The following is a 227,084-nucleotide window of genomic DNA, read 5'->3' as shown; positions in this document are numbered from 1 at the left end:
GGTCGGGGACGGACCGGAGATCATCCGCTGGCTGATCACGCTCGGCGTCTCCTTCGACCTGGCCGAGGGCGGGCCGGTCGGCGGCCGGCTGATGCGCAAGCGGGCCGGCGGCACGACGGTGCCCCGCGTTCTGAGCCATCGCGATTTTACCGGGCTGGAGATCATGCGCACGCTGCGCGAAACCGTGGAACTCGATCGCAACATCATGGTCATGAACCGCTTTCCGGCGGTCGAGCTGTTGTCGGACGAACGCGGCAATTGCGCCGGTGCCGTGCTCTACGATCTCGAACACCGGCGTTTCCGGGTGGTCCGCGCCGGCGCCGTCATCCTGGCGACCGGCGGCGCCGGCCGGCTGCATCTGGCCGGGTTCGCGACGTCCAACCATTACGGCGCCACGGCCGACGGGCTGGCGCTGGCCTACCGGATCGGCGCGACCCTGCGCGATCTGGACTCCTTCCAGTATCATCCGACCGGCATCGCCTATCCCTCGCTGTTTGCCGGCGGACTGGTCTCCGAGGCGGCGCGTTCGGCCGGCGCGCAACTGGTCAATGGGCTTGGCGAGCGCTTCATCGACGAACTCGCCCCCCGCGACGTGGTGACGGCAGCGATCCTGCGCGAATGCGCGCAAGGTCGCGGCATCGAGCGGCAAGGTGCCAAAGGCGTGTTTTTGGACATCCCTGGCCTGCTGCGGCAAAAGCCCGACATCCTGGAAAAGCAGCTGGTGTCGCTCGCCCATCTCGCCCACCGCTGCCATATTGATCCCAAGATGGAGCCGCTGCTGATCTACCCGACCCTGCACTACCAGAATGGCGGCGTGGTGATCGACAAGAGCAGCGAGACGGAGGTGCCGGGGCTCTATGCGGCCGGCGAGGTGGCCGGCGGCATCCACGGACGCAACCGGCTGATGGGCAATGCCCTGCTCGATATCCTGGTGTTCGGCCGGCGAGCCGGCGCTGCCGCTGCCGCCCGCGCCAAGGGGCGCGAACAGAGCAGGGCCGGTCTTGCCCATGTCCACCAGTTCCAGCGCGAACTCACCGAAGCCGGGCTCAGCGACGTGCAAGCCTCGCCGCTCCTTTATCCGCCCTACGGCAATTTCGAACTCCGCCGCCACATGGCCGGCGACGGCAAAGGTCGATGATCATGGAAAAGCTCAATTCCGTTCTTCTCAATCCGAAATACAAGCTCGGCGCCAATCTCGACGGCTGGCGTGCGGTCGGCGGCGGCGAGGGACTTCTGGCAGCCCTTGCACGGCCCGACGAAATCCTTTCGACGCTGGAGCAGTCCGGCCTGCGCGGCATGGGCGGCGCCGGCTTTCCGACCTGGCGCAAGTGGACTGCGGCGGCAGAGGCCGTCGGTGATGAGAAATATGTGGTCTGCAACGGCAATGAGGATGAGCCGGGCACCTTCAAGGACCGCCACCTGCTGCGCTGGACGCCGCATCAGGTGATCGAGGGGGCTCTGATCGCCGCCTTGGCCATCCGCGCCAATCGCGTGGTATTCTACATCAACCCGCACCAGAGCGAAGGCCTGGCCGAAATGTGTCACGCCGTGGCGGAATGGCGGGACAGCGATCTTCTGGGGCTGATCGAGACCGTGATCGGCCGGCCGGTCTGCCTGACGGTGACGCCGAGTTCCGGCCGCTATATCGGCGGCGAGGAAACGGCCGTGGTCTCGTGGCTGGAGGGTGGATTTCCCTTTCCGCGCCGCAAGCCGCCATTTCCGGCCGACAAGGGCGTCGGCGGGTTGCCGACGCTGATCAACAATACCGAGACATTCGCCAATGTCGTCCATATCCTGCGCGAGGGTGCTGCGTGGTATCGCGGGCTCGGCATTGGCAATGCCGTCGGCACCAAGCTGTTTTCGCTGTCGGGCGACGTGCTGAAGCCGGGCCTCTATGAGCTGCCGATGGGAACGAGCCTTGAGGAGCTGGTCTTTACCCATGGCGGCGGCATGCTGGACGGCAAGGCCTTCAAGGCGGTGTTCACCGGCGGCCCTTCGAACACGCTGCTGACGGCGCGGGATCTCGATGTGGCGCTCGATTTCGACTCGGTGCGCAGCCGCAACTCGCGTCTTGGTACCGGGGCGATGATCGTCATTTCGGAAGGCACCAGCATCGTGCGCAAGGTCGCCGAGTATATCGACTTCTTTGCCGGCGGTTCCTGCGGTCAGTGTCCGTCGTGCAAATGCGGAACTTTCCAGATGGCCCGCCTGCTGGAGCGGATCGCCACGGGATCCGGGTCACGGGACGATGTGAGGGCGGTGGACAATCTGTGCGCCATCCTGCCCGGCAGCGGGCGCTGCGCGCTGATCGACGGTGCGGTGACGGTGGTGGAGAGTTCGATGCGGACGTTTCCCGAGGAATACGGCCTTTGAGGCGCGGTCACTGCTGGAAAAATCAGATGTAAGGCCTCGGATGGGCTTTCAGTCGGGCGGGGAACTTTTCCCGCCCTTCAGCGGCCGGACTTTTGTCGACGGCCGCTCATCTCTTGTCCTGTACTCGATTGCCGGCTTGAACGCCGCCAACCGTCTTACTTGCCGGCAACAGCCGAGTGGATACGCGAACGGGAAATGCCGAGGTCGCTGAGGGTGCGGTCGTCAAGGGCGGAAAGTTCGCGGATGGCGCGGCGGCGAGCGGCAAAAGCCTGGATTTTCTGGCGAATTGTCATTGTCTTGTTCCTTTGTTGATGCCCATAATATGACCATTCCTGCGCCCAATTAGTAGGCATAAGATCTCATTGCAGGCATGCAGAAACGCCGATGCATCCTTTCTATCCTATGAATTCGGCACATGCCGACAGACCGGCAACGGTCTGAAGACGACTGATTTTGCTTGCAAAGACGCCGGCCTGCCCGGTTATGATGCCGGCAGAGAGGGGCCAGGCCGCAGCCGCCGCGTGGCGACATAGGCGCCGAGCCGCTGGACCAGCAGGCCGAGGGCCAGCAGCACGGCGACGACCTGGGCCAGGAACACCGCCTGATAGGCAGTGGTTTCATCCAGGCCCGACAGCTTGGCGGACTGGAAGACGATTTCCAGCAGCTCGATGCCGACTTCGGTTCCGAACATGATGATGAAGGCAGGCGCCAGCATGACGAATTTGTTGCCGCCGCTGGCGGCAATCACCGATCCGACGACCACCGTGGTCGCCATGCCCATGCCGATCGCCGAAACGATTTTCGAGGCGTAGAAGAGACTGACCTCGGTGCCCTGGTAGCGATAGAAGACCGTTGCCACAGTGCCGGCCAGCAGCAGCGGCACCGAGAGCCCAAGCAGCGTCGGGGCAAGCGTGGGCCAGCGGGTCAGCGCTGCACCCGTGGCGAACACCGCCAGCACCTGGCAGCCCGCCCCGATGGTGGCGCGATTGGTGATCAGCTCCGAGGAGCAGAGATGGCGGACCAGATAGGCCGTGTCGTAAAGCCCCGTCGTCGGGATCTGCAGGATGAACAGCACGATCAGCAGGAAGATCGCCGCAGAGGGCAGGGTGGTGCCCGGCGGGATCCATTTGCGGCGCTGCGACACCATATAGGCGGCGACAATGAGGAATACGCCCATCAGCGACAGGCTGACCACGCTGTCGATGCCGGCAAAGGTATTGGCCGTGGTCCAGGCCTCAAAGGCGAGGACCGCGAGGATGAAAACGACGACAGGCTTCCACGGCGTCGTGCCTTGCCCGGCTGCCGGCGGCTCGACAGGCTTGCCGTCGAAGACCAGCGGCACGATCGCCAGGAAGATCAGCGGCAGGGCCGCCAGCAGCAGGAAATAATTGCCGATGCCGATATCGAAGGCGACATAGCGCACCAGTTGCGGGGCGATCAGGAAGGCAATCGGCTGGGCCGCCGTCCACACCGTCATCAGCACGGCCCGCTTGCCCTCGCTGTCGGCCAGCGAAATCGACAGCTGGGCGAGCGGCGCGAAGAAGGCCACCGAAAAGCCGCCGAGCGCAAAGCTGGCGATGACGACGATCTCGCGCAGATCGAGCGCCGGATCGATATGCATGGTGATGCCGACCGTGGCGTAACACAGCGATGCGAAACCGGCTGCCCAGACGGCGACGCGCCGGGCCGTTGTCACGGAAATCGCAAAGGGCGCCAGCGCCAGCGCGATCACCGCGCCACCCAGCAGCACTTCGACCAGCACGTCCGTCTTTTCGACCGATATGTCGAGGAAACTGGCAAACTCGCCCTGGGACACCGAGACCGACATGGTGCCGATCGACCGGATGCCGTTGCCGAGCAGGACGAAGAGGGCCAGGATGAGCGTCTGGAGCACAAGAAACTGTTTCACGTCTAGTCCTGCAGGTTCGCCATGACGCGATCGGCGGCCCGGATGGCAAGGGCGGCGATCGTCAGGGAAGGGGCGTTGACTGGGGCGGTCACATGGCTGCTAGACCCGAGAATGTAGAGATTGCGGTGATCTTGGGACACCAGATCGCGATCGACAACCGAGGTCTTCGGATCGAGGCCCATGCGGGTTGTACCGCCAATGATCGCGTTGGAGAGATAGGGCTCGTTCGACTGCACCTGCGTGGCGCCCATGGCGGCAAAGATCTGCCGGTTGACCTCAAGGCCGGCCGCGATGCCCGACTTGGTATAGTCGTCCATACGGAAGGTGATCTTGGGCTTTGGGATGCCGGCGCTATCGCGGATATCGGCAAGCTCGATGCGGTTATTGCGGTCGGGAAGCACTTCTGCCGAGGAATTGAGGCGCAGATGCCGCGATACCGTGTCGTTGATGCGGCGCGACAGCTCCTGTCCGAACACGCCTTGCGCAATCAGCGTCTTGGCCAGGCTGGTGGCGTCCGAATTGCCCGACCAGCCGCTGTTCATGAAGGAGGTGCCGATCGCCGCCCGCTCGGTGCGGAACGGACCGTCGCGCATCTCGATCAGGCCGCCGGTCTGCTGCGGCCCGCGATAGGGGAAGACCGGGTCCGGCGTCAGGCCCCAGCAATCCTGGTTTGCCTGGGTCAGCAGATAGCGGCCGACATCGCCGCTGGAATTGGCAACGCCGTTGGCAGCCCCTTCCTGCGCGGAATTGAGCAGCAGGCGCGGGTTCTCGATGGCATGGCCGCACAGCGCGAAGACATCGCCTTCGACCCAGAAACTTTCGCCATCGGGCCGGCGCACCTTGACGCGTTTGACCTGGCGGTCCGGGCCGATCTCGATGAAGGTGACGAGCGCGTCGGTGACGATGCGGGCGCCGGCCTGCTCGGCCTTTTCGGCATGCACGGAGGCATCGTATTTGGCGCCGATCGGACAGATCGGCACGCAGGTATTGTTGCCGCAGCAGACCGGCCGATTGTCGAACAGTTCCGAATTGCGGGCGTGGGAAAATGGTCCGGCGGTGAGACCCAGTGTGGTCAGCGCCTTCTCCACCTGGCGATCCATGTAGCTCATCGGGATCGGCGGCATCTGGTAGGCGCTGTCGCGCGGCGCGCCCCAGGTGAAATTGGGATCGCCGGACACGCCCCAACGCTGTTCGGCCTGCTTGTAATAAGGGACGATCAGGTCGTAGTCGATCGGCCAGTCTTCGGCCACGCCATAGGTCGATTTCATCTTGAAATCGACCGGACGCAGGCGATCGGCAAAGCCGGTCCAGTGCCAGCTGGTGCCGCCGTAAAGCCGCAGATAGGCACCGATGAAACGATCCGGTCCGGCCTGCACATAGAAATCGTCGTAGGTCTGGTCTTCCGGATGCGGTGCCGAGGCGACGCTTGGATAGGGCGATTGCGGGCCCTTGACCGGATTGTCGTAGAAGGTCTTGAGATTGTCGGCGCGGCTGCGGCGCGGGCCGGCCTCCAGCACCAGGACATCGACGCCCTTCTGGGCAAGGCTGTAGGCCAGATGGGCGCCGGCCATTCCGGATCCGATGATGACGACCTTGGCGCGCATCACATCTGCCCCGGCAGAGGGGCGTTCTGCCAATGACCGAAGGCCGGCCCACCGCATAGGCCCGGCGCCGTGGCGAAGGTCAGCGATGCCCAGGCCAGACACCAGGGATAATAGGCAGCCGTCGTCACGCCGTCTTTTGTCACCTCGCCGGTGTAGAGCAGCTTGGCGACGAAGGCGACCTGGGCCTTGATCTCGTCGGATGCCGCAGCGATCCTTGCGTCGAGCGCGCCGCCGGACAGCGTGTGGGTGAAGGTTACTTGCGCAGGTGCGCCATAGGTCGCGACGAATTCCTTGTTCACCGCGGCCAGCAGATAGGACGAGATGTCGCCGACGCCGCCGATCTGCCGGACGACATTGTCAAAGCTGATCGAGCCGGACCCCAGCCCATAGGCCTCGGCCGCGGTCGGCGCCAGCGGGATTGCGGCCAGAAAGGCGCGGCGCGACAGCTTCATTTGGTCACCACGACGAGGCCGCGGGTCTTGTTCGATCCGCTGTCGATGGTGTTCATCGCCGCATGGAGATCGGCAACGGTCATCCAAACCGGCGGATATTTGTACTTGGCGACATCCAGCACCAGGACGCGGTCGGTCTCGACGTCATAGGCGGCGATCGGTGAAATGTGGCCGTCGCCGTTCTGGCCGATCGGCTTGCGGGAATAATTGGCGACCAGGCGGGTGTCGGGGGCCGCGAGCCCGGCCTTGATCAGCTCCCGCAGGGCGGAGACGTCGATGCTGTCGGCATGGTGGAGTTCGGCCTTGACGCCGAGATTGATGAAGAACTGCACGAGCTGTTCCAGCACCAGCCCGTCGCGCTCGACCATCGGATAGGGCTTCACCGCCTGGTTTTCCGGCGTGAACACGGCGTCCTGGGTAAACAGGCCCCAGGGAAACAGCCGCTGCGGCACGGGACGGGGGATGTCGAGACTGTTCAAGACGGCGGCAATGGTCGCCGGGCCGCAGAAGGTCAGGATCTGCTCGCTCTCGAGATAGGTCGCCAGCTTGAAATAAGGCGACTTTTCGTCCGCCTCGGCAAACAGCGTTTCGCCTGCCGGGTCCGTGATGTAGATCAGCGTATCGGCGCGGGCGAGGGACACTGACGCCATCATCATGGCAGCCAAGGTGATCAAGGTCCGGGTTGCAGTCATTGTTGGCCTCCGAACCACTGCGCCAGAGCTTCGATCTCGGCGTCTGTGGTGTTCTTGACGATTTCATGCATGACCATGGCCTGTCCCGCGGCACGCTTGCCGTCGCGATAGGCCTTCAGGGCATTGGCGAGATAAAGCGGCTGCTGGCCGGCGATGATCGGCAGGTCGGCCAGCGCCGGACGGCCATCCGACCCATGGCAGGACAGGCATTGCGCGCCAAGCGGTGGCATCGCGTCATCGGCCAGTGCCGGCGCGCCGGTCCATCCCGCGGTCAGAATGGCTGCTAACACCAATGCGCGCATCGACATCCCTAAGCCTCGATGTTGACATTGATCATCATGCCGGTGTCCTCGTGCGGCAGGATGTGGCAGTGCATGACATAACGGCCGGTGAAATCCGTGAAGCGCGTGCGGAAGCGGACCGTTCCTGACGCCGGTACCGACACGGTGTCGAGCCATGGCTTGCGCGGGTCCGGGACGCCGTTGGAATCCATCAGCTGGAACGGATTGACGTGGATATGCAGCGGATGCGGATAGGGCGTGGTGTTGACCAGCGTCCATTCCTCGACAGCACCAAGCTTGGCCGTCACATCGTCGCGCCGCGGGTCGAAGGGCTGGCTGTTGATCGTGAACTCGGTATCCTTGAAGAAACCCTTGACCTCCGACATGCCCAGCACGAACTTGCGCTGCATGGTGATTTCGCTGTCGGCGATGTCGGTGAGGATCTTGTTCTTCGGCAGGTCGCCGGCCGGAATGCCCCGTCCGAAAGGCTTGCCGGCTGCCACGCGGCTGTCATCGGCTGGAATGACGACGATATCGGCGAGCATGATCTCGTCCAGCGGCTGCTTGCCCTGGTTGAAGGCCGGCCGCAGCAGCTGGTAGGTGCCTGGCTTTGTCGTCTTGACCAGAAGATTGACGCGGTTACCCGGCGCCAGATCGACCGTGTCGACGATCTCAGCCCTCGGCAGCGGATTGCCATCGCGGCCGATTTCATAGAGTTCCAGTCCTTCTGCCGTCAGCGGCAGGAACTGCGCGTCGCCGGCATGCAGGATGCGCCAATGCTGGACCTCGCCCTCGCGCATGTAGATCCGCGGGCGATAGGCGCCGTTGATCAGGAAATTGCGCTCGCCATTGAGCGGCGGCCAGATCGGATCTTCGGTCGCCAGAACGCCATCGACGCCAGGGATCGGCGCCTGCAGGACCATGATGCGTTCGACAGCGGCGGCGACTTCCGGCACCGTATCCAGCGCGCCGCCGATGATCGCCATGCCGGCGGCACCCGAGGCGACCTGCGCGGAGACCGAGCCGTGGCGGTGCGGATGGTACCAGTAGTTTCCGGCGGGATGATCCTCCGGGATGCGCACGACATAATTGAAGTGGTGGCCCGGTTCGATCTGCAGATAGACATTGTCGCTGTTGCCGCGCGGGCTGACGTGGAAGCCGTGATAATGCACGTTGGTGGTGTTGAAGCGATTGGGGACGTTGAGCACCATGGCCGTCGTGTCTGGATTTTCCGGCATGCGGTTTTCAAAGGCGATCTCCAGCGTGTCGCCCGCCTTCAGCCGTAAGGTGGGCGCCGGCAGGCTTTCGTTGAAGATGCGCAGCTTGGCCGGTCCGCTCGGCAGAAGGACGTCGGCGATCGACATGAACAATCGGGTGCGCAGCCGGCCGTCGACCGAATGCACCTCGCCCGGATTGGCAAGGTCATCGGCGATGCCGAGCGGCGAGGCGGCCGGCGTCGTCTTGGCCGTGGCAGCACCGGCCGTCGTCCAGGGACAGAGGACCAGCCCGCCGCCGATCGTGGCGGTGCCGATGGACTGTTTCAGGAAGGTCCGGCGCGACAGGTAAGGATGGGAAATCACGCTGCTTCTCCTCAAGCATATCACGCAACCGTGCGTAAGCACGGGTGCTGACGGCATGCGTAAAAATATCGACCGAATGTGGAGTGCGAATCAGAACTATTCACACGCATTTTAGCATATGGAGAAGACGGTAGTCTCTTTAATGTAAGAGGACGATTAACGGCAGGCGCGCGAAATCTTCATTTTTCTGTAGCAATCAAAAAAAGTCAGAATCGGCAAGGTGCACTATGGCGGTCCGATGCAATTCTTAGGCTGCTCGCAATATGACTGCGCCCCGCAAGGCGGGGCGCAGAAAACCATTTCTGAAGACTTGGGCCTCAGGCGGCGCGGGCCTTGGTGAGCGAAGGCCGGGTCGCGGCGGCCTTTTCGACCATGGCCGTGACTTCGGCGCGGCGTGCGCCCGTCAGTGGCATACGCGGCATGCGAACCCGCTCCGAGCCGCGGCCCATGATCTGTTCGGCCAGCTTGATCGACTGGACGAGGTCGTGCTCGGCGTCGAGATGCAGCAGCGGCATGAACCAGCGGTAGATGCGGCGGGCTTCTTCCCAGTCGCCCCGGTCAGCGGCGGCAACCAGCTGCACGGATTCCTCCGGGAAGGCGCTGGTCAGGCCGGAGACCCAGCCCTTGGCACCCAGCATCAGGCCCTCAAGCGCTACATCGTCGAGGCCGGCAAACAGCTCGAAGCGGTCGCCGAAGACGTTGAACAGGTCGGTGAAGCGGCGCGGATCCGGCGCGCTTTCCTTGACGGCCTTGATATTGGCAACGCCTTCCAGGGCCTGCAGGACATCATAGCCAATGTTGACGCGGTAGGCCGGCGGGTTGTTGTAGAGCATGATCGGCAGGGACGTCGCCTCGGCAACCGCCTTGAAATGGGCGATCAGCTCTTCGGGCTTCGGAACATAGACCATGGCCGGCAGAAGCATCAGGCCGTCGGCGCCGAGCTTTTCGGCATCCCTGGCATAGGCGATGGCGCGGCGGGTATCGAACTCTGAGACGCCGGTGATGACGGGCACGCGGCCGGCGACGACCTCGACGGCGGCTTTCAGGATGGTCCGTTTTTCCTCCGGATCGAGCGAATTGTTTTCGCCGCAGGTGCCCATGACGATCAGGCCGTTGACCCCATCCTTGACCAGCGCATCCTGAACGCGCTGCGTATCGTCGATATCCACCGACATGTCTTCACGGAACTGCGTGGTAACCGCCGGGAAAACGCCGTGCCAACCTGTGCTCATCTCTTGCTCCTTCAATTGCATGAAATGTTCAATATACAAACTGTCGACAGAAATCAAGAGCACAAGAAAACTCCGATCGATCCCGCCTTTTTTAAAGGCGGTGTCCTCGGTCAAAGATCCGGATGGCTCAGGCGAAGGGTTCTGCAGGACCCTTGGCCGGCTGGGTAAACCATGCGGCCCCTGTTTCCGTCATGTGGATATGGTCCTCGAGGCGGATGCCGAAGCGATCGGGAAAGACCAGCATCGGTTCGTTAGAGAAACACATGCCTTCTGCCAGCAGCGTGGCATTGCCGCGCACGATATAGGGATGTTCGTGGATCTCCAGCCCGAGGCCGTGGCCGGCGCGGTGCGGCAGGCCGGGAAGACGATAGTCCGGGCCGAGCCCATGTTGGCCCAGCACGGCGCGGGCCGCGTCATCGAGGCTGTGGCAGGGCGCGCCGAGGATTGCAGCATCGTATACCGCCTGCTGCGCAGCCCGCTCGATGGCCCAGGCGCGGGCGAATTCGGCTTCGGGTTCGTCGAGCACATAGGTCCGGGTCAGGTCCGAATGATAACCGTCGATGCGGGTGCCGGTGTCGACCAGGATGACATCGCCGGGCGCCAGGACCTGATCGCCGTCGGCACCGTGCGGCAGGGATGTCGCCGTGCCAAAGGAGACGATACAGAAGGTCGAGCCGGCTGCAGCGCCGAGCGCAAGGTGCTGCTCGTCGATATAGCGGACAATGTCGGAGGCGCGGATGCCGGGTTTCATCAGGGCATGGGCGCGCTTCTGCACCTCCAGCGTCAGGTCCATGGCATATTGGATGATGGCGATCTCGGCTGGCGACTTGCGCTGCCGTAGGGCGCTGATCAGCGATCCGCCATCGCAAAGCCGTTCCGCACCGAAGGCGGATGCCAGCCGATGATAGAGGAACAGCGGCAGGGCGTCGTCGAGGGCGAGCGTGCCCTTCGGTCCGAGCAGCGAAGCGACCAGCGCCGCCGGGTTCTCTTGCTCTTCCCAGGTGACGATCTCGCCGGCAAGATGGGGCAGGGTTTCGACGCGGCTCTTCTCGAATGCGGGCACGATATAGGTGAGCCCCGCCGGCGTGATCAGCGCGCCCAGCAGGCGCTCGCTCTGGTGCCAGACCAGGCCGGTGAAATAGCGCAGGCTCTCCGACGATCCGAGCAGCAGAGCCGCGCAACCATCCGCCTCCATGCCGGCCCGCAGACGGGAGAGCCGCGACAGCCTTTCGGCATCGGTGATGAAGGCGGGCAGGGTCTTGAAGGGCATTTTCGGGTGTCCTGGAGTGAGGTGTTATACGTGCGGTTTGAAAGAAGCAGGGTGGGATCAGGCAAATCGGCCGGGCCGAAACGGCTCGACAGATATGGCGGGACTGCGGCCGCAGACCAAGTCGCTCACCAGTCGTCCGGTGGCCGCCGACTGGGTCAGTCCCAGATGGCCGTGACCGAAGGCGTAGACGACCGCCGGGCTCGCTTTGGACGATCCGATCACCGGCAGGCAATCCGGCATGGACGGGCGGAACCCCATCCACTGACTGCCGCCTTCGGTGTTCAGGCCCGGCAGGAAGCGGCCTGCCTTGGCGAGCAGCGCTTCGGACCGCCGATAGTTGGGGGGCAGGTCGAGCCCGCCCAGTTCCACGGCGCCGCCCACCCGGATACCCCGGGCCAGAGGCGTGACGACGAAGCCATGGTCGTTGAAATAGAGCTGCCGGGAGAGATTGAAGGACTGGCGGGGCAGGGTGGTATTGTAGCCCCTTTCGGTTTCCAGCGGTAGGCGATCGCCCAGACCGCTCGAAAGCGCTTTCGACCAGGCGCCGCCGGCAATGACCCCCTTGGCCGCTTCCAGCCTTTTGCCGCCTGCCAGCGTCACGATGGCGCCGTCGCCGGCCGGCTCGACGCGAACCGCCTCGCCCTTGCGGATCTCAACGCCACGGCTGGCGGCAAGATCGGCGATCGCCTTGGTGAATTCGTAGGGATCGGAAACCTGCAGGCCGCCGGGCGTATACATGGCGTGGCGAAACTGCGGGGCCAGGCCCGGTTGCAACTGCTCGATCTCGGCACGGCCGACGCAGGAAAAATTGAAACCGGCCTTGGCCTTTTCCTGCCAGTCATGGCTCGCAGCGTTGTTGAAACTGGCCTCGCTGTCGTAAAGATCCAGCGTGCCGGTGGTGGAGATGAAGCGGGAAAGCTCCGGCATCTGCGCGATGCGCTGCATCTCGGCGGCGGCGAGCTGCATCATCGCGGTCTGCACCTTCAACCCATGCCGGAAGGCCTGCGGCGAGCTGGCACGCCAGAACCGCCAGAGCCACGGCGCGATGCGCAGGGCGTAGGCCGGCGGAATGCTGAGCGGACCGAGCGGATCGACCAGCCAGCGCGGCGCCTTTTTCATGATGCCGGGGGCGGGGATCGGGATGATCTCCGGAAAGGCCAGAATGCCGGCATTGCCGTGGCTGGCGCCGCGTGCGACGTCGCCGCGCTCCAGCAGGGTGACCGATCGGCCGTCCGCCTGCAGATAAAGCGCGGACATCGCCCCGATGATACCGGCGCCGATCACCACCACATCGCATTTTCCGGCCGCGCTCATCGTTTGCTCCTGGACACGAGGTCTTTGCAGTTGAGTTCGAGGGGGATCAAAGGCCCGGCAGAAGAGCCGCCTTGCTGACGTCCCTGGCTATGTATTCCTGTATCTGGCGAACGATCTGCGCCGCATGCTCGATCACCAGCCGGTCGGCCTTGTCCACGTCGCCGGCCTCTATGGCAGCGATGATTTCCTCGTGCTCGTCGACATATTGCCGTGGCAGCCGATCATCGAATGTCGAATAATAGAGCCGAAGGATGCGTCGGCCCTCATCAAGCAGACGGGCAAAGAAGCTGGTATAATAGGGATTGCCGCCGAGCTCGGCGATCGCGACATGCAGCTCGCGATTGGCCTCGATCATCGCATAGGCATCCTGGGCGTCCACCGCGGCCGAAAAGTCGCGCTGATGGCGCCGGATTTCATCCATTTTGGCGGGATTGCGGCGCGACGCTGCTGCCCGCGTCGTCACCCGGTACATCAGCGTCAAGGCGTCGAAATAGGGAGGCAGTTCGGCAAAATCGATGATGGATACGATGGTATTGCGGTTCGGCAGCGTCGTTACCAGGCCTTCGGAGGCAAGACGCAGCAGTGCCTCGCGGATCGGCGTGCGCGACATGCCGAAACGCTCGGACAGGCGAACCTCATCGAGCGGGCTGCCCGGATCGAGCGTCATCGCCAGGATCTCGCGCCGCAATGCCGTATAGACGCTCTGCGTTCCGGAGCCGCGCGGCCGCCCGGCATCAAGCTTGTTGTCGTCACTATGGTCCATGGCTGTGCCCTATCCTCTGACAGGTGGTACAAAAATGCATGCAAGATGTCGACAGGAATTTGTCACCTGTGACGGAAAGGCACAAACTCTCTCCGGTCTGCCGGCATTCCTGTGTTACCGTGATGCGGACAGACCAGCCGCGGCCTGCCTGCAGGCAACGCCCTCGAAAGGAACATGATGCAGATCGAGCGCGATCCCAATGGCGATTTCATCCTCGAGCCGGGCGAACTGGCCGAACGCTTCGGGCTGAGCAGCGACGACTTCCGGCGCCGCATGCAGAAGGGGCTACTGGCCAGCACCGTCGAGGTGGGCGAGGGGGAGCATGCTGGCACATGCCGCCTCAGCCTGCGTCTTGGCAACCGCCTCTGGCGCGCCATTCTCGATTCCGAGGATCGCGTCACAAGCGAGGAGATGACCTTCGTCCGCGGCCAATTGCTGCCCCGCCCGTAGGGCGCCCGACTGCCCGCATGATCGATGGCTTTTTCGCACGGGATCACGGTCGCCCCGCCCTTGCGAATTCCTTTGGGATCTGGAACATCGCTGTATCGACAGTTTGAACCGGTGTGCCGAAGCTGCATCGCCGGCCAGCAGAAAGGACCGCGACATGGCCACTTCGAATGCAGGACGATCGGTCAGTACGCTATCGGTCCTCATCCAGTCCGGCGCACTCGATCCGGTGGCCCTTGTCGAAGAGACCTTCGCGGCGATCCAGGCATTTGACGACCAGACGATCTTTCTGAACCTGCTGAAGGACCGGGCGCTGGCTGAGGCGCAGGCGTCTGCAAAGCGCATTGGCGACGGCCGGTCGCGGGGCGCGCTCGATGGCATCCCCGTTGCCTGGAAGGATCTGTTTGATATCGAGGGGTTGGCGACCACGGCTGGATCGAAGGTTCTGGCCCATGCAACCCCTGCCGAACGCGACGCGGATGTGGTGGCAGCACTGGCTGCGGCCGGCATGGTCAGCGTCGGCCGGGTCAATATGAGCGAATTTGCCTTTTCCGGTCTCGGCATCAATCCCCACTACGGCACGCCGCGCAATCCGGCATCTGGCGATGGCGCGCGCCTGCCCGGCGGTTCATCGTCCGGATCCGCCGTTGCGGTCGCCGCCGGCCTGGTGCCGGTGTCGATTGGCACGGATACCGGCGGTTCGGTGCGCATCCCGGCCGCCTTCAACGGCATTGTCGGCTACAAGGCGACGCGCGGGCGTTATTCGATGCGCGGCGTGTTTCCGCTCGCCAAAAGCCATGACAGCCTCGGACCGCTCTGCCGCACCGTTTCGGACGCCATCCTCATCGACACCGCCATGCGCGGCGCCATCACGGCCGATGTCCGCCGCGGTGCATTGTCCGATCTGTCGCTGGTGGTGCCGGAAACCATCGTGTTCGACGGCGCGGAGCCGGGCGTCGTGGCGGCGTTCGAGGCGGCGCTGGCGAGGCTCGGGCGCGGCGGCGCAAGAATCCGCCGACAGGCCTTCCCGCTGTTTTCCGAATTGTTCGACCTGGCAGCGCGGCACGGGCCGATGGTGTCGGCCGAAGCGTTTGCCGTACACAAGGACCGACTGGCCGGACCTCATGTAGGAGAGATGGACCCGCGGGTCGCAGCACGGGCGCGGCTTGGCGAAAAGACCACCACGTCCGATTATCTGGCGCTGCTGGAGGCGCGGGAACGGCTGATCGCCGCATTCGCCGCAAGCCTTGCGCCCGGAGACCTTCTGGTCGCCCCAACCTTGCCGCATGTGGCGCCCTTGACCGAGCCTTTGCTTGGCGATGATGACCTGTTCATCAAGACCAATGCCAAGACGCTGCGCAACACGCTCATCAACAATTTTCTCGACGGGTGTGGTGTCTCGCTGCCCTGCGGAACGGGCGATGCCGGCATGCCGGTCGGGTTGCTGCTGTCGGGCCAGCGAAACGAAGACGAGCGGCTCTTATCGGCAGCCCTTGCCGCGGAAGCGGTTTTGCAGGGCTGATCATTTCAGTCGTCGGCGAGAGCCGGCCGAGACGCCTCGGCCGGTGCCGGATCTTCAGCGCATCGACGCGCCGTGCATTTTCATCGGGGGGCGGCTGGTGACGGGGCGGGCCCCATTGCCGGCCAGCGTCATGGCGGACGGACGGCCTTCGCCGAGCCAGCGCAGCACCGCATCGAATCCGTGCGGCGCAAGTTTGCGGGCAATATAGAGGCTCTCACCATGCAGATCGCAGTCTGCGGCGATTTTCGGCCAGTCGAGCTTGTCGCCCTGGCGCGGCGGCGAGGCCTTGCGGGCAATCAGGCCCAGCATGTAGCAGCGCAGGTTTTCGTAGTCGTTCGGCGGCAGGGCAGGAGCGAGCCGCTGCTCGCAGAAGGTGGAAATCTTGTTGTGGAAGGCCTGGGTGGAAACTCTTGATCGGGGCATGTCATTCACATTTCAGAACTGGGCTATGGCGGCAAATGCCGGACCCCGGCAGCTAAGGGAATTCCGTTAACGAAAGGTTGCCCCCGCATGCGCAGAGCTGGCAATCGTTAGCGATTTCAGGTCGGTGGGCGAGGCTTGGCGTTTGCCATGCTGCCGGGCGAGCTTGTTAGTCCGCCTCTTCCATTAAGTCTAGCACAACTCTTTGATCGAACGTCGGATTTGTTCGTCGCCGAGCGATTTCCTTCGGGCCTGAAACAATCTAGTCTGCGCAGCGATGCAGCTGTCGTAAGGAAAATGGCGTGAAATCAGGCATACGATCATGGGTTCTCGGCGCGGGTCTGGCCTTGTCGCCATGGGCCGCGCAGGCGGACTGGCAGGCCGTCGAAAAGGTGCAGCCCTATGTCATCGAGGGCAGTACCGGGGCCGAGCTCTATGCCTCGATCGGCGAGCGTGGCCCAAAACTTGGCATGGCCCGCGTCATCGCCCATACCACCTTTACGCTTACCTGGACCCGCAAATACGAGCCGCAGCCCGGCGGCGCCTGCGTGCTGACCACGGCCCGGCCGAAGCTGACCATCCTCTACACGCTGCCAAAGCCGGCGAAAAAGCTGCAAGGCGCTGTCGCCAGCCTGTGGGAGACCTTCATAACAGGCGTGCGCGACCATGAAAAGGTGCATGGCGAGTACATCAAGGATCTGGTCAAGGCCATCGAGACGACCAGCCTCGGCCTGACGGTGGCCGACGACCCGGACTGCAGCAAGATCCGCACGGAACTGACGAGCCGGCTGGGAAAGCTGTCGCAGGAACAGCGGCAGCGCAGCCGTGATTTCGATAAGGTCGAACTCAGCGACGGCGGCAATATCCACCAATTGGTGCTGATGCTGGTCAATCAGAAATAGCGTTGTGCCGCCGATGGCGGAATGACCTGAACCCGAAAAACGCGGCACTTTCGCGCCGCGTTTTTTGTCGGCTGGGGTGCTTGATTACGCCTTGGCGCGTTTCTTCTGGCGATAGACGTCGGCGACGACGGCGGCCACGATGATCATGCCTTTGACGATTTCCTGATAATAGGCATCCACTCTGAGGAAGGTGAAGCCGGAGGTCATCACGCCGAGGATGATCGTGCCGATGACCGTGCCGGTAATGCGGCCGGCGCCGCCGGCCAGCGACGTGCCGCCGATCACGGCTGCGGCAATGGCGTCGAGTTCATACATCACGCCCATGCCGGCCTGGGCGGTCTGGGCGCGGGCGGCGGTGACGACGCCGGCGAGGCCCGCCAGCATGCCGGCAATGGCATAGACCTTGATCAGATGGGCCTCGACATTGATGCCGGAGACGCGGGCCGCCTGCACATTGGCGCCGATCGCATAGGTGAACTTGCCGTAACGGGTGTAGCGAAGCGCGATGTGGAAGATGATGGCGACGGTGAGGAAGACCACGACCGGCCAGACGCCCGTGCCGATGAAGATGAAATCGTCATTGAGGCCGGAGACCGGCTGGCCCTTGGTGTACCATTTCGAAATGCCGCGGGCCGTCACCATCATGCCGAGCGTGGCGATGAAGGGCGGGATCTTGGTCTTGGCGATCAGCTGACCGTTGATATAGCCGGCAGCCAGGCCCGCCAGGATGCCGATCAGGATCGGGATGACGAAGGGCAGGTCGGTGAGACCGGGATAAAGCGCCCGCGGCCAGGTCGAGGCCTGGGCCAGACTGGCGGAAAACATCGCCGTCATGCCGACCACCGAGCCGGAGGACAGGTCGATGCCGCCGGTGATGATGACCTGCGTCACGCCGACGGCGATGATGCCGATCACCGAGACCTGCAGGATCATGATGGTCAGGCGCTGCTGGTTGAACAGGAAACTCTGGCCGACGAAGACCCAGCCGAGAATTTCGTAGATCAGTGCGATGCCGATCAGCACCAGCAGGATATTGGCCTCCGGCGGAATCCGGCGGCGCTGACGCTCAGGCTTCAGATCGCTTTCGGCTTTTGCCACGGTATCGTTCATTGTGTCCTCCCTGACGGTCTCTGGACGGTGGCGCTAGCGCGCCGCCAGGTCCATGACCTTGATCTGTGTGGCGTCCTTGCGGTCGAGAAATCCGGTGACGCGGCCTTCGTGCATGACCATGATGCGGTCGCTCATGCCGAGAACCTCCGGCATTTCCGACGAGATCATGATCACTGCGACGCCGAGCTTGGTCATTTCGGACACCAGGCGGTGGATCTCGGCCTTGGCCCCGACATCGATGCCGCGCGTCGGCTCGTCGAGGATCAGGATGCGCGGATTGGTGAGCATCCAGCGGCCGATCAGCACCTTCTGCTGGTTGCCGCCCGACAGGTTCTCGATGCGCTCGCTCATGCTCGGCGTCTTGACGCGCAGCTTGCGGCACATGTCCTCGCATTGCGCCGAGAGTTCGCCCTGCTGCACGAAACCCTTGCTGACGAAGCGGTCCTGCAGCACGGCCAGTTGCATGTTTTCCAGCACGTTGAGGATCAGCAGGCAGCCGGTTTCCTTGCGGTCTTCGGTCAGGAACGCCATGCGGTTGCGGATCGCTTCGGTCGGGCTATGGATGTCGACCGGCTTTCCGTCGATCTCGATCGAGCCGGACGAGGCCGGCGTGACGCCGAACAATGTTTCGGCGACATTCGAACGGCCCGAGCCGACCAGACCGGCGACGCCGAGGATTTCGCCGGCGCGCACGTCGAAGGAGACGTCGCGGAAAACCCCGTCGAGCGTCAGGTTCTTGACCGACAGCAGCACGTCGCCGAGCGGCACATCCTCCTTCGGGAACATCTGGGTGATCTCGCGGCCGACCATCATGCGGATGATATCGTCGCGCGTCACGTCGCTCGAGGCATGGGTGCCGATATATTTGCCGTCGCGAAACACCGAGAACTCGTCGGCAATCTCGAACAGCTCGTTCATCTTGTGGGTGATGTAGACGATGCCGATGCCCTGGTCGCGCAGGCCCCGGATGATCTGGAACAGATGCTCGACCTCGCGCTCGGTCAGCGCCGAGGTCGGCTCGTCCATGATCAACACGTCGGATTCGTAGGAGACCGCCTTGGCGATCTCGACCATCTGGCGATTGGCGACCGACAGCTCGCCGACCTTGGTCTGCGGATGGATGGAAATGTTAAGCCGGTTGAAGAGATCCGCCGTCTTGCGGTTCATCTCCTTGTGGTCGATGAAGCCGAGGCGGGTCAGCGGTTCGCGGCGGATCCAGATGTTTTCCGCCACCGTCATCGGCGCCATCAGGTTGAGCTCCTGATGGATCATGGCAATGCCGTTCTCCAGCGCGTCAAGCGGCGATTGCAGCCTGATGTCGACGCCCTTCAACCGCACTGTGCCCTTGTCGGGATGGTAGATGCCGGCGAGGATTTTCATCAGCGTCGATTTACCGGCGCCGTTTTCGCCCATCAGCGCATGCACGCTGCCGCGTTTCAGCCGGAAGGTCACGTCATCGAGCGCCACCACGCCCGGGAATTCCTTGCGCACGCCCTCGGCCGTCAGCAGATATTCCGAATTGGGGATCGCACCGCTTTTGCGCACAGCGGCCATCGTTGTCGGGCTGACCATGTCAAAACCTCCGGATATTACAAGCAGGGTCCGAACGCAGGCTGCGACCCGCGTTCGGTATCTTCATCAGGAGGAGATCAGTTCTTGGCCTGGTAGTCCTTGAGGTTTTCCGGGGTGACGAGTTCGAAGGGAATGTAGACCTTCTTCTCGACGCTCTCGCCCTTGGCAAGCTTCAGGGCCGCATCGACCGAGCCCTTGCCCTGGCCGGCGGCATTCTGGAAGACGGTCACGTCGATATCGCCGGCCTCCATGGCGGCCAGCGCGTCCTGGGTGGCGTCGACACCGGCGACGACATAATCCTTCATGTCCTTGCCGGCGGCCTTGAGCGCCTGGGCGGCGCCGATCGCCATTTCATCATTGTTGGCGATGACGGCGTTGAACTCCAGCCCGCTCGACAGCCAGTTGGTCACCAGGTCGGCGCCCTGGGTGCGCTGCCAGTTGGCAGTCTGCTCCTCGACTATCTCGATGCCCTTGCATGCATCGGTGGCGACCACGTCATGCACGGCCTTGGTGCGCATGCGAGCGCCCTGGTTGGACAATTCGCCCATCATGATGACGGCCTTGCCCTTGCCGCCGAGCAGACGGCAGACTTCCTTGGCTTCCAGCGTGCCGGCGACGACCTCTTCAGAGGCGACGAAGGACTGCTTTTCCGGCAGTTCGTTGACGTTGACCGGTTCGCGGTTGACATAGACCAGCGGAATGCCGGCATCGGCGGCGATCTTCGACATGGCGATGGTCGCGTCGGTATCGACCGGGTTGACGATGATCGCATCGACGCCGGCGGCGATGAAGTTCTGGATCTGGCTTTGCTGCTTGGAAACGTCGTTCTGGGCGTCTTCGACCTGCAGGGTGACGCCATCGAGCGTCTTGGCATAGTCCTGCATGCCGCCGCGCAGCACGGTCAGGAAGTTGTCGTCGAACAGCGCCATTGATACGCCGATCGTCTCGGCATGGGCAGCCGTGCTCAGCAGAACGGACAGGCTGGCGCCCAACAGGAATTTCTTCATGGTCTTTCCTCCTCACATGGTGTCCGGCCCACCGGGGTTTGCCGGAAACCGACCTCTCCCGGGTCGGTCGAGCATTTGCTGGTCCGCGCTCCCGACGCGGTTGGCAAAACGGAATAAACAGACCGCCTGCTAAGAAATGCAGATAATTTATTCCATTTTTCCGCAGGGCCGTCAACGGGTTCAATGGGCCAATAGGCGCAAATTCGCGTAATCCGTTTGCTTTGCTGGATTCTTCCTGCCAATCGGGCAAAACAGCATGTGGAATTTTCATTCCATATTGACGCCTGTCAGGCATCGATTCGGCTTTTCGCAGGGCCGACAGCGCGGCTTGGAAGCGAAGTGTTGACACTGTGTTCCTTTGCCGAGACTGGCGCTTTGCCTCGATCGGGGCCAATTAGGGAGCAGCCGCCAAGCTGCGGCAAAGCTAACCCGTGGAGTGCCTGCCATGACCAGTGGAATTCATCATGTGACCCTCATCACCCGGCGGGTGCAGGACAATGTCGATTTCTACGCGGGCTTTCTCGGGCTGAGACTGGCCAAGCGCACGGCCGGGTTCGAGGACGCCACGCAGCTGCATCTGTTCTACGGTGATAGCATCGCTTCGCCCGGCTCGCTGGTGACGTTCCTGGTCTGGGAAGACGGATCGCCCGGCCGCGTCGGGCACGGCGCACCCAGCGAAATCGCCCTGGCCATCGCGCCTGAAGCCATCGGCTTCTGGCTGACGAGGGCGCTGCAATTCGGCATCAAGCTCAGCGGCCCGGCGGCCGAATTTGGCGAACCGGTGCTGCGGCTGACCGATCCGGACGGTGTGATCGTCAAGCTGGTCGGCGTGCCGGATACCGGTCATGCCAATCCCTGGACAGGCGCCGGCGTGCCGGAAGAGTTCGCCATCCGCGGGCTTCGGGGCGCGACGATCCTGTCCGAAAAACCGGTGGAGACCGTCGCCTTCCTGGAAAGCCATATGGGCTTTGCGCCCGGCTCCGAGAGCGGCGGCATGCGCCGCCTGACGTCCGAGGCCGGCGAGATTATCGACGTGCGCAATGCCTCCGGCTTTTGGACGGCCGCACCCGGCACCGGCACGATCGACCATATCGCCTTTCGCGCCACCGACCGGGCCGAGGTCGAGCGGGTGCGCGACGGGCTTCCGGCGGCTGAGCGCCTGCTGGCCAATGTCCATGACCGCACCTATTTCTACTCGCTCTATGTCCGCGAGCCGGGCGGCACGCTGCTGGAGCTTGCCACCGACGGTCCGGGCTTTGCCATCGACGAGCCGATCGATAGCCTCGGCACCAAACTGTTCATTCCGCCGCATATCCGCGGCGAGGACACCGATATCAAAACCATGCTGCCGCAGTTTGCGCTGCCAGGAGAGATGAGAATGCCCCACAGAGATCTGCCTTTCGTCCACCGCATCCACCAGCCGGAAAACCCGGATGGCACGACGCTCATCCTGCTGCACGGCACCGGCGGCAATGAAGCAAGCCTGATGCCCTATGCCAGCCGCATGGCGCCGAATGCCACGCTGATCGGGGTGCGCGGCCGCTCCAGCGAGGAGGGCGTCGCCCGTTTCTTCCGGCGCTTGAGCATGGTGACCTTCGATCAGAAGGACATCGCCTCGGAAGCCGATGCCTTTGCCGCCTTCATCGACGGTGCACGCGAAGCCTATGACATCGATCCGGCCCGCACGGCCTTTCTCGGCTATTCGAACGGCGCCAACATGCTGGGGGCCATGATGCTTCTGCATCCAGGCCTGGTGAACAACGCCATCCTGCTGCGGGCCATGAATGTGCTGGAACAGCCGCCCGCCGTTGATCTCACCGGAACCCGGGCGCTGATGATCAGCGGTGCGCACGATCCCTACGGCGTCCATGCTCCGGAACTGCAGACGCAGCTGGAAAAGGCCCATGCAACGCTGACATCCCATGTGATTTCGGCCGGCCACGAGATCGGCATGCCGGATGTGCAGATGGCCGCGGATTGGCTTGCGACCTTGAAGCTCTGAACTGCCGCAAGGCCTGAACGACAAAAGCGCCGCCCGTCATCGTGCCGGGCGGCGCTTTTTTTGTCTTAAGGGCTGACGAATTCCGCAAAGCCGGCGACGAAGGCATCGAGCCGCTTGGCGGTCGCCTCATCGACCAGCCGGCCTTCGGCATCGAAGACTTCGCCGGCCCGCGGGATCATCAGCCGTTTGCCCGACCATGTGCGGGCGCCGAGCGTGTGAAGCACCGGTAGCCAGGCATTCTGGCTGAGCTGGGTGCCGAAATTGCCGGGCGAGGTGCCGGCAATGGCAAAGGGCCGGTTGCCGAAGACCTTCGATATGTCGGACGACGGCCGCGACAGCCAGTCGATGGCATTCTTGAACACGCCGGGAATGGAATTGTTGTATTCCGGCGTGAACAGGATCACGCCATCGGCCGCCTCGATCTGGTCCTTCAGCGCCTGCACGGCCGCCGGAATGCCCTCGGCGGCTTCCAGGTCGCCGTCATAAAGCGGAATCCCCTGGATGGTGCCGGCCGACAGGGTGCCATTGCTCCGGGCAATGGCGGCGTTCAGCAAGGCCGTATTATAGGACCCCTTGCGCAGGCTCCCCGAAATGCCGAGCAGTTTCACCATGATGTTTTCCTCTTTGACGTGATCGGTGACTGAGCCTAGCAAGTCTTCACTGCCGTGCCAGCCCAAAGACGCAAAAAAGCCGGGAGGTTGGCTCCCGGCAGATTGCTGAAGACGTGCGCCTATCTCTCCTTCGTCATGGTCGGGCAGGTTTTGACCGAGACCGACATTTTCTGACCGTAGAGATATGAAGGCAGCCCCCGCAACCCGTTCCTGCATAATACAAGTACTGCTCCCATCTGACGGGGGTGTGTTTCTGGCGTCCGGTCAAAAACCGGCCGCTCGCTGTCTCGGGGCCGTCGGACTTCGCACGCTGCGGCGTGTCGCAGCTTCTAGAGCGCGTCCGCTTGACTCGGGGTCCTATCCGCAGGATTTGAAATCGTTAGCGCACTCCTGCAGCTCGAGCAAGTGTAACGATCTGGCCGACCGTGTTCCATAAGCCTTCGACTGTCCGCTCGGCTTTGGCGCGCAAGACAGCCTTGAGCTTGGCAAAGGCCACAGCTTCCTGCGCCGATGAAGAATCCCAAGGGGGACGGTGATCTCGAGCGGAATCTGATCCCTGCAACACGGCTGGGCCGGCCATAATTTTCGCACAGCGGTTCGCCCTAGTCCGGAACCGGTTCGCCTGCGTCCAAGCGTGATCCTCCGTCGCCGCGTAAAGAAGAGTAAGTAACTCCGCTTTGCCGCAAGGCCCAGACCGCCGGAAGCCGCCATGTCATTCTCCGCCTCCCCGCCGTCAAACCCGTCCGCAGCGATCGCAGCGACGCAGGATCCGCGCCGTGGCATGATGCGGCTGTACGCAGTGCTGGCCGGCCTTTATCTCGCCCAGGGCGTTCCCACCTATCTGCTGCTCGTCGCCCTGCCGCCGCTGATGCGCGAAGCCGGCGCCTCGCGCACGGCCATCGGCCTGTTTTCGCTGCTGATGCTGCCGCTGGTCCTGAAATTCGCCGTGGCCCCCTTTGTCGACCGTCATCGGCTTCTGCCGAGACTCGGTCATCGTCGCGGCTGGATCGCCCCGACCCAGGCGCTGGTCGCTCTCGCCATCGCCGGCATGGCCTTCTTCGATCCGTCCGACGCGCTGCCGTTGTTCGGCCTCGGCCTACTCATCACGCTGCTCTCGTCGCTGCAGGACATCGCCACTGACGGTTATGCGGTTCGTCACCTGAAAGGCGAGGCGCGGGCGATCGGCAATGCCGTTCAGGCGGGTGCGGTGGCGCTGGGGGTCATCATCGGCGGCACGCTGGTGCTGGTCCTGGTCCACCGGATCGGCTGGGTGCCGACCATCCTGCTCGTCGCGTTCCTGTCGCTCCTGCCGCTCGTCGCCACGCTGTTCATGCAGGAGGAAGCGGAGCGGCCGAAGACCGGTGCCCGTCCGCCGAGCCCCAGTCTCGGCGCCTTCTTCCGCCGCCCGCAGGCCTGGCTGATTCTTGGCTTTGCGCTCAGCTACCGGGCGAGCGAAGGCCTGGTGCGCGGCATGGAGGGCGCCTATCTCGTCGACATCGAGGTTCCGACCGCCTGGATCGGCTATCTCTCCGGCACGGCGGCGGCGACTGCCGGTCTGGCCGGTGCGCTGCTGGCCGCCGTCGTCATTCGCCGCCTTGGGCTTGGCCCCACGCTACTGCTGCTGGGTGGCCTGCGCAGCCTGTGTTTCCTCGCCTTCTCGCTCAATGCCTTCGGCTTTGCCCCCGGCATTGCGGTGGCGCTGGCCGCCTCCGGCTTCCAGACGCTGATCCGCTATATGGAACTGGTGGCGATCTATTCCTTCTTCATGAAATCCGCCTCGGACGATCAGCCCGGCACCGATTTCACCCTGCTCGCCTGTGCCGAACTGGTGATCTACATCATCGGCACCTCGCTCGCCGGCATCATCGCCGACCAGGTCGGCTATGCCTGGCTTTTCTCGCTGGCGACGGTGATCTCGGTCCTCGGCATCGCGCTGTCGCTCTCGATGTTGCGCCGCCTCAGGCCGAGGGACGAACCTGCCGCTTGAGATCCGACGGCCGGATCTGGTAGCGGGCGCGGAACGAGCGGTTGAAGTAGGACAGGTCGTTGAAGCCGCACTGATAGGCGACTTCGGCAATAGACATGCGCGCCCCGGCGGCCATCATCGCTGCCTTGGCCCGTTCCAGCCGGCGCTCCAGCAAGTGGCGGGAAAAGGTCGTGCCCTCGCGGGAGAACATTTTCTGGATCGCCCTCGGAGTGATCCGCTCGGCACTCGCCACGTCCTTGATCGAAAAGCCGCCATCGCCGAGCCGCGCGTCGACCAGCGCCCGGATACGGGCCATCCGGCTATCCGGTGCACTCTGCTGCGCGGCCCCGCCCACCGCTTGCGAAAGCAGCGGCAGGAAATCGTAGAAATGGCTGACCATCATCGCCACATCCTCGGCCGTCTGCTGGTCGCGTTGCAAGAGATAGCCGGCATAGCTGGTCAACATGTGCAGTGGCAGGCAGGCGGCCGGCACCGCCTTCAGCATCAGCGCCTCAATGGTCCCTCGGTGGCGTTCGACGGCGTGCTCGGGCAGGTGCGCGCAGTCCAGGCGGCCGCCCTCGGGCAGGGTGATGCGCAAGCCGCTCTGCGCCGGAACGAAGACCACGTCGCCGCTGATCGCCGCGATCCGGGCGGACCTATGTTCCACCTCCATCGACTGGCCGACCGACCGCAGCAGCACGACGCCCCGGTCGCCGCTACCCTCGCAGGTGAGGCTAAGCACACTCTTCGGGAAATAGACGGTCGCCAGCGACAGGGACGGGTCGTGCCAGTAAAGCCCGGTGAGCCCGCTCATGTCGCCGGCCCCCAGCGTGACGCTGAGGCCGCCCATCATGTCGATCAGGATGCTGCCGCACAGCACGCGTGCCTCGGCGTCCGAAAGGGCTGCGGAGCCGAATTTCAAGGGGCGGATCAAGCTCATGTCGATGGTCAACTTTCCTCGGGGACATTCGCGCTCGTCCAAGTCGCGTTCGTCTCCATCCAAGCGGGCTGCACGGTTATATCCTAAACATGAGCGTATTAGTAATGTTTACTCGCGCGCCACTCAAGCCTTGGGCGTCGTGAAAACGCAGTCGATGAGGGGCACTATGGAATTGATTGGGGAACAGAGGCATGGACGCAGCGGGACCTGCGCCAGGGCGCGCTCGACCACGGCGCTGACGGCGCTCGCCGTCGTGGCGTTTCTGGGGACGGCGGGTACTGGCCGCGCCCAGGACGCAGCCGGTGAAGAAGCCGTGACGACCGCCGAGGCATCCGGTGAAACCGTTCTCGGCGACATCGTCGTCACCGGCAGCCGCGCGCCCCAGAAGATCTCCGAGATCGCCCGCACCATCAAGGTCGTCGACGAGGCGGAAATCCGGGATGCCGCCCTCCAGGGCAAGAGCCTGCAGCAGATTCTCGCCGAGACCGTGCCGAGCTTCGATGCCGCGAGTGACGGTGCGCGCACCAGCTACGGCCAGAATCTTCGCGGTCGCACGGCGCTCGTCCTGATCGACGGCGTCTCGCTCAATTCGGCCCGTGGCCTCAGCCGCCAGTTTGACTCCATCGATCCCTTCAATATCGCCCGGGTCGAGGTTCTCTCCGGTGCCACCGCCCTTTACGGCGGCAATGCCACGGGCGGCATCATCAACATCATCACCAAGAAGGGCAGCGATGCGGCCGAAGGCCTGCATGCCGAAACCCAGGTCGGCGTCGCAAGCGGCTTCCAGGGCGATGAGGATTTCGACCGCAACGCCGCCGGCGCAGTCACCTACAACAGCGAAAACTGGGACGCCCGGCTCTCGGTCGCCGGCAATCGCACCGGCGCCTATTACGACGGCTCCGGCGAAATGGTCACGCCGGATATCACCCAGACCTCGACCGCCTTCAATGAGCGCATCGACGTCATGGGCTCGGTCGGCGTGCAGATCGACGATGACCGCCGGCTCGAGGCGACCATGCAGTATTTCGACAGCGCCCAGGACAGCGATTACGGCCTGTATTACGGCGCCAATCTGGCCGGTTTTTCCGATCCGAGCCTGTTCGAGGCTCGCTCCGGCTATGAGTCGGACGTCGAGCCGCAAACGCGCCGCAAGATGCTCGCCCTGAACTATACCGACGCCGATTTCCTCGGCCAGCAATTGCTGCTGCAGGGGGCCGTGCGCACCGAAGAAATCGTCTTCAATCCCTTCCCCTCGACCGGCACCGCAGCCGGCACCTATTTCGGCGCCAGCCAGCAGTCCACGGACTATTACAGCTTCAAGGCCGCCCTGGTGTCGGAGCTGACCGACACGGTGAAGCTGACCTATGGCGTGGATGCCGACCGTGACAGTTTCTCGGCCGACCAGACGATCTTCGACCTGGCCACGGCGGCTTCGTCCGGTGGCATGGATTTCGACGCGATCGGCGTGACCGGTCTCTATCCCGACATCGACGTCAGCACGGTTGCCGGTTTCGCCGAAGCCGCCTGGGAGGCCACCGACCGGCTGACCGTCAGCGGCGGCCTGCGCTACCAGTATGCCAAGACCGAGATCAGCGATTTTGTCGGTGCCGCGCAGCAGGTGGCGATCCTCAACGGCACGGCCACCTCGGCCGATGCCATCCCCGGCGGCGAGGTCGATTACGACGCCTTGCTGTTCAATGCCGGTGCGACCTATGACATCACCCCTGACCAGCAGGTCTATGCGAATTTCTCGCAGGGCTTCGAACTGCCCGACCCGGCCAAGTATTACGGTGTCGGCACCTACACCCTATCAAATGGCCACTATACCTTGACCGACAGCGTCAATGTCGACAGTTCGGCGCTCGAAGCGATCAAGACCGACAGCTTCGAAGTCGGCTTCCGCCATGACGACGGCACGTTCAACCTCCAGACCGCGGCCTATTACTCGACCTCCGACCGCTCGATCAGCCTCAATCGCTCGACCCTGACGATCGAGATGAACGACGAGAAGCGCCGCGTCTACGGCATCGAGGCCGAGGCGGGTTACAAGTTCGACAACGGCTTCGACGTCGGCCTGCTCGGCCACTGGGTGAAGTCGGAGAAGAAGGGGGCCGACGGCTGGTACCAGGAATCGGTCGGCACGGCGAGCACGTCGAAGGCCGGCGGTCACATCGGCTGGGGCAACGGAGCCTTTTCCGTCCGCCTGACCGGCGAACATGTCTTCAGCCTCAAGGATGACGATGGCTACGAGATCGAGGGATACAACCTCTTCAATCTCGGCGGTCGCTACACCTTCGCCGAACAGGCAACCACGATCAATTTCGGCATCCAGAACCTGTTCGACACGGATTACACCACCGTCTGGGGCTCGCGCGCCAAGGCGCTTTATGGCTATCTCGTCGACGAGTCCGTCTTCGACTATCACGGCCGCGGCCGCACCTTCGCGATCTCCATCACCAAGGTGTTCTGAGATGATAACGGACGGCGCCGGAAGGATCCGGCGCCGTCTGACGCCGCCGTAGGCCGAGGCGTGGCGCGGATGATCGGTGATCTCAACTTTTTTACGACGTCGATCGACCGGCAAACGTGCCGAAAAGGCCTCACGTCCGGCGATGCGCGATCTGGCGAACCTCGGCTTTGATTCTGCTCGATGCGCTGTTTGATGATGCTCTCGCGGAAACGGAAAACGGTCTCCACAAGGCCGAGGTCATCCATCCGAGAGGACCGTGGCGCAACTTTCAAGCTGTAAGTTCGCCGCACCCGAATGGGCCGCCCGGTTCAACCACGGCGTCTTCCAGAACCCACCGGAAATATTCCGCCTGCAGAGGTCGAAGAGCGATACGACGCCATGCTGGACGCGCCGGCCATGGCCGCACAACTTCAACGAAATGGCCTCCGGCAAAACCGGGCGGTTCAGTTCCTCATCTTCATCGAGCATTTTGGCCACGAATTCAGCGTATGGAGAGTTGCGTCTCTATATCCCATTCGGTGATCTCTTTCGCCGTCAGGCAGCCTGCAGAGAAACAGGGTTGTCAATCTGCCGGAGGCTTTTCCGCTCCCCGGGAAGCAAGTCGTGCAGGCGGGCCGTCCAGATATTTTTTGCAGGACAGGCAGAGCATCGCTTGTGTCCGCTCAACAAACCCATATAGTCGAGGAAATAATTATTCCATACAGGAAATAAGAGGGAAACGGATATGGCTCTTTCATGGCGGTTTTCTGCGTTGGCGGACAGGCATCGGGCACTCGGCTCGAAACTGGAGGACTGGAGCGGCATGGGCACCGCCTGGACCTATGACAAGGATATCTATGACGAGCATATCGCCGTGCGCACCAAGGCCGGCATCATGGATGTCTCGGGCCTGAAGAAGGTCCATCTCGTCGGTCCGCATGCCATTGCCGTGCTGGAATACATCACCACCCGCGACATGACCAAGGTCTATCCCGGCAAGTCGGTCTATGCCTGCATGCTCAACGATCGCGGCCATTTCACCGACGACTGCATCGTCTACCGCACCGGGCCGAATGCCTGGATGCTGGTGCATGGGTCCGGCACAGGCTCGGAAGAAATCGCCAAGCAGGCCGTCGGCCGCAACTGCGCCGTCCTGTTCGATGACGACCTGCACGACCTGTCGCTGCAGGGTCCGCTGGCCGTCGATTATCTCGACAAATACGTGCCCGGCATCCGCGATCTCAAATATTTCCATCATATACAGACGACGCTGTTTGGCGCGCCCGTGATGATCTCGCGCACCGGCTATACCGGCGAGCGCGGCTACGAGATCTTCGTGCGCGGCCAGGATGCCGGCATGGTCTGGGACCGGATCGTCGAGGAAGGCAAGGAGATCGGCATCATCCCGGTCTGCTTCAGCGTTCTCGACATGCTTCGGGTCGAAAGCTACCTGCTGTTCTATCCCTATGACAATTCGCAGATGTATCCCTTTGCCGATGAACAGCCTGGCGACAGCCTGTGGGAACTCGGCCTCGACTTCACCGTCAGCCCCGGCAAGACGGGTTTTCGCGGCGCTGAGGAACATGCCCGCCTCAAGGGCAAGGAGCGCTTCAAGATCTTTGGCTTGCTGATCGAGGCCGACGGCCCGACCGATCTCGGCGACGAGGTCTGGGCCGACGGGAAGAAGGTCGGGGTTATCACCTGCCCCAGCTATTCCAAGCTTACCAACCGCTCCATGGCAATCGCCCGTCTCGATGTCGATTACGCCCAGCAGGGCCTGCCTGTCGAAGTACGCGGCGCCAATGTCAAGGCCGCGGCCATGACCCATACCATCTCCTTCGACGATCCGAAGAAGACCAAGCGGACGGCGGTGGGCTAGGGGGCGCCGTCATGCTGGTTGCAGGTATCAAGAGCCGCCCTACCTATCCCGGGATCGCCATTGATCCCCATGCCAGGCGGCATGTCTTCGCGCTGGAAGGGGAGGGCGCCCTGGCGCTGATCGAACAGGGCGAGGCACTCACCGCCACGATCCTCGCCCGCAGCGAGGTGCTCTATACGGCTGGCGGATCCCAGGGGCAGGATCACCACGTTGGCCTCGCTGCGCTGAAGCCCGATATGATCTGGCTGGGCCCGACGATCGCCACGCTGTTGTTTCGCCTCAAGGGCTCGCTGGCCAATGCGACCATGGGCACACGGCTGTATATTGCCGGCACCGAGGGCTTCATCGGGCAGGCGATGCAGATCGCGCTTGATCTCGGCATGGATTTCCATTCGATCCCGACCGAACACCGCGGTTCGCGGGCCCGACGCGTGCAATGCGTGCATTGCAAGGGGATAACGGAAAACGTCACGGCCAGCCCGTTCAAATGCAGCCACTGCCATTTGCCGCTTTTGGTGCGCGACCATTACTCCCGCCGGCTGGCCGCCTTCCAGGGTGTCAATATCGACGCCGAGGACCCCGGCACGGCGCCCGAGCCTGAGGAGCTTTTTTCGTGAGTATCAATACGGAAATTCCGGTCCGCGTCGTCGCTGCCACCGACGTGGCCGAAAAGATCAGGCGCATCCGGCTGGAGCGGCGCGATGGAGCCCCCCTGCCGGTCTTTTCCGCCGGCGCCCATGTCGTGGTGTCGATGCAGGATGGCGGCTTGCTCAGGCGCAATCCCTATTCGCTGATGTCGGCGCCCCATGACACATCCGGCTACGAGATCAGCGTGCTGGCGGTCGAGAACTCCCGCGGCGGCTCGGCCTTCATGCATCGGGTCCGCGAAGGCGATGAACTCATTGTCAGCCAGCCGGTAAACCTGTTTCCGGCGGATCATCGCGGCCGCAAGCATCTGCTTGTCGCCGGCGGCATCGGCATTACGCCCTTCCTGGCCATGGCGGCCCAATTCGAGCGGGACAATACTCCATTCGAACTGCACTACGCCATGCGCTCGCGCCAGGCGGGTGCCTATTGGCAGGACCTGCTCACGCGCTACGGCGGGCACCGGGTCAAGGTCTATTTCGACGCCGAGGGCGACCAGATCCCGCTGCCGCAACTGCTGGACAACCAGCCGCTTGGCACGCATCTCTATGTCTGCGGCCCCGCCGGCATGATTGATGCCGTGCTGTTGAGCGGGTCGCAGGCCGGATGGCCGCGCGAAAACCTGCATTCCGAACGCTTTCTGGCCCCGCCGACCGGCCAGCCGTTCAAGATCTTCCTCGAAAAATCGCAGATCTCGATCACCGTCGGCGAGCATCAGAGCGTGCTGGAGGCGATCGAAGCCGCCGGGATCGATGCGCCCTACATGTGCCGCGGCGGCGCCTGCGGCCAGTGCGAGACCGGCGTATCGCATTGCGACGGTGAGTTGCAGCACAATGACATCTATCTTTCCGACGAAGAGAAGCGGGCGGGCAACAAGGTCATGATCTGCGTCTCTCGCTTCAAAGGACAGCAACTCGTTCTTCAACTGTAGTGCCACATCGCGGAGCGCTTACGCAGCGCTTGAGTTTCAAGGAGCCGGACAGATGACCATCACCTTCAAGCAGGAAACGTTTCGCGACGACTTCACCTATCGCAACAGCCCGGACAATATCCGGCGTTTTCCCTTTCCGTTCGACCGCGACGACTACATGTATTCGGTCAACATGGAGCCGCATGTGCTCGGCAAGGCTGGCACGATCTACGAGAGCCTGATCGACGTCGACGAGCACTATCTCGCCGAAATGCACGATCGCGCGCTGGTGCTGAAGGAAGATCCACTGCGCTGTCAGGCCCTGCCGCACATGATGCTGGCGCAATGGGATACGCTGGAACTGCTGATGGAGCAGCAGGCGGCGGGCTATCCCGATCATTTCACCCTGATCCGCAAGGGCGATCAGTGGCGATGGATCAACCGTCCCATGGGCATTGATGATACCTTCACCTTCGGTGATGCGTCGACGCTGCCGTATCCGCCGATGGAATACATCACCCGCCAGGCCCAAGGCGATTTCTGCATTGTCGATCAACGCAACGACAATCTGTGGATGGATGCCGGCATGGTGACCACCCAGGCGGACTGGTCGCTGGATTTCGACATCGGCATGAACTTCATGGAATGGCACGGCCCCGTACCGCTCGCCCACCAGATTGGCGTGTTCGACCGGGCGCTGAAATTCCTTCTGAACCTGCAGCAGGGCAAGCCGACGCGGCGGTTCAACTGGACCATGACGATCAATCCGCGGCTCGACACCAGCCCGGAAAACTATCCCAAATGGGGCACAGACCGCACGACCGTGACGCCGGACAATGTCGGCTCGAAAGTGCATCTGCGGGTGGAATTGCAGAGCCTGTGGCGACTGCCGCGCTCCAACGCCATCCTGTTCGTGATCCGCTGCTACCTGATCAGCATGGACGAACTGGTGACCGTGCCGAAATGGGCACGCCGCTTCCCGCGGGTGCTGAAAAACCTGCCGCCGGAACTGGTCGACTACAAGGGCCTGACGCGGTTTCGGGATACGACGGTGGAGTGGTTGTCGACATACGACGACGGCGCGCCGACCAGTCCGGGTTTCTGGCCGGATTAGCAAGGAAGGCCTCACAAAGGGGAGACGTCGCGGCCCCTCATCCGGCCTGCCGGCCACCTTCTCCCCGTTTCAACGGGGAGAAGGGACTCGTGGCCCGCTCAAGCAGGTTCCCTCTCCCCGTCCTTACGGGGAGAGGGCTAGGGTGAGGGGCCACCCTTACAATTGACGATACAACAAGAAATGAGGGAACAAGACATGACCAGAGTTGCAGTCATCGGCGCCGGACCATCGGGAACGGCGCAATTGCGGGCCTTCCAGTCGGCGGCGCAAAAGGGCGCCGAAATCCCGGAAGTGGTGTGCTTCGAGAAACAGGCGGACTGGGGCGGACTGTGGAACTATACCTGGCGCACCGGCCTCGACGAATTCGGCGAGCCGGTCCACGGCAGCATGTATCGCTATCTCTGGTCGAACGGCCCGAAGGAATGCCTCGAATTCGCCGACTACACCTTCGAGGAACATTTCGGCAAGCCGATCGCCTCCTATCCGCCGCGCGCCGTGCTGTGGGACTATATCAAGGGCCGCGTTGAAAAGGCCGACGTGAAGAAGTGGGTGCGGTTCAACACGCCCGTCCGCATGGTCGACTTCGACGAGGCGACCCAAAAATTCACCGTGCGCGCCCATGACCGGGTCAAGGACGTCGTCTATGACGAGGAGTTCGATTATGTCGTGGTCTGCAGCGGCCATTTCTCCACGCCGCAGGTGCCTTACTTTCAAGGCTTCGAAAGCTTTGGCGGCCGTGTCCTGCATGCCCATGATTTCCGCGACGCGCTGGAATTCAAGGACAAGGATGTGCTGCTGGTCGGCCGCTCCTACTCCGCCGAGGACATCGGCTCGCAATGCTGGAAATACGGTGCGAAATCCGTCACCACCTCCTATCGCTCCAAGCCGATGGGCTTTAATTGGCCGGAACGTTTCGAGGAACGGCCGCTGCTCATGAAGGTCGAGGGCAAGACGGCCTTCTTCAAGGACGGCACGACAAAAGAGGTCGATGCCATCATTCTCTGCACCGGCTACCAGCATTATTTCCCGTTCCTGCCCGACAGCCTGCGGCTGATCACCGCCAACCGCATGTGGGCCGACATGCTCTACAAGGGCGTGCAGTTCGAGAAGAACCCGAAACTGTTCTACATCGGCATGCAGGACCAGTTCTACACGTTCAATATGTTCGACGCCCAGGCCTGGTATGTCAGGGACATCATTATGGGCCGCATCACGTTGCCTCCGCAAGCCGAACTCCAGGCCGATTTCGACACATGGCGGGCTCGCGAGGAAACGCTCGAGGATGCCGAGCAGATGATCTGGTTCCAGGGCGATTATGTCCAGGAACTGATCGATGCGACGGACTATCCTTCGTTCGATATCGAGGCCACCAACAAGACCTTCATGGAGTGGGAACACCACAAGGCCGAGGACATCATGGGCTTCCGCAACAATGCCTACCGCTCGCTGATGACCGGAACCCTGTCGCCGACGCACCATACGCCGTGGCTGGAAGAGCTCGACGATTCGCTTGAGGCGTATCTCCGGAACTGAAGATTCGCGGTCCTATCTGGAAGCTGGGCCGGACGGCCGGCCCAGCCCAAAACGACAGCGGCGGCGCAAAATCAAGCCGCCAGGTTTTGATAGTCCATGGCGTCAAGGTCAGCGATCAGGCCGGGGCCGACGGGGTTCCACCCGAGAATCCGGCGCGTCTTGGCGCTGGACGCGGGAAAATCCAGTGCCGCGAACATCGACATCCAACCGAAATGGTCGGCAGCCTTTTCTTGTGACAGCGAAACGACTGGCAGTTTCAGGCCCCGTCCGAGCGCTTCTGCAATCTCGCGCGTCGTGACCCCCTCTTCGCCGACGGCGTGATAGCGGGCGCCCGGCTCGCCCCGTTCAATCGCAAGCCTGTAGAGCAGGGCAACGTCGTCGAGATGGCCGGCGGGAAAGCGGTTTTTCCCCTCGCCGATATAGGCGCAGGCGCCCTTGGCCTTGGAAATCTCAATCAGCGGCGAGACCAGGCCCTGCTTGACGGTGTTATGGACCTGCGGAAGGCGCATGACCGAAACATTGACCCCGGCATCGAGAAGCGCACGGCCTGCCAGTTCCGAGGCAACGCGCGGATTGGGGTGTTCGAAGTTGGCGATGTCCTCCACGGCCAGTTCCCCCAGGTCTGCATTGCCGAGCCCGGTGCCTGACGTGATCAGCAATGGCCGATTTGAGCCTTTCAGCGCTTCGCCGATCGCCTGAATCACGCGACCATCCTTCTCGCAATTTTCCACGAACCGGGAAAAGTCGTGGTCGAATGCCGTATGGATGACGGCATCGGCCTTTTCCAAACCGCTCCTTATGGTGTCTGGCTCTTCCAGCGTCGCACGGTGGACGTCTGCGCCCGCTTGCTGCAACGCGCGCGCGCCTGCGTCGGAGCGGGTCATGCCGGTGACCTGGTGGCCTGCCTTTAGCAGTTGCCCAAGCACGGTCGAGCCGATGAAGCCAGTGGCACCGGTGAGAAAGATACGCATGTCATGATCTCCTTGTTGAACAGCTCCCTCTATCGCGCTAGAATTTATGGTGTTAAAGTAGTGACCTTATCGTATTATAATAACTGGTAGGATAGCGTGACCGAGACCAACGCCCTGGGCAATTTCCTGAGGGATCGTCGATCAAAGCTCGATCCCGCGAGCTTCGGCTTCTCGGGCCGCAGACGCACACCCGGCCTTCGCCGCGAAGAGGTCGCGCAACGCTCCAACATCAGTCCGGCCTGGTACACCTGGCTTGAGCAGGGGCGCGGTGGCGCACCGTCGGCGGATGTCCTCAATCGGATCGCCAACGGTCTCATGCTGACCGAGCCTGAGCGCGAGCACCTGTTCATTCTCGGCCTCGGCCGCCCACCTGAAGTCCGGTTTCATCCCGTCGAAGGCATTAGCCCGCGGCTGCAGCGCATTCTGGACAGCCTGGTTACGAGCCCGGCCCTGGTCCGAACGGCCGCCTGGGATGTCATGGCCTGGAATCGCGCCGCCGCGGTGGTGATGACCGACTATGGCCGTCTGGCGCCTAGCGAGCGAAACATTCTCCGTCTGCTGTTTTGCAACCCGGCGGTCCGCAGGCACCAGCACGATTGGGAGGCCATGGCACGCTTCGTTGTCGGCTCGTTCAGAGCGGATGCGGCGCGGGCGGGCGCGACATCGCAGATCGCCGACCTCGTCGACGAACTCTGCCGCGCCAGCCCCGAATTCGACGCGTTATGGCGCGAAAATGAAGTTGCGGCGCTTGGCGAGGGAACCAAGCGAATCAAACACCCTGTCCTCGGTGACGTCGAGCTGGAATATTCAGGCTTCGCCGTTGACGGCAGGCCCGACCTCTTTCTGGTCGTTTACAACCCTGTGGACGGCGCCGTGGCCGATCGTCTCCGTTCGATCGTCGAAAACGGTGGCCTTGGCGACGACCCGCTCGGCTAGCCGAAGGCTTTGCGCCTTCGGCGGCGACACGCTTTAGGACCTCGCGCGGCTCTTCTGCGGATCATAATGCGACAGCGGCACCACCATGGCCGGCAGGCGCTTCTGCTGGCCGTCGAGCTTGCCGATTTCGACCTGCGTTCCGGGGGCTGCGTAGAGGGTATCTAGCCGCGCCAGGGCGATCGATTTCTTCAGGATCGGCGAGCGCGTGGCGGAGGTTACGACACCCACTTGCGCCCGGCCGATATGGATGCAGTCGCCATGGCCGACGGCGTCGTTGCCGTCGATGTCGAGGCCGACCAGAACCTGGCGTGGAGTGTCCTTGCGCCGGATCAGCGCGTCGCGGCCGATAAAGTCGTCGCCCTTGGATTTCAGCGGCACGGTAAAGCCGATGCCGGCCTCGAAAGGATCGGTCTGGTCGGTGAATTCGTGATTGGCGAAGATCAGCCCGGCCTCGATGCGCACCATGTCGAGTGCCGCAAGGCCCATCGGCTTCAGGCCATGGGGCTCGCCTGCCTTCCAGACCGCGTCGAACACCGCGCCGGCATCCTTCGGGTGGCAGAAGATTTCATAGCCGAGTTCGCCGGTATAGCCGGTGCGCGACACGACGACAGGCGCGCCGTTGAAATCACCGATGCGGCCGACGGAAAAGCGGAACCATTCGAGGTCGGCGATCGGAGCCTGCTTGGCCGGCGTCCAGATGATGTCTTTCAGAATCTCGCGGCTCTTCGGTCCCTGGATGGCGATATTGTGCATCTGGTCGGTCGAGGAGCGCACCCAGGCCTGATAGCCCATCTTTTCTGCCTGTTCGCGCAGCCAGATGCCGCTCTGGTCGTCGCCGCCGATCCAGCGGAAATTGCTGTCGCCGAGCTTGAACAGCGTGCCGTCGTCGATCATGCCGCCATGCTCGTAGCACATCGCCGAATAGACGACCTGGCCGGTTGAGAGCTTGCGCACGTCACGCGTTAGGCAATATTGCAGCAGGGCCTCGGCATCGGGGCCCGTCACCTCGAATTTGCGCAGCGGCGAAAGATCGATGAGCACGGCCGCCTCGCGGCAGGCCCAGTATTCCGCGGTCGGGCCATGGTCGGCAAAACTGTTGGGCAGCCAGTAGCCGCGATATTCGGTGACATCGCGGGTCATGGCCGACAACCGTGCATGGAAGGCGGTTTCTCGGGTCAGTTCGGCATCGGAATCTGGGGTCATGCGATAGGCCACGGCTCGTGAGAATTTTTCTGCACCGGAATAGGTGCGGACATGGATATCCGTCGGGTTCCAGGCATTGGCGGCGTCGATATCGTCGGGACAGGAGGAGGAAACGCAGACAAGGTCGGTGACCGCCCGCATCAGCACATAGTCCCCCGGCCGCGACCAGGGCTCGTCGAGATAGAGTTGGTTATTGTGGTCGATATGGGTGTTGTAGAAATAGTTGATCGCCTCCCAGCCCTTGCGCGGCGGGATGCCATAGGGCTTGAGAACCGCGTTGAAATTGTCCGTGCAGTTCACGTGGCCGGGATAGCCCATGTCGTCATAGTAGCGGGAATTGCAGGCGGTCGCGAAGGCGTCGTGGCGACCCACCGTGTCCTGCACGATCTCCACCAGCGGTTCAAAATCCCGGTCGAAGGCCTTGGATGGCAGGCCGGGCGTCGGATAGCTGCGGCCGAGCAGGGTGCGCGTCACGGTCGAGTCAAGCGCCAGATCCAGTCCCTTGTCGACCTTGCGGGCGGAAAAGGCCTGGAAATCGGTGCATTGCCGGCCTGACACGTCGATGATCTGGATGAACTCGCCGGCCCGGACGAAATAGGCCGATGCTGTGGCCGCCCGGACCCGGATTTCCTGCACGGAATCCGCCATCGGTTCCGGCAGCATCTGCGCATAGGAGCGTTCAAGACTGACGCGCTGGACCCGCAGTTCGATCGGCGTGGCCGTATCCTGGTTGCCCGGCTGCATGGCGTCACCAGGGGCTGCCACGATCAGCAGGCCATCGCGGGCGATTGTCAGCTCTGCGCGGCTTCCAGGCGTGGATTGGCTGCCGAACAGCCGAAGCGCGCCGGCCTTTGCAAGATCGGCGCCGCGGCGCGTCAATGCTCCCAAGGTGCGCAGGGCGCTGTCGTCGGCGGAGCCAAGGATGGCCTTGATGCCTTCGGCCTGGTTGGTGAAGGCGCAGCCAAGTCCAGACGCGTCGAAGCGACCGTCGGGGCCGATGAAGCTCACCTCGCAGGGTTGCTGGCCCTCGACATCCACCAATGTCACCCGGTCGCCGGCCGATACCCGGATCACCACCGAGCCGCAGCCGCGCACGCGATAGCGCTCAAGTCCGGCTGGCAAAGACGGCATTCCGGGTCTGAGAATCCGGCTCGGTTGCGGTGGCAGCAAACCCGTAGGAAGCCCTGCGGGGTCTCTTTGCAGTATGGGCATCGGAGCCTCCATGCGCCCAGGACGTCATCCAATCCGGCAATGCTATACCATCCGCCCGTAGCGTCGCAAACGCCAATTTAAACCGATAGGAATATTTATTTCCCTTCAGTGTGGGCTTTATTCCACCGTGGTTTCCAGCTCGGTGATGTGAACGGCGAGAAGACAGCCTGTCGCAGTATGTGAACTGTGTTCCGTCCCGTCACGAAACCAGACCAGATCCCCCTTGCGGAAGACGGTCCCGTCATTGTCCACCAATTCACCGTCCAGGATCAGGAATTGCTCGGTGCCATTGTGCCGATGCGGCCGCGTCGTCATTCCGGGCGGCATGCGATAGACATGGAAGCCGACGCCGAGCGGGAACTGATCGTCCAACTGCAGCACGCTGTCTCCGAGAACAGTGCCATCCTCGAAGACGAACGGTTCGAAATCGGCCGAATAGATATTGGCAACCCTGCGGTCTGCCGGATCGACTGGGCGCATGCCCCTTCCTCCTCAAACGGTTCTGATTGCCGCGAGTATCACCGACATGGCGGCGATTGCCAACCGCCAGGCCTGTTTCTTTTGCCGTACCATCGCGATCCGATCGCGATCGAGTTGCATAAAGACAAGGCAGACTCTGCCCTGTTGAAGGCAATCCGCCGATCATTGCGGCAGAACGCATCGGAGGTCGGTGAAGGCCGCCAAATCCGGGCGAAATCCGCCCTTTTCACCGTTTTCAGCGTTGTGAAATGTTACTGAGAGTGTAATAGTATTCTTCTGACGAAAGAAGAGGCGGCGCTTTTGGGACCTGCAGGTCTCATGTCGTCAATGACACCTCCGCGTCTCCAGGAGCGTTTGACTATGCATGCCCGCGCGGCGCCGCCAGGATCGCAGGGGCAGGTGCGTCGATATGGACGCATCACGTCGTCCAATAGAAAAATTCGGGGAATTTCAGCAGTTAACGGGAGAATTTAGCATGGTGAGAAGCAGAATGGTTTCCAAGGTGGGTTCTGGGGTCGTCGCTCTGGCGCTGGCATCGTTGATGGCGCCGATCGCCTTCGCGCAGGCGCCGGAATCGAGCGATCCCATCAAGGTCGCCTTGTTCGATTGGACCAGCGTCAATCTCAATGCCAAGATTTATGGCGGGATCCTGGAAAAACTCGGCTACACCGTGGAATATCCCACGGCCGACTATCTCTCCAGCCTGACCACCGGCCTCACGAACGGTGACCTGACGATCGGCATGGAATTCTGGGCGACCACGGCGGGCGAAGCCATGGCTGCCTCCGACGCGACCAAGGAGACCGAAAACCTGGGCCCGCTTGGCCCCAAGGCCAAGGAAGAATGGTGGTTTCCGGAATATATGAAGGCCAAATGCCCCGGCCTGCCGAACTGGGAGGCCCTGAAGGCACCCGCCTGCGCCGAGGCTTTTTCGACAGCCGAGACCGCTCCCAAGGGCCGTTACCTTGGCGGTCCGGTCACCTGGGAAGGCTTTGACGACGAGCGCGTCGTCTCCCTTGACCTGCCGTTCACCGTCATCCATGCCGGCACCGATGCGGCGATGTTCGCCGAGCTTGACTCCGCCTATCAGCGCCAGGCACCCATCATGCTCTGGGTCTATTCTCCCCACTGGGCTCCTGCCAAATACAAGGGCGAATGGGTCGAATTCCCCGAATATACCAAGGAATGCTACACCGATCCGAAATGGGGATCGAACCCCGACGCCAAGTATGACTGCGGCAAGCCGCATGGCGATATCTTCAAATATTCGTGGGCCGGCATGAAGGAAAAATGGCCCGTCGCCTACAAGGTCGCCAAGGCCTACACGATCGAAACCGACGTGCTCAACAAGATGAGCGGCGAGATCGACCTCGACGGCAAGGCGCCCGAAGATGTCGCGGCCGAATGGATCGCTGCCAATGAAGCGACCTGGAAGTCCTGGGCCGAATAGGCTTCCCGTCTGAAACGGCATCGGCTCCGGTCCGAAAGGGCCGGGGCCGGCTTGGTGAGCAACGGTTTCGAGGAATACGCATGAACAGTATTGCTGATGCGAGCGTCGCAACGCCTCTCGGCGTGACACGTGAACAGCGGCCGATCAAGCTGGCCTGCCGCAACGTCTGGAAAGTGTTCGGCAACGACGCGCAACACTTCATCGAAACCCGCGATGGACGGGCCAGCGCCGAAGACCTTGCCAAGGCTGGCCTTGTGGGCGCTGTCCGCAAGGTCGACCTGGAAATCCGCCAGGGCGAGATCTTCATCATCATGGGGCTGTCGGGCTCGGGAAAATCGACACTCGTGCGCTGCATGTCGCGGCTGATCGAGCCGACCTTCGGCAAGGTGGAGTTCGAGGGCAAGGACCTCTTGAAAATCTCCGACGCCGAACTGATCGAACTCAGGCGCCACCGCATGGGCATGGTGTTCCAGAATTTCGCCCTCCTGCCGCATCTCAACGTGTTGGAAAACATCGCCTTCCCGCTCTCCATCCAGGGCATGGGCAAGGCGGAGCGCGAAAAGCGCGCCCGCGAGGTGATCGAACTGGTCGGGCTGAACGGCCGCGCGCATTTCTATCCGCGGGAATTGTCCGGCGGCCAGCAGCAGCGCGTCGGCATTGCCAGGAGCCTCGCCACCAAGCCGGAAATCTGGTTTCTTGACGAACCCTTTTCCGCGCTCGATCCGCTGATCCGCCGGGAAATGCAGGACGAGTTGATGCGCCTGCAATCGGTGCTGAACAAGACCATCGTCTTCATTACCCACGATTTCGACGAGGCGATCCGACTTGCCGATCGCGTCGCCATCATGAAGGATGGCGAAGTCATCCAGATCGGCACGCCGGAAGAACTGGTGATCCAGCCGGCCACCGATTATGTCGCCGAATTCACCCGCGACGTGCAGCGCGCCAAGGTGGTCTCGGCCCGCAGCCTGATGCGCCCGGTGAGCCACGGCGACCACGGCGGCAGCGTGGCCGCCAATGCCCGCATTTCCAGTTTCGCCGCGCGCATCGTTCATTCCGGCAAGCCCTTCTCCGTTGTCGACGAGCGGGGGCTGTTGCTGGGCGAAGTCACGCCGGATGCCGTGATCGGCCTTCTCGCCGGCTTGGACGAGGGGGAGCATGGCCATGGCGCTGCTCGCATCTGATGCTCACGCAACCGGTGGTCGGCCGGTGCAGAAATGGCTGGTGATCTGGGCTGCCGCACTGACCGCCGTGCTCGTCCTCTTCCTGCTGCGCGACACGCTTTCCTTCGCGGTGAGATATCCGGTCGAGGCGGTCATCCCCGCCGCCGATTGGGTTTCGGCGATCATGAAATGGCTGAAGACCAATATCAGCACCTTTACCCGCCTCATCACCGCCACGCTCGGCGTGCCGCTGGAATTCGCGCTCGATCTGTTTGCCAAGAATTTCAAGATCGGCCACGGGCCTGAGGCGATCACCCTGCCGCGTCTGTCCTGGCTCGGCATCTGCGCCTCGGCCTATCTCGCAGGTCGCGCCTTCGGCGGCGACAAGCTGGCCCTGATCGTCGGTGGTTGCTTCGTCTATATCGCGCTGTTTGGCAAGTGGACGAGCGCCATGCTCACCCTCGGCCTCATCTCGATCGCGGTGCCGTTTTGCATCCTGACCGGCCTGCTCGTGGGTGTCGCCGCCTGGCGTCGACCGTGGTTGAACCAGATGGTGATCTCGCCGGCGCTGGACCTGATGCAGACCATTCCAACCTTCGCCTATCTCATCCCTATGCTGCTGCTGTTCGGAAACAGCCCGGTCTCGGCCATGATCGCGACCGCCATCTTCGCCACGCCGCCGATGGTGCGGGCCACCATTCTCGGACTGTCGCGCGTGCCATCCGACATCGTAGACTTCAGCGAGATGGCCGGCTGCACCAAGCGGCAGAAGCTGTGGCGGGTGCTCATTCCTTCGGCCCGCCCGACCCTGATGGTCGGGGTCAACCAGGTCATCATGCTGGCCCTCAACATGGTCATCATCGCCTCGATGATCGGTGCGGGTGGGCTTGGCTATGACGTGCTACTGGCGCTCAGGGCGCTGAAGGTCGGCGAGGCCATGGAGGCGGGCCTCGCCATCGTGGCGCTCGCCATCGCGCTCGACCGCCTCAGCCAGGCGATGGCGGCGCGCCAGTCCAAGACGAGCGCAGAGACGGATAAGACGGGCCCGTTCTGGCGGCGCTATCCCAACCTGACGCTGGCCATCGTCATTATGGTCGTCACCACCGCCGTCAGCGTCTGGGTGCCGGCCTTCACGCAGCTGCCGAAATCCATGACGCTCAGCACCGCGCCGATGTGGAAGGCCGCGCTGGACTGGGCGACCGTCAACCTGTTCGACGTGATCGAGGTCTTCCGGGTCAGCCTGATCCTCTACGTGCTCAACCCCGTCCGCGCCTTCTGCGAGAACTTTCCCTGGGCGGGCGCCGTTTTGCTGCTGGGCCTCGCCGGGTTCCAGCTGGGCGGACCGCGGTTAAGCCTCACCATCGTCCTGCTCACCCTGTTCTGCGCCGTGACGGGCCTGTGGGAAAAGACCATGTCGACGGTGTATCTCTGCGGCATCTCCGCCTTCATCGCCTGTCTGATCGGCGTTCCGATCGGTCTGATGGCATCGCGCAGCGATCGGGTGGCCCGCATCGTGACGCCCATCATCGATACGCTGCAGGTCTTGCCATCCTTCTGCTTCATCATTCCGGTCGTCATGCTGTTTCGCGTCGGAGATGTGACGGCCATGATCGCCACCGTGCTGTTTGCCGTCGTCCCGGCGATCCGCTACACCAATCACGGCATCCGGCAGGTACCTCCGTCGCTGATTGAGGCCGCCCTGGTGTCTGGTTGCACCCGGCGGCAGATGTTCTGGCGCGTGCAACTGCCGCTCGCCCTGCCGGAAATCATGCTCGGCATCAACCAGACGATCCTGATGGCACTGGCCATGATCATCATCTGCGCGATGATCGGAACGCGCGATCTCGGCCAGGAGGTTTTCATCGCCCTATCCAAGGCCGATGCCGGCCGCGGCATTGTCGCGGGCCTGGCAATCGCCTTCATCGGCATCATCGCCGACCGGCTGTTCAATGCGCTGAGCGAGCGAAGCAGGGCGAGGGGGTGAGCGTCCATCGGCAAGTCCGCGAGGACACAGCCGCCGCCAAGGCGGCAAACCCGACCGCCAACCCAAACATGTTTCCCCACAAGGCCGTTCAACATTTCTGCAGCGGGCCGTGTTCTTGACGCGTTGGAAGCCCGCTGGGACAATCTCGCCCGACACCGCTACTTTCTGGAGCTGGGCGCGACGATACCGCAGCGGGCATTCGACATCTCGTCTCAGGTCGGTATCGCCTGGGCTATCGGCGCGTCTGCGCCGGCCGCTGGAAATATTCTATGGCGCAAAACAGGATGACGACGACCAGCAGGACCACAACCGAGGCTGCCGCAATGCGCGGATTGACGGACAGCGTAATGTCGTCCCACATCTGCTTCGGCAAGGTGGACTTCAATCCGCCGCCGATGAAAAGGGCGACAGTCAGCTCCTCGAAGGACTGTAGGAAGCCGGTGACGAAGCCAACGATGAGACCGGGCTTGACGAGCGGCATGGTGATCCGGAGGGCGGTCCTGAAACGGGATGCGCCCAGTGTGGCGGCCGCCTGGTCCAGCCGCCAGTCATGTTCCTTGAAGGCTGCAAGCAGGATGACAAAGACGATCGGCAGGGCAATGACGCTGTGGCCGATGGCGATCGCGTTATCGGTCGCGATCATCGACAGGCTCGCGAACAGATAGAAAAGTGAGATGGCGATCACGATCGGCGGGACCACCATCGGTGCCATGAACAGCAGGAAGGCGCTGGCGGCGAACCGACTCTTCGAACGGGCAAGGCCGAGGGCTGCGAGACCTGCCACGACTACCGTGATGACTGCAGTCGCCAAACCGATGCCGAATGAGCGCAAGGTCGCCGACACCCAGACCGGCGATGAGAGATAGGCCTCGAACCAGCGCAGGCTGAAGCCCTGCGGCGGGAAGGTCAGATAGTCCGCCTCGGTAAAGGCCATGGGCACGACGCCGATGATCGGGAACAGCAGGACGATCAGCACGATCCAGCCATAAGTCGCCAAGAGGCCCTGGCCGGAAATGCCCTTGAAGTTGCGGGCCACGAATCGCTCGACGCGTGCGCAAATCCGGCCGAGCCAGCCGGTGGCGAAAAGGCCGAAGCGACGCAGCTTGCCGTCGGCATGGCCCTTTTTGCCCTCGCCCGCGATCGAGGAGAGGCCGAACAGCCGGTCATAGATGAAAATAGTGATCAGCGAGGCGACCACCAGAAGCACAGCCAGCGCACTGCCGAAGGACCAGTTCTGCAACGTGTTGATCTGGGTGATGATCAACTGGCTGATCATCGTCTCAGTGCGGCCGCCGACCAGCGAAGGCGTGATGAAGAATCCGAGTGAGGAGACGAAGACAAGGAGACCGGCGGTCGCGATGCCGCGACCGGAGAGGTGGAAGAAAATCTGCCAGAAGGCCTGGGCGCCGGTTGCTCCGAGGGTTTCGGCGGCCATGGTCAGACGCCGGTCGAACTGGTTCATGATCGGCATCATGGTGACAACGGCGAGCGGCAGCATGGTGTGTACCATGGCGAAGATCACGGTGCCACGGCTGAACAGCAGCTGATCGCCGCCGGGCAGTCCGATCTTCTCGAGGATGGCGGCAACGATGCCGTTTCGGCCGAGCAGGACAAGCCAGGCGAAGTTCTTCACCAGTGCGCTGGTCCAGAAGGGTAGAAGGACGAACATCAGCATGATCCGCTGGCGTCTGCCTGGCATGCCGGATAGCCAGTAGGCAAGCGGATAGCCGAGCAGCAGGCACCAGAGCGTCACCTGTAACGCGATGCCGAAGGTCGTGCTCAGCACCCGGAGATAAACCGTCGAAGAGATCAGTCTGGAATAGGTGGCGAGCGAGAACTCGCCTGTCTTGTCATAGAAACTGACGGAAATCAGCTGGATCGTCGGCCCCAGGAAGAAGACGAGGATGAACAGCAGGCCGGGTATCGCCAGCCAGAAAGGCGATGGCTTCAGCCACTGGCGCAAGCGGCCTTCTGCCCCGGAGCGCTTGGAAGAAAGGGATGTCTCAACCGCTGTCATGTGAAAGTCTCTATTTCGGGGCAGACGGACCGTTTGGCGCGGCCGCCTGTTCGTGCCGCTCAGCCGGCCGCGTAGCGGTTGGCCGGGCGGATGAGGCCAAGGTTTTCGCGTAGCGTCATTCCGGTATACTCGGTCTTGTAGGAGCCGCGCTCCTGCAGGATCGGTATGACCTTGTCGATGTAGTCGTCGAGATTGCCCGGATAGTAGCCGATCGGCATCATGAAGCCGTCACCGCAGCCCGCCTCGACCCATTTCTCCATGAAGTCGGCGACCTGTTCGGCTGTGCCGCGCATGACGCGATTGCCGCGGCGATAGGTGGTGCTGATCTCGCGCAGGGTCTTGCCCGAATGGATGAGCTCGGAGATCTGGTTGAAATAGACCGTGTGGTTGTTGGAGGTCTTGGGAATTCGGTCGAGCGGCACCGGTTCGTCGAGCGGCAGGTCGAGCAGGCTGGTCTCGAGATCCATGCTCAGATAGAGGACAGCCAGTTCCGGCGGCACCAGAGACTGGAGATACTGGAACTTGTCTTCGGCATCTTTCTCGGTATCGCCGATGACGGCATCGAAGCCGGAGAGGATGTTGAGCTGGCTGGTATCGCGGCCATATTTCGACATGCGCCCCTTGAGGTCGTCGTAGAATGCCTTGGCCGATTCCATGCTGGACCCCGTGCCAAAGACGATCTCGGCCGTTTCGGCCGCCAGTTCCTTGCCCGCATCCGAAGCGCCGGCCTGGATGATGACGGGGTGACCCTGCGGTGAGCGAGCGACGTTCAGGCCACCGTAAACCTTGAAAAACTTCCCCTGATGATCGACCACGTGGTACTTCTTCGGGTCGAATTGCATGGCATTGGCCTTGTCGAAGATAAAGGCATCGTCTTCCCAGGTATCCCAATAGGCCTTGACCAGGGCGACGCATTCCTTTGCCTTCTCGTAGCGCTCGCCATGGGGTGGCAGCCGATCGAGGCCGAAATTGCGCGCTGCATAGTCGTTTGCCGACGTGACCACGTTCCAGGCAATGCGGCCCTTTGAGATATGGTCGAGGGCGGCGAACTGGCGGGCAATGTTGAAGGGCTCGAAGAAGCTCGTCGAGACCGTGCCGCCGAGACCGATATGCCGGGTATTGAGCGCGAGCGCAGTCAGCACGGTGATCGGTTCCAGGCCGTTCTGATAGATTGGGGACTTCGTCCAAGTCTCGAGATATTCGGTACGGGTCGCCGGCGTGTCGGCGATAAAGAACAGGTCGAATAGTCCCTCCTCAAGCCGCTTTGCCGTGCGAATGTAGTAGTCAATATTGGTGTCGGCGCCGGCTTCGGCTTCCGGTAGGCGCCAGCCGGCCTTGTGGTAGCCGTTGGCCTGGAAAAGGCAGCTCAGTACGATTTTCTTCTTGCTCATTTTCGTGCTCTTGCAAAAACGTCGTGCGCCGACCGGGAGTGGGCGAAATTAAAAAAAAGAGGGCCGGACGCCCTAAGTCGTGGCGACATCGCAGGCGTCCGACGAAGAGGATGCCCGGGCAGGTTGGGGAACCCGGGCACCGGGGAAACTAGAGAAGCAGGAACTCCTGCATGCGCTCGACGGCCTCATCGTAATTTGTCGACCACCATTTCGAGTTGATTTCGTAGAGGTTGCCGAAGTTTTCCGGTGCGGTCGGCAGTACCGCGCGGCGTTCGGCCGGCATGAAGTCGAAAGATTTCTTGTTGGTCGGGCCGTTGGCGACGATGCTGGTATAGGCGGCCTGCTGCTCGGGCTTCATGCAGAACTTGATGAAGTCCTGGGCTGCTGCGGTGTTCGGCGCGCCTTGGACGATCGACCAGCCGTCGACGCTGTAGCCGCCCTGCCAGACGGTCTTGACCGGAGCGCCCGAAGCGGTTGCCGCATAGGCGCGGGCCGACCAGGTATCGGTGGCATCTACTTCGCCGTTCTGCAGGATCTGCGTGTTATGCGCGCCGCTGGTCCACCAGACGGCAACATGCGGCTTCAGCTCCTCGAGCTTCTTGAAGGCGCGGTCCATGTCGAGCGGGTAAAGGTCCTTCGGCGCGACACCATCGGCGAGCAGTGCGAATTCGAGCGCCGCCCATGCGCCCTTGTAGAAGCCGCGGCGGCCCGGGAATTTTTCGACGTCCCAGAACTCAGACCAGTTCGACGGACCCGCCTCGCCGAACTTGTCCGTGCGATAGGCCATGACGGCCCCGAAGACGGAAAAGCCCAGCCAGTTGTCAGTCAGCATGCCCGGCAGGATATCGGCCTCGTCGGGGCTGTCGATCTCCAGCGGCGCGATATACTGCTTGTCTTCCGACAGGCGCATGACGTGGTCGGGTGTGACCATGCAGACATCCCAGAGATAGGACTTGGTGTCGACCTGCAGCTTGAACTGCGTGACGGGATCCGGATCATGGGCGACGCCGACGACCTTGATGCCGGTCGCCTTTTCGAATGGCTCGTAGAAGGCCTTCTTGATGGCTTCGCCCGGGGCTCCGCCGACATCGGCGACGGTCAGCTGACCGGCGGCGAAGGAGGAGCGTATCAGCGCAGGTGTGGCAAGCGCACCGGCAGCAAGGCCAGCGGTCTTCAAAACGCGACGGCGCGTAGGCATAAGAAACGACGACATCTGTATTCCCTTCTTTGCTATGGTTTGAGGCATGCGATCACTGGCTAGCCGCCATTGTCGAGGAAGCGGGCATCCTCCGGTTTCCAGGTCAGGCCGACGATGTCGCCGATCTGAAGATGCGGCAGGCTCGAGGAGCGCCGCGCCGTGACCGTGAAGCCGCTTTCGAGCCGGATCATCAGCGAGCATTCCGCGCCGGCATAAATCGTCTCGATCAGGCGGCCGGAAAGCATGGCGCTTTCCGAGGCGTCGATACGGATATGTTCCGGACGCAGGACGAGATAGCCGCGATCGGCGTGGGTTACTTGCGATACCGGCATGGCGCCGTCGGACGTCTGCAAATATCCGTTCAAAACCTTGCCCTCGAAGATGTTCGAGATGCCGATGAAGTCAGCGGCGAAACGGCTGGCCGGGCGCTCATACATCTCCTGAGGGCTGCAGATCTGTTCGATGCGGCCCGCATTCATGAGGCAGATGCGGTCGGAGAGCGCCAACGCCTCCTCCTGGTCATGCGTGACAAAAATGATCGTCGTGCCCGTTTCTCGGTGAATGCGGCGGATCTCGATCTGCATCGCCTCGCGCAGCTTGCGATCAAGGGCCGACAGTGACTCGTCCATCAGGATCAGCGAGGGGCCGTAGACGAGGCAGCGTGCAAGCGCCACGCGCTGTTGCTGTCCGCCGGAAAGCTCTGAGGGAAACCGCTTTTCGAAATCGGCGAGCCCGACCATTTCAAGCACTTCGGCGATGCGTTTTTTGGCGTCGACCTTGCCGACGCTGCGCATTTCCAGGGGGAAGGCAATATTCTCGTGTACCGTCAAATGCGGGAAGAGTGCGTAGTTCTGGAAGACCACACCGACGTCGCGTTCGCTGGCCGGACTGTCGGTGCGGTCGCGGCCATCGATGTAGAGACGGCCATCGCTCGGTTTCAACAGGCCGCAAATCAGCTGCAGCAGTGTTGTCTTGCCCGAGCCAGAGGGGCCGAGAAGGGTGAGGAGTTCGCCGGCGTTGACCTTCAGGTCCGTTGGATTGAGTGCCGCGAAACCGTCATAGAACTTGCAGAGTCCTTGTGTATGGAGCTTCAATTTGGCCGGTTCGCCCGGAAAGCCGATCGGCTTTGATGGTGTCAGGTCGATCACGCTGTTCTTCATAGGATTGTTTTGTCCAATGGTTCCGGCCCAGATGCATTTTCACGCCAGGCTGGAGCGTCTTGACGGTGAGTAAGCCGGACAGGCTGGGGGGTGTAAATTATGAAATTCTGGCCCAGTGCTTAGCCCCTGCCTAATCATTGGTCGCTGCCTATAAATTAGGCTCGGGCGCTCGGGGCCGGTACGTCGCAAAGGCGGGAAGTTTCAGTCAAGCCGCGTGCGCTGCGATATGCGGTGTCAGCCCCTCCTGCATGAAGATGGCCAGGAAATATTCGCTGCTGATGGGCAGATCGAGAAGCAGCAGCGGTTCGGGCGCGATATCCTTGATCGAGACCGCCGACAGGCGGGCGAAGGGGTGTATCTCGCCCACCAGGACATGGGGCGGAAGGCTTGCCAGCGGTATGAAATCGAAACCTTCGGGCACCTGCAAATCGTAGCCGATCGCGACGTCGATTTCGGCATTGGCCAGTTTATGCAGCAGCGTGTCGTGGTCGCTGACGACTTGCATGACCTTGGTCGACGGAAACGCGGAGGTGAAGGCGTGGGAGAGCTCCGGCATGATCATCGGTGCGAGCGTCACCATGGGAATTGAAGAGCAGGAGACACCGCCCAAGCGATGACGCCTGATCACGAGGCCAGGCGTCTTGCCATGGCGACAGCTGATTTCATGACATGGACAGCCGGTCTGCTCCAGCAATTCGCGGGCACCTGTGGCATTCTCTCGACCGTCAGATATCGAAATTCGTCGGCAGCACGACGATATCGCGGATGGTGACGTTTCGCGGTCTGGTCAGCATAAACAGAATGGCGTCTGCCACTTCCTCAGGCTCGATCAGGCTGCCGGATTCCTTGGCCTTCTTCAGGTTTTCCTCCGGCCAGTCGGCCAAAAGCGCGCTGATCACCGGTCCGGGAGACACCGATCCGACCCGCACGCCCTTCTTGTTGACCTGGCGGCGAACGGTCTGCACGAAGCAGGTGATGGCCCATTTCGAGGCCGAATAGACCGGTTCCCACGGCAGCGGATAATGCCCCGCCACCGAACTGGTGACGATGATGTCGCCCGACCCGCGTTCGATCATGTGCGGCAGCACGTCATGGACATTCTTCATCACGGCGTTGACGTTGAGATTGAGCATCATGTCGATCGTGGCGGTCTGGGCATCGACGAGATCGCCGCCGATATAGGTGCCGGCATTGGCGTGAAATATATCGAGGCGGCCGGTTTTTTCCAGAATCGACGGCATCATCGAGGCGCAGCTTTTTGCGTCGAGCAGGTCGATCACCAGCGGTATGGCGGCTTCGCCGAGTTCGGCACTGATTTTCGTCAGGGCCGCCTGGTCGCGGTCGACCAGCACGACCCGCGCCCCCGCTTTGATCATCGCCCTTGTGCTGGCAAGGCCGATGCCCGAGGCCGCCCCCGTTACCGCTGCGATCTTGCCGTCCAGTTCATGTGCCATCTGCGTTCCACCTCTCATGTCAGATTGATTTGTATCGGCTGCTGGCCTGGTCCGGCGATTGTCTTCGCCCCCAGCGCGCGGCAATTTCCAGGCACTCGCGCCAGCCCACGATGCCATCCGTGGTTCCTGCAGTCCGCAGCGAACAGGCAGCCGCGGCGTGGCCGAGCCACAGGCTGTCTTCCAGCCGCCAGTCTTCATGCAGGCCGTACAGGAAGCCGGCGGCAAAGGCGTCGCCGGCGCCGTTCGGACCGACGATCGCTTCCGTCGGCACGGTGACGGAGGCAACGAAAACCGGCGGCCCGTCGCGCGGCACCGTGATTGCGCCTTGCGGAAAATGCACGGTCACCAGATGCATGGCGCCATGGTCGAGCAGGCTGGCTGCGGCCGCCGCACAGGCGGCGATATCGGTATGCCCGCCCGACAGGGTCGGCATCTGCGCCAGGGCGCCGATCTCGCTGTCGTTGACGATAAGCGTATCGAGAAACGGCAGGCAGGGCAGGATCAGGCCGCGCAGCCGCTCCGGCGTGACCGTGCAGAGTTCCAGATTGGTCATCAGTCCCACCCGGCGCGCGGCCTTCAGCACCGTCACCCAGCCATTGGCATCCTCGCCAAAACGCCCGTCCAGGGTTGGATGGATGCCGGGCAGACCCAGATGCAGGAAGCGGGCCGTTGTGCTGGAGAAGTCGAAATGATCCGGCGAAAGCAGGCCAGCAACACCCAGATCGGAGATATGGGTGCGCTGACCGCTCTGCTGGGAGATGAAGGCCTCGGTGGTATGGGTCGGGCCGGCACGGCTCACATGCATCTGCCGCCGATCGAGACCGGCCCGGTCGGCTTCGGCGATCAGCTTGCGGCCCGCCTCATCATCGCCCACCAGGCCGATGGTTTCGACCGGAAGGGATGGGTCGAGCCGTTTGATGTCGATGGCGAGATTGCAGGCAGGTCCGCCGCCGCGCTCCTCCAGTCCCCAGGCAATGCCGACACTGTCCTCGCGCGGCCAGGATTCAATCTTGCGATTGCGGTCGAGGCACCAGGTGCCGCCGGCAATGAAGCCGCGCCTTTGCGTGTCCGCCATATCGTCCTCCCCATCCGCCCTGGTCAGCCCATCAGGACCTTTTCGGTGATTTTTGAGTCATCCTCGATGCTGCGCAGCGGCGTCTGCCCAGAGGCCTGCAGGGTGCCGTGATAGGCCTTGACCGCCTCCAGCGGGCTGACCTCGCCATCCGCGACGGCGCGCATCAGCTTGACCATGGCGAGCGGATCTTCGGCGAGATTGATCTTGCGGCCGAACAAAGCGATGCGGGCGCCGTATTTTTCGGCCTGATGGATGAGCTCGAACGTATCGCGGGCCGTGCCGGCACCGCCGCCGAGCACGCCGACCACCAGGTCGGGATCATAGGAGGCCAGCTCTTCCAGCGCCTTCGGTCCGTTATAGGCAATCTTCAGGAATTGCGGCCGCTGCGCGCGCGTGAGGCCAGCGAGCGCCCGGCAGATGCAGTCGTTGATGTAATAAGGCAGCTGCTCCGGATCGATGCCGGTCTCGACATTCGGATTGAAGACTTCGAGGAAATACTGAAATTCGTGGTCGCTGGCCTCGTCGACGAAATCGAGGAAGGCGAGCTGCGACTCGTAATCGGCATCGAGATCGTTGTTGAAGGTGATCGAATAGAGGCCGAGATCGCTCTGGCGCCGCGATGCCTCGATCGAGGCCGTCCGATAGGGCCGCGACGGCTGTTTGGCATAGCTGGCGCCGCGGCCGACCCAGATGTCGGTCGCGTCATTGGCACGGAAGGCTGATTTGACGCTGGTGCCGTCGAAGGCGCCGGTTTCGTTGAGGATTTCAAGACTGGACGCCGATGCCAGCAGGATGTCGACCACGTCCTGGGCGATGACGGCGCGCACCTGGTCGAGGAATTCCGCTCGCGTCCGATAGTGCGTGAACGTGCCGTCTTTTCCAAGCTTCGGGCCGCAGGAGCGGATGCTCGGGCCCATGTCGCCGTCCTTGGCATCGGCAATGATGAAGTCGCCGCGGCGATAGTTTCCGGCCTTGATCCGGGCAAGTTTGGTATCGTAACGCGTCATGGCAAAAGTCCTCGTAGTGTGTATTTTGTGACGATCGCCGATGCTTCAGGCGATCATGTAGCCGCCGTCGACCGGCATCGACAGGCCGTTGACCATGCCGGCCTCATCCGACAGCAGGAAGAGGATGACCTCAGCCACATCGTCGGGATCGGCGAAACGGCCAACGGGGATGCGGCCCAGCATGCCGGCCGCCTTCTGCGGATCGCTCCAGGCTTTGATCGCCATCGGCGTCAGCGTCACGGTCGGGTGCACGCCGTTGACCCGAATGCCCTGCGGCGCCAGTTCCTTGGCCATCACCCGCGTCAGCCCGTCGAGGCCGGACTTGGAGGCGCAATAGGCGGCATGGTCGGGAATACCGACAAAGGCGGCGACGCTTGAGACATTGACGATCGCGCCCTTGCGGCCCGACTTCACCATGTCGCGGGCATATTCCTGGGCAACGATCATCGGCGCCCGCGTATTGACCGCATAGAGCAGGTCGAAATTTTCCACCGAGACATCGAGGAAGGATTCGAGCTCGGTGGTGCCGGCGCAGTTGACCAGGAGGTCGGCCGGCAGCGCCCTGAGGGCCGCCGCCCTGGTCGCAACGGGATCGGCGAGATCGACGGTGATCGCCACGCAGTCGATCTCCTGTTTCAGGCTGTCAAGATCGGCTGCGGTGCGGGTGAGGGCGATGACCTTTGCGCCGCGGGCAGCTAGCATCAAGGCCGTCGCTCTGCCGATGCCCTTGCCGGCGCCGGTGACGATGACGCGTTTTCCAGTGAAATCCATGGGTCCGTTCCTTATTTACCAGCAGGTGAAGCCCGCATCCGCCTTGACCGTGGTGCCGGTCATCAGGCTGGAGGCATCGCAGGCGAGAAAATGCACGACGGAGGCGATCTCATGGGGCTGGCCGACCCGCCCCATCGGCGTGTCGCGCAGCCAGATGTCGGTGACACCGGGGTCGATATTGACCACCTTGGTCATTTCCGACTCGATATAGGTCGGCGCCACCGCATTGACGCGCACACCGCGGTCCGCCCATTCAGCGGCAAGCGAGGTGGTGAGATGGTGCACGGCCGCCTTGGAGGCGTTGTAATAGGTCTGCATCTGCGGCCGGTTGACGATATAGCCGGACATGGAGCCGATATTGACGATGGCGCCGCGTCCGGCTTTCAGCATCTGCCGGCCGAAAGCGCGGTTACACCAAAAGACGCCGTTGTAGTTGACGTCGTTGACATTGAGCCACAGCTCGTCCGGCGTATCCTCGGCCGCCGTGCCGCTGCGGGCGATGCCGGCATTGGCCACCAGCACATCGATCCGGCCGTATTTTTCGGCAATGGCGACGGCGGCCCGCTCGACGGCGCCAGAGTCCGTGACGTCGAGCACATGGGCATCCGCCTCGTAGCCGAGATCCGCCAGCGCCTGCTGGCCGGAATGGGCTAGTGCCTGTTCGCGGTCGATGATCACCACCTGGGCGCCGGCCTCGGCGAGCGCCTCGCAGCAGGCGAGCCCGATGCCGCGGCCGCCGCCGGTGATGACGGCGACCTGTCCGTCCATCCGGAATTTTTCGAGGAACATACTTATAATCCTTTCCAGAGGCTCAGATGCGCTGACCGCTCTTCTTGTCGAAGAGATGCACGCGTTCGCGGTGGATCCGCAGCGCAATGGTTTCGCCGGGCTTCAGCGCGATCCGGTCCTTGACCACGGCATTGAGCGGATCGCCGCCGATATGGGCAAAGATCTGGGTTTCCGAACCGGTCGGCTCGAGCACCGAGATGGTGGCAGCAAGCCCGGCATCGTGGTGCTCGATATGCTCCGGGCGGATACCGTAGACCACCGGCGCCTCGCGCAACGGCGTGCCGACGGGCACCGGCAGCACCGTGCCGTTGTCGCTGACGAAGGCGGTTTCGCCGTTGACGGCGGCAAGCTTGCCGCGCACGAAATTCATTGAGGGCGAACCGATGAAGCCGGCGACGAAGACATTGGCCGGCTCGTCATAGAGATCGAGCGGCGCGCCGATCTGCTCGACCAGGCCGTCGCGCATGACGACGATCTTGTCGGCCATGGTCATCGCCTCGATCTGGTCATGGGTCACGTAGATCGTCGTGGTCTTCAGGCGCTGATGCAGTTCCTTGATCTCGACACGCATGGTGACGCGCAGCTTGGCGTCGAGATTGGAGAGCGGCTCATCGAACAGGAAGACCTGCGGATCGCGAACGATGGCGCGGCCCATGGCAACGCGCTGGCGCTGGCCGCCGGAGAGTTGCTTGGGATAGCGGTCGAGCAGCTTGCCGAGATCGAGGATATCGGCGGCTTTCTTGACCTTGGCCTCGATCTCGCTTTTCGGTGCGCCCTTCAGCTTGAGCGGAAAGCCCATATTGTCGGCGACATTCTTGTGCGGATAGAGCGCGTAATTCTGGAACACCATGGCGATGTCGCGATCCTTGGGCAGCACGTCGTTGACGACGCGTGCGCCGATCGAAACGGTTCCGCCGGAGATCGATTCCAGCCCGGCGATCATGCGCAGCAAGGTCGACTTGCCGCAGCCCGACGGGCCGACCAGCACGACGAATTCGCCATCTGATATGTCGATGCTGACCCCATGGATGACCTGGAGACTTCCGTATTTCTTGATGACGTCCTTGACGGCGACCTGAGCCATACCAGTTCCTCTATTGCGGCAGGATGATCTGCATCTTCACTTCGCCCTTGGGCGCGGATGCAGCGGTTTCAAACGCGCCGACACTGTCGTCGAAGTCGAATGTGCGGGTGATGAGCGGCTTGACGTCGATGGCGCCCGAAGACAGCATGGCGACGCAGCGCGGAAACACATGGGCGTAGCGGAAGACATGTTCGACACGCGCCTCGCGCACCATCGCCTTGCCGACGTCGTAATGGATCGGATGGACTTGGCTGCCGATGAACACGACGCGGCCGCCGGGCGACAGCGGATCGAACACGCCTTCGGCGCCCGAGGGATGGCCGGAGCATTCGAAGACGATCTCGACACCCCAGCCGTCGGTGCCGGCGAGCACCGTCTTGGCGAGATCCTGGCGCTTTACATTGATCGGGATGATGGCGCCCAGTTTTGCGGCGATCTCCAGCTTGGCGTCGTCGACATCGCTGACGAAGACCCGGGCGCAGCCGGCGGCAAGCGCTGAAAGGGCGGTGACCAGACCGATCGGGCCGGCGCCGATGACCAGGGCGATGTCACCGGGCTTGACCTGCGCCTTGGTGGCGGCATGGACGCCGACGGCCAGCGGCTCGACCATCGCGGCTTCGGCGAACGAGACATTATCGGGCAGCTTGAAGGTGAAATCGGCGGGATGCACCACGGTCGGGCGCAAGATCCCGTGGATCGGCGGCGTCGCCCAGAAGCGCACGGCGGGATCGACATTGTACATGCCCATGCGGGTGGCGCGGCTGTTGGGGTCGGGAATGCCCGGCTCCATGCAGACCCGGTCGCCGACTTTCAGCGAGGTCACGTCAGCGCCGGCCTCGATCACCGTGCCCGACGCTTCGTGGCCGAGGATCATCGGCGCCTTCACCTGGAAGACGCCCGTGCCGCCATGGGTGTAATAGTGCACATCCGAGCCGCAGATGCCGACCGTGTGCAGCTTGATGCGCACGTCGCGGGGGCCCAGATGCTCTTCGCGCTCGATGGGAAAGTCCCTGAGCGACAGCTTCATTCTTTCTTCCAGAACCAGTGCTTTCATGGTCTCATTCCATTTCTCATATTCGGATGCCGCTTGAGATTTCAGCCGCGCCAGACGATCAGGGCGCCAAGCGCGATCGCCAGGACGTGGCAGACGGTCAGCGGGATCGATTGTTCGAGGAACCGCATCCAGATCAGTTCCAGGGCGACAAACAGGTAGATGCCGACGAAGACACGGTCGAACCAGTTGGTGACGATCGGCAGGAAGCCGACCCGTTCGGCCTTGCCGGCCACGACGGTGGCAGGCGTTTCGTCGGTTTCGTCGAGATCGATTTCATGGTGCATCGTTCACTCCTTGACCGCGCCGAAGGTCAGGCCGGCGACAATGTGGCGCTGGACCATCGAGAAGATGATCAGGGCCGGGATAAGGGTGATGACGGCAATGGCGGCCATCGTTCCCCATTCGGTTCCGGTCGTCGTGACGTATTCGGACAGGCCGGTGGTGATGGTGCGGGCGTTGAAGCTGGTGAGCGTCGCGGCCAGCAGGAATTCGTTCCAGGCGAACACCCAGGTGAGGATGAAGGTGACGGCAAGGCCGGGACGCGCCAACGGAAACACCACTTCGGAAATCACCTGCCAGGTGCTGGCCCCGTCGACCGTGGCCGCCTCATCAAGCTCCTTGGGAATGCCGTCGATGGTTGGCCTCAGCGTCCAGATGGCAAACGGCAGGTTGAAGGTGCAATAGAGCAGGATCATGCCGATCTTGGTGTCGTAGAGCTTCCAGTCGCCCCAGGTGAAGACCTGGGTGAACAGGAGATAGAAGGGCAGCAGGAAGACGGCGGCCGGCGCCATGCGGTTGGTGATCGTCCAGAAGAAGATGTTTTCCTTGCCGGCGAGATCGAAGCGCGACAGCGCATAGCAGGCGAGAAAGGCAAGGACCGTGACCAGGGCCGCATTGCTGGTCGAGATGATCAGCGAATTGATCATGTAGCCGCGCAGCGTCGCGTTGCCGATGACGTTGATATAGTTCTTCCAGTAGACTGTATCGAGGATGAGGCTCGGCGTGGTGAACAGCTCGACCGCCGGCTTCACCGAGATGACGAACAGCCAGTAGATCGGAAACAGCGTCATGAGGCTGAGCCCCAGCCAGAGCAGCAGGTAGATATAGGGACGTTGCTGGCGCATCATGCCACCCTCTTGCGTTCGCGGCGGGCGACGAGTGACACATAAAGTATCCAGCACATCACCAGCGTCAGGTAGAGAACGATCACCGAGATGGCAGCGCCATAGCCGTAGTCGGTCTTGGGAAAGACGATTTTCCAGATATGCAGGCCGACATAGCGGGTGGCATCGCCCGGGCCGCCGGAGGTCAGCATCCACACTTCATCGACGGTGCGCAGCGCATCCATCAGGCGGATGAAGACGGTGGCGAGGATTGCCGGGCGGATCATCGGCAGGGTGACGTGCCAGAAGATTTGCCAGCGATTGGCGCCGTCGATCTGGGCCTGTTCGAATGGCTCCTTGGGCAGGGCCAGCAAGGCGGCCAGCAGGGTCAGGGTGACCAGCGGCGTCCAGTGCCAGATGTCCATGATTACGGTGAGCGCGAAGGCGGTTCCGGCGTCGCGGCCGATGTTCATGTCGTAGCCGAACCATTGCTTCAGCAGATAGGGAATGATGCCGATCGAGGGCGTGGTCATCAGCCGCCAGACGGAACCGACAACGATCGGCGCGACGATCAGCGGCAGCGTATGGATGGTGCGGAAAAAGCCGCGGCCGGGAAATTCCCGCATGAACAGCTGGGCGAGCAGGTATCCGAGCGCAATCTCGCTCACCACCGCGAAGAAGGCGAATTTGGCGGTGACGGCGACCGAGCGCAGGAATTCCGGATCGAAGACCAGGCGCCGGAAATTGTCGGCGCCGTTATAGATCATCATCGGACTGGCGCCGAACGGGTTCCATTGATGGAAGGCCACGTAGAGCACGTAGAGGAAGGGCGCTATGCCGAAAATCCCGAGTATCGCAATGGTCGGGGCGAGCATCAGCCAGCCCACAGTGTTTGAACGCATGAACCTGTCTCCCGGAAGTCGATGTCCGCGCGATCACCCTCGCGGCGGAGCGCAGAATGTGCATCCGGGTGGCCGTATCAAACGGCCGCCCGGAGCAGACTTGCGTCGGCTTACTTGCGATAGCCGAGGTTCTTCATTTCCGCTTCAGCCGCCGCCGCCATCTGGTCGAGACCTTCGTCGGAGGGCACTTCACCGAGCAGGATCTTGTAGAAGATCGGGGCTGTGGCTTCACGCACCTGGGCATGGAACGGGTAGGGCGGTGCACCCGCGAACAGCTTGCCGTCGTTTTTCAGCATGGAATAGTAACCGTTGAGTTTCTTATCCATCTCGATGATCTTCGGATCGTCGTAGGTCGCCGTATTGGTGATACGCGGGGCGGCAACCGCCCAGTCGGGCTGCACCGAATCCTGGCCGATATACTGCAGGAACAGCAGCGAAGCTTCCTTGTTCTTCGATGTCACCGGCAGGCCGAAGGCGCCGCCGTCGTAATAGCCGAGATAGCCCTTGCCTGCCTTGACTTCGGCCAGAACGGCCGGCTCGGTCGGGGGAAGTGCCACGCCGACATTGCCGACGACCTTCGACTTTTCCGCATCGCTCGCGATCCAGGCGGCATTTTCGCCATAGACCAGGCCCTGGGCAACGCGGCCGGCCGCAAAGGTCGTGCCGACTTCGGTCCAGGTGCTGGCGGCCGATTCCGGCGGTGCGATGTCGCGCAGGTGCAGCCAGTACTTCATCGCAGCCTTGGATTCGGCGCTGTTCATCGTGCCGCCGTTTTCAACCGAGGCGGCATAGTTCTTCGAGGCATCGATGCCCCAGTTGAACACGCCGAAGGTCGGTGCGATGGATTCGAAGAATTCGTACCAGGAAGCCGGGTGGCCGGTATGAGCCTGCGCCGTCGTGCCCCAGAGATCAAGGCCGTTGTCCTTGCCGTATTTGGTGAAGAACTCGGCAATCTGGGTGTATTCTTCGTGGGTGACGGCGGGCTTCAGATCCTTGCCGGTTTCCTTCTTGAAGGCTTCCTGGATCTTCGGATCGTTGAACAGGTCGGTGCGGTAGAGATAGACCTTGATGAAGGCTTCCATCGGCGTGCCGAAAATGTCGCCGTCGGCATTCTTGAAATAGTTGGCGAAGGTCGTGTAGTGAGACTCATCGTAGTCCGGCGCCTTCAGCGACGGATCGTCCTTCAGCGACTTGGTGATGTCGACGAGGAAGTTGCGCGCCAGATAGGCGTAGATGATGTCCTGCTCGATATAGATCATGTCATAGATGCCAGTCTTGGCTTCCATGTCCTTAATCGCCTTGTCATACATCTGGTCCCAGGAGGTCGTTTCGATCTCGACCTTGATGCCGGTCTTCTTTTCGAATTCCGGCGCCAGCACGTCCTTGATGTAGTTGGACGGCGGCGTGCTTTCGGTAACGCCATGCAGCACGACGCCCTTGTATTTCGCGCCGGCATCCGACCAGAAGTCGGCATGCGCCGGCAATACGGTCGTCATCAGCGCGAGTGTCAGTGCGGCAAGCCCAATTCCACTTTTTCTGATCATCTAACTCTCTCCTCCTAGAGTGTTTCTTGTCGCCTGCAGCCGACGGCCGACAAGCGCCTCCCGCGCCCGGCAAAGGCCGGCGCCTCGAAACGCGACGCCCCGGCTCCTCCCGGCGGTCGAATTTCGTTTCGCGATCATGATGTTGTTGTCCGCTGCTTTTTGCGGCTTGCTCACCAAGTGCGTCCGTGGAGCTTAGTGGCGGTCAGGATTGGCTGCCACGCGTGCTTTGCGGGCGACCTATACTTTTTGGCCGACGGCCGCGAGGCCGGCGGAAAAGGCGCGGATCTCGCGAAACGGATCGGTGCGTGCCTCGGTGCCGATCTTGTGGGCATTGCGGCGATAGTCCGAGGGCGTGCGGCCGCAAATCTTGAAGAACTGCCGGTTGAAGTTGGCAATGTTGTTGAAGCCGACCTCGAAGCAGATATCGGTGATCGGCCGATAGGTCTGGGTCAGCAGCGAGCACGCCGCATAGACCCGCGCCAGGATCACGTAGCGGGCAAAGGTATGGCCCGTCTGGCGCTTGAAGAAACGCGAAAACGCCTGCGGTTCCAGCCCGCACAGCTTTGAGACCGAAGCGAGATCGATATCGTCGCTGTAATGTTCCATGACATAGCCCATGGCCACATCCAGTTCGACAGGCAGTTCGACATGGGCCGATGTCGGCGCCAGCCGCGACAGCTTGCGGCGCTCGGCGGGATTGCGGGCAAGAGCCACCATCAATTGCATGAACAGCAGCACCCGCTCGGCGCCGTGCACGGCGCCCATCTGGGCCAACAGCCTTTGTCCGGCGAGAGCCGTGGCACCGGAGAACTCGACGCCATACACCGCGTCCTCATAGAGCGGCCTTATGCCGGCAAATTCCGGGCAGAGGCCGGTGCTGCGGTCGGCCCATTCGGCACTGAACTGGATGAGCATGTCGCGGTTGCGGATCAGCTTGCCGGGCTCGATGTCGCTCACCCAGTTGTGCGGCACGTTCGGACCGGTCAGCACCAGGCAGCCCGGCTTGAACTCGCCGATATAGTCGCCGACCATCATCACGCCGGATGTGGTGCGTGTGAGGTGCAGTTCGTATTCCGGATGGTAGTGCCATTTGGCGCCGAAATAGGGATAGTCGTGCATGTGCCATCGAAACGACTCTGCCGGTGCGCAGATGATCTTCTCGAAATCCGGAACGATTTTCAGATCGGGCTTCATGGAATGGCTGCCTCCCAACATGATGCAGTCTTCAGCAGGCTGCGGTTATCCCGTCAGCCGTACCGTCGCCTGGTCCTCCATACCGTACATCCCCGTGCTGACCGGCCTGCCTCTCCCAGGCATTTTGCCGATCGATCTCCTCACCACACGACGGATGCTGCTCTATATGTTGTTTGAAGTGACAAATTAGTTCATTTACCAATTCTGTCAATCTCGATTTGAGCGGCGCTCCGGCAGCGGAGAAAGGGTGTCTCGCATCCGCAATAATTGTCATTTTGCAATGCATCATAAAAGACCTGTCGCATCCGCTGAACAATTGCCCATTTCGATTTGGCGAGAGGTCCCTTGACAGGGGCGAGGATTGGATATTTTGTTGCACATAACAACATAATAAATCGTCATGTCTTCGGGAGGACATCATGGGACGGCTTGGCATTCATTCCTTTGTGTGGACGGGCGGTCAGACCCAGGCGATGCTGGAGGAGGCGATGGAGAAGTCGGCAGCCTGCGGCTACCGGATGATCGAATTCGCCTATCTGCGGCCGGAAAAATTCGATCTCGACGCCCTGTCGAAGCGGGCAGCGGCGCTCGATCTCGACATTGCCGTCACTATGGGGCTGCCCTTCAGCCATGATGTCTCGAGCGAAGAGCCCGAGGCGGTCAAGGCCGGCGAGAGGATGCTGGCCGATGCGGTCGCGGCCGTGCGCGATGTCGGAGGCAGCAAGCTCGGCGGCATTCTCTATTCGGCGCATGCGAAATATGCACGCATGCCCACGCAGAAGGGCTGGGACAACAGCGTGGCGGCGATCGCCAAAACCGCTGACATTGCCAGGGCCGCCGGCGTCGATCTGGTATTGGAAGTGGTCAACCGGTTCGAGACCAATCTTCTCAACACCACGGCGCAGGGCCTTGCCTTCATCGCGCAGACCGGGTCCGATCATGTGCGGCTGCATCTCGATACCTTTCATATGAATATCGAGGAGGCCAATCCGGCGGCGGCCATCCGGCTGGCCGGCGACAATATTGGCTATTTCCACATCGGCGAAAGCAACCGCGGCTATCTCGGCGATGGCGTCGTCAATTTCGACCTGATCTTCGACGCCCTGCTGGACATCGACTACCAGCGCGACATTACGTTTGAATCCTTCTCCAGCGCGGTGGTGGACGAGGGGCTTTCGCTGGCCTGTGCGATCTGGCGCGACACCTGGACGGAAAACATGCCGCTTGCCGAGCATGCCAAGGCCTATATCGATCTCAAGATGGCCGAGGCGCGCCGGCGTCGGGCAACGAATTCGCGGCCCTGAACGATGCAACGCGGTGATCGACCAGAGGGACAGGCGCATGGGTGACGGCGGGGCGATCGGCGCGGCACGCGGCATCCGCCAGCGCAACGAACTGGCGGCCATGCGCGCCTTGCATCAGTTCGGCCAGTTGAGCCGGGCGGAGCTTGCCCGTATTCTCGGCCTCAACCGGTCGTCGTCCGGCCATATCATCGCCGGCCTGACAGCCGATGGCCTGGTGCGCGAAGTGGGCATGGCGGGGCAGGCTCAGGCAGCCCATGTGCATGCCGGGCGACCGGGAATTCTGCTCGAACTGGTGCCGACCGCCGCCTCGTTCCTGGGGGTGGAGATCGGGGTCGAGCATATCACCGTTGTCGAAATCGATCTGTCGTCGCAGATCCTGGCCCGCAGAACGGAACCCTTCGACGGAAAGGCCGTGGATGCTGACGAGGCTGTGTCCTGCGCCATGCGGTTTGCCTTCGACACCCTGCCGCCGGAGCGCATTGAACGTTGCATGGGCATCGGCGTTGCGGTTCCGGCGCAGATGGACCGCCATGGACTGATCCGCATCGCACCTTTGCTCGGCTGGGAAGACGTTCCCCTGGCCGATCGTGTGCGCGCGGCCCTGCCGGCGCCGATGCCGGTGATCGCCGAAAACGACGCCAATGCCTTTGCCATCGGCGCAAGCCACAGGGAGCGCGAAGCCCATGCGGGCGTCACGCTTTACCTGGTCATGGAAAGCGGCGTCGGCGGCGGCATCGTCGTCGACGGCGCCTTGTTTCGCGGAGGCCGCGGCCTTGCCGGCGAGATCGGTCATCTGCGCGTCAACGGCGTGGACGAGCCAGACCGCAGCCTTGAGAACGTGCTGGGACTGGACTGTATCCTGGCCGCCTACCGGGCGGTGTCGACGCAGCCGGAGCCGAACCTCGCGGCCTTCCTCGCCGATGTTCGCGATCGCGTGCCGGGTGCGGTGGCGATTGCCGAGGAGTGGGCACGGGCGCTGGCCTTCGGACTGATCCAGACGTGCCGGGTCATCGATGCCGACCGCGTCGTGCTCGGTGGTTCGGTCGCGGCCCTCTATCCGTTGATGGCGGCGCGCGTGCTGCATCATATCCGCTGCATGCAGGAGGCGAGTTTTCCCATGCCCGTCATCGAGACCAATGACGACGAGACCGTCGGCCCGGCGTTCGGGGCGGCCTGTATCCTACATCAGCTTTTTCTGTCGGCGGACAGTTCGCGGCTTGTAGAGGAGGCTACATGACTCATTCCCCACACCTTGCCCCCGATGCGCTCGGGCCGACGATCACCATCGGCGAGATCCTCGTGGAGATCATGGCCGATTTTCCCGGCAATGGGTTTCTCGAGCCGATCGCGCTGACCGGTCCCTATCCGAGCGGCGCGCCGGCGATCTTTATCGACCAGTGCGCCCGCCTCGGCGGGGCTGCCGGCATCATCGCCAGCGTCGGCGACGATGATTTCGGCCGCATCAATGTCGAGCGCCTGCGTAAGGACGGGGCGGACGTATCGGCAATATCCGTCAGCCCGGACTTTCCGACCGGCAGCGCCTTCGTACGCTATCGCAATGACGGCTCACGGGATTTCGTCTTCAACATTGCCCAGTCGGCAGCAGCCCGGATCGGTCTCGACGCACAGGCCCGGACGCTGATTGCCCGTGCCGGCCACCTGCATGTGATGGGCACCGCCTTTGCCATTCCGGGCGCCTTTGATATCATCGACCATGCGATCGGCGTGATCCGGCCGCGCGGCGGCACGGTGTCGTTCGATCCCAACCTGCGCAAGGAATTGCTCGGACACGCTCTGACCCTGCAGCGCTTTCAACGGCTGGTCGATATCGCCGACCTGATCTTGCCGTCCGGTGAGGAACTGTTCGTGGCGGCTGGCTGGGAGGGCGAAGCCGCGGCTGTCCAGGCGCTGCTTGCCCGCAAGACGCCGGAAGTTGTCGTGAAGCGTGGCGCACTTGGCTCGACCTATTTCGGCTCCGACGGGCGGCGGGTCGACTGCCCCGCCTTCGTCGTCGCGGAGGTGGATCCGACCGGCGCCGGAGATTGTTTCGGCGGCGCCTATGTGACGTGTCGCAGGCTCGGCATGCCGGTGGAGCAGGCGCTTCTCTACGCCAATGCCGCCGGCGCCCGCAACGTCACCGTCCGGGGTCCCATGGAGGGGGCGGGCACCAGGGCCGAACTCGATGCCTTCATTGCCGCCACACCGAGGTGCACGCCATGACATCCATTCTCCAGGACCTCGCCCGGTCGCGGCGCGCGGGTGAGCCCTTTGGTATCGCGTCGGTCTGCTCGGCCCATCCGCTGGTCATCCGCGCGGCTCTCCGCAACGCGGTGCTGCATGGCGGGCCGGTGCTGATCGAGGCAACCTGCAACCAGGTCAACCAGTTCGGCGGCTACACCGGCATGCGCCCGCAGGATTTTGTCGAGCTGATCGCCACGATCGCTGCGGAAGAGGGGCTGGGGTGGGAGAATATCATCCTGGGTGGCGACCATCTCGGCCCCAATCCCTGGCGCGGAGAGCCGGCCGACACCGCCATGGCCAAGGCCGAGGCTATGATCGCCGCCTATGTCGAGGCCGGTTTCCGCAAGCTTCATCTCGACACGTCGATGGGCTGTGCCGGCGAACCCGAAGCGCTCGACGACGCGATGACCGCGACACGCGCCGCGCGCTTGGCAAAAGCTGCCGAACGGGCAGCGGACGCGGCGGGTGGCGAAAGGCCGGTCTATATCATCGGCACCGAGGTGCCCCCGCCGGGCGGCGCCCACCATGCCATCACCGCGCTCGAGCCGACCAGCCCTGAGGCCGCCGCCCGCACGATCGAGGTCCACCGCCGGATTTTCGCGGATGCGGGGCTTAAGGATGCGCTGTCGCGGGTCATCGCCGTTGTGGTGCAGCCGGGCGTCGAGTTCGGCAACGAGAATGTCGTGGCCTATGACCGGGGCAGGGCGCAGGCGCTGTGTGCCCTTCTGGACAGCGAGCCTGACCTGGTTTTCGAGGCGCATTCCACCGATTATCAGGGCACGGCACCTCTCGCTCAGTTGGTCGACGATGGCTTTGCCGTCCTGAAAGTCGGGCCGGAGCTGACCTTTGCGCTGCGCGAGGCGCTTTACGGCCTCGACCTGATCGCCAGCGATCTTCTGCCCCACTATCCGCCGCGCAACCTGATGGTGGTCATGGAACAGCTGATGCTGGCGCATCCCGGCCATTGGCAGGGCCATTACCATGGCTCGCAGGCCCAGCAGCGCGCCCAGCGGCATTATTCCTATTCGGACCGCATCCGCTATTACTGGAACCGGCCCGAGGCCGAGCAGGCCGTGGCGCAACTGATGACCGCGCTTGATGGGGCAGTCGTTCCCGCCCCCCTGTTGCGGCAGCATCTGCCGCGTTTCGAGAGCTGGTCGACCCGTCCGCTCGATCCGCGCCAAGTGCTTGTCACAGCGGTGCAGCATGTCCTCGACAGCTACAGCCGGGCGTGCCAGCGACGAGATTATGATCCAGAACCCATTTGACACAGGCAACACGACCCGTTTCTTCGGTCAGCCCACGCCCTTGTCTTGTCGGTCGATAAGAAAAGCCAGAACTGTAGCGTCGCCAAGTTTGCCTTGGGTCAGAGCTTGTTGGTTCCATGGCTTGCAATATAACGGGACTCAAATCGCTGCGAAGGATCATGCCAAAAGTGAATGCTAGCCCCGCCCATGCGGAACTGATTGCCGTGCTGACCGCCGTCACAGGCGAGGAGCCGCGCGTCATGACCGTGCGCTCTGGCGATGCACTTCCGTCTGGCCCTTTCGAACTTGGCCACCGCAGTCTCCAGGCTGGGCTGCGCGAATGGGTGGGCGAGCAGACGGGCCATCCTCTGGGATATCTCGAACAGCTCTACACTTTTGCGGATCGCGACCGAACCAACGATGAAGCCGAAGGACGGACGATTTCGATCAGCTATCTCGGACTGGTGCGCGAGCAGGCGGCTCCGGGCGTCGGCAAGCCGGGTTGGCACTGCTGGTACGAATACTTTCCCTGGGAGGACCAGAGAAAGGGCGCGTCAGGCAGCCTACTTGCCATCGCGGAACGCCTGCACGCCTGGGCGGAGACGGAACCCTCGCGGCGCGAGCACCGCCAGCGACGCATCAATTTCGCTTTCGGTCTGGACGGTGCGCCGTGGAATGAGGACCTAACCCTGCAGCGGTACGAGTTGATATACGAGGCGGGATTGGTGACCGAGGCGGCGACTTCACCGAACAGCACGACCGGCCGGCCGATGGTTGCCGATCATCGCCGGATCCTTGCAACCGGCATCGCCCGCCTGCGGGCGAAGATCAAATACCGTCCGGTGGTCTTCGAACTGATGCCGGAAAAATTCACGCTTCTACAGTTGCAGCGCACCGTGGAGGCCCTCGCCGGGCTTACATTGCACAAGCCGAATTTCCGCCGCCTCATCGACCAGCAGGAGCTGATCGAGGAAACCGGCGACATGGCCACCGAAACGGGCGGACGCCCAGCCAAGCTCTTCCGGTACCGCCACGCCGTCCTCGAAGAGCGCGCGCTGTCCGGATCGAAACTCCCGCTCTCACGCAATTGACATAAACTCGAATCGAGAATATTCATTTGCGCGGAATATACTCATACGGAGTATATGAGAGGAGGGGTGCCATGAATTCCCGGCTGTCGCTGCCTTTGCTTTATGATCGCGTGAGCCGCGTCATGCCCGAGGCCGAGTGGTTGTCCCATGAAGACGATGTTGCGGCGATTCTCGAATTGAAGCGCCGCCGCAATGCGGTCATCCTCGCACATAATTACCAGACGCCGGAGATATTTCACGGCGTGGCGGATATCGTCGGCGACAGTCTGGCGCTCGCACGCAAGGCCGTCGATGTCGAAGCGGATATCATCGTGCTTGCCGGGGTGCACTTCATGGCGGAGACGGCAAAACTGCTGAACCCGTCGAAAAGGGTTCTGATCCCGGACATGCAGGCCGGCTGTTCCCTGGCGGACTCGATCACGCCGGACGATGTGGCGCTGCTGCGGCTGGCACACCCGGGCGTGCCGATCATCACCTATGTCAACACTTCAGCTGCCGTGAAGGCTGCTTCGGACATCTGTTGCACCTCGGGCAATGCGAAGAAGGTCGTGGAATCGCTGGGCGTGCCGAAGGTACTGATGATACCCGACGAATATCTGGCCCAGAACGTGGCCCGCGAGACCGACGTGGAGATCATCGCCTGGCATGGCCATTGCGAAGTTCACGAGCTGTTCAACGTGCAGGATGTCCGCGATCTGCGCGAGGCCCATCCGGGTGTGATTGTGCTCGCCCATCCCGAGTGCCCGCCGGACGTCGTCGCAGAGGCGGACTTCGCCGGATCCACGGCTGTCATGGCTGACTATGTGGGAGAGAAGAAGCCCGCCCGCGTCGTGCTCCTGACGGAATGCTCGATGAGTGACAATGTCGCCGTGCATCACCCGGATGTGGAATTCATCCGGCCCTGCAATCTCTGCCCGCATATGAAGCGCATCACGCTTTCGAATATTCGCAAGGCCTTGGAAGAGGACCGTCACGAGGTGACAGTCGATCTCGCCCTCGCAGTCGCCGCACGCCGCGCCGTGGAAAGGATGTTGGCGGTATGACCGGCCGCCTCGATCGCCTGGCTGGCCGTGTTGCGGTCGTGGGCAGCGGGCTTGCCGGATTGGTGACGGCGCTCAGGCTTTCGCCGCAACCGGTCGTGCTTCTGACGCGCGCCGGCCTCGGGGCCGAAAGCTCCAGCGGCTGGGCGCAGGGCGGCATCGCCGCCTGCCTTGGCGCAGACGATACCCCCGATCTCCATCTTGCCGATACGCTCGCTGCCGGAGATGGTCTTTCCGACAGAAGGACGGCCGCCTCGATCATCGATGAGGCGCCGGCGGTCATCGTCATGCTGGAGACGCTTGGTGTCCGTTTTGATCGCGGACCGGATGGTTTGCTATTGCTCGGACTGGAAGCGGCCCATAGCCGCCGCCGGATCGTGCATGTGGAAGGTGACGGGTCAGGTGCGGCCATCGTCCGCGCGCTCGTCGCCGCGGTTCTTGAAACGCCGTCGATCACCGTGCTGGAAGGCGTCGAGGTGCGACGTTTGCTGATGACTGACGGCACGCTTTCCGGTCTTGTCTGCGCAACCGGCGGCGGCGCAGCGTTTCTGGCCACCCATCGCGTGGTCCTGGCGACCGGTGGCCTCGGCGGACTTTATGATGCGACGACCAACCCGACCGGGAATTACGGCCAGGGCGTGATGCTGGCCGCCCGGGCGGGCGCGGACCTGGCGGATATGGAATTCGTGCAGTTCCATCCCACGGCCCTCGACACTGCTCGCCGTCCATTGGCGCTCGTCAGCGAAGCCGTGCGCGGCGACGGCGCCATTCTGGTCAACGAGAAGGGTGAGCGCTTTCTTGCCAGTCAGCCCGGTGCGGAACTCGCGCCGCGGGATATGGTCGCCCGCGCCGTCAGCGCCGAAATTGCCCGTGGCGGCAGGGTTTTCCTGGATGCCCGCAATGCTTTGGGAGAGGATTTCGCCCGCCGTTTTCCGACGATCGCCAACCTCTGCCGCAACGAAGGCATCGATGCGGCGCGCGAATGCATTCCCGTCCGCCCGGCGGCCCATTATCATATGGGCGGCGTCGCCGCCGATCTGCAGGGCAGAACCTCCGTGGAGGGATTGTGGGTCGTGGGCGAGGCGGCGTCGACAGGCCTGCATGGCGCCAATCGGCTCGCCAGCAACTCGCTGCTCGAAGCGGCAGTGACAGGGATGTGGGCGGCGCAGGATATTGCGGGCACGTCTGCCGGAACGGCCGGCTCATCCCTGCCGGCTTGCGCGCTGCCACCGGCCGATCTGTCGATGATCCGCCCGATCGTCTCCCGGCACTTGGGTGTCCTGCGCAACGCGGACTCCATTCAAAGCGCCATCGCTGGCCTGTTGCCCCATGTCGAAGGCGAGGGCCCCTCTGCCGATCCGGCCATCGTGGCGCTGTCGATCGCGGTCTTTGCCTGGCTGCGCCGGGAATCCCGCGGCGCCCACGCCCGAACGGATTTTCCCCTGAGGCTTGCGTCGACGGAGAGACGCAAACTGACGATCGACGCAATTCTGGACGTCGCCCAGGGCATCGCGTCCCATTCGCCTGCCCAAAGTGCATAGGAGTTCCCGACATGATCATCGCCCCTCTTCCGCGGCTCATCATCGAGCCCGCCGTGCGAGCCGGACTGCTTGAAGACCTCGGCATGGCCGGGGATGTCACGTCGATTGCCGTCATCCCGGCCGACCATCGTTCACGTCTGTTCATGGTCGCCCGCAAACCCGGTGTGATCGCTGGCCTCGATGCTGCCCAACTCGCATTCCAGCTGGTCGACCCCGCGATATGCCTCTCCCGCCATATCGATGACGGCGCGGCGGTGAAACCCGGTGATGTCATCGCAACCATCGAAGGCGCTTCCCGCGCACTTCTGACCGGGGAGCGCACGGCGCTAAATTTCCTCGGCCACCTTTCGGGTATCGCCACCGTGACGGCTGGAATCGTCGCCGCAATTAAGGATACCAAAGCCTTCGTTGTCTGCACTCGCAAGACCACGCCGGGACTGAGGGCGCTGGAGAAATACGCGGTTCGCGCCGGCGGCGGCATGAACCATCGCTTTGCGCTTCACGACGCCGTCCTGATCAAGGATAATCACGTTGCCATTGCCGGTGGAGTGACCGAGGCCATCCGCCGCGCCAAGGCGGGCGTCGGCCATATGGTGAAGATCGAGGTGGAGGTCGATACGCTCGATCAGCTTCTTGAGGCCATGGAGATCGGCGTCGATGCGGTGCTGCTTGACAACATGACGCCCGATGAGTTGCGGGAAGCGGTTGGCATCGTCGCCGGCCGGGCGATGACCGAAGCGTCCGGCGGCATTACCCCGGCGACGGCATTGGAGATTGCAGCGTCCGGCGTCGATCTTCTATCGGTCGGCTGGATCACGCATAGCGCGCCGACGCTGGATATCGGGCTGGATTTCGACGCCGGTTGAAGCCGGTTTGCTTGTCCGCAATGAGGAGGATGCATTGCAGATTCCAACGGGTATCAACGAGATGCGCGTCGCGTTCGCCGATGCGAAAGCAACGGACGCCAGCACCGGTTTCGTGCCAACGATGGGCTATTTGCATGCCGGACACATGGAAGTGGTTTCGCGAGCGTGGGTCGACAACCGGATCGTCGCCGCCTCGATTTTCGGCAATCCGCTGCAGTTTAGACCAGCGGAAGATCTGAGCAAATATCCGCGCGATCTGGAGCGGGATGCCGCGATGCTCGGCCAGGCGGGAGTGAGTATGGATTCCGTATCGAAGAATGGCCGAACGTCACTTCGCAGGCGGGCGCGGTTGAGCAGGCTTTTGTAGAACATCGCCATCTTCGTCGGATCTAATGCGCGCGGACTTGCGCGATCCTTGCTGACAGTTCTACGGCTTCCGTCGGCACCTGTTCAAGCTCGTTGCTCAGGGCCGCCTTCTTCAACTCCAGTTCGTCGAGCGTATCATCAAGCTGCGATAACCGGGGCCGGCCCTCGTCCGCACGTTCCCGAACCTGACTGATAATAGCGCGTTGGTCACGGCCGAGCCGATCCAACTGGTTCTGCAAGTCGTCCCGACGAGAGGGTGCGGTATTGAGCTTCTTGATCTCGTGGCGAATTAGTTGCTCCGAGATCTTGTTGAAGAGGTTCATCGAGAAGAATGCCACGGGCAGGCTAGAGAGAACCCTGTCCTCCAGCTCTTCGCGCATGGTCGTCTTGGAGTTCGGACAGCGGGCGCCATCGAGATCCGCGATCGGGAGCCACGTCTTGCGGTTGGTGCAGCCATAGCGGCCCTTTGCCATGATCCCGTACCCTCGCACCCAACTGGCGATGTAGCCCCTACCTGGTCTGCGACGCAAGAAGGGTTCAGGCCAGTGAACATGTCGTTACGGGCGATGAAATGGCAATTGACATTGAATATCCATTCGATATTTTAAAAATATATTTTTGGAGCGATCGTCTTGCTGCCTCTATCGAACAAGAAAATGCGCCTGAGCGACGTGGCCTATCACGGGCTCCGAAATGCTATCATCAAGGCGGAGCTACTGCCTGGATTGCCGATCGACGAAAAGAACTGCATGGACATGCTCGGGGTCGGTCGCACGCCTCTGCGCGAGGCCTTGCAACGTCTTGCACAAGAAGACCTTGTCCTCGCTGTTCCGCAGCGCGGCTATTTTGTCTCATCGACCTCGGCCTCCGACTTTTTCCAGCTCCAGGAATTTCGGCTTCAGGCTGAAGTAATGGCCGCGCGCATGGCCGCTGTCCGCATCAGCAGCGGTCAGCTCGATGCCTTTGCGTCGCTGATCGAAGAGGCACGCATCGGTGTCGAGGCCGAGCGCATGGACATCGAATGGCATCTTGGTATCGACGAGCAGATGCACCGGCTGATCGCCGAGGCCAGCGGCAATACCTATCTTGCCCAGGCGCTGACCCGGCTCTACGCCCTGTCGGTCCGTAGCCTCTATGTGTCGCGCCTGCCCGTCGCACTGCTCTTCGAAGACCTCAAGGACATGGTTGAGATCCATGCGGCGCTCGAGAGCCGCGACCCCAATATTGCCGAGGCGGCAATGCGAGGTCATCTCCGAGTGAGCGCAACCAACCTCATCCGCTCCGTCGAGGCGCCAACACGGCAAGTCCGGGCGGAGGTAAAAAAATGACGACGCAGCGCCGAGGCAATCTGGTCACCTTGGCGCTGCTGGCGCCCTCGCTGCTGAGCGCCACACTGCTTCTTGTGATCCCGGTCCTGATCGTCATCGCCTTTTCCTTTGCGGAGCAGGATACCTATGGCGGCGCCAAATTCGGTTTCACGTTCGCAAGCTACGAGGAGTTGTTCCAGGCCATCTACCTGCCGATTTTCTTCAATTCGATTCAGCTCTCCGCAATCTCGACGCTGGTTTGTCTGTTGGTCGGCTACCCGATCGCCTATTTCCTGGCCTTCCGCGCCGGCCGCTATGCTGCGCTGCTGCTGGCGCTGCTGCTCATTCCCTTCTGGATCGATTTCATCGTGCGCATGTCGGCCTGGATGGTACTGCTCGGCCGCAATGGCACCATCAACAGCGCGCTGGTCGGCCTGGGCATATTCGAACAGCCTGTACGAATGATCGGTACTTATCCCGCCGTCATGGTCGGCATGCTCTATGCCTTTTTGCCGACCACGGTGCTGCCGATCTACGCCGCGCTCAACGGCATGGACAAACGGCTACTGGAAGCTGCCGATGATCTCGGTGCCAACGCCTTGCAATCCTTTTGGCGGGTAACATTTCCGCTGTCGCTGCCAGGTGTCATGGCTGCGATCCTGTTCGTCTTCGTGCCCGCGATGGGCGTCTATGCAATCCCCGTATTGCTGGGCGGTGGCAAGAGCATCATTCTCGGCAACCTGATCGTTCAGCTCTTTCTCGATTTCCGCAACATTCCGCTGGGTGCCGCTGTTTCGGTGGTGCTGCTGGCAATTTCTTCGATCATCATCGTTGTCTACATGCGTATTCTACGTGGCGTCGAGGAGGCAAGGGCATGAGGCCGATCCGCATCCTCAGCTACTATGTGCCTGTCATGACCGTGGTGGGCTATGTCTTTCTGTTCGCGCCGCTGGTGGTCCTGGTTCTCTATGCCTTCAATGCCGGCCGCTCGACGGTGATCTGGGAAGGCTTTTCGCTCGATTGGTTCGCCCAGGCGCTCAACGACCGTGGACTGAAGGCCGGTCTCAGGGTGAGCGCCATCGTTGCCGTTCTGTCAGCGCTCATCGCCACGGCGATTGGCACGAGTGCGGCGCTCGCGGTTGTCAAGCGCTCCTTTCCCGGCAAGAACCTGTTCTCGACGCTGGTCACCGCGCCACTGGTCCTGCCGGAAATCGTGCTCGCCGTCGGCCTGCTGGTGGCCACGGTGTGGACCGGCGTGCCACTCGGCTACGGCACGCTGATCGCCGGCCACGTCCTCGTTTCGGTGCCGTTCAGCTTCCTCATCGTCCGCGCAGCTGCAGCCGGCCTCGACCCTCGCCTCGATGAGGCAGCCGCCGATCTCGGCGCCAATGGCGGCCAGGTCTTCATGCGTGTCACACTGCCGCTGCTGTTGCCGGCCATTCTGTCCGCTCTGTTGCTGTGCGCCGTGATCTCCTTCGACAATTTCGTCATCTCGACCTTCGTCTCCGGTGTCGGCACCACACCGCTGCCGATACAGATCTACGCCATGCTGAAAACCGGGCTGACGCCCAAGATCAATGCGCTCGGCACCATGCTGATCGCCGTCAACATCCTCGCCATTCTCCTGGTCCTAAGCCGCTACATAAAGACGGTACGGACCTCGAGGTAAAACCAACCACCAACGATAAAAGGGAACGAGCATGAAGAACTGGAAAAGCCTTCTCGCCACGATCAGCACGGTCAGCATGGTCGCATTCGCGACCGGCGCCTCGGCCGCCGAACTCAACATCTATGCCTGGGCGGGCGAACTGCCGCAGGAAATCGTTGATGACTTCTCCAAGGAAACCGGCATCACGGTAACCTTCGATACCTATGATTCCAACGAAACCATGATGGCCAAGCTCTCAGCCGGTGCCGGTGGCTATGACCTCATTGAGCCAAGCCAGTACACGGTTCAGGTGCTCGTCAAGCAGGGCCTGATCCTTGAACTCGACCATGCCAAGATCCCCAATCTCAGTAATCTCGGCGCCCCTTTCAAGAACGTCTCCTTCGATCCGGGCCAGAAACACTCGGTTCCCTATGTCTGGGGCACGACCGGCCTTGCCTACAACGAAGACTGCGTAAAGACCCCGCCGACCAGCTGGAAAGTGCTCTGGGATCCGCAGTATGAAGGCCGTATCTACATGCTCGACAATATGCTGGCCGCCTATATTGCCGGCCTGCAGGTCAACGGCTTCCATGCCGGTTCCACCAATCCGGCGGAAATCGAAAAGGCGACCCAGTCGCTCATCGAACAGAAGAAGGTATTGGGCGGCTACAACAGCACCAATTTCGGCGATCTCGTCGCATCCGGCGAAGCCTGCCTCGTGCAGGGCTGGAACGGCTCCATCGCACAGGTCATGGCCACCAATCCCAAGGTCAAATATGTGATCCCCGATGAAGGTGGTTCGATGTGGATCGATGGCCTCGCAATCCCGAAAGCCGCCAAGAATGTCGAGGAAGCTTACAAGTTCATCGACTATATCATGCGTCCGGAGGTTGCGGCCAAGGCGGCCAATCTCTCCAAGTCGGCAACCGTCATCGACAAGGCAATGCCGCTGTTGCCGAAGGAAGTCTCGGGCAATACCGCGATCTATCCGCCGCAGGACAAGCTGATGAAGGCCGACTTCATTCTCGACGTCGGCGATGCGACCAAGCTCTACCAGGATGGCTGGACCAAGGTGAAGACGGCTCAGTAAACCGCCGATCCGATCCAACGGCGGCCGTTCCAGGGTTTCGGCTGCCGCCCATTTCTCGTGAGATCAAAACCAAGATATGCCTCCCAACGATAAGACAGCTCCGACCAGAGCCGATCGTATTGCCATCGAACTTATCGATGTCTGCAAGATATTCGGCACAACAGGCGAAAAAGCCACCTATGCCGTGGACCATATGAACCTGAAGATCCGTGCCGGTGAATTCTTCACCTTTCTCGGTCCCTCGGGCTGCGGCAAGACCACGACGCTGCGGATGATTGCCGGCTTTGAAGAGCCGACCAGCGGCCAGCTTCTGCTCGACAACAAGGAAGTGACCGGCGTTCCCGCGCACCAGCGCAACATCAACACCGTGTTTCAGAACTACGCCTTGTTTCCCCATCTCGATGTCGAACGAAATGTCGGCTTCGGCCTGTCTGTGAAAGGCGTGGCCAAGTCCGAACGGAAGGCCCGCGTCATGGCAGCACTGGAAAGCGTGCATATGGCCCATGCGGTGCATCGCAAGCCGTCCGAGCTCTCCGGCGGCCAGCAGCAGCGCATTGCGCTTGCCCGTGCGCTGGTCAACGAACCATCGGTACTGCTACTTGATGAACCGTTTGGCGCGCTCGATCTGAAACTTCGCCGGGAAATGCAGCTGGAAGTCAAGGAAATGCAGCGCCGGCTCGGCATCACCTTCATCTTCGTCACCCATGACCAGGAAGAGGCGCTGACCATGTCGGACCGCATCGCGGTCATGAGCAGCGGTGTCATTCAACAGGTCGATGGGCCTGTCGGCATCTATGAGCGACCTGCCAATCGTTTCACTGCCGGCTTCATCGGCGACATGAACATGATCAATGCCGCGGTGGTGACCAAGTCCGGCAAAACCGTGGTGGTCGAGGCGACGGGTTCGCAATTCGATTTCGATTGTACTCTGCCACTCACCCGCGGCCAAACCTGTACATTGGCCATCCGGCCGGAAGCCCTGCATTTCGTCACGCCCGATACGCGCCACCAGGTCAGTTTTTCCGGCACTGTCGGCGAAGCGATTTATATCGGTACCGACAGTGTCTGCAGTCTCATCTTGCCTGGTGGCATCAAACTGCAAGCACGGATCCGCAACACTCAATCCAGACCGGAGACAGGCCAGATGGCCACGCTTGCCTGCGACCCATCAGCGATCAGAATTCTCACCCAATAGGATGCCATTTCATCATGTCGATCAAATCATACCGGATCGAAGAGCCCGCCCCGCAGCTTGACCCGACGCTGCTTGCCAGATTCGCCAAGGTCGAGGCTGCTACCGTTGGTCATTATCTGCACGACCGGTTCATGCGCAGCGATATAAGACCGCTGATCGATGGCGTCCGTATTGCAGGCACGGCGCAGACAATCTCCATCCCCGGCGCCGATTCCACACTCCTCTATCACGCCATGGATAGGGTGCGTCCCGGTGACATTCTTGTCATCGACCGCGCCGGCGACGAGCGGCATGCCCCCTGGGGCGGATTCATGGCCGCTGTAGCCAAGGTGCGTGGCCTGGCTGGAGTCATCATTGATGGCGTGATCACCGACCCTGCCGCAATCATCGAGGCCGGCGTGCCAACATGGGCACGCGGCGTCTCGCCCGTCACCACCAAACTGCTCAACATGGGGGGAGGCTACAATATTCCGATCTCCTGCGGCGGCGTCAGTATCAATCCCGGTGACGCGATCCTCGCCGACGATTGCGGTATCCTCGTCTTGCCGCCAGATCAGGTGGCCGGCGTTACCGATGTCGCCCTGTTCGATCAGCAAGACGAAGGCAGCTGGATTGCCGCCATTCGGGCCGGCAAAAAGCTGCAGGATCTCGTGGACATTGCCGGCATGATCGCCGAGCGCCAGAAGAAGGATGAAAACGCCCATGGCTGACGGAATCGAAAACCTAGCCATCTGGCTCTCCACGCCGCATCAGGCGATGATCGAGATCGCCAATGACATCGGCTACCGCAACATCGTGCTCGACATTGAACACGGCCTGTTCGATCTCGAAGCACTCGACCGCATCCTCGCACTCGGCAAGGCACTGGGCATGAAGATGCATTGCAAGGTGCTTGGCCCGGAAGCGATTCCAATCCAGCAGGCGCTCGATATGGGGGCCGACAGCGTCATCATTCCCCATATCGGCGATGTGCAACATGCGCGTAAGGTGACCGCCTCGGCCAAGTATCCCACGCTCGGTACCCGCAGCTTTTCCGGCACGCGTCCTGCCCGCTATGGCGGTGTGAAGCCAGAGTATTACGACAACGAAAATGCTCAGACGCGCTGCTATCCGATGATCGAGTCCGCTGCCGCGCTGCGCGATGTGGATGCGATCCTGGCGCTTCCCACCGTCGACGGCCTGTTCGTGGGCCCGAGCGATCTCTCACTCGACTCCGGCCGTGGCGCCTATAGAAATACCGACGAGGACAAGGCCGATCTCAGGAAGATTGCCGTTGCCGCTGCCAAGGCGGGCAAACCCTGGATCATGCCTGCATGGTCGCGCAAGGAACGTGCCTTCGCACAGGAACTGGGTGCGAGCCTGATGGTCGTGGCCGACGAATACGGCTCGATCTGGATGGGCCTCGAAGACGCCGCGAAGCCCTGAACAGATATTTAAGACACCGGGAATGGAATATCAAAATGACCGACACAATGTCCAGCGGCAGCCGCCTGATGCAGATCCTCAAAGCCTATGGCGTTGATACTGTGTTCGGCATGCCGGGCGTTCACACGCTCGAAGCCTATCGCGGCATGGATGCGGCGGGTATCCGCCATATCGGCGTGCGCCATGAACAGGGCGCCGGCTTCATGGCCGATGGCTATGCCCGTATGTCCGGCAAGCCCGGCGTCTGCATCCTGATATCCGGCCCAGGCGTCACCAACGCCGCGACTCCGATCGGCCAGGCCTATTCCGACAGCATTCCGATGCTGGTCATCACCTCGGTGGCCGCCAACAAGGATCTCGGCATGGGCCGGGGTCGCCTGCACGAGATTACCGACCAATCCGCAGTCACGCGCCCGATCACCGCCTTTTCCGAAACCGCGACCGACCCTGAACAGGTGCGCGAATACATCGCCCGCGCCTTTGCCCTGTTCGAAAGCGGCCGCGCCCGGCCGGTGCATCTGTCGATCCCGCTCGACGTGTTCAAGGCTCCCGACAGCAAGCCCGCAACGCGCCGTTCCACCGCCCATCGTCGCGGCCCCGATCTGGCGCAAGTCGAGGAAGCGGCAAAACTTCTCGATAGTGCGAAACGCCCCGTGATCATTGCCGGTGGAGGTGCTGTTCGCGCAAGCGCCGAAATCAGGGCACTGGCCGAAAAGATCGGCGCCGCCGTGGTCCCGACGATCGCTGCAAAGGGCATATTGCCTGACAATCATCCGCTGGCACTCGAAGTCACCATCGATCGCGGTGCCACCCAGGGCTTTGTCGAAGCCGCCGATGTCGTGCTGTGCATCGGCACCGAACTGGCCGAACCCGATATCTGGCTCGACGGGCCACTGCCGATGATGGGCAAGATGATCCGCATTGACATAGACCCCGCTGTGCTGGTGCGCGATTACGACGCCGAAATCGCGATGGAATCGGACTCAAGGCTCGCCGTTGCCGCGATCACCGAAAAGGTCGCCCCCGCCAAGGGTTTTTCGAATACCAACGCCATCGCCGAACTCCGGGCCACCGAGCGCGAGGGTCTGAGCCCACTTGAAAAGAAGCATGTGCGCGTCCTCGACAGCCTTCGCAACGCCATGCCCGATGAGGCTGTCGTCTATACCGACATGACCCAACTCGCTTATACCGGCTACGCTTTCTTCCGTAGCATGCTGCCCCGTACCTGGCATTTCCCGGCCGGATACGGCACGCTCGGGTATGCGCTGCCCGCCGCGATCGGCGGCAAGCTGGCTAGCCCCGAAACGCCGGTGGCTGTGATCGTCGGCGATGGTGGTTTCCAGTTCACCCTGCAGGAACTCGGCACGGCGGTCGAACAGAAGCTGCCGCTCGCCATCATCCTTTGGAACAACGACAGCCTTGCCCAGATCCGCGACGGCATGATCGCCCGTGACATTCCGACCATCGGCGTCAACCAGCATAATCCGGATTTCATCAAACTCGCTGACGCCTATGGCTGCAGGACCGCCGAGCCCAAGAGCTTTGCCGAACTCGAGACGGCTGTGACAGCCGCCCATTCGGCAGACGGCCCGACTGTTATCCTTCTTCGCGAGGATGCCGACTTTCTGAAATAATCTGCCGACGATCGCTCGGCAGTGATCTCGATGCACCGGCTCACGAGATCGCCGATCTCTACAAGCGCCGCTGGGCGATCGAACTGTTCTTCCGCTGGGTCAAGCAGACGCTGAAGATCGGCCATTTCCTCGGCACGTCAGAAAATGCCGTACGCATCCAGATCGCTGTCGCCCTGATCGCTTACCTGCTCCTGCGATTGGCGCATGCCGACCAGAAGACCGTGCCAAGCCCACTCGCCTTCGCCCGTCTGGTACGCGCCAACCTCATGCACCGTCGACGCACGGATCGGCTTCTCAAACCGCCGCCAGACAAACCCAAAACCAGCTGGCCTTCCAATCGTCGCAAATTTAAACCGCACAGCAGTGGCTCAAGCCCGAGGATGACGCGCGGAGGCGACACGGTTTGGCATTTAACTGCCGGGAGAAGTGCTCCCGGCAGTGGGTTGGTTTGAAAGCCTCGGTGGTCAGACCAGCGGCTTGAGCTTGGCTTCGATCGACTGGCGGCGCGGCTCCAGGAAAGGCGGCAGCGACAGGCTTTCGCCCAGCGTCTCCATCGGCTCGTCGACGGCAAAGCCCGGACCGTCCGTGGCGATTTCGAACAGCACGCCATTGGGTTCGCGGAAATAGAGCGACCGGAAATAGTAGCGCTCGACTTCTCCGCTCGACGGCAGGCGGAAACCGCGCAGGCGCTCGGCCCACTGGGTCAATTGCTCGACATTCGGCGTGCGGAAGGCGACGTGATGCACGGCACCCGCGCCCTGGTGGGCCACCGGCAGGTTGGGCTGAACGGCAATATGCAGTTCGGCCGCCGGTCCGCCTTCGCCCATCGAGAAGATATGCACGATGCTCTCGCCATCCGGATCGGCGTAAGAACCGGTTTCCGTCATGTTCATGACGCTGGTCAGAACCGCTTCCGTATTGGCGATATCCGGCACGCTGATGGTGATCGGGCCAAGGCCGCGGATCTGGTGCTCGGCCGGCACCGGGCTCTTGGCCCAGGGCTGCGACGAGCCCACGCCGCCGTCATCGATCAGCCGGAAACGCTGGCCTTCGCCATCCTCGAAATCGAGCGACAGGCGGTCGCCGATGGTGGCGATCTCGCCGGCCGTGACCTTCAGCGTCTCGAAACGCGCCTTCCACCAGGCAAGCGTCTCGGCACCTGCGACCCGAAGGGCGGTGCGGGAAATGCTGTGGGTGCCGCGGCGTTCGCGGCCGACCGGCCAGTCGAAGAAGGTAAGGTCCGTGCCGGGCGTTGCTTCGCCATCGGCATAGAACAGATGGTAGGCGCTGGTATCGTCCTGGTTGACGGTCTTCTTGACCAGCCGCAGGCCGAGCGTCTGGGTGTAGAACCGCAGGTTCTCCGGCGCATTGGCGGTGATGGCGGTCAGATGATGAATTCCGGTCAGCTGCAATGTCATGGCTCAAGCCTCCTTGGGCCAAACCCCATGAGTGCGGCGGGCCCTTTGTTGTGTGGGCTCTATATCGCGCTGTTCCGCCAAGGTTTAAAGCCATGCGACGAGAACGCATTGTTCATAAAACGATCGCGAAATTGACAGCTGCCATCGGATTCCGTTCATGTTTCGAAGCCTGCCATGTGGGTGAAGGTCTCGACGCGTTTGCGACGCAGGCTGCCCGGCGCGTATTTGGCGATCCAGCTGTCATCGGGTTCCAGGAAGGCGCTGAAGCCGGCCGGCGGCGCTGCGGCGCCCGCGCTGCGGCGGCTGGTCGCCTCTTGCACCGAGCGGAAATAATAGTGGAAGAACAGCCGGTTGAATTCGGTGAAATAGATATCTGCGACCCGCAGATTGCCGCGGATGATCAGCATGTTCTCGTCATTGCTGGTGGTTGACGGTTCACTGAAATTGGCCGAGCCGGTGACGACGATCGGATCGGCGCCGAGCGGATCGCGCAGCAGGAATTTCGAATGGATGAAGCTCACATGCTGGTTGAGGCCGAGGCGGCCGGCCGAGGTTTCCCTGGCCCATTGGTGGAGCGGTTCGCGGAGATAGGAACCCCAGGCCTTGTAGACATTGTTGCGGGCATTCAGCGCCACGAAGGGTGTCGTGCTGCGCGGGTTGGGCTTGTCCTCTTTCTCCAGCAGGAAAAAGGCCAGATGGCTGCCGGCATGATTGTCCGAGAGGCGCTCCTTGAACACGGCGCTGATCCCGAAGGCCAGCGTGATGCAGGCGAGATGGTCGGCACTGTCCAACAGTTCCGCATAGAGGTCGAGCATGTCGAGGCCGGAGCGCGGGCTGAAGACCGGCGTCACACCTTGGGCGATGTCGGCGATGGTCGTCGGGGCCCGGCCGATCGCCATCACCTGGCGCCGCAATTCCTTGGTCTTCTTTCGACCGTCAGGATCGTCCTTGCCCATGCTTCCTGGATCGCTCGACAGGACATGCCAATAGGCCTTAAAGGCCGCCGCAGCATCGCTGTTGCGCAGCCAATGGCCGACATTGGTCTGGCCATGGATACCGCCGACCGAAAGATTGGTCGAGCCGGTCCATACCGCCTCCTCGGTGCCCGCCTTGTTCCGCCAGACCATGAACTTGTTATGCTGGATATCGCCCGGCTGTGCCTCGCGGTGAATGATTGCGGCGGCGGGAAAGCCGGTTTTGTCGATCAGGTCGAGGTTTTCGGTGCGAGGAAAGCTCTCCTTGACGATCTTGCCAGTGACCTTGTCGCGGGTCTCATTGTTCTTGGCATCGATGATGATGCGGACATCGACGCCATTGTCGAGCGCCTGCTTGAGCGCCTTGACGACGGGCTCAAAGCGGAATTCGTAGAAGCAGCACAGCAGCGTGTCGCCCGTCTTCGCCTGGGCGATGAAGCGCAGCATAGCCTCGTCGAGGTCGCGGCTCAGCCAGTCGAGCGCCCTCTGGCGCTTCGGTTCTTCCAGATCGTCCGGCCGTTTATTCTCGAATTCCCGCCGGTAGGCCTGGCTGCTGGCGACGCCGCGATTGAAGAACACGTCGTGCTCCTGATTGGAAAACAGCGGCTCGGTCTCAACGGCGATCAAGATGGGCGGCGCCGAGCGGTCGATGTTCTTCGGCTTTCCCTTCAGCGGGAAGAAGCGGTATTCATAACTTCGTCCCGGTTTGGCGGTAAAATCGTCGTGGACGAAGCTCTGCACAGGGTGGTTGAAGGTCGTCACCGAGGTTGTCTCGTCCGGATGGGGCACGACCTCCTCGAACACTTTGAAACCGTAGAGGAAATAGCGCTGATCTTCCGTAGGGTCGGTGCGTTCGATGGCAAAGCCGAGCAGGCCTGATGTATCGGCCTGCCGGAAATCGATGGCAAACGACACCGTGTTGGTGCCGGTCACCGCATAGACCCGGTAGCCGCCTATCTCATCCGATTGGAACCGCATGATCGTGTCTCCGTGAAATGGCTCCTGTGGTCGGCACTCTATTGCCGCGTGTTCAAGCTTTCATGACAGCTGCGGCGTGCACGGCGCTGGCGATACTGCCGGCTTGCTCAGCCGTTGCTAGGCACACGATCCCGGCAGGGCCAGGGACGTCTTGCTGGAATGACGGGTCTCCACCCATCCATCCAGATCGGTCTGTAGGCCGACAAACAAAGCCAGCGCCCGTCTTGCTGCGCGACCCGGCATGATCCCCTTGTTGATCGCGCATGTGAAGGAGATCTCGGCGATGTCACCGCTCGTCTGGGATGCCTCGAAGAACCACCGGGTCAGCGTAAAGGCGCCGGTGATACCCTCGCCGAGCCGGACGCGGGCGCCCTTGAACACCACTTCGCGGATGATCGGGCCTCCGACGAGTGCCAAACCGGGATCAAACACCTGATGGGAGCGGCCAATGACGTCCGCCAGTGTCGGGAAGCGTGTTTGCAGATCGCCAAGGCTATGGCTGGCCAGGTCCCAATCGGCGGTCAGGCATGTGGAGAGGGAATAGCGGCTGCGAATGGATCGCCTAGCGGGCAGCAGGACGGAGGAAGGGTCGGGGCTCTCGATTTCGAGCGGCCCTATATCTTCCTCGAACTTCGTCTCGACCGCGTCACCGCTGCCCGTCAGCCGGGTTGACGCGACGACGAAGAAGTCCGGCATGCGCAGTTTCAAGGTGAGTTCCGCGGACTTGGCGGCCCCATGCCCGTCCTTGACCGTCGCCCGCTCGCGCAGGGCAAGATCGGCCATCGACAAGGTACAATGCTTGGTGTCCCAGAAGCGGACGCTGCGTTCCTCGGCTGGACCAAACTGCCGCTCGGCGCGGTCAAGACCGCCATCGCGATGGTCCAGCCGTCGCTCGATAACGGGTTTCACCTGGTCGCGCCAGAAGCCGTTTGCGGCTTTGCGCAATGTCTCTCCCTGAAACCGTGCGGGGTTCAGGAGAAGCTTGTATTCGCGGCCCTTCAACACGTGCGGCATGATCCGCATCCCCCTGGAACCTGCATATCCTGGGCATATCTAATGGAGCAACAATGCGCCGCGACGTGCATTCTGGCAAGACTAAACTCAGGATGGCAATGGGCGGTGCCGAGGCAGGGCAAAACCTGCGGATCCAGTCCCGTCGCATCGCGAAGGAGGGGACGCTCAGCCGGAAAATGTCAGCCGCGCCTCGAAGCCATCGGACCGTCCTTCGGCGGGGGAGCGGATGTCGAGCCGCCCGTTCATCTGGGGCAGCAAACGATCGATGATCGACAGGCCGAGGCCGGAACCGGGTCTGGTCGTCGTACCACGACCGAAGCGGGTGCGGATGCTGGCGAGGTCGCTTTGGGACAGCGGCTTTGCGCCGTTGGTCACGTAAACGGCACCGTCGGGATCGAGGCGGATCTCGACCGGCTCGTCCGGCGTGCCATGCACCAGGGCATTTTCGATCAGGTTGCGCATGACGATGGCAAAGGCATCCTCGCTGACAGGTCGAACCAGTGCTGCACCGGGCTGGTGCTGATAGCGCACGCGGTCGGGCGTGGAAGATGCCCTCTGGAAATCGGTGACCACCAGGTCCAGCACCCCTGCGAGATCGATCGGCGCTTCGGTGGCGCCGATCCCGGCTTCGGCCCGCGCCAGTTGCAGCAGTTTTTCGGCAAGTCTTGCCAGTTTCGACAGGGAGGTCTCGATCTGTCGGGCGCGGCTCTTGGTCGGCCCCTCGCGCAACTCGCCGATCAGCATCTGCGTCTGCGCCAGGGCGCCGGCAATCGGCGTTCGAAGCTCGTGGGCGCTGTTGGCGGTGAATTCCCGCTCGGCATCGAGCGCTGCCCGCAGGCGTGACAGCAGCAGATTGACAGAATGGGCGATCGGCTGCAGTTCGGTCGGCAGTGCCGGAAGCTCCATGTCTGCAAGATTGCCGCTGTCCTTGCCGGCGATCGCCTGGCGAAGATCATTGACCGGAGCGATCATCCGCCGGACGATCAGCCAGACCACAAGGACACTGAGAGGAACGAGCAGCAGCACTGGCAGCAGCAGGGCCATGCCGCCCTCCATGGCCGCCTCGCGTCGATGGCCCATGAAATCCGCCACCTGCACGAAGACGGTGTCGCTGACCGAGGCCGCGGTATAGATGCGATAAACCTCGCCCTGCCAGAAACCCTGCTTGAGCGGCGCCTCGAAGGGGGTGGCGGACACGTCGTGGGAGTGCAGGAGAACGCGGCCCGAGGCATCGCGCACCTGGTATGTCAGATATTCTTCATCCTTGGGCTTGGTCGTGCCCTGAAGCTGCCGGGGACCGCTCACCTCGGCGCGCTGGAACAGGTCGTCGACCACCAGCGGCATCAGGCGTTCGGCGGTTTCCTGCAGGGCGCTGTCGAAGATCTCGCCGAACTCGTCCTGCATGACCATGACGCCAAGCCCGGCAGCCAGCAGCCAGAAGGCGGTGATGGCGCCGGTGAGCCAGAGGATCAGTCGCCGCGTCATGCTGCGTGCCTTGCTGCGTATCGGGGCCATCAGCGCTCCTCCACCTTGTAGCCGACGCCACGAACGGTCACGACATTGTCCTTGCCGAGTTTCTTGCGCAGCCGGCTGACATAGACCTCGACCGTATTGCTTTCGATTTCCGAGCCGAAGGCATAGAGGGCTTCCTCGATGCGCGCCTTGGAAATGACGGCGCCGGGGCGGGCGATCAGTGCGTCCAGCACGGCCCATTCCCGGCCGGACAGCACGACCTCCTGGCCATCGGCCAGCACGCGGCGGTCGCCGGCATTGATGACAAGATTTCCGACATGCACGAGCGGTACTGCGCTACCGCCATAGCGCCTTGCGACGGCCAGCATGCGCGCCGTCAGTTCGCCCAGATTGAAGGGTTTGACCAGATAGTCGTCGGCGCCGCAATTCAGCCCCTCGATCCGGTCGGAGATCTGGTCGTGAGCCGTCAGGATGATCACCGGCGTGGTATCGCCATTCTGGCGCAAGGTCTTCAGCAGGCCGATGCCGGAGCCATCCGGCAGGCGAAGGTCGAGCAGGATGAGGCCGTAACTGACGGCCCGCAGCGAACCGCGCGCATCGTCCAGCGTCTGCATCCAGTCGACCGCATGACCGCCGTTGGTCACATGGTCGCGAACCGCCTCCCCGAGAATGGCGTCGTCTTCGATCAACAGAACTCTCACACCTTATGCTCCCTCATGCGATTGCGGCCCGTCCGGGTGTGCGCGTGCCGCCGGACGTGTGCGCACGCTCTTGTCTGTCAAGCTGACAGCGACCTGAATTTTGCGCAAGCCTCTGAAAAATATACATGGCGCGCGTTCAGCCGCTCGTCAGGTTTCACGTCCAGAACCATCCATGTCTTCTAACCCCATGGAGAAACCCAATGAAGATTTTGCTTGCTGCCGCCGCCGTCAATGTCGTCCTGGCCGGAGCCGCTTTCGCGGCCGACAAATGCAATGTGCCGATGACCGACTGGCAGCCGCGCGAAGCCCTCAAGACCAAGCTTGAAGGCGACGGCTGGAAGGTTCGCACGATCAAGACCGAGGATGGCTGTTACGAGGCCTATGCGATGAACGCCAAGGGTGAAAAGGTCGAAGCCCTTTTCGATCCGAAGAGCCTTGCTGCCGTCGACATGAAGATCGAGAACTGATCGATGAGCGCCACCGTGAACGTGTGGGACCCCTATGTCAGGGTCTTTCACTGGGCGCTGGCGGCAAGTTTCGCGGTCGCCTGGCTGACGGCGGACGAGTTGAAGGACGTGCATGAGTTCGCCGGCTATGCCGCCGGCGCACTCGTCGCCTGCCGGCTGGTCATGGGCTTTGCGGGTAGCCGCTATGCCCGCTTCAGCCAGTTCGTCAGAAGCCCGGCCGCGGTGCTCTCCTATGCCCGCGACATGATCGGCAACCGCGACCGTCGTTATCTCGGTCACAATCCGCTCGGTGCCGTCATGGTGCTGATCCTGATGGCCGGCATGGCGGCGATTGCCTTGACCGGCTGGATGCAGACCACGGATGCCTATTGGGGCGTCGAATGGGTCGAGGATGTGCATGAAACGCTCGCCGATCTACTGCTGCTCTGCGTCGGTCTGCATCTGGCCGGCGTGCTGGTGGAAAGCCTGCGGCATCACGAAAATCTGGTGAAAGCCATGCTGACCGGTCGCAAGCGTGCGCCCATGCCCGACGACATCGCCTGATCGCCCGGGGATCACCGGCGCCTAGAACGATAAAGACACCGCGGCGGCAACGTCGCGGTGTCTTTTGCGGTTGCCCCATGAATCCAGCGCATAAGCTGATTTGCCGGCGCTGCACAATGATGCGATGGAATTCGCACAAAGGGTGGTGTTTTGCGATACGAGTAAAGTTCCTTTTTTAAAGATTTTTCTCGGAAAGATGAGTCGATGCCCTTTAGCGACCCTCACCATCCCCTTTGGAAGCCAGATAACCTGCGCCGTGCCATCAATGCAGCCGGCGTGGCGCTCTGGTCGTGGAATGTCGCCAATGACCATTTTGCGATGGACGACCAGGCTTTCAAACTCTGGGGACTTGTCAAAAGCGCCGAAGTCAAATTCGAGGATCTGTCGGCGCATATCCACCCGGCCGACCGCGATCGCGTGCGGGCTGCCTTTACGGCGACGCGCGGCATCGTCGGACCTTACGAGATCGACTTTCGCATTCTGGTGGAAGAGGATATCCGTTGGATTTCGGCGCGCGGGATCGGCGACGACTTGGCGCTGCACGAGGGACAGATGTTCGGCGTCTTTCTCGATGTAACCGGGCGCAAGCAGGCGGAAGAAGGCAACGAGTTGCTTGCCGGCGAAATGAGCCATCGGGTCAAGAATCTGCTGGCGATTGCCGTGGGGCTGACCAATATCACCTCGCAGTCGACGACGACCGCCAAGGAAATGGCAGTCGAGCTGACGGGCCGATTGTCGGCCCTTGGCCGGGCCCATGATCTGGTGCGTCCGCTTCCCGGCAGCCAGGGTCACGCGGCCCTTCTGGGTGATCTCCTGTCGGTCCTGCTGTCGCCTTACGAAGATCTCGGCGCCTTCAAGGGCCGCATCCGGGTGGCTGTGCCGCGCATGGGGGTGGGCGAGGCAGCGGCAACAGCGCTGTCGCTGATCTTCCACGAACTGGCGACGAACTCCCTGAAATACGGCGCACTCTCCGTGGACACAGGCATTCTCGATCTTTCCGGCTCCACGGAAGACAACGATGTGACGCTGACATGGACCGAGCGCGGCGGACCGGAGGTCGAGCCTCCCGATGGCGCCGAGGGCTATGGCAGCAAGCTGCTCAACCGAAGCGTAACCGGTCAACTCGGCGGGACGATCACCTATGACTGGTCGATCGAGGGGGTCATCGTTGTTCTGCGGCTGAAAGGCGAAAGGCTGGCCCGGTAGACAGACGGCCGGCATTGTTTCGACCCCTCGAAACGGGACCAACTATGATGGAGCTGTCGTCCGGCAGGCCGCGACCAGGTCGAGCGCCTGGTCGCGCACCGATGTCTCGACATGCATCATGCCGAGCACGGTGTGGAACAGGTTGTCATGGGAGGTCGGCTTGACGGCTTCGGCCTTCAGGCAGGCCTGATCCATCTGCTTCTTTTCTTGCCGGCCCTGCCAGAGAACGAAAGGCACATGGGTCTGCTGCGACGGCGCGATCATATAGGGTGCGCCGTGCAGATAAAGGCCGAATTCGCCGAGCGATTCGCCGTGATCGGACATGTAGATCATCGCCGGCGACAGGCGGTCCTGCCGCGCTGCCAGCTTGTCGATGATCGTTGCCAGGACATGATCGGTATAAAGGATCGTGTTGTCATAGGCGTTGACGATTTCCGGCTGAGTGCAATCGGCGAATTCCGCGGTGCGGCAGTCGGGGGTGAATTTGCGGAAGCTCTCGGGGTAGCGCTGGTAATAGGCCGGGCCGTGACTGCCGATCTGGTGCAGGACCAGGACCGTATCGCGATCGACCGTGTCCATAAAGGCGTCGAGGCGGGCGAGCATGACGCCGTCCTCGCATTCGCCGTCCTTGCAGAAGCGGGGATCCTTGGTGTCCGGCATCGACTGCTGCGCGACCCGGTTGGCGATCTGCTTGCTGCCGGTATTGTTATCCCACCATTCGGCCCTGATGCCGGCATGGGTCAGCACATCCAAAAGGTTTTCGGTGTCCAGTCCCCGGGTGTGGCTGTAGGTCGCCTTGGGATAGACCGAGAACATGCACGGTAGCGACACCGCCGTCGCCGTGCCGCAGCTGCTGGTGTCGGTGAAATAGGTGATATCCCGCCTGGCCAGTTCCGGATTGGTCTGGCGGGCATAGCCGTTCAGCGAGAAGTTTTCCGCCCGTGCGGTTTCGCCGGCGACGATGATCGTGAGCCGCGGCTTTCGGGCGCTGACAGGAGGGCCTGCCACATGGGCGTCCTGGCCGATCGGCTGGGCGACGATATCGCGCTCCGAACCGCGACCGATGGCGTAACCCACGGTGCTGGCAAGCGGGATCAAGGGATTGAGGGTCGCGAACCAGTCGCGATGTTCGCGCGTGACGGAGGCGTAGGTGCTGGCATGGGAGAGACCTGAGGCGGCGAAGACGACCAGGCAGGGCAGAATGACGGCGAGGTTCCATTTCACCTTCTGAAGGATGGGACGGTGCACGATGCGCACCAGGGCGATCAGGGCAGACGGCAGAAAACCGTAAAGCGCCATATGCAGGAGAAAGGCCGGCGTCACCAGGTGTCCGGCTTCCGCCGGCGTGGTTTCCGCGGCGTTGCGGATCATCTCGACGTCGATGATGACGCCGAAATGATCCATGAACCACGAGCTGGCGGCGCTGGCCAGAATGAGCCCGATGAACAGCGGCTTCGTCACGTATTTGACGGAGAAGGTCACGCAAACGGCAATGAAGATCGCTGCCAGGCCAAGGACCAGCAAGCCGGTGGCCAGCGGCTGACCGGTCATGTAGGCAAAGCCCTTGGACCAGAATGTCTGGTTGGCCAGCAGCAGAAGATAGAGGGCGGTGACAATGCTGAGCGTGGCGCTGCCGATGGCTGGCCGTGTCAGACAGAGGTGCCGTGGAGGAGCGACGATCGTGCTCACGGAAGTTCCTTTCGATCTGCGTATCGCGCCGGATCAAAAACGCCACGCCATGGGGAGCGCTGCGTCTGCGAGGTCGCGACACCGGCTAGATCGGCGGTTTTCCTGACAACAGCCTGAATGACGTGCCGGCCATTCAGCACGCTGTCAGGTTGCTCCTCGATACTGGGTGCTATCGAAACGCGAGAGCCTGCATGATTTCCAAGCTAGTGACCCCCGGTACGCTGTTTGTCGCGGCGCTTGTCGTCATGATTCTGGCGATGACGATGGCAACGGGACACCGCCCGAAGCTCCCGCATGTCAGCGCCGATGGGGTTCGACCGGTGAAGATCAGCGCATTGTCCGTCCAAAGATCTGTTGTTGTCGACATGGCACTTCATCGACAGGACACCTGAATTCTCTCCGGAACCCCGTGAGATCGGCATGTATCCAATCCCCGTCGAGCGGCACGCGGCAATTGCATGACCTCTCAAACTGTGCAACAACTTGGGGTGTGGTTGTGCTGGGGAGAGCATGGCCGCAAATGGGAGCAGAGATATTATCCAGTGTTATATGGAGTCGTTTAAGGCTGCTCCCTGATTTTCGACTAGGAAATATTTTTGGGAGGAGAGCCATGTCGCGGACCGATTTGTCCGTCCACTCGCTTTCGATAAAGTCGGCGCTGGTGATCGATGATCACCCGCTGTATTGCGATGCCTTGGCCACGACGATGGAAAGCATCTTCAATACGCGCCGTATTCGAACAGCGACGTCGCTGGGTGAGGCGCTGCAGCAATTACGGCTGCGGTTTTCACCCGATCTGATCATGCTGGACCTGAACCTGCCCGATGCGTCGGGCCTGAGCGGCTTTCTAAAGATCAAGGAAAAGACCCCGGATATACCGGTGATCGTCATTTCGGCGATCACCACGGAGGGCGTCATCCAGTCGGTGATTGCCGCCGGAGCCGCGGGGTTCATTCCCAAGGACATCGGTCGCCAGAGTTTTCAGGATGCCATGCAGGATATCTGGAACGGCAAGACCTATGTGCCGCCCGGCTACACCATGCCAAGCCGGGCCACGGCCACCGATCGGTCGGCGGAAACCATCTCGCGCAAGATCGCCCATCTGTCGCAGCAGCAGACCCGCATCCTCGGGTTGATCTGCGAAGGCATGCCGAACAAGCTGATCGCCTATGAAATGCAACTCGCCGAGGCAACCGTGAAGGCGCATATCACAGCGCTTCTGCGGCGGCTGGGGGTTCATAACCGGACGCAGGCGGCGATGCTGGTGCGTGAAGTGTCGATCCGCCACAGCCTGCAATGAGCCATACCGAAGCAGGCGCGGTTCTGGACAACAGGGGATGACGGCACATGACGGCTGTCGACGATCTTGACCGCAATCCGGCAGTGGCGGTGCGGCTTGCCGTGTCGCATGCCGAGGATGCCGCCGTTGCGCTGGCCGAGATCAGCCGGCAACTCGCCAGTGCACGGCCGAGCTTCATCCTTCTGTTCGTGCCGAACAGGTTGCAGCCCGAAGCCCTTGCCAAGGCCCTGCACGGGGCCTTGGCGGACACGGTTGTCTTTGGCTGCACGACGGCCGGTCAGATCACCTCGCGCGGCTATGAGGACGACGCGCTGCTGGCGATCGCCTTCGAGCGCAAGCACTTCCGGGTCGCCTCAACCCTGTTTTCGCCGATCTCGCCGGTGTCGATCGCCGATGTCGTCTCGCAAACCGAGCGGCTCGCATCGCAGTTCCGCGCCACTCCCGGCCGCAAGCGCCTGGCCTTGATCTTTGCCGACGGCCTGTCCAAACAGGAGGATATTCTGGTGGCGGCGCTTGAAGCCGGACTGAAGGATATTCCGGTGTTCGGCGGTTCGGCCGGCGATGGGCTGCGGTTTGAGAAAACGCAGGTGCTGCGCAATGGCGAGTTCCACAGCAATGCCGCCCTGCTGCTGCTGTTGGAAACCGATCTGGCCTTCAGCGGTCTCGGTTTCGATCATTTCCAGCCCACCGAAAAGCGCATGGTCGTCACCCGCGCCATTCCGGAGGAACGGCTGGTGCTGGAGATCAACGGCTCGCCCGCAGCCCAGGAATATGCCCGGATGATCCAGGTGCCGGTTGAAGACCTTTCGCCGAAGATCTTCGCCGAGAACCCGGTCCTGGTGCGCAATCGCAATCTCTACCATGTCAGGGCCATCCAGCAGATCCACGGCACAAACGGTCTGACCTTCCTGTCGGCGATCGACGACGGCCTGCTGCTGACGCTCGGCCGCGGCAAGGAGATCATCCGCACGCTGGATACCGGGCTTTCGGTCTGCGACAAGGACGGCGATGCACCCGATTTCATCCTGGGTTTCGACTGTTATCTGCGCAAGCTGGAAATCGAGCGCAAGGGTCTCGACATGGAGGCGTCGGATCGGTTCCGGCAGCGCCGGGTGGTTGGCTTCAGCACCTATGGCGAACAGCATCTCGGCGTGCATGTGAACCAGACCTTCGTCGGCGTCGCCTTCTTCCGGCCAAAGGGAGGGGCGCCGCTATGATCAATCCCGATGAACCCTACGAGATGCAACTGGCCAAGCAGGCCAAGATCATCGAGGCGCTGATCAACCGCGCCGAGCGCGGCCATGACGTCGGCGGATCGGCCTATTCGCTGTTCGAATCGGCGATTGCCCTGCAGACCGAGGTCTGGGAAAAGACCAAGGACCTGGAAAAGGCGCTCGACACGCTCGGCAGGGCATCCAGCGAACTGGAGATCGCCTATCAGGCGCAGGAGCGTATCCAGCGAAACCTCGCCGATGCCATGGTCGCCATGGAAGGCGGCTTCGCGCTGTTCTTCGAGGACCGGCTCCAGGTCTGCAATGCCCAATTCCGCCATCTGCTGCCCGATGTCGAACCGCTGATCAAGCCGGGCCTCGGTTTCGAGGATTACCTGGCAGCGGTCAATGCCAGCAAATACCTGAACCAGGACGAAAACGGCGTGACGGGCCGCGCCCAGCCGGTTGTCAGGGCGCAGCGGGCCGGCCAGCGTTTTTCGTCTTTCGTCATGGCGCTTCGAAACGACCGGTGGTTCCAGATCTCCTACCGGCAGACCAGTTCCGACAACATCACAGTGTTGCAGACCGAGATCACCGACATCGTCCGGGAAAACCGCCGCGAGAAGAACCGGCTGATCGACCAGCAGGCGCATTTCCTGCAGGCGGCCTTCGACCATATGTCGCTCGGGATCTGTACGTTTTCGTCGCGAGGCGACCTGCTGGTGCGCAACGAGCGCTTCAGCGAGCTGCTCGGCGTGCCGCTGTCTCTTCTGAAGAAGGGTAGCCGGTTCCAGCGCATCGTCGATCATGTCGAGCGCCACGAGATTCTCGATCGCCGCAGCGCGCGCCCGCAGTTTGCCCGCTGGTTCAAGGCCATGCGGCGGGGCGAAACGGTGCAGGAACGGTTCCGGCGCCGCGACGGCATGCGCCTCGACATCCGCATCCATTCCTTACCCGACGATGGCTTCATCGTCTCGATCATGGACGTGACGACGGAAAGCGAGGCGGCAGCGCTTCTGGAGCAGCGGGTCCAGGAGCGGACCATCGAGCTGACCGAGGCCAACCGCCAGCTGCAGATCCATGCCGAGGAGCAGAACCAGATCGAAGGGGCGCTGCGGCTGGCCAAGGAGGCCGCCGAGGCGGCCCATACCTCCAAGACCCGCTTTCTGGCGGCCGCCAGCCACGACCTTCTGCAGCCGATCAATGCCGCCAAGCTCTATCTCTCGATGCTGACGGACACCGTTGAGCCGGGCGCCAGGGATGTCGTCAACCGGCTCAACCGGTCCTTCACCTCAATTGAGTCCCTGCTGCAGGCCCTTCTCGATATCTCGCGCCTCGACAGTTCCGGCGCCGAGTTCAACATCACCTCCTTCAGCCTCGGCAGTCTGCTGCAGGGCCTGGCCGAGGATCTGGCGCCGCTGGCGGCGGAAAAGGGCATCCAGTTGCAGATCGTGCCCTCGACGCGCTGGGTGACCAGCGATCAGCGGTATCTGATGCGCTGCGTCCAGAATCTCGTGGTCAATGCCATTCAATACACCGAACGCGGCCGGGTACTGGTCGGTTGCCGCCTGCACGGCACAAAGCTCAGGATCGAAGTCTGGGATACCGGCGTCGGCATTTCGGAGGAGGACCAGACGCGGATCTTCAACGAGTTCACGCGGGTCGGCGGGGCGGGCAAAGGCACCGGCATGGGGCTTGGCCTGTCGATCGTCGAGCGGGCCTGCCGGCATCTGGAACATCCGGTGCGGCTGGTGTCGCAGCCGGGCTGCGGCTCGGTCTTTTCGATCGAGGTGCCGCTGGCTGCAGCCGGCCATGGCAATGTCTGCGAAAATCCGCTGATGGAACGGGTGCCCGAGGGCAGCCTCGATCTGATCGTCATGGTGGTCGAGAACGATGCTGCCGAACTGCACGCCATGACGCAGATGCTGGAGAGCTGGGGTGCCAGCGTGCTGGCGGCAGGCTCCACCGCCGATGCAGCGGCGCTGATGCAGGAGATCGGCACGGCGCCCGACATTCTGCTGGCCGACTACCATCTGGACGAGGGCGACAACGGCATTGAGACGATCCGCACGCTGCGGGCATTGTCAGGGGTCGAAATCCCGGCGGTGATCATTTCGGCCAACCGGCAGCGGGAATTCCTGCGGCTCGGTACTGAAATGTCGTTCGCCGTGCTGACCAAACCGGTGCAACTGGTGCGGCTGCGGGCGCTGATCGACTGGAAGACCAGGGCGCGGGTTGCATGAAACAAACACAGACCAAGGTCTCCGATGACATGGCCGCAGCTGTCGATAGGCTGATCGCCAACAAACGGGGACCTGAAAAACAGGTCCGCAACGGGAGGGTCTTTCATGCGCGTTGTTCTGCTTGCCCTGGTGCTGCTCGGGATCGGTCATGGGCCACTGTCTGCTGCCGGAACCGGCACCTATGACATGCTCTTTCCCTCGACGGCGCTGAAGGGACTGGAAGCGGCGCCGAGCCAGGACGCCGATCGGAGCACGCTCGTCTATGATAGAGTCATCTCCGGCGTCGGTCAGGAACAGTTGGACGGCAGTTTCCGCATCGGCCTGACGATCAAACCGGACGACAATGTCGCCCTGACGCTCTACCAGGGCACAAAGTCCCGCGGGCTTGGCAGCTACCCCGTTTCGGTCGGCAATCCGGTCATCATGTATTTCCTCGAAAGTGCCCTGGGCGATATCGCCGCGCAATCGGGCGGCAGCCCTTTCTATTTGCGCAACCGCATCAAGGATGCCCTGCTGCGCGACGCGCAGATCGTGCCGGTGTCGCTCCATTATCAAAACCGCGAGATCAAGGCGCGGGAGGTGACGATCCGGCCGTTCACCAACGACAAGGCGCGCGACCGGATGGGGCGGTTTGCCGAACTGGCGCTGGCCGTGACCATATCGGAAGACATTCCCGGCTTGTACTATTCGCTGGTCGCCACCGTTCCCGCAGCCCCGGGCGCTGCCGTCGGCTATTCCAACGCCATCACGTTCAAAACCGCGGAGGCACAGCCATGATGCGCGCGCCGCTCGCCGCACTGGTGGTCGTGCTGGCCGCGGCCCTGCCGGCCGGCGGCCAGAGCATGTCCGATCGCCTCAACGACTATCCGACAGAGGCGAGGGCCGATTATGTGTTCGGCTGCATGGCGGCCAATGGCCAGAGCCGCACGGCGCTGCGCCAATGTTCCTGTTCGATCGACGTGATCGCCTCGATCCTGCCTTACGATAAATATATCGAGGCCGAGACCGTTCTGTCGCTGCAGCAGGCCGGAGGCGAACAGACCGCGATGTTCAAATCGGCCGTCGTGCCGCGCACCATGGTGGCCGATCTTCGCCGCGCCCAGGCGGAAGCGGAAATCCTGTGCTTTTAAAAGTGTTTTCAGGCCGGTGGCATCTTCGGCAGGATTTGATCGAAGGCGTTGCCGTCGGTGTCGACGGCATGGATGGTGAGCTCGGGCGCGCCGTTGTCGATATAGCTGAAGCGGAACACCGGGTTCTCGCTGACCGAAATTCCACCGTCCAGCGCAAACAGCAGATCGTCCCCCTGTTTGACTTCCAGTTTGGTGATGAAATGGGCGCCGATGAACAATTGCGTGATCTGGTCGCGCTGCAGGCCGGAATAATTCGGATGGCGGATCATGATCTGCGCCTCACGACGGGTATTTGACATCGCCGCCGTGCCGTCGAACAGTTTCAGCCGCATTTCACCCATGCCGTTGAGGGCCGCCGCCGGATCCTTGGTGGCCGGCGCCGAGCAGCCGCCGGAGGCCTTGACGAAACGACCGGTCATGAAGCTGCCTTGCGGTGTCTCGGCAATCGCCCGGATATTGGAATACTGGTTGACCCGAACCCGGGTCTCGAATTTCAGCGGCGTCATCGCCGGGCCGAAGCGGATTTCGGCGGCCAGCGGCGAAGGGTTCTCATCGATCACCAGTTTCAACGACCGAATCGGCCCGCCGGTCAAATCCGTCTGCTCGATCGTGACCGGAACCGTCGCGGCATCGTTGGCGCGATAGGGGGCGGTGAGGGTAAACAGGGCGGCGCCATCGCGAAGGTCCGTCGTGCCGACGATATCCTCCTTCAGCGCGCTCCAGGTCGGTCCTTCGACCAGCGGATTGTCGGCGGTATCCTGCTGCGCGGCGGCAAGGCCTGCCGCCAGCATGACGGACATCGCTGTTAGCATCAGTCGCATGGTTCAAGGTCCCCGTTTCAAGGACAGCGCACGACAGCGGGTCGAGCCAAATATCAGTATAGACCGAAATAACCTGTCGCAGAACCGAGCCTTTCGGATGGGTTGCCGGTGCACTTCGGCGGACGCAGGTTCTGCCGGCGCAGGCGAGGGGAGGGCGGCCATGTTCGAAGCATTCGTGACCATGTGCCTGATCGCTGTCGGCAGCCCGGATGCGGGCGCGGCCGGTGAGACCTGCCGGACGGCGCTGCTGCCGGGTTTTGCGGCCGCGACGAAAGCCTCCTGCGAGCAGGCGGTGCGTCTCGTCGCGCGCCAGCCGGCGGATGGAACCAGGGAGGATCTGCCGTTCTGCGCGCCGCGAAGGCCCTCGACGCTTGTCTTCAGCGAGGCGGCACCCGGCGTCTTCGTGCATCGCGGCGTCGTGGCGGAGCCGGATCCGGCCAATGCCGGCGACGTCGCCAACATTGCTTTTGTCATTGGATCGGGCAGCATCGCGGTGATCGATGCCGGTGGCTCACGCCAGGTCGGCGAAGAGCTCTATCTGGCGATCCGCGAGCGCAGTGCCCTGCCGATTTCTCACCTGATCCTCACCCACATGCATCCCGATCATGTTTTCGGCGCAGGTCCGCTGAAAGAGGCAGGCGCCACGATCCTCGGCCAGGCCAACCTGCCGCGCGCTCTTCTGGATCGCGCCGAGAGCTACCAGGCGAGTTTCTCCCGGCTGATCGGCGGCGCGGCCTTCCTCGGCAGCCGCGTCCCCGTGCCGGATCGGGTGGTGGTGCAGGAGGAGGCAATCGATCTTGGTGGACGGATCCTGGATCTCAAGGCCTGGCAAACCGCCCATAGCGCTTCCGATCTGACGGTGCTCGACCGGAGGTCCGGAATCCTCTTTGCGGGTGACCTGCTGTTTGACGAGTATATCCCGGCGCTTGACGGGTCGCTGCGCGGTTGGCAAACCGTTCTGGCGCAGATGAAGGGCCTGCCGGCCCGGCATGTCGTGCCCGGTCACGGCGGGCCGCTGCTCGACTGGCCGCAGGCAGCCGCGCCGCTGGAGCGCTATCTCGGCGTGCTGGAGACCGACGCGCGAAAGGCGATCGACGACGGACTGGCACTGGGGGTGGCCACCGAGACCATCGGCCGGAGCGAAGCCGGCCATTGGCAACTGTTCGACCTGTTCAACCCGCGCAATGCCACCGTCGCCTATACGGAACTCGAATGGGATCCTTGAGAGGCGGCGCTCATTTCGGCATGTGTTTCAGCAGGATCTGGGCGATCGCATAGGCGCGCTTTTCCAGAAGCACCGGCGTTTCGCAGACATAGGTGAGCGCCTGCGAGCGATCGCGGTAGATGCGTTCGTCCCAGTCGATCTGTTCCTCCAGTCTGTCGATGCGGTCGAAATCCGGTTGCGTCTCGCCGGACAGTTTCGCCATTTCGACCCGGCTTCCGTCGATCCGCGAGGACAGCGCGATCTGGCTGCGGGAATAGCGGGCAATGCCTGAGATCAGCCTTTGCCGATTGCCGGCAATCGCCTCGAACACACCATAGAAGATATTGCCGAGCATTTGGCCATCGACCGGGCCTTGCTTGTCGACGAAGGCGCCGACTTCGGCTTCGGCCTCTTTCAACGTCACGCGGCGAAGCGACAGCTTGGCCACCAGATCGGTGGCGGCGGGCGACAACGGCATGCGGGTCACGGGTTCCGGCCACATCAGGCTCGCCGAGAGGTTCTCGACTTTGCGCTGGATGCACGGCCAGTCGGGGTCGGAAAAGTCCGCAGCCCCTGTTTTGCCGGGCGCAAGCGTCAGGCAAAGGGCCAGGCCGAGTGCCGGACCAAAGGAATACCCAAGGGAATGACCGGCGGCTCTCATCATCGTGTCTCCGTGTTCGATCGATGCTCAGTATAGGCGGGCGAGGGGCGATACCAAAGGTGCCGATTTACACACTAAGGTCGCAATTGTGTTTGCGCTTGGCCGGTCTGTAATCTGCAGACAAGGCCGCAACAGGCGGTCGATAGAGATCTTAAAGTCACCGGGAGGCATTTCATGCGCACACGCGCGGCTCTGGCGGTTCAAGCCGGAAAACCCCTTGTTGTTACCGAAGTCGAGCTCGAAGGCCCACGCGCCGGCGAGGTGCTGATCGAGGTCAAGGCGACCGGTATCTGCCATACCGATGATTTCACCCTGTCGGGTGCCGACCCCGAAGGCCTGTTCCCGGCCATTCTCGGCCATGAGGGCGCCGGCATCGTCGTCGATGTCGGCCCCGGCGTGACCTCGGTGAAGAAGGGCGACCATGTCATCCCGCTCTATACGCCCGAATGCCGCGAATGTTATTCGTGCCTCAGCCGCAAGACCAATCTCTGCACCGCCATCCGCTCGACGCAAGGCCAGGGCCTGATGCCGGACGGCACGTCGCGGTTCTCGATCGGTAAGGACAAGATCCACCATTACATGGGCTGCTCGACCTTTTCGAATTTCACGGTGCTGCCGGAGATCGCGGTCGCCAAGGTCAACCCCGACGCCCCGTTCGACAAGATCTGCTATATCGGCTGCGGCGTGACGACCGGCATCGGCGCTGTCATCAACACCGCCAAGGTCGAGATCGGCGCCACGGCCATCGTCTTCGGGCTCGGCGGCATCGGGCTGAACGTGCTGCAGGGGCTTCGCCTTGCCGGTGCCGACATGATCATAGGCGTCGACATCAACAATGACCGCAAGGAATGGGGCGAAAAATTCGGCATGACGCATTTCGTCAATCCGAAGGAAGTCGGCGACGACATCGTGCCCTATCTGGTCAACCTGACCAAGCGCAATGGCGACCTGATCGGCGGCGCCGACTATACCTTCGACTGCACCGGCAATACCAAGGTCATGCGCCAGGCGCTGGAAGCCTCGCATCGCGGCTGGGGCAAGTCGGTGATCATTGGCGTTGCCGGCGCCGGCCAGGAAATCTCGACGCGTCCGTTCCAGCTGGTCACCGGACGCAACTGGATGGGCACGGCCTTCGGTGGCGCGCGCGGCCGCACCGACGTGCCGAAGATCGTCGACTGGTATATGCAGGGCAAGATCCAGATCGACCCGATGATCACCCACACCATGCCGCTCGAGGATATCAACAAGGGTTTCGACATGATGCACAAGGGCGAAAGCATCCGCGGCGTCGTGATCTATTGAGCATGACAATGGAACTCGTCTCGCAAAACCAGTGTTTCGGCGGCACGCAGTCGGTTTACCGGCATGCGTCGGAGGTTTGCGGTGTCGAGATGACATTCGGCCTCTTTTTGCCGCCGCAGGCGCGGACCCGTCCGGTGCCGCTGCTGTGGTATCTCTCGGGGCTGACCTGCACCCATGAGAATGCCATGACCAAGGCGGGCCTGCAGCGGCATGCGGCCGAGCAGGGGCTGGCGCTGGTTTTCCCCGACACCTCGCCGCGCGGCGAAGGCGTGGCCGACGATCAGGCCTATGATCTGGGGCAGGGCGCAGGCTTCTATGTCAACGCGACGCAGAAACCCTGGTCGCGGCACTACCGCATGTACGATTATATCGTCACCGAACTGCCGGCCCTGCTGGAAAAGCACTTGCCGTTGAACGGGGTCAACGGCATTACCGGCCATTCGATGGGCGGCCATGGAGCACTGACGATCGCCTTTCGCAATCCGCAGCTGTTCCGCTCGGTTTCGGCCTTTGCGCCCATCGTCAATCCGACCCGATCGGACTGGGGGCGCAAGCAGTTTTCCGCCTATCTCGGCGAGGACGAGGCCCATTGGGTCCATTATGACGCCTGCCTGCTGCTGAGCGAACTCGGCTGGCCGGGTGATATCCTGATCGACCAGGGCGTGACGGACCAGTTCCTAGGGCAATTGCAGCCCGAATCCATGGCACGGCTGCTGGCCGAGCGGCGACAGGCCGGCGTGCTGCGCATGCAGGCGGGATACGATCATAGCTATTACTTCGTGGCGAGCTTCGGCGAAGACCACGTGCGCTGGCATGCAGAGCGGCTGAACGCTGCCTGAGGGAGAGGAACGCATGGCCTTGAGACTGGATACTTTGCTGACGGTTGCCGTTCTGTTGGGTGGCGCGCTCTGCGGCGGTTTTGCGCCGGTCCATGCCATGGACCCTGCAGCAGGCGATGCGGCGGCGGGCGAAAAGGTCTTTCGCAAATGTCAGGCCTGCCACGCGATCGGTCCGGAAGCCAAAGCCAAGGTCGGCCCGGTTCTGACCGGCGTCGTTGGCCGGCCGGCCGGCAAGAGCGAGGGATTTGCCTATTCCGCGGCCATGAGCAAGCAGGCCGAGGCGGGGCTGGTCTGGACGCCGGACAAGATCGGCGCCTTCGTGACCAGCCCGAAAGAGTTCCTGCCCGGTACCAAGATGGCCTTTGCGGGATTGCGCAAGGATCAGGAACGGGCCGACCTGATCGCATATCTGGCGACGTTTCCTTAAAAACCAAGGAGGAGGGCAGAGACGAGCAGGAGAAAGCGGCCGCGGCAGCGGAGGAATGGTTGCCGAGGCCATGGGGGATAGTGAATTCGCGAGCCGATGCCGGGGAAGAGGAGACCGCAAGGTTTTCCCGGGGCGAGGAGGGTGAAGGCCCTTATCGGTACCACTCAACGGGAGGATGAAATGAAACGACTTCTTACAATGCTTGCCTTCTTGTCGATAGGCGGCGCGCAGGTCGCCCTCGCCAATCCGGAATTGCAAAAGCAAATCGATGACCCCAACCAATGGGCCATCCAGACCGGCGACTATGCCAACCAGCGTTATTCCAAGCTGGATCAGATCAACAAGGACAATGTCGACAAGCTGCAGGTTGCCTGGAGCTTCTCGACCGGGGTTCTGCGCGGTCACGAAGGATCGCCGCTGGTGATCGGTGACATGATGTATGTTCATACGCCGTTCCCCAACACCGTCTATGCACTGGATCTCAGCAAGGAAGGCCGGATCGTCTGGCGCTACGAGCCGAAACAGGATTCGGAAGTCATTCCGGTGATGTGCTGCGATACCGTCAATCGCGGCGTGGCCTATGCCGACAACAAGATCTTCCTGCACCAGGCCGATACCACGGTCGTGGCGCTGGACGCCAAGACCGGCAAGGTGATCTGGAGCGTCAAGAACGGCGATCCGGCCAAGGGCGAGACCAATACCGCCACCGTTCTGCCGGTCAAGGACAAGGTCATCGTCGGCATCTCCGGCGGCGAGTTCGGGGTTCGCGGTTCCGTCACGGCCTATTCGATGGCCGATGGCAAACTCCTGTGGCGCGGTTATTCCATGGGTCCGGACAGCGACACGCTGATGAATCCGGAAAAGACCACCCATCTCGGCAAGCCGGTCGGTCCGGATTCCGGTCTGACGACCTGGGAAGGCGATCAGTGGAAGATCGGTGGCGGCACGACCTGGGGCTGGTATTCCTATGATGCCGAAGAAAACCTGATGTATTACGGATCGGGCAACCCTTCGACCTGGAACCCGTCCCAGCGGCCTGGCGATAACCGTTGGTCGATGACCATCTGGGCTCGCGATGTCGACACCGGCGAGGCCAAGTGGGTCTACCAGATGACGCCCCATGACGAATGGGACTATGACGGCGTCAACGAAATGATCCTGACGCAGCAGAAGATCGACGGCAAGGATCGCAAGCTGCTGACCCATTTCGACCGTAACGGCTTCGGCTATACGATGGACCGCGTCACCGGCGAACTGTTGGTGGCCGAGAAATACGACCCCACCGTCAACTGGGCGACCGAAGTGGTCATGGATCCGAAGTCCGAGCAATATGGCCGGCCGCAGGTGGTCGCGCAGTATTCGACCCAGCAGAATGGCGAGGACACCAACTCGACAGGCATCTGCCCGGCAGCGCTCGGCAGCAAGGACCAGCAGCCCGGGGCCTATTCGCCGAAGACCGAGCTGTTCTATGTGCCGACCAACCATGTCTGCATGGACTACGAGCCGTTCCGTGTCAGCTATACCGCCGGCCAGCCCTATGTCGGGGCAACGCTGTCGATGTATCCGCCGGAAGGCAGCCATGGCGGCATGGGCAACTTCATTGCTTGGGACGGCAAGGAAGGCAAGATCAAGTGGTCGCTGCCGGAACAGTTCTCCGTCTGGTCGGGCGCTCTGGCAACAGCCGGCGACGTGGTCTTCTACGGGACGCTGGAAGGGTATCTGAAGGCAGTCGATGCCACGACGGGCAAGGAACTCTATCGCTTCAAGACGCCGTCCGGCGTGATCGGCAACGTCATGACCTACACCCATGCCGACAAGCAGTATGTGGCCGTGCTTTCGGGCGTCGGCGGCTGGGCTGGTATCGGTCTGGCAGCTGGTCTGACCAATCCGAATGACGGTCTGGGTGCTGTTGGCGGCTATGCAGCCCTCAGCGACTATACCGCACTCGGTGGCACGCTCACCGTGTTCTCGCTGCCGAAGTAAACGGCAGTCTTCGCCCAGGGGACTGGCGCGGGTAGCGAAAGCCCGCGCCGGTTCGTTCTCAAGGCCTAAAAGGACACAAGATGACCAGAACACGACCTGCCCTGCCGATGATCCTTGCTGCGTTGATGCTTGCTGCCGGCACCGCTGTTGCTCAGGACGCGACACCTGCGGCTCCCGCGGCTGCTGACAATATTACCGCGGTGCGCGAGGAAAACGGACGCTATTACACCGCCGACGATATTCCGACCTTCAAGGTCGCCGAGGACGGCACGATCGACTGGATGACCTATTCGGGCTTTAGACGCTATCACTCGGAATGTCATGTCTGTCACGGCCCTGAAGGCGAGGGGTCGAGTTATGCGCCGGCCCTGAAGAAGTCGGCGATCGCCATGGATTATTACGACTTCGTCAATGTCGTCACCAATGGCCGCAAGAAGGTCAACGCCTCGGAAAACTCGGTGATGCCGGCCTTCGGGCAGAACGTCAACGTGATGTGTTATCTCGATGATATCTATACCTATCTGAAGGCGCGCGGCGCCGATGCCGTGCCGCGTGGACGCCCCGGCAAGAAGGAAGCGAAATCCGATGCGATCAGGGATGCTGAAAACGACTGTCTCGGCCGCTAGTTGGGCTGCCGCCATCGGCGCTGTGATGCTGGGCCTCTCCGGCATCACGCCGGCTCTGGCCCAGACCTCGGATCTGGTGTCGAAGACGGCGTTTAGGGTCTGCGCCGATCCGGCCAACATGCCGATGTCGGATCGCTCCGGCGCTGGCTTCGAGAACAAGATCGCCGAACTGATGGCGGCCAAGCTCGGCCTGCCGCTCGAATATACCTGGTTTCCGATGGCGACCGGCTTCATCCGCAAGACCTTGCAGGCCAATGCCTGCGATGTGGTGATCGGCTATGCCCAGGGCGACGAACTGGTGCTGAACACCAACCACTATTACACCTCGGCTTTCGTGCTGATCGTCCCGTCGACCGGGCCTTTGGCCGGCGTCACCACCCTGGCCGATCCTCTGCTCAAGGACAAAAGGGTCGGTGTCGTGGCCGGCGTGCCGCCGGCGACGCAGATGGCCAGAAACGGGCTGATGGCGAAAGCCAAGGGCTACCATCTGATGGTCGACCGGCGTTACGAGGATCCAGCCGATGACATGCTGGCCGATCTGGAATCCGGCGTGATCGATGCGGCCGTGCTGTGGGGGCCGATCGGCGCCCCGATCGTCAAGGCCAGCCATCCCGATCTGAAAGTGACGCCGCTGCTGTCGGAGGCGACGCCGCCCAGACTGTTCTACCGGATCACCATGGGTGTGCGGCAGGGCGAGAAGGTCTGGGAGCGCAAGCTCAATTCGCTGATCCGCCGCAACCAAGCCGAGATCAACGCGATCCTCATGGAGGCCGGCGTACCGCTGATGAACGACATGGGAACCGGTCCGCTGGAGGCGATGAAATGATCCGCTGGCGATTGGCCGCCCTCATCCTGCTGGTTGCCTCGTCGGCCGGGGCGGTCGACGAACCCGCCGGCTACCGCGACGGCGAATATCGCTCGGACGTGCCGGCCACCCTGAAGGGGGCGACGGTTGTCTCGACCGAAACCGCCTATGCCTTGTGGAAGACCGGCCAGGTCGCCTTCGTCGACGTCCTGCCGCGCCCGCCAAAACCCGACAACCTCCCGGCCGGCACCATCTGGAACGAGAAGCCGCGGATCTCCGTGCCCGGTGCCCTCTGGCTGCCCAATGTCGGCTACGGCAAACTGGCCGATGTCATGGCGGACTACTTTCGTGCCGGACTGGAAAAGGCATCATCGGGCGACAAGGATCGGCCGGTCCTGTTCTTCTGTCTGGACGGCTGCTGGATGTCGTGGAATGCCGCCAAGCGCGCCGTGGAATACGGCTATACCCATGTCTTCTGGTATCCGAAAGGAACCGACGGCTGGACGGCGGCCGGCTACTCGACGGCGCGCCTCGACCCCGAACCGGGCGGAAAATGAGCCGGTCACGGCCGTAGGGCCGGCGCGCCGGTTTGCTCGGCAAGGCCCGGTGACGGCATCGGCGCTGCCGACAGAAAACGTCCGAACGCGCGCGGCCCGTCACCGGTCGAGATCTCTCCGACAATCTCCAGGCTGACCGGATCGATCACCATAACACTGTTGGAAAACCAGTTGGCCACGACGATCCGCCGGCCGTCGGCCGTCGTGTCGATGCCTTCCGGATATTCGCCGGTATCGATAGTGGCGATGGCGGCAAGGCTTTGCGCCTCGAAGACGCTGACGCTGTCGTCGTACTGGTTGGTGACGAAACCCCGGCCGCCGGCAAAGGCGACCGCATAGGGTCGCTCGCGGGTCGCCACATGGCCGAGGACCTGCCCGTTGACTGGATCGACCGCCGTCACCGTATTGCTGCCGACATCGGCGGAAAACAACCGTCCGTCCGGTGAAAACGTGATGCCGAACGGCCGTTGGCCCACGGTGACGCGGTGGCGGAGCTCCAGCGTCTGCGCATCGAAGATCGACACCTGGTTGGCATCCCGGTCCGCCGTTGCCAGCCATTGGCCGTCCGGCGAAAGCGCCAGCCCGGCCGGCGCACTACCGGTCGACAGCATCTGTGACGTGCTGAGGTCGTCGGCGGCGAGGACCCAGACACGCGCATTGTACCAGTCGGATACGAAGACCCGGCCGCGGCGCTCGTCCACGGCCACACCGATTGGCCCGCCGTCGAGTGTGCGTTCGGCCAAGGGCTTGCCGACGGGCATGCCATAGCGGCGCAGCACCTTGCTGTCCGGGCTGACCGTGAAGACGGCGCCGAGCTTTGGCGCGACAGCAATGCCGGCCGGCGCGCCCGGCACGGGCACGCGTTCGACCTCGACCATTCGGTCGAGATCGATGACGCTCAGGTCACTGGAGGACTGATTGGTGACATAGGCATAGTCGGCAAGAGCGCTGCCCGCCGGCAAAAGGCCGAGCAGGACTGCGCCGACAATGCAGCTTCTATTTGCCAAATTTCTTCTCAAGCGCATCGAGGCCTGCCTTGTACACGCCGCCGACAGCGGCAAGGGCTGCCTCGTCGTTCATGTTGGCGGGCGGATCATTGTTGGGATAACCGCGGTAGAAGGCGCCCTTCCATTCGATATGCGAACCGCCGGACGCAGTCGGCGTGACCGTCAGGTGGCTGGAATAGTTGGTCACCGGCAGAACCTTCACGTCGACATCGGTGATGCGATAGGAGTAGGTCATCTTCGCCGCGTCATATTTGTAGAGCACTTCGGAAATGGTCGGCCCGCCGGCAGCACCCAGCGTCAGCACGCGGGTCGCATCGATTGTGTTGTCGCCCTTGCCGGTGGAGGAAAACACGGCGGGGTGCCAGCTCATGTCCTGGAAATTGCCGATCACCGCCCAGACCGCGTCCGGCGCCGCAGCGACATCGACCGAGAGCACCAGCTTCTGCCGCGTCGGGCCGTGGGCCATGGCAAAGCTTGGCAGAAGAAGCAGGATTGCCAGTAGGAAACGACCGAAATACCGCATGATGGGCCTCACGATTTGAAGAAGTGGTTTTTCAGGATGTAGCGAATGCCGCGCAGCCAGCTGTCGTCGGTGTTCGAACGGATATCGACGGAAATACCCCGCAGCATCTCGCCGGAGCGGGCGTCGCGCAGCACGAGGTTCATCGACAGGATGAGGTTGGAGACCTTCTGGACTTCGCCGACCAGCACATAATCGGCGCCGAGCTTTTCGGCCATGCCCACCTCGCAGCCGTTGCAGTCGGCCGGGTTGCTGGTATTGGCGAGTTCGGCGGCCACCGGATCGTTGGAGAGAAGGACGAACCCTTCCTCGATAAAACGGTCGCGCGCCGCACTCTCCAGCAGTTTCAGCCGCGCGGTTTCATCGGCGCGCACGCCATTATAGGCGCCCTCCGTCGAGGTATCGATGAAATGCACGCCGAGAAAGGCAATTTTCGCGCCGGGCATCAGCGGCTTGTCCAGCGCTGCCAGGGCAAGCGTCGGCAAGAGAGCCAGGATAAGCGCGATCAGAATACGTTGCATACGGCCGAGCCTAGCACAGGCATTTTGCGATACCACGCTCCATAAGTATCGGTTTCGCGACACAACCTCTACTGCTAGTCTCCACTTTAGGGAGAAGCAGGATGATTGGGAGGTCGTTCCGGCATGTCTAACCTGACGCTTGCGTTTGCCGTTTTCGCGGCAGCGGCTATTGCCGCATTGCCGATGAAGGCGGCCGAGGTCAAGACGGCCCTGCTGCGCGTTGATCGCGTCGTCGGCCCGCCGATCTCGCGGCTCGACGTGCCGCCAGCCGATCTGGGCTTTGCCGGCGGCATCCTGGGCAATGAGGACAACCGCACGACCGGTGCCTTTACCGGCATGGACTATACCCTGAAGACCGAGGCCGTGCCGCCGGAGCAGGCCGAAGCCGCCTTCGATGCCCTGCAGGCCGAAGGGATCGGCCTGATCGCGGTGATCGCCGAGGGGGATGTCCTGAAGAAGCTTGCCGACAGGGCAGAACCCGGCGTGTTGCTGCTGAATGCCGGTGCCCGCGATGAGGCGCTGCGCGATGCCGATTGCCGCGCCAATGTGCTGCATGTCTCGCCCAGCCGCGCCATGCTCACCGACAGCCTCATCCAGTTTCTGATGTGGAAGAAATGGTCGCGTATCCTGCTGATCTACGGCTCCCACCCCGAGGACAGACTGCTGGCCGACAGCTACCGCAAATCGGCGGCCAAATTCGGCGCAAAGATCGTCGAGGAACGCGAGTTTGCCGATACCGGCGGCGCGCGGCGCACCGATACCGGCCATGTCATGGTGCAGCGGCAGATCCCGGTGTTCACACAGGATGCCGAGGAACACGACGTGGTGATCGCCGCCGACGAGGCCGGAGTGTTCGCACCCTTTCTGCCGTATCACACCTGGGATCCGCGCCCCGTTGCCGGATCTGCAGGCTTGCGCCCGGTCTCCTGGCAGGCGGCGCACGAATCCTGGGGCGCCACCCAGATCCAGAGCCGTTTTGAAAAACTGACCGGCCGCAACATGCGCGAGGAGGACTACCAGGCCTGGCTTGCCATGCGGGTGATCGGCGAGGCGGTGACGCGATCCGGCAAGGTCGATCCGGTCTCTGTGCGCAGCTATCTGCTGTCTCCGGAATTCGAGCTGGCCGCCTTCAAGGGCCAGAAACTGACATTTCGTCCGTGGAACGGCCAGCTGCGCCAGCCGATCCTTTTGACCGAAGGCCGGGTGACCGTGTCCGTTTCGCCGCAAGAGGGCTACCTGCACCAGCATTCGCCCCTCGACACCCTGGGCACCGATGCGCCCGAAACCGCCTGCCACGCCTTTGGAGGATAGAATGCTGAAATTGATTTCGATATTTTTGCCGGCCGTTTTGATGCTGGCCGGCCCGGCCGCGGCCAACAAGGTTTTTGTCAGCAACGAGCGCGGCAATAGCGTGACCGTGCTCGATAGCAAGACCTGGGAGGTGATCGCCACCTTCCCCGCCGGCAACCGGCCGCGCGGCATCACCATCAGCCCGGATGGCAAGGAACTCTATGTCTGCGCCTCGGATGATGACACGGTGCGGGTCTTCGATCCGGAAACCTACAAGGAGCTGCATACGCTGCCGTCCGGTCCCGATCCGGAACTCTTTGCGCTCAATCCGTCCGGCAATCCGCTCTATGTCGCCAACGAGGATGACAACCTGGTGACCGTGGTCGACGTGAAGACCCACCAGGTGCTGGCCGAAGTGCCGGTTGGCGTCGAGCCGGAAGGCGTGGCGGTCAGTCCTGATGCCAAGACGCTGATCAACACCTCCGAGACCACCAACATGGCGCATTTCATCGATACCGCGACCTACAAGATCGTCCACAATGTTCTGGTCGATCAGCGGCCGCGCTATGCCGAATTCACCGCCGACGGCAAGAAGCTCTATGTCAGCGCCGAAATCGGCGGCACGGTCTCGGTCATCGACGTGACGGCCGCCGAGCCGAAGATCACCAAGAAGATCAGCTTCGCCGTGCCGGGCGTTTTGCCGGAATGGCTGCAGCCGGTCGGCATCCGGGCCACCAAGGACGGTTCGCGCATTTTCGTGGCGCTCGGCCCGGCCAACCGGGTGGCCGTGATCGACGGCAAGACCGATGAGGTTCTCGATTACCTGCTGGTCGGCCAGCGGGTCTGGCAGATGGCGTTCACGCCCGGCGAGGAATTCCTGATCACCACCAATGGCAATTCCAACGATGTCAGCATCATCGACGTCAAGGCCGAGAAGGTGATCCGCTCGGTTCCGGTCGGCGAGCAGCCCTGGGGGGTCGTGGTCGCGCCGAACTGAAGTCAACGCAAACAAAAACGCTCATATTGGGAGGATTTTCAGCATGCATAAATCGATCTCTGCGGCCTTGGCCGCAGTTTTTCTGGCAAGTCCTGTCGTGGCCGCGCCGCTCTGCACCGAACTCGGCTTTGCCGGACTGCTGGCCAAATGCAACAGGGGTCAGCCGATCGAGATTACGCTTGCCTCCGGCAAGCCGCTGGGCACGGGCTCCGTCGAACTGCAATCCGGCGCCTATTACGAAATGCGCATCACGGCGGATGGCTCGGCGGAACTGGCCATATCAGGCGCGCCGTTCTTCCGGGCGATCTGGATGAACGAGATCGTCATCAACGGCATCGAGGTCCGGCCGATGGCAATCGACAGCCTGGAATTCGACGAAGCCGGCAAGGCGACCCTGTCGTTCATCGCTATCAAGCCGGGAACCTACGAGGTGCGGATTCCGAACACCATCAGCGACAGCCAGAAGATGACAATTTCCATTCAGTGAACCGTTTTGAAAAGGGGAGAATTCCAATGAAAATCCGTTTGATCAGCACCGTTGTCTTTGCCGTCCTGCTCGGCGCGCCACTAGGCCTGCAGGCACAGGAGGTTCCCGCCGACAAGCAGAAGGCGATTGTCGACATGCTGGCCACCATGAAATGCGAGGTGGATGTCGCCAATATCGAGGCGAGTGGTGCCGGTTATGAACTCGACGATGTGTTCTGCGCCGATGGCCAATACGACATGGATCTGAACGCCGACCTGACGGTGGCCGAAAAGCGCAAGGAATAAGTCAGGGCCGGGCGCCGCGCCGGGCGACGAATCATATAAAAGTTCCGCTGACCAGCGAGCCGAAAAGGCAGAGGCGGCGGTTGTGAGGAGGAAAAGCAATGGGTGTTCTGAAACGATTTTTAACGGGATGCCTGTTTGCGATCGCGGCAATGCCGGCCATGGCGCAGGACCTGCCAAAACTGCGGGCGGCGATGCTGGCCTCGGGCACGGTCAATTGGGAAATCTCGACCATCAAGCAGAGCGAGTTCGACCGCAAGAACGGCTTCGAGCTGGTGGTTCAGGACTATGCCGACAACGGCGCGACGCGCGTCGCCTTCGAGGGCGGCGAGGCCGACACCATGGTGGCCGACTGGATCTGGGTCGCCTATCAGCGTGCCGCAGGCAAGGACTATGTCTTCATTCCCTATTCGCTGGCGGTCGGCGGACTGGTGGTCAAGGACGACAGCGGCATCAAGGCGCTGCCCGATCTTGCCGGCAAGAAGATCGGCATTGCCGGTGGACCGCTCGACAAGAGCTGGCTGATCCTGCAGGCCTATGCCAAGCAGCAATACGGCATGGACCTGGCCGGCGAGACCGAGCAGGTGTTTGGCGCGCCGCCGCTGATCTTCAAGTCGGCGCTATCCGGCGAGACGGCCGGGGCCATCAATTTCTGGCATTTCCTGGCCAAGATGAAGGCCAAGGGCATGCATGAGCTGGTCTCGGTGTCAGACGCCGCCGCAGCTCTCAAGCTCGATCCCGACACGCCGCTGCTCGGCTATGTGCTGAAGGGCGACTATGTCACCGCCCATCCGGAGATGGCCAAGGGGCTGTATGCCGCATCGCGGGCTGCCAAGGATCTGCTGCGCAGCGACGACGCGGTGTGGACCGGATTGCGCGACAAGATGAACGCCGGCGACGAAGCCGAATTCATGGCGCTGCGCGATGGTTATCGCGCTGGCATCCCCAGCGGCAAGCCGATCGACGAGGCGGCCGCCGACCGGTTCCTGCGGCTGATGGCGGAGCTTGGCGGAGAGGAACTCGTCGGCAAGGCGACCAGCCTGCCCGACGGACTGTTCCTGCATCTTGACTAAAACCCTGAAAAATCCGGCGCTGGTGCGCATCCTGTCGCTCGGGCTGTTGCTTGCGCTGTGGATCGTGGCGGCTGAGCTGACGGCGGATGCCTCCGTGCTGCCGCAGCCCTGGGCACTGTGGGCGCCGTTCGTCAAGGCCCTCAGCTCCGGCGCCCTGCCGTATCATCTGTGGATGACGCTGTGGCGCGTCGTCTGCGCCTTCGTGCCGGCCATGGCGATCGGCGTGGCGCTGGGCTTCCTGATGGGGCGGTTTCCCGCGGTCGATCGATGGCTTGATCCGTGGCTGGTCGTGTTTCTCAACCTGCCGGCCCTGGTGCTGATCGTGCTGTGCTATCTGTGGATCGGCCTCAACGAGACCGCGGCGATCCTGGCCGTGGTGCTCAACAAGATCCCCAATGTCGCCACAATCCTGCGCGAGGGCGCGCGGGCGCTCGATCCGAACCTCGATGCCATGGCGCAGGTCTATCGCATGCGCCCGATGGCCCGGCTGCGCCATGTGGTCCTGCCGCAACTGGCGCCGTTCATCGCGGGGGCTGCCCGTTCGGGTATCGCGGTGATCTGGAAGATCGTGCTGGTCGTCGAGTTTCTCGGCCGCTCCAGCGGCATCGGTTTCCAGATCCATTTCTATTTCCAGCTTTTCGATGTCGCCATGGTCCTGGTCTATGCGCTGTCTTTCATCGGCGTCATGCTGCTGGTCGAGGCGCTGATCCTGCAGCCGGCCGAACGCCGGGTGCGGCGCTGGAGGACGGCATGATCAAGGTCGATGTCAGGCGCAAGGCGTTCGGCGAGCAGGAGATCCTGCGCGACATCCGTTTCGAGATGGCGATCGGCGAGACCATTGCCATTCTCGGCCCCTCGGGCATCGGCAAGTCGACCCTGCTGCGGCTGATTGCCGGCATCGATGCCGATTTCGACGGTGAGATTATTCGCCCCGACAGGATCGCCATGGTGTTTCAGGAGCCGGTTCTTCTGCCATGGCGCAGCGTGCTGCAGAATTTGACGCTGGTCCATCCGCAATTGGGCAAGGATGCAGCACTGTCTGCCCTGGAGCGGATCGGTATTGCCGACAAGGCACGGCTGTTTCCGGGTCAGCTGTCGCTTGGCCAGCAGCGCCGGCTGGCCTTGGCGCGCGCCTTTGCCGGCCAACCTGAGCTGCTGGTGATGGACGAGCCCTATGTCTCGCTCGATCCCGGCACCGCCGAGGAAATGCTCGAGCTGACCGAGGCGCTGATCGCCGACACAAGGCCGGCCGTCATTCTCGTCACCCATTCGCAAGGTGAGGCCGATCGGCTGGCGCGGCGCATTCTTCGCCTCTCCGGCCGTCCGGCGAGGCTTGTCGACGATGCGGCGCCGGACATCGGCAGCGCCAGCCGGGAGGGTGCGCCATGATAGGGCTTGAGATCAGCCATGTCGCTTACGCCTACGGACAGCGCCGGGCGCTCGACGATGTCAGCTTCAGCGTCGCGGCGGGCCGGTTCTGCGCGTTGCTCGGGCCGAACGGCGCTGGCAAGTCGACGCTGTTTGCGCTGCTGACCCGGTTGATCGTGACGCGAGAGGGACAGATCGGCGTTGCCGGCTTCGACATTGCCCGCACGCCCAGGGCAGCACTGGCGCGCATCGGTGTGGTCTTCCAGCAGCCGACGCTGGACCTCGACATGTCGGTGCGCCGCAATCTGCGCTATTTCGCCGGCCTGCATGGTCTGTCGGGCCGACCGGCCGCCCTGGCGATCGACGCGGCGCTCGCGCAGCTCGGCATGGCCGAGCGGGCCGACGAACAGGTGCGGGCGCTGAACGGCGGTCATCGCCGGCGCATGGAGATCGCCCGGGCGCTGATCCATGCGCCGGACGTCCTTTTGCTCGACGAGCCGACCGTCGGCCTGGATGCAGCGTCCCGGCAGGCCATCACCGATCATGTCCATCTCTTGGCCGACAGCGGTCTTGCCGTGCTCTGGGCCACCCATCTGGTCGACGAGATCCGGCCGAGCGACCAGGTCGTCGTGCTGCATCGGGGCAAGGTCCTGAGCGATGGCAGCGCTGCAGCGCTTTCCGGCGACGAGGGCCTCGCCAAGGCTTTTCTGTCGATGACGGCCGAGGGCCGGGAGGTTGCGACATGAAAGCCTGGTGGATCGCGCTCATTGCCATCGTCACCCGCGAGAACCTGCGCTTCATTCGCCAGCGCGGCCGGTTTCTGGCCGCGCTCGTTCGCCCGCTCGTCTGGCTGGTGGTCTTTGCCGCCGGCTTTCGCGCAGCCCTTGGCGTATCGATCATCCCGCCCTATCAGACCTATATCACCTATGAGGTCTATATCGTGCCAGGCCTGTGCGGCATGATCCAGTTGTTCAACGGCATGCAGTCGTCGCTGTCGCTGGTCTATGACCAGGAGATGGGATCGATGCGGCTGCTTCTGACGTCGCCGCTGCCGCGCTGGTGGCTGCTGTTTTCCAAACTGCTGGCCGGGGTGATCGTCTCCATCCTGCAGGTCGCGGTTTTCCTGGCGATTGCCGCGGCAACCGGCATCACCATGCCGCCGATCGGCTATCTCGCGGTGCTGCCGGCTCTGCTCATCAGCGGCCTGATGCTCGGCGCAATGGGGCTTTTGATCTCCTCGACCGTCCGGCAGCTGGAGAATTTCGCCGGGGTGATGAACTTCGTGATCTTCCCGATGTTCTTCCTGTCCTCGGCGCTCTATCCCCTGTGGAAGATGGCCGAGAGCTCGCCGCTGCTGCGCGATATCTGTGCCTTCAACCCGTTCACCCATGCGGTGGAACTGATCCGTTTTGCGCTTTATGGTGAGCTCAATCTCGTGGCGCTCGCCTGGGTCTGCGGCTGCTTCGTCGTCTTCATGCTGGCCGCGCTCTGGGGCTATGATCCGGCCCGCGCCATGCTGCGCTCGAAGGGCTGATGCGGGCGGCTGGCGTCGCAGTCCGACGCCGAAAACCGCCACTTTCCGCTATATTGCCGTTCCCTTGATTTGCGCTGATCCTGCTTGCGAACGATGACGCACAGACGTCGAAAACCGAGGAGGAATCAATGATCAAACTGCATCCATCGATTGACAACGGCTTTCCGCCGGCCGGGGCGCATTTCCATGGCGGGACGCTGAAGTGCCATTGCGCCAGCAATCCGGTCACCGTCGAAATCAGCGCCCAGACGGCGCATAACCATGCCTGCGGCTGCACCAAATGCTGGAAGCCGAAGGGCGCCATCTTCGCGCAGATCGCCGTTGTCGGCCGCGACCATGTGAAGGTCACTTCCGGCCAGGACAAGCTGCAGATCGTCGATCCGAGCGCCACCATCCAGCGCTACGCCTGCAAGGATTGCGGCACGCATATGTACGGCCGGATCGAGAACAAGAACCATCCGTTCTACGGTCTTGATTTCGTGCATACGGAACTCAGCGATGAGACCGGCTGGTCGCCGCCGCAGTTCGCAGCCTTCGTCTCCTCGGTGATCGAAGGCGGCGTCAGCCCCGACAAGATGGACGAAATCCGCGCCCGCCTGAATGAGCTCGGCTTGCCGCCCTATGACGCCTTGTCTCCGGCGCTGATGGATGCGATTGCCACCCATGTGGCCAAACAATCTGGCGCGCTCGCGGCCTGAGGAGTTGCGCCGCCTGCGGCGCAAAGCCAACGTCTAGCGAGGTTAAACCTTCCTCCCTTAGACCTCGCCCGTTGCTTCCGATTTTTCCGGAAGCCTCCGAACGGGCGGGGTCTGAGGCGTTTTTCTGTGAAGGTCAGCCGACAATGTTGGCTTACGCGGGCCTTGCAGCCACCTCCGGCATGGTTTTCCATTTGATGCCGCAGCCGATCGACGCCAGCTGGTCCAGTGGACCCTTGCCGGTTCGCGCGACCATGACCATCGCCTCGTAGAGATCGCGCCGGAGATCCGGCGGCCCGGCTTCCTTGCGCGAGGCATCCAGCCGGCCGCGATATTGCAATTCGCCCTCCCGGTTTAAACCGAAGAAATCCGGCGTGCAGACGGCGCCATAGGCCCGCGCCACGGACTGGTCTGCGTCGAACAGATAGGGGAAGGGCAGGGTGTGGTCGGCGGCGAAACGCTTCATGTTGTCGAAGGAATCCTGCGGATAGGCCTCGACATCGTTGGAACTGATCGCCACGAAGCCGATGCCATGGCGCTCCAGGTCGATCGCGTCGCGCACGATGCGGGAAATCACCGCCTGCACATAGGGGCAGTGATTGCAGATGAAGGCGACGACGAGCCCGTTCGGCCCGGAGAGATCCAGGATCGAATGGGCCCGCCCTTCCGTGCCTGGCAGTCGGGCATCCAAGGCCTTCCAGCCAAAATCGCAAAGGGGAGGGACCGCCGCCATGCCGGGTCACCTCGCCAACCGAAGGGCGGCCAGTCCCGGATCGTCGGCAGCGGCGCGCAGGGCTGCGATATTGCCGGCATAGGCCTCGCGGCCGCCTTTAAAGACAGCCGAGCCGGCGACCAGGACATCGGCGCCGGCTCGGGCGACCAGCGGCGCGGTCTCGGGCGTCACGCCACCGTCGATTTCGATGAGGATCGGTCTTGCGCCGATCATCGCCTTGACGCGGGCGACCTTCTCCACAACAGCGGTAATGAAGGCCTGTCCGCCGAAACCTGGATTGACCGTCATCAGCAGGATGAGGTCGAGGCGGTCCAGCACATATTCGAGGACGCTTTCCGGCGTCGAGGGATTGAGCGACACACCGGCCTTGCAGCCGAGGTCGCGGATCGCCTGCAGCGACCGGTCGAGATGGGTGGTCGCCTCGGCATGCACGGTGATGATGTCGCAGCCGGCATCGGCGAAGGCTCCGAGAAAGGGATCGACCGGGGCGATCATCAGATGGCAGTCGAACACCTTGTCGGTACGGTTGCGAATCGCCTTGATGACCGGCGGCCCGAAGGTGATGTTGGGCACGAAATGGCCGTCCATCACGTCGAGATGGATCCAGTCGGCGCCGGCCTCGCAGATGGTTTCGACCTCTTCGCCGAGCCGCGAGAAATCGGCCGAGAGAACGGACGGGGCGATGATGGTTTTGGGGCTCATGGCATTGTCTCCTGAGGCTGGGGCGGGACCATGGTGAAGACGCGGCTGCCGGAAATGTCGCGGGCCGTGATGGTCGACAGCTGCTCGACATCGACCGGGCCCACGCTTTCTTCAAACAGCCGGTTGGCCTGGCGCAGCCGCGCCCGGTCGAGCGCATTGCGGATGGAGCGGGCATTGGCGAAATGCGGCTGGCGGCGGCGCTTCGCGATATAGTCGCCCATGATATCCGTGGCCTTGGCGTCGAAATGATAGCCCTGCCGCTCCAGCATGCTTTCGGCGATCGACAGGAGCTCGCCGTCGTCATAGTCGGGGAAGTCAATATGATGGGCGATGCGCGAGCGGAAGCCGGGATTGCTTTCGAAGAAGCGATCCATACGGTCGGAATAGCCGGCGAGGATGACCACCAGATCGTCGCGGTTGTTCTCCATCACCTGCAGCAAGATCTCGATCGCCTCCTGGCCATAGTCGCGCTCATTGTCCGGGCGGTAGAGATAATAGGCCTCGTCGATGAACAGCACGCCGCCCATGGCCCGTTTCAGGATCTCCTTGGTCTTCGGCGCGGTGTGGCCGATATATTGCCCGACCAGGTCGTCGCGCGTAACCGACACGAGATGGCCCTTGCGCACATAGCCGAGCCGGTGCAGCAGATTGGCCATGCGCAGGGCGACCGTCGTCTTGCCGGTGCCGGGATTGCCGGTAAAGCTCATGTGCAGCGACGGCGCCTCGTGGGTGAGGCCCATGGCACGACGCGCCCGCTCGACGAGCAGCAGGGCTGCCGTCTCGCGGATCCGCTGCTTGACGGGTTTGAGCCCGATCAGCTCGCGGTCCAGTTCGGCAAGGATGTCCGCCACGCCGGACGCCTTGTATTCCTCGGCAAGATCGACCGAAGTCGGCAGGCTGTCGGCGGGTGATACGGCGTCCGGCATGTCCATGTCCGTAACTCCTCTTTGTTTTGTCGCATGTCGTCGCCCCGAAACCGGTGACCACTTTCGGGCGACATGCTTTATCGCTGCGTTTCGAAGCCATACTGCTGGTTACGGCCATGGCACTCGGTTCGGCTCAGCCGCAGGCTCGGTTCCTTGGCGGGCCGATTGACGATGAAGGACATCGTCACCGTCTCGAAGCCGCGGCTGGAATCGAAGGCATTGAGGCGGATATAGTCCTGGGGATGGGTCTTGCGGCAGTCGTCCAGCTCCATCATCACGCCCTTGGCGTCCTTCAGGTCGAACATCGGATTGCCCCACATTTCCCAATAGGTGTTTCGCGGGTGCGGATCGTCGGTATATTCGACGCCGATCGCCCAGCCCTTGCGCAGGCAGTATTCCACCTGGGCGGTGATCTGCTCGTCCGTCAGATCCGGCAGGAACGAGAAGCATCCTTGGGTGATACGCATGTCGTCTCTCCTTCTTGTTGTCCGTTGTCAGGCGACGCTGACGCTCGGCACGAAATCCGACGTGTCGGTCGAGGTGTAGTTGAAGCTGATATTGCCCCAGGTATCGAGGGCGGCTTCGAGCGGCTTGCACCATTTGGCCGCAGCCCGCAGGATTTCAGGCCCCTCATGGGCAATGTCGCGGCCCTCGTTGCGGGCCAGCACCATGGCTTCCAGAGCCACCCGGTTGGCGGCAGCACCCGCCTGGATGCCCATCGGATGGCCGATCGTGCCGCCGCCGAACTGCAGCACGACGTCATCGCCGAACAGGTCGAGCAGTTGGTGCATCTGGCCGGCATGAATGCCGCCCGAGGCGACCGGCATGACCTTCTTGATGTCGCCCCAGTCCTGTTCGAAGAACAGGCCGCGTTGCAGGTCGACCTCGTTCCTGGTTTCGCGCAGGACGTTGTAATAGCCCTGCACGGTCATCGGATCGCCTTCGAGCTTGCCGACGGCGGTGCCGGCATGCAGATGGTCGACGCCGGCCAGCCGCAGCCATTTGGCGATGACGCGGAACGAGATGCCGTGGTTCTTCTGGCGCGTGTAGGTGCCGTGGCCGGCGCGGTGCATGTGCAGGATCATGTCGTTCTGCCGGCACCATTCCGAGATCGACTGGATCGCCGTCCAGCCGATGATCAGATCGACCATGACGATGACCGAGCCGAGTTCCTTGGCGAATTCGGCGCGGCGGTACATCTCCTCCATCGTGCCGGCGGTGATGTTCAAGTAATGGCCCTTGACCTCGCCTGTCTTGGCGGACGCGAGGTTGACGGCCTCCATGCAGTAGAGGAAGCGGTCGCGCCAGTGCATGAAGGGCTGCGAGTTGATGTTCTCGTCGTCCTTCATGAAGTCGAGGCCGCCCTTCAGGCCTTCGTAGACGACGCGGCCGTAGTTTTTGCCGGACAGGCCGAGCTTTGGCTTGGTGGTGGCGCCGAGCAGCGGCTTGCCGAACTTGTCGAGCCTCTCGCGCTCACCAACGATGCCGGTCGGCGGCCCCTTGAAGGTCTTCACATAGGCAACGGGCAAGCGCATGTCCTCAAGCCGCGCGGCTTTCAGCGGCTTGAACGAGAAGACATTGCCGATGATCGATGCGGTCAGGTTGGCGATCGAGCCTTCTTCGAACAGGATGAGGTCGTAGGCGACGTAGCAGAAATACTGCCCCGGGATGCCCGGCACCGGATCGACCCGGTAGGCCTTGGCGCGGTACTGGTCGCAGGCCGTCAGGCGGTCGGTCCAGACCACCGTCCAGGTGGCGGTGGAGCTTTCGCCGGCCACCGCTGCGGCGGCCTCGATGGCGTCGACGCCGTCCTGCGGGGTGATCCGGAACAGGGCGATCAGATCGGTGTCCTTCGGCTCGTAGTCACGGTCCCAATAGCCCATCTGGGCATATTTGAGCACGCCGGCCTTGTAGCGTTCCTTGCCTCTGATCTCGGTTTTTGCATCGGCGTTCATGACTTAAGTCCTTTCCTCTGGAGGGATGCAGTCAGGCGGCTTGCGACCGCGCCGTCTGGGGTTTCAGGGAGCCGCTGGCATAGCGGCGCGCCATATCCGACATCGGCATGACCTTGATGCGCGACGCATTGCCCGCCGTGCCGAAGACTTCAAAGCGCGCCTTGCAGACCGCCGACATGGCATCCATGGCGGGTTTCAGGAATTTGCGTGGATCGAATTCGGAGCGGCTGGTATCGGCGACGCGGCGAAAGGCGGCGGCGGCCGCCAGGCGCAGGTCGGTGTCGATATTGACCTTGCGCACCCCGAAGCGGATGCCCCGGACGATCTCCTCGACCGGCACCCCATAGGTCTCGCGCATCTCGCCGCCATGGGCATTGAACACGTCCTGCCATTCCTGCGGCACCGACGAGGAACCGTGCATGACGATATGGGTATGGGGCAGCCGGCGATGGATCTTCTCGATGACATCCATGGCGAGCACGTCGCCGGTCGGCTTGCGGGTGAACTTGTAGGCGCCGTGCGAGGTGCCGATGGCGACCGCCAGGGCATCGACGCCGGTCTCGTCGACGAAGCGGGCGGCTTCGTCCGGGTCTGTCAGCAATTGCGAGCGGTCCAGCGCCCCTTCGAAGCCGTGGCCGTCCTCGGCCTCGCCATGGCCGGTCTCCAGCGATCCGAGGCAGCCGAGTTCGCCTTCGACCGACGCGCCGACCATATGGGCAAGCCGGCTCACCTCCGCGGTGATCGCGACGTTATAGGCGTAGTCGGCCGGGGTCTTGGCGTCCTCCTTCAAGGAGCCATCCATCATCACCGAGGTGAAGCCGTGCTGGATCGCCGAGAGGCAGGTCGCGACATTGTTGCCATGGTCCTGGTGGATGCAGAGCGGAATGTCGGGATACATCTGCTCCAGCGCCTCCATCATCTTGGCGAGCATGATGTCGTTGGCGTAGGTCCGAGCCCCGCGCGACACCTGCAGGATCACCGGCGCATCGCAGGCGCGCGCCGCCTCCATGATCGCCAGTCCCTGTTCCATGTTGTTGATGTTGAAGGCCGGAACGCCATAGCTGCGCTCGGCGGCGTGATCCAGCAATTGACGGAGCGTGATGCGGGCCATGGGTCAATCCTCCCTTGTTGATCTTGTGATGGTCTTGCCCGCCTGCGGGCCGGTCGCGGTGGTCATGCGGAGCGCCTTCTGGCGTGTTTGCCGACAAGCTTCAGGGCTTCGGCAACGATATGCTCGGCGGTGATGCCGAAATGGCGGTAGAGATCGCCGGCCGGCGCCGAGGCGCCGAAGCCCAGCATGCCGACAAAGGCGCTGCGCGGTCCCATCCAGCGGTCCCAGCCGAGACGGCCGGCAGCCTCAATGGCAATGCGCGGTGCGTCGCCCAGAACCTTCTTCTGGTAGGCGGCGTCCTGGACCTCGAACTTCTCCCAGCACGGCATGGACACCACGGCGGCCTCCATGCCGGCCTCGCTGCGCAACTGGTCTGCTGCGGCAAGGGCAATCTCGACCTCGGATCCGGTGGCCAGAAGGGTGATGTCGCGCGGGCCGCGCGCGTCCTTCACGACATAGGCGCCAAGCGCCGACAGGTTCTGGTCGCCATCGGTCTGGCGCAGCATCGGCAGGGCCTGGCGCGACAGGGCCAGCACGCTTGGCCGGTGCTTCTCGCCAAGCGCGATCTCCCAGCATTCCGCCGTCTCGATGATGTCGGCCGGCCGGAACACGTTGAGATTGGGTGTGGCGCGCAGCATGGCCAGATGCTCGACCGGCTGGTGGGTCGGGCCGTCTTCGCCAAGCCCGATCGAATCATGGGTCAGCACATAGACGACCGGCAGGCCCATCAGCGCCGACAGCCGCATGCCGCCCTTGGCATAATCGGAAAACACCAGGAAGGTCCCGCCATAGGGAATGAAGCCACCGTGCAGGGCGATGCCGTTCATGGCCGCCGCCATGCCGTGCTCGCGGATGCCGTAATGCAGGTAGCGGCCGCGAAAATTGCCGGGTGTGATGGCCGGCGTCTGCGAGGTCATCGTCAGGTTCGAGCCGGTCAGGTCGGCAGAGCCGCCGATGGTCAGCGTGGTTGCCGCATTGATGACCTCCAGCGCCATCTGCGAGGCCTGACGGGTGGCGACCTTGGAGGCCTTCTTGCGATGCTCGGCGCGGAAATTGGCCAGCCGGTAGGCGACGTTGGCACCGAGGCGCCGGCCGATGGTCTGCTCGTAGCGCTTCTTCGAGCGCGACGCGTCGCGGCGCAGGTCCCAGGCTTCGCGCGCCGTGCGGCCGCGCATGGCGACGGTTTCCCAGGCCGACTTGATCTTCGGTGGCACGAAGAAGGGGGGATGGGACCAGGCGAGCTTTTGACGGGTGGCCGCGATCTCGTTGTCGCCAAGGGCCGCCCCATGGGTCTTGTGCGAGCCCTCCATGCTGGCCGCCCCCTTGCCGATGCGGGTGCGGCAGGCAATCAGTGACGGCTTGCGGCTGCGGCGGGCCCGCTCGATCGCCTTGGCGACGGCTTCAGGATCGTGGCCGTCGACGCCTTGCGCATCCCAGCCGGCGGCGCGGGAGCGCGCCAGCTGGTCGGTGGAGGGGGAGAGCGATGTCGCCCCGTCGATCGAGATCTGGTTGTCGTCCCACAGCACCACCAGCTTGCGCAGCTTCAGATGTCCGGCCAGGTCGATCGCCTCGTGGCTGATGCCTTCCTGCAGGCAACCGTCGCCGGCCACCACATAGGTGAAGTGGTTGCAGAGCGAGCTGCCGAAGCGGGCGGCCATCATCTGCTCGGCGATTGCCATGCCGACGGCGGTGGCGATGCCCTGGCCAAGCGGCCCGGTGGTGGTCTCGATGCCCAGCGCATGGCCGTATTCGGGATGGCCTGCCGTTTTCGCGCCGAGCTGGCGGAAGTTGGACAGTTCCGACATCGGCATGTCGGCAAAGCCGATCAGGTGATGCACGGCATAGAGCAGCATCGAGCCGTGGCCGGCCGACAGGATAAAGCGGTCGCGATCCGGCCAGTCGGGCTCAGACGGATCGATCTTGATGAAGCGGTTGAACAGCACGGTGACCGCATCGGCCATGCCCATCGGCATGCCGGGATGGCCGGAATTGGCCTTCTGCACGGCATCCATGGCGAGAAACCGGATGGCATCGGCCATTTGGGTTTCCGATGCCGCGGCATGGGCCTCAATCTTCAGCGAAACATTCATGGTGTCCTCCTCACGACATGCGGTGTTTGCGTTCGAGCAGTTTGTGGATCAGCGGCGTGAAAATCAGCTGCATGGCCAGATCCAGCTTGTCGCCCGGCACCACGATGGAATTGGCGCGCGACATGTAACTGTTGTGCAGCATCGACAGCAGGTAGGGAAAATCAATGCTGCGCGGATTGGCAAAGCGGATGACCAGGATCGATTCGGCCGGCGTCGGGATCCAGCGGGCAATGAACGGATTGGACGTATCGACGATCGGCACGCGCTGGAAATTGATGTCCGTCAGCGAGAATTGCGGGCAGATATAGTGCACGTAATCGGGCATGCGCCGCAGGATGGTGTCGGTCACGGCCTCGGTGGAATAGCCGCGCGTCGCCTTGTCGCGATGGATCTTCTGGATCCATTCGAGATTGATCACCGGCACGACGCCGATCTTCAGGTCGCAATGCTGGGCGAGATTGAGCGTGTCGGTGACGGCGCAGCCGTGCAGGCCCTCGTAGAACAGCAGATCGCTGCCACGAAACTCCTCCCAGTCCGTGAAGGTGCCGGGCTCAGCGCCGTATTTTGCCGCCTCTGCGTCGTCATGCACATAGTGGCGGGTTCGCCCGACGCCGCGCCGGCCATATTCGGCAAAGACGCCTTCGAGGATCTCCAGCTCGTTGGCCTCGGCGGCGAAATGGGTGAAATCGACGCCCTTGGCCTTAGCCTCGGCGATCTTGCGACGCATGGTTTCCCGGTCGAAGCGGTGGAAGGCGTCGCCTTCGATGAAGGAGGCCGAAACGTTCTCGCGCTTGAAGATCTTCTCGAACGTGTCCTTGACGGTGGTGGTACCGGCGCCGGACGAGCCGGTGATCGATATGATCGGGTATTTTGCTGACATTGATCTCTCCTCAGGCCCGAAACAGGCCGCGCTTGCCGAACAGCGGTGCGCGTTCGCCGATCATGTTCGGGTCGACGTGATAGCGGGCAATGCGTGCCACTTCCCGGCGCGAGCCGAAGATCAGCGGCACGCGCTGGTGCAGGTTTTCCGGCACGAGATCGAGAATGCGGGTCACGGAATTGGTGGCGGATCCGCCGGCATTCTCGACGATCAAGGCGATCGGATTGGCCTCGTAGACCAGCCGCAACCGGCCTTGGCTGTAGCCCTTGCGGCTGTCGGCTGGGTAGAGGAAGATGCCGCCGCGGATCAGGATGCGATAGGTGTCGGCCACCAGCGAGGCGATCCAGCGCATGTTGAAGTCACGCTCGCGCGGCCCTTCCGATCCCGCCAGGCAATCGTCAACATAGAGCCGGATCGCTTCTTCCCAATGACGGTAGTTCGACATGTTGATGGCGAACTCGCTGGCGCGCTCGGCGATGTTGACCGACTTGTAGCCCTGTACGAAACAGCCGAGCCGGCTGGAGAAAATGAAGATTTCCGTGCCCTTGCCGACGGTCAGCACCAGGGCGGTCTGCGGTCCGTAGATAAAGAAGCCGGCGGCCAGCTGGCAATTGCCGGGTTGCAGGAAAGTCTGTGCGGGATCGAGGCCCGGTCCCTTGATCGCGGGCAATATGGAAAACACCGTGCCGATCGAGACATTGGTGTCGATGTTCGACGAGCCGTCGAGCGGGTCGATGGCGACCGCAAGGCGAGCATTGGGATCGAGCAGGACCGGGTTTTCCAGCTCTTCCGAGGCGTAACACGCCACCGGCGCGCCCTGCAGGCAGGACAGGAAAAGGTCGTCGCAGACGACATCCAGATCTTTTTGCAGGTCGCCGTCGGTATTGCTGCCGCGGGTGCCGTTGAACGCCGTGCCGAGCGTTCCCTGGTTGACGAGCTTGCGGACGTCGAGGGCGGCCGTCGCCAGTCTTTGAATAACCGCCGCCACCTCGCGCATCATGTCGTCGCGATTGGCCGTGCATGAGGCAAGATATGCCTGAAGAGTTGCGCCTGACATGATGTCTCCTCCCACGATGTCCCGTGCAGAATGGCGCAAACCAAGAGTTTGTAAAATTTATTAAATTGACTTTTTAAGTTAGAAATACTTACTTCTATCCATGCGCAACCTCTCTCTTCGCCAGCTTCGTACCGTTCAGGCCATTTGCCGGTTGGGCAAGATCAACCTTGCCGCCGAGGATCTTGGCCTGACCGGGCCGGCGCTGACCCTGCAGATCCAGCAGCTGGAGCGGGACGCCGAGGTGCAGCTGTTCGACAGGACGCGGGGCGGCATGGTGCCGACCGCTTTTGGTCTTGCCTTTCTGGACGCTGCCCGCGAGATCGAGGAGAGCCTGAACAGTCTCGAAGATTCGATCAACGCCATGAAAGGGTTGCGGAGCGGGCGATTGCGCCTTGGCGTCGTGTCGACCGGCAAATATTTCGCGCCGCAGCTGATTGCCGCCTTCCGCAAGCAGCTCCCGGCCATCGAGATCAATCTTTTCATCGGCAACCGCGCCGAAATTATTGCCAAGCTGCGCGATCACGAGTTCGATATCGCGCTGATGGGCCGGCCGCCGCGCGATTTCGAGGTGCGCTCGCAGGTCTTTGGCGATCATCCGCTGGTTTTCATCGCGCCGGCGCATCACCCGCTGGCCGGTGTCCTGGACATTTCACGGGAACGCATTGCGCGCGAACAGTTTCTCCTGCGCGAGCGGGGCTCGGGAACCCGGATATCGCTGGAGATCTTCTTGAGCGATACGCCCCGCAAGCTGGAAGACCTCGGCACGGAAATGGGCTCGAACGAAACGATCAAGCAGGCAGTGATTGCAGGGCTGGGGGTAGCGTTTATTTCAGCGCATACGATCGAACAGGAAATCAAGCTCGGCCGGCTGGTCATTCTCGACGTCGTCGATACGCCGATCCGCCGGCAATGGTTCAGCGTCTCGCGCCTCGACCGGAAGACGACGCCCGCCATGCAGGCGTTCGAACAGTTTCTGCTGGCATCGGGTGCGCGTCAGCTGCCGGTGGTCAGTAAACCCTATCCGGCCAATGCGTTCGGCTGATGCCGAGACATAAGAGCTGTTAGGCTGACGGTTTATCGGCGTCTTTCGGCCAGCATTTCAGGGAGGTGTCGATGACGCGGTAAAGCGCCTCGCGGTCGGCCCCGGAAGAGGCCTGCACGGCTGTGCCCTGGCAAATCGTCATGATATATTGCGCCAGTTCGGCCGGATCCTGGCCGGCCGGCAGGTCGCCTTCATCCGCGGCCCGCTGAAACCGCTGGGTCAGCAGACGTTCCGGCTTCTGGCGGCTCTCAAGCAGGAATTTCTGGACATGGGCTGCGGCCTCGCCGCCGGCAAGCGCCCCGCTCACCGCCATGCAGCCGCCGGGCGAGGAACATTCCGTCTGGATGTCGGCAAAGCCCTTCAAGACTTTTTCGGCAACGTCGCGGGCCTTGGGTTCCGCCAGGGCGCTGTCCAGAAAACACAGTTTTGTCCGCTCGTAGCGCTCAAGCGCCTTGCGAAACAGCTCTTCCTTGTTTCCGAAATAGCCGTAGAGGCTGGGTTTGGTAATGCCCATGCCCTCGGTCAGATCGGCCAGAGACGTGGCTTCGTAGCCTTTGCGCCAGAACAGTTCCATCGCGGTCTGCAGGGCGTCATCGACGTCGAACTCGCGGGGCCGACCCATTTTCTATTCCTCCCGACGCTAATATACCGATCGGTATAAAAGTCTATTGACAGTCATCAATCCTCACGTCTATTTGTATACCGATCGGTAATAAACGTCAACGGATCATGCTAATGGTTGTCTTCAACAACCATAACAAAGCGTCAGAAACAAGGATCATCCCGATGTCGATTGAAAATTCCAAGCGGAACCTTCTCGCTGCCGGTCTGGTGCTGGCTGTCGCAACCGTCGTTCCGACCCTCTATTTCGATATGCTCGGCAGCAAGGCCGGTGTCGGTATTGCGGCCGAAACGCCGGCGGTCCCGGCCGCCGTGCCCGTCTCGGTGGCGGTCGTCGAGGCGCGGCCGATCAATCAATGGCAGGAGTTTTCCGGCCGTCTGGAAGCCGTCGACCGGGTCGAGCTGCGCTCGCGGGTGGCCGGTGCGATCGAAAAGCTGCATTTCCAGGAAGGTGCGCTTGTCGAAAAGGGCGACCTGCTGGTGACGATCGATCCGGCCCCATACCAGGCCGACGTGGCGCGGGCCCGCGCCGAAGTTGCCGCGGCCGAAGCGAAGGCCGCCCTGGCGCGCACCGAGCTGAAGCGCGGCAAGCAGCTGGTCGGCTCCAGTGCCGTGTCGCAGAGCGACTATGACCAGCGTGTCAATGCCGAAGCCGGGGCGATCGCCGATCTCGAGGCGGCCCGCGCCGGTCTGCAAACGGCCGAGCTTAATCTCGGCTATACCGAGATTCGCGCCCCGATCTCGGGCCGCATCGGCAAGATCGAGGTCACCGCCGGCAATCTGATCGCCGCCGGCTCGTCGTCGCCGATCCTCACCCAGCTGGTTTCGCTCAACCCGATCTATGCCAGCTTCGAGGCGGATGAACGCGTCGTGTCCGGCGTGCTCTCCGATCTGCCGGAAGGCGTGCATGCCCGCAATTTCATCGACCGCGTGCCCGTGCAGATGGACATTGCCGGTAGGTCCGACGTCAAGGGAAAGCTGCAGCTGGTCGATAGCAGCGTCGATCCGCAGAGCGGCACCGTGCGCGTCCGTGCGGTCTTTGACAATGCCGATGGTTCGCTGATGCCGGGTCAGTTCGCGCGGCTGAAGATGGGCCGCTCCAAGACGACCGAGGCCGTGCTGATCCACGAGCGCTCGATCGGCACCGACCAGAACAAGAAATTCGTCATGGTGGTGAAGCCCGACAACACGACGGAATATCGCGAGATTTCTGTCGGCGCCAAGTCGGACGGCTTGCGGATCGTGACCAGCGGCCTCTCGGCCAAGGAACGCATCGTCGTCAACGGGCTGCAGCGCATTCGGCCGGGTGCCCTCGTGGAACCGCAGATGGTGTCCATGAATGGCGGCGCCGGTCCGCAGCTGCAGGCCTCCATCTCTGGCACATCTGATCGCTAAGCGATCTCCTCGGCCAATAACGCGAAACGGCGGACGTGACATGAACATCTCCAACTTCTTCATCGATCGCCCCGTTTTCGCGGGCGTTCTTTCCTTCCTGATCTTTCTCGGTGGCCTGATCTCGCTGACGATCATGCCGATTTCCGAATATCCCGATGTCGTCCCGCCGCAGATCGTGGTGCGTGCCAACTATCCGGGCGCCAATCCCAAGGTGATTGCCGAAACAGTGGCGACGCCGCTGGAGGAATCGATCAACGGGGTCGAGGACATGCTCTATATGAGCAGCCAGGCGACCACCGACGGCCTGATGACGCTGACCGTCACCTTCAAGCTTGGTACCGATCCGGACCAGGCCCAGCAGCTCGTGCAGAACCGTGTCGGCCAGGCCGAACCGCGCCTGCCGGAAGAAGTTCGCCGTCTCGGCGTGACCACCATCAAGAGCTCCCCCGACCTGATGATGGTGGTGCACCTGACCTCGCCCGAAGGCCGTTACGACATGACCTATCTGCGCAACTATGCGCTGATTAACGTCAAGGACCGGCTGGCCCGCATCGATGGCGTCGGTCAGGTGCAATTGTTCGGCTCGGGCGACTATTCGATGCGCATCTGGCTCGACCCGCAGAAAATGGCGCAGCTCGGCCTGTCCGCTTCCGACATCGTCGACGAAATCGGCGCCCAGAACGTCCAGGCCGCCGCCGGCGTCATCGGTGCATCTCCCAATCTGGGAGGGGTGGACCTGCAGCTGTCGGTCAACGCGCAAGGCCGCTTGCAGAGCGAGGAGGAGTTCGGCGAGATCATCATCAAGACCAGCTCGTCCGGCGCCATCACGCGGCTCAGCGACGTTGCCCGCATCGAGCTGGGTTCGGCCGAATATTCCCTGCGCTCCCTGCTCAACAACAAGCAGGCCGTGGCGATCCCGGTCTTCCAGGCGCCGGGCTCCAACGCCATCGAGATCGCCGATCAGGTGCGCGCCGTGATGGACGAGATCAAGACGTCCATGCCTGACGATGTCAGCTACGAGATCGTCTATGATACCACGCAATTCGTGCGTGCCTCCATCGAGGCCGTCATCCACACGTTGCTGGAAGCCATCGCTCTCGTGGTGGTCGTGGTTATCCTCTTCCTGCAGACCTGGCGCGCCTCGATCATCCCGCTGATCGCCGTTCCGGTCTCCATCGTCGGCACGTTTGCGGTCATGCATCTTTTCGGCTTCTCCATCAATGCGCTCAGCCTGTTTGGCCTGGTGCTGGCCATCGGTATCGTCGTCGACGATGCGATCGTCGTGGTGGAAAATGTCGAGCGCAATATCGAGGAGGGGCTGCCGCCGCGGGAGGCGACCTATAAGGCGATGCGCGAAGTGTCCGGCCCGATCATTGCCATCGCGCTGGTGCTGGTTGCCGTTTTCGTGCCGCTGGCCTTCATCTCGGGTCTGACCGGCCAGTTCTACAAGCAGTTCGCGCTGACGATCGCCATTTCGACGGTTATTTCCGCCTTCAACTCGCTGACCCTGTCGCCGGCCCTGGCTGCCCTGCTGCTGCGCGGCCATGATGCCCCGAAGGATCGGCTGACGCGGATCATGGACAGACTGCTCGGCTGGCTGTTCCGTGGCTTCAACGCGGTCTTTGCCCGCGGCTCGAACGCCTATGGGCGGGGTGTACGAACCTTCATTTCGCGCAAGACGATCATGATGGGCATCTATCTGGTGCTGCTCGGCTCGACCTTCTTTCTGTTCAAGGCGGTTCCGGGCGGCTTCGTGCCGCCGCAGGACAAGCAGTATCTCGTCGGCTTCACGCAATTGCCGGACGGGGCGTCGCTGGACCGCACCGAGGACGTCGTGCGCCGTATCAGCGACATCGCGTTGAAGGTACCGGGCGTTGAAAGCGCCATCGCCTTCCCAGGTCTGTCGATCAACGGCTTTACCAACTCGTCCAATGCCGGCATCGTCTTCCTGTCTCTGAAGCCCTTCGAAGAGCGCACGACGCCCGAGCTTTCGGCCGGTGCCATCGCCGGGAAGCTCAATATAGAACTCGGCGCCATCCAGGAAAGCTTCAGCGCCATCTTCCCGCCACCGCCCGTTCAGGGTCTCGGCGCGATCGGCGGTTTCAAGCTGCAGATCGAGGACCGCAACGGGCTTGGCTATGAGGCGCTCGACGCCGCAGTTAAGGGGTTCCTGGCCAAGGCCTATGCGACGCCGGAACTGGTCGGGATGTTCTCCAGCTACCAGGTCAACGTGCCGCAGCTCTATGCCGATGTCGATCGCGCCAAGGCCCGGCAGTTGAACGTGCCGCTGACGGATATCTTCGAGACGCTGCAGATCTATCTCGGATCGGTCTATGTCAACGACTTCAACAAGTTCGGCCGGACCTATTCGGTCCGCGTGCAGGCCGATGCGGCATTTCGGGCCCAGGCCGAGGATATCGGCAAGCTTGAGGTCCGCTCCTCCACGGGCGAGATGATCCCGCTTTCGGCCCTGCTGACGGTCAATTCCAGTGCCGGGCCGGAACGGGCGATGCGCTACAACGGCTTCCTGTCCGCCGACATCAACGGCAATGCGGCCCCCGGCGTCTCATCCGGACAGGCACGCGCCGCGGTGGAGCGGATTGCAGCCGAAACCCTGCCGGCCGGCATCAGTTTCGAATGGACCGAGCTGACCTATCAGGAGATCATTGCCGGCAATTCCGGCGTGCTGATCTTCCCGCTGGCGATCCTGCTGGTGTTCCTCGTGCTGGCCGCCCAGTATGAAAGCCTGACCCTGCCGCTGGCGATCATCATGATCGTGCCGCTCGGCATTCTCGCAGCACTGACCGGCGTCTGGCTGACGGCGGGCGACAACAATGTCTTCACGCAGATCGGCCTGATCGTGCTGGTCGGCCTGTCGGCCAAGAACGCCATCCTGATCGTCGAGTTCGCCCGCGAGCTCGAATTCGAGGGGGAAAAGCCGTTTGATGCCGTGATCAAGGCCAGCCGGTTGCGCCTGCGGCCGATCCTGATGACCTCGCTTGCCTTCATCATGGGCGTCGTGCCGCTGGTCATCTCCACCGGCGCCGGCGCGGAAATGCGCAGTGCCATGGGCGTGGCGGTATTCTCCGGGATGATCGGCGTCACGCTGTTCGGCCTGTTCCTGACACCGGTCTTCTACATGCTGGTGCGGGCTATGACGGGCTATCGACCCTTGCGCAAAAACGGTGCGGTCGGCCATATCGGCGAAGAGTCGGCCCCCCCGGTAACGGCGGTCGCTCCCGCCGCTCCGTCGCACTGATACCTAAAATGCCGATGGCAGTGGTGGTCTTTTAGAGAACATTGCCGTCGGCGCCGAACAGGTGGCAGCGTTCCGGATCGATATGGATCCCGACCTTGTCGCCAGCCTTGACCGGCTGCTGGTCCTCCAGAACGAGGGCCAGCGCCTGACCATCCTGCATCGAGACATAGAGGATCGTCTGGCCGCCGAGATGTTCCACCAGGTCGACATGGGCCTCGCCCAAAGCCACGCCGCGCGGCTGCACGGTCAGGTGTTCCGGCCGGGCGCCGAACGTCACCTTGTCGCCGGGTTTCGCCGTCGTCACCTGGCGCTGCAGCGGCACGTTGCGGCCGTTGATCTCGATGGCGGTTTCCGCGCCGGTGCTGACAAAATGGCTTTCGATGAAGTTCATGCGCGGCGAGCCGATGAAGCCGGCGACGAACTTGTTCTTCGGATTGTTATAGAGCTCCAGCGGCGCACCGACCTGCTCGATGCGGCCCGAATTCAAAACGACGATGGTGTCGGCCATGGTCATGGCTTCGATCTGGTCATGGGTGACATAGATCATCGTATTGCCGAGGCTCTGGTGCAGCTTGGCGATCTCGACGCGCATCTGCACGCGCAGTTCGGCATCGAGGTTGGAGAGCGGTTCGTCGAACAGGAAGATATTCGGCTCGCGCACGATCGCCCGGCCGATCGCGACACGCTGGCGCTGGCCGCCGGACAATGCCTTGGGCTTGCGCTGCAGCAGCGGCCCGATGCGCAGGATATCGGCGGCGCGCTGCACCCGCGGCTCGATCTCGTGTTTCTTCATGCCGGCCGTCTCAAGTCCGAAGGCCAAGTTCTTGTAGACCGACATATGCGGATAGAGCGCATAGGACTGGAACACCATGGCGATGCCGCGCTTGGACGAGGGCACATCGTTCATCCGTTCGCCGTCCAGCAGCAGGTTGCCGCCCGATATCGGCTCGAGACCGGCGATCATTCTGAGCAGTGTCGACTTGCCGCAGCCCGACGGGCCGACGAACACCACGAATTCGCCCGGCTTGATCTCCAGATCGACGCCATGCACCACTTCGAGCGCGCCGTAGCGCTTGACGACCTTTTGTAGCGAAACGCTGGTTGCCATGACTGTCTCCTCCCGTGGCGGTACTGCTGCACGCATATTCACGCCGGCCTCCAGCTCTTGTATTTAGGGCTTTCCCGACCGACCGGAAAGCGCACCTCCTGCCGCGTCTCGGAGGACTGGTAAAAGGCCGTCACCAGTTCCAGGGCCTGGCGGGCATCGGCTGTCGTCACCGGCAGCGGCGTGCCGGTGATCAGCGCATCGTGGAAATCGCGCATCTGCCCGGCAAAGCGGATCGGCACCGGCGTCCAGTCTTGAAGTAGCGCATCGATCTTCTCGGCGGTGTCCGGGTTGTTGGCATGGATCTTCCAGGGATCGCTGCCGGGATTGTAGGGCGCGTTATTGCTTTCGAAGGTGACATTTTCGAAGCACAGGCGCAGCCGGCTGATCTCTTCCGGGCAGCCGAGCGTCGCGCTGATCGTCGCCAGCGCGCCGTTCTCCATGATGAGGCTGGCGCTGACGCAGTCTTCGACCTCGATATCGTTGACGCGGGTGGCAACCCGGCCGAACAGCCCGCCGATCGGCCCCATCAGGAATGTCAGCATATCATGCAGATGGATGGCATGGGTCATCAGCACGCCGCCAAGTTCGGTTGCCCATTTGCCGCGCCAGGGCACGGCATAGTATTCGGGTGTCCGCACCCAATGGGTCTCGACCGTTGCCACATAGGCCTTGCCAGCCAGGCCTGCGTCGATGATGCGCTTGGCCTTCTGCACGCCGTCGCCATAGCGATACTGGAAGATCGGCATCAGCCGGCCGCGGGCCGACTTCTCGACCTCCATCAGCACGTCGATATCGGCCAGCGAGCCGACCAGCGGCTTTTCGCAGACCACATGCTTGCCGGAAGCCAGCGCCTGCTGGACCAGCTCGAAATGGGATCCCGGCGGGGTGCAGATATCGACGATATCGATATCCGGCATCGCCAGCACCTCGTCGAAGCTGGTGACGCGGCGGGTGACGCCGAACTCATCGCCGACAGCGTTCAATCGGTCTTCGTTGAGATCACAAAGCACGGCCAGTTCGTAACGGTCGGCATTGGGCAGATAGCCCTCGATGATATGCGAACGGCCGATGCCGAGGCCGATGATGGCGACTTTCATGGGATTGCTCATGGCGTCAGCCTTCCATCTTTGCGGCCGGCGTCGCTTCGGCGACCTGCTGGGCCTTCAATGCCAGTTCCATCGCCTTGAAGCAGTGTTCCTGCCCCATGGCGGTCTCGGTGCGATCACGGATATCGGCGGCAAATTGCCGGCCATAGGGCAGTTCGAAACCGGAGCAGTCGATGTGCTGGACGCCCTTCTTGTCGCTCAGGAACAGATGATCGGTGCCGGGGCGACCGGCCACGTCGAGATATTTGCGCAGCTCGATCGTGCCTTCGGTGCCGACGATGAACAGCCGGCCATCACCCCAGGTCGGCAGGCCTTCGGGCGTGAACCAGTCGACGCGAATATAGCCGGTCGCCTTCGGGGTGCGCAGGTGGATGTCACCATAGTCCTGCAGACCCGGCGTCTGCGGATTGGCGCGGTTGGCGACGGTTGCCGACAGCACTTCGGCCTCCAGCGAACCGGTGAAGAACAGGAACTGCTCGCATTGATGGGAGGCGATATCGCAGAGGATACCGCCATAGCGGTTGCGCTCGAAGAACCAGTCGGGCCGGGTGGGCTTGCGCAGCCGGTGCGGCCCGAGCCCGGTGGTGTGGATGACCTCGCCGATCGCGCCGGCCTTGACCAGTTCGCCGGCCTTGACGGTCGAGGCGGTTTCGAAATGCTCGGAATAAAGGATCGAGACGATGCGGCCGGTCTCGGCCTGCACCTTGCGCACTTCGGCGAGCTGTTCGAAGGTCGTCATTCCAGGTTTGTCCAGCATCACATCCTTGCCGTGGCGCATGGCGGCCACTGCGATGCCGGCCCGTTCGGCGCAGATCGCCGAACTGAGGACCAGCGCGATCGAGCCATCCTCCAGGATGCGCCGGCTGTCGTCGACGCGGACCGCCTGCGGATAGTGCTCAGTGAAGACCTTGGCCAGATCGTCCTCGATGGCATGGAAGGCCACCAGTTCGGCGCCGGCCCTGAGCATGACGTTGACCTGGCCATAGATATGGTCGTGATTGATGCCGATGACGGCGAAGCGCAAGGCGCTCATGCAATGATTCCTTCTGACTAACAAAGTTCAACGTTTGAGGCCGGCCGTCGCGATACCATCGATCAGCAGGCGCTGGAAAAACAGGAAGATCAGGAAGACCGGGATGAGCGACAGGCTCGACATGGCAAACAGCCCGCTCCAGTCCGAATTGCCGGTGGAGTCCACGAAAGACCGGAGGCCAAGCTGCACCGTGTAGGTGTTCATGTCGCTCAGATAGATCAGCGGCCCGAAGAAATCGTCCCAGGTCCAGATGAACGAGAAGATCGCGGCGGTCGCCAGCACCGGCGTCGACAGCGGCAGCATGATCCGCCAGTAGATCCGCCAGGGGCTGCAGCCGTCCATCATCGCCGCCTCGTCGAGTTCGCGCGGGATGCCGCGAAAGAATTGCACCATCAGGAAAATGAAGAAGGCATCGACCGCCAGAAATTTCGGCACGACCAGCGGCAGGATGGTCTTCACCCAGCCAAGTTCAAGAAAGAGGATATATTGCGGGATCAGGGTGACGTGATAGGGCAGCATCAGCGTGCCGAGCATCAGCGCGAACCAGAAATCGCGGCCCCAGAATTTCAGCCGTGCAAAAGCATAGGCCGCCAGCGAGCATGACATGACATTGCCGATCACCGAGAGCACGGCAATGACCAGCGAATTCCAGAAATAGGTGCCGAAGGTCACCTGTCCATCGAACCAGCCGCGCGCATAGGCGCTGAGGTCGAAATTCTGCGGGATCAGCGTCGCCTGGCCAAAGATCTCGCTCTGGTCCTTCATCGAGCCCGACAGCATCCACAACAGCGGATAGAGCATGACGATGGAGGCGACGAACAGGATGGCGTGGATGCCAAGCGAGGCAAGGCGCGAGCGCTCGAGCGGCGGGTTGATGTCGTTGGTGAGCGGTGTAGCCATGTCAGTCATCGTAGTGAACCCAGTAGCGTGAAGACAGGAACGAGAAGGCGGTGAACAGCGCGATGATGATCACCAGGATCCAGGCAAGCGCCGCCGCATAACCCATGCGGAAATAACCGAACGCTTCCTGGTAGAGGTAGAGCGTATAGAACAGCGTCGAGTCGATCGGCCCGCCGGTCCCCGACGAGATCACATAGGCCGGCGTGAAGGCCTTGAAGGCATCGATGGTCTGCACGACGCCGTTGAAGAAAATGACCGGCGTCAGCAGCGGCAGGGTGATCTTGAAGAACATCCGCACCTTGGAGGCGCCGTCGAGACTGGCCGCCTCATACATGTCAACCGGGATCTGGCGCAGGCCGGCCAGGAAGATGATCATCGGCGAACCGAACTGCCAGATGGCCAGCACCACCAGTGTATAAAGCGAATAGTCCGGATTGGAGATCCAGCTCGGCCCCTCGATGCCGAACAGGTTCCACAGCAGCACATTGACCACGCCGTCGCCATCGAACAGCTGACGCCACAACACGGCGATGGCGACGCTGGAGCCAAGCAGGGAGGGCAGGTAGAAGATGGCGCGATAGACCGGCAGGCCGCGCAGGCCGCGGTTGAGCAGCAGCGCCACCATCAGGGCGAAGGTCAGCTTGAGCGGTACCGAGCACAGCACATAAAACAGCGTGACGCGCATCGACGACATGAACTTCTCGTCATCGGTGGCGATACGCACATAGTTGGCGATGCCCACGAAATCGGGCGCTTCCAAGAGATTGTAGTTGGTAAAGGACAGATAGAGCGAAACGATGGCCGGGCCGAGCGTCAGGCCGAAGAAGCCGATGAACCAGGGCAGCAGAAAGAGATAGCCCGGTGCATTGCGGGCCAGCGCACTCGGCGGCGCATAGGCGGTTTTTTCGGACGCAAGGGCTCGTTGGCTGGCGCTTGTCGCGCCAGCTCCCTCGTTTCGGACATGGGTCACGGCTTAGCCTCGCTTGATGTTTGCGGCTGCCTGTTCCGCGAACTTGGCACCGGCGTCTTCAGCCGTCGTCTTTTTGAAGGCCACCTCTTCGGCGATCTTCTTCAACAGGAACTGGTTTTCACCAGCGCCGTTCGGCGGCGGCGGCGGCAGGGCACCGACCTTCGGCGTCAGGCGGGCGATGTAATCCACAACGGTCTTGGCGTCCTCATTGAGGGTCGGCGCCATGAAATCGCGGATCTTGGAGGAGGCCGGCACGCCACGCTCGACACCGAGCGCCTTGGCCGCATCCTCATCGCCGACGAGATAGTTGACGAAGGCCACCGCTGCGTCCTTGTTGGGCGAGGCGGCAGAGACCGAGATCAGCATCGAGGGTTTGAGGAATTGGCCCGGCTTGCCGTCGGTGCCGTTGATAGGATAGCTGACGATGCCGAGATTTTCCTTGCTGATCGCCTGATAGCCGATGAACTGGTTGGAATGGGCGAAGGAGGCCGCCGCCTTGCCGAGCGATACCATGCTGGTTTCGATCGTCAGCTGATCGAGGGCCTGGATATCGGCCGGGACGCAGGCGCCGCTGTCGCGCAGTTCGCCCCAGAACTTGAACCAGTCGGTCAGGTCGGCAGCGGTGAAGGCAAGAGCGCCATCGGCCTCGTAGAGGGCCTTGCCCCGCTGGCGCAGCCAGCATTCCAGCGCCGGCTCCAGGCCGCTGGCATCCTGCGTGCCGTAGAAGCTGCGGCGCTTCTTGACAGCCGTCAGCTTGGCGCAGCTGTCGGCGAACTGCTCCCAGGTCATGTCGTCCCTGGGCTCTTCGACCCCTGATTCCGCCCAGCCATCTTTGTTGAGGATGGTGATGCCGGAATTGACGCCGAGATTGACGCCATAGAGCTTGCCGTCGACCTTGCCGGAATTGATATTGGCTTCACCGAAGGCCTCGATATCGAGACCCTTGCCCATATAGGGCGTGAAATCGAGCAGCGAGCCGCGGCGCGCATACTCAAAAATATAGCGGTAGTCCATCTGGATCAGATCCGGCGAATTGCCGCCGGCGGTCTGGGTCGCAAGACGCGTCCAGTAATTGTCCCAGCCGAAGGATTCCCCTTCGATGGTCACGTCCGCGGCCTTGCCGGAATAGGCCTTGATCGCCGCGAACGTTCTCTCTGTGCGGTCTTTCGAACCCCACCACAGGAAGCGCATGGACGTTGCCGCCATCGCACCTCTCACTCCCAATGCACCAAATGCCAGTGTGGCGGCCATGCCCGAAAGCACACTGCGCCTGTCGATCGTCAACGTCATCCTGGTCTCCTCCCCAGTTTTCCAGATGAACTTCCGAATTTACTTTGCAGCAAATAACTAATTGGTTACAAGTTGGCGAGAAATCCGACGACTGTCAAGCGTCAATCGTCGACCTTTTCGAAGAGCTTCCGAAACGCTCCGAAAAGTGATTTATTTTCAATGGCAACGTCGCGGGACGTGGAGGCGGGCATGAAACGTGAAGATGGAGAGAGCAGACCGGGCAAGGACCTCGGAGCCGAGGGCACGCCGCGCGATCAGCCGGAGACGCAAGCGCCGAAGCGCGCCTCGCGCAATCCCAAGCGCACCCATGCCCAAATTCTCGAAGCGGCCACGGCGGAGTTCACCGAACACGGGTTCGGCGGCGCCCGGATAGACGCGATTGCGGCTCGGGCCAAAACCAACAAGCGCATGCTTTACCACTATTTCGGCGACAAGGAGGCGCTCTATCTCGCCGTTTTGGAGGCGACCTATGTGTCGATCCGCAGCGCCGAAAAGAGCCTCGACCTCACCCATCGCGAGCCGGAGGAGGGCCTTCGCGACCTGGCGCTGTTCACCTGGACCTATTTCCTCAAGCATCCCGAATTCCTCAGCCTGCTCGCCACCGAAAACCTGATGCAGGCGCAATATCTGAAGCGGTCGAGCCGGATTGCCGAATTGCATTCGCATTTCATCGACGAACTGTCCGACGTGCTGCGGCGCGGCGAGAAAGCCGGCCTGTTCCGGCCGGCGATCGATCCCGTTTCGGTCTATATGACGATTGCCGCCCTCGGTTTTTTCTACCTGCAGAACCGCCATACGCTGTCGACGATTTTTGGCCGTGAACTGACGGCGCCGGCGGCGATCAAGGCCTGGGGCGAGCATATCGTTTCCGTCACGCTGGCATCGATCAAACTCTGAGCGGATCCAAAAATATCGCTCGCGGTGCCCAAAATATCATCCGGGGTGATTGACAAAACCATTTTTCCTGCGCGATCTTGTAACCAGATAGTTACAACTATTGCACTGTCCGGACCGGGCCGAGAGGCCGTGGAGGCAGCCGGACAGAATGAGATTCGGGAGGAAAATCATGAAACATATCGGGATCATCATGCATGGCGTGACGGGGCGCATGGGGCTGAACCAGCATCTCATCCGCTCGATCGTCGCCATCCGCAAGCAGGGCGGTATTGTGCTGTCGAGTGGCGAAAGGCTGATGCCGGACCCGATCATCGTCGGGCGCAACGGCGCCAAGCTCGAGGAGCTGGCCAAGACCCATGGCATCGATCGCTGGTCGACGGATATCGACGCGGCACTGGCCAATCCGGACGACACGGTGTTCTTCGATGCCGGCACGACACTGATGCGCGCCGATCTGATCAGCCGGGCGCTCGATGCCGGCAAGCACGTCTATTGCGAGAAGCCGATCTCGGACGATCTCGACGTGGCTGTGGCTCTCGCCCGCAAGGCCAAGGCTTCGGGCCTCAAGAACGGCGTGGTGCAGGACAAGCTGTTCCTGCCCGGCCTGCGCAAGATCGCCATGCTGCGCGACAGCGGCTTTTTCGGAAAGATCCTCTCGGTGCGCGGCGAGTTCGGCTATTGGGTGTTCGAAGGCGACTGGCAGACGGCGCAGCGCCCGTCCTGGAACTACCGCTCCGCCGACGGCGGCGGCATCATCCTCGATATGCTCTGCCATTGGCGCTACGTGCTGGACAACCTGTTCGGCGCCGTCAAGTCGGTCAGCTGCCTCGGCGCCACCCATATCCCGGAACGCGTCGACGAAGCCGGCAAGCGCTACAAGGCCGATGCCGACGACGCGGCCTATGCGACCTTCGAGCTTGAGGGCGGGGCGATCGCCCATATCAACTCGTCCTGGGCGGTCCGCGTGCGCCGCGACGATCTGGTCACCTTCCAGGTCGACGGCACCCATGGTTCGGCGGTGGCCGGGCTGACGCGCTGCTGGACCCAGCATCGGGTCAATACGCCGAAGCCGGTCTGGAACCCCGACCAGCCGCAGACCATGGATTTCTACAAGACCTGGGACGAGGTGCCGGACAATCAGGTCTATGACAATGGCTTCAAGGTGCAGTGGGAAATGTTCCTGCGCCATGTGGTCGAGGACGGACCTTGGGAGCATACGCTCGACGAAGGCGCCAAGGGCGTGCAGCTGGCGGCCCTTGGCCTCAAAAGCTGGGCCGAGCGGCGCTGGCTCGACGTCGAACCGCTGGATCTCTGACCATGGCCAAGCTGCTACTTCCAACCGGCGACCGCCGCATCGAGACCTATGAGACGACCGGCACGCCGATCCCGCTGGCCCGGCGCTCGGCGGCCGACTTTCCGCGCGTCGCCTTTGCCGCCGCCCATGTCGTCGCCGATCCGTATGCCGACAACGATCCCTGGCTGACGCCGGCCATCGACTGGGACCGGACCTTGGCCTTCCGCCACCGCCTCTGGGATCTGGGTCTTGGCGTGGCCGAAGCCATGGACACCGCGCAACGCGGCATGGGGCTTGCCTGGCCCGAGGCGCAGGAGCTGATCCGCCGGGCGCTGACGGATGCAAAAAGCCGGCCGGAGGCGCTGATCGCCTGCGGTGCCGGCACCGACCATCTGGCTCCGGCACCCGGCCTGACGCTCGATGCCGTGATCGCGGCCTATGAGGAACAAATCGGCTTTGTCGAGGGGCTTGGCGGACGCATCATCCTGATGGCCTCGCGGGCGCTTGCCGCCTGTGCTGCTGGGCCGGACGACTATCTCAAGGTCTATGACCGCATTCTCGGCCAGGTGCGCCAGCCGGTGATCATCCACTGGCTTGGCGAAATGTTCGATCCGGCGCTGGAGGGCTATTGGGGCTCAAACGACCATTGGGCGGCGATGGACACCTGCCTCAAGGCGATCGAAGCCCATCCAGATAAGGTGGACGGCATCAAGGTGTCGCTGCTGTCGAAGGAAAAGGAGATCGCCATGCGCGCCCGGCTACCGAACGGCGTGCGCATGTATACCGGCGACGATTTCAACTATGCCGAACTGATCGCCGGCGATGCCGATGGTCATTCCGATGCGCTGCTCGGCATTTTCGACGCGATCGCCCCGGCGGCCTCGGCGGCCCTGGCGGCGTTGGGTAGCGGCCAGACCGAGACGTTCTTCAAACTTCTGGAGCCGACCGTGCCGCTGTCGCGCCATATCTTCAAGGCGCCGACCCGCTTCTACAAGACCGGCGTGGTTTTCATGGCCTATCTCAACGGTCTGCAGGATCATTTCCGCATGATCGGCGGGCAGGAAAGCGCCCGCTCGCTGGTGCATCTGGCCGACCTGTTCCGGCTTGCCGACAGAGCCGGCGTGCTGGCCGATCCCGACGACGCGGCCGCCCGCATGCGCCGGCTGCTGGCAGCACAAGGGATAGCCTGACCGATGGACAATGCCCCGGTAATCCGACTGGTCGAGACGGATCTCTTCGAACGGCAGGTCCGCCTTCGCCTGCCGTTCCGCTTCGGCGCGGCGACCCTGCGCGAGGCCAGACAGGCCTTCGTGCGGGTGCGCATCGAAGACGCCAGCGGCCGCTCGGCGATCGGCATGGCGGCCGAGTTGATGGTGCCGAAATGGTTCGACAAGTCGCCTGATCTGTCCAACCTCGACAATGACGACCAGTTGCGCCGCGCGCTTAGGCTGGCGGCGGATGCGCTGACGTCGGCCGGTTCCGGTTCTGCCTTCCGGCTGCACGCAAGCGTCGAAGCAGAGCACCACGCCCGCGCTGCGGCGGAGGGCCTGAATGGCCTGATCGCCTCGTTCGGTCTGGCGCTGCTTGACCGCGCCATTCTCGATGGGCTTTGCCGCCTGCAGGGCGTGACAGTCATCAAGGCCGTGCAGAGCAGTCTTGCCGGCCTCGACCTGTCGACAACGCCCGATCTCGACGGTTTCGACCTGCCGGCCTTCCTGCAAACGCTGAAACCCGCGCGCAGCATTGCGGCGCGGCACACGGTCGGGCTCGTTGACGCTATTGTAGGCAGCGAGATCGCGTCGGCTGACCGGCTGAATGACGGGCTGCCGGAAAGCCTGGAAGAGGCGATCGACACCTATGGCCACACCTATTTCAAGATCAAGGTATCCGGCGATATCGATGCCGATCTCGATCGGCTGTGCCGGATCGCAGCGCTGCTCGATGCCCGCGTTCCCGACTATGCCCTGACGCTGGACGGCAACGAACAATTCGCCTCCGCCGAAGCGGTCGAGGCTCTGCTGGCCCGCATCAGTGAAGAGCCACATCTAAATCGCTTTGCCAGCGCCATCCTGTTCATCGAGCAGCCGATTGCCCGCGCCCATGCCTTTGACAGACCGGTGACCTCGCTTGGCCGTTTCAAGCCGATCGAGATCGACGAGTCCGATGCCGATATCGAGGCTTTCGCCACGGCGCGTCGGCTCGGCTATACCGGTATCTCCTCGAAATCCTGCAAGGGCTTTTATCGCTCGCTGCTCAATCGCGCCCGAATGGCAAAATGGCAGGCCGAAGACGGTCGCGCCTATTTCATGTCGGCCGAGGATCTGACGACGCAGGGCGGGCTGGGCGTCCAGCAGGATCTGGCGCTCGCGGCGCTGATCGGCATGCACCATGTCGAGCGCAACGGCCACCACTATGTTGACGGCATGGCGGGAGCGCCGTCGGGCGAACAGGCCGGCTTCATCCAAGCCCATGCCGATCTTTATTCATCCGTCGACGGCCGCGCCCGCCTGAGAATAGAAAACGGACGGATCGCCATCGGCTCGGTGATCGACGCAGTCGGGCTCGGATCGTCTGTTATGCCCGATTGGGACTCGATGGAAACCATGCCGTCAGGGAGGACAGAATGGCACTCGAAAATCTCTCGATCAATCTAGCCACGACACGCGGCAGCTGGGGCTTTGCCGAAGCGGTCGACGGCTGCCTTGAGCGCGGCATCACCGCCATTTCGCCATGGCGCGACCAGGTGCAGGCGATCGGCCTCGAAGAAGCCGCGCGCATCGTGCATTCCAACGGCTTGCGCGTCACCGGCCTGTGCCGCGGCGGCATGTTTCCCGCCGAGACAGCGGAAGGTCGAAAGGCCGCCATCGACGACAACCGCCGCGCCATCGACGAGGCGGCAGCGCTTGGCGCCGATTGCCTGGTCTTCGTGGTCGGCGGTCTGCCGCAGGGCTCGCGCGACATTGACGGCGCAAGGCAGATGGTGCGGGACGGTTTCGAGGCGATCCTGCCCTATGCGCGCTCCTCCAAAGTGCCACTTGCCATCGAGCCGCTGCATCCGATGTATGCCGCCGACCGCTCCTGCGTGAACACGCTGAAGCAGGCGCTGGATCTGGCGGACGTGCTGGGGCCTGAGGTCGGAGTGGCGATCGACGCCTATCATGTCTGGTGGGATCCCGATCTCGCCGAGCAGATCGCCCGTGCCGGCCGCGACAACCGGATCTTTGCCCATCATATCTGCGACTGGCTGGTGCCGACGCGCGACCTGCTGCTTGATCGCGGCATGATGGGGGATGGCATCATCGACCTGCCGGCCTTCCGCCGCATGATCGAGGCGGCCGGCTTTCATGGGCCGCAGGAAGTGGAAATCTTTTCGGCCGAGAACTGGTGGAAGAAGCCGGGCTCGGTGGTTCTGGATACGGTGATCGAGCGCTTCGCAACGGTGTGTTGAGCGGATCGATCGGGAGGAGGACGAGGATGAAGACGAAAACACGCTTTGCGCTGGTCGGCACGGGCCATCGCGGCTCGACGATGTGGGGCCGCGATCTGGTCGAGCGCTGGGGTGAGCATGTCGAACTGATCGCGGTCTGCGATCTGAATGCCCTGCGGGCCGAGCGTTCCAGCGCCCATATGGGTGTGTCGGTGCCGATCTATACGGATTTCGACGAGTTGCTGCGGGTCGAGCGCCCGGATCTCGTCATCGTCTGTACCCGCGACAACACCCATGACGACCTGATCGTCAAGGCCATGGAGGCCGGTGCCAATGTCATCAGCGAAAAGCCGATGACGACGACGGCAGAGAAGATCAAGCGAATCCTCGATGCCGAGAAACGCACCGGCAAGCGCCTCGACGTGTCGTTCAACTATCGCTTCGCGCCGACGGCCGCCAAAATCAAGGAACTGCTCAATTCCGGCGTGATCGGCGATGTGACCTCGGTCGATTTCCACTGGTATCTGAACACCAGCCATGGCGCCGACTATTTCCGCCGCTGGCACGCCTTCGCGGAAAATTCCGGCAGCCTGTTCGTGCACAAGGCGACCCATCACTTCGACCTGCTCAACTGGTATCTCGATTCGGATCCGCAGACCGTCTCGGCCTTTGCCGACCTCAAGCATTACGGCCGCAAGGGACCGTTCCGCGGCACACGGTGTCGCACCTGTCCGCACAAGCACCAATGCGACTATTTCTTCGACATCAGTAAGGAGCCGCTGCTCGAAAGCCTCTATGAGGCGCCGTCGGAGGTCGATGGTTATGTGCGCGACGCCTGCGTGTTTCGCGAGGAGATCGACATTCCCGACACGATGGTGACGGCGATCCACTACAAGAACGGCGTCGACGTGTCCTATTCGCTGAACACCTATATGCCGATCGAAGGCCACCACATCGCCTTCAACGGCCACAAGGGGCGGATCGAATTGCGGCAATATGAAAAGCAGCCCTGGACCGAGCCGCCGGCCGACGAAATCGTGCTGATGAAGAATTTCGGCGATGTCGAGCGCATCTGGGTGCCGCATTCCTCCGGAGGCCATTACGGCGGCGACGACCGGTTGCGCAATATGCTGCTGAAGCCGGGGCTCAACGACGAGCTGCGGCAGCGGGCCGGCGCGCGGGCCGGCGCCATGTCGGTTCTGTGTGGTATCGCGGCCCTGCAAAGCAGCAGAACCGGCGTGCCGGTATCGATCGCCGAGGTCTGGGGTGACGACAATGGCCTGAACCTGCTCGACGGCCGGCCCTGATCGGTCGGCCCCAAGCTGCGGCAGTTCAAGCCTGAGGCGATGCCCGGAGCTGTTCGGCCAGCCGGTGGATATGCCGGGCGCCGATGCCGCAGCAGCCGCCGACCAGCGTGGCGCCGTTTTCCACCCAGTCGCAGGCGAAGGACGAGTAGCGGTCGGCTGTCAGGTCGTCGCGGGTGCCGTGCAGCGTCTCGTTGGCGCCGCCATCGTCGCTGTCGGTCTCGAAGGCATTGGCATAGACGCCGATCTCCAGGGATGAGCCGAGGTCGCTCAGCACCGCAGCGGCGGTCTTTACGGCGTTGGCCATGACCTCGGGTCGGCTGCAGTTGAACAGAAGGGCGGCAGCGCCGGATCCCGCGGCCCAGCGGGCCGCATCGGCGACGGTCTCGCCGGAGCGCAGGCGCGGCGTGTCGGAGGCCAGCGCCGCATTGTCATCGGCCAGGGTGAAGGAGATCCAGAACGGTTTGCCAGTTGGCTCGACGGCCGTGCGTACGGCCTCGCCTTCGGCAATCAGGCTGAGCGTTTCGCCAAGCCAGACATCGATATAGGGTAAAAGCTCCGTCACCAGAACGCTCAGGTAGACCTGGACGCGGGAGGGATCGAAGCGCTGCGGTTCGTAGGAGCCGAAGATCGGTGGCAGCGAGCCGGCCACGAGAACCTGGCGGTCGGGATAGGCGTCGGCCGCCTGGCGGGCGAGCCTGCCGGACAAGGCGGCCAGCGCCGGGCCCTGTGTCTGGAAGCGCTCTTCGCCGATGTGGAAGGGCACGAGCGCATAGCTGTTGGTGGTGATGACGTTTGCCCCGGCCTCGATGAAATCGGCATGGACCTGGTAGACGATCTGTGGCGTTTCGAGCAGCGCCAGAGCCGACCATTCCGGCTGTCTTAACTCTGCCCCAAGCCGGATCAGTTCCCGGCTCATGCCGCCATCCAGAATACGCACCCTGCTCATGCCGCAATCACTCCCGTTCGAAAAATCACCTGCCGCGTCCGGCAGATTTGAAAATTACGTCTACGGGCATTGCATACAGCGAGCGGCGCGCCGCGTCGATGCGGCCCCTTGGCCAGAATTGGCAAATGACAATAGGGACGACGAAAACCTGGCGCTTGAAGTCGCACAAGGCGGCCGGCGGGGAGGCCCGCGCGGTCGCCTTGTCGAGGATGGCGGTCGCGTCTCAGGCGGCGCGCCGTCCGATCTGTCGCTGCGTCGATGGCGACAGGCGGAAATTCTGGAGCAGTGCCTTCAGCTGGTTGCTTTCCTCCGTCAGGGTCTGGCTCGCCGCATTGGTCTCCTCGACCATGGCAGCGTTCCGCTGGGTCATCTGGTCCATCTGGTTGACGGCCGTATTGACTTCGGCAAGGCCGACGGCCTGTTCCTTCGAGGAGGTTGCGATGGAGACCACCTGATCATTGACGCGGTTTACCAGGGTCTCGATCTCGGTCAGGGCCTCTCCGGTCGAGCGGACCAGTGACACGCCGGTTTCGACCTCGGCGGTGGAATTGCCGATCAGCCCCTTGATCTCTTTGGCGGCCTTGGCCGAACGCTGGGCCAGTTCTCGGACTTCCTGCGCCACGACCGCAAAGCCGCGACCGGCTTCTCCGGCCCGCGCCGCCTCGACGCCGGCGTTCAGCGCCAGCAGGTTGGTCTGGAAGGCAATCTCGTCAATCACGCCGATGATCTGGCCGATGCGGTTGGAGGCGTCCTCGATGCGGCTCATGGCCGAGACCGCGTCGCGCACGATGGCGCCCGACTTGCCGGCGCTCTGCTTGGTTTCGCTGACCATGCGGCTTGCTTCGGCCGCCCGTTCAGACGCGCTGCGGACCGTTGCGGTGATCTCGTCAAGGGCGGCGGCGGTCTCTTCGAGCGAGGCTGCCTGCTGTTCGGTGCGCTGGGAGAGATTGTTGGCGGCCTCGGCAATCCCGCCAGCGCTGCCATGCACGATGTCGGTGGAATGGCTGATGGCATTGATGACATCGTTGAGGGCTTCGACGGCGCGGTTGAAGTCATCGCGCAGCTTGCCGTATTCCGGCGAAATCTCGCCGATCGAGGCTGTCAGATCGCCATTGGCAAGACGCTCCAGGGCCATGCCGACCGTCTGCATCGCATCGGCCTGGGTCTGGCTGATGGTGCGCTGGCGATGCTCGGTGCTGCGGCGTTCCTCTTCGAGCCGCTGCTGCTGGTCGCTCTCGCGTTTGCGCAAGTCGATGCGCTCGCGCACGGAATCGCGCAGGATCGAGACGACGCCGGCCATCTCGCCGATCTCGTCCTTGCGGTCCGTCTCAGGGACCTCGTCAGTGACATTCTCTTGCGAAATGGCCCGCATGACGGCCTTGAGGCGATGGATTGGCCCGACGACGCTGCGCACGATGGCAAAGGCGGCAGCGACGATCAGCAATGTGCCGACCAGCACGATGGCGGCGGTTTCCATGGCATTGCGGCGGAACAGGGCGGCCAGGTCGTCGGCGTAGACGCCGGTCCCGACCACCCAGCCCCAGGGTTCGAAGCCGGCGACATGGGAATATTTGAGAACCGGCTCTTCAAAGCCCGGCTTCGGCCAGAGATAATCGACGAAACCTTCCCGGGTCGGGCTGGCCTGAACGGCCTTCACAAATTCCTGGAAGATGAACTTGCCGGTCGGGTCCTTCATGCCGGACTGGTCCGTGCCATCAAGTGCCGGCTTGATCGGATGCATGATGATGCCGCTCTTCATGTCGTTGATCCAGAAATAGCCGCTGTCCTCATAACGCAGCGCCCGCACCGCATCCTTGGCGCGGGTCTGGGCCTCGTCGCGGGTCAGCGCGCCGGAAGTTTCCAGCCCATAATAGAATTTGAACAGAGTGATCATGCTCTGGTCCATGGCGCTCAATTTCGCCTTGCGCTCGGCGACCATGGCGCCCTGAAAATGATTGAGCGTATAGACAAGTGTCGCGGAAAAAATCACCAATGCCAATCCGACCAGCATGTAAAGTCTGAGGGATATCTTGAGTGTTTTCATCTGTCTGCTCCAGCAACGATAGGTGAATTGCCAATAAAGCTGGCTGTAATGTGTTAAATTCAAATAAAGAGAGATCTAATTGGCGGCCAGGAGCACTGGTTTTTGCGCGAGAAGGTTGAATCGCGTGGCTGTTTGTGTGCGTCGGTCGCAACCTTGTTCTGCAAGTAAAGTATATCTAAATAAGCTATAACTAAATAGTAGTTCTGTTTCTTTTCTTGATGATTGCCAAGCTGGGCGCGATCACGACGCCGCCTCCCGCTTAACGCTTTGACCTCCGTCAACGCAGATGTCGCAGAGATGCGCTAGCGTCCACGCGGCGAAAGAGGGTTCCGTGAGGGTTCCCGGTCAGGAGGAGATGTGATCATGCCGAAAATGAGAGCCGCGATCTTTGTTGAAAACGGGCGTATCGTGCTCGATGACAAGCCAATCCCGGATGTCGGTCCACTCGACGCTTTGATGCGGGTGACGACCACGACGATCTGTGGAACCGATGTTCATATCCTGAAAGGCGAATATCCGGTCGCCAAGGGTTTGACGATCGGCCATGAGCCGGTCGGCGTCATCGAAAAGCTAGGGTCTTCGGTTTCGGGCTATCGCGAAGGCCAGCGGGTCATCGCCGGCGCGATCACGCCGAGCGGGCATAGCTATGCCTGCCTGTGCGGCTGCGGCTCGCAGGATGGCGTCGGTACCAAGCACGGTTTCAAGGCGATGGGCGGCTGGAAGTTCGGCAACACGATCGATGGATGCCAGGCCGATTACGTGCTGGTCAAGGATGCCATGGCCAATCTCAGCCCCATTCCGGAAGGGCTCAGCGACGAGCAGGTGCTGATGTGCCCCGATATCATGTCGACCGGCTTTTCCGGCGCCGAGAGCGGCGGCGTAAAGATCGGCGATACGGTCGTGGTCTTTGCGCTCGGGCCGATCGGCCTCTGCGCAGTGGCCGGTGCCAAGCTGATGGGCGCCACCACGATCATCGGCGTCGACACGGTGCCGGCCCGTCTGGCCGTGGCGCGGCAATTGGGTGCCGATCATGTGATCGACTTCAAGGCCGGCGATCCGGTCGAGCAGATCATGGCGCTGACCGACGGACGCGGTGTCGATGTGGCGATCGAGGCGCTGGGAACGCAAGGCACGTTCGAATCCGCCCTCAAGGTCCTGCGGCCCGGCGGCACCCTGTCGAGCCTCGGCGTCTATTCCAGCGATCTCAGAATTCCGCTCGGCGCCTTTGCGGCGGGCCTCGGAGATCTGAAGATCGTCACCACGCTTTGCCCAGGCGGCAAGGAGCGCATGCGCCGGCTGATGGATGTGGTCAGTTCCGGCCGCGCCGATCTGGGGCCGCTGGTCACCCATCGCTTCAAGCTCGACCAGATCGAGGAGGCCTATGACCTGTTCTCCCATCAGCGCGACGGCGTGCTGAAGGTGGCGATCACGCCTTGATCGGCAATCACGACAGCTGCGTCGCAAGACCTGCGGCGCAGCCCCAAGTCTCACGGAACCGGCAGGCCGTCGACGAAATCGGCGGCCTCGTGGGCGTGGATTCGGGTGGCGCGGATCAGTCCCTCGAAATGCCGCTGCATCTTGAGGATGGCATCGGCATTGTTGAGCACCAGATACATGCCGCCGACGAAGAGCGCGGCCCGCTTCGATCCGAAGATCGTGTAGGGCACGGAAAATTTCTCCCGCTCGTCGAACAGGAACAGCCGGAACGACGGATAGAGCTCGCGGATCAGCGCTGCCATATAGCGTAGCTGCTGGGCGCGTGTTGCGGCACTCAAGCCCGCCCACATCCCCTCGCCATTGGCAAAGGCTTCCAGCGTCTGCTTCGGCATGCAGACTTCCATGTCGGTGCCGGGCTGGCGGTTGTAATCGAGCCGAAAGACGGTCTCGTTGGCCTGGCCGGCGACGCTCTGGTGGGTGCCGGTCGCCTCGTAGGCGATGATATCCGGCGTGCGCAGCAGGTCGGGGATGCGGGCCGGCACATAGCGGATTTTTGATCCGGCCGCCTCGGCATGCCATTTCATCAAGAGCGTCGTGTTGTCCTCGCCATCGGGCCGCTCCTCAAGTTCGACGCTCGGATGCAGTTCGCCCATCAATCCCTGGTCCTGCGACAGGCCCATCAGCCAGTCGAGTGACACGGAATGCCGCTCGGCAATGTTGAGCAGCGTCTCGACCCGCGGCAGCCGCGCCGCCTTGTCGGCCAGCAATTGCGACAGCGCCGACCGGTCGATGCCGATCTGCCGGGCAAACGCCGACTGGTTCTCGCCGCTACGGTCCAGCAGCTGCATCAGGCGTTCGCGAAACAGATCCGCAAGCAGGCGCTTATCCATTGGAGTCTCATATGTTGACTATAGTCACAACATTGCTTGAATGCGTCTCAAAATCAACACATGGTCATCACTGTCGCGTTGCTGGCGATCAGGGGAGGTGAGAGCATCACGTCAAGACCAGCATGCGAATCAGAGATGGCCAGGTGGATGGCCCGGCGTCGCAATGGGCAGCTGGTCGAGTGATATCAGCATGGCAGGAGCTTTCCCCTCGCATGACGACCGAAATGACCTCCGGCAAGAGCGCGACCTCGCGTCGAAAGCGCCACCGTCTTTTCCCCATCGAATGGCCCACCTTTTTCCTGCTGATCGCCTGCCATCTGCTCTGGCTGGGGGCCGGTTTCTTCGTCTACGCCGCCGTGCCGCTTGTAGGCCTTTTGCTGATGGGCGTGGCGGTGGCGCTGCATTCGTCGCTGCAGCATGAGGTCCTGCATGGGCACCCGACCCGCAGTGCCGTGGTCAACGAGGCGCTGGTCTTCCTGCCGATCGGTCTTTTTTATCCCTATCGCAGCTACAAGCACAGTCATCTGCAGCACCATGCCGACGAGCGCCTGACGGATCCCTATGACGATCCGGAAAGCTATTACCGAGCGATGGGCGACTGGCAGCGCCTGCCGTCTCTGCTGAAGCGCCTGCTGGCCTTCAACAATACGCTGATCGGTCGCGTGCTGATCGGCCCGGCGCTGATGGTGGTCGGCTTCACGGTGAGCGAATGGAAACGCATTGCCCGCCGCGACGACAAGGTGATCTTCGCCTGGCTGCTGCATGCGGCAGGCCTTCTGCCGGTCGGTCTGGTCATCGAACTTGGCTTCGGCATTCCCCTCTGGCTTTATGCCGTGACCTCGGCCTATCTGGGCGTGGCGCTGATTGCCGTGCGGTCGTTCTGCGAGCACCAATGGGCGGAGCGGGCCGACGGCCGCACCATCATCGTGGAGAAATCGATCCTGGCACCGCTGTTTCTCTACAACAACCTGCATCTGGTGCATCACAAGCTGCCAACGGCCGCCTGGTATCGCCTGCCGGCGCTCTACAAGGAACGCCGCGCCGAATGGCTGGCGCTCAACGACCACTATGTCTTTGCGTCCTATCTCGATGTCATCAAAGCCTATGCGTTTCGCGCCAAGGAACCGGTCGTGCATCCGGTCCTGCGCCGTGACGATAGGGTGCTGATCGCGCAGGGCGCCGAACCGGCCTTCGATCTCGGCGAACCTGCCATGCTGGCTACCGAGACCGCGCCATGACGCTGGTGGCCGCCCTGCCGATGTATGACTGGCCGGAACTGCGCGGCGAGACCGATCAGCGCTGGGCTGACATGCGCGATGATTTTCGCAGGCGCGGTATCGATGCGCCGCAAAGCCTTGCAAGGCGCAATGCCGATCTGCCGCCGGTGCCGGGTGGCATCCGCGATGCCTTCGGCGCCGTGATCGCCGCCGATCCGGCCAGCCTGCCTGCCGGTGAATTCGATCTGCGCACCTTGTGGCTGCATCCGGATCTGTTGGTCTCTGAAACCTGCTGGGGGCCGATGACGCTGTTTCTCGAACCGCATGTCACGGTGATCGGCCAGAGCCGCTATGATGGCATCACCGGCGGGCAGGGCGAGTTCTATTCGAGCGTGATCGTTGCGCGAAAGGCCGATGGCGGGTCGCCGGTGCAGGCCCCGGCCGATGGCGCGGCGGTGCTTCCCCTTGCCGACCTGCGTGGTCGGCGGCTGGCGTTCAACGAAACGCGATCGCTGTCCGGTTACCTGGCGCTGCAGGCCGATCTGGGCGCCCTGGGAGAAGGGCTTTCGCTGTTTTCCGAAACGGTCGAGACCGGCAGCCACCGCGCTTCGGTTCTGGCGGTGGCCGATGGCTCGGCCGATGTCGCGGCGATCGACTGCAAATCCTGGGCGCTGGCGCAGCGTTTCGATGCCGCGGCTGGCGAGCTGCAGGTCATCGGCTGGACAGCGCGTCGCAAGGGGCTGCCTCTGGTCCAGGCCCGGCGGCTTGATCTGTCCGCCGGCTGATCAGAAGCCCGCCGCCACCATGATATCATCAACCGTCGTCGCCCCGAGAAAATCGGCCGCGGCTTCGATATCCTCGCCGAGCGGCCGATCGTCGGCATAGATCACGATCCTCTGGCGCAGCGCATCGAACAGGGCGCGCGTGCGCGGTGCTGCCTGATCTTTCAATCCGCCGATGTCGTAGCTCTGGCAGGCGGCCAGCAGTTCGATGGCCAGGATGCGGCGCAGATTGGCGAGGATATCGAGGGCCTTTAGGGCGGCCGGCGTGGCGTGGCAAAGCATATCCTCCTGCAGGCCGGAGGTGATGCCGCCGTCGAGGCTCGCCGGTGCCGCCAGCCGCCGGTTTTCGCCGACCAGCGAGACCGCTGTATATTGGGCGATCATGAAGCCCGAGGCGACGCCGCTGTCTTCGGCCAGAAAGGCCGGCAGTCCGCTCACCAGCGGATTGACCATGCGGTCGATGCGGCGCTCGGACATGGCGCCGAGTTCTGCCATGGCGACGGCCAGTTGATCCATGGCAAGTCCCATCGATGCGCCGACGGCATGGGCCTGCGAATAGACCTCAGGGGCCTCCGGCGTGCCCATGACGATCGGATTGTCGGTCACCGAGGACAGCTCGCGATCGACGACCAATGACACACTTTCGACGCCGTCGTGAACGGCGCCGTGCACATGAGGAATGCTGCGCAGGCTCAAGGCATCCTGCACACGCCGGCCGGCAGATTCGACAAGGATATCAGACCCCTGCAGCAAGCTGTTCATGCGCTCGGCGACCCGGAGAAGGCCGGGGGCGGTGCGCACCGCCATCGCTTCCGGCGCGATCGCCCGCAATTGGCAACGCTGCGTCTCGAAGGTCATAGCGGCAATCGCATCGGCCCAGTCGAGCAGCTGCCGGGTCTGGATGAGGGCCAGGCTCGCAAGCCCGCTCACGCAGGGCGTGCCGTTGACCAGGCAAAGCCCCTCCTTGGCCTCCAGCGCCAGCGGCTCCAGACCGAGGCGCGCCAGGGCGTCGCGCGCCGGCAGCCGTTCGCCGCCGATCCGGATAAAGCCATGGCCGATCAGCACCAGATGGACATGGGCGATATGGCTGAGATAACCGACCGAACCCTGACGGGGGACTTCCGGCGTAAAGCCGACGTCGAGCAGCGCCAGCAGATACCGGATGATCACCGGCCGCAGGCCGGAATAGCCATGGGCGAAATTGTTGATCGCCGCCACCATGATGGCGCGGGACTCGACGATGGAGAGCGGCGCGCCGACGCCGACGGCATGGCTCATCAGGATATTGCGCGACAGGGCCGCCTGTTGCTCGCGGGTGACCGCGACATCCGAAAGCGCGCCGACCCCGGTGGTGATGCCATAGCCGCGCATGTTGCGATCGACGATCGACTGGACTATGGCGTGCGCCGCCTCGATCCGCGACCAGGCGTTGGCAGAAAGCTCAAGGCTTGCCTTGCCGGTGGCAATCGCGGCGACATCCGGCCATGAAAGCGGGGCGTCCAGACGGATCGTGGCCATGTGTCAAACCCTTGTGTTGTGAAAGCATCTAGGCGGGATTGGCCCGAGATGTAGCACGGCCGGCCGCCGGTTTTCCATTCCGGGAACGACATCGGACAGAATTTGCACAGTGTTCTCGGCTGAACCTGCCGCTCGTCCCGTCGAAATCTCCTTGTCCTCTTATGCCGCGATCACCATTATCGCCGCGACGGATGGAGCTTCCGGGAGGGAAAATCATGAGCGTGTTCACATTTGCTACAGTGCCGACCATCATCGCCGGACCCGGATCGATTGCGCGGCTCGGTGATGCGGCGGGTGCCCGGCTTGGTGCCCGCGTCGCTGTCATCTCGGATGACGGGCTGGTGCGGGCGGGCCTCGTGGAACCGGCCCTTGCAGCACTTCGGGCCGGTGGGGCCGAGGTGTCGCTCTATACCGGCGTGGTTGCCGATCCGCCGGAGGCGATCGTTGAGGCAGCGGTGGCGCAGGCCAGGGCCTTTGGCGCAACGGGCGTGCTGGGCATCGGCGGCGGCTCGTCGCTCGATGTCGCCAAGTTGGTGGCTCTGCTTTGTCGAAGCGAGGAGCAATTGGCCGATATCTATGGTGTGGGCAAGGTGCAGGGACAGCGTCTGCCGCTGGTTCTGGTGCCGACCACGGCCGGGACGGGATCCGAAGTGACGCCGATTGCCATCATTACCACCGGCGAGCACGAAAAGAAGGGCGTGGTCTCACCGGTCCTGTTGCCCGATATCGCCCTGCTTGATGCGGCGCTGACGCTGGGCCTGCCGCCGGCTGTCACGGCGGCAACCGGGATCGATGCCATGGTGCATGCCATCGAAGCCTTCACCTCGGCAAGTCCGAACAACAATCCCGTGTCGCGTTCGCTGGCCAAGGAAGCCCTGCGGCTGCTCGGCGCCCATATCGAAACGGCCGTCCTGCAAGGCACGGACCTTGAGGCGCGACAGGCGATGCTGATCGGCTCGATGCTGGCGGGCCAGGCCTTTGCCAACGCGCCGGTTGCCGCCGTGCACGCGCTCGCCTATCCGATCGGCGGCCGCTATCATGTTCCGCACGGCCTTTCCAACAGCCTCGTCCTGCCGCATGTCCTGCGCTTCAACGCACCGGCCTGCAGTGCGGCCTATGCCGAACTGGCGCCTTGTCTCTTTGCGCATCTGGGCGGCAGCACGCCTGAGCAGCGCCTGACAGGCTTCATCGACGGCCTTTCGGCGCTTCCTGGTCGCCTGAACCTGCCGCAACGCCTGCGCGATGTCGGCATCCCCCGGGACAAACTCTCCCTGCTGGCCGACGATGCGATGGAGCAGACGCGGCTGCTGGTCAACAATCCGCGACCGGTCAGCAGGGCCGACGCTCTGGCGATCTATGAGGCCGCCTGGTAGACGCCCGGCTTGGTGCCCTCTGGCGCCTTCTCGATATCATCTGCAATCAGCAAGGAAGACGGCATGCTGCGCTGGGGACTGCTCGGGACGAGCTTCATATCGGAGACCATGGCGGCGGCGATTGCCTCCAGCCACGGATCGGTGATCACTGCCGTGTCCGGCCGCGCGCCCGATCGCCTGGCAGACTTTGCGGCACGTCACGGCATTGCCAAAGCCTATGGCGACCAGGATGCGCTGCTGGCCGACCCGCAGGTCGACGTCGTCTATGTCGGCCTGCCCAACAGTCTGCATCATGACGCTGTGATCCGCGCGGCGGCGCGCGGCAAGGCGGTGGTGTCGGAAAAATCGCTGACCACGACCATGGCGGAGGCCGCGGCCCTGGCCGACGCTGTGCGCGCCGGCAATGTCTTTTTCATGGAAGGGCTGATGTATCTGAACCATCCGCTGATCGCCGAGCTGGGCGCGACCCTGCGCTCCGGGCGGCTGGGCCGCTTACGCGCCGTCAACGGCTTTTATGCCGCCGATATCTGGAAGCTGGTCAATCCGCAGGGCGGCGGCACGCTCTTCAATCTCGGCTGTTATCCGGCATCGCTGCTGCATTATGTGGTGCAGACGGCCTGCGGTCCGCAGGCGTTTCGCGAGAGGACCAGCAGCGGCTTCGGCAATGTCTCGCCCCATGACGGCAATCTCTGCGACGCGGTGCTGTCGGTGCGCTTTGCCAATGGCGTCCTGGCGACATTGCAGTCGACCGACAGCTACGGCATGTCCCATGGCTTCACCGTTTATGGCGAGCGCGGCCAGTTGCGGTTCGTCACCAATCCCTGGCTGCCGACCCCGCAGGAGAACGTGATCGAGATCCTGGAGTATGGCCATGCGCCGGAAGAGATCCGGGTGTCGTCGGGCTATGATGCCTTCCAGCACCAGGTCTTCGTGGTCGAACGCTGCCTGCGGGAAGGCCGGGTCGAGGCGCCGCGGCCGTCGCCACAGCTGGCCGATTCGCTGGAGATCATGGAATTGCTGACCGAATGGCAGGCCCATTGCCTGGCCGGCGCGGGAATCGCCGCGGCGGGATAGTCAGTCGGGGCTGACCATCTTCGTCATTAGCAGGGGATGAGCCGTGCGGTTTGACGGCGCCACCATGGCGACAAGCGCCCGCCCGGTCTATGGTTGCGACATGAGTCCAAGGCCGATTCCCTCTGCAGACCGTCGTTATGCCCCTCCGGTGGTCCCGGCCTGGGCAGTGCCGCGGGGCGTGGTCCTTGACGCAGAGGAGGCAGCGTTCCTCGCCGGTTCCGCCTTGAATTCGCTCGACGGTCTCGTTCGGGCCCAGCCGGATTGGGGTGGCGCCTGGCGCCAGCGGCTGGCGCTGAAGGCCGCGATTTCGGCAGTGCGACTGGCCGGGCGCAGCGAGGACGAGGCGGCCCTTCGCGATGTCTGGCTGCTCCGCAGCGCCGGCGACGATCCAGGCCCGGCCGGCAGCATCCTGTCGGCATGGCGTCGGCTCGCCTCGCGTGGCACCGTGGTCGATGCCGCGGCTTTGCAGGAGACCGCCGAGCTTTTTGGCATCCGCTGGAGCGACGACCTCATTGTGTTGCCGGAGCGTCTTGATGACATTGCCCGATCGGCCATCGGTGCACCCTTTGCCGCCGCGGAGATTGCGGCTGCGGTCCATGGTCTGAGACCGGACGCCGAATTGTTGGGCTGGTGGCTGGCGGATCTTGGCCTGGCAAGGGCCCTGCGCTGGCCGGTCGCCGTGCCGCTGCTGATGGCGCAACGACAGATCTCCGCCTTTCGCACCGAGGGCGGCCGCGGGCGTATTCGCCCCGGCGAGGACAACTTCCGCCGCGCCGTCTGCCTGGCCTTGGCGCAGGCGGCAACCGAGGCCTGCCGGCTGGCCGGCGACATGGCGCGCCGCGCCGATCGTCTATCTGCTGTCACGCCGAAACTGCGGGCCAAGGGCGCCGGCGAGGCGATCCGGCTGCTGTTGGAGGACGACGCGGTCTCCGGCTCGCTGCAGACCGCGAAACTGTCGCGCTGGGCTTCACGCCGGCTGTTCGACCGGCTGGTGGAGTTCGACGCGGTGCGCGAACTGTCCGGTCGCTCGACCTTTCGTCTGTACGGGTTGTAGCGATGGCGCGCCGGGCACAGCAAATAAAGACCGTGGTCGACACCGAGCTTTCCGATCTGCCGCCGGAGCTGCGCTGGCGCGAGTGGATGGCCAGGGTCGAGGCGGTGATTTTTGCCTCGGCGACGCCGGTCAGCCGCGAGACGCTGGCGCGCATCGTCGGGCGCGACTGCAATATCGACCTGATCATCGACGACATCGGCGAGGAGTTGCGCTCCAGGCCCTATGAACTCGTGGCAGTGGCCGGCGGCTGGCAGCATCGCACCAAAAGCGCCTATGCCAATGTCATCCGCGCCTCCGGGGCGCCCACGGCGCCGACCGCCGGCATCACCCAGCACGAAGCGACCGTCCTGATGGCGGTGGCCTATATGCAGCCGGTGACCCGGTCTGATCTGACAAAAATCTTCGGCAAGGAGGTCAGCCGCGACACGATTGCCAGCCTGCGCGACGGCGGCTTCTTGACCTCCGGGCCGCGCAGCCCGACGCCGGGCGCACCCTATACCTATGTGACGACCCCGCATTTTCTCTCGACCTTCGGCTTCGACACGCTGCGCGACCTGCCGGATATCGAAATGCTGGAGGATGCCGGCCTGCTCAACCGTCAGATGCCAGCCGAGTCGGGCGGCGATGTCGACGCCTCGGATGCAGACATGGACGAGCTGGACGACGACAACTGAGCGGCGCGCAGGCAGGACCCGTTCGGTGCTATCGACAAGGCCGGCGATGGTCTACTCGACGCGGCGGCCTGCTTCGTCGAACAGATGGAGATGGCTGACCGGGAAATCGACGCGGATGGTCGGCCCGGCTTTCAAGACGTCGCGGTCCAGCGTGAAGACCTTGAACGGCAATCCATGCACTTTGAGGTGCAGGATGATGCCGAAGCCGGTCGGCTCGATCAACTCGACCTCGGCCGCCGTCTTGCCCGCATCGCTGATGACGACATGCTCCGGACGGATGCCGAGCGTGGCGGTGGAACCGGATTCGAAGCCGGCCAGGATTGGGGCCGGGATCATCGTGCCGTCGACAAGGCGAATGTCAGCCTGGTCGCCGCTGACCAGATAGCGGCCCTCGAAAAAATTCATGCCCGGCGAGCCGATGAAGCCGGCGACGAAAAGATTGGCTGGGCGGTCGTAGAGATCGAGCGGGGTTCCGACCTGCTGCACCACGCCGCCATGCATGGCGACGATGCGGTCGGCAAGCGTCATGGCCTCGATCTGGTCGTGGGTGACATAGATCGACGTCGCGCCGAGATCGGCATGCAGCTTCTTGATTTCGGCGCGCATCTGTTCGCGCAGCCGGGCGTCGAGATTGGAGAGCGGCTCGTCGAACAGGAAGGCCTTCGGCTGGCGGACGATGGCGCGGCCCATGGCGACACGCTGGCGCTGTCCGCCGGAGAGCGCCTTCGGGCGGCGCTCCAGCAGCGGCTCCAGGCCAAGCTTTCCGGCAGCCGCGGCGACGATGCTGGCGATCTTGTCCTTGGCCGTCCGGCGCAGGCGGAGGCTGTAGCTCATGTTGTTGGCGACGCTCATATGCGGATAGAGCGCGTAGGACTGGAAGACCATGGCGATGTCGCGGTCTTTCGGCTTCAGCTCGTTGACGCGCCGGCCGGCGATGCGGATCTCGCCGGAGGTCACCTCCTCGAGGCCGGCGATCATGCGCAGCAAAGTCGACTTGCCGCAGCCGGACGGCCCGACGAGCACGATGAATTCGCCATCGCCGATGGTGAGATCGACGCCATGCAGAACGGGGAAATGGCCGTAGCTCTTGCGGATGCCTGAAATATCGATGGAAGCCATGGGAAACCCTTTCAGCCTTTGACCGCGCCGGCCGTCAGGCCCTGCACGAGGTAGCGCTGGATCGCGAGGAAGAACAGGCAGGCGGGGATGAGCGCCATGACACCGGCTGCCATCATCTGCCCGAAATCGACGGAAAATTTTGACACGAAAGAGAGGAGACCGACCGGGAAGGTGGCCGCGTCGTTGCCGGAGATCAGCATCAGGGCAAACAGCAACTCGCTCCACGCCGCCGTGAAGACGAAGCCGAGCGTTGCAGCGATGCCCGGCAGCGTCAGCGGCAGGATGATCTGCCGGAAGGCGATGAACTGTGTCGCGCCGTCGATCATCGCCGCTTCTTCCAGGTCCTTCGGAATGCCGTCGAAGAAGGACTGCATCAGGAAGGTGGCGAACGGCACGTTGAAGGCCGAATAGACGATGACCAGGCCGGTCAGGCTGTTGGTGAGGCCGAGCGGCGACAGGATCTTGAAGATCGGCGCCACCAGCATGACCAGCGGAAACATCTGGGTCAGCAGCATCAGTCCGACGATCCAGTATTTTGCCCGGAAGGAAAAGCGCGACAGCGCATAGCCCGACAGGGAGGCCAGCACCGTGACGATCACCGCCGTCGAGCCGGCGACGATCAGGCTGTTGCGGAAAAAGGTCGGGAAGGCGCTGTGGGCGATGACGAATTCGAAATGCTCGAAGGTGGTGCGCGACGGCCACATCCGCACGCCCTCGCTATAGAGCAGGTCGTTCGGCGTCACCGACACTTTCAGGAGCCAGAACAGCGGAAACAGCGCGACGACGACATAGGCGAGGATGGCCAGGCGATGGGCGCCGATCATCAGGATCTTGGTGGGCCGCATGGTCTCAATCCTTGTTCAGCAGCGTCTGACGCAGGAAGACGATCAGCATGGAATAGGCCAGCAGCAGCACCAGCAGCACCAGCGCGATCGCCGAGGCATAGCCGAAATCCAGCCGCTTGAAAGCCTGGGTGAAGATGTAGCTGGCGACGATCTGGGTGCGGTCGGCCGGTCCGCCATTGGTCATGACGATGATCAGGTCGGCAAAGTTGGAGACCCAGACGGTGCGCAGTAGCACGGTGATGGCAATCGTCGGCGCCAGGAAGGGCAGGGTGATCGACAGGAAGCGCTGCACCGGGCCGGCGCCGTCGATCGAGGCCGCCTCATAGAGGTCGCGCGGGATGGCCTGCAGGGCGGCCAACAGCGTGATCGCAAAGAACGGAATGCCCCACCAGACATTGGCGACGATCGGCCCCCACATGGCCAGGTGTGGATCGGACAGGATGTTGTTCGGCTGGTCGAGCAGGCCCAGGGCGTAGAGCCAATGGGGCAGCGGGCCGATCACCGGATTGAACAGCCAGGCCCAGTTGAGGCCGGCCAGGAAGCTTGGCACCGCCCAGGGCAGGAAGACCAGCGCCTGCACCAGGCCGCGGCCGCGAAACGGCTTGTCTAGAAGAAGAGCCAGGATCAGGCCGAAGACGAATTGCAGCAGCACCGAGGCGCCGGTCCACCACAACGTGTTCTTCAGCGCCCGGAAAAAGTCCTGGTCCTGGCCGAGCGCGCGGAAATGATCGAGGCCGATGAAACCGCCGGAAAAGGGATTGAGCAGCTGGATATCACGGAAGGCGTAGGAAATGCCGAGCACCAGCGGCACCAGCATGACGGCGACGATCAGGATCAGCGCCGGAGCGCTGTAGAGATAGGGCTCCGCGACATGGGCGAGCCGCTGCATCAGCGGCCGCCGGTCTTGGCGGTGGGTGGACGAGATCATCAGGCACGGTTCCGTTGCGGGCAATCACGATGGGACGTCTGCGGGCGGACCGACAAGGTCCGCCCGGCCAATGCCTTACTTGGCGAGGAATTTCTTCTGCGCCTTGGTCAGGTAGTCGGCCCACTGATTGGCAAGCTCCTCCGGCGTGATGTCGCCGAGCAGGGCCTGCTGCGAGGTCTTGATGACCAGCGAATCCTTGAAGAAGGCGAATTCTTCGAGATGCGTCGGCATGACGGTCGGGATGGCGTTCTTGTCGGAAAGCTCTTCGAACCAGCCCTTGAACTGCGCGCTGGCGTAGAACGGGTCTTTCTCGGCGGACTTCAGGGCCGGCAGGGCGCCGGTGCGCTTGTTCCAGGCGATATTGCCCTCCGGCCCTTCCAGGGTTTCGATCAGCTTCCAGGACAGGTCCTTGTTGGCGCTGGCCGCCATCATCGACCAGCCGGCATAGCCGATGGTCGGGAAGGTCTTGCCGTCCGGTCCCTTGGGCATGGTCATGACGCCGTAGTCTTCCGCCTTCATGCGCTCGGCGATGGCGATCAGGGCGTCGGGGTCCTGGTCGAGGAAGGCGCAGGTGCCGCTGTAGAAACCGGCGACGATTTCGTTGAAGCCCCAGTTGACGCTGTCTTTCGGCGCATAGCCGTTCTTGTAGAGGTCGATCAGCCAGGTCAGGCCCTTGACCCAGCCCTCGCTGTTCATGGTCGAGGTGCCGTCTTCCTCGAAGAACTTGTTGGAGCCGGCCATGGTGGCGCCGAACATCACCCAGCCGTTGAGGCCGCCCGGACCGCCGCGCAGGCAGTAGCCGTATTTGCCGGGCAGGGCGGAGACCTTCTTGGAGGCCTCGGCGAACGCCTCCAGCGTCTTCGGTGGCTCGGACACGCCGGCCTCGGCGAGCAGTTTCTTGTTGTAGAACATGGCGCGCAGGTAGAAGCCGTAAGGCAGCATATAGGCCGTGTCGTCGATATCGCGGCCAAGCTCCAGCGCCCGGTCGGACAGGTCGGAGGTCTTGTCCCATTTGGCCAGATACGGCTCAAGGTTTTCGAGCAGCTTGTTGTTGGCATAGAGCGACAGCCAGGTGTCGGGCATTTCCATCACGTCGGGGATTTCACCGGCCGAGACCATGGTGGCGAATTTCTGGAAGGCCTCGCCCCAGGGCAGCGAGATGATCTCCACCTTGGTGCCGGGATTGGCGGCCTCGAAGGTCGCGACGATCGATTTCAACGTCTCGGTCCGTTCCGGGCTGGTGATCACTTCGACAAGTTTCAAAGTCGTGTCGGCCAGTGCCGTTCCGGCCATCAGGGCGCTCATCAGCGCTGCAGTCAGAAGTCTTTTCATGCTATTCCCCCTCATTATTGTGTTGGGTTTCAATCAGAGCTTCAGGCTTGGGAAGCGGCCGATATCGCCGTTTCCAGATCACTCCACAGGGCCTCGGTTCCTTCGAGGCCGACATGGAGACGCACGGACCGCGCATGGATCCCGAAGGCATGCGCGGAATTGGGTTGGGCTTTCTGCTGCAGCACCACTTCGCCGGGCACGATCAGGCTCTCGTGCCCGCCCCAGCTGACGCCCAGCTTGAACAGCGTCAGCCGGTCGGCAAAGGCGCGGATGTCGATACCGTCGCGGAAGATGAACGAAAACAGGCCCGATGTGCCCGTCAGCCCCGGCGGCAGGTGATTGGCAAGGGCCGGATGATGGACGCGTTCGACGATATCGAGGGCCTGCAGACGCCGGGCGATGGTCATGGCAGAGGCTTCATGCGCCTTCATGCGGATCGGCAGCGTGCGCATGCCGCGGATCAGCAGCCAGGCGTCGAAGGGCGACAGCTTGCCGCCGAGATAGGGCTGCGCCTCGGCGCGGATGCGGTCGATCAGCTGTTTGGGGCCGGCCACGACGCCCGCCACCACATCGCTATGGCCGCCGAGATATTTCGAGGCGGAATGCAGCACAAGATCGACGCCCAGCGTCAGCGGCCGCTGGAAGACGGGGCTTGCCCAGCTGTTGTCGATGACGCTGATCACGCCATGCTGGCGGGCGAGCGCCGCCAGGGCGCCGACATCATGGGCCTCCATGACCCAGCTGGTCGGGCTTTCCATGTAGAACAGCTTGGCGCCGGGCAGCGCCTTGGCGACCGCATCCTCGTCGAGGCCGTCGACATAGGTCACCTCGACCCGCATGCGTTTCAGCAGGGTTCCAAACAGCCGGAAGGCATCGGGATAGACGTGCCGGACCGCGACGATACGGTCGCCGGGCTCGACGAAGGACAGCACGGTCGAGGAAATCGCCGCCATGCCGCTGGCAAAACCCAGTGCATCCTCGCCCCCCTCGAGCTTGGCCAGCATCTCCTCGAAGAAGCGGACCGTCGGGTTGAGGCCGCGCGAATAGACCGGACGGACCTTTTCGCCGCGATAGGTCTCGACCATTTCGTCATAGCTCGAAAAGGTGAACAGCGAGGTCTGCACGATGGGCGGCACGACGGCCTCGAAGGCATGGGCTTCGTCATGGGCAACCACGAGGGAGGCATAGTCGAACGGATCGGACCCGTTGATCATTTGGACATTTCCTTGATGTCTTCCTCGACGACGTCGAGGATCTTGAGCGTTTCGCGACGGGCCGCTTCGGTGTCCTGCGCGGCGATCGCGTTGAAGAGGGTGCGGTGATAGGGAAAGGAACGCCGGGCGAAATCCGGCCGGTTGAAAGGTTTTTCCCAGAACCGCTCGAAGGCCTCGCGCATCTGCTCCAGCAATTGTTTAAACAGCGGATTGTGCGTGGCATCGTAGATCGCCAGATGGAAGGCGAGGTCCTCCGGGCCCGACGTGCCCTTGGCCAGGTGAACCCGTTCCATCTCGTCGAGCTTCTGTTCGATCGTGGCAAGATCGGCCGGCGTGCGCCTGCGGGCGGCGACCATGCCGGCCTCACACTCGATGCCGCGCCGGACTTCGAGCGTCTGCAGCAAGGCCTCGCGCAGGCTGGCCGTCTCGAGCGACAGCGGCATGTGGATCGTTGCCGAGGTGATCGGCTTCAACAGATAGGTGCCGCTGCCCTTGCGGGTTTCCATGACACCGAGCGCCTGGAAATGCCGCATCACCTCGCGGATCGTCGAGCGGCCGACGCCCAGCGCTGCCATCAACTCGCGCTCCGCCGGCAGCCGCTCGCCGGCCCTCAGATTGGCCTGGTCGATATAGGCGGCCAGCGCTTCCGTCACCTGGCGCGCCCGGTCCATCGGCGGCAGCGGCGCGATCACCGGTCGGTCCTGCAACTGTGTCGCCATGGATGGGCCTTTGAAAATTGGTCTGACATCCTAGCATTTCTCAAACGCCGGCGCTCGTCAACCGGTCTGCGGTTTTCGCACAGCAGATTTCTCCGGAGCGCTATCGCTGCTCCGTTTCAGGCATGTCAGGCTTGAAATCGGGTGGTAAGTGCGGGGGATGGCCGCGCAATTCAACGCGCGTTCGGGCGAGCCAGTTCAGCATCACCCGAGAATGGGCCGGCGGTGACGCCGGATCACGCCCGCCGTATAGCTTTGTCAGGCGTCGAGCGTGTCGATCAGTTTCGGCAGATCGGCGACCGTCTCGATGACATAGGTGGCGCCGGCGGCTTTGAGTTTTGCACCGACGCGGGCATGCAGGGCCTGGCGTTCGGAGGGTGAGAGGTCTGCCAGTTGCTCGACCGTCAATCCCGCCTCGTTGCCCGACAGGGTCAGCCCGACGGTGATGCAGCCGGCGGCCACGCCTTCGGCTATGCCCGGTTCGGTATCGTCGACCTTGATCACGGCCGAGGCCGGATAGACCATCAGGTCGACGAAACATTTGTACATGCCGATCGGCGTCGGGCGGCCCAATGCCAGGTCGTCGGCGCAGATCAGGTTGTCGGCGACATAGCCCTGCTCGGCGGCCAGCGGCAGCACGCGCTCCATGATCGAGCGGGTATAGCCGGTGGTCGAGCCGATCTTGATGCCTTTGCCGCGCAGATAGGCGACCGCGTCCAGCGCGCCGGGGATCAGCGTGCAGTAATCCGTCACCACCTCTTCGTTGAGCGGCACGAACAGCGCATAGACCTTGTCGATCGCCGCTTCGCCCGGCATCTCGCCCTGCGCTTTCCGCCAGCGCTCGGCAATATGCGGCTCGGCCAGCATGGCGGCGATATGGGCGCGCTTCGGCAGGCCCATCGGCTTGCGGGCATCGCCGATCGTCACCGCGACGCCGAATTTGGCAAAGGTCTCGACAAAGGCGCCCATCGGCGCGAACGAACCGAAATCGATCATCGTGCCGGCCCAGTCGAAGACGACGGCCTTGAACTTGCTCATGCGAGCCTCCCATAGAGATCGTTGATGGTTTCCTCGCCGATGCCGAACGCCGTCGAGGCGCCGCAGCCGCTGGTGACGATGACGAGGCGCACGGCGTCGGACGGTCTGTCGGTGAGCCGCCAGCGGTCGGGTGCCGAGGCATAGGTGCCGATCCAGCGTTCCGTGATCATGCGGCCGGGCAGGTCGAGCACTCGGTCGAATTCGTCGAGGATCAGCGCATCGACATCTTCGTGGGCAAAGGGATCGGGCGTTGCAGCGTAATGATGGCTGTCGCCGACCACCAGCGAGCCATCGGCCGACTGGGTGACGATCAGGTGGATGCCGTTGGCGCGGTGCGCCGCCATCTCGGCATCGAGCCGGGCCTTCAAGGCGGCCGCCTCCGGCAGATCGGCATAGCCGAGATAACGGCCGAGGCCGAGATCGGACATCACGGCAGTGCGGAAGGTGACGGGCGAGGCCGGCTTGACGCGCAGCATCTGCAGCTTGCAGCGGGTCAGGCCATAGGCGGCGATCCGCTCGGCAAACAGGCCGGTATAGTCGTCGCCGGGGCAGAGGATCACGGTCTCCGCCTCGACCGGACCCTTCGACGTCTCGACCCGCGGGGCGTCCACGGCCGTGACAGTCGTCTGCCACAGGAAGGTGACGCCGTGCGTCTGTTGCAGATAGCGGGTCAGTAGCGGAATGGCGGTGCGGGATTCCACACGCAGTTCATGGGGGCTGTGCAGGGCGGCGATGGCGGCATCGGTGCGGATCGCCGGCACAAACTCTTGTGCCTTCGATGCGGTGATCCGCGTGCAGCCTTCGCCCATTTCGGTCTTGAGAAAAGCGTCGATGACATCTTGCGATTCCGGCAGGCGGGCGGCGACCACCAGTCCCTGCTGCAGCACCTCAATTCCGGCCTCTGCCACCGTTTCGGCCCACACAGTGCGGGCCCGCCGCGCCATGGTCCAGCAATCGCCGGCACCCTGGCCGGTGACCGTGACGAAGCCGAAATTGCGCACCGACGCGCCGTTGGCCTGGGCGTCGCGGTCGATGACTACGACGCGCTTGCCGCGTTTGGCGGCGGCAAAGGCATGGGCAAGGCCGATGATGCCGGCACCGACGACGGCCAGATCATAGACGGCCATCAGAGATCCTTGTGCACCTGGAATCCGGCCCAGGACTGGCTGACCGGCATGACTTCCAGGCTGTTGATGTTGATATGGGCCGGCTGGGTCGCCACCCAGTGAATGGTGTTGGCGATATCTTCCGGCTGCAGCGCATTGGCGCCCTTGTAGAGCCTGTCATAGGCTTCCTGGTCGCCGCCGGTGCGCACCAGCGTGAATTCGCTTTCGCAGAGGCCCGGCTCGATCGAGGTGACGCGCACCCCCTTGCCATGCAGGTCGGAGCGCAGGCCAAGCGAGAACTGGCGCAGGAAGGCTTTCGTGCCGCCATAGACATTGCCGCCGGGATAGGGCCAGTGGGCCGCCACCGATGACAGGTTGACGATCACGCCGCGTCGGGCAATCAGGCCCTCGAGCAGGTGATGGGTCAAGGTGACGAGGCCTGTCACATTGGTGTCGATCATCTGTTTCCAGTCCGACAGCTTGGTCTGCGGCGCAGCGGCGGTGCCGAGCGCCAGTCCGGCATTGTTGACCAGCACGTCGATCTCAGAAAACTCAGGCGGCAGGCCGGCAAGGGCTGTCAGCATCTCGCCCTCATCGGTAATATCGAAACAGGCCGGCTGGAATTTGACGCCGAATTCTGCGTTGAGCTTGGCGAGCCGGTCCATGCGTCGGCCGGTGCCGATCACCTGCCAGCCATCGGCGATGAACCGGCGGGCGGTGGCTTCGCCGAAACCCGACGTGGCTCCGGTGATGAAAATCGTTTTGCTCATGGACTGTCCCATTCCTGCTCTGTGCACTCAACACGTTGTTTTTAAGCGTATTGTGACGGCGGACAAGGCGAAAGGGCGAAATCGTCCTGGCTGGACCGAACGAATATCGGCCGTGGCTCTACAGACACACCGGCGGTCGGCGGAGCTGAAAGGCTGTCATCCAACCTCACGCGCGAATTAAAGCTACTGGCAGTTTCCAGTTAATAAATCTGTGAAACACTATCGCGATGTTCTACTAACGAATGTTGCGCATGTTCGCGAAAGCCAAGGTTGTCGCTCTAGCCGCATTTCTGATCGTCGTATTCGGATATCCGTTTTACAGCGTACTGTTCCATGGACTGATCTATGTGAAGCGAAGTGGCTGGAGAACTTACGAAGAGGCTCCAGTTCGATTCATATTTAACGCAGCCCTCTCTTGTGTCGCGTTTGTAGGCGTCTTGGCTTTCATTGCATTTCTCGTCTGGGCTAGAAAAACCAGACGGGAGCGCGCGTTGGAACGTTTGCCGCCGCCGCTCATCAAGGAAAGTTATATCTCAGTGCACACAGACCAAAACACGGAACGCCGCAAGGACGTAAAAATGATATTCGATGAGCATGACGGTTTGTAGCGTTGCATTACCCTCCTTCCGATTGGAGGAGATGGGGAACAAAGTCGATTAAACCGTCTATGCTCGGCCGCTGGCCTTGACCGGTGGTTCGTCCGCCCGGAGGCTGTCTGGGGCCGCCTCTTCCTCGTCGGCAAGGTCGATTGTGTAGGAATAGGCGTCGAGCATGTCGAAAGCCCGCTCGGTCGCCTCGATGCGGGCGGCGGCTTCGGCCACCAGCTTGCCGATCGTCTCCATGCGGGCCCGCAGCATATAGCCCAGCACATCCTTGCCCGGCCGGTCGCCGAGCCGGCCCAGGTGGTTTTGCAGCCGGCTGCTATGGCCCTGCATTTCGCGGATCTGGAACCGGGTCTTGCTGATTTCGTCGGTCAGCTTGGCCCGCATGCCGGCAATCGGGTCGAAGGTGCCGGGCTCGCGGTCGTCGAGCACGATCTCGTTGACGAGCTTTTCGATGACCAGCAGGCCCTGCAGATCCATCGCCTCGGTCAATTCCAGATCGTAGCCGGTCTCGTCGAAGAATTTGCGCCGGGCGGGATCGAGCAGAAGTTCGCACGCCTTCTGGCCGCGAATGAAGGTCTCGGTATCACCGCCCGAATCCGGATGGGTGGCCTTGGCCAGCAGGCGGTAGGCCGCCCGGATCTGCTCGTCGTCGGCATCCTGCGCGACGCCCAGGATCTCATAGGGATCGATCACACGGATCCTCCTTGTTCGGACACCACCTTATTCGGAGATCAGCCCGTCGAACACTTCGAGCATGGCATCGGCAATTGCCTTGCCCAGCGCCACGCCGTTGTCCTGCAGGGCGGTCTCGTCCATGTCGCGGGCTGCCAGGGCCAGCGCCGACCCCTCGTTCATCACGATTTCCTGCGCCCTTTGTATGGCCCACATGGCAAATTCGCTGCGCGTGGTGATTTCGACACTGTCCATCTGCGGGTCCGTTGATCTCTCCCATGCCGCTTGGCGTGGCTTGGCGAGCTTCGTTTGATCTGCCTTGAGGTCACGTCGCCGCCACCCGGTTCATGGTCCCGCAATAGCAGAGGAGGTCCGATCTGACAAAGGTAGAAAATGCAAATGTCCTGTCGGAAGGGCGCACGATGGCGCGGTCGGAGCGCCCACCGGGAACAAATCGCAGGCTGCTTCGGTTGTCTTTGCCGGGGCAACATGCTGTCGGCTGGAGAGGCGGATGGCACTGCAAGAGGACAAAAGGATATGAGTGAACACATTGAAAATGCCGATGGCCAGGGCGAAATTCTGATCGACGGCAACCGTGCGCCGGTGCCCTATCTGGTCAAGGTCGTGCGGGAGAACAGTTCCTATGAAGTGCAGATCAGCCTGAACGCATCGCGTGACTGGCTGCTGACGCAGGGATTTGAAAAGGAGGCTACACTGTTGCGCGGCAATGGCGACAGCATTTCGGTGCGCGCCGATAAGGCGGTGCAGGTCGGAGATCCCCTCAGCGTCGTCCTGCATGCCGAGCCAGAAACGATGGCGTCGCGCGAGGATCTGCTGGCCGCCTTTCCGGAGCTTGATGTCGCGCGCATGCACCGCCTCTGACACAGAGCGTGATAAGCCGGGCAGAAGACTATCAATCGGGTCAGCATTTTCCTAAAACAGGGGCCAACGGCACCTGACGATTCGAGTTCATGTCTTCTTTCCGGTTTATCCACGCGGCCGACCTGCATCTGGGCAGTCCGTTTCAGGGCCTTGCCCTGAAGGATGCCGAGATTGCCGCCGTTTTCGTGGAGGCGAGCCGCAAGGCCTTCTCGACGCTGGTGAGCCAGGCGATCGACGGGAAGGTCGACTTCTTCCTGATTGCCGGCGACGTCTATGACGGCGACTGGAAGGACAACAAAATCGGCCTGTTCTTCAACCGCGAAATGGCGCGGCTGGAGCGGGCCGCGATTCCGGTCTTCCTGCTGCGTGGCAATCACGATGCCATGAGCGTCATCACCAAGACCATCACGCTGCCGGCCAATGTGCACGAATTTCCGACCAATGCGCCGGGCAGCTTTCGCCTGGGGGCCATCCAGGTGGCCCTGCATGGCCAGGGTTTTGCCGACCGCTCGGCGACCGACAATCTGGCGATTGCCTATCCGCCGCCGGTGGCCGGATGGTTCAATATCGGCGTGCTGCACACGTCGCTGACCGGCCGAGAACCCCATGCCCCCTACGCTCCCTGTTCGGTCGAGGACCTGCGCTCGCGCGGCTACGACTACTGGGCGCTCGGCCATGTGCATGAGTTCGAAGAGGTCGCCGCCGATCCGCTGGTGATCTTTCCCGGCAACCTGCAGGGCCGCAGCATTCGCGAACAGGGCGCCAAGGGCGCCGTGCTGGTCACCGTCAAGGATGGCCGCGCCCGCCATGAACGGGTGATTGTTGATGAGGCGCGCTTCGGTGCCGTCGAGGTGGTGATCGGTGCAGAAGACGATGCAAACTCGATTCTAGCGGCCGTCGAGCGGGCCGTCTTGCCGCTTGCGCACGATATCGAGGGGCGCATGCTGGCGCTGCGGGTGCGGCTTTCCGGCGTGACGCCGCTCTACAGGGATTTCGCCACCAATCGCCGGCAATGGCATGACGAAGTGCAGGCGGCCTGCCATCGCTGCCATGCCGATATCTGGCTGGAAAAACTCGAACTGCGGCTGACCGCCCCAGCGCTCTCCGAAGGCACAGCAACCGGTGCCGCCTTCGACCTGCAGCACCTGTTTGCCGCCGACGCACTGCCGGGCGATACTTTGGCCCAGGCGCAGGACCTGGTCTCGACGATCGCGCTCCGGCTGCCGGGCGGCATTGGTGCCGGCGACCGGCCGCTTGAGGTGACGGCCGAGGCGCTGGTCGAGGAAGCCCGGCAATTGCTGCTCGCCCGCGGCGGAGGCGGCTAGCCATGCGCTTTGATCGTCTCGACATCCTGCGTTACGGCGCGCTGACCGATCGCGTGCTGGAGTTCAGGCCCGGCGCCGCGCTGCATGTCGTCTATGGGGCGAACGAGGCGGGAAAATCGTCGGCGCTCAAAGCCATTTCCGACCTGCTGTTCGGCTTTCCGAGCGCGGCCGAGGACAGTTTTCTGCATGAACCGTCGAGCCTTCGCATCGGCGCGGTTCTGTCCGGTCGGGACAGGGACCAGCTCGCCTTCCGCCGGCGGCGCGGTCGCAAGAATACGCTGATCGACCATTGCGAGGCCGAAACGCCGCTGGCCGACGATGCCCTGGCGCCATTTCTCGGCAGTCTCGGCCGGGATGTTTTCGAGCGAGCCTTTGGCCTCAACTCGCACCGCTTGCGCCAGGGGGCGCTGGAAATGCTGCACAGCGGCGGCGAAATCGGCAGCCTGTTGTTTTCCGCTGCCTCCGGCCTGACGGGCCTCAGCAAGCTGCGCCAGTCGCTGGAGAGCGAGGCGGAAGGAATTTTCGCCACGCGCCGCTCCAAGGACCGGCTGTTCTATCAGGCGCTCGATCGCCATGACGAGGCCCGCAAGGCGGAGCGGGAGCTTGAACTGCGGTCCGGCGACTGGAAGAAACTGCTGGCCGACGCCGCAGACGCCGAACGGGACATGAAGGCGCTGCAGCAGGCGCGGCAGCAGACACGCCACGCGCTGGGGCATCTCACCGCCCTGAAAAGGCTGGAGCCGCTGATCCGCGAGATCGACGCCGATCAGACCTCGCTGCTGCATTTTGCCGATCTGCAGGCGGTGCCGTCCTCGTTTGAGGCCCAACTGGATGAGGCGCTGCGGTCGCGCACCAAGGCGCAGGACGCGCTTGAGAGCGCCGAGGACGAAGCAGTCCGGCTGGGTGACGAGCTTCGCCTGGCAGCGGTCGACGAGGCGGTGTTTGCCGCAGCCGATCGTGTCGTGGCGGGTTATGCCGAAAAAGGCTCCTACCTGAAGGCCCGCGAGGACCTGTCGCGGGTGCGGGGCGAAGTCGAGGCTTTTGATCAGAGGCTCGCCGGTCTGGCCCGCAAGCTCGGCCTGCCGGCCGATCCGGACGAGCTGGAACAGAGCCAGCCGGCCGATGCCGATCTCGCCCGTCTCGGCGTGCTGTCCGGCGAAGGCCGGGAGATCCGGCGTCAGCTCGACGATATTGCCAAACGGCTCGACGAAGAGCGCGACTATTTGAGCCATCTCGACAGCGTCAAGGCTGGCGGCCGGCTGATCGACCCAAAACCCTATGCCGACCAACTGGCCGCCCTGCAGCCGGACCTGGCCGAGTTGACCCGGCTTGATGCCCTCGCGGTGCGGATGTCACGCGCCCGGTCTGAACTGACCGAGGCCGCTGCAAGATTGTCGCCGCCGGTCATCGATCTCGACCGGCTGCTCGCCACCCCGCTGCCGGATCTCGCCACGCTTGCCGAGCATCGCCGGCGCATCGACGAGGCCACGACTGTCGCCCGGCAGGCTTCCTCGGTGCTCGGTGGCCTGCTTTCGGAAAAAGTAACGGTCGACCGGGACATCGCCGGGCTGCAGCATGATGGCACGATCGTCACGCGGGACGATATCACCACGGCCCGGTCGCGGCGCGACGGGCTGTTCCAGGCCTTTGCGGGCAAGGGATCGGCGGTCCCGGAGCAGGAGGTCGCCTGGTCGATCGCCGAGGCCGACCGGCTGGCTGACAGCGCACTGACCGATGCCGAGCGCGTGGCACGCCACCAGCAGCTCAGATTGCGTCTCATAGAACTGAACGAGGCCGTTCGGCAGGCGGACCGGGATTCTGCGGCCGCTGCTACCGATCTGGAGGCGGTCCGCGTCGATTATCAGGCGCTGTTTGCCGGGCTCGATCTGCAGCCGGACACCGCCGAACGGATGATCGAGTGGCGCCGCGCCGTCGAGGGGCTCGCCAAGCAGCGCGATGCCCTGCACACGCTGGAAGACGAACTTGCGGAGTTGCAGCGGATCGAGCAGCGCATCGCTCCGGTCCTCCAGGCGCTCTCCGATGCCTGTGGCTTGGCGGGATACGACGCCCTGCCGGTCTCCGCCCTCGGCCGGGCGCTTGCTCGCCATGTCGGCGATATCGGCCAGCGCTGGACGGAAAGCCGCGCGGCCGAAGGCAAGCGACAGTCGTCGATCGATACGATCGAAAAGCTGGAAGCCCGACGGGCCGAGCTTCGCGACGAGGCGGAGCGTTGGGGCCGGGTCTTTGCCGAGGCGGTTGCCGCCATCGGCCTTTCTCCGACGGCGTCCGTTGAAATGGCCGAGGCCTCGATCCTGGTCTGGAAGGATGTGCCGGCGACGCTGTCCGAGCGCGAAAACCGCCGCCGGCGGGTGCGCGGCATGGAGCGCGACATTGAAGCGTTCGAGGACGATGCCCGCGGGCTTGCCGTCGAGATCGCCCCGGAGCTGGCGACGCTGTCGGCCGATGCCGTGGTCGACATCCTGCATGAACGGGTGGTCGCCGCCAATGCCGATCATCAGCGGCGCCTGGGCCTCACCCGGTCGCTGGAACGGGCGCAGCAGATCCTGGCCCGCGCCCGGCTGGAGGCCGAAGAGGCCGAAACCGTGCTGTCGACCCTGGCGAGTGCCATGCCGGTCGGCGACGATCTCGCGGCGCTGTTGCAGCGCCTGCAGCAGCGGCGCGAGATCGAGGCCCGGCTCATGCAATCGCGCCGGCGCTTCGATCTGCAGTCCGAAGGCCGTAGCGAAGACGAGGTTCGCTCTGATCTGTCGGGTTTCGACCGGGTGGCCGCCGATCTCGACATCGAACGGCTGGAGGCCGAGGATCACGCCCATGTCGAACGCTTTGGCCAACTGACGGCCGTGCTGGCTGAGAACGAGCGGCAGCGCCGGGCGCTGGAGACGGGCAAGAGTGCCGAATATGCGGTGTTCGAGAAGCTGGCGGCCGAACAGGAAGCGCGCGAGCTTGCCCGGCAATGGGTGGTGCTGAAGCTGGCCGCCCATCTGCTGGGCACGTCGATGGAAGCCTATCGCGAGGCGCAGGCCGATCCGATGATGACGCGGGCGGGCGATCTGTTCTCGGTGCTGACCGGCGGAAGGTTTGCGCGACTGGTGCAGGACTATGGCACGGATGACGCCCTGCATCTGAAGGCGGAACGATCGACCGGCGAACGGGTGCCGCTCAGCGGTCTCAGCGAAGGCACCGCCGACCAACTCTATCTCGCCCTCAGGCTGGCCTTCCTCGAGGACTATTGCAGCCGCAACGAGCCGGCACCGCTGATCGTCGACGACATCTTCCAGACCTTCGACGACGACCGCACGGCCTCGGGCCTGAAGGCGCTGGCCGGCACGTCGGGCACATTCCAGACGATCCTCTTCACCCACCAGCAAAGTGTCGTCGACATCGCCGTCCGGGAACTGGGCGACGGCGTCGACCTGGTGAGGATCTGACCTTTCCGTCAGCCCGCCTGCACGAAATGCCCTTTCGAGACTTCGCGGTAGACGCGCTTGGGCGGCATGTAGCCGCTGGGGCGGACGGGGCTTTTCAGCTCCTCGATCGCCGCATTGCGCCTGAGGCCGCGGCGCGCCGGATCCGGCACGGGCACGGCGGCCATCAGCTTTTTCGTATAGGCATGCTGCGGATTGTCGAAGATCGCGGCGCGCGGGCCGATTTCGACGATCTCGCCGAGATACATCACCGCGACCCGGTGGCTGATGCGTTCGACCACCGCCATGTCGTGGCTGATGAACAGGAAGGCGAGGTTGAACTCTTCCTGCAGGTCCATCAGCAGATTGCAGACCTGCGCCTTGATCGACACATCCAGCGCCGAGACGCTTTCATCGGCGACGATGACTTTCGGGTTGAGCGACAGGGCACGGGCGATGGCGATACGCTGGCGCTGGCCACCGGAGAATTCGTGCGGATAACGATCGATCATCTGCGGGTCGAGGCCAACCTTGCGCAGGAGATCGGCAACCTTGTCCTCTGCCTCTTGCCGGGTGCCGAGCCGGTGTTTCAGATAGGGTTCGGCAATCGCTGCCCCGACCGTCATGCGCGGATTGAGGCTGGAGAACGGGTCCTGGAAGATCATCTGCACGCTGCGGCGCATGGCGCGCAGGCTCGGCTGGTCCAGCGTCAGCACATTGTAGCCGTCAAGATGCACCTCGCCGCTGTCGGGCTCGACCAGCCGGGTGATCGAGCGCCCGGTGGTCGACTTGCCGCAGCCGCTTTCGCCGACGATCGACAGGGTCTCGCCCTGGAAAAGTTCGAAGGAAATATCCTCGACCGCATGCACGGCGCCGGTCTGGCGGCCGAACAGGCCGCTGCGGATCGGAAAGCGCGTCACCAGGTTTTTGACCGACAGCACCGGCGTCTTGCGGGTATCGACCGTATCGGCCACTTCCTTCGGCACGCTCACCTCGCCCGAGCCGATATCGACGACGGGGAAGCGCAGCGGCCAGGCATGGCCATGCATGGAGCCGAGCTTCGGCACGGCGGACAGCAGCGCGCGGGTATAGGGATGCTGGCCGCGGTGGAAGACGTCGGCGGTCGACCCCTGCTCGACAACATCGCCGCGCAGCATGACGATGGTGCGGTCGGCGATTTCGGCCACCACGCCCATGTCATGGGTGATAAAGAGGACGGACATGCCTTCCTCTTCCTGCAGAACCTTGATCAGATCGAGGATCTGGCCCTGGATCGTCACGTCGAGCGCCGTGGTCGGCTCGTCGGCGATCAGCAGTTTCGGCCGTGAGGCGAGCGCCATGGCGATCATCACGCGCTGGCGCATGCCGCCGGAAAACTGGTGCGGATATTCGTCGAAGCGGTCGCCGGCATTGGGAATGCGGACCTTTTCCAGCAGCCGGATGGTCTCACCGCGCGCCTCTGCCTTCGACAGGCCCTTGTGGCGGGTCAGCACTTCGGAGATCTGCCGTCCGATCGTGAAAATCGGGTTGAGGCTGGTCATCGGCTCCTGGAAGATCATCGAGGCCTCGTTGCCGCGCACCTTCTGCATGTCCTTTTCCGACAGCGCCAGAATATCGCGGCCGTTCAGCCAGACCCGGCCTTCGACTTTGGACTGGTCGCGGGCCAGAAGCCGCATGATCGACAGGGAAGTGACGCTCTTGCCGGAACCGGATTCGCCGACGATCGCCACTGTCTCGCCGGGCTTCACATCGAAGGAAATGTTGCGCACCACCGGCCGCCACTGACCGTCGACCAGGAAGGAGGTCGTCAGCCCCTCGACGGAGAGAACGGCGGGTGTCTCGGTTTGAGCGGCAGCTGTGGTCATGGGGTTCATGGCTTTGCGGATCCGATCCTGGGGCTGCGGTTCTGGCTCATGCGGGCTTCAGCGGCGTGGCAAAGGAGGGCGAGGGGCGGCCCTCAGCGATGCGGGCGGCCTCAAGGGCTGCAATCTTCTCGTCGATCAGCCGGCGGTCGATCAGGCCATGCGGATTGTCGCGGGTCGGCATGGTCTCTGCGACATGCAGGAAACGCTCCTGCGCCACGGCATAGAGCCGGCGCAGTTCGGACAGCGGATCGAGATGGTCGTCGGCGCGGATATCGAGCCAGGCATAGTCCTGGTCGCGGTAAATCTTCAGCGCCGCCGATTGCCGGCCGCGCTTGTCGCCACCGGCCGCCTCGCCGGCATCCATGGCGGCCAGCAGGCGCTCGGCCAGCGGTGCGCCTGCGGTCTCTTTGTAGACCCGCAAGGTCTCGGCAATGACCTCGGGTCCGGCCAGCATATTGCCGGCCACCGAGACATTGTCGTCGACCAGATGGCCTGCCCAGTCGATGCATTTTGCGCCGGTAAAGGCGCCATTGCGGCCTTCCGCGTCGATCAGGTGCATCTGCCGCTGCTGGGCGCCGTCGTCGCGACCGGTCAGGATCGCGATGATCTCGTCGGGAGAATGGCCCTCGGACAGCAGCGCCAGGCCGTCCGTGCCATAGATCGGGCTGACGAAAGCCTGGGTAGCAATGGCGCCAATGCGGCCGCGGATGTGGGGAACGGCGGCGCCGACCGCAAAGAAGCGGCTGGCGACGGCAATGCCGAGATGGCCGGTGTCAGGATCGCGCGCAACAATGGACCAGGTCATCGATTATCTCCCGATCGCATAGGCTTGCATCAGCCGCGGCGTGGCGGCGGCCCGCAGCAGGCCGTCGGCATCGCGCCGTGCCGCGGTCAGGCGACCGATGCTCCAGGGATCGGCCTCGGTGATGTCGTGGCCCATGGCTCGGAGCGCCGTGAGCACGTCGGTGCCGATAGTGCGTTCGATCATCACATTGCCCGGCTGGCTGGTGCGCGGATAAAAGGAGCCGGGGAAATGGGCGGTGTGGAACAGCGGCATGTCGATCGCCGCCTGCAGGTTCTGCTTGTGATGCACATAGCGCAGGAAGAAGGACAGCTGCCACTGATCCTGCTGGTCGCCGCCGGGCGTGCCGAAGGCGAGCGTCGGGCGGCCTTCGTAAAAGGCGATCGACGGCGTCAGCGTGGTGCGCGGCCGCTTGCCCGGCGAGAGCGAGGTCGGCAGGCCCGGCTTCAGCCAGAACATCTGGGCACGCGAATTGAGGCAGAAGCCGAGGCCGGGCACGATCGGCGAGGACTGCAGCCAGCCGCCGGACGGCGTGACGGAGACCATGTTGCCGTCGCGGTCGATGACGTCGATATGCACGGTGTCGCCGCGCTTTTCCGTCAGATGCGACATGGTCGGCTCGTAGACGGCACCGGTGCCCGACATGGAAGCCAGCATCTCCATGGTCAGGTCGTGCTGGGTCTCGAAGCCCGGCAATCGGCCCGGACGCAGATCCATCGAGGCGGTCGTGCCGATCAGCTTGCGGCGCTGGTCGTTATAGCCATCCGACAGCAATTGCTCCATCGGTATGGTGGCAAAGGCCGGGTCGCCGTAATAGACCTCGCGGTCGGCATAGGCGAGCTTCATCGTCTCGACGACGGTGTGCACGAAATCGGCACCGAGCGGGTCCATGGCCGCGACGTCGATGCCGTTCAGCAGTGCCAGCGATTGCAGCAGCACCGGCCCCTGGCCCCAAGGACCCGTCTTGGCGACGGTCCAGCCGTGATAGTCATAGGTCTGCGGCGCTTCCACCGTCGCCGACCAGCCGGCCATGTCCTGCGCGGTCAGGACGCCCTTGTGGCGGCTGCCGCTGGCATCCGTCACCTCGGCTGTTTTCAGATAGTCCTCGATCGCCTCGGCAACGAAGCCGCGGTAGAAGGCATCACGGGCCGCCTCGATCTGGTTTTCGCGGCCGGTGGCGCTTTCGGACTCCTTGACGATACGGGTATAGGTGGCGGCGAGGACCGGATTGCGAAACAGCGCATGCGGCTCGGGCGCCACGCCGCCCGGCAGCCAGGTTTCATAGGATGTCGGCCATTCCTTCTCGAAGAAATCGGCCAGACCCTTGATGGTGGCCGAAACGCGCGGCAGCATGGGATGGCCGTGTTCGGCATAATGGATGGCAGGCTCCAGCACGTCGCGCACGGTCATCGTGCCATAATCGCGCAGCATCAGCATCCAGCCGTCGAAGGCGCCGGGAATGACGGTGGCGAGCAATCCGTCGCCGGGGATGATCGACAGACCCTCTTTTGTGTAATGCTCGATCGTCGCGCCGGCCGGTGCGGTTCCTTGCGCGCAGATCACCTCGACCTTGCCGGTTTTGGCCGAATAGATCAGCGCCGGCATGTCGCCGCCGGGGCCAACCAGATGCGGCTCGAGAATCTGCAGCACGAAACCGGCCGCGACCGCGGCGTCAAAGGCATTGCCGCCCTTTTCCAGGATGCTCATGCCGACGGCCGAGGCGATCCAGTGGGTGGAGGTCACGACGCCGAACGTGCCAAGGATCTCCGGGCGGGTGGTAAACTCAGTCATCGACTGTTCCTTCACTCTCTATTTTCTTAGGATTCCCGGGGGTCGAGCGCATCGCGCAGACCGTCGCCGAGCAGATTGAAACCGATCACCACCAGGAAGATCGCCGCCCCCGGCCACATGGCCATCCACGGGGCCTGGTCGAGGAAATTCTTCGCCACGTTGAGCATCGAGCCCCAGCTGGGCGACGGCGGCTGCTGGCCGAGACCGAGGAAGGAGAGGCTGGCCTCGGCGATGATGGCGGTCGCCACCGTCAGGGTCGCCTGGACGATGATCGGCGCGGTGATATTGGGCAGATGTAACGCAGCATGATGTCGAGATGGCCAAGGCCGATCGAGCGGGCGCCTTCGACATAATCCTCGGTCTTGACCGCCAGCACCTGGCCGCGGGTCAGCCGCACGAAGACCGGCATGGCCGACAGGCCGATGGCGATCATCGCATTGGTGAGGCTCGGGCCCAGAAAGGCTGCCAGCGCGATCGCCATGATCAGAAAGGGAAGGGCGAGACAGGCTTCCGTGATGCGCGAGATCACCTGGTCGACCCAGCCGCCGAAATAGCCGGCGATCAGGCCGAAGGGCACGCCGATGACGATGGAGATGGCGACCGAGAAGATGCCGGCCATCAGCGAAGCCTGGGCGCCCCAGATCATGCGCGACAGGATATCGCGGCCGATATCGTCGGTGCCCATCCAATGGGCGGCCGACGGTGCCTTGCGGATGGCGGTCCAGCTGGTGGCCAGCGGATCGGCGATCGGCAGCAAAGGTGCGGACAGGGCCAGAAGCACGAAGAACAGGATGATGCAGAGGCCAACCAGGGCGCTGCGATTGGCTTTCAGCTTGCGCCAGGCGCGGTTGCCGCTTTTAGGCGGTGATACCACGCCCGCCGTTGGTTGAAGGGTGGTCATAGGCTGGCCCTCATGCGCGGATTGAGGAGGACATAGAGCACGTCGGCGATGAGGTTCATCAGGATGAAGCCGATGGCGGTGCACAGAACCACGCCCTGCACGACGGCATAATCGCGGTTGAACACGGCATCGACGATCAGCTTGCCGAAGCCGGGAATGGTGAAGATCTGCTCGGTCAGCACGGCGCCGGCCAGCAGTTCGCCGAACAGCAGGGCGCTGAGCGTCACGATCGGCAGAAGCGCATTGCGGAAGGTGTGGCTGAGGATGACGACCCGTTCCGACAGGCCCTTGGCGCGCGCCGTGCGGATATAGTCGGCCTTCATGACGCTGAGCATGGCCGAGCGGGTGTGGCGCATCAAGGTGGCCGCCAGTGCATTGCCCAGCACGAAGGCGGGCATGATCATGGTTTCGATGGAGCGTACGGGATCGACGAAGATCGATTCGTACCCGGAGGCCGGCAGCCAGCCGAGCTTTACCGAGACCAGCAGGATCAGCATGATGCCGAGCCAGAAATTCGGGATGGAGAGACCGGACAGCGCAACGATGTTGGCGATATAATCGATCATCGTATTCTTCTTGACGGCGGCCAGGATGCCGATCGGCACGCCGATGACAAAGGCGAAGATCATCGACATCACGGCGAGCTGGATGGTGACTGGCAGTTTTTCACCGATCAGTTCCAGCACCGGCTGGTTGGTACGCAACGACATGCCGAAATCGCCCTGCAGCACATTGGCGATCCAGTAGCCGTATTGATAGACGACGGGATCGTTGAGGCGGTATTTCTCGCGCAGGAATTCGATGACCTGCGGATCGCGCTCTTCGCCGGCCATGGCGAGGATCGGGTCGCCTGGGAGCAGTTTCTGCAGGGAGAACACGAAGATCGACACGATCAGCAATGTCGGGATGGCGACCAGCAGCCGTTTTCCGATGTAGATATGCATGGGGTTACGGTCCTGATTGCGGGACGTCCTACGGAGCGCCGCGGCACGCCGTAGGATGATGGAGGACTGATCAGCCTTTCTTGACGCCGAGCAGGCGGATCATGCCGTCCGGCGAAGGTGTGAAGCCGGTGACCTCTTTTTTGGTCGCCCAGATCCACGACTGGTGGCCAAGATAGATGATCGGCAGGTCGTCGTTGAGGATCTTGCCGGCGGCATCGTATTTCTGCTTGCGCACCGCCTGGTCGGTGGAGGCGCGGGCCTCGTTCAGCAGCGTATCCACTTCGGGATTGCAGTATTTGCTGTCGTTGATGCCGCCCTTGCAGGTGACGAACTGGTGCAGGTTGCCGTCGGGATCGACGCGGCCGGACCAATCGGAGCGGCTGAGCTGATAATTGCCGGCGGTTTGCTCGCTGAGCAATGTCGCAAACTCGGTGGTCTTCAGGCTGACATCGAAGCCGGCCTCGGCCACCATGGCCTGAACGATCTGCATCATCTGGGCGGCAACCGGATTGTTGGGGATCTGCATCTCGATCGGCACCCGCTCGAAGCCGGCTTCCTTGATCAGCGCCTTGGCCTTCTCAAGATCGCGGGTCGGTACCGGCAGGTCCTTGTTGAACCACGGGCTGTTCGGCGGGAAGGGCTGGTTGCCGCCGACGGCCGTGCCTTCATAGACCACCTGGTTCAGCGCTTCGCGGTCGATGGCCAGCGAAAAGGCCTGGCGCAGACGCTTGTCCTTGCCAAGCGGATTGTCGGCGCGCGGGCCATTGGCGATGTTCACATAGAGCGCCATGTAGCCGATATTGACGACGTCGGAATAGGTGAGGCTGGCATCTTCCTTGACGGACGTGGCATCGGTGGCGGCGAGGCGCTCGATCATGTCGAGTTCGCCGGAGCGCAGGTTGGCAAGACGCACTGTCGTGTCGGGGATCGGCAGATAGGTGACCTTGTCGATAAACACCTTGTCCTTGTCCCAGTAGTCGGCGAATTTCTCCAGAACAATGCGGTCCTGCTGGACGCGTTCGACGAATTTGAACGGGCCGGCGCAGACCGGTTTGGAGCCGAAATTGGCGCCGAGTTCGGCGGCAGCCTTCGGCGAGACGATCATGCCGGCGCGGTCGGAGAGCTGGGCGAGCAGCGTGACGTCAGGCGCCTTCAGCGTGAACTTCACCTCGTAGTCGCTGGTGGCTTCGACCTTGGCGACCGAGCTCAGCTCGCTCTTGCGGCGCGATTCCGGCAGCGTCATGTTGCGCTCGATGGTGGCGACGACGGCGGCGGCGTTCATCGGCGTGTCGTCATGAAACTTGACGCCTTCGCGCAGTTTCATGGTCAGTTCCTTGCCGTCGGCCGACCAGGCCCATTCGGTGGCGAGCTGCGGAACGATCTTCAGGTCCGGGGACACGTCGACCAGCTTGTCGCACATGGCAGTATAGACGATGCGGCCGACGAAGGTGCGGGACTGGGCCGGGTCCAGCACGTCGGCATCGTCCTGCAAGCCAATGCGAAGCTCGGTCGACAAAGCGGGGCTCGCGAGCAAAGCGCTTGCCAGCAGCAGGGTGGAAAAACGGGACAGTATGGTCATGGTGATGGAATCCTCTGGTCTGGTTCTCTGTTCTCTTAGGGGTCTCGCCGGTTGTTTCCCCGACGTAGGTCTTCGTCCGGCCACAGCCGGAATTCAGGTCTCAGGACACATGGCCGAGCGGCTCGCCCTCCAAGTGGTCCATGGATGTCTGGCGGATCAGCCGTTCCTGCAGTATCAGCAGATGCTGGCGCATCGCTTCGCCGGCCTTGGCCGGATCGCGCGCCGCAATGGCGTCGATGATGGCGGCATGCTGGGCATTGGAAATCCCCATGGCATTGGCGCTGCTGCGGGCCCGCTCGCGGATCGCCTGCCAGGCATCGTCCTGGCGCACCCGGTTGATGACGTCGAAGATCGACAGGAACAGCTGGTTGCCGGCGGCCTGGGCGATCTGCCGGTGCAACGCGCCGTCCCAAAGCTCCTTGGCATCGGCATCCTCGCTGCCATGGATTTTTTGCGCGAGTTCGCGCATCCGGTCGATATCGCTGCCCTTGGCGCGAAGGGCTGCCAGTTGCGCCAGCTGCGGCTCGATGCGCAGGCGCACCTCCATGATCTCCATGACATTGGTGCCGGCGACGATCGTCTCCACCTGGCCGCTCCATTCGTCCGGCTTCTGGCCGACATAGGTGCCGGAGCCCTGTTTGCGCCAGATGGCACCTTCGGCCTCAAGTACCTCCAGCGCCCGGCGGATGGCGCGGCGGCTTAAGCCCAGCTTCTCCGACAGCATGCGCTCGGTCGGCAGCTTGCCATCGTCGCCGATCTCGCCGTGGCGCAACAGATCGCGCAGCCGCTCCAGTGCATAATTGGAATTTTCGGTGGGCAGGTTGTCGGGCATGACGCTGAATGGTCCGAACCAATTTGTGATTGGTTCAGTGAAAGGCAAATCCTTGCTGACGTCAAGATGGTTTTTTGTGCAAACTGAAAAGAGCGCAATAAAAAGGCATGCGGCGCTCTTTAAGCGCCGCATGCCAGATTTTATGGTCAGATCTTGGTGGTTGTTCAGTTCACCGGGATTTCGTCGGTGACCACTTCGAAATGGGCCAGCGTGGTCGGGCCGAAGGTGGTCGACAGCGCCACGTCGGTCGCGTCGCGACCGGTTGCCATCAGGATGCGGCCGATCCGCGGCTTGTTGTGCCGGGCGTCGACCGTGTGCCAGTTGCCGCCAAGATAGACCTGGAACCAGGCGCTGAAATCCATCGGATTGACATCGACCGGCACGCCGATATCGCCGAGATAGCCGGTGCAATAGCGGGCCGGGATGTTCATGCAGCGGCACAGGGTGATGGCGAGATGCGCAAAGTCACGGCAGACGCCGGTCTGGTCGGTGAAGCCGCCAAACGCACTGCGGGTCGAATCGGCCTTCTGGTAATCGAAAGCGATGTGCTGATGCACGAAATTCAAAATGGCCTTGACCCGCGGCCAGCCGAGCGGCGTTTCGGAAAACTGGCTCCAGGCAAAGTCGGCCAGACGGTCGGTGTCGCAGTATCGGCTACCGAGCAGGAAGACCAGCACGTCGTCGGGCAGGTCCTTGATATCGTGCTGGACCGCATTTTCCGGCAGCACGTCCGGCTGGCCGCTGTCGTAGATCTCGAAATCCGTCTTGATGGTCGTCAGGCCGCGCGGCGCGACGATCCGCGAGCAGGCATTGCCGAAACCGTCGATATAGCCGACCGCCTCGATGGGCTGGTCGAAGGTCAGAACCTGGTCGCTCAGGAGGTCGATGCGCCGAGAGGGGTGAATGTTCAGCACGAGCAGCATGGCGGTCGGCTGGGGGCATTCATATTGCAATGTGAACCCGGCGCGAATCTTCATCGTATATCCTTTTAAGTTGAGAAAGGTGCCGGCCAAATCGGCAAGGGTTTATCGGGAACGCACTGATGGGCCGGCGGTTCCGCCGCCGGACCATGGTCTCATAATAATTCTTCGATCGTCCGCTCCGTCGTCACGTTGACCTGTACGGACATGTCTTTAAAATCCTTCGCCTCGCCGTCATAGCTGCCGTAGAGCGGAATGGCCTGGTGGGGCGTGCGGGCGACCGCGACGCGGATCAGGTCGCGATTGCCGACGATGCCATTGGTCGGATCGAACTCGACCCAGCCGGCGCCCGGCAGATAGATCTGGCACCAGGCATGGGTCGATCCGCCGCCCAAAGTCGTGGAGCCATCGCGATCCGGAACGTAGATATAGCCGGTGACGAAGCGGGCGGCGAGACCGAGGGCACGGGCGGCTTCCATCATCAGAAGGGCAAAGTCGCGACAGGTGCCGCGGCGCAGTTTCAATGTCTCCAGCGGCAGCTGCGTGCCGCGCTCCAGCCGCCGCGCATAGGCAAAGCTCTCGTGAATGCCGTTGCACAGGGTCATCAGCAGACGGCCGGTTTCCGTCGGCTGGCCGATCAGCACAAACTGGCGCACCCAGCGGCCGACGGCGTCGTCCGGGTCGGGGCAATGGCGCTTGATCGTCTGTTCGAGATCGGCGATCTCGTCGGGATCATAGGCAAAGGGATAGGTCTTGGCGTCTTCGTCGATCTGCAGGTCGAGCGCCAGATGCGGGGTATGGTCGAGACGGATATGGGTCTCGAAGCGGAGCTCCTTGGCGGGTTTCGAAAGGCCGACAAGTGCCACGCAATTGCCGAAGACGTCGTGGATCCAGCGGATATAGCTCGGCTCCGGATCGACCTTGATGGAGACGTCGAGCAGGCGCTGGTCGAAGCTGTCGCGCGGGCGAAACATCATCCGGTGCTCGCCGAATTCCACCGGGCGCCGGTACTGATAGGCCGTGATATGTCTGACCGAGAAGATCGTCATAGATGATGCGGCTCCGCGTCGCAAGAAAACTGCGCCGCGTCGATGGTCTGATCGGGCGTGTGTGGTGACGTGGTGGCTGCAATGCTGCAGTTGCTAAAAGTCTAGCACGTTAAAATCGGGCTGCACACGCGCTGTCGTGAAATTGTTTTGAATGTCAGGATGTCTCGCCGCTGACGCGAAGACCGAGCAATGCCGCGCCGATCAGTCCTGGCTCGACCCGGCAGGTGGCAGGCACGACCAGGGGCCGATCGAAGCGACGGAGAATGCGGGCTTTGACGGCCACGTCGATAGCCTCCAGCAATTCCGGGGAGTTGGACAAACCGCCGCCGACCGGGACGATCGTGGCGCCGGTGACGTTGATGACCAGGGCCAACGGCGAGGCGATGATATCGACCAGGATTTCGATGGTGCGCGCCGCCATCGGATCGCCGTCCTGCCAGGCCGAGATGATTTCCTCGCTGGTCAAGGTCTCGCCGTGCAGGAAGCTGTGCAGTTTTTCCATGCCGCGCGCGCTGCAGGTGGCATCGATGCAGCCTTTCAGGCCACAACCGCATGGAATCGGCGGAATGGCGACCGGCGGGTGGCCGGCCGTGGTCGCGGCAACCGGTCCGTGGCCCCATTCGCCGGCAAAGCCGCCGTCGGAATTGATCAGTCTGCCGTCGATAACCAGGCCGCCGCCGACGCCGGAGCCCATGATGGCGCCGAAGACGACGCGATGACCTTGTCCGGCACCGATGCTGGCCTCGGCAATGGCGAAACAATCGGCATCGTTGGCGACGATCACCGGCAGGTCGAGCGCTTGCGCGAGGTCGGCGGACAGCGTCCGGCCATGGATGCAGGGAATATTGGCGACGATCGCCCGGTGCGTGTCGGGATCGATGACGCCGGCGATCGAGATCGACACGCAGGCCGGCGTCCCGCCACTCTCGGCAATCACCGCCCTCAGTGTCTCGACAAAGGCGTCGAAATCATCGCCGGGGGTCGGGCGGCGCGGAAAGGCGCGGATATCGTCGGGGGCGTAGGCCACCGCGCCCTTGATGGCCGTGCCGCCGATATCGAAACAAACGATCATAGTGTCCGGCTCCGGCTGTAAACTAGGCTTGATGGACGGAGACACCGCCGATCCAGGTCGAGTGAAGGGTCAAATCGGGCGACAGCAGCACGAAATCGGCGTCGTAACCCGCGCTCAAATGCCCCTTGGTCATCGCGCCGATCGCCTCGGCCGGATAGGCGGAGGCCATGCGCAGCGCTTCTTCCAGCGGCAGGCCCAGTGTCTCGTGCACATAGCGAACGCAGGACAGCATGTCGATATCGGCGCCGGCCAGCGTTCCGTCGGCAAGCGTCAGGCGTCCGCCGTGGCGGTAGATCTGCCGGCCGTTCAGGATAAGCCCGGTGTCGTCCGTGCCGATCGTCGACATGGCGTCGGTGACCAGGAAAATATGGGCAGGACCCGTCTTGGCGCGCAGCGCGATGCCCATGGCGACCGGATCGACATGGAAACCGTCGGCGATCAGGCCGCAATGCAGGCTGCCGCTCGAAAGCCCGGCGCCGACCATGCCAGGCTCGCGATGGGTCAGCGGGCTCATGGCGTTGAACAGATGGGTGAGCATCGAAGCCCCGGCCTCTGCATAGGACAGCGCTATGTCGCATGTCACATCGCTATGGCCGAGGCTGACGATATAGCCCGCTGTGGCGAGCGCGGTTACCTGCGCCTGTGTCACGCTTTCGGGCGCAACGGTGATCAGCGCCTTGCCGAAGCGGCCGAAACTGCCGATCAGCCGCTCGAGATCGGCTTCTTCCATCGGGCGGATCAGGTCCGGATCATGGGTGCCCTTGCGGGCTTTCGACAGATGCGGGCCTTCCAGATGCAAGCCGAGATAGCCGGGCATGCGATGAGCAAAGGCGGCCGTGCCGGCCTCGATGGCCTGCGTCTTGATGTCAGGCCCGTCGGTGATCAGTGTCGGCAGCAGGGCTGTCGTGCCGAAACGGGCATGGGCCGCGCAGATGCGGCGGATGCCCTCTTCGCTCGGGTCGTTGTTGAGCAGCACGCCACCGCCGCCATTGACCTGCAGGTCGATAAAGCCCGGCACGATGATCTGGCCATCGACCGGCAGGCGCGGCACATCAGGCGCAAGCTCTCCGAGTGGCTGGAGGGCCAGGACGCGGCCATCCTCGATCACCAGGGCATGGCCCTCCAGAAAGGTCTCGCCGGTGAAAATGCGGGCGCCGGTCAGGGCAAGCGGGGCAGTCATTTTGTCTCTGTTACCTTCTTCAAAGCCACCGGCGCATCCGGATTGAATCCGCGGGCCCGCGACAGCTGTTCGACCATGCCGTAATAGGGCACGATCAGCGCCAGCGCATCGGTAAAGGCATGGCCGGTGGCGATATGCGGCAGGTGGGTGACGCCTGCGCCTTTATCCGAGGTGATGTAGATATCGGCATTCTTGGCGGCGAGGCTCGAGGCCATGTCCGCGACCGAGGCTTCCGCCTTGTCGCGGGCCGCGAAAGCCAGAACCGGGAAGGCCGGCGCCACCAGCGACACCGGGCCATGCAGCACTTCCGCCGAGGAATAGGCCTCGGCATGCAGTTCGCAGGTTTCCTTGCATTTCAGCGCCGCTTCGGCGGCAATCGCCAGCGCCGGACCGCGGCCCAGCATATAGAGCGATCGGGCTGAGCTCAGAGGACCGATCAAGGCACTCCAGTCCAGCTTTAGCGCTGCGGCCAGATGATCGGGCAGGGCGGCGACGGCGGCCAGCAGCGCCTTGTCGTCGCTCCATTCGGCAAGGATCGCAAGCCCGGCGGCGGCAGAATTGACGAAGCTCTTGGTGGCGGCAACAGCGATTTCCGGTCCGGCCTTGATGTCGATCGCAAGGGTTGCGGCATTGCCGAGCGGCGAGGGCAGGGTGTTGACCAGGGCCAGCGTCAGGGCGCCGCCGTCCCGGGCTGCATGGGTCATGGCGACGATATCGGGGCTCGCGCCCGACTGCGAGACGGCAAAGGCCGCGGCCCGTTCGAGCCTAAGCGGCGTCTCGTAGATCGAGGCGAGCGACGGACCGAGCGAGGCGACGGGAATGCCGAACTGCAGCTCTATCGCGTATTTGAGGAAATGCGCGGCGTGATCGGAGGAGCCGCGGGCGACCGTGACGACGACATTCGGATCGCGCGCCCGGAGTGCTGCACCGGCTTGGCGGATGGCGGCCGCCGATTGATCGAGCAGACGGGCCGCGGCCTGCGGGATCTCGTCGATTTCCTGGCGCATGGTTGTGGGCATTGAAAAGGCTTTCTGGGAGGACGGAGAGCGTTACGGAGATCCGAGGGTCAGTTCGGCGACAAGGTCATAGGCATCGCTGCGATAAAGGGCCCGCGACACTTCCATCACCCGGCCGGTGTCGAGATAGGCGATGCGTTGCACCGACAGGGCCGCCGAGCCCGGCGGAACGCCGAGCAGTACGGTTTCCTCCTCTGTCAGAAGGCAGGCGGAAATGCGCTGATTGGCGCGGACCGGCCGGGTGCCCTGGGCATCCAGCGCCTGATAGAGCGAATCCTCGATGATCTGCGGATCGCTGAGGATATCGTCCGGCAGGCTGGTGCGCTCCAGCGCGATCGGCAGGTCGTTGGCCAGCCGCACGCGCAGGATGCGCGCCACCTGCGCCGTGCCGCCAAGCCCCAGCATCATGGTTTCTTCCGGCGTCGGATAGAACAGGCCGCGCTCCAGCCAGCGGGAACTCGCCACCATGCCGCGACGGCGCATGTCCTCGGTAAACGAGGTCAATTGCGTCAGCGGCTGCTGCATGCGGGGTACGGGCCTGACGACGAAGGTGCCGGAGCCGCGACGGCGCACCAGCAAGCCGTCCTGCACCAGGTCGTCGATCGCCTTGCGCACCGTGACGCGGCTGATGGCGGCCTCGTCGGCAATGTCCCGCTCGGCCGGCAGGGCATCGCCATGCTGCAGTCGGCCGCAGCGCACCGCATCTTCGATCGCATGTTTCAGTTTGACGTAAAGCGGCCCGCCGCCTGCGGTTTGGAGACGGGACAGAAGCAGCGCATCGCTCACCGGCATCTCCGGTCGGCCGTGCAGGGGAGGGCGTCATCGACCATGCCGGCTATCGGCCCGGAATCGTTAACGAATGGTCGGTTCTGCCTGCCTTCCATATCCGGATCCTCCGCGTTTGATTTTTTTCGACAATACCAACACGATACCAAAAAGGCAAATATTTTTCAGGAAAAGCGATCGGATTTAACTGTAAGCGGCTGCGAACCGGACGTTTGTGGCGCAGTCTGAAAAAATTTTAGAGTGTTAACGAATCTTTCTGGACGATTGGCATTTTTTTGGTATTGTTTCTGGGTGTGGCTGAAGGTTTAGGCCGTATGCCGGTCGTTCGGTCTTGATGTTGGGTCGATCTGCGTGAAGTTATGAAAATGGTTTTCATGCGTGCGGCTGATTTCGGATTTTCGGTTGACGAAGTTTGAAAATTCCAACAGTCTGCGAAAATAAATTACGAAAAATGGGGAACTGGCAGAATGAAAGTCGGCATTATCGGACTCGGATTCCGTCTCGGCTATCTTGGTCGCGTGCTGAAGGACATCGATCCTGATTTCGAAATTGTCGGCTATGTCGATCCGGCGCCGGCCGGCCTGCCGGGCCTGACCGAACTCGGTATCTCTGCTGGCAAGGCCTATGCCACGCCGCAAGAGCTCATTACCGGCGAGACCTTCGATCTCTTGATGATCGGCTCTCCCAATCACCTGCATCTCGAGCATATCCGCATCGGCCTGGAGGCCGGTCTGACGGTGTTTACCGAGAAGCCGATCGTCGTGTCGATCGAGGAAAGTTTCGCCCTTGCCGCCTTGCTGCACCAGCATGGCCACGACCGCCTGCTGGTCGGCCTGGTCCTGCGCTATTCGCCGCTCTATCGCGACCTCAAGAAGGCGCAGGCCGAGGGCCAACTCGGCGAAATCGTCTCGATCGAGGCGTCCGAGCATATCGAGCCCTATCACGGCGCCTTCTTCATGCGCGACTGGCGGCGCTACGAGCACTATTCCGGCAGTTTCATGCTGGAGAAATGCTGCCACGATCTCGACCTCTACAATGGCGTCGTCGGCACGCGGCCGCGCTATGTCGCAAGCTTCGGCGGCCGCAAGAGCTTCGTGCCGTCCAACGCGCCGGTCAATGACGGCATCAACGACATGGAGGTCTACCATCGCAAGCCGAGCGGCTGGATGGGCTCCGACAAGGTGTTCGACAGCGACGGCGACATCATCGACTACCAGACCGCGATCGTCGAATACGACAACGGCGTGTCAATGACCTTCCACACCAACCTGAACGTACCCGACCAGTTCCGCCGCTTCTGCGTCGTCGGCTCCAAGGGCATGGCGGAAGGCGATTTCGTGCGCGGCTTCATGGACGTGCACAATGCCCGCACCAATGAGAAGGTGATCTCCAATACCTATTCGGCCCCGTCAGCGCTGTCCCACCATTACGGGGCCGACGAGCAGATGGCGGAAGACGTTCTGGCCCATGTGATGAAGGGCGCGCCGCTGCCGGTCTCGGCGCTCGATGCGCTGGAGGCGGGCATTCTGGCGCTGGCCATGGACCAGGCCCGCCACGGCCGCAAGGTCGTCGACCTTAAGCCGGTCTGGGAACAGTATGATGCCGCTCTGCACGGGACGGCCGTCGTCCCGCAGGCGAAATCCGCGTAAGGGGGCGGGCGATGCGAGGCAGCAGAAGCGCCATCATCTTTGCCTGGATCCTGCTGGCGCCAGCCCTCCTCTATGTCGTGGCGATCGTTGCCTATCCGCTGGTCGATACCTTCATTCTCTCCTTCACCGATGCGTCGCTGAAGAAGACCACGAACTGGGTCGGCTGGGCCAATTACTCAAAAATCTTCAACGCCACCTTCGCCGAAGTCATCATCCGCACCTTCGTCTGGACCTTCTTCTCGGTCTCCATCAAAATGCTGGTCGGCACATTTGGGGCGACGATGCTCAATGCCGCCGTCCCGGGCCGGGCGCTGTTTCGCGTGCTGACCATGCCGCCGTGGATCGTGCCCATGGCGATCGGCATCTTCATGTGGGGCTGGATGTACAACGGCCAGTTCGGCATGATTTCCGGCATGATGCAGCGCCTCGGCATGGTCGACAGTCCGATCGCCTTCTTGGCGCAGGGCTCGACGGCCTTCTGGGCGACGGTCATCACCGATGTGTGGATCGGCGTGCCGATGGTGACGCTCTATCTTCTGGCCGCCATGCAGGCGATCCCGCAGGATCTCTATGAGGCTGCCTGGACGGATGGCGCCGGCCGTTTCTACCGCTTCCGCCGCATCACGCTGCCGCTTCTTCTGCCGTCGATGATCACCATGTCGATGCTGTCGCTGATCTCGACCTTCAATTCCTTCGACATCATCTGGATCCTCACCCGCGGCGGTCCGACCGGCGAGACGACGACGATGATCATCGACACCTACCGGACCGCGATCGGCTCCAACAAATATGGCGAAGGGGCCGCCCGCGCCGTGCTGATCTGCATCTTCCTGTCGATCTTCTGCGTCTGCTACTTCCGCGTGACCAGCCGCCTTTCCGCCGGAGACAAGTGATGAGAGAACCCGCCGTTCTGATCAACCGCTACACCTGGTACGAACTGATCGGCATCTATGCCGGCATCCTGGTGTTCCTGACCTTCATTCTGGCGCCCTTCGTCGAAGGATTCCTGGTGTCGTTGAAACCGCTCGCCCAACTGTTTTCCTCGCCCTATCGCTTCATTCCGCAAAACGGCTCCTTCGAGGCCTATCGCACCATGTGGGTGAGCGTGCCGGGCTTTGCGCGCTACATCTTCAACTCGTTCTTCATCTCGTCGATCGTGACGATCATCGTGCTGGTGCTCGTCGTTCCCGCCGCCTATGCCTTTGCCCGCTTCGAGTTTCGCGGCGCGGGCCTGCTGTTGGGGGCCTTTCTGGCGGTCAAGATGTTTTCCGGTGCCGTGCTTTTGATCCCGCTCTTCCGGCTGATGCGTTCGATGGGCGTGCTCAACACCTATCTGGCGATGATCGTGCCGGGCGTCGCCTTCATCATTCCGACCGGGATCTGGCTGCTGCTGGCCTATATGCGGCGCATCCCGCGCGAACTCGACGAGGCGGCCCATGTCGATGGCGCCAGCTATTTCTACACGCTGCGCCGGGTCATCATTCCGATTGCCATGCCCGGCATCGTGGTGGTGGCCATCTCGTCCTTCATCGAGTCCTATGCCCAGCAATTCATCTATGCGCTGACCTTCAATTCCAAAACCGAATATGCGCCGCTGCCGGTCGGGCTGTTTGCGTATTTCGGCCGCCAGGAAGTGATCTGGAACGAACTCATGGCCGCCAGCTTCGTCGGCATCGCGCCGGCCGTGATCGCGATCTTCTTCCTGCAACGCTATCTCGTCAGCGGGCTCACCGCCGGCGCGGTGAAACAATAAACGTCAACCACCAGAGAAAAAACGGGAGCTTAAACATGACCATTCATTTCAAGACGGGGCTTTTCGCCCTGGCCTTGCTCGGCTCTACCGCCCTCGGCACGATGACCGCCACGGTTGCTGCCGCCGCCGACCAGGAAATCAGCTGGATCTATTGCGGCGACAAGATCGACCCGATCCACGAGAAATACATCAAGGAATGGGAAGGCCAGAACGCCGGCTGGAAGATCAAGCCTGAAGTCGTCGGCTGGGAACAGTGCCAGGACAAGGCGACCACCCTTGCCGCCGCCGGCAATCCGGTCGGCATGGCCTATGTCGGCTCGCGTACCCTGAAGGAATTCGCCGAGAACGACCTGATCGGTCCCGTGCCGATGACCGAGGAAGAGAAGGCGAGCTATTATCCGAACATCGTCGATACCGTCACCTTCGACGACAACCAGTGGGGCGTTCCGGTCGCTTTCTCGACCAAGGCCCTTTACTGGAACAAGGACCTGTTCAAGCAGGCCGGCCTCGACCCGGAAACCCCGCCGAAGACCTGGGCTGACGAAATCGCCTATGCCAAGGCGATCAAGGAAAAGACCGGCATTGCCGGTTACGGCCTGCCGGCCAAGACCTTCGACAATACCATGCACCAGTTCATGCACTGGGTTTACACCAACAATGGCAAGGTCATCGATGGCGACAAGATCGTCATGGACAGCCCGGAAGTGCTGGCCGCCCTGCAGGCCTATAAAGACATCACGCCTTATTCCGTCGAAGGGGCGACCGCTTATGAGCAGAACGAAATCCGCGCCATCTTCCTCGACGGCAAGGTCGGCATGATCCAGGCCGGTTCGGGTGCCGCTGCCCGCCTGAAGGATACCAAGATCAACTGGGGTGTCGCAGCCCTGCCGCTCGGCCCTTCGGCCAAGGGTGAAGGCACGCTGCTGATCACCGACAGCCTGGCGATCTTCAAGGGCACCGGCGTCGAGGAAAAGGCGGCAGAATTCGCCAAGTACATCACCTCGCCGGGTCCGCAGGGCGAATATGAGCTGCAGGGCGGCGCCGGCCTGACCCCGCTGCGTCCGTCTGCCAAGGTCGACGAATTCGTGAAAGCCGATCCGTCGTGGAAGCCGTTCATCGACGGGATCGCCTTTGGTGGTCCGGAACCCCTGTTCAAGGACTACAAGGGCTTCCAGAATGCCATGATCGAGATGGTGCAGTCGGTCGTCACCGACAAGGCGACACCGGAGGAGGCCCTGAAGAAGGCATCTGCCGCCATCGAAGAATACAAGTAGGCCTTTAAATTGCAGCCGCGGACCTTATCGGGTCCGCGGCCCTTTTTCCATCATTCCAGTGAGGCCGATCGTTGCCGCGATTGCCGGGAGACAGACGTCTTGGGTCAGCTCTATCTCAACAAGGTCCGCAAGTTCTACGGACATTTCGAGGTCATCAAAGGTGTGACGCTCGACATCAAGGATGGCGAATTCATCGTCTTCGTCGGCCCGTCCGGTTGCGGCAAGTCGACGCTTCTGAGGATGATCGCCGGTCTCGACGATGTGTCCGAAGGCGACATCGTCATCGACGGCAACCGGGTCAATCATTTGCCGCCGGTCAAGCGCGGCATTGCCATGGTCTTCCAGTCCTATGCCCTTTATCCGCATATGACGGTGTTCGAGAACATCGCCTTTCCGCTGCGCGTCGAAAAGATGCCGGAAGACAGACTGAAGGAGAAGGTCGAAGGGGTCGCCAAAATCCTGAAGCTCGACCAGCGCCTGGAGCAGCGTCCCGGCATGCTGTCGGGCGGCCAGCGCCAGCGCGTCGCCATTGGCCGGGCCATCGTGCGCGAACCGGAAATCTTCCTGTTCGATGAACCGCTGTCCAACCTCGATGCGGCGCTGCGCGCCGACATGCGTATCGAGCTGACCAAGCTGCACCGCGATCTCGAAGCGACGATGATCTACGTCACCCATGACCAGGTCGAGGCCATGACCATGGCCGACCGCATCGTCGTGCTGAATGGCGGCGATATCGCCCAGGTCGGGGCGCCGCTGGAGCTTTATCACAAGCCTGCCAATCTGTTCGTGGCCGGCTTCATCGGCAATCCGAAGATGAATTTCCTGCCCGTGACCTGCACGGCCGCCGGTCCCGAGGGCGTGACCATCAGCTTCGACGGCCAGTCCGTGCTGATCCCCGTCGAGCCGCGCGCCGATCTCGTCGGCCAGCCCTTGACGCTCGGCATCCGCCCGGAACATACGGTGCTTGGCAGCGGCGATCTTAACATCACCGTCATTCCCTCGGTGATCGAGCGTCTGGGGATCAACACCATCGCCTATGCCGCCCTACCGACCGGCGAGCCTTATTGCGCGCTGCTGTCAGGCTCGGCGCCTGCCAAGGTCGATACGGCACTGGTGACCGGCGTCAAGGCCTCCGACTGCCACCTGTTCGATGCACAAGGCATCGCACTTGAGCGCCGCGTCGAACTGACCGCCATCGAACCGCTGGCGGCTTTGGTGGGGTGACGAGGGCAGGGGTCCTAAGCCGTCCGATCGACAGCCTGTTCTCGGGACGCGAGCGCTCCTTCAGTTCACCACACCAACCCGCGGGCTGCCACGCTCTCGACGCGGGTGACGATGCCGTCGCGATGGAAGGTCATCGTGTCGAACAGGTTGGACACGACGCAGGTATGGTTGGGGACGATGCGCACCTTTTCGCCGATCTCCGGCCGCGATCCTCTGCATTTCGACAGGTCCACCGTGCCATGCTCTTCCGAGAGCCCGGTGATCACGGCATCGGGATAATCGACGATCATGCCATGGTCGCTGAAGCCGAGCAGGTCGGAGGTCAGCGCCTTCGAGCCGGCGTCGAGAATGGCGCGGTCGGCGGTCGGGCGGGAGACGACGGTCGCCAGGATATGCATGGCGCAATCGTCAAGTGAGCAATGGCCGGCCCGCTCCATGGAACGGTCGTTGTAGATATAGGTGCCGGCCCGGTGTTCGGTGGCGGACGGCACGAGATGGGCCGAAAACAGGCTGGGGGTTCCGCCATTGCTGACGATCGGGCAGGCGATGCCTTTGTCCGCCAGCGCGGCGATTGTGCCGGCAAAGAAGGCCTCGACGGCGGCTTCGGAATTGGCCTTCGGATAAGTCAGCAATCCGCCGAAGACGAGCCCGTCGGCCGCGACAATACTCTGCGCCAGCGTGACGGCGGCATCCGGCGTCTGTACGCCGCAACGCCCGCCGCCGGTGTCGCATTCGACCAGCACGGTCAGCGGCTTGTGGCTGGCGAACTGTGCGGAAAGGCCGCTGACGGTCGCCGCGCTGTCGGCCACGACTTTCAGGCCCGAGATCCGCTCGTTGAGGGCCACGAGCCGTTCGAGTTTTTCCGGCCCCAGAATATTGAAGGTGATCAGCAGGTCTTCGAAGCCGGCATCGGCAAAGACGTCCGCTTCGGTGATCTTCTGGCAGTTGATGCCTTTTGCACCGGCTGCCACCTGTTGTGCTGCCAGTGCCGGGATCTTGTGGGTCTTGATATGCGGCCGGAAGGCAAGGCCATGGCCGTCCATATAGGTCTGGACACGGGCGATATTGGCCGCCATGCGGGCCTCGTCGATCAGCGGCAGGGGCGTCGACAGCGACAGGATCGTGTCGCCAGGTTTAACGATTGGTCGTTCCATTATGCTGCCTCGCTGCCATGGGGATTTTCCATCATCGGCCAGATATCCCGCCGAGCGCGACGATAGGGATTGGTGGCCGGATCGTTCGGATAAGGCGATCCCGCCGAACAGTAAAGGATGTCCGAGGCGATCTTCGAAAAGGCCGCGTGGAAATGGTTGGTCGATTTGACCACCAGGATATGCTTGGCGGTTGGATCGATGCCCATGACGCTGAACAGCGATGGGTCATAGCTCTGCACGCGGATCGTGTTGAGGATGACGTCGATGCCGTCGAAGCGGATATGGGCGGCCGGGCCGAATTCGGCAAAGCTCTCGCCGAACTGCATCGTGGCATCGGGGACGACACGGATGATCTTAACCCGCGCATCGATCGGATTGCCGGTGCCGGGCGCCGATTTGGCGCCGAAGCGCAGGGCGATCTCGGCGCCTTCGCCGGCGGCCATGCAGATCTGCACGGCAATCGGATCCCAGATTGTGCCGACCGCGACATGGGTGGCGCCGCGGGCCATCAGCTCGGCCAGCACCACGGTGGCGTCACCCGCCGTTCCGCCGCCGGGATTGTCCCACATGTCGGCGATGACGACCGGGCCGGCTGTCGCCCTCATGGCGCGGGCAACCGCCTCTTTCTCGTCGATCTCCGGCATGCGGAACGTGCCCCGCTTGGAATAGAGCTCAAGCCCCAGTTCGCGGGCCAGATGCGCGCCTTTTTCCGGCTTGCCATTGGTGATGGCGATCATCTTGGTGCCAAGCTCCGGCACGTCGCCGGCCATGAAGCCATGAATGACCGACAGGGACAGCACGTCGGGATCGCTGGCCTCGATCGTCATCAACCTGTCGACGAAAGACCGCATCGGCTCGCGCGAGGTCGGGAAGACGTCGATCATCCGGCAATCGAACACCGACATGACCGGTGTGATGCGGCCCTCGAGCGTGTCGACGGCGATGCGCCAGAGGTCTTCGGCGCGGTCGACGAAGTCGGTATGCGGGAATTCCTTGAACACCACGAAGAAATCGGTCACCGCAACCCGCTTTTCGGTCAGATGGCTATGGGGATCGAGTTCGGCGCACAGCAGCACGTCGGGACCGATGATGTCGCGCACACGGGTCAGGAAATCGCCTTCGGCATCCTCGTAGCCGTCGGCCACCATGGCGCCATGCAGGCCAAGCACCACGGCATTGACGGGAAGGGCGGCCCGCAACTGGTCGAGGATCTCGTCGCGCAGGCCCTCATAGGCCTGGCGGTTGACGAGGCCGGCCGGATCGGCCCAGGCTGCGGTACCCTCGATCAGCGTCCAACCCTTCTGGGCCGCCACTTTGCGCCCGACGGTGATCGGCGCCGTGCAGAGTGTCGGCGTTGCCGGATGTTCTCCCGGCGGCGCATACAGCGAGCCTTCGAAACCCCGCCGGTCGATGCAGATCGGCGAGAAGGTGTTGGTTTCCGTCGCAAGAGCGGCTGTAAAAATGCGCAATGGCTTCGCCTTGATTCTTAAGTCCATTCGACTTTGCCCGATTCGTCAGGCTCCAGCTATTCCTCAGGCCTGCCCCATCGGATTGGGCAGATAGCCGGTGAAGCCGGCGATCTTCCATCGCCCCTCGTGCAGGCGGCAGTAATAGAGCGTCTGCCATTGCATGGGGTCGAGGCTGCCATCGGCCTTTTTGATGCCGCCCATGAACTTCTTGCGCACCAGGGCGGTCTCACCGGAGATCTCGATCTCTTCCAGCGTTGTCGTGGTGAAGATGGCGTTGCGCGGATCCTCGCCATAGCTGCCGGCGGCAAAATCCCGGGCCTGGGTCAGCCATTCGTCGCGATAGGCGGTCAGATTGGGAAAGGCGAGGCGCCAGTTGTCGGGGTTCGGATCGCGGTTGCCGCTCACGCCGATAAAGCCGTCGGCCACGAAATCGTCCTCGACCATCGACCAGTCTGCAGCCAGGAAGGCATCGATATCGCGCGGCACCAGCATCTCCCAGATGGCATGGCGCGCGCTGTCGCTGGACGGGAAGGGATTCTGGAAGGGATCGCGCATCAAACCTCGCCGATATTTAAATTCTTTTCATGAAAGCGGTTTTTCGCTGGTCAAAATCGCTTTTCCATGGTGATCTGTCAACGAATAAAGAAAATAATTTGCATGGATGGCCGATGACGATCAAGCGATATGGTGCCGAAAAGGCGGGTGCGGGTGGACAGAGATTGCCGTTCGCACGGGCTGTGGAAGCCGATGGCTGGCTCCACGTTTCAGGTCAGGTCGCCATGGAGGATGGCGAGATCATTGCAGGTGGCATTGTCGAGCAGAGCCACAAGGCCATCGGCAATCTGATCGCCATTCTGCACGAAGCCGGCTACGGCGTCGAGCATGTCGTGCGCTGCGGCGTATGGATCGATGATCCCCGCGATTTCTGGAGCTTCAACCGCATCTATCAGGGCTATTTCGGCGAGCATCCGCCGGCCCGCGCCTGCGTCCAGGCCTCGATGATGGTCGATTGCAAGGTCGAGATCGACTGCATCGCCTACAAACCCAAGGCTTGAGGGTCGGCTAAGGAGGCGGGCATGGATATCTTTGCGACCTTACAGGAAGAGCGGGCACAGCTCTCGCCCTCCGAGCAGCGCATTGCCGATATCCTGCTCAACGACTTCGATTTCGCGGTCAATGCCTCGATCATCGAGCTAGCCGAGCGGGCCGAGGTGTCGCCGCCGACCGTGACACGCTTCTGCCGCCGGGTCGGCTGCCAGAGCTTTTCCGATTTCAAGGTGCAACTGGCGAAAACCGCCTATGTCGGCGTGCGCTATCTCAATCCGGAGGCCAAGAGCACCGAGCCGGCCGATGTGGCCAGCGACATCATCACCAAGGCGCAGAACGCGCTGTTCCTGATGCACCGGGCCATCGATCCCGGCATGCTCGACCGGGTTGCCGAAAAGCTGTCGAAAGCCGAGATGATCTATGCCTTTGGCTCGGGCGGCAATTCCTCGATGATCGCGTCGGAAATCCAGAACCGGCTGTTTCGGCTCGGCTCAAGGGTGACCGTCAGCAGCGACCACAGCATGCAACTGATGATGACGGCCGCCGCCCGGCCCAAGGATGTCATCATCGGCTCGTCCTTTTCGGGCCGCAATGCCGAACTGGTGCGCAGTTTCAACCTGGCGCGCGAGGCCGGCATCACCACGGTGGCGCTCACCCAGAGCGATAGCATCGTGGCAAAGGCCGCCGAACTGGTGATCGGCATCGATCTTCCCGAAGGCGACAATATCTTCCGTCCGACCTCGACGCGCTTTGCCTATCTGGCCCTGGTCGATGTGGTGGCAAGCCTGGTCGCCTATCGCAACCGCACCCAATCGACCGTGACCCTTCGCCATATCAAACAACAACTGGTCGAGCACCGCGACGGTGACGACCGACAGCTGCTGGGAGACTGACCTTGGCGCCGCGCCCAACCCCTTTCCGGATCAACGTCCGATGAGCCGCTCGGTGGCGGTGGTGACCGGCGCTGCCGGGGATATCGGCCGGGCGATTGCCGCCCGGTTGGCCGACAGCCATGATCTTGTGCTGCTGGTCGACATCGATCTTGCGGCGGCGCAGACGGCTGCGGCCGGTCTGGGCGATACCGAGCGGTTTATCGCCGTGCAATGCGACGTCACCGATGCGGCCAGCGTCACGGCCATGGCGGCATTTGCCATGGCGCAAGGCGCCGTCACGACGCTGGTCAACAATGCCGGCGCGGCGCGGGCCGTCAGTCTTCACGATACGACGCCGGAGATCTGGCGGGCCGACACGGCGCTCAATCTCGAGGCGGCATTCCTGTGCTTCCGGGCGCTCGAAGGCAGCCTCAAGGCCGTGCAAGGCTCGGTGATCAATATCGCCTCCGTCAATGGCATGGCGGTGTTCGGCCATCCGGCCTATAGCGCCGCCAAAGCCGGTCTCGTGCATCTGACGAAGCTCATCGCTGTGGAATACGGCAAGTTCGGCATTCGCTGCAATGCGGTGGCGCCGGGCACGGTGCGCACCCAGGCCTGGGAAGCGCGGGCGGCGGCCAATCCGCAGGTCTTTGAAGAGGTCAAGCGCTGGTACGCGCTGCGCCGCATCGCCACGGCCAATGACGTCGCCAATGCCGTCTTCTTTCTATCCGGCGACCAGGCCGCCGCCATCACCGGCGTCTGCCTGCCGGTCGATTGCGGGCTGACGGCCGGGCAGGCCGAGCTCGCCCATACCTTTTCGCAATCCGACCATTATTGATCCAACGATAAGCCAGGGGAACCATCATGGCACCACTTGATTTCCGTCTCGAAAACGCATGGCACCCGATCGAGGGTGATGCCAATGGCGGTTTTATCTTCACGCTGATCAATCTGTCGAACGCGCCGATCAAGGGCTTCAAACTGGTCTACACCTCGCTGACCCGCACCAATGACAGCCCGGTCTGCGGCAATGCCGTCTATCTCAGGCGCAATGCCAATTTCCACGAATTTGCCCCGCCGGCCGGTTTCGAGCTGGCGCCGGGCGGCAGCTGGCGCTTTACGGTCGATGGGTTGCTGCGCCCGGCCAAGCACCGCACCGATGGCGCCAAATCGGCCTATGTGACGCTGTCCGACGGCAGCCACCGGGATGCCGCGGTCGGCGACCTGATGCTGGACGGCCGTCATAGCGAGCCGGCGCCTGATCTGTTGCCGGAAGGCCGGCTCGACCAGCCCTTCGCCATTCAGCCCTGGCCGGCCGAGCTGTCACTGGTGGCCGGCGATACCTTTCCCGTGGCACTCTATCCCGTCGCCGGCACGTCTGCCGAAGATCTGAAGGCACTCGATGCCGTGATCTCGCTGTTCCGTCGCCTGTTCATGGTCGGCCATGTGCCGTTTTCGCTGGTACCGGTGCATGAGGGCCGGGCCTTGCGCTTCGTTCGGGATGCTGTCCTTGCCACGGAAGCCTATCGCCTGGACTTTTCCGCGGACGACATTGTCGTCCACTATAGTGCCGCTGCCGGCCGCCAATATGCGCTGACGGTGCTGGCGCAGCTGCTGTACGGCGCGCGGATCGATGCGGCCAAATTCCGCTTCCCGATCTCCGGCAGCATCAGCGATGCGCCGCGCTATGGCTGGCGCGGTTGCCATCTCGATGTGTCGCGGCAGTTCTATCCGGTCAACGACGTCACCCGGCTGATCGACATCATGGCCTGGCTGCGCCTCAACACCTTCCATTGGCACCTGACCGATGACGAGGCCTGGCGCCTGGAAATCAAGGCCTATCCGCAACTGACCAGCATTGGTGCGACCCGCGGACCGGACGGACCGCTTCTGCCGCAGCTGGGCAATGGCGCCGAACTCGTCACCGGCTTTTACAGCCAGGATGAGGTTCGGGCGATCGTTGCCCATGCGACGGCGCTCAGCGTCGAGATCGTTCCCGAAATCGACATTCCCGGCCACAGCACGGCAGCGCTGGTGGCATTGCCCGATCTGGTCGATGGCCAGGAAGCGCCCGACAGCTATCGCTCCGTGCAGGGATTTCCCAACAATGCGCTCAACCCGGCCATCGAACGCACCTATGAATTCCTCGGCAAGGTCTTCGATGAAATGGTCGAGCTGTTCCCGTCGAAGTTGCTGCATATCGGCGGCGACGAAGTGGCCGGCAATACCTGGATGGCCTCGCCGCTGGCGCGCAAGCTGATGGAGGAGCAGGGTATCGAGGGCACCTTCGGGCTGCAGAGCTATTTCATGAAGCGCATCCAGCAGATGCTGGCCGAGCGCGGCCGCAGCCTCGCCGGCTGGGACGAAGTCTCCCATGGCGGTGGTGTCGATCCGGACGGCACGCTGCTGATGGCCTGGCAGAAGCCGGAAGTCGGCCTTGAACTTGCGAAACAGGGCTATGACGTGGTGATGACTCCCGGCCAGGCCTATTACCTCGACATGGTGCAGGCCACCGAATGGCAGGAACCCGGCGCCAGCTGGGCAGGCACCGTGCCGCCGGCTCATACCTATGCCTATGAGGCGGTTGGCGATTTCCCGGAGGAACTGAAAGATCGCATGAAAGGCGTCCAGGCCTGTATCTGGACCGAGCATTTCCTCAATCGCGACTATTTCAACCATCTGGTCTTCCCGCGTCTTCCAGCCATCGCCGAGGCTGCCTGGACGCCCAGGGCCGATAAGGACTGGCTGCGCTTTGCCGCCATCGTCGGCCTCAACCCGCGTTTTTGAGGAGGGCACCATGACCTTCCGCATCGCTGTCGGTGGCATCCACACCGAATGCAGCACCTCGTCGCCGGTGCTGATGAAAACCGAAGACTTCCGCGTCCTGCGCGGCGCCGCTCTGCTCGGTGCCGACTATTTCAGCTTTCTCGGCGCCGCCGACGTCGAGCCGCTGCCATTGCTGCATGCGCGCGCCGTGCCGGGCGGTCCGGTGTCGCGTGTCGCCTATGAAGGCTTCAAGGAAGAGTTCCTACAACTGCTGAAGGCCAGCCTGCCGATTGACGGGCTCTATCTCGCCATGCATGGCGCGATGAATGTCGAGGGCATGGACGATGCCGAGGGCGACTGGATTTCCGCCGCCCGCGCCGTGGTCGGCCCCGATTGCCCGGTGGCCGCCAGCTATGACCTGCATGGCAACGTAACGCAGCGCATCGTCGACCAGCTCGACATTTTTGCCGGCTATCGCACCGCGCCCCATATCGACGTGCGCGACACCATGGTGCGCGCCTGGGAGATGCTGCTGAAGACTTTGAGGACCGGCGAAAAACCTGTTGTCGCCTGGGCGCCGATCCCGGTGCTGCTGCCGGGCGAGCGGACCTCGACCGAGGACGAGCCGGCGAAAAGCCTCTATCTCCGACTGCCGCAGCACGATCAGCTGCCCGGCATCTGGGATGCCAATCTGATGGTCGGCTATGTCTGGGCCGATGAGCCGCGTGGGACGGCCTGCGCCGTCGTCACGGGCACGGACGCGTCCGCCGCGCGTCGGGCCGCCGAAACCATTGCGCAGTCCTATTGGGAGGCGCGGGCCGACTTCCTGTTCGGTCCGGTGACAGGGCCGCTCGAGGCGATGCTCGACATTGCCGAGAAGACCGAGACCCGGCCGGTGATCCTGGCCGATTCCGGCGACAATCCGACCGGTGGCGGCGTGGGCGACCGGGCCGATGTGCTGAAGGCTCTGATCGCGCGGGATTGGCACGATGCGGTGCTGGGCGGCATTACCGATCCGGCGGCGGTGGACCGGTGTTTCGAGGCCGGCGAGGGTGCGGTTCTGCCGCTCAAGGTCGGCGGCGGTCTCGATCCGGCCAGCCCTTCTGTCGAGGTGATGGCAACCGTCATTCGGCTCGACGATCCAGGCCTGCCTGCCGACCGGCAGGCCGTGATCGGCATTGGCGAGGTGATCGTCATTCTCGCCGCCAAACGCCGTCCCTATCACGCCGTGGCCGATTTCACCCGGCTCGGCATCGATCCGGCAAAGGTCCGTCTGCTGGTGGTCAAGTCCGGTTATCTTTCGCCGGAATTGCAGCCGATCGCCAATCCGAACCTGATGGCGCTGACCGATGGCGTCATCAACCAGGATATCGAGGCATTGCCGAGCAAACGCCGCCTGCAACCGATCTATCCTTTTGCAAAGGATTTCGGCTATACACCGACTGCCTATCTTTCCAGCCGCTGGAAGGCGGACTGATCCGCAGCTCCTATTTCCGCGACCGGCGCTTCTCGACCGAGAGGCGCCTTTCTCTTTTTCAAGCCGTAGCCCCATGTTGTCCACGCTCTCGACCGTCTATCGAAACCCGCCGATCCGGGTCAGTGCGATTGCGATCTTCTTTTTCGGGTTTTCCGGCGCTGCGACATCGCCCTATCTGTCGATCATCGGCATCACCGAACTGGGCCTCAGCGACGCCCTCTATTCGGCGCTGATCCTGGCATCGGCCGTGATCAACGTGTCGGCGAGCGTCCTGATCGGCATTTTTTCCGACCGGCTCGGCAGCTATCGCGCCCCCATGCTGTTTGCCAGCCTGTTCGGGATCACCGGCTTTGGCCTGACCTATGCGGTTCCGACTGCCGGCGTTTTCGTGGCCTCGACGCTGCTGCTGATCCCGGTCTTCGGCGCGCTGAACTCGCTGATCTTTGCCAATGTCCGCGCCAGTTCCAAGGGCATGGCGGTGCGCGACCTGATCGCGGTCAATTCCGCCGTGCGGGCCACCATATCGCTGTCCTGGGTGCTGGTGCCGGGCCTCGTCGGCTTTTTCCTCGCCAGCCGCACCAGCATGCTGCCGGCCTTCCTGCTGGCAAGTCTCTCGGCTTGCGTCTGCTTCCTGCTGTTCTTCTTCTTTCTGCCGAAGACGGAAGTGCCTCCCGAAAACCGTGGCAATTACGCGTTTCTCGCCTCGCTGAAGGAAATCGGCTCACGCGCCGTGCTGGTCCGTGTCTTCGCCATCGCGCTGATTTCCGCGATGCTGCATGTCAACAGCGCGGTCCTGCCGCTGGTCATCACCGGCAATGCCGGCGGCACGGTCGCCGATGTCGGCGTGGTGGTCGGCATCGTCGCGCTGCTCGAAATCGTCTTCATCCTGTTCTGGGGATGGTTCGAGCGCCGGTCGACGCCGGTCATTACGCTCGCCTGCGGCGGCGGCATCTATGCGGTCTATCTGCTATTGCTCGGCTTTGCCCAGACGCCGGCCCATGTCTATGCGTTGACGCTGGTCTCCGGCCTTGGAGCGGCTGCCATCATTAGCGTGCCGATCACCTATCTGCAGGACCTGATCGCCGAGCGGGCAGGCCTTGGCAGTTCGCTGATTGCCGTCAATATCTTCCTGTCCGGTGGCCTCAGTTCGTTGCTTTTTGCACTCGGGACGGGAATAAGCGATTATTCCGGCACGGCGATCCTCGGCGCGCTCGCCGGTCTCTCCGGCACGCTGCTCGTGCTGGCCCTGGATGGCCCGCTGAAACGCCGCATGTAGACTTAAAGGAAGGCGACCATGGACACTTCCGGATCGGACAAGACAACGCTGCTGGAAGTCTGCGTCGACGATGCGGCAGGCCTTGCCGCCGCCATCGAAGGCGGCGCCGATCGGATCGAGCTTTGCTCGGCGCTCTCGGTCGGCGGGCTGACCCCGACCCGCGGTTTCATGGCGCTGGCGGCCCGTGCCCGCATTCCGGTCTATGCGCTGATCCGGCCGCGCGCCGGCAGTTTTGTCTTCGACGCCAGCGATGTCGCCATCATGCGCGACGATATTGCCGCCGCCCGCCAAGAGGGTCTCGCCGGCGTCGTCATCGGCGCCTCGCGGCAGGACGGAAGATTGGACGAGGCAGTGCTGGGCGAGCTGATTAGCGCAGCGGATGGCCTGGGGCTAACCCTGCACCGCGCCTTCGATCTGGTGCCGGAGCCGCTGGAGGCGCTGGAGGTGGCGATCGGTCTCGGCTTCCGCCGCATCCTCACATCGGGTGGCCAGAAGACCGCATTTGCCGGGTTGGACACGCTGCGCGCCGTCGCAGCTGCGGCCGGCTCCCGGCTGTCGGTCATGCCCGGCGGCGGGCTGAAGCCGGACATGGCGGGCACGTTTCTGTCGGTGCCCGGCATTACCGAACTGCATGCCTCGTGCGGCGCGCCTGTGCATGCGGCCGAGGCGCGACTGGTCGAGCTGGGGTTTCTCTCCGCCGATGCGCGGCAGACGGATAGGGAAACCGTGCAGGCCTTCAAGGCCGCAATGAAAGTTGCGGCCTCATGACTCGATCCGTCAACTATAGGTGATGCCGGTGGCGTGGGCGGCGTTCAGCATGCCCTTGTAGATGCCTTCTTCTGAGCCTTCGATGACAACGGCACCGACGGCGCGCTTGTAGAAGCCGGTCGGGCCGGCGCCGCCGATCACGCCGTAGCCGTAGCCTTGGTCGTACATGGCAAGCATCGTCTTCAGCAGCAGCGCATGGCCGATGCCCTTGCCGCGCATGGCCTCATCGACGCCGGTCGGGCCGAAAAAGCCGCGCGCCGTCGCATCGTAGCAGGCAAAACCCAGCACTTCGCCGTTCTTGACCGCCACCAGCAGCGACACCGGCTGGCGCATCATCGCAACGGTCGCCTCGCTCACCCAGCCCTGGCCGAAGCGCGGGCCGATCCAATTGGCAATGGTGTGCAGTTCCGGCGGCAGGGCGCGGCGGATGGTGACGCCTTCATCGGCCATCTTCTGGTCGAGAGCGGCGTCGGGCGCGAGGTCGTAGAGGTTGACGAGCATGTCCATGGTGAAAACTCCCTTGAATCTTATCCTTTGACCGCGCCGGCCGTGAGGCCCGCGACGATCCGGCGCTGAAAGATCAGCACGATGACGATCAGCGGCAGCGTCACGGTGACGGAGGCCGCCATGATCTGCCCGAATGGATATTCGTAACGGCTGGTGCCGGCAATCAGGCCGATCGCCACCGGCACGGTCTTGTTCTCATCCGTCAGCATGAAGGTCAGCGCAAACAGAAACTCGTTCCAGGCGAGGATGAAGGCGAGAATGCCGGTGCTGGCCAGCGACGGCCCCATGAGCGGCAGCAGGATATGGGTGAGAATGCGGAAATGCGAGCAGCCGTCGATCAGCGCCGCTTCCTCCAACTCTTTCGGAAACTCCCGGATGAAGGTGGTGAGGATCCAGGTGGTGAAGGGTACCGTCGACAGCAGATAGGTTAGCACCAGGGCGCTTGGCCGGTTGTAGAGGCCAAGCCAGTTGACCAGCTCGAACATGCCGGACAGCACCGCCACCTGCGGGAAGATCGAGATCATCAGGATCGCCATCAGCACCAGCCGGCGCTGCGGAAACTCGATGCGGCCGAGCGCATAGGCCGCGCTGATGCCGAGGATCAGCGACAGGGCCGTGGTCGAGGTGGCGACGAAGGCCGAGTTCAGCAGCGAACCCATGAACACCGGATTGTCGAGCAGCTGCCGGTAATAGGTGAAATTCAGCGCCGGCAGGAAGGCGGTGGTGTAAAGCTCCGCCCCCTGCTTGGTGGAGGAGACGATCGCCCAGTAATAGGGAAACAGCGTGTAGCCCAACACGACCAGAATGAGCAGGCCGAGCAGGCCCTTGCGCACGCGGCGCTGCAGCCGGTAGCTGGCAGACGTGCGGCGCTTGGGACGGGCGGAGACGACGGTTGCCATGGTCATTCTCCCGTCGAGCGATCAAGGCGCAGCGCGCCGATGAGGACGATGGCGACCAGGGCGACCAGCAGGAAGACCCAGGTCGAGGCGGCCGAACCGACGCCCAGTTCCTGGAAGCTGATCAGCCGGTCGCGGGCATAGATCGACACCGTCATGACATTCTGGTTGCTGGCGGCCAGCACATAGGCAAGGTCGAACATGCGCACGGCATCGAGCGCCCGAAACAGAACCGCAACGCCGATCGCCGGCCGTAACAGGGGAAGGGTGATCGACCAGAACCGTTTCCAGGCTGGAATGCCGTCGACTTCGGCGGCTTCCATCATCTCGCCGGGAATGGTCTGAAGGCCGGCCAGGATCAGCAGCACCATGAACGGCGTCGTCATCCAGACGTCGATGAAGATCACCACGCCCATGATCAGCGAACTGCTGGCCGTCCAGGCGATGCCGTGATCGATGAGCCCGAGCGACATCAGCATCTTGTTGAACACGCCGAACTGGTCGTTGAGCATCCATTCCCAGATCTTGGTGGCCACCACCACCGGAATGGCCCAGGGCACAAGAATGGCGGCGCGCAGCATGCCGCGGCCGGGAATGGCCTCGTTCAGCAAAAGGGCGATGCCGAGGCCGAGCAGCGTTTCGATGACAACCGAGATGACGGCAAAGACCAGCGTGTTCCGGACCGCAGCCCACCAGTTGGGGTCGCGCAACACCTCAACGAAATTGGCAAAGCCGATCAGATCGTAGACGGAGGGATCATCGAGATAGGCGTCGGTGAAGCTGAAGAAGAAGGTGCGACCGAGCGGCCAGACGGCGACCATCAGCAATACGATGATCAGCGGCGTCAGAAACAGCCAGGCGGCACGATGCTCGCGCCGGGCGAGCCGGACACTCATGCGCCGATCTCCCGCGCCACCGTGTCGATGCGCCGGCTGTCCGTGTCGAACAGGAAGATATCGGCATCGGCAAAGGCAAGGCCCACCGCATGGTTCTTGCGGTCGTAAGGCGGCCGGCCGGCAACGCGAACAACCCAGATGGTTGTCGGATCAAAGCGGATATAGGCGAAATGTTCGTGGCCGAGATCCTCGATGCGCTCCAGGATGCCGGTCATGCGGCCCTGGCCCTCCGGCACGATGGTCAACGCCTCCGGGCGAACGCCAACGGAGGCGGGTGTCTGCGCGCCGGAAATCAGGTCGAAGGGCAGATCGAGGCTGCCCGGACCTTGCAGCGCCTGGCCGGAGACGACAGGGTCAAGCTCGGCGAAATTCATGCGCGGGCTGCCGATGAAGCCGGCGACGAAGCGGTTGACGGGTCGGTGATAAAGCTCCAGCGGTGTGCCGACCTGCTCGATGCGGCCGTGGTTGAGGACGACGATGCGGTCGGCCAGCGTCATGGCTTCGGCCTGGTCGTGGGTGACATAGACCATGGTGGTCTTGATGTCCTCATGCAGGCGGGCGATTTCGATGCGCATTTCCATGCGCAGGTCGGAATCGAGGTTCGACAGCGGCTCGTCGAACAGGAAAAGCTCCGGCTCGCGCACCAGCGCCCGGCCGATGGCGACCCGCTGGCGCTGGCCGCCGGACAATTCCTTGGGGCGGCGATCGAGCAGGTGGTCGACCTTCAGCATGCGCGCCACCGCGCCGACCTTGTCGGTGATCGCCTGTTTGCCAAGCCGCATGGTTTCCAGCGCAAAGCCGATATTGCGGGCGACGCTCATATGGGGATAGAGCGCATAGGACTGGAAGACGAAGGCGACGCCGCGCTTGGAGGCGGGCACGTCGGTGACCTCCTCGCCATCGATCTGCACTTGGCCTTTGGAAGCGGGAACCAGGCCGGCGATGATGCGCAGCAGCGTCGATTTTCCGCAACCGGACGGGCCGACGAACACGACGAATTCTCCGTCATCAATGTGCAGATCGACCTCACGGATGACGTCGTGGTGTCCGTAGCTCTTGGAGACGGAGGAAAGCGTGACCGATGCCATGGGGATCCCGGATCTTGTAAGACTGCAAAAGTCCCATCCGACAAAGACATGTCGGATGGGATAGAGGCGGCGGCAACCATTGAGAGGCTGCCGCTTCGGCTTGGGATCAGCGGCTTTCTTTGAGTTTTTCGAGCTTGGCGGCGAGGTCCTTCAGGCCTGGTTCCACCTCGGTGCCGCCCGACAGCATGTCGTGGACGGTGCGGTAGAAGGCCTGCGAGACGCGGTTATAGCTGGTGCCGGTATAACCGGACGGGCGGCTGGCGCTGTCGGAGAAGGCCTGGCGGTTGTCCTTGAGGAACGGGATCTTGGTCAGCACGTCGGCATCGCTGTAAAGCGCCGGGATCGACGGATTGTAGGCGGCATCCACGGCGCGCATCTTCTGCATCTCAGGACCGGTGACGAAATCGACGAAGCTGGCGGCGGCTTCCGGCTTGCTGCTGTATTTCGACACGCCATAATACATCGGGCCGAGGCAGCCGGACGATTTTTCGCCAGCCTTGCCGACCGGCAGCGGCATCATGCCGACCTTGTCGACGACGGCGCTGCCCTCGGCATGGGATGTCGCCCAGACGTAAGGCCAGTTGCGGTGGAAGACGGCATTGCCGGATTCGAAGACGGCGCGCGAGGCTTCCTCGTCATAGTTCAGCACGCCCTCCGGGCTGATGGTGCCGATCCAGCCCTTGGCCATGGTGATCGCTTCGGCGGCGGCCGGATTGTCGATCGTCACCTTGCCGTCGTCGGCGATGATATTGCCGCCGCCATTCGAGCTGATCAGTTCGATCGCGTCGCAGGTCAGGCCCTCGAAGCTCTTGGCCTGCCAGGCATAGCCCCACATGTCCGGTTTGCCGGCACCGCGTTCGGCGTCCTGGATTTCCTTGGCGGTCGCCGTCAGCTCGGCCCAGGTCTTCGGCGGCGTCTTGCCGTATTTCTCCAGCAGATCCTTGCGGTAGAACATCAGGCCGACATCCATATAGGCCGGCATGGCGACCAGCTTGTCGTCGAGCTTGGCGGCGCCAAGGGTCGATTCGAAATGCATGTCCTGGCTTGCCTTCGGCACCAGCGTCGACAGGTCGAGCAGGTTGGCCTTGAACATGCCGAGCCAGATCACGTCGAGGAACAGCACGTCGACATCGGTCGACTTGGCGGCCAGCAGTTGCTGGTAAAGCGGGATCGCATCGTCGAGCAAAGCCGGCATCTTGTTGATCTTGGCCTCATTGCCGGTCTTGGTTTTCCAAGCGTCGGCCGCCTTCATGCAGAGGTCATATTCGGTCGAGGCGCAGAACACCGAAACGGTTTCAGCGCGGGCCGCCCCGCCGGCGAAAAGCGCCAGCACGGAGAGGCTTAAGGCAAATGTACGGTTCAGCATATGGTCGTTCCCCTGTTGATCTGAAACCTCTGGAGCGAGCGTATTCGATATTTTTATTCTGATCGCTTTCATTTATAGAACTGGATATAACCAGTTATGTCAATCGGCCTCCGTGGAAGAATTCCAGACCCGGCTGGAACTCTGCAACCGATGGCTTATAGTTATCCGATCTCGCGGAGGGGTGGTCCTTGAAGAATTCGGCAGCGCAAAGTTTGACGACAGGCTCCCTCGTGCCGCTGATGCGCCACGACGATCCCAGGCCCCTGCATCGCCAGGTGCACGAGGCGCTGCTGCAGGCGATCGAGGATGGGCGGCTGCCGCACAATGGCAAGCTGCCCTCCGAGCGCGAACTGGTGGAAATCTTCGGCGTCAGCCGGATCACCGTGCGCCACGCGATCCAGGATCTGGTGCGCCAAGGCATGCTGAAAAGCCAGCCGGGCAAGGGTTTTTACGTAATGACCGCCCAGCGCGGCTATGAGTTGCAGGTGCTGGAAAGCTTTACCGCCACGGCGCTGTCCAACAATCGCGAGCCGGGCAGCGAACTGGTCGAGGTGAAGGCCTACAAGCCGCCGCCCGAGGTGACGCGGCCGCTGTTTCTGCCGGCCGGTGCGGAAGTGGTGATCCTTCGGCGCCTGCGCCTGATCGATGGCGTGCCGGTGGCGATCCAGACCGACTGGCTGCCGGCCGCCCAGGTTCCGGGACTGGCGGATCTCGACTGGACCGGTCCGAACCGCTCGCTCTATGACGAGTTGCGCAACCGCTATCATATCCAGCCGGGACGCGGCCATACGACGCTCAGCGCTCGGCTTGCGACCGATTGGGAATGCGAGAAGCTCGGACTGGTATCACCTGCGGCGGTGCTGACCGTCGATCAGATCGTCTTCGACCGCCGCAATCGGCCGATCAACATGACGACGCTCATCCATCACCCGGAACGCTATCCGCTGACACTGGCGCAGTCGTGAAGTCTGTTTCCGCGGGCGACAGTGCCGTCGGCCAGCGCCGCAAGGCTTCCAGGCCCGGCTCGGTCAGCCCATAGATGCCGCGGTCGATCCGCTCGAACCAGCCATAGACATTACCCTGCAGGATCTTGGCGACCTCCGGTACCAGAGGGCGAAGATCGCGCGGCCGCAAGGGGCCGTTCTGCAGGGCTGCCGCGCAAGCCAGTGCCTGCTGGCGATAGGCGGTCATGATCGGCACCCGGTTGCCGCCGCCAAGGGTCGTGTCGCCCTTGCGGCGGCGGTGTTCGCTGATGAGGCGTGAGCGCTTGCGGTTGTTCTTGCGGGGCAGGGCCGAATCGGGGCTGATCAGAACGTCAACAATGCCGCTGTCGGAAACGGCCAGCATGCCGAAACCCAGCCTGCGGCACAGATCGCGGAACCGCCGGTCGCCCTCGCGGCCCCTGCCCTTCTTGGAGACGCGGGCGGCCAGCCAGATTTCGTCGCCGGCATTGGCCCGGTCGACCGCCTGCAGCACCAGTTCCAGAGTGAAGGTCAGCTTCAACTCGCAGATGACCACCAGCGGCGGCTCGCCGTCACCCAGCGCGACGATGTCGCAACCGCCGATTTCGCCCTTCACTTCGTAGCCGGCAGCCTCCAGGAAGCGCTTGATCGGCAGGTATAGCGTCGTTTCCAAATGATGTCCCTAGCGCCTGCGTCAGTCTTCGGCAGCGCGATCCCTCATAAAGGAAGGGCGGCTGTCTTGGAAGGCTGGCGGTGGTGATCGTCAAAAGCGTCAGCCAAGTTCCAGGCTGGTGATGCCAAAAATGCCGGCCTGGTTCAAGGCCGGCGGCGGCCCCTTGTACATGCGCGCCGTGGCAAATCCCCTGACAAAGCCGAGGGCCTGCAGATCATCGGAAAATGCCGTCTGCCCGGCGGGCACGTCGATATGCAGGGTCTGGCCGTCTGATGTTGCGGCCAGTGTATCCAGCAGCAGTTTTGCATCGGCCGGGGTTTGCGCAAACAGCGGGCCGATCTTGACGCCGTCGTGACAGGCACGCGCCACGGCATAGCCCTGGATTTCACCGTTGCGCACGATGGCACGGGCCACGCGCGGAGGCGCAAGCCAGGCGTTCAGGAAGGCATCGCGCGCCTCGGCGAAGAAATTCCTGTCGAAAGCTGCGATCGCCGGCAGCAGCGACGGCATCACATCGATGACGTCAGTGTCGGACGTGGCGGTGCCGGCATGGACGCCGCTCCAGCGAAAGGTCTCGGACACCGCGGCAAAGCCCATGCGGCGGTAATTGGCCTGCTGTTCCGGAACGCCGTCGAGGCCAATCGTTCGACCGTCGAGCAAGGCCATGCCGGCATCCCAGACCCGGCGGCCATAGCCTTTGCCCCGGCTGCCGGGGCGCGTGATATAGAGGCCGGTGAACCCGAAATTCGAACCGTAACGCACGGCGGAGATGCCCGCCGCCAGCTTGTCATCGACAAAACAGCCGAGGAAACCCTCGGGGTCGGCGGCATAAAAGGCCGCGGCATCGTCGAGCCCGGGATTCCAGCCCTCGTGTTTTGCCCAGCAGAGAAGCTGTTGCACCTCGGCAAGTGCCAGCGGCCGGATGACGATGCTGCCGATCATGCCGGGATCATCCGCGCCGGGGCGAAGGGTTCCAGCAGGCCGATATAGGTCTTCCCAACCGGGAAGGCATAGGCGCCGCGCTTGGCGGTCGACAGGCCGAGCGCCACCAACGCCTCGGCCTGCTTGACGGCGGCGGCAACACCGTCGATCACCGGCACGCCGAATTCGCGGCTAAGCTCCAGCGTCAGGTCGGCCATGCCGGCACAGCCGAGAACGATCGCCTCGGCTCTGTCGTCGCGCAGCGCAGCTGTAATCTCGTTGCGCAGCCGGTCGCGGGCATTCGATTGCGGATCTTCCAAGGACAGAACCGGGATATCGGCGGCCCTAACCTTGGCCCGCGAATCCATGCCATAGCGATGGACCAGTGCCTCGACCGGCAGGCGCGAGCGCTCCATGGTGGTCACCACGGTGAAACGCTGGGCGATGAAGGAGGCGGTTGCCATGGCCGCCTCGCAGATGCCGATCACCGGAATACCACAGAGCGCCCTTGCCGCATCGAGCCCGGTATCGTCGAAACAGGCGATGATCGCGGCGTCGGCGCCGAGACTCTGGCCCTTGGAAAGCTCGAGCAGCAGGCCGGGCACGGCCAGAGCCTCGTCGTAATAGCCTTCGATCGATGCCGGTCCCATCGAGGAGGTGACCGGCATGATGCTCGTTCCGGGATTGGCGACACGGCCGGCCGCATCGGCGATGGTCGCCGTCATGCTGGCGGTGGTGTTGGGATTGACGATGAGAAGGCGCATCAGCCGCGGGCCCTGCGCCGGTTCATCATGACGATCAGCCCGAGCGTTCCGGCGATGACGAGGAAGGAGAAGACCGTGGTGACCGTGCCAAGCGCGTAAAGCACCGGCGTGGTGACATTGGTGGTCATGCCGTAGATCTCCAGCGGCAGGGTATTGTAGGTGCCGGAGGTCATCAGCGTGCGGGCGAATTCGTCATAAGACAGCGTGAAGCCGAACAGGCCGACGCCGATCAAGCTCGGCGCGATCATCGGCAGCACGACATGGGCAAAGGTTTGCCATGACGAGGCGCCGAGATCGCGCGCGGCTTCCTCGTAGGCCGGCGAAAAACGGTTGAAGACGGCGAACATGATCAGCACGCCGAAGGGCAGGGTCCAGGTGAGGTGCGCGCCGAAGGCCGAGGAATACCAGGCCGGCTGCAGCCCGACCTGCTGAAATAGCACGCCGATGCCCAGCGAGATGATGATCGACGGCACGACGAGGCTTGCAACCGACAGATAGAACAGCGCCGTGGCGCCGGCAAATTTCCGCCGGAAGGCAAGACCGGCCAAAAGCGCCACCACCACGGTCACCGCCATGACGGCGATGCCGAGGAACAGCGAGCGGCGGAACGAGCCGCCGAAATCGCCGACCGCCTGTTTTTCAAACAGATTGACGAACCAGTGGAGCGACACGCCGTTGAGCGGAAAGGTCAATCCGCCGTTCGGTCCCTGGAAGGACAGGATCAGGATGGCCGAGAGGGGGCCGTAGAGAAACAGCACGAAGAGGCCGAAGAAGATGGCAAGGATGTAGAATTCGCGGCCGCGCTTGTCTGCATGCATGGCTTTAGAGCTCCTTGCGGATGTCGACGATGCGCAGGATGCCCGCGACCATCAGGAGAACGAGGATCAGCAGCACCACGGCATTGGCGGCGGCCGCCGGATATTGCAGCAGCGACATCTGGTTCTTCATCATCAGCGCAACGGAAGCGCTCTGGCCGCCCGACATCACCTGCACGGTGGAGAAATCCGCCATGACCAGCGTCACGACGAAGATCGTGCCGATCGCCATGCCGGGCTTGGCCAGCGGAATGATGACATTGGTGAGGATCTGCAAGCCGCTGGCGCCGGCATCGCGCGCCGCCTCGATCAGCGATTTGTCGATGCGCATCAGCGTGTTGAAGATCGGCGTCACCATGAACAGCGTGTAGAGATGCACCATGGCCAGCACCACCGCGAAATCCGAATAGAGCAGCCATTCGATGGGCGCCGGAATGATCCCGGCATTGACCAGCGTCGTGTTGATCAGCCCGTTTCGCCCCAGAACCGGGATCCACGAGATCATGCGGATGATGTTGGAGGTCAGAAACGGCACGGTGCAGACCAGAAACAGCACCATCTGCATGGTGGCGGTGCGAATGTGGAAGGCGAGAAAGTAAGCCACCCAGAAACCGATGAACAGCGTGATCGTCCAGACGATCAGGGCGAATTTCAGCGTGTTGAGATAGATCTTCCAGGTCACCCAGGAGCCGAGCGTTTCCTCGTAGTTGAAGGTCACGAAATCGGGATACATCTGGGCAAAGTCGTAGTCCCAGAAGCTGACGACGCCGATCATCAGGATCGGCAGCAGCAGGAAGGCGCCGAGAATCACGGCAAGCGGCGCGGCCTGGAGATAGGAGACCAGCCGCAGCGGCACCTGAAGCACGCGCTTCGGCTTCGGCTCTCCGACGCCTATGAACCGCACTGTCGCCATGATTTCGTCTCTCCCTTCATACCGCAGTTGGAAACTGCCCCTCATCCCCCTGCCGGGACCTTCTCCCCGCAAGCGGGGCGAAGGCGCAGGGCGGCCACCGTATCGGCCTTCTCCCCGTTCACGGGGAGAAGGTGGCGGCAGCCGGATGAGGGGCCTCGTTCGCCTCAAGCCGCGATGAACTCGTTCCAGCGGCGGACCATGTAGCGGTCTTCGTCCATGACCGAGTTCCAGCAGGCGACCTTGCCCATGCGCTCGACGAAGGAGCCGCCATCGCGCACCGCGCCGGCCTTTTCCATGACCTTGCCGTCCGGAGCGACGATATCGCCCTGGGCTGCCTTGCCTTCGATCCAGTAGCCCCATTCGTCGGCCGACATATGTTCCTTGGCGGTGTCCATGGCGGCGGAATAGTAGCCCTGGCGGTTGAGATAGGCACCGACCCAACCCGACGTGTACCAGTTGATATATTCATAGGCCGCATCGAGCTGCGCGCCTGTCAGATGGGCTGCAAGGCCGAGACCGCCGCCCCACGAGCGATAGCCTTCCTTGAGCGGCTGGTATTTGCAGGCGATGCCCTTGGAGCGCACGGCAGCAACCGCCGGCGACCACATCGACTGGATGACCACTTCGCCCGAGGCCATCAGGTTGACGCTCTCGTCGAAGGACTTCCAGAAGGCGCGGAACTGGCCGTCCTTCTTGGCCTTGATCAGGAATTCGATCGTGGTGTCGATCTCCGCCTTGGTCATGTTGCCCTTGTCGGCATATTTGATGATGCCCATGGCTTCGCAGATCATCGCGGCATCCATGATGCCGATCGACGGGATGTTGAGGATCGAGGTCTTGCCCTTGAAGGCCGGGTCCATGATATCGGCCCAGGTGGTGATCTCGCGGCCGACCAGGTCGGGGCGGATGCCGAGCGTATCGGCGTTGTAGATGGTCGGAACCATCGTGAACCACTGGGTCTCTTCCTTGGCAAACGTCTTGTCGCCGGGCTTTTCGACATAGCCGACCGTGTGCGGCGCCGTGCCCTGGGCGATGACGCTGTCCGGCGTCAGCTTGCCGTTTTTGAACAGCGGCACGATCTTGTCGTAATATTTCAGCTTCTTGACGTCCATCGGCTGGATCACGCTGGCCGGATAGACCTTTTTCAGGATCCAGTATTCGATGTCGGCGATGTCGTAGGAATTGGGCTGGGTGACGGCGCGCTGGGCGGCGGCGTCGGAATCCGTCGCGGTCATCTCCAGCGTGATGCCGAGGTCGGCCTTGCACTTCTCGGCAATGGCGTTGAGGTTCGACACACCGGTGCCGAACTGGCGCAGCGTGATCGGGTTCTGCGCCCAGATGGTCGGGAAACCGGTGATCGCGCCGGAGCCGGCGGCAAGGCCGGCCGCCGCGGAGGCGGTTTTCAGAAGCGAGCGGCGGGTGACGCCCTTTGCCGTCTTGGAATTCTCAGTCATGCGCTGTTCTCCTATTGTTTGTGTTTTTACGTTTCCATGCGGCCGAGCACGATCGCGTCCGGCGCCTCCCATGAAAGCGGGATGGCTTCGCCGACACTGACCGGATTTGCAAAGAAGGCGGTGTCGTCGAGAATGACGGTGAAATCCTCGATGCCGCCGCCGGCGACCACGAGTTTGACGGTCGATCCGAGATATTCGACATTCGAGACGATGCCGGTGAAGCCGAGGCCGGCGGCCGGCGTCTCGCCGATGCGCACATGGTCGGTCCTGATGGCGATATCGACAGGCTCGCCTGCCTCGACCTGCCGCCCGAGGGCTGAAAAACGACCGCCACCGAGGACCTCCAGGACAATGCCGGTCGGGCTATTGTCGACGACGCGGCCGGAAATGACGTTGTGGTCGCCCATGAACCGGGCGACGAAGGCGGTGGCCGGCGTCTCAAAAACCTCACGCGGATGGGCGGCCTGCTCGATGCGCCCGTCATTCATCACGACGATCAGATCGGCGAGCGCCATCGCCTCTTCCTGGCTATGGGTGACATGCACGAAGGTAATGCCGAGCGTCTTCTGCAGTTTCTTCAGCTCGGCGCGCATGCGGATTTTCAGGAACGGATCGAGGGCCGACAGTGGTTCGTCGAGAAGCAAGGCCTCGGGGTCGGTGATCAGGGCGCGCGCAAGCGCCACGCGCTGCTGCTGGCCGCCGGAAAGCTGCGCCGGCCGGCGGTTGGCATAGCCTTCCATCTGCATCAGCGTCAGCATCTCCATCGCCTTGGCGCGGCGCTCTTCTTTCTCGACGCCTTTCATCTTCAGGCTGAAGGCAACATTGTCGACAAGATCGAGGTGCGGAAACAGCGCATAGGACTGGAACATCATCGCCGTGCCGCGCTTGGCAGGCGGCAGATCGGTGACCACCGTGTTGCCGAGACGCACGTCGCCGGACGAAATGCTCTCGTGCCCGGCAATCATCCGCAGGGTGGAGGTCTTGCCGCAGCCGGAGGGCCCCAGCAGGCAGCAATAGCTGCCCGCCGGGATTTTCAGGCTGATCTTGTCCACGGCGACGGTATGGCCGTAGATCTTCGATACGGCGGCGATATCGATTTCTGCTGCTTTGGTCATTCAGCGCTCCCAATCCTGAGCGAAAGGGATGCATGTTGTGTGCCAGTTTCGGACTGGAGACCTAAGCTGTTGGAATCGCCGGGCTATCCAAAGAAGGCTAATGTCAGTCATGGGCTTGCGTAAAATGAATGCACAAAAAATCAGTTTTGCATTCAATCTGATGGTCAAATTGTGGACAATCGATTTGCATGTTTTTCAAGGTTCATATTTCCATCCGGCTGCGATGCGGATAGAAAGGCATGCACACGGGACATAGCCATGAATATCGCACACAAGACCCCAGCCAATCTGGATGCCAACCAGGAAGACCGCGCCCAGGCCATTCGCGATTCCCTGCGCGATGCGATCGTCGACCGAAGGCTGACGCCCGGCACCAAGCTGTCGGAGGCAGAAGTCGGAACGCTGTTCGACGTCAGCCGTACCGTGGTTCGTTACGCCCTGCAGATGCTGGCCTTCGAAGGGCTGGTCCGCACCGAGCGCAATCGCGGCGCCTTCGTCTCCATTCCGACGCCGGAGGAAGCGCGCCAGATTTTCGCCTCGCGCCGGCTGATCGAGCCGGGCATCGTGGCGGCTGCCGTGGAGCGGCTGACGCCCGACGATATCGAGGCTTTCCGCAAGCAGCTTGACGAGGAAGTGCGCTTCATGAACGAGCGGGGACCGGTCGCCCGACGCGCCGAGATCAAGGCCTCCGGCGATTTCCACCTGATGCTCGCTGCGGTCGCCGGCAACGGTATCCTGCAGCGTTTCATGGATGAGCTGGTGGCCCGCTCCTCGCTGGTGGTCGCGCTTTACGGGCGATCCGGGGTGTCGAGCTGCGGCCACAACGAACATTCCGCCATTCTCGATGCGCTGGCCAACAAGGATGTGCCGCGGGCGAGCGAGCTGATGCTGCACCATATCGATCATATCGAAGCCGATCTCGACCTGCGCGTCAAGGAAGGCCTGGCGCTGCGCGATGCGCTGAGTTCGTGATACGCGCGCCCACCGCATGAAAAGGCCCGCCGGTCTTTCGACTGGCAGGCCCTTAATGAAGCCGAAGAATGCGAAATCAGATATTCTCGGCGATCGCCTCTTGGGCGCGGGCCTTTTCTTCCTCGCGCTCCTTGCGATTGTAGCGGATCGACGACCACAGCGAGATGCCGATCAGGCCAGCCCCGCCAAGGCCGGTGATCACTTCCGGGATATGCACGAGCGTCTGGAAATACATGATCACCGAGAGGATCAGGATGGCGTAGAAGGCGCCGTGTTCCAGGTAGCGATATTCGGCAAGCGTTCCCTTGTCGACCAGCATGATGGTCATGGAGCGGACGTACATGGCGCCGATGCCAAGGCCTATGGCGATGACGAAGAGGTTCTGCGTCAGCGCGAAGGCGCCGATGACACCGTCGAACGAGAAGCTGGCATCGAGCACTTCGAGATAGATGAAGGCGCCAAGACCACCCTTTGCCGCTTCCGACATGGTCTTCTGCGAGGCATCGAGCAGGCCGCCCAGCACTTCGACCGCCAGGAAGGTCAAGAGGCCGTAGATCGCCGAATAGACGAAGGTGGTGGATTCCTCGCCGTCGAGGAAGTTCGAGAATACCAGGATGAGGGCTAGAACGAAGGCGATCTCGATGCCCTTGATGGTCGCCGAACGGGCCATATGCTTCTCGATGAAGCTGATCCAGTGCACTTCCTTCTCATGGTTGAAGAAATAGGTGAGGCCGACCATCATCAGGAAGGTGCCGCCGAAGGCGGCGATCGGCAGATGCGCTTCGTTCATGATGCGGGCATATTCGGCCGGCTCGCGGGCCGCCAGCAGCAGCGCGTCGATCGGGCCGATGCCGGCCGCGATCACGACGATCAGCAGCGGGAAGACGATGCGCATGCCGAACACGGCGATGATGATACCCCATGTCAGGAAGCGTTGCTGCCAGACGGGGGTCATGTCTTTCAGCTTATTGGCGTTGACGATGGCGTTGTCGAAGGACAGCGAGATTTCCAACACGGCCAGAACCGCACAGATGAAGAAGACCGTCGCCATGCCGCCGAGCGTGCCGGTCGACTGCCAGCCGAGCCAGGCGCCGAGAAGAAGGCCGACGGCCGTGACAATGAAGGCCCATTTGAAATAGCCAAGGCTGCTGTTGTTGACGGATGGCGTGCTCACGAGCGCACCTCCGGACGTCTTGCGGGGCATGTTGAAATCATCGAATCGCGCCGACCCTGAAGGGCATGCGCGTGAGGCATGGTCAGAATGATCATATTCTTGAATCCGCCGGCTCATTTGCTGGCGGTACCGACATCACGAGAGCGCCGTAAACTCTCGCCAGAGGGGCCCGGCACCTGTGGTTGCTCGCGGGTCATCGTGTCGACAACCGCAGAACACGGTCGTTTTCGCTGAAGTCTGACCGTCCGTCAAGAGCTTCAGGCGATTACCGCCCATGTCCAGAGCCATTACGGTCCGTCAGGGCCTTCTCGAGGCAGGATGCTCACCGTTGAAGAACAGTCCAGACAGGTTGCACGCTGTCCAGACCTCACGTCCGCCCCCACGGCTCACGCGGGAACAATAGGAATGGGCGGACGTTTCCGAGACGTGCGGCCGTTATAAATTTAGTGACTGCGTAACAACTAATTAAATCCACTAACGCTAATCTGCGTCATCACCAATGAATTGATCGCTATGCTCCTGACGTTGCAGAATTCTATCCTTGAAATGATCGCCAGGGGCGAACCCCTGAACGCGACCATCGATCGGCTTTGCAATACGGTGGAAGAGACCGTGGCCGGGATTGTCTGCTCGGTGTTGTCCGTGGATGCGCAAGGACTGCTGCATCCACTGTCAGCTCCGTCCCTTCCCGCCCATTACAGCGCAGCGCTGGATGGTATTCGGATCGGTCCGTGCGCAGGCTCCTGCGGCACTGCCGCCTATCGTGGTCGTCCGGTCATTGTCACCGATATCGAGAACGATCCGCTCTGGGCCGATTACAAAAGCTTCGCGCTGCCGCTTGGCTTTCGAGCCTGCTGGTCGACGCCGATCATCAGCTCTGGCCGGGTGACCGGAACATTTGCCTTCTATTTCAAGGAGAAGCGGGGCCCGAGCGAAATCGAAGAGCGTATGGTTGCGGCCTGCGTGCATCTCTGTGCCATTGCGCTTGAGCGCAACGAACGGGTCAACGAGCGCCAGCGTCTGGCCTATACGGACGTGCTGACCGGTTTGCCGAACCGCGCCCATTTCAATCTGGTCCTCGCGGAGCAGGGTGTCCGATGCCGCTGGGGCATCCTGCTGGCCGACATGGACAATCTGAAGCTCGTCAACGACACCTTCGGCCATGGCGCCGGCGATGATCTGATCAAGGCTGTTGCCCATCGCATCGCGTCGGTTGGCGGATCCGGCTTGACCTTCCGGCTGGGCGGTGACGAATTCGCCATCATCGTCAAAAACACCGATACCTCAAAGCTGGCTTCGGTCGCCGCCGACATCCTGCAGGCGCTGAAAGAACAAAGCGTCTGCGGCGGACATGTGGTCTTTCCCGCCGCAACGCTGGGCGGCGCGGTGGCGTCGGCCGACGAGGCGCCCGATCAGGTCCGGCAGAATGCCGATTATGCGCTGTACCATGCAAAAGAGCGCAACCGTGGCCAATATATTGAATTTGTGCCTGGTCTTGGAACAGCCATAACGCGCCGGTTCCGGGCGATCCACGACGTCAGCCTGGCCTTGAGCGAGGGTCGCATCGACGCCCATTATCAGCCCATCGTGCGTCTTGAGACCGGCGAGGTTGTCGGCTTCGAGGCCTTGTGCCGGATGATCACGAAGACCGGTGACATCGTTTCTGCGGCCCATTTCCAGGAAGCCATGAAGGATGCTCACGTGGCAGCGCAACTGACCTTTCAGATGCTGCAGCGCGTCGCCACCGACATGCGGCGCTGGCTGGATCTGGATCTGCCGCTCCAGCATGTGGGCGTCAACCTGTCGGCCGCCGATTTCCATAACGGCAGTCTGCTGGAGCGCCTGAGCGAGACGTTCGGCAAAGCCGGTGTGCCGCTGAAACACCTTATCTTGGAGGTGACGGAATCGGTCTATCTTGGCCAGCGCGATCACGTAGTGGCAGACGAGATCAAGGCCCTGCGGCAACACGGCTTGCGGGTGGCGCTGGACGATTTCGGAACCGGCTTTGCCTCGCTGACCCATCTGCTGACCGTTCCGGTCGACATCATCAAGATCGACAAGTCCTTCATTGATCGGCTGGTCCCGGGCGACGGCGGCAGCGCCATCGTCGAAGGGCTTCTCGGCATTGCCGAGAAACTCGGCATCCGGGTGGTCGCCGAGGGTATCGAAACAAATGCTCAAGTCCACCAATTGCTGGCGCTCGGCTGCCGGCTCGGGCAGGGATATTATTATTCAAAGGCAGTCGACCGCGAGGCGGCAGTCATGCTTCTGAAACGGTTCGGACAGAGCCCGCGCGATGACGAACCACAGCCGCTTGTCCATCCCCGCCGCAGTGCGGGAACCTGATGCTCAGGCCTTGTTGTCGCGGATCGCGCTTGCCAGGGTCTCGTTGATCCGGTCCTGCCAGCCTGGACCATCCTTCTGAAAATGCTCCAATATGGCGCTGTCGATCTTGAGGGAGACGAGTTCTCGCGTGTTCGGCGGAGCGGCTCTCTCGACCGCAGGAGCGGGTGGCCGTTTGACCGGCTTAAACAGCGCTTCAGCGGCATCTTTGGGGTTAACCGGCCGGCGGGGCGTATGGGCCATCTCGAATGATCCTCTTGGCGTCCGACTCGGCAAGACAATCGCCGGTCGAGCTCGCCCAATTCGATGGCGAATCTGCAGCGCCCCGTCAAGGGCATGCTCCATCTCATCACCGCTCAGAGCGTCATCGCGATGCGCCGGCAACGGCCTAAAATCCGTTTGCGCGTGATTATGTTGACAGCCGTCAACCCTAACGGCGCGCCTGATCTTACGCCGGACACCCGCAAAGACGCGAAACGCTCAGAAATCGTTGACAAAAAAGGACTTGACGCGACTCAGGCTTTCAAACACCCTGTTACGGCGCAAGGTAGATTTGTATGTCTGCGCCGTAAATAGAGAAGTCTGCTGTTAACGTCTCCCGATCGCGTATATCTTCGCGAAGACGAATCGAGCAGATTGATGGATGCTAGCCGCGTTTTTCGATTTCGGCCATGAAGGCTGGGGCGCACGACAGCGGGCATCAGGTTTTTGGAGAATAGGATGGCAATTCCGTCCAGCACGGTAACAGAGGTGGCTCCCTTGCGCTCGGCCGATGAAACGATTGCGGAAGATGCTCAGGCGCTGTCGGCGCAATTGAAGGCCATGCGGGAACGGCTGTTCCCGCCGGCATCGAGAAAGACGTTGCGCAGCTTCACCTCTGGTGAGGCGGCGCGGTTGATCGGCGTATCGGACGGCTATCTCCGACAGCTGTCGTTGGCCGGCGACGGACCGCAACCCGTGGTCGGGACGGGCGGGCGGCGCTATTATACGCTGGCCGATATCGATGCGCTGCGGCATTTCCTGGCCGAGCAGGCGCTCGCCAAGGGCAATGGCGCCAAGGCACGAGCTTACGTGAAATGGCGCGATCCCGAACGTGGCGAGCATCTGCAGGTCATTTCGGTCACAAATTTCAAGGGTGGCTCGGGCAAGACGACGTCGGCCGTGCATCTGGCGCAGTATCTTGCCATGACCGGTCACCGGGTTCTGGCGGTCGATCTCGACCCGCAGGCTTCGCTCTCCGCTCTGTTCGGCTATCAGCCTGAGCTCGATCTCGTCGGCAATGATACCCTGTACGGCGCCATTCGCTATGACGGCGATGTGCGTCCGCTGAAAGAGATCATCCGCAAGACCTATTTCCACAATCTCGACCTGCTGCCGGGCAATCTCGAGCTGCAGGAATTCGAACATACCACGCCACGGGCCCTGGCCGAGCGGCGCGGCGGCCAGGCGGACGGGCTGTTTTTCACGCGCGTCCAGTCGGCCTTGCAAAGCGTTGCCGACAATTACGATGTGGTGGTGCTCGATTGCCCGCCGCAGCTGGGTTACCTGACGCTATCGGCGCTGTGCGCCTCCACGTCGGTGATCGTCACCGTCCACCCACAGATGCTCGACGTGGCGTCGATGAGCCAGTTCCTGTTCATGACCTCGGATCTGCTTGGCGTGGTTCGTGAGGCCGGCGGCACGCTGAATTTCGACTTCCTGCGCTATCTGGTCACCCGTTTCGAGCCGCATGACGGCCCGCAGACCCAGATCGTCGGCTTCCTGCGCTCGCTGTTCGGGTCGCGCGTGCTGACGGCGCCCATGCTGAAATCGACGGCCGTCTCCGACGCCGGATTGACGAAGCAGACGCTTTACGAGGTCGGACGGGAGAATTTCAGCCGCGGCACCTATGACCGCGCCATGGAATCGCTCGACGCGGTCAATGCCGAAATCGAGCAACTGATCCACACGGCCTGGGGGCGGTAGTTCATGGCAGGAAAGAACCGCAAATCCGAACTCAAGGCGCTTTTCTCCGACCCGATCCCGAGCGGCCCGGCCCCGGCAGCCCCGACGCCGGAGATCAAGGCGGATCCGCCGGCCTCGACCGACCATGCCGGGCCGGAAACGGCAATCGGCGATGCGAGCGGACCCTCTACACCGTCCGGCTTTGCGTCGCGAACGCCCGGTCCGCGCGTCGCCTCCGGCGCCGTGAAGGCCATGGGCCTGTCGCTCACCTCGATTACCCGCGAGGCCGAGGAGGCCAAGGCGCTACGCCAGGCGCTGGAAGACGGCGAGCGGATTATCGCGCTGGATACCGACAAGATCGATTCCTCTTTCGTCTCGGATCGGCTGAGCGAAGAGGAGCGTGACGACCCGGATTTCCTGGCGCTGGTCGACAGCATCCGGGATAGCGGCCAGCAGGTGCCGATCCTCGTGCGGCGTCACCCGGATATCGTCGGGCGCTACCAGGTGGCCTATGGCCACCGGCGGCTGAAGGCGGCCCGGCGCGTCGGCATTGCCGTCAAGGCGATCGTGCGGACGCTGTCGGATGACGAACTGGTTCTGGCCCAGGGCAAGGAAAATGCCGAGCGGCGCAACCTGACCTTCATCGAGCGGGCGCTGTTTGCCAAGGCGCTGACCGAGCGTGGTTTTGATCGCAAGCTGACCGGCGAGGCGCTCGCCGTGCAGAAAAGCGAGCTGTCGCGGCTGATCCAGGTGGCCGACAGCGTGCCGATCCGCTTTGTGCGGGCCATCGGTCCTGCACCGAAGGCCGGGCGGGATCGCTGGATCGCGCTTGGACAGTTGTTGTCGACGGGAGCCGGCGTCGAGAAGGCCGCCGATGAGGTGCAGGCCGAACGGTTCAAGTCGGCCTCCAGCGACGAGCGCTTCCAGATGCTGTTCGACCGGCTGTCACGCCGGGCAAAGCCGGAAAAGGCCGAGGCCGAGCAATTGAAGGGTCCGGACGGCAAGGTGTTTGCACGGATCAGCCAGCAGGGACGGGGCGTCAAGATCGAATTCCTTGGCGATGTCGATCCAGGCTTCGTCGATCGCTACGGCGAGCGGCTGGCAGCGGATTACGCGGCCTTTGTGGCCGCATCCGATTAAACACGGGTAATTGCGGGTCGCGTGAGCGCTCCGACATACGGATAAAGAGATTTTAGGAAAGGAAGCTCAGAGACAAGAAAAAAGGCCCCCAAAACGTCACCATTTCGGAAGCCCTCTTCTTATGTAGCAATTTGAGAGAATCACTTCCACAGGACAAAGTCAAGAGTCGGCGGCGAATAGCTGGTCCGAAACGCGTTATTTTGTCCAATGGTCTGCCGTCGACGGGTCCTTCTTGCCTCTTTGATAAGGGGACCTGACATGATGGACAGACTTGCAACGACGCCATTTGGCGGCGGCCGGATGTCTGCGCGGCTTTTTGCCCGCCAGGCCAAGGTCGGCGCCCGACAGGAAGAGCTGCGCAACGGCGCTGGCGGCAACGAGACCGGGCGCGCCGACAAGTGGCAATTGCTGCGGGCCTTGACCGAGGCCCGCGAGGTCTTTGGCCTCGGCGACCGCACCATTTGCCTGCTTGAGGCGCTGGTGAGCTTTTACAGCGAGCGGGAACTGGACGGCAAGCAGCCGCTCATCGTCTTCCCGTCCAATCGCGAGCTTGCCATGCGAGCCCGCGGCATGGCGCCGGCCACCATCCGCCGTCACCTGGCAGCCCTGGTGGATGCCGGCATGATCTTTCGGCGTGATAGCGCCAATGGCAAGCGCTTCTGCCGCCGCGACGATACCGGCGAGGTGGAGGAGGCCTTCGGCTTCGACCTGGCACCCCTGGCCCTCAAGGCAGACGAGATCTATGCCGCGGCAGAGGCGGCAAGGGCAGAAGCCAAGGCGATCCGCGTGCTGCGCGGCGAGATCACCGTCCACTTACGCGACATTTCCAAGGTGGTGGCGACGGCCATGGAAGAAAGCCGTGCGGGCGACTGGGTGGATTTCGCCCTGCGGCTTGCGGCCCTTTCCGGACGCCTGCCGCGCCGCGCGCGCCTCGCCGACATGTCCCCGCTTCTCGCCGACCTCAGAATTCTGCGCGATACGGTGGAAACAGCCTACCTCAATTCACTCTCTGAACAAGAAATGAGCGCCAATGATCACCATTACGAGCGCCATATTCAGAATTCAAATACAGACCTTCCATCTGAATCTAACGGCTTGGACCATAATACCGGCGGGAGTGCCCAAGACACCGGTCCTGCCCCGGAACGCAAGATGGCGATCAGCCTGACCAAGCTGCAAAAGCTCTGCCCGCAAATGAAGGATTATGCCAAGGACGGCATTTCCAGCTGGGTCGACGTGATGAAAACCGCTGAGCTGGTCCGCTCGATGCTCGGCATATCGGCCGATGCCTGGGCGAAAGCCAAACAGGCCATGGGTCCGCAGGCGGCAGCCGTGACCATCGCCGTCATGCTGGAGCGGGCCGAGACCATTCGCTCGGCCGGCGGTTATCTTCGCAATCTCACCGACAAGGCCGAGAAGGGGGCGTTCAGTATCTACCCGATGCTGCAGGCCCTGGAGCGGGCCAAAACCTAGCCGGCCGCAACAGCAAGCTGGACAATTGACCTGGGATCAACACCGTCCCGCAAAGAAGTGGAAGTGACGTTGGACGGGTTTTCGGCTGGCACGGGCGTAGCGTTCGAAGAGTTTCTGTCCGAGACGCAATGGCGCGTCTCGGACAATATCAGCATCTCCATAACCTTCACCGGCTCCGGCCTCACCATTCTGTCGGCCGGCAATAACCGGCCTCGATCGCTGGGCCCTTTCGTTTCAGCGGTAGCCGCGGCGACGCTTGATGCGCTCAAGTCGCGCAAAGGCCGCCTCGGCCTGTTCGGTGGCCGCAAAGGTTTCCACCTTGCAGCGGCCGATCGTGCCGATCCGCCCCCAGGCGCGCACCAGCGAGACCTCGCCGAACAGGGTCGGCTGCAGGCCCAGTTGATAAAAGCGTGCCATGTTTCGGCTGGCATCGACACGCGTCATTTGGAGACTATGGATCGGTTTTGGCATGCGCCGGAGTCTCGGCGAGTGAGATCCCGCCGTCCAACGACTAATCTGAATCGATGAGCCTGCACCGATTCACCGCGCTGATGGATCTTGCCCCGTCCTCGCCACGCGATTGCCCCATGCCCGCAAGCGCTCGGGCTCTACGGATTGGCCGGAATGGCTGTGGCCAGGAAGCCGATCACCAGAAAGGCGACCTCCCGATGGATCTCTTCGCGGCGCCGCGTTCCACCTTCCTTGCAGACAATTCCGTCGCCCGGTGTTTCCGCCTCGATCAGCGCCGCCGCATCAGGCTTGCAAAGCTGCATGAAACTGAAGTGCATGGCGTCTGGAATCTCAACAGAGGTCGAGGAGGCTTTCGGCAGGTGTTGCGCGAGGTAACCGGATTCGAGCCTTGCCGGCATGTCACCTATATCCGTCCCGGCGCCGATCACCAGAAAGGGCGAATGAATGTCCGCTAGGCTCTTCGGCAAAAAGCCCCGCGCCAATCCCAGGTCGAAAGAGACGAATGTCGCGATGCGGGGATCTGCCATATCCCGTTCACATCAGGATTTTTGTCAATTGTTCAATCGCGTGGCATCGAATTTCTCCTTCGTCGGCGGATCCACGGTCTGAGCCCATAGCAATTACCGGCCCGGTTCTCGGGCCTATACAACCTCACATCCGG

The 227,084-nt window shown here is 62.7% G+C and carries 210 protein-coding genes and 5 pseudogenes (1 of these 215 running past the window's edge); 102 read left to right on the top strand and 113 right to left on the bottom strand.

Features of this window, described 5'->3' with window-relative positions; all coding sequences use genetic code 11:
• Together HGO38_RS12490 and HGO38_RS12485 are read left to right on the top strand one after the other, a co-directional pair.
• Window positions 1-1,138, top strand: the 3' portion of a protein-coding gene (locus HGO38_RS12490) for an FAD-binding protein (protein WP_250956212.1). Its footprint begins 488 nt before the window's first position; the window shows 1,138 of its 1,626 coding nt (coding positions 489-1,626); the start codon falls outside the window, past its left edge; its stop codon occupies window positions 1,136-1,138.
• On the top strand, window positions 1,135-2,373 hold the full coding sequence (locus tag HGO38_RS12485; RefSeq protein ID WP_250956211.1) for a complex I 51 kDa subunit family protein: 1,239 nt from the start codon (window positions 1,135-1,137) through the stop codon (window positions 2,371-2,373). The genes HGO38_RS12490 and HGO38_RS12485 overlap by 4 nt, the downstream gene beginning before the upstream one ends.
• 155 nt (window positions 2,374-2,528) lie before the next feature.
• Here HGO38_RS12485 and HGO38_RS12480 read toward each other — a convergent pair whose 3' ends face one another.
• The 11 genes from HGO38_RS12480 to HGO38_RS12430 all read right to left on the bottom strand — a co-directional run bounded on the left by HGO38_RS12480 (window position 2,529) and on the right by HGO38_RS12430 (window position 13,470).
• A complete protein-coding gene (locus tag HGO38_RS12480; RefSeq protein ID WP_250956210.1) occupies window positions 2,529-2,666 on the bottom strand; it encodes a YjiS-like domain-containing protein in 138 nt (45 codons plus the stop codon).
• Window positions 2,667-2,854: 188 nt separating this feature from the next.
• The gene (locus HGO38_RS12475) at window positions 2,855-4,282 is read right to left on the bottom strand and encodes a hypothetical protein (protein ID WP_250956209.1); all 1,428 of its coding nucleotides are present in this window, start codon (window positions 4,280-4,282) and stop codon (window positions 2,855-2,857) included.
• Between the two features lie 2 nt (window positions 4,283-4,284).
• Window positions 4,285-5,886 carry an FAD-dependent oxidoreductase gene (locus HGO38_RS12470; protein ID WP_250956208.1) on the bottom strand — a complete coding sequence of 534 codons (1,602 nt, stop codon included), beginning with the start codon at window positions 5,884-5,886 and terminating at the stop codon, window positions 4,285-4,287.
• On the bottom strand, window positions 5,886-6,338 hold the full coding sequence (locus HGO38_RS12465) for a hypothetical protein (protein ID WP_250956207.1): 453 nt from the start codon (window positions 6,336-6,338) through the stop codon (window positions 5,886-5,888). Before HGO38_RS12465 ends, HGO38_RS12470 begins: the two co-directional genes overlap by 1 nt.
• Window positions 6,335-7,030: a phytochelatin synthase family protein gene (locus HGO38_RS12460; protein ID WP_250956206.1), complete on the bottom strand. Its 696-nt coding sequence runs from the start codon at window positions 7,028-7,030 to the stop codon at window positions 6,335-6,337. Before HGO38_RS12460 ends, HGO38_RS12465 begins: the two co-directional genes overlap by 4 nt.
• Window positions 7,027-7,332, bottom strand: coding sequence for a c-type cytochrome (locus HGO38_RS12455; protein ID WP_250956205.1), 306 nt, complete (start codon window positions 7,330-7,332; stop codon window positions 7,027-7,029). Before HGO38_RS12455 ends, HGO38_RS12460 begins: the two co-directional genes overlap by 4 nt.
• Before the next feature lie 8 nt (window positions 7,333-7,340).
• Complete coding sequence (locus HGO38_RS12450; RefSeq protein ID WP_250956204.1) at window positions 7,341-8,891, bottom strand: multicopper oxidase family protein; 1,551 nt, start codon at window positions 8,889-8,891, stop codon at window positions 7,341-7,343.
• A 317-nt stretch (window positions 8,892-9,208) separates the two neighbouring features.
• Entirely contained in the window at window positions 9,209-10,123 is a 915-nt protein-coding gene (locus HGO38_RS12445) for a dihydrodipicolinate synthase family protein (RefSeq protein WP_250956203.1), read from the bottom strand.
• Between the two features lie 127 nt (window positions 10,124-10,250).
• Window positions 10,251-11,393 carry a M24 family metallopeptidase gene (locus HGO38_RS12440; RefSeq protein WP_250956202.1) on the bottom strand — a complete coding sequence of 381 codons (1,143 nt, stop codon included), beginning with the start codon at window positions 11,391-11,393 and terminating at the stop codon, window positions 10,251-10,253.
• A gap of 57 nt (window positions 11,394-11,450) precedes the next feature.
• Window positions 11,451-12,707 carry an NAD(P)/FAD-dependent oxidoreductase gene (locus HGO38_RS12435; protein WP_250956201.1) on the bottom strand — a complete coding sequence of 419 codons (1,257 nt, stop codon included), beginning with the start codon at window positions 12,705-12,707 and terminating at the stop codon, window positions 11,451-11,453.
• A gap of 46 nt (window positions 12,708-12,753) precedes the next feature.
• Window positions 12,754-13,470, bottom strand: a complete 717-nt coding sequence (locus HGO38_RS12430) for a GntR family transcriptional regulator (RefSeq protein WP_250956200.1) — start codon at window positions 13,468-13,470, stop codon at window positions 12,754-12,756.
• Window positions 13,471-13,647: 177 nt separating this feature from the next.
• Here HGO38_RS12430 and HGO38_RS12425 point away from each other — a divergent pair, with 177 nt between their 5' ends.
• Window positions 13,648-13,920 carry a DUF6522 family protein gene (locus tag HGO38_RS12425; protein ID WP_250956294.1) on the top strand — a complete coding sequence of 91 codons (273 nt, stop codon included), beginning with the start codon at window positions 13,648-13,650 and terminating at the stop codon, window positions 13,918-13,920.
• A 154-nt stretch (window positions 13,921-14,074) separates the two neighbouring features.
• A complete protein-coding gene (locus tag HGO38_RS12420) occupies window positions 14,075-15,439 on the top strand; it encodes an amidase (protein WP_250956199.1) in 1,365 nt (454 codons plus the stop codon).
• A gap of 54 nt (window positions 15,440-15,493) precedes the next feature.
• On the opposite strand, the gene HGO38_RS12415 is transcribed toward HGO38_RS12420, so the two are convergent.
• Window positions 15,494-15,862, bottom strand: a complete 369-nt coding sequence (locus HGO38_RS12415; protein WP_250956198.1) for a hypothetical protein — start codon at window positions 15,860-15,862, stop codon at window positions 15,494-15,496.
• A gap of 299 nt (window positions 15,863-16,161) precedes the next feature.
• Here HGO38_RS12415 and HGO38_RS12410 point away from each other — a divergent pair, with 299 nt between their 5' ends.
• Window positions 16,162-16,761 (top strand): DUF922 domain-containing Zn-dependent protease, encoded by a 600-nt coding sequence (locus HGO38_RS12410; RefSeq protein ID WP_250956197.1) that lies wholly within the window; start codon window positions 16,162-16,164, stop codon window positions 16,759-16,761.
• Window positions 16,762-16,845: 84 nt separating this feature from the next.
• Here HGO38_RS12410 and HGO38_RS12405 read toward each other — a convergent pair whose 3' ends face one another.
• From HGO38_RS12405 to HGO38_RS12395, 3 genes are all read right to left on the bottom strand, one after another.
• Window positions 16,846-17,871 carry an ABC transporter permease gene (locus HGO38_RS12405; protein ID WP_250956196.1) on the bottom strand — a complete coding sequence of 342 codons (1,026 nt, stop codon included), beginning with the start codon at window positions 17,869-17,871 and terminating at the stop codon, window positions 16,846-16,848.
• Window positions 17,872-17,904: 33 nt separating this feature from the next.
• Window positions 17,905-19,443, bottom strand: a complete 1,539-nt coding sequence (locus tag HGO38_RS12400) for a sugar ABC transporter ATP-binding protein (protein ID WP_250956195.1) — start codon at window positions 19,441-19,443, stop codon at window positions 17,905-17,907.
• Window positions 19,444-19,520: 77 nt separating this feature from the next.
• Window positions 19,521-20,450, bottom strand: a complete 930-nt coding sequence (locus HGO38_RS12395) for a sugar ABC transporter substrate-binding protein (protein ID WP_250956194.1) — start codon at window positions 20,448-20,450, stop codon at window positions 19,521-19,523.
• 445 nt (window positions 20,451-20,895) lie between these two features.
• Between HGO38_RS12395 and HGO38_RS12390 the strand changes: the two genes are divergently transcribed.
• Complete coding sequence (locus HGO38_RS12390; protein ID WP_250956193.1) at window positions 20,896-22,452, top strand: VOC family protein; 1,557 nt, start codon at window positions 20,896-20,898, stop codon at window positions 22,450-22,452.
• A gap of 65 nt (window positions 22,453-22,517) precedes the next feature.
• Here HGO38_RS12390 and HGO38_RS12385 read toward each other — a convergent pair whose 3' ends face one another.
• On the bottom strand, window positions 22,518-23,063 hold the full coding sequence (locus HGO38_RS12385) for an NADPH-dependent FMN reductase (protein WP_250956192.1): 546 nt from the start codon (window positions 23,061-23,063) through the stop codon (window positions 22,518-22,520).
• Between the two features lie 357 nt (window positions 23,064-23,420).
• Window positions 23,421-23,556: pseudogene (locus HGO38_RS12380) on the bottom strand (IS630 family transposase); the annotation flags it as partial.
• 288 nt (window positions 23,557-23,844) lie between these two features.
• Here HGO38_RS12380 and HGO38_RS12375 point away from each other — a divergent pair.
• Window positions 23,845-25,050: a RhtX/FptX family siderophore transporter gene (locus tag HGO38_RS12375; protein ID WP_250956293.1), complete on the top strand. Its 1,206-nt coding sequence runs from the start codon at window positions 23,845-23,847 to the stop codon at window positions 25,048-25,050.
• Here HGO38_RS12375 and HGO38_RS12370 read toward each other — a convergent pair.
• Window positions 25,022-25,969 carry a helix-turn-helix transcriptional regulator gene (locus HGO38_RS12370; protein WP_250956191.1) on the bottom strand — a complete coding sequence of 316 codons (948 nt, stop codon included), beginning with the start codon at window positions 25,967-25,969 and terminating at the stop codon, window positions 25,022-25,024. The genes HGO38_RS12375 and HGO38_RS12370 overlap by 29 nt on opposite strands.
• A 166-nt stretch (window positions 25,970-26,135) precedes the next feature.
• Here HGO38_RS12370 and rhtA point away from each other — a divergent pair, with 166 nt between their 5' ends.
• The 7 genes and pseudogenes from rhtA (at window position 26,136) to HGO38_RS12335 (ending at window position 34,499) form a co-directional block, all read left to right on the top strand.
• Complete coding sequence (gene rhtA, locus HGO38_RS12365) at window positions 26,136-28,439, top strand: TonB-dependent siderophore receptor RhtA (RefSeq protein ID WP_250956190.1); 2,304 nt, start codon at window positions 26,136-26,138, stop codon at window positions 28,437-28,439.
• Between the two features lie 188 nt (window positions 28,440-28,627).
• Window positions 28,628-28,844: pseudogene (locus HGO38_RS31255) on the top strand (IS3 family transposase); the annotation flags it as partial.
• Between the two features lie 319 nt (window positions 28,845-29,163).
• The gene (locus HGO38_RS12355) at window positions 29,164-30,297 is read left to right on the top strand and encodes an aminomethyl transferase family protein (protein ID WP_250956189.1); all 1,134 of its coding nucleotides are present in this window, start codon (window positions 29,164-29,166) and stop codon (window positions 30,295-30,297) included.
• Window positions 30,298-30,308: 11 nt separating this feature from the next.
• A complete protein-coding gene (locus HGO38_RS12350) occupies window positions 30,309-30,914 on the top strand; it encodes a dimethylamine monooxygenase subunit DmmA family protein (protein ID WP_250956188.1) in 606 nt (201 codons plus the stop codon).
• Entirely contained in the window at window positions 30,911-31,873 is a 963-nt protein-coding gene (locus HGO38_RS12345; RefSeq protein ID WP_250956187.1) for a PDR/VanB family oxidoreductase, read from the top strand. Before HGO38_RS12350 ends, HGO38_RS12345 begins: the two co-directional genes overlap by 4 nt.
• A gap of 52 nt (window positions 31,874-31,925) precedes the next feature.
• On the top strand, window positions 31,926-32,966 hold the full coding sequence (locus tag HGO38_RS12340; RefSeq protein WP_250956186.1) for a heme-dependent oxidative N-demethylase family protein: 1,041 nt from the start codon (window positions 31,926-31,928) through the stop codon (window positions 32,964-32,966).
• Window positions 32,967-33,161: 195 nt separating this feature from the next.
• A complete protein-coding gene (locus HGO38_RS12335; protein WP_250956185.1) occupies window positions 33,162-34,499 on the top strand; it encodes a trimethylamine monooxygenase in 1,338 nt (445 codons plus the stop codon).
• Window positions 34,500-34,570: 71 nt separating this feature from the next.
• Here HGO38_RS12335 and HGO38_RS12330 read toward each other — a convergent pair whose 3' ends face one another.
• Window positions 34,571-35,470: an SDR family oxidoreductase gene (locus HGO38_RS12330; protein WP_250956184.1), complete on the bottom strand. Its 900-nt coding sequence runs from the start codon at window positions 35,468-35,470 to the stop codon at window positions 34,571-34,573.
• Between the two features lie 96 nt (window positions 35,471-35,566).
• Here HGO38_RS12330 and HGO38_RS12325 point away from each other — a divergent pair, with 96 nt between their 5' ends.
• The gene (locus HGO38_RS12325) at window positions 35,567-36,406 is read left to right on the top strand and encodes a helix-turn-helix transcriptional regulator (protein WP_250956183.1); all 840 of its coding nucleotides are present in this window, start codon (window positions 35,567-35,569) and stop codon (window positions 36,404-36,406) included.
• 33 nt (window positions 36,407-36,439) lie between these two features.
• Here the strand turns inward: HGO38_RS12325 and HGO38_RS12320 are convergent, their stop codons facing one another.
• Together HGO38_RS12320 and HGO38_RS12315 are read right to left on the bottom strand one after the other, a co-directional pair.
• Window positions 36,440-38,821, bottom strand: coding sequence for a trimethylamine N-oxide demethylase (locus HGO38_RS12320; protein WP_502941547.1), 2,382 nt, complete (start codon window positions 38,819-38,821; stop codon window positions 36,440-36,442).
• Between the two features lie 117 nt (window positions 38,822-38,938).
• Complete coding sequence (locus tag HGO38_RS12315; RefSeq protein ID WP_250956181.1) at window positions 38,939-39,301, bottom strand: cupin domain-containing protein; 363 nt, start codon at window positions 39,299-39,301, stop codon at window positions 38,939-38,941.
• Between the two features lie 475 nt (window positions 39,302-39,776).
• On the opposite strand from HGO38_RS12315, the gene HGO38_RS12310 reads away from it, so the two are divergent.
• The 3 genes from HGO38_RS12310 (at window position 39,777) to HGO38_RS12300 (ending at window position 43,898) form a co-directional block, all read left to right on the top strand.
• A complete protein-coding gene (locus HGO38_RS12310) occupies window positions 39,777-40,751 on the top strand; it encodes an ABC transporter substrate-binding protein (RefSeq protein WP_502941546.1) in 975 nt (324 codons plus the stop codon).
• An 80-nt stretch (window positions 40,752-40,831) separates the two neighbouring features.
• Window positions 40,832-41,935, top strand: coding sequence for a quaternary amine ABC transporter ATP-binding protein (locus HGO38_RS12305; protein ID WP_250956180.1), 1,104 nt, complete (start codon window positions 40,832-40,834; stop codon window positions 41,933-41,935).
• On the top strand, window positions 41,916-43,898 hold the full coding sequence (locus HGO38_RS12300) for an ABC transporter permease (protein ID WP_250956179.1): 1,983 nt from the start codon (window positions 41,916-41,918) through the stop codon (window positions 43,896-43,898). Before HGO38_RS12305 ends, HGO38_RS12300 begins: the two co-directional genes overlap by 20 nt.
• A 232-nt stretch (window positions 43,899-44,130) precedes the next feature.
• Here the strand turns inward: HGO38_RS12300 and HGO38_RS12295 are convergent, their stop codons facing one another.
• The 17 genes from HGO38_RS12295 to HGO38_RS12215 all read right to left on the bottom strand — a co-directional run bounded on the left by HGO38_RS12295 (window position 44,131) and on the right by HGO38_RS12215 (window position 61,662).
• Complete coding sequence (locus HGO38_RS12295) at window positions 44,131-45,915, bottom strand: ABC transporter permease subunit (RefSeq protein WP_250956178.1); 1,785 nt, start codon at window positions 45,913-45,915, stop codon at window positions 44,131-44,133.
• Window positions 45,916-45,974: 59 nt separating this feature from the next.
• Window positions 45,975-47,306 (bottom strand): LLM class flavin-dependent oxidoreductase, encoded by a 1,332-nt coding sequence (locus tag HGO38_RS12290; RefSeq protein ID WP_250956177.1) that lies wholly within the window; start codon window positions 47,304-47,306, stop codon window positions 45,975-45,977.
• A gap of 148 nt (window positions 47,307-47,454) precedes the next feature.
• The gene (locus HGO38_RS12285) at window positions 47,455-48,519 is read right to left on the bottom strand and encodes an ABC transporter substrate-binding protein (RefSeq protein WP_250956176.1); all 1,065 of its coding nucleotides are present in this window, start codon (window positions 48,517-48,519) and stop codon (window positions 47,455-47,457) included.
• Window positions 48,520-48,563: 44 nt separating this feature from the next.
• Window positions 48,564-49,664 carry an ABC transporter ATP-binding protein gene (locus HGO38_RS12280; RefSeq protein ID WP_250956175.1) on the bottom strand — a complete coding sequence of 367 codons (1,101 nt, stop codon included), beginning with the start codon at window positions 49,662-49,664 and terminating at the stop codon, window positions 48,564-48,566.
• Between the two features lie 205 nt (window positions 49,665-49,869).
• Window positions 49,870-50,358: a LysR substrate-binding domain-containing protein gene (locus tag HGO38_RS12275; RefSeq protein ID WP_250956174.1), complete on the bottom strand. Its 489-nt coding sequence runs from the start codon at window positions 50,356-50,358 to the stop codon at window positions 49,870-49,872.
• Between the two features lie 31 nt (window positions 50,359-50,389).
• Window positions 50,390-51,118 (bottom strand): SDR family oxidoreductase, encoded by a 729-nt coding sequence (locus tag HGO38_RS12270; protein ID WP_250956173.1) that lies wholly within the window; start codon window positions 51,116-51,118, stop codon window positions 50,390-50,392.
• Between the two features lie 19 nt (window positions 51,119-51,137).
• Window positions 51,138-52,193: a carbohydrate kinase family protein gene (locus HGO38_RS12265; protein ID WP_250956172.1), complete on the bottom strand. Its 1,056-nt coding sequence runs from the start codon at window positions 52,191-52,193 to the stop codon at window positions 51,138-51,140.
• 23 nt (window positions 52,194-52,216) lie between these two features.
• Window positions 52,217-53,200 (bottom strand): beta/alpha barrel domain-containing protein, encoded by a 984-nt coding sequence (locus HGO38_RS12260; RefSeq protein WP_250956171.1) that lies wholly within the window; start codon window positions 53,198-53,200, stop codon window positions 52,217-52,219.
• Between the two features lie 45 nt (window positions 53,201-53,245).
• Window positions 53,246-53,971: an SDR family oxidoreductase gene (locus tag HGO38_RS12255; RefSeq protein ID WP_250956170.1), complete on the bottom strand. Its 726-nt coding sequence runs from the start codon at window positions 53,969-53,971 to the stop codon at window positions 53,246-53,248.
• A gap of 15 nt (window positions 53,972-53,986) precedes the next feature.
• The gene (locus HGO38_RS12250; protein WP_250956169.1) at window positions 53,987-54,760 is read right to left on the bottom strand and encodes an SDR family NAD(P)-dependent oxidoreductase; all 774 of its coding nucleotides are present in this window, start codon (window positions 54,758-54,760) and stop codon (window positions 53,987-53,989) included.
• Window positions 54,761-54,782: 22 nt separating this feature from the next.
• Window positions 54,783-55,844 carry an ABC transporter ATP-binding protein gene (locus HGO38_RS12245; RefSeq protein WP_250956168.1) on the bottom strand — a complete coding sequence of 354 codons (1,062 nt, stop codon included), beginning with the start codon at window positions 55,842-55,844 and terminating at the stop codon, window positions 54,783-54,785.
• A 10-nt stretch (window positions 55,845-55,854) separates the two neighbouring features.
• A complete protein-coding gene (locus HGO38_RS12240) occupies window positions 55,855-56,898 on the bottom strand; it encodes an NAD(P)-dependent alcohol dehydrogenase (protein ID WP_250956167.1) in 1,044 nt (347 codons plus the stop codon).
• Window positions 56,899-56,939: 41 nt separating this feature from the next.
• Window positions 56,940-57,182, bottom strand: coding sequence for a DUF2160 family membrane protein (locus HGO38_RS12235; RefSeq protein ID WP_250956166.1), 243 nt, complete (start codon window positions 57,180-57,182; stop codon window positions 56,940-56,942).
• A 3-nt stretch (window positions 57,183-57,185) separates the two neighbouring features.
• Complete coding sequence (locus tag HGO38_RS12230; protein WP_250956291.1) at window positions 57,186-58,022, bottom strand: carbohydrate ABC transporter permease; 837 nt, start codon at window positions 58,020-58,022, stop codon at window positions 57,186-57,188.
• Window positions 58,022-58,903, bottom strand: coding sequence for a carbohydrate ABC transporter permease (locus tag HGO38_RS12225; protein ID WP_250956165.1), 882 nt, complete (start codon window positions 58,901-58,903; stop codon window positions 58,022-58,024). Before HGO38_RS12225 ends, HGO38_RS12230 begins: the two co-directional genes overlap by 1 nt.
• 110 nt (window positions 58,904-59,013) lie before the next feature.
• On the bottom strand, window positions 59,014-60,447 hold the full coding sequence (locus tag HGO38_RS12220; protein WP_250956164.1) for an extracellular solute-binding protein: 1,434 nt from the start codon (window positions 60,445-60,447) through the stop codon (window positions 59,014-59,016).
• A 237-nt stretch (window positions 60,448-60,684) separates the two neighbouring features.
• Window positions 60,685-61,662: a helix-turn-helix domain-containing protein gene (locus HGO38_RS12215; protein ID WP_250956163.1), complete on the bottom strand. Its 978-nt coding sequence runs from the start codon at window positions 61,660-61,662 to the stop codon at window positions 60,685-60,687.
• Between the two features lie 398 nt (window positions 61,663-62,060).
• Here HGO38_RS12215 and HGO38_RS12210 point away from each other — a divergent pair, with 398 nt between their 5' ends.
• The 9 genes and pseudogenes from HGO38_RS12210 to HGO38_RS12170 all read left to right on the top strand — a co-directional run.
• Window positions 62,061-62,945 (top strand): sugar phosphate isomerase/epimerase family protein, encoded by an 885-nt coding sequence (locus tag HGO38_RS12210; RefSeq protein WP_250956162.1) that lies wholly within the window; start codon window positions 62,061-62,063, stop codon window positions 62,943-62,945.
• Between the two features lie 37 nt (window positions 62,946-62,982).
• Window positions 62,983-64,182 (top strand): ROK family transcriptional regulator, encoded by a 1,200-nt coding sequence (locus tag HGO38_RS12205; RefSeq protein WP_250956161.1) that lies wholly within the window; start codon window positions 62,983-62,985, stop codon window positions 64,180-64,182.
• On the top strand, window positions 64,179-65,165 hold the full coding sequence (locus tag HGO38_RS12200; RefSeq protein WP_250956160.1) for a tagatose kinase: 987 nt from the start codon (window positions 64,179-64,181) through the stop codon (window positions 65,163-65,165). Before HGO38_RS12205 ends, HGO38_RS12200 begins: the two co-directional genes overlap by 4 nt.
• Entirely contained in the window at window positions 65,162-66,454 is a 1,293-nt protein-coding gene (locus HGO38_RS12195) for a D-tagatose-bisphosphate aldolase, class II, non-catalytic subunit (protein ID WP_250956159.1), read from the top strand. Before HGO38_RS12200 ends, HGO38_RS12195 begins: the two co-directional genes overlap by 4 nt.
• Window positions 66,455-66,612: 158 nt before the next feature.
• Window positions 66,613-67,524 (top strand): NUDIX hydrolase, encoded by a 912-nt coding sequence (locus HGO38_RS12190; RefSeq protein WP_502941545.1) that lies wholly within the window; start codon window positions 66,613-66,615, stop codon window positions 67,522-67,524.
• 71 nt (window positions 67,525-67,595) lie between these two features.
• Window positions 67,596-68,567 carry a quinolinate synthase NadA gene (nadA, locus tag HGO38_RS12185; protein WP_250956157.1) on the top strand — a complete coding sequence of 324 codons (972 nt, stop codon included), beginning with the start codon at window positions 67,596-67,598 and terminating at the stop codon, window positions 68,565-68,567.
• Window positions 68,564-70,105, top strand: coding sequence for an L-aspartate oxidase (locus HGO38_RS12180; protein ID WP_250956156.1), 1,542 nt, complete (start codon window positions 68,564-68,566; stop codon window positions 70,103-70,105). Before nadA ends, HGO38_RS12180 begins: the two co-directional genes overlap by 4 nt.
• 11 nt (window positions 70,106-70,116) lie before the next feature.
• Window positions 70,117-70,971, top strand: coding sequence for a carboxylating nicotinate-nucleotide diphosphorylase (nadC, locus tag HGO38_RS12175; RefSeq protein ID WP_250956155.1), 855 nt, complete (start codon window positions 70,117-70,119; stop codon window positions 70,969-70,971).
• A 52-nt stretch (window positions 70,972-71,023) separates the two neighbouring features.
• Window positions 71,024-71,269, top strand: a pseudogene (locus tag HGO38_RS12170) (pantoate--beta-alanine ligase); the annotation flags it as partial.
• A 91-nt stretch (window positions 71,270-71,360) separates the two neighbouring features.
• Here HGO38_RS12170 and HGO38_RS12165 read toward each other — a convergent pair.
• Window positions 71,361-71,810: a hypothetical protein gene (locus HGO38_RS12165; protein WP_250956154.1), complete on the bottom strand. Its 450-nt coding sequence runs from the start codon at window positions 71,808-71,810 to the stop codon at window positions 71,361-71,363.
• Between the two features lie 183 nt (window positions 71,811-71,993).
• Here HGO38_RS12165 and HGO38_RS12160 point away from each other — a divergent pair, with 183 nt between their 5' ends.
• The 9 genes and pseudogenes from HGO38_RS12160 to HGO38_RS12120 form a co-directional block, all read left to right on the top strand.
• A complete protein-coding gene (locus HGO38_RS12160; RefSeq protein WP_250956153.1) occupies window positions 71,994-72,665 on the top strand; it encodes a GntR family transcriptional regulator in 672 nt (223 codons plus the stop codon).
• Window positions 72,662-73,522, top strand: a complete 861-nt coding sequence (locus HGO38_RS12155) for an ABC transporter permease (RefSeq protein ID WP_250956152.1) — start codon at window positions 72,662-72,664, stop codon at window positions 73,520-73,522. Before HGO38_RS12160 ends, HGO38_RS12155 begins: the two co-directional genes overlap by 4 nt.
• On the top strand, window positions 73,519-74,313 hold the full coding sequence (locus HGO38_RS12150) for an ABC transporter permease (protein ID WP_250956151.1): 795 nt from the start codon (window positions 73,519-73,521) through the stop codon (window positions 74,311-74,313). Before HGO38_RS12155 ends, HGO38_RS12150 begins: the two co-directional genes overlap by 4 nt.
• Before the next feature lie 31 nt (window positions 74,314-74,344).
• Window positions 74,345-75,382: an ABC transporter substrate-binding protein gene (locus tag HGO38_RS12145; RefSeq protein WP_250956150.1), complete on the top strand. Its 1,038-nt coding sequence runs from the start codon at window positions 74,345-74,347 to the stop codon at window positions 75,380-75,382.
• 76 nt (window positions 75,383-75,458) lie between these two features.
• Complete coding sequence (locus HGO38_RS12140) at window positions 75,459-76,577, top strand: ABC transporter ATP-binding protein (protein ID WP_250956149.1); 1,119 nt, start codon at window positions 75,459-75,461, stop codon at window positions 76,575-76,577.
• Window positions 76,578-76,591: 14 nt separating this feature from the next.
• Window positions 76,592-77,287 (top strand): RraA family protein, encoded by a 696-nt coding sequence (locus HGO38_RS12135; protein ID WP_250956148.1) that lies wholly within the window; start codon window positions 76,592-76,594, stop codon window positions 77,285-77,287.
• On the top strand, window positions 77,280-78,002 hold the full coding sequence (locus HGO38_RS12130) for an HpcH/HpaI aldolase family protein (RefSeq protein WP_250956147.1): 723 nt from the start codon (window positions 77,280-77,282) through the stop codon (window positions 78,000-78,002). The genes HGO38_RS12135 and HGO38_RS12130 overlap by 8 nt, the downstream gene beginning before the upstream one ends.
• Window positions 78,003-78,037: 35 nt before the next feature.
• Complete coding sequence (locus tag HGO38_RS12125) at window positions 78,038-79,636, top strand: 5-guanidino-2-oxopentanoate decarboxylase (protein WP_250956146.1); 1,599 nt, start codon at window positions 78,038-78,040, stop codon at window positions 79,634-79,636.
• A gap of 8 nt (window positions 79,637-79,644) precedes the next feature.
• Window positions 79,645-79,953: pseudogene (locus HGO38_RS12120) on the top strand (transposase); the annotation flags it as partial.
• A 147-nt stretch (window positions 79,954-80,100) separates the two neighbouring features.
• On the opposite strand, the gene HGO38_RS12115 reads toward HGO38_RS12120, so the two are convergent.
• From HGO38_RS12115 to HGO38_RS12095, 5 genes are all read right to left on the bottom strand, one after another.
• Window positions 80,101-81,054: a ring-cleaving dioxygenase gene (locus HGO38_RS12115; RefSeq protein WP_250956145.1), complete on the bottom strand. Its 954-nt coding sequence runs from the start codon at window positions 81,052-81,054 to the stop codon at window positions 80,101-80,103.
• Window positions 81,055-81,209: 155 nt separating this feature from the next.
• Window positions 81,210-83,006, bottom strand: coding sequence for a phospholipase D-like domain-containing protein (locus HGO38_RS12110; RefSeq protein WP_250956144.1), 1,797 nt, complete (start codon window positions 83,004-83,006; stop codon window positions 81,210-81,212).
• A gap of 117 nt (window positions 83,007-83,123) precedes the next feature.
• A complete protein-coding gene (locus tag HGO38_RS12105; RefSeq protein ID WP_250956143.1) occupies window positions 83,124-84,020 on the bottom strand; it encodes a hypothetical protein in 897 nt (298 codons plus the stop codon).
• Between the two features lie 165 nt (window positions 84,021-84,185).
• The gene (locus HGO38_RS12100) at window positions 84,186-85,535 is read right to left on the bottom strand and encodes a sensor histidine kinase (RefSeq protein WP_250956142.1); all 1,350 of its coding nucleotides are present in this window, start codon (window positions 85,533-85,535) and stop codon (window positions 84,186-84,188) included.
• Window positions 85,535-86,194, bottom strand: a complete 660-nt coding sequence (locus HGO38_RS12095) for a response regulator (protein WP_250956141.1) — start codon at window positions 86,192-86,194, stop codon at window positions 85,535-85,537. The genes HGO38_RS12100 and HGO38_RS12095 overlap by 1 nt, the downstream gene beginning before the upstream one ends.
• A 200-nt stretch (window positions 86,195-86,394) precedes the next feature.
• On the opposite strand from HGO38_RS12095, the gene HGO38_RS12090 reads away from it, so the two are divergent.
• The 3 genes from HGO38_RS12090 (at window position 86,395) to HGO38_RS12080 (ending at window position 88,410) form a co-directional block, all read left to right on the top strand.
• Complete coding sequence (locus HGO38_RS12090) at window positions 86,395-86,661, top strand: PepSY domain-containing protein (RefSeq protein ID WP_250956140.1); 267 nt, start codon at window positions 86,395-86,397, stop codon at window positions 86,659-86,661.
• 3 nt (window positions 86,662-86,664) lie between these two features.
• Window positions 86,665-87,204, top strand: coding sequence for a cytochrome b/b6 domain-containing protein (locus HGO38_RS12085; protein ID WP_250956139.1), 540 nt, complete (start codon window positions 86,665-86,667; stop codon window positions 87,202-87,204).
• 204 nt (window positions 87,205-87,408) lie between these two features.
• The gene (locus tag HGO38_RS12080; RefSeq protein ID WP_250956138.1) at window positions 87,409-88,410 is read left to right on the top strand and encodes a sensor histidine kinase; all 1,002 of its coding nucleotides are present in this window, start codon (window positions 87,409-87,411) and stop codon (window positions 88,408-88,410) included.
• Window positions 88,411-88,452: 42 nt separating this feature from the next.
• Here the strand turns inward: HGO38_RS12080 and HGO38_RS12075 are convergent, their stop codons facing one another.
• Window positions 88,453-90,099 carry a phosphoethanolamine transferase gene (locus HGO38_RS12075; protein WP_250956137.1) on the bottom strand — a complete coding sequence of 549 codons (1,647 nt, stop codon included), beginning with the start codon at window positions 90,097-90,099 and terminating at the stop codon, window positions 88,453-88,455.
• A 191-nt stretch (window positions 90,100-90,290) separates the two neighbouring features.
• Between HGO38_RS12075 and HGO38_RS12070 the strand changes: the two genes are divergently transcribed.
• The 6 genes from HGO38_RS12070 to HGO38_RS12045 all read left to right on the top strand — a co-directional run bounded on the left by HGO38_RS12070 (window position 90,291) and on the right by HGO38_RS12045 (window position 95,983).
• Window positions 90,291-90,491 carry a hypothetical protein gene (locus HGO38_RS12070; protein ID WP_250956136.1) on the top strand — a complete coding sequence of 67 codons (201 nt, stop codon included), beginning with the start codon at window positions 90,291-90,293 and terminating at the stop codon, window positions 90,489-90,491.
• Window positions 90,492-90,709: 218 nt separating this feature from the next.
• A complete protein-coding gene (locus HGO38_RS12065) occupies window positions 90,710-91,399 on the top strand; it encodes a response regulator (RefSeq protein ID WP_250956135.1) in 690 nt (229 codons plus the stop codon).
• A gap of 47 nt (window positions 91,400-91,446) precedes the next feature.
• Entirely contained in the window at window positions 91,447-92,616 is a 1,170-nt protein-coding gene (locus HGO38_RS12060; RefSeq protein WP_250956134.1) for an FIST signal transduction protein, read from the top strand.
• A complete protein-coding gene (locus HGO38_RS12055) occupies window positions 92,613-94,853 on the top strand; it encodes a hybrid sensor histidine kinase/response regulator (protein WP_250956133.1) in 2,241 nt (746 codons plus the stop codon). The genes HGO38_RS12060 and HGO38_RS12055 overlap by 4 nt, the downstream gene beginning before the upstream one ends.
• Window positions 94,854-94,958: 105 nt before the next feature.
• Complete coding sequence (locus HGO38_RS12050) at window positions 94,959-95,630, top strand: hypothetical protein (RefSeq protein WP_250956132.1); 672 nt, start codon at window positions 94,959-94,961, stop codon at window positions 95,628-95,630.
• Window positions 95,627-95,983: a hypothetical protein gene (locus HGO38_RS12045; RefSeq protein WP_250956131.1), complete on the top strand. Its 357-nt coding sequence runs from the start codon at window positions 95,627-95,629 to the stop codon at window positions 95,981-95,983. The genes HGO38_RS12050 and HGO38_RS12045 overlap by 4 nt, the downstream gene beginning before the upstream one ends.
• Before the next feature lie 8 nt (window positions 95,984-95,991).
• Here HGO38_RS12045 and HGO38_RS12040 read toward each other — a convergent pair whose 3' ends face one another.
• Window positions 95,992-96,804 carry a quinoprotein dehydrogenase-associated SoxYZ-like carrier gene (locus HGO38_RS12040; RefSeq protein WP_250956130.1) on the bottom strand — a complete coding sequence of 271 codons (813 nt, stop codon included), beginning with the start codon at window positions 96,802-96,804 and terminating at the stop codon, window positions 95,992-95,994.
• 160 nt (window positions 96,805-96,964) lie between these two features.
• Here HGO38_RS12040 and HGO38_RS12035 point away from each other — a divergent pair, with 160 nt between their 5' ends.
• Entirely contained in the window at window positions 96,965-98,029 is a 1,065-nt protein-coding gene (locus HGO38_RS12035; protein ID WP_250956129.1) for a quinoprotein relay system zinc metallohydrolase 2, read from the top strand.
• A 10-nt stretch (window positions 98,030-98,039) separates the two neighbouring features.
• On the opposite strand, the gene HGO38_RS12030 is transcribed toward HGO38_RS12035, so the two are convergent.
• A complete protein-coding gene (locus HGO38_RS12030) occupies window positions 98,040-98,669 on the bottom strand; it encodes a hypothetical protein (RefSeq protein ID WP_250956290.1) in 630 nt (209 codons plus the stop codon).
• A gap of 174 nt (window positions 98,670-98,843) precedes the next feature.
• Here HGO38_RS12030 and HGO38_RS12025 point away from each other — a divergent pair, with 174 nt between their 5' ends.
• The 7 genes from HGO38_RS12025 to HGO38_RS11995 all read left to right on the top strand — a co-directional run bounded on the left by HGO38_RS12025 (window position 98,844) and on the right by HGO38_RS11995 (window position 105,208).
• Complete coding sequence (locus HGO38_RS12025) at window positions 98,844-99,971, top strand: S-(hydroxymethyl)glutathione dehydrogenase/class III alcohol dehydrogenase (RefSeq protein ID WP_250956128.1); 1,128 nt, start codon at window positions 98,844-98,846, stop codon at window positions 99,969-99,971.
• 8 nt (window positions 99,972-99,979) lie between these two features.
• Window positions 99,980-100,810: an S-formylglutathione hydrolase gene (fghA, locus tag HGO38_RS12020; RefSeq protein WP_250956289.1), complete on the top strand. Its 831-nt coding sequence runs from the start codon at window positions 99,980-99,982 to the stop codon at window positions 100,808-100,810.
• 13 nt (window positions 100,811-100,823) lie between these two features.
• Window positions 100,824-101,237, top strand: a complete 414-nt coding sequence (locus HGO38_RS12015) for a c-type cytochrome (RefSeq protein WP_250956127.1) — start codon at window positions 100,824-100,826, stop codon at window positions 101,235-101,237.
• Window positions 101,238-101,417: 180 nt separating this feature from the next.
• The gene (xoxF5, locus tag HGO38_RS12010; protein ID WP_250956126.1) at window positions 101,418-103,220 is read left to right on the top strand and encodes a lanthanide-dependent methanol dehydrogenase XoxF5; all 1,803 of its coding nucleotides are present in this window, start codon (window positions 101,418-101,420) and stop codon (window positions 103,218-103,220) included.
• Between the two features lie 80 nt (window positions 103,221-103,300).
• Entirely contained in the window at window positions 103,301-103,846 is a 546-nt protein-coding gene (locus tag HGO38_RS12005; protein ID WP_250956125.1) for a c-type cytochrome, methanol metabolism-related, read from the top strand.
• Window positions 103,806-104,672 carry a substrate-binding domain-containing protein gene (locus HGO38_RS12000; protein WP_250956124.1) on the top strand — a complete coding sequence of 289 codons (867 nt, stop codon included), beginning with the start codon at window positions 103,806-103,808 and terminating at the stop codon, window positions 104,670-104,672. Before HGO38_RS12005 ends, HGO38_RS12000 begins: the two co-directional genes overlap by 41 nt.
• A complete protein-coding gene (locus HGO38_RS11995) occupies window positions 104,669-105,208 on the top strand; it encodes a PQQ-dependent catabolism-associated CXXCW motif protein (protein ID WP_250956123.1) in 540 nt (179 codons plus the stop codon). The genes HGO38_RS12000 and HGO38_RS11995 overlap by 4 nt, the downstream gene beginning before the upstream one ends.
• 5 nt (window positions 105,209-105,213) lie before the next feature.
• Here HGO38_RS11995 and HGO38_RS11990 read toward each other — a convergent pair whose 3' ends face one another.
• The 3 genes from HGO38_RS11990 to HGO38_RS11980 are packed head-to-tail and all read right to left on the bottom strand — an operon-like array spanning window position 105,214 to window position 107,256.
• On the bottom strand, window positions 105,214-106,215 hold the full coding sequence (locus HGO38_RS11990) for a beta-propeller fold lactonase family protein (RefSeq protein WP_250956122.1): 1,002 nt from the start codon (window positions 106,213-106,215) through the stop codon (window positions 105,214-105,216).
• The gene (locus HGO38_RS11985; RefSeq protein WP_250956121.1) at window positions 106,205-106,738 is read right to left on the bottom strand and encodes an SRPBCC family protein; all 534 of its coding nucleotides are present in this window, start codon (window positions 106,736-106,738) and stop codon (window positions 106,205-106,207) included. Before HGO38_RS11985 ends, HGO38_RS11990 begins: the two co-directional genes overlap by 11 nt.
• 8 nt (window positions 106,739-106,746) lie before the next feature.
• Entirely contained in the window at window positions 106,747-107,256 is a 510-nt protein-coding gene (locus HGO38_RS11980; protein ID WP_250956120.1) for a DUF3280 domain-containing protein, read from the bottom strand.
• A 123-nt stretch (window positions 107,257-107,379) separates the two neighbouring features.
• Between HGO38_RS11980 and HGO38_RS11975 the strand changes: the two genes are divergently transcribed.
• The 10 genes from HGO38_RS11975 (at window position 107,380) to gfa (ending at window position 114,984) form a co-directional block, all read left to right on the top strand.
• On the top strand, window positions 107,380-108,567 hold the full coding sequence (locus HGO38_RS11975) for a lanthanide ABC transporter ABC transporter substrate-binding protein PedA1 (RefSeq protein ID WP_250956119.1): 1,188 nt from the start codon (window positions 107,380-107,382) through the stop codon (window positions 108,565-108,567).
• Window position 108,568: 1 nt separating this feature from the next.
• The gene (locus tag HGO38_RS11970; RefSeq protein WP_250956118.1) at window positions 108,569-109,543 is read left to right on the top strand and encodes a YVTN family beta-propeller repeat protein; all 975 of its coding nucleotides are present in this window, start codon (window positions 108,569-108,571) and stop codon (window positions 109,541-109,543) included.
• A 43-nt stretch (window positions 109,544-109,586) separates the two neighbouring features.
• On the top strand, window positions 109,587-110,030 hold the full coding sequence (locus HGO38_RS11965) for a cupredoxin domain-containing protein (protein ID WP_250956117.1): 444 nt from the start codon (window positions 109,587-109,589) through the stop codon (window positions 110,028-110,030).
• A 26-nt stretch (window positions 110,031-110,056) separates the two neighbouring features.
• Window positions 110,057-110,314, top strand: coding sequence for a hypothetical protein (locus HGO38_RS11960; protein WP_250956116.1), 258 nt, complete (start codon window positions 110,057-110,059; stop codon window positions 110,312-110,314).
• A gap of 149 nt (window positions 110,315-110,463) precedes the next feature.
• Window positions 110,464-111,384, top strand: a complete 921-nt coding sequence (locus HGO38_RS11955) for an ABC transporter substrate-binding protein (protein WP_502941550.1) — start codon at window positions 110,464-110,466, stop codon at window positions 111,382-111,384.
• Window positions 111,377-112,138, top strand: coding sequence for an ABC transporter permease (locus tag HGO38_RS11950; protein ID WP_250956114.1), 762 nt, complete (start codon window positions 111,377-111,379; stop codon window positions 112,136-112,138). The genes HGO38_RS11955 and HGO38_RS11950 overlap by 8 nt, the downstream gene beginning before the upstream one ends.
• Window positions 112,135-112,773 carry an ABC transporter ATP-binding protein gene (locus tag HGO38_RS11945; protein WP_250956113.1) on the top strand — a complete coding sequence of 213 codons (639 nt, stop codon included), beginning with the start codon at window positions 112,135-112,137 and terminating at the stop codon, window positions 112,771-112,773. The genes HGO38_RS11950 and HGO38_RS11945 overlap by 4 nt, the downstream gene beginning before the upstream one ends.
• Complete coding sequence (locus tag HGO38_RS11940) at window positions 112,770-113,498, top strand: lanthanide ABC transporter ATP-binding protein PedB/LutE (RefSeq protein ID WP_250956112.1); 729 nt, start codon at window positions 112,770-112,772, stop codon at window positions 113,496-113,498. Before HGO38_RS11945 ends, HGO38_RS11940 begins: the two co-directional genes overlap by 4 nt.
• Window positions 113,495-114,286 carry a lanthanide ABC transporter permease protein PedC gene (locus HGO38_RS11935; RefSeq protein ID WP_250956111.1) on the top strand — a complete coding sequence of 264 codons (792 nt, stop codon included), beginning with the start codon at window positions 113,495-113,497 and terminating at the stop codon, window positions 114,284-114,286. Before HGO38_RS11940 ends, HGO38_RS11935 begins: the two co-directional genes overlap by 4 nt.
• A gap of 128 nt (window positions 114,287-114,414) precedes the next feature.
• Window positions 114,415-114,984 carry an S-(hydroxymethyl)glutathione synthase gene (gfa, locus tag HGO38_RS11930; protein ID WP_250956110.1) on the top strand — a complete coding sequence of 190 codons (570 nt, stop codon included), beginning with the start codon at window positions 114,415-114,417 and terminating at the stop codon, window positions 114,982-114,984.
• A 151-nt stretch (window positions 114,985-115,135) separates the two neighbouring features.
• Here the strand turns inward: gfa and HGO38_RS11925 are convergent, their stop codons facing one another.
• The 9 genes from HGO38_RS11925 to HGO38_RS11885 all read right to left on the bottom strand — a co-directional run bounded on the left by HGO38_RS11925 (window position 115,136) and on the right by HGO38_RS11885 (window position 124,435).
• Window positions 115,136-115,714 carry a thioredoxin family protein gene (locus HGO38_RS11925; RefSeq protein WP_250956109.1) on the bottom strand — a complete coding sequence of 193 codons (579 nt, stop codon included), beginning with the start codon at window positions 115,712-115,714 and terminating at the stop codon, window positions 115,136-115,138.
• Window positions 115,715-115,720: 6 nt separating this feature from the next.
• Window positions 115,721-116,416, bottom strand: coding sequence for a ribulose-phosphate 3-epimerase (rpe, locus tag HGO38_RS11920; RefSeq protein WP_250956108.1), 696 nt, complete (start codon window positions 116,414-116,416; stop codon window positions 115,721-115,723).
• Window positions 116,413-117,348 carry a CbbX protein gene (cbbX, locus tag HGO38_RS11915; RefSeq protein ID WP_250956107.1) on the bottom strand — a complete coding sequence of 312 codons (936 nt, stop codon included), beginning with the start codon at window positions 117,346-117,348 and terminating at the stop codon, window positions 116,413-116,415. The genes rpe and cbbX overlap by 4 nt, the downstream gene beginning before the upstream one ends.
• Window positions 117,349-117,419: 71 nt before the next feature.
• Window positions 117,420-117,809, bottom strand: coding sequence for a ribulose bisphosphate carboxylase small subunit (locus tag HGO38_RS11910; protein ID WP_250956106.1), 390 nt, complete (start codon window positions 117,807-117,809; stop codon window positions 117,420-117,422).
• 27 nt (window positions 117,810-117,836) lie between these two features.
• A complete protein-coding gene (locus tag HGO38_RS11905) occupies window positions 117,837-119,297 on the bottom strand; it encodes a form I ribulose bisphosphate carboxylase large subunit (protein WP_250956105.1) in 1,461 nt (486 codons plus the stop codon).
• A 31-nt stretch (window positions 119,298-119,328) separates the two neighbouring features.
• Window positions 119,329-120,408: a class II fructose-bisphosphate aldolase gene (gene fba, locus HGO38_RS11900; protein WP_250956104.1), complete on the bottom strand. Its 1,080-nt coding sequence runs from the start codon at window positions 120,406-120,408 to the stop codon at window positions 119,329-119,331.
• 62 nt (window positions 120,409-120,470) lie between these two features.
• Entirely contained in the window at window positions 120,471-122,498 is a 2,028-nt protein-coding gene (gene tkt, locus HGO38_RS11895) for a transketolase (RefSeq protein WP_250956103.1), read from the bottom strand.
• Between the two features lie 10 nt (window positions 122,499-122,508).
• Window positions 122,509-123,378 carry a phosphoribulokinase gene (locus HGO38_RS11890; RefSeq protein WP_250956102.1) on the bottom strand — a complete coding sequence of 290 codons (870 nt, stop codon included), beginning with the start codon at window positions 123,376-123,378 and terminating at the stop codon, window positions 122,509-122,511.
• Window positions 123,379-123,388: 10 nt separating this feature from the next.
• The gene (locus tag HGO38_RS11885) at window positions 123,389-124,435 is read right to left on the bottom strand and encodes a class 1 fructose-bisphosphatase (protein ID WP_250956101.1); all 1,047 of its coding nucleotides are present in this window, start codon (window positions 124,433-124,435) and stop codon (window positions 123,389-123,391) included.
• Window positions 124,436-124,535: 100 nt separating this feature from the next.
• Here HGO38_RS11885 and HGO38_RS11880 point away from each other — a divergent pair, with 100 nt between their 5' ends.
• Complete coding sequence (locus HGO38_RS11880; RefSeq protein WP_250956100.1) at window positions 124,536-125,477, top strand: LysR family transcriptional regulator; 942 nt, start codon at window positions 124,536-124,538, stop codon at window positions 125,475-125,477.
• Window positions 125,478-125,496: 19 nt separating this feature from the next.
• Here HGO38_RS11880 and HGO38_RS11875 read toward each other — a convergent pair whose 3' ends face one another.
• Window positions 125,497-126,099, bottom strand: coding sequence for a TetR/AcrR family transcriptional regulator (locus tag HGO38_RS11875; RefSeq protein ID WP_250956099.1), 603 nt, complete (start codon window positions 126,097-126,099; stop codon window positions 125,497-125,499).
• Window positions 126,100-126,263: 164 nt separating this feature from the next.
• On the opposite strand from HGO38_RS11875, the gene HGO38_RS11870 reads away from it, so the two are divergent.
• Together HGO38_RS11870 and HGO38_RS11865 are read left to right on the top strand one after the other, a co-directional pair.
• A complete protein-coding gene (locus tag HGO38_RS11870; RefSeq protein WP_250956098.1) occupies window positions 126,264-127,493 on the top strand; it encodes an efflux RND transporter periplasmic adaptor subunit in 1,230 nt (409 codons plus the stop codon).
• A 40-nt stretch (window positions 127,494-127,533) separates the two neighbouring features.
• Window positions 127,534-130,752, top strand: a complete 3,219-nt coding sequence (locus tag HGO38_RS11865; RefSeq protein WP_250956097.1) for an efflux RND transporter permease subunit — start codon at window positions 127,534-127,536, stop codon at window positions 130,750-130,752.
• Between the two features lie 31 nt (window positions 130,753-130,783).
• Here the strand turns inward: HGO38_RS11865 and HGO38_RS11860 are convergent, their stop codons facing one another.
• The 6 genes from HGO38_RS11860 to HGO38_RS11835 form a co-directional block, all read right to left on the bottom strand.
• Window positions 130,784-131,860: an ABC transporter ATP-binding protein gene (locus HGO38_RS11860; protein WP_250956096.1), complete on the bottom strand. Its 1,077-nt coding sequence runs from the start codon at window positions 131,858-131,860 to the stop codon at window positions 130,784-130,786.
• A 38-nt stretch (window positions 131,861-131,898) separates the two neighbouring features.
• Window positions 131,899-132,969: a Gfo/Idh/MocA family protein gene (locus HGO38_RS11855; RefSeq protein ID WP_250956095.1), complete on the bottom strand. Its 1,071-nt coding sequence runs from the start codon at window positions 132,967-132,969 to the stop codon at window positions 131,899-131,901.
• Window positions 132,970-132,973: 4 nt separating this feature from the next.
• A complete protein-coding gene (locus HGO38_RS11850) occupies window positions 132,974-133,999 on the bottom strand; it encodes a Gfo/Idh/MocA family protein (protein ID WP_250956094.1) in 1,026 nt (341 codons plus the stop codon).
• Window positions 134,000-134,026: 27 nt separating this feature from the next.
• Window positions 134,027-134,908 carry a carbohydrate ABC transporter permease gene (locus HGO38_RS11845; protein WP_250956093.1) on the bottom strand — a complete coding sequence of 294 codons (882 nt, stop codon included), beginning with the start codon at window positions 134,906-134,908 and terminating at the stop codon, window positions 134,027-134,029.
• The gene (locus HGO38_RS11840; protein WP_250956288.1) at window positions 134,901-135,776 is read right to left on the bottom strand and encodes a carbohydrate ABC transporter permease; all 876 of its coding nucleotides are present in this window, start codon (window positions 135,774-135,776) and stop codon (window positions 134,901-134,903) included. Before HGO38_RS11840 ends, HGO38_RS11845 begins: the two co-directional genes overlap by 8 nt.
• Before the next feature lie 96 nt (window positions 135,777-135,872).
• Window positions 135,873-137,159, bottom strand: coding sequence for an ABC transporter substrate-binding protein (locus HGO38_RS11835; protein ID WP_250956092.1), 1,287 nt, complete (start codon window positions 137,157-137,159; stop codon window positions 135,873-135,875).
• 189 nt (window positions 137,160-137,348) lie between these two features.
• Between HGO38_RS11835 and HGO38_RS11830 the strand changes: the two genes are divergently transcribed.
• The 6 genes from HGO38_RS11830 (at window position 137,349) to HGO38_RS11805 (ending at window position 144,084) form a co-directional block, all read left to right on the top strand.
• A complete protein-coding gene (locus tag HGO38_RS11830; RefSeq protein ID WP_250956091.1) occupies window positions 137,349-138,056 on the top strand; it encodes a TetR/AcrR family transcriptional regulator in 708 nt (235 codons plus the stop codon).
• A gap of 169 nt (window positions 138,057-138,225) precedes the next feature.
• Window positions 138,226-139,371, top strand: a complete 1,146-nt coding sequence (locus tag HGO38_RS11825) for a Gfo/Idh/MocA family protein (RefSeq protein ID WP_250956090.1) — start codon at window positions 138,226-138,228, stop codon at window positions 139,369-139,371.
• Between the two features lie 2 nt (window positions 139,372-139,373).
• Window positions 139,374-140,540, top strand: a complete 1,167-nt coding sequence (locus HGO38_RS11820; protein WP_250956089.1) for a dihydrodipicolinate synthase family protein — start codon at window positions 139,374-139,376, stop codon at window positions 140,538-140,540.
• Window positions 140,541-140,543: 3 nt separating this feature from the next.
• Window positions 140,544-142,004, top strand: a complete 1,461-nt coding sequence (locus tag HGO38_RS11815; protein ID WP_250956088.1) for an enolase-like domain-containing protein — start codon at window positions 140,544-140,546, stop codon at window positions 142,002-142,004.
• Window positions 141,974-142,798, top strand: coding sequence for a sugar phosphate isomerase/epimerase family protein (locus HGO38_RS11810; RefSeq protein ID WP_250956087.1), 825 nt, complete (start codon window positions 141,974-141,976; stop codon window positions 142,796-142,798). The genes HGO38_RS11815 and HGO38_RS11810 overlap by 31 nt, the downstream gene beginning before the upstream one ends.
• 26 nt (window positions 142,799-142,824) lie before the next feature.
• Window positions 142,825-144,084: a Gfo/Idh/MocA family oxidoreductase gene (locus HGO38_RS11805; RefSeq protein ID WP_250956086.1), complete on the top strand. Its 1,260-nt coding sequence runs from the start codon at window positions 142,825-142,827 to the stop codon at window positions 144,082-144,084.
• 25 nt (window positions 144,085-144,109) lie between these two features.
• On the opposite strand, the gene HGO38_RS11800 is transcribed toward HGO38_RS11805, so the two are convergent.
• Both HGO38_RS11800 and HGO38_RS11795 read right to left on the bottom strand, forming a co-directional pair.
• Window positions 144,110-145,030, bottom strand: coding sequence for a homocysteine S-methyltransferase family protein (locus tag HGO38_RS11800; protein WP_250956085.1), 921 nt, complete (start codon window positions 145,028-145,030; stop codon window positions 144,110-144,112).
• A 223-nt stretch (window positions 145,031-145,253) separates the two neighbouring features.
• Window positions 145,254-147,074, bottom strand: a complete 1,821-nt coding sequence (locus HGO38_RS11795; protein ID WP_250956084.1) for a methyl-accepting chemotaxis protein — start codon at window positions 147,072-147,074, stop codon at window positions 145,254-145,256.
• A gap of 363 nt (window positions 147,075-147,437) precedes the next feature.
• On the opposite strand from HGO38_RS11795, the gene HGO38_RS11790 reads away from it, so the two are divergent.
• Window positions 147,438-148,511, top strand: coding sequence for an NAD(P)-dependent alcohol dehydrogenase (locus HGO38_RS11790; RefSeq protein WP_250956083.1), 1,074 nt, complete (start codon window positions 147,438-147,440; stop codon window positions 148,509-148,511).
• A gap of 50 nt (window positions 148,512-148,561) precedes the next feature.
• On the opposite strand, the gene HGO38_RS11785 is transcribed toward HGO38_RS11790, so the two are convergent.
• The gene (locus HGO38_RS11785) at window positions 148,562-149,401 is read right to left on the bottom strand and encodes a helix-turn-helix domain-containing protein (RefSeq protein WP_250956082.1); all 840 of its coding nucleotides are present in this window, start codon (window positions 149,399-149,401) and stop codon (window positions 148,562-148,564) included.
• Window positions 149,402-149,613: 212 nt separating this feature from the next.
• Here HGO38_RS11785 and HGO38_RS11780 point away from each other — a divergent pair, with 212 nt between their 5' ends.
• Both HGO38_RS11780 and HGO38_RS11775 read left to right on the top strand, forming a co-directional pair.
• Complete coding sequence (locus HGO38_RS11780) at window positions 149,614-150,639, top strand: fatty acid desaturase (RefSeq protein ID WP_250956081.1); 1,026 nt, start codon at window positions 149,614-149,616, stop codon at window positions 150,637-150,639.
• The gene (locus HGO38_RS11775) at window positions 150,636-151,403 is read left to right on the top strand and encodes a phosphate/phosphite/phosphonate ABC transporter substrate-binding protein (protein ID WP_250956080.1); all 768 of its coding nucleotides are present in this window, start codon (window positions 150,636-150,638) and stop codon (window positions 151,401-151,403) included. The genes HGO38_RS11780 and HGO38_RS11775 overlap by 4 nt, the downstream gene beginning before the upstream one ends.
• On the opposite strand, the gene HGO38_RS11770 is transcribed toward HGO38_RS11775, so the two are convergent.
• Window positions 151,404-152,918, bottom strand: a complete 1,515-nt coding sequence (locus tag HGO38_RS11770) for an HAL/PAL/TAL family ammonia-lyase (protein ID WP_250956079.1) — start codon at window positions 152,916-152,918, stop codon at window positions 151,404-151,406.
• Window positions 152,919-153,133: 215 nt separating this feature from the next.
• On the opposite strand from HGO38_RS11770, the gene HGO38_RS11765 reads away from it, so the two are divergent.
• The 4 genes from HGO38_RS11765 to scpB all read left to right on the top strand — a co-directional run bounded on the left by HGO38_RS11765 (window position 153,134) and on the right by scpB (window position 157,093).
• Window positions 153,134-154,291: an iron-containing alcohol dehydrogenase gene (locus HGO38_RS11765; protein WP_250956078.1), complete on the top strand. Its 1,158-nt coding sequence runs from the start codon at window positions 153,134-153,136 to the stop codon at window positions 154,289-154,291.
• A 63-nt stretch (window positions 154,292-154,354) separates the two neighbouring features.
• A complete protein-coding gene (locus tag HGO38_RS11760) occupies window positions 154,355-155,365 on the top strand; it encodes a Gfo/Idh/MocA family protein (RefSeq protein WP_250956077.1) in 1,011 nt (336 codons plus the stop codon).
• A 100-nt stretch (window positions 155,366-155,465) separates the two neighbouring features.
• Complete coding sequence (locus tag HGO38_RS11755; RefSeq protein ID WP_250956287.1) at window positions 155,466-156,419, top strand: DUF1403 family protein; 954 nt, start codon at window positions 155,466-155,468, stop codon at window positions 156,417-156,419.
• A gap of 2 nt (window positions 156,420-156,421) precedes the next feature.
• Window positions 156,422-157,093 (top strand): SMC-Scp complex subunit ScpB, encoded by a 672-nt coding sequence (gene scpB, locus HGO38_RS11750; RefSeq protein WP_250956076.1) that lies wholly within the window; start codon window positions 156,422-156,424, stop codon window positions 157,091-157,093.
• A gap of 51 nt (window positions 157,094-157,144) precedes the next feature.
• Here scpB and HGO38_RS11745 read toward each other — a convergent pair whose 3' ends face one another.
• The 9 genes from HGO38_RS11745 to HGO38_RS11705 all read right to left on the bottom strand — a co-directional run bounded on the left by HGO38_RS11745 (window position 157,145) and on the right by HGO38_RS11705 (window position 166,161).
• On the bottom strand, window positions 157,145-158,212 hold the full coding sequence (locus tag HGO38_RS11745; RefSeq protein WP_250956075.1) for an ABC transporter ATP-binding protein: 1,068 nt from the start codon (window positions 158,210-158,212) through the stop codon (window positions 157,145-157,147).
• Between the two features lie 11 nt (window positions 158,213-158,223).
• A complete protein-coding gene (locus HGO38_RS11740) occupies window positions 158,224-159,057 on the bottom strand; it encodes a carbohydrate ABC transporter permease (protein WP_250956074.1) in 834 nt (277 codons plus the stop codon).
• 4 nt (window positions 159,058-159,061) lie between these two features.
• The gene (locus HGO38_RS11735; RefSeq protein ID WP_250956073.1) at window positions 159,062-159,985 is read right to left on the bottom strand and encodes a carbohydrate ABC transporter permease; all 924 of its coding nucleotides are present in this window, start codon (window positions 159,983-159,985) and stop codon (window positions 159,062-159,064) included.
• Window positions 159,986-160,060: 75 nt separating this feature from the next.
• Window positions 160,061-161,317: an ABC transporter substrate-binding protein gene (locus HGO38_RS11730; RefSeq protein ID WP_250956072.1), complete on the bottom strand. Its 1,257-nt coding sequence runs from the start codon at window positions 161,315-161,317 to the stop codon at window positions 160,061-160,063.
• Window positions 161,318-161,358: 41 nt separating this feature from the next.
• Window positions 161,359-162,531, bottom strand: coding sequence for a PLP-dependent transferase (locus tag HGO38_RS11725; RefSeq protein WP_250956071.1), 1,173 nt, complete (start codon window positions 162,529-162,531; stop codon window positions 161,359-161,361).
• The gene (locus HGO38_RS11720) at window positions 162,528-163,250 is read right to left on the bottom strand and encodes a FadR/GntR family transcriptional regulator (RefSeq protein WP_250956070.1); all 723 of its coding nucleotides are present in this window, start codon (window positions 163,248-163,250) and stop codon (window positions 162,528-162,530) included. The genes HGO38_RS11725 and HGO38_RS11720 overlap by 4 nt, the downstream gene beginning before the upstream one ends.
• Before the next feature lie 255 nt (window positions 163,251-163,505).
• Window positions 163,506-164,285: a phosphonoacetaldehyde hydrolase gene (phnX, locus tag HGO38_RS11715; RefSeq protein ID WP_250956069.1), complete on the bottom strand. Its 780-nt coding sequence runs from the start codon at window positions 164,283-164,285 to the stop codon at window positions 163,506-163,508.
• Window positions 164,282-165,412: a TIGR03364 family FAD-dependent oxidoreductase gene (locus HGO38_RS11710; protein ID WP_250956068.1), complete on the bottom strand. Its 1,131-nt coding sequence runs from the start codon at window positions 165,410-165,412 to the stop codon at window positions 164,282-164,284. Before HGO38_RS11710 ends, phnX begins: the two co-directional genes overlap by 4 nt.
• Entirely contained in the window at window positions 165,412-166,161 is a 750-nt protein-coding gene (locus HGO38_RS11705; RefSeq protein WP_250956067.1) for an SDR family NAD(P)-dependent oxidoreductase, read from the bottom strand. Before HGO38_RS11705 ends, HGO38_RS11710 begins: the two co-directional genes overlap by 1 nt.
• A gap of 251 nt (window positions 166,162-166,412) precedes the next feature.
• Here HGO38_RS11705 and HGO38_RS11700 point away from each other — a divergent pair, with 251 nt between their 5' ends.
• Window positions 166,413-166,769 carry a hypothetical protein gene (locus tag HGO38_RS11700; protein ID WP_250956066.1) on the top strand — a complete coding sequence of 119 codons (357 nt, stop codon included), beginning with the start codon at window positions 166,413-166,415 and terminating at the stop codon, window positions 166,767-166,769.
• A 57-nt stretch (window positions 166,770-166,826) separates the two neighbouring features.
• Here HGO38_RS11700 and HGO38_RS11695 read toward each other — a convergent pair whose 3' ends face one another.
• Both HGO38_RS11695 and HGO38_RS11690 read right to left on the bottom strand, forming a co-directional pair.
• The gene (locus HGO38_RS11695) at window positions 166,827-167,459 is read right to left on the bottom strand and encodes a J domain-containing protein (RefSeq protein ID WP_250956065.1); all 633 of its coding nucleotides are present in this window, start codon (window positions 167,457-167,459) and stop codon (window positions 166,827-166,829) included.
• Window positions 167,460-167,486: 27 nt separating this feature from the next.
• Window positions 167,487-167,693 carry a hypothetical protein gene (locus HGO38_RS11690; RefSeq protein WP_250956064.1) on the bottom strand — a complete coding sequence of 69 codons (207 nt, stop codon included), beginning with the start codon at window positions 167,691-167,693 and terminating at the stop codon, window positions 167,487-167,489.
• A 282-nt stretch (window positions 167,694-167,975) separates the two neighbouring features.
• On the opposite strand from HGO38_RS11690, the gene HGO38_RS11685 reads away from it, so the two are divergent.
• The 3 genes from HGO38_RS11685 to HGO38_RS11675 all read left to right on the top strand — a co-directional run bounded on the left by HGO38_RS11685 (window position 167,976) and on the right by HGO38_RS11675 (window position 173,094).
• A complete protein-coding gene (locus HGO38_RS11685) occupies window positions 167,976-168,320 on the top strand; it encodes a hypothetical protein (RefSeq protein WP_250956063.1) in 345 nt (114 codons plus the stop codon).
• A gap of 89 nt (window positions 168,321-168,409) precedes the next feature.
• Entirely contained in the window at window positions 168,410-169,645 is a 1,236-nt protein-coding gene (locus tag HGO38_RS11680) for a metallophosphoesterase family protein (RefSeq protein ID WP_250956062.1), read from the top strand.
• 2 nt (window positions 169,646-169,647) lie between these two features.
• Window positions 169,648-173,094, top strand: coding sequence for a YhaN family protein (locus tag HGO38_RS11675; protein ID WP_250956061.1), 3,447 nt, complete (start codon window positions 169,648-169,650; stop codon window positions 173,092-173,094).
• Window positions 173,095-173,102: 8 nt separating this feature from the next.
• Here HGO38_RS11675 and HGO38_RS11670 read toward each other — a convergent pair whose 3' ends face one another.
• From HGO38_RS11670 to HGO38_RS11610, 13 genes and pseudogenes are all read right to left on the bottom strand, one after another.
• On the bottom strand, window positions 173,103-174,935 hold the full coding sequence (locus tag HGO38_RS11670; RefSeq protein ID WP_250956286.1) for an ABC transporter ATP-binding protein: 1,833 nt from the start codon (window positions 174,933-174,935) through the stop codon (window positions 173,103-173,105).
• Window positions 174,936-174,981: 46 nt separating this feature from the next.
• Window positions 174,982-175,740, bottom strand: coding sequence for a DUF1028 domain-containing protein (locus HGO38_RS11665; protein WP_250956060.1), 759 nt, complete (start codon window positions 175,738-175,740; stop codon window positions 174,982-174,984).
• Window positions 175,741-175,743: 3 nt separating this feature from the next.
• On the bottom strand, window positions 175,744-177,528 hold the full coding sequence (locus tag HGO38_RS11660; protein ID WP_250956059.1) for a gamma-glutamyltransferase family protein: 1,785 nt from the start codon (window positions 177,526-177,528) through the stop codon (window positions 175,744-175,746).
• A 26-nt stretch (window positions 177,529-177,554) separates the two neighbouring features.
• Window positions 177,555-178,429: pseudogene (locus tag HGO38_RS11655) on the bottom strand (ABC transporter permease).
• Complete coding sequence (locus HGO38_RS11650) at window positions 178,426-179,373, bottom strand: ABC transporter permease (protein WP_250956058.1); 948 nt, start codon at window positions 179,371-179,373, stop codon at window positions 178,426-178,428. Before HGO38_RS11650 ends, HGO38_RS11655 begins: the two are co-directional and overlap by 4 nt.
• 70 nt (window positions 179,374-179,443) lie before the next feature.
• Window positions 179,444-180,952 carry an ABC transporter substrate-binding protein gene (locus HGO38_RS11645; protein WP_250956057.1) on the bottom strand — a complete coding sequence of 503 codons (1,509 nt, stop codon included), beginning with the start codon at window positions 180,950-180,952 and terminating at the stop codon, window positions 179,444-179,446.
• Between the two features lie 100 nt (window positions 180,953-181,052).
• Window positions 181,053-181,784 carry a FadR/GntR family transcriptional regulator gene (locus HGO38_RS11640; protein ID WP_250956056.1) on the bottom strand — a complete coding sequence of 244 codons (732 nt, stop codon included), beginning with the start codon at window positions 181,782-181,784 and terminating at the stop codon, window positions 181,053-181,055.
• Window positions 181,785-181,948: 164 nt separating this feature from the next.
• The gene (locus HGO38_RS11635; protein ID WP_250956055.1) at window positions 181,949-182,761 is read right to left on the bottom strand and encodes a transglutaminase-like domain-containing protein; all 813 of its coding nucleotides are present in this window, start codon (window positions 182,759-182,761) and stop codon (window positions 181,949-181,951) included.
• A 98-nt stretch (window positions 182,762-182,859) separates the two neighbouring features.
• The gene (locus HGO38_RS11630) at window positions 182,860-183,753 is read right to left on the bottom strand and encodes a transglutaminase family protein (protein WP_250956054.1); all 894 of its coding nucleotides are present in this window, start codon (window positions 183,751-183,753) and stop codon (window positions 182,860-182,862) included.
• Window positions 183,754-183,907: 154 nt separating this feature from the next.
• Window positions 183,908-184,825: an ROK family protein gene (locus tag HGO38_RS11625; RefSeq protein ID WP_250956053.1), complete on the bottom strand. Its 918-nt coding sequence runs from the start codon at window positions 184,823-184,825 to the stop codon at window positions 183,908-183,910.
• A 22-nt stretch (window positions 184,826-184,847) separates the two neighbouring features.
• Entirely contained in the window at window positions 184,848-186,005 is a 1,158-nt protein-coding gene (gene nagA, locus HGO38_RS11620) for an N-acetylglucosamine-6-phosphate deacetylase (protein ID WP_250956052.1), read from the bottom strand.
• Window positions 186,002-187,024 carry an SIS domain-containing protein gene (locus tag HGO38_RS11615; RefSeq protein WP_250956051.1) on the bottom strand — a complete coding sequence of 341 codons (1,023 nt, stop codon included), beginning with the start codon at window positions 187,022-187,024 and terminating at the stop codon, window positions 186,002-186,004. Before HGO38_RS11615 ends, nagA begins: the two co-directional genes overlap by 4 nt.
• Before the next feature lie 30 nt (window positions 187,025-187,054).
• Window positions 187,055-187,813 (bottom strand): GntR family transcriptional regulator, encoded by a 759-nt coding sequence (locus HGO38_RS11610; RefSeq protein WP_502941544.1) that lies wholly within the window; start codon window positions 187,811-187,813, stop codon window positions 187,055-187,057.
• A gap of 461 nt (window positions 187,814-188,274) precedes the next feature.
• On the opposite strand from HGO38_RS11610, the gene HGO38_RS11605 reads away from it, so the two are divergent.
• The 5 genes from HGO38_RS11605 to HGO38_RS11585 all read left to right on the top strand — a co-directional run bounded on the left by HGO38_RS11605 (window position 188,275) and on the right by HGO38_RS11585 (window position 193,707).
• Complete coding sequence (locus tag HGO38_RS11605; protein ID WP_250956049.1) at window positions 188,275-189,456, top strand: Gfo/Idh/MocA family protein; 1,182 nt, start codon at window positions 188,275-188,277, stop codon at window positions 189,454-189,456.
• 11 nt (window positions 189,457-189,467) lie between these two features.
• On the top strand, window positions 189,468-190,349 hold the full coding sequence (locus HGO38_RS11600; RefSeq protein WP_250956048.1) for a carbohydrate ABC transporter permease: 882 nt from the start codon (window positions 189,468-189,470) through the stop codon (window positions 190,347-190,349).
• Window positions 190,349-191,209, top strand: a complete 861-nt coding sequence (locus HGO38_RS11595; RefSeq protein WP_250956047.1) for a carbohydrate ABC transporter permease — start codon at window positions 190,349-190,351, stop codon at window positions 191,207-191,209. The genes HGO38_RS11600 and HGO38_RS11595 overlap by 1 nt, the downstream gene beginning before the upstream one ends.
• 35 nt (window positions 191,210-191,244) lie before the next feature.
• Complete coding sequence (locus HGO38_RS11590) at window positions 191,245-192,483, top strand: ABC transporter substrate-binding protein (protein WP_250956046.1); 1,239 nt, start codon at window positions 191,245-191,247, stop codon at window positions 192,481-192,483.
• A gap of 99 nt (window positions 192,484-192,582) precedes the next feature.
• Window positions 192,583-193,707, top strand: coding sequence for an ABC transporter ATP-binding protein (locus HGO38_RS11585; RefSeq protein WP_284739398.1), 1,125 nt, complete (start codon window positions 192,583-192,585; stop codon window positions 193,705-193,707).
• Window positions 193,708-193,772: 65 nt separating this feature from the next.
• Here the strand turns inward: HGO38_RS11585 and HGO38_RS11580 are convergent, their stop codons facing one another.
• The 3 genes from HGO38_RS11580 to HGO38_RS11570 form a co-directional block, all read right to left on the bottom strand.
• Entirely contained in the window at window positions 193,773-194,861 is a 1,089-nt protein-coding gene (locus HGO38_RS11580) for a D-TA family PLP-dependent enzyme (protein ID WP_250956045.1), read from the bottom strand.
• The gene (locus HGO38_RS11575; RefSeq protein ID WP_250956044.1) at window positions 194,861-196,330 is read right to left on the bottom strand and encodes a M81 family metallopeptidase; all 1,470 of its coding nucleotides are present in this window, start codon (window positions 196,328-196,330) and stop codon (window positions 194,861-194,863) included. Before HGO38_RS11575 ends, HGO38_RS11580 begins: the two co-directional genes overlap by 1 nt.
• Before the next feature lie 63 nt (window positions 196,331-196,393).
• Entirely contained in the window at window positions 196,394-196,885 is a 492-nt protein-coding gene (locus HGO38_RS11570; protein ID WP_250956043.1) for a hypothetical protein, read from the bottom strand.
• Window positions 196,886-196,998: 113 nt separating this feature from the next.
• Between HGO38_RS11570 and HGO38_RS11565 the strand changes: the two genes are divergently transcribed.
• From HGO38_RS11565 to HGO38_RS11535, 7 genes are read left to right on the top strand one after another with little or no spacing between them, the layout of a single operon-like run.
• Window positions 196,999-197,385, top strand: coding sequence for a RidA family protein (locus HGO38_RS11565; protein WP_250956042.1), 387 nt, complete (start codon window positions 196,999-197,001; stop codon window positions 197,383-197,385).
• 21 nt (window positions 197,386-197,406) lie between these two features.
• On the top strand, window positions 197,407-198,270 hold the full coding sequence (locus tag HGO38_RS11560) for a MurR/RpiR family transcriptional regulator (RefSeq protein ID WP_250956041.1): 864 nt from the start codon (window positions 197,407-197,409) through the stop codon (window positions 198,268-198,270).
• A gap of 40 nt (window positions 198,271-198,310) precedes the next feature.
• On the top strand, window positions 198,311-199,087 hold the full coding sequence (locus tag HGO38_RS11555) for an SDR family oxidoreductase (protein ID WP_250956040.1): 777 nt from the start codon (window positions 198,311-198,313) through the stop codon (window positions 199,085-199,087).
• A 26-nt stretch (window positions 199,088-199,113) separates the two neighbouring features.
• Window positions 199,114-201,036, top strand: a complete 1,923-nt coding sequence (locus HGO38_RS11550; protein WP_250956039.1) for a beta-N-acetylhexosaminidase — start codon at window positions 199,114-199,116, stop codon at window positions 201,034-201,036.
• Window positions 201,037-201,046: 10 nt separating this feature from the next.
• A complete protein-coding gene (locus HGO38_RS11545; protein ID WP_250956038.1) occupies window positions 201,047-202,492 on the top strand; it encodes a M81 family metallopeptidase in 1,446 nt (481 codons plus the stop codon).
• Window positions 202,431-203,768, top strand: coding sequence for an MFS transporter (locus HGO38_RS11540; RefSeq protein WP_352230470.1), 1,338 nt, complete (start codon window positions 202,431-202,433; stop codon window positions 203,766-203,768). The genes HGO38_RS11545 and HGO38_RS11540 overlap by 62 nt, the downstream gene beginning before the upstream one ends.
• Window positions 203,769-203,786: 18 nt before the next feature.
• Complete coding sequence (locus HGO38_RS11535; protein ID WP_250956036.1) at window positions 203,787-204,536, top strand: copper homeostasis protein CutC; 750 nt, start codon at window positions 203,787-203,789, stop codon at window positions 204,534-204,536.
• Window positions 204,537-204,545: 9 nt separating this feature from the next.
• On the opposite strand, the gene HGO38_RS11530 is transcribed toward HGO38_RS11535, so the two are convergent.
• The 5 genes from HGO38_RS11530 to HGO38_RS11510 all read right to left on the bottom strand — a co-directional run bounded on the left by HGO38_RS11530 (window position 204,546) and on the right by HGO38_RS11510 (window position 209,289).
• Window positions 204,546-205,043: a GNAT family N-acetyltransferase gene (locus HGO38_RS11530; RefSeq protein ID WP_250956035.1), complete on the bottom strand. Its 498-nt coding sequence runs from the start codon at window positions 205,041-205,043 to the stop codon at window positions 204,546-204,548.
• A gap of 20 nt (window positions 205,044-205,063) precedes the next feature.
• A complete protein-coding gene (locus HGO38_RS11525; RefSeq protein WP_250956034.1) occupies window positions 205,064-205,942 on the bottom strand; it encodes a carbohydrate ABC transporter permease in 879 nt (292 codons plus the stop codon).
• 2 nt (window positions 205,943-205,944) lie between these two features.
• The gene (locus HGO38_RS11520) at window positions 205,945-206,835 is read right to left on the bottom strand and encodes a carbohydrate ABC transporter permease (RefSeq protein WP_250956033.1); all 891 of its coding nucleotides are present in this window, start codon (window positions 206,833-206,835) and stop codon (window positions 205,945-205,947) included.
• The gene (locus tag HGO38_RS11515; protein ID WP_250956032.1) at window positions 206,832-207,923 is read right to left on the bottom strand and encodes an ABC transporter ATP-binding protein; all 1,092 of its coding nucleotides are present in this window, start codon (window positions 207,921-207,923) and stop codon (window positions 206,832-206,834) included. The genes HGO38_RS11520 and HGO38_RS11515 overlap by 4 nt, the downstream gene beginning before the upstream one ends.
• A gap of 106 nt (window positions 207,924-208,029) precedes the next feature.
• Window positions 208,030-209,289, bottom strand: coding sequence for an ABC transporter substrate-binding protein (locus HGO38_RS11510; protein WP_250956031.1), 1,260 nt, complete (start codon window positions 209,287-209,289; stop codon window positions 208,030-208,032).
• A gap of 239 nt (window positions 209,290-209,528) precedes the next feature.
• Here HGO38_RS11510 and HGO38_RS11505 point away from each other — a divergent pair, with 239 nt between their 5' ends.
• The gene (locus tag HGO38_RS11505; RefSeq protein ID WP_250956284.1) at window positions 209,529-210,254 is read left to right on the top strand and encodes a GntR family transcriptional regulator; all 726 of its coding nucleotides are present in this window, start codon (window positions 209,529-209,531) and stop codon (window positions 210,252-210,254) included.
• Here the strand turns inward: HGO38_RS11505 and HGO38_RS11500 are convergent.
• The 7 genes from HGO38_RS11500 to HGO38_RS11470 all read right to left on the bottom strand — a co-directional run bounded on the left by HGO38_RS11500 (window position 210,208) and on the right by HGO38_RS11470 (window position 216,906).
• Complete coding sequence (locus tag HGO38_RS11500; protein ID WP_250956030.1) at window positions 210,208-210,924, bottom strand: DUF2161 domain-containing phosphodiesterase; 717 nt, start codon at window positions 210,922-210,924, stop codon at window positions 210,208-210,210. The genes HGO38_RS11505 and HGO38_RS11500 overlap by 47 nt on opposite strands.
• Window positions 210,925-211,023: 99 nt before the next feature.
• Window positions 211,024-211,866 (bottom strand): GNAT family N-acetyltransferase, encoded by an 843-nt coding sequence (locus tag HGO38_RS11495; protein WP_250956029.1) that lies wholly within the window; start codon window positions 211,864-211,866, stop codon window positions 211,024-211,026.
• Window positions 211,863-212,609: an aspartate/glutamate racemase family protein gene (locus HGO38_RS11490; protein ID WP_250956028.1), complete on the bottom strand. Its 747-nt coding sequence runs from the start codon at window positions 212,607-212,609 to the stop codon at window positions 211,863-211,865. Before HGO38_RS11490 ends, HGO38_RS11495 begins: the two co-directional genes overlap by 4 nt.
• Window positions 212,609-213,427: an ABC transporter permease gene (locus HGO38_RS11485; protein WP_250956027.1), complete on the bottom strand. Its 819-nt coding sequence runs from the start codon at window positions 213,425-213,427 to the stop codon at window positions 212,609-212,611. The genes HGO38_RS11490 and HGO38_RS11485 overlap by 1 nt, the downstream gene beginning before the upstream one ends.
• A 4-nt stretch (window positions 213,428-213,431) precedes the next feature.
• Window positions 213,432-214,337 (bottom strand): ABC transporter permease, encoded by a 906-nt coding sequence (locus HGO38_RS11480; RefSeq protein ID WP_250956026.1) that lies wholly within the window; start codon window positions 214,335-214,337, stop codon window positions 213,432-213,434.
• Between the two features lie 164 nt (window positions 214,338-214,501).
• The gene (locus HGO38_RS11475; protein WP_250956025.1) at window positions 214,502-215,791 is read right to left on the bottom strand and encodes an ABC transporter substrate-binding protein; all 1,290 of its coding nucleotides are present in this window, start codon (window positions 215,789-215,791) and stop codon (window positions 214,502-214,504) included.
• Between the two features lie 26 nt (window positions 215,792-215,817).
• Window positions 215,818-216,906 (bottom strand): ABC transporter ATP-binding protein, encoded by a 1,089-nt coding sequence (locus HGO38_RS11470; protein WP_250956024.1) that lies wholly within the window; start codon window positions 216,904-216,906, stop codon window positions 215,818-215,820.
• Window positions 216,907-217,164: 258 nt separating this feature from the next.
• Between HGO38_RS11470 and HGO38_RS11465 the strand changes: the two genes are divergently transcribed.
• Entirely contained in the window at window positions 217,165-217,878 is a 714-nt protein-coding gene (locus tag HGO38_RS11465; RefSeq protein ID WP_250956023.1) for a GntR family transcriptional regulator, read from the top strand.
• 76 nt (window positions 217,879-217,954) lie between these two features.
• Here HGO38_RS11465 and HGO38_RS11460 read toward each other — a convergent pair whose 3' ends face one another.
• On the bottom strand, window positions 217,955-219,052 hold the full coding sequence (locus tag HGO38_RS11460; RefSeq protein ID WP_250956022.1) for a DUF475 domain-containing protein: 1,098 nt from the start codon (window positions 219,050-219,052) through the stop codon (window positions 217,955-217,957).
• Between the two features lie 513 nt (window positions 219,053-219,565).
• Here HGO38_RS11460 and HGO38_RS11455 point away from each other — a divergent pair.
• Window positions 219,566-221,398 (top strand): putative bifunctional diguanylate cyclase/phosphodiesterase, encoded by a 1,833-nt coding sequence (locus HGO38_RS11455; RefSeq protein WP_250956021.1) that lies wholly within the window; start codon window positions 219,566-219,568, stop codon window positions 221,396-221,398.
• 3 nt (window positions 221,399-221,401) lie between these two features.
• On the opposite strand, the gene HGO38_RS11450 is transcribed toward HGO38_RS11455, so the two are convergent.
• Complete coding sequence (locus tag HGO38_RS11450) at window positions 221,402-221,638, bottom strand: BrnA antitoxin family protein (protein ID WP_250956020.1); 237 nt, start codon at window positions 221,636-221,638, stop codon at window positions 221,402-221,404.
• Between the two features lie 63 nt (window positions 221,639-221,701).
• On the opposite strand from HGO38_RS11450, the gene HGO38_RS11445 reads away from it, so the two are divergent.
• The 4 genes from HGO38_RS11445 to repC all read left to right on the top strand — a co-directional run bounded on the left by HGO38_RS11445 (window position 221,702) and on the right by repC (window position 225,952).
• Window positions 221,702-221,971, top strand: coding sequence for a hypothetical protein (locus HGO38_RS11445; RefSeq protein ID WP_250956019.1), 270 nt, complete (start codon window positions 221,702-221,704; stop codon window positions 221,969-221,971).
• Window positions 221,972-222,115: 144 nt separating this feature from the next.
• Window positions 222,116-223,360: a plasmid partitioning protein RepA gene (repA, locus tag HGO38_RS11440; RefSeq protein ID WP_250956018.1), complete on the top strand. Its 1,245-nt coding sequence runs from the start codon at window positions 222,116-222,118 to the stop codon at window positions 223,358-223,360.
• A 3-nt stretch (window positions 223,361-223,363) separates the two neighbouring features.
• Window positions 223,364-224,479 carry a plasmid partitioning protein RepB gene (repB, locus tag HGO38_RS11435; RefSeq protein WP_250956017.1) on the top strand — a complete coding sequence of 372 codons (1,116 nt, stop codon included), beginning with the start codon at window positions 223,364-223,366 and terminating at the stop codon, window positions 224,477-224,479.
• A 258-nt stretch (window positions 224,480-224,737) separates the two neighbouring features.
• Entirely contained in the window at window positions 224,738-225,952 is a 1,215-nt protein-coding gene (gene repC, locus HGO38_RS11430; protein WP_250956016.1) for a plasmid replication protein RepC, read from the top strand.
• 234 nt (window positions 225,953-226,186) lie between these two features.
• Here the strand turns inward: repC and HGO38_RS11425 are convergent, their stop codons facing one another.
• Both HGO38_RS11425 and HGO38_RS11420 read right to left on the bottom strand, forming a co-directional pair.
• On the bottom strand, window positions 226,187-226,369 hold the full coding sequence (locus HGO38_RS11425) for a WGR domain-containing protein (RefSeq protein ID WP_352230469.1): 183 nt from the start codon (window positions 226,367-226,369) through the stop codon (window positions 226,187-226,189).
• Window positions 226,370-226,560: 191 nt separating this feature from the next.
• Window positions 226,561-226,950 carry an alpha/beta hydrolase family protein gene (locus tag HGO38_RS11420; RefSeq protein ID WP_250956014.1) on the bottom strand — a complete coding sequence of 130 codons (390 nt, stop codon included), beginning with the start codon at window positions 226,948-226,950 and terminating at the stop codon, window positions 226,561-226,563.
• Between the last annotated feature and the right edge of the window lie 134 nt (window positions 226,951-227,084).

Origin of the sequence: Rhizobium sp. CG5 (assembly GCF_023701945.1) — a bacterium.
In the GTDB taxonomy this organism is placed as follows: Bacteria; Pseudomonadota; Alphaproteobacteria; order Rhizobiales; family Rhizobiaceae; genus Allorhizobium.
The sequence above is the reverse complement of the archived record's forward strand: the minus strand, read 5'-3'. Positions and strand labels throughout refer to the sequence as shown.

Coding starts and splice junctions, on each gene's coding strand:
- HGO38_RS12485 (WP_250956211.1), top strand. CDS start 1,135: ATGATCATGGAAAAGCTCAATTCCGTTCTTCTCAATCCGAAATACAAG.
- HGO38_RS12480 (WP_250956210.1), bottom strand. CDS start 2,666: ATGACAATTCGCCAGAAAATCCAGGCTTTTGCCGCTCGCCGCCGCGCC.
- HGO38_RS12470 (WP_250956208.1), bottom strand. CDS start 5,886: ATGCGCGCCAAGGTCGTCATCATCGGATCCGGAATGGCCGGCGCCCAT.
- HGO38_RS12465 (WP_250956207.1), bottom strand. CDS start 6,338: ATGAAGCTGTCGCGCCGCGCCTTTCTGGCCGCAATCCCGCTGGCGCCG.
- HGO38_RS12460 (WP_250956206.1), bottom strand. CDS start 7,030: ATGACTGCAACCCGGACCTTGATCACCTTGGCTGCCATGATGATGGCG.
- HGO38_RS12455 (WP_250956205.1), bottom strand. CDS start 7,332: ATGCGCGCATTGGTGTTAGCAGCCATTCTGACCGCGGGATGGACCGGC.
- HGO38_RS12445 (WP_250956203.1), bottom strand. CDS start 10,123: ATGAGCACAGGTTGGCACGGCGTTTTCCCGGCGGTTACCACGCAGTTC.
- HGO38_RS12440 (WP_250956202.1), bottom strand. CDS start 11,393: ATGCCCTTCAAGACCCTGCCCGCCTTCATCACCGATGCCGAAAGGCTG.
- HGO38_RS12435 (WP_250956201.1), bottom strand. CDS start 12,707: ATGAGCGCGGCCGGAAAATGCGATGTGGTGGTGATCGGCGCCGGTATC.
- HGO38_RS12430 (WP_250956200.1), bottom strand. CDS start 13,470: ATGGACCATAGTGACGACAACAAGCTTGATGCCGGGCGGCCGCGCGGC.
- HGO38_RS12425 (WP_250956294.1), top strand. CDS start 13,648: ATGCAGATCGAGCGCGATCCCAATGGCGATTTCATCCTCGAGCCGGGC.
- HGO38_RS12420 (WP_250956199.1), top strand. CDS start 14,075: ATGGCCACTTCGAATGCAGGACGATCGGTCAGTACGCTATCGGTCCTC.
- HGO38_RS12415 (WP_250956198.1), bottom strand. CDS start 15,862: ATGCCCCGATCAAGAGTTTCCACCCAGGCCTTCCACAACAAGATTTCC.
- HGO38_RS12405 (WP_250956196.1), bottom strand. CDS start 17,871: ATGAACGATACCGTGGCAAAAGCCGAAAGCGATCTGAAGCCTGAGCGT.
- HGO38_RS12400 (WP_250956195.1), bottom strand. CDS start 19,443: ATGGTCAGCCCGACAACGATGGCCGCTGTGCGCAAAAGCGGTGCGATC.
- HGO38_RS12395 (WP_250956194.1), bottom strand. CDS start 20,450: ATGAAGAAATTCCTGTTGGGCGCCAGCCTGTCCGTTCTGCTGAGCACG.
- HGO38_RS12390 (WP_250956193.1), top strand. CDS start 20,896: ATGACCAGTGGAATTCATCATGTGACCCTCATCACCCGGCGGGTGCAG.
- HGO38_RS12385 (WP_250956192.1), bottom strand. CDS start 23,063: ATGGTGAAACTGCTCGGCATTTCGGGGAGCCTGCGCAAGGGGTCCTAT.
- HGO38_RS12375 (WP_250956293.1), top strand. CDS start 23,845: ATGATGCGGCTGTACGCAGTGCTGGCCGGCCTTTATCTCGCCCAGGGC.
- HGO38_RS12370 (WP_250956191.1), bottom strand. CDS start 25,969: ATGAGCTTGATCCGCCCCTTGAAATTCGGCTCCGCAGCCCTTTCGGAC.
- rhtA (WP_250956190.1), top strand. CDS start 26,136: ATGGAATTGATTGGGGAACAGAGGCATGGACGCAGCGGGACCTGCGCC.
- HGO38_RS12355 (WP_250956189.1), top strand. CDS start 29,164: ATGGCTCTTTCATGGCGGTTTTCTGCGTTGGCGGACAGGCATCGGGCA.
- HGO38_RS12350 (WP_250956188.1), top strand. CDS start 30,309: ATGCTGGTTGCAGGTATCAAGAGCCGCCCTACCTATCCCGGGATCGCC.
- HGO38_RS12340 (WP_250956186.1), top strand. CDS start 31,926: ATGACCATCACCTTCAAGCAGGAAACGTTTCGCGACGACTTCACCTAT.
- HGO38_RS12335 (WP_250956185.1), top strand. CDS start 33,162: ATGACCAGAGTTGCAGTCATCGGCGCCGGACCATCGGGAACGGCGCAA.
- HGO38_RS12330 (WP_250956184.1), bottom strand. CDS start 35,470: ATGCGTATCTTTCTCACCGGTGCCACTGGCTTCATCGGCTCGACCGTG.
- HGO38_RS12320 (WP_502941547.1), bottom strand. CDS start 38,821: ATGCCCATACTGCAAAGAGACCCCGCAGGGCTTCCTACGGGTTTGCTG.
- HGO38_RS12315 (WP_250956181.1), bottom strand. CDS start 39,301: ATGCGCCCAGTCGATCCGGCAGACCGCAGGGTTGCCAATATCTATTCG.
- HGO38_RS12310 (WP_502941546.1), top strand. CDS start 39,777: ATGGTGAGAAGCAGAATGGTTTCCAAGGTGGGTTCTGGGGTCGTCGCT.
- HGO38_RS12305 (WP_250956180.1), top strand. CDS start 40,832: ATGAACAGTATTGCTGATGCGAGCGTCGCAACGCCTCTCGGCGTGACA.
- HGO38_RS12300 (WP_250956179.1), top strand. CDS start 41,916: ATGGCGCTGCTCGCATCTGATGCTCACGCAACCGGTGGTCGGCCGGTG.
- HGO38_RS12295 (WP_250956178.1), bottom strand. CDS start 45,915: ATGACAGCGGTTGAGACATCCCTTTCTTCCAAGCGCTCCGGGGCAGAA.
- HGO38_RS12290 (WP_250956177.1), bottom strand. CDS start 47,306: ATGAGCAAGAAGAAAATCGTACTGAGCTGCCTTTTCCAGGCCAACGGC.
- HGO38_RS12285 (WP_250956176.1), bottom strand. CDS start 48,519: ATGTCGTCGTTTCTTATGCCTACGCGCCGTCGCGTTTTGAAGACCGCT.
- HGO38_RS12280 (WP_250956175.1), bottom strand. CDS start 49,664: ATGAAGAACAGCGTGATCGACCTGACACCATCAAAGCCGATCGGCTTT.
- HGO38_RS12270 (WP_250956173.1), bottom strand. CDS start 51,118: ATGGCACATGAACTGGACGGCAAGATCGCAGCGGTAACGGGGGCGGCC.
- HGO38_RS12265 (WP_250956172.1), bottom strand. CDS start 52,193: ATGGCGGACACGCAAAGGCGCGGCTTCATTGCCGGCGGCACCTGGTGC.
- HGO38_RS12260 (WP_250956171.1), bottom strand. CDS start 53,200: ATGACGCGTTACGATACCAAACTTGCCCGGATCAAGGCCGGAAACTAT.
- HGO38_RS12255 (WP_250956170.1), bottom strand. CDS start 53,971: ATGGATTTCACTGGAAAACGCGTCATCGTCACCGGCGCCGGCAAGGGC.
- HGO38_RS12250 (WP_250956169.1), bottom strand. CDS start 54,760: ATGTTCCTCGAAAAATTCCGGATGGACGGACAGGTCGCCGTCATCACC.
- HGO38_RS12245 (WP_250956168.1), bottom strand. CDS start 55,844: ATGGCTCAGGTCGCCGTCAAGGACGTCATCAAGAAATACGGAAGTCTC.
- HGO38_RS12240 (WP_250956167.1), bottom strand. CDS start 56,898: ATGAAAGCACTGGTTCTGGAAGAAAGAATGAAGCTGTCGCTCAGGGAC.
- HGO38_RS12235 (WP_250956166.1), bottom strand. CDS start 57,182: ATGCACCATGAAATCGATCTCGACGAAACCGACGAAACGCCTGCCACC.
- HGO38_RS12230 (WP_250956291.1), bottom strand. CDS start 58,022: ATGCGCCAGCAACGTCCCTATATCTACCTGCTGCTCTGGCTGGGGCTC.
- HGO38_RS12225 (WP_250956165.1), bottom strand. CDS start 58,903: ATGCGTTCAAACACTGTGGGCTGGCTGATGCTCGCCCCGACCATTGCG.
- HGO38_RS12220 (WP_250956164.1), bottom strand. CDS start 60,447: ATGATCAGAAAAAGTGGAATTGGGCTTGCCGCACTGACACTCGCGCTG.
- HGO38_RS12215 (WP_250956163.1), bottom strand. CDS start 61,662: ATGTTGGGAGGCAGCCATTCCATGAAGCCCGATCTGAAAATCGTTCCG.
- HGO38_RS12210 (WP_250956162.1), top strand. CDS start 62,061: ATGGGACGGCTTGGCATTCATTCCTTTGTGTGGACGGGCGGTCAGACC.
- HGO38_RS12205 (WP_250956161.1), top strand. CDS start 62,983: ATGGGTGACGGCGGGGCGATCGGCGCGGCACGCGGCATCCGCCAGCGC.
- HGO38_RS12200 (WP_250956160.1), top strand. CDS start 64,179: ATGACTCATTCCCCACACCTTGCCCCCGATGCGCTCGGGCCGACGATC.
- HGO38_RS12195 (WP_250956159.1), top strand. CDS start 65,162: ATGACATCCATTCTCCAGGACCTCGCCCGGTCGCGGCGCGCGGGTGAG.
- HGO38_RS12190 (WP_502941545.1), top strand. CDS start 66,613: ATGCCAAAAGTGAATGCTAGCCCCGCCCATGCGGAACTGATTGCCGTG.
- nadA (WP_250956157.1), top strand. CDS start 67,596: ATGAATTCCCGGCTGTCGCTGCCTTTGCTTTATGATCGCGTGAGCCGC.
- HGO38_RS12180 (WP_250956156.1), top strand. CDS start 68,564: ATGACCGGCCGCCTCGATCGCCTGGCTGGCCGTGTTGCGGTCGTGGGC.
- nadC (WP_250956155.1), top strand. CDS start 70,117: ATGATCATCGCCCCTCTTCCGCGGCTCATCATCGAGCCCGCCGTGCGA.
- HGO38_RS12165 (WP_250956154.1), bottom strand. CDS start 71,810: ATGGCAAAGGGCCGCTATGGCTGCACCAACCGCAAGACGTGGCTCCCG.
- HGO38_RS12160 (WP_250956153.1), top strand. CDS start 71,994: ATGCGCCTGAGCGACGTGGCCTATCACGGGCTCCGAAATGCTATCATC.
- HGO38_RS12155 (WP_250956152.1), top strand. CDS start 72,662: ATGACGACGCAGCGCCGAGGCAATCTGGTCACCTTGGCGCTGCTGGCG.
- HGO38_RS12150 (WP_250956151.1), top strand. CDS start 73,519: ATGAGGCCGATCCGCATCCTCAGCTACTATGTGCCTGTCATGACCGTG.
- HGO38_RS12145 (WP_250956150.1), top strand. CDS start 74,345: ATGAAGAACTGGAAAAGCCTTCTCGCCACGATCAGCACGGTCAGCATG.
- HGO38_RS12140 (WP_250956149.1), top strand. CDS start 75,459: ATGCCTCCCAACGATAAGACAGCTCCGACCAGAGCCGATCGTATTGCC.
- HGO38_RS12135 (WP_250956148.1), top strand. CDS start 76,592: ATGTCGATCAAATCATACCGGATCGAAGAGCCCGCCCCGCAGCTTGAC.
- HGO38_RS12130 (WP_250956147.1), top strand. CDS start 77,280: ATGGCTGACGGAATCGAAAACCTAGCCATCTGGCTCTCCACGCCGCAT.
- HGO38_RS12125 (WP_250956146.1), top strand. CDS start 78,038: ATGACCGACACAATGTCCAGCGGCAGCCGCCTGATGCAGATCCTCAAA.
- HGO38_RS12115 (WP_250956145.1), bottom strand. CDS start 81,054: ATGACATTGCAGCTGACCGGAATTCATCATCTGACCGCCATCACCGCC.
- HGO38_RS12110 (WP_250956144.1), bottom strand. CDS start 83,006: ATGCGGTTCCAATCGGATGAGATAGGCGGCTACCGGGTCTATGCGGTG.
- HGO38_RS12105 (WP_250956143.1), bottom strand. CDS start 84,020: ATGCCGCACGTGTTGAAGGGCCGCGAATACAAGCTTCTCCTGAACCCC.
- HGO38_RS12100 (WP_250956142.1), bottom strand. CDS start 85,535: ATGGCCCCGATACGCAGCAAGGCACGCAGCATGACGCGGCGACTGATC.
- HGO38_RS12090 (WP_250956140.1), top strand. CDS start 86,395: ATGAAGATTTTGCTTGCTGCCGCCGCCGTCAATGTCGTCCTGGCCGGA.
- HGO38_RS12085 (WP_250956139.1), top strand. CDS start 86,665: ATGAGCGCCACCGTGAACGTGTGGGACCCCTATGTCAGGGTCTTTCAC.
- HGO38_RS12080 (WP_250956138.1), top strand. CDS start 87,409: ATGCCCTTTAGCGACCCTCACCATCCCCTTTGGAAGCCAGATAACCTG.
- HGO38_RS12070 (WP_250956136.1), top strand. CDS start 90,291: ATGATTTCCAAGCTAGTGACCCCCGGTACGCTGTTTGTCGCGGCGCTT.
- HGO38_RS12065 (WP_250956135.1), top strand. CDS start 90,710: ATGTCGCGGACCGATTTGTCCGTCCACTCGCTTTCGATAAAGTCGGCG.
- HGO38_RS12060 (WP_250956134.1), top strand. CDS start 91,447: ATGACGGCTGTCGACGATCTTGACCGCAATCCGGCAGTGGCGGTGCGG.
- HGO38_RS12055 (WP_250956133.1), top strand. CDS start 92,613: ATGATCAATCCCGATGAACCCTACGAGATGCAACTGGCCAAGCAGGCC.
- HGO38_RS12050 (WP_250956132.1), top strand. CDS start 94,959: ATGCGCGTTGTTCTGCTTGCCCTGGTGCTGCTCGGGATCGGTCATGGG.
- HGO38_RS12045 (WP_250956131.1), top strand. CDS start 95,627: ATGATGCGCGCGCCGCTCGCCGCACTGGTGGTCGTGCTGGCCGCGGCC.
- HGO38_RS12040 (WP_250956130.1), bottom strand. CDS start 96,804: ATGCGACTGATGCTAACAGCGATGTCCGTCATGCTGGCGGCAGGCCTT.
- HGO38_RS12035 (WP_250956129.1), top strand. CDS start 96,965: ATGTTCGAAGCATTCGTGACCATGTGCCTGATCGCTGTCGGCAGCCCG.
- HGO38_RS12030 (WP_250956290.1), bottom strand. CDS start 98,669: ATGAGAGCCGCCGGTCATTCCCTTGGGTATTCCTTTGGTCCGGCACTC.
- HGO38_RS12025 (WP_250956128.1), top strand. CDS start 98,844: ATGCGCACACGCGCGGCTCTGGCGGTTCAAGCCGGAAAACCCCTTGTT.
- fghA (WP_250956289.1), top strand. CDS start 99,980: ATGGAACTCGTCTCGCAAAACCAGTGTTTCGGCGGCACGCAGTCGGTT.
- HGO38_RS12015 (WP_250956127.1), top strand. CDS start 100,824: ATGGCCTTGAGACTGGATACTTTGCTGACGGTTGCCGTTCTGTTGGGT.
- xoxF5 (WP_250956126.1), top strand. CDS start 101,418: ATGAAACGACTTCTTACAATGCTTGCCTTCTTGTCGATAGGCGGCGCG.
- HGO38_RS12005 (WP_250956125.1), top strand. CDS start 103,301: ATGACCAGAACACGACCTGCCCTGCCGATGATCCTTGCTGCGTTGATG.
- HGO38_RS12000 (WP_250956124.1), top strand. CDS start 103,806: ATGCGATCAGGGATGCTGAAAACGACTGTCTCGGCCGCTAGTTGGGCT.
- HGO38_RS11995 (WP_250956123.1), top strand. CDS start 104,669: ATGATCCGCTGGCGATTGGCCGCCCTCATCCTGCTGGTTGCCTCGTCG.
- HGO38_RS11985 (WP_250956121.1), bottom strand. CDS start 106,738: ATGCGGTATTTCGGTCGTTTCCTACTGGCAATCCTGCTTCTTCTGCCA.
- HGO38_RS11980 (WP_250956120.1), bottom strand. CDS start 107,256: ATGCAACGTATTCTGATCGCGCTTATCCTGGCTCTCTTGCCGACGCTT.
- HGO38_RS11975 (WP_250956119.1), top strand. CDS start 107,380: ATGTCTAACCTGACGCTTGCGTTTGCCGTTTTCGCGGCAGCGGCTATT.
- HGO38_RS11970 (WP_250956118.1), top strand. CDS start 108,569: ATGCTGAAATTGATTTCGATATTTTTGCCGGCCGTTTTGATGCTGGCC.
- HGO38_RS11965 (WP_250956117.1), top strand. CDS start 109,587: ATGCATAAATCGATCTCTGCGGCCTTGGCCGCAGTTTTTCTGGCAAGT.
- HGO38_RS11960 (WP_250956116.1), top strand. CDS start 110,057: ATGAAAATCCGTTTGATCAGCACCGTTGTCTTTGCCGTCCTGCTCGGC.
- HGO38_RS11955 (WP_502941550.1), top strand. CDS start 110,464: ATGCCGGCCATGGCGCAGGACCTGCCAAAACTGCGGGCGGCGATGCTG.
- HGO38_RS11945 (WP_250956113.1), top strand. CDS start 112,135: ATGATCAAGGTCGATGTCAGGCGCAAGGCGTTCGGCGAGCAGGAGATC.
- HGO38_RS11940 (WP_250956112.1), top strand. CDS start 112,770: ATGATAGGGCTTGAGATCAGCCATGTCGCTTACGCCTACGGACAGCGC.
- HGO38_RS11935 (WP_250956111.1), top strand. CDS start 113,495: ATGAAAGCCTGGTGGATCGCGCTCATTGCCATCGTCACCCGCGAGAAC.
- gfa (WP_250956110.1), top strand. CDS start 114,415: ATGATCAAACTGCATCCATCGATTGACAACGGCTTTCCGCCGGCCGGG.
- HGO38_RS11925 (WP_250956109.1), bottom strand. CDS start 115,714: ATGGCGGCGGTCCCTCCCCTTTGCGATTTTGGCTGGAAGGCCTTGGAT.
- rpe (WP_250956108.1), bottom strand. CDS start 116,416: ATGAGCCCCAAAACCATCATCGCCCCGTCCGTTCTCTCGGCCGATTTC.
- cbbX (WP_250956107.1), bottom strand. CDS start 117,348: ATGGACATGCCGGACGCCGTATCACCCGCCGACAGCCTGCCGACTTCG.
- HGO38_RS11910 (WP_250956106.1), bottom strand. CDS start 117,809: ATGCGTATCACCCAAGGATGCTTCTCGTTCCTGCCGGATCTGACGGAC.
- HGO38_RS11905 (WP_250956105.1), bottom strand. CDS start 119,297: ATGAACGCCGATGCAAAAACCGAGATCAGAGGCAAGGAACGCTACAAG.
- fba (WP_250956104.1), bottom strand. CDS start 120,408: ATGGCCCGCATCACGCTCCGTCAATTGCTGGATCACGCCGCCGAGCGC.
- tkt (WP_250956103.1), bottom strand. CDS start 122,498: ATGAATGTTTCGCTGAAGATTGAGGCCCATGCCGCGGCATCGGAAACC.
- HGO38_RS11890 (WP_250956102.1), bottom strand. CDS start 123,378: ATGTCAGCAAAATACCCGATCATATCGATCACCGGCTCGTCCGGCGCC.
- HGO38_RS11885 (WP_250956101.1), bottom strand. CDS start 124,435: ATGTCAGGCGCAACTCTTCAGGCATATCTTGCCTCATGCACGGCCAAT.
- HGO38_RS11880 (WP_250956100.1), top strand. CDS start 124,536: ATGCGCAACCTCTCTCTTCGCCAGCTTCGTACCGTTCAGGCCATTTGC.
- HGO38_RS11875 (WP_250956099.1), bottom strand. CDS start 126,099: ATGGGTCGGCCCCGCGAGTTCGACGTCGATGACGCCCTGCAGACCGCG.
- HGO38_RS11870 (WP_250956098.1), top strand. CDS start 126,264: ATGTCGATTGAAAATTCCAAGCGGAACCTTCTCGCTGCCGGTCTGGTG.
- HGO38_RS11865 (WP_250956097.1), top strand. CDS start 127,534: ATGAACATCTCCAACTTCTTCATCGATCGCCCCGTTTTCGCGGGCGTT.
- HGO38_RS11860 (WP_250956096.1), bottom strand. CDS start 131,860: ATGGCAACCAGCGTTTCGCTACAAAAGGTCGTCAAGCGCTACGGCGCG.
- HGO38_RS11855 (WP_250956095.1), bottom strand. CDS start 132,969: ATGAGCAATCCCATGAAAGTCGCCATCATCGGCCTCGGCATCGGCCGT.
- HGO38_RS11850 (WP_250956094.1), bottom strand. CDS start 133,999: ATGAGCGCCTTGCGCTTCGCCGTCATCGGCATCAATCACGACCATATC.
- HGO38_RS11845 (WP_250956093.1), bottom strand. CDS start 134,908: ATGACTGACATGGCTACACCGCTCACCAACGACATCAACCCGCCGCTC.
- HGO38_RS11835 (WP_250956092.1), bottom strand. CDS start 137,159: ATGACGTTGACGATCGACAGGCGCAGTGTGCTTTCGGGCATGGCCGCC.
- HGO38_RS11830 (WP_250956091.1), top strand. CDS start 137,349: ATGAAACGTGAAGATGGAGAGAGCAGACCGGGCAAGGACCTCGGAGCC.
- HGO38_RS11825 (WP_250956090.1), top strand. CDS start 138,226: ATGAAACATATCGGGATCATCATGCATGGCGTGACGGGGCGCATGGGG.
- HGO38_RS11820 (WP_250956089.1), top strand. CDS start 139,374: ATGGCCAAGCTGCTACTTCCAACCGGCGACCGCCGCATCGAGACCTAT.
- HGO38_RS11815 (WP_250956088.1), top strand. CDS start 140,544: ATGGACAATGCCCCGGTAATCCGACTGGTCGAGACGGATCTCTTCGAA.
- HGO38_RS11810 (WP_250956087.1), top strand. CDS start 141,974: ATGGCACTCGAAAATCTCTCGATCAATCTAGCCACGACACGCGGCAGC.
- HGO38_RS11805 (WP_250956086.1), top strand. CDS start 142,825: ATGAAGACGAAAACACGCTTTGCGCTGGTCGGCACGGGCCATCGCGGC.
- HGO38_RS11800 (WP_250956085.1), bottom strand. CDS start 145,030: ATGAGCAGGGTGCGTATTCTGGATGGCGGCATGAGCCGGGAACTGATC.
- HGO38_RS11795 (WP_250956084.1), bottom strand. CDS start 147,074: ATGAAAACACTCAAGATATCCCTCAGACTTTACATGCTGGTCGGATTG.
- HGO38_RS11790 (WP_250956083.1), top strand. CDS start 147,438: ATGCCGAAAATGAGAGCCGCGATCTTTGTTGAAAACGGGCGTATCGTG.
- HGO38_RS11785 (WP_250956082.1), bottom strand. CDS start 149,401: ATGGATAAGCGCCTGCTTGCGGATCTGTTTCGCGAACGCCTGATGCAG.
- HGO38_RS11780 (WP_250956081.1), top strand. CDS start 149,614: ATGACGACCGAAATGACCTCCGGCAAGAGCGCGACCTCGCGTCGAAAG.
- HGO38_RS11775 (WP_250956080.1), top strand. CDS start 150,636: ATGACGCTGGTGGCCGCCCTGCCGATGTATGACTGGCCGGAACTGCGC.
- HGO38_RS11770 (WP_250956079.1), bottom strand. CDS start 152,918: ATGGCCACGATCCGTCTGGACGCCCCGCTTTCATGGCCGGATGTCGCC.
- HGO38_RS11765 (WP_250956078.1), top strand. CDS start 153,134: ATGAGCGTGTTCACATTTGCTACAGTGCCGACCATCATCGCCGGACCC.
- HGO38_RS11760 (WP_250956077.1), top strand. CDS start 154,355: ATGCTGCGCTGGGGACTGCTCGGGACGAGCTTCATATCGGAGACCATG.
- HGO38_RS11755 (WP_250956287.1), top strand. CDS start 155,466: ATGAGTCCAAGGCCGATTCCCTCTGCAGACCGTCGTTATGCCCCTCCG.
- scpB (WP_250956076.1), top strand. CDS start 156,422: ATGGCGCGCCGGGCACAGCAAATAAAGACCGTGGTCGACACCGAGCTT.
- HGO38_RS11745 (WP_250956075.1), bottom strand. CDS start 158,212: ATGGCTTCCATCGATATTTCAGGCATCCGCAAGAGCTACGGCCATTTC.
- HGO38_RS11740 (WP_250956074.1), bottom strand. CDS start 159,057: ATGCGGCCCACCAAGATCCTGATGATCGGCGCCCATCGCCTGGCCATC.
- HGO38_RS11735 (WP_250956073.1), bottom strand. CDS start 159,985: ATGATCTCGTCCACCCACCGCCAAGACCGGCGGCCGCTGATGCAGCGG.
- HGO38_RS11730 (WP_250956072.1), bottom strand. CDS start 161,317: ATGAAAAGACTTCTGACTGCAGCGCTGATGAGCGCCCTGATGGCCGGA.
- HGO38_RS11725 (WP_250956071.1), bottom strand. CDS start 162,531: ATGATCAACGGGTCCGATCCGTTCGACTATGCCTCCCTCGTGGTTGCC.
- HGO38_RS11720 (WP_250956070.1), bottom strand. CDS start 163,250: ATGGCGACACAGTTGCAGGACCGACCGGTGATCGCGCCGCTGCCGCCG.
- phnX (WP_250956069.1), bottom strand. CDS start 164,285: ATGAGCAAGTTCAAGGCCGTCGTCTTCGACTGGGCCGGCACGATGATC.
- HGO38_RS11710 (WP_250956068.1), bottom strand. CDS start 165,412: ATGGCCGTCTATGATCTGGCCGTCGTCGGTGCCGGCATCATCGGCCTT.
- HGO38_RS11705 (WP_250956067.1), bottom strand. CDS start 166,161: ATGAGCAAAACGATTTTCATCACCGGAGCCACGTCGGGTTTCGGCGAA.
- HGO38_RS11700 (WP_250956066.1), top strand. CDS start 166,413: ATGTTCGCGAAAGCCAAGGTTGTCGCTCTAGCCGCATTTCTGATCGTC.
- HGO38_RS11690 (WP_250956064.1), bottom strand. CDS start 167,693: ATGGACAGTGTCGAAATCACCACGCGCAGCGAATTTGCCATGTGGGCC.
- HGO38_RS11685 (WP_250956063.1), top strand. CDS start 167,976: ATGAGTGAACACATTGAAAATGCCGATGGCCAGGGCGAAATTCTGATC.
- HGO38_RS11680 (WP_250956062.1), top strand. CDS start 168,410: ATGTCTTCTTTCCGGTTTATCCACGCGGCCGACCTGCATCTGGGCAGT.
- HGO38_RS11675 (WP_250956061.1), top strand. CDS start 169,648: ATGCGCTTTGATCGTCTCGACATCCTGCGTTACGGCGCGCTGACCGAT.
- HGO38_RS11670 (WP_250956286.1), bottom strand. CDS start 174,935: ATGACCACAGCTGCCGCTCAAACCGAGACACCCGCCGTTCTCTCCGTC.
- HGO38_RS11665 (WP_250956060.1), bottom strand. CDS start 175,740: ATGACCTGGTCCATTGTTGCGCGCGATCCTGACACCGGCCATCTCGGC.
- HGO38_RS11660 (WP_250956059.1), bottom strand. CDS start 177,528: ATGACTGAGTTTACCACCCGCCCGGAGATCCTTGGCACGTTCGGCGTC.
- HGO38_RS11650 (WP_250956058.1), bottom strand. CDS start 179,373: ATGCATATCTACATCGGAAAACGGCTGCTGGTCGCCATCCCGACATTG.
- HGO38_RS11645 (WP_250956057.1), bottom strand. CDS start 180,952: ATGACCATACTGTCCCGTTTTTCCACCCTGCTGCTGGCAAGCGCTTTG.
- HGO38_RS11640 (WP_250956056.1), bottom strand. CDS start 181,784: ATGCCCGACAACCTGCCCACCGAAAATTCCAATTATGCACTGGAGCGG.
- HGO38_RS11635 (WP_250956055.1), bottom strand. CDS start 182,761: ATGAAGATTCGCGCCGGGTTCACATTGCAATATGAATGCCCCCAGCCG.
- HGO38_RS11630 (WP_250956054.1), bottom strand. CDS start 183,753: ATGACGATCTTCTCGGTCAGACATATCACGGCCTATCAGTACCGGCGC.
- HGO38_RS11625 (WP_250956053.1), bottom strand. CDS start 184,825: ATGATCGTTTGTTTCGATATCGGCGGCACGGCCATCAAGGGCGCGGTG.
- nagA (WP_250956052.1), bottom strand. CDS start 186,005: ATGACTGCCCCGCTTGCCCTGACCGGCGCCCGCATTTTCACCGGCGAG.
- HGO38_RS11615 (WP_250956051.1), bottom strand. CDS start 187,024: ATGCCCACAACCATGCGCCAGGAAATCGACGAGATCCCGCAGGCCGCG.
- HGO38_RS11610 (WP_502941544.1), bottom strand. CDS start 187,813: ATGCCGGTGAGCGATGCGCTGCTTCTGTCCCGTCTCCAAACCGCAGGC.
- HGO38_RS11605 (WP_250956049.1), top strand. CDS start 188,275: ATGAAAGTCGGCATTATCGGACTCGGATTCCGTCTCGGCTATCTTGGT.
- HGO38_RS11600 (WP_250956048.1), top strand. CDS start 189,468: ATGCGAGGCAGCAGAAGCGCCATCATCTTTGCCTGGATCCTGCTGGCG.
- HGO38_RS11595 (WP_250956047.1), top strand. CDS start 190,349: ATGAGAGAACCCGCCGTTCTGATCAACCGCTACACCTGGTACGAACTG.
- HGO38_RS11590 (WP_250956046.1), top strand. CDS start 191,245: ATGACCATTCATTTCAAGACGGGGCTTTTCGCCCTGGCCTTGCTCGGC.
- HGO38_RS11580 (WP_250956045.1), bottom strand. CDS start 194,861: ATGGAACGACCAATCGTTAAACCTGGCGACACGATCCTGTCGCTGTCG.
- HGO38_RS11570 (WP_250956043.1), bottom strand. CDS start 196,885: ATGCGCGATCCCTTCCAGAATCCCTTCCCGTCCAGCGACAGCGCGCGC.
- HGO38_RS11565 (WP_250956042.1), top strand. CDS start 196,999: ATGACGATCAAGCGATATGGTGCCGAAAAGGCGGGTGCGGGTGGACAG.
- HGO38_RS11560 (WP_250956041.1), top strand. CDS start 197,407: ATGGATATCTTTGCGACCTTACAGGAAGAGCGGGCACAGCTCTCGCCC.
- HGO38_RS11555 (WP_250956040.1), top strand. CDS start 198,311: ATGAGCCGCTCGGTGGCGGTGGTGACCGGCGCTGCCGGGGATATCGGC.
- HGO38_RS11550 (WP_250956039.1), top strand. CDS start 199,114: ATGGCACCACTTGATTTCCGTCTCGAAAACGCATGGCACCCGATCGAG.
- HGO38_RS11545 (WP_250956038.1), top strand. CDS start 201,047: ATGACCTTCCGCATCGCTGTCGGTGGCATCCACACCGAATGCAGCACC.
- HGO38_RS11535 (WP_250956036.1), top strand. CDS start 203,787: ATGGACACTTCCGGATCGGACAAGACAACGCTGCTGGAAGTCTGCGTC.
- HGO38_RS11530 (WP_250956035.1), bottom strand. CDS start 205,043: ATGGACATGCTCGTCAACCTCTACGACCTCGCGCCCGACGCCGCTCTC.
- HGO38_RS11525 (WP_250956034.1), bottom strand. CDS start 205,942: ATGGCAACCGTCGTCTCCGCCCGTCCCAAGCGCCGCACGTCTGCCAGC.
- HGO38_RS11520 (WP_250956033.1), bottom strand. CDS start 206,835: ATGAGTGTCCGGCTCGCCCGGCGCGAGCATCGTGCCGCCTGGCTGTTT.
- HGO38_RS11515 (WP_250956032.1), bottom strand. CDS start 207,923: ATGGCATCGGTCACGCTTTCCTCCGTCTCCAAGAGCTACGGACACCAC.
- HGO38_RS11510 (WP_250956031.1), bottom strand. CDS start 209,289: ATGCTGAACCGTACATTTGCCTTAAGCCTCTCCGTGCTGGCGCTTTTC.
- HGO38_RS11505 (WP_250956284.1), top strand. CDS start 209,529: ATGCGCCACGACGATCCCAGGCCCCTGCATCGCCAGGTGCACGAGGCG.
- HGO38_RS11495 (WP_250956029.1), bottom strand. CDS start 211,866: ATGATCGGCAGCATCGTCATCCGGCCGCTGGCACTTGCCGAGGTGCAA.
- HGO38_RS11490 (WP_250956028.1), bottom strand. CDS start 212,609: ATGCGCCTTCTCATCGTCAATCCCAACACCACCGCCAGCATGACGGCG.
- HGO38_RS11485 (WP_250956027.1), bottom strand. CDS start 213,427: ATGCATGCAGACAAGCGCGGCCGCGAATTCTACATCCTTGCCATCTTC.
- HGO38_RS11480 (WP_250956026.1), bottom strand. CDS start 214,337: ATGGCGACAGTGCGGTTCATAGGCGTCGGAGAGCCGAAGCCGAAGCGC.
- HGO38_RS11475 (WP_250956025.1), bottom strand. CDS start 215,791: ATGACTGAGAATTCCAAGACGGCAAAGGGCGTCACCCGCCGCTCGCTT.
- HGO38_RS11470 (WP_250956024.1), bottom strand. CDS start 216,906: ATGACCAAAGCAGCAGAAATCGATATCGCCGCCGTATCGAAGATCTAC.
- HGO38_RS11465 (WP_250956023.1), top strand. CDS start 217,165: ATGAATATCGCACACAAGACCCCAGCCAATCTGGATGCCAACCAGGAA.
- HGO38_RS11455 (WP_250956021.1), top strand. CDS start 219,566: ATGCTCCTGACGTTGCAGAATTCTATCCTTGAAATGATCGCCAGGGGC.
- HGO38_RS11450 (WP_250956020.1), bottom strand. CDS start 221,638: ATGGCCCATACGCCCCGCCGGCCGGTTAACCCCAAAGATGCCGCTGAA.
- HGO38_RS11445 (WP_250956019.1), top strand. CDS start 221,702: ATGGCGAATCTGCAGCGCCCCGTCAAGGGCATGCTCCATCTCATCACC.
- repA (WP_250956018.1), top strand. CDS start 222,116: ATGGCAATTCCGTCCAGCACGGTAACAGAGGTGGCTCCCTTGCGCTCG.
- repB (WP_250956017.1), top strand. CDS start 223,364: ATGGCAGGAAAGAACCGCAAATCCGAACTCAAGGCGCTTTTCTCCGAC.
- repC (WP_250956016.1), top strand. CDS start 224,738: ATGATGGACAGACTTGCAACGACGCCATTTGGCGGCGGCCGGATGTCT.
- HGO38_RS11425 (WP_352230469.1), bottom strand. CDS start 226,369: ATGGCACGCTTTTATCAACTGGGCCTGCAGCCGACCCTGTTCGGCGAG.
- HGO38_RS11420 (WP_250956014.1), bottom strand. CDS start 226,950: ATGGCAGATCCCCGCATCGCGACATTCGTCTCTTTCGACCTGGGATTG.